This is a genomic window from Rufibacter sediminis (assembly GCF_014269285.1).
GTDB lineage: Bacteria > Bacteroidota > Bacteroidia > Cytophagales > Hymenobacteraceae > Nibribacter > Nibribacter sediminis.
Genome location: NZ_JACOAF010000021.1, coordinates 1 through 230,686 on the forward strand (window position 1 = coordinate 1; position 230,686 = coordinate 230,686).

A 230,686-nucleotide genomic window follows, 5' to 3' on the forward strand; every position below is an offset into this window, starting at 1 on the left:
ATACGAGAAGACAGCCGGCAGTTTTGCCGGATTCGTTTTCCTAGCAGCAGCCATGATCCTGCTACACTAATTGTCAACACGCCCTAGAGCTGTTTTTGGAAAAAGACCGCTGAAACAGCCTTTTAGTTGGAGTATAAAAAACGCCTTCCCGCAGGGACCTCAGGTTAGAGGAACTACCTGCGGGAAGGCGTTTTGGTTTAGGTGTACTTCGCTTACAAGATGTAAAAAGCCACTTTCTGCGGCGCTTTGGGCGCGGGCACCACTTCGGGCTCTTTGTATTCGCGCAGCAGTTGCTTGAGGTCGCGTTCAATGGTCTGGGCGATGGTGCTCATGGGCGTATCGGTGGGTTTGTTCTCGAAGGGATCCTGCAGGTGGATGGCCATCTTCTCAATGAGCAGAAACGACGAGGCAATAGCAATTACCAGTGGAATCATCATGAACCCGAACACGTCAATCACGCCAAAAGGCAGCATCAGAATGAAGAGGATGAGGGCCAGGTGGGTGTACAGGCTGTACGTAGCCGGAAAAACCGTGTTCTTGATCCGTTCGCAGCCGCCCATGGAATTGCAGAGGCGGGTAAGGGTTTGGTCAATTTCCACCTGCTGGTATTTATTGATCCAGCCGGCTTTTTGGGCTTGGCGCAGATCCTGGCCGTGCAGTTCCAGCAGGCCCACAGGTTTGTTTGTGAACTCCTTCAGGAAATACAGCTGTTCCTCGGTCATCCACTTATCAGCGTCCTCCAGCGGCGGCAGTTTCCGGAGCGATTGGCCCAAGCTGTAACACCAGGCAATCTGCCGCTTCACAAAACGCTCTTTGAAGTACAAGGCCTCTACTGAATTGTACGGCGTGTCTACGAAGTTGAGCACCTGCCGGGTGAGGGTGCGGGAATCGTTCACAATGGCTCCCCACAGCGTGCGGGCTTCCCACCAGCGGTCATACGCCTGGTTTGACCTAAATGCCAGCAGCAAAGACAAGATGGTCCCCAACATGGTAGGCACGGCAATGGGAATGGAAATGCGGGTAAAATGGAAGTTGAAGTACAGGATGGCCACCAACATGGTGTACGCCATCACCAGTACCACTTCGGTCTTTATTTTCCCGAATACATACTGAATGGGAATATTCTTCTTTAATAACATATAAAATCAAATTAGGGGTAAGAGAAAGCTTTGGACCGGTTAAGGAATCGAGCCTTTTAAGCCAGTTCCATGGGGGTGAGGCTGATGACGGGCAACGGACACTTCTCCAGGAAAAGACTGGGGTTCTGGCTCAGCTTCCCGATGGATTTGTACCGGTACGTAGCGGGAGAGACCACAAAATCAACCGAGTTGGCTTTCAGGAAGTTTTTAAAGGCCACCAGCGTAGTGCCGTAAAAGCAGGTCCAGTTCACGCCGGTGATCTGCGGATATTCCTGTTCCAGGGCCAGGCACTTCCGGTAGAAATCAAAGGAAACCAGGTTTTCTTCCTTGTTCCGGCGGGAGAGCATCAGCAAATCTGTGATGGAGCTGGACAACCCGAACGGGTGGAAAAGCAGCACCTTCAGGGGCATCCCGGGGAAGGTCTCCACCAATTCAGGAATGCAGGCAAAAGAATCGTTCTCAAAATTAGAGGGCATTAACACAGTGGCCATAGTTTGTCAGGTTTGGAGTTACATGAACTTTAAACAAACCTACGCGGACCACATTAACCCCATGTAAGAGCGGGATTAGAATGTCATTAGAATTGACATTAGAGAGAAAAACGTGCTAATTATCAGCTTTATACAGATCGAATTACCCCAGGTAAGCTGAACCTGTTTTAAAGCTATTTTTAGGAAAACGGCTCCAAAACAGGCAGCAATTGTAGGTCAACGACCTTGTTGGAGTTATCGCCAGAAAGTCAAGCACATTCGTCTTTCCGCGTGTTGGTGAAAACACGCAGCATAGCGATTGTAGCACCCGTCCTTATTTTTCACCGCCCTAATCGTTACCTTTTGCTCTTAACGTTGCCCTTGTTGGTGTTCTCACCAACAAGCCGGATACAGCGACACACCGGTAGTTGCTGAAAACGAGCAGCATGAGAGAAAGGTAGAACGTCTCGTCATAAGCAAACAGGTACTGCCTTGATCTCTTTTTCAGGCACGTTTTGACAAAAACAAGCCGAAAACGATGGTACAAGCAGATGCTGAAGTAGGAACTTCAACGTTCAGGACCGAATACAAGAAACACGATGGAATGGCAAGTCTGTTTTAGAGGTGTTTTCCGATAATCGGCCTAAAAACACTTGCCTATCAAATAAGAAAATTAGAGAGAGGACGCTTGGGGAAGGTTGATCTGGATTTCGGTTCCTGAACCTTCCTGGGTGAGGATGCCGATGCTGCCTTTGTGTAACCGGATGATGTTGAGCGAAAGGGGCAGGCCCACGCCGTGGCCTTCAAAGTCAGAGGTGTTAGAGGCCCGGAAGAACGGCACGAAAACATACGGCAGTTCCCCCTCGGGGATGCCAATGCCTTTGTCCTGCACCGAGATGGTCAGCTGTCCTTTGTTGGAGAGGATCTGCACCTTCACGGTCTGGTTGTGCGAGTACTTGCAGGCGTTCATGACAATGTTGCTGACCGCAAGTTTGAGCAGGTTCACGTTGCCGCTCACCAGCAACTCGCTCTCGTCCTGGGGCAGGAACCCGAAGTCAATCTGAATGTTGTTGTCGGGGTAGAGCTGGTCAGCCGATTCTTTCACCAGCCACAGCAGCTCGTCTATTCTTACCAGTTCCCAGTTCTGTTTTTTGCCATCGAAACCGCTTTGCGCAATGCCCAGCAAACTGGTCAAGATATCTTTCAGCTTATCGGCTTCGTGGTGGATTTTCTCCAGGGAACGCCGGGGGCCGGTAGGAAGATCAGACTGCATCAGCGCCAACTCGGCTTCGCCTTTGATGATGGTCAGGGGCGTTCTCAGCTCGTGGGAGGCATTGCTCACGAAGTTGTTCTGGGTTTCGAAGGCGGTTTCCAGCCTGATGAGCAAATCGTTGAACGTTTGGGTAAGCTCGGTGAGTTCGTCTTTGTTCGTGCCCACCTCCAGGCGCAGGTTCAGGTTCTCGGCCGTCATTCCCTTTACCTTCTTTATAATTTCCCGGATGGGCTTGAACGTTTGCCGGGTGAATTGTTTGCCCATGAAAAAGACCAGCACCACTGACAGGAAAAAGCCGAGCAGCAGAATGCGCGAAAGGTGGGTGACTTCTTCCAGCCCGTACGGGTTCTTCGCTGATACCACCACTAAATACCGGCGGCCGTTGCTTTGGTGGACGCTCCCGGCGTAAAACGCCACCTGGGTCCTGAACCGGGCCGAGTTGTTGTTGAGAGCATCGGCTAGGAAGGGCAGCGGCAAACCACTTTTCCGGAGGCCAGCCAGCGGGTTCACGGCCGGCACCTCCAGAATGTAATCCTTTTCTTCGGGCAGTTTCTCCAGGTAGACCTGCCTTAATTGCCGAAGCTGGTCAGGGTTTCCCGGGGCGCTGGTTTCCAGGTGGGCGGCAGACGCCAGGTTGACTCGCGTCTCCAGCCGCTTGTAGAAGTCCTCAAACGCGTAGTGATTGGTGAAAAAGTAGATGAATCCGCAGAAGAGCAGAATCACCAGAGAAGTTAAGACGGAGAATAGGAGGGTGGCCTGGGTTTGGATGTTCATACCGCCTCCTCCTTGAGGACGTAGCCCATGCCAATCACCGTGTGAATCAGCTTCGGCTCGTATTCGCGGTCCACCTTCTTTCTCAGGTAATTGATGTACACATCTACCACGTTGGTGCCCAGGTTAAAATCAATGTTCCAGACATGCTCCAGAATCTCGATGCGCGATAAAACCCGTTTGTGGTGCTGGGCCAGAAACTCCAATAATCGGAATTCGGTGGCGGTCAAGGGAATAAGCGTGCCCTGCCGGAGAACTTTTTTCTCCAGGATGTCTACCTCCAGATCCGCGATTTTGATTTTGTTCTGGGGGATTACGGCTCCCTGGGCCCGGCGGGTAAGGTTCCGGATTCTGGCGCTGAGCTCGGAGAAGTTGAACGGCTTGACCAAGTAATCATCGGCGCCGCTGTCCAGTCCCAGCACAATGTTCTCCGGTGAGTCCAGGGCGGTGAGCATGAGAATGGGCGTGTCAATGGCTTGTTCGCGCAGCTTCTGGCAAACGGTGAGGCCGCTCATTTGGGGCAGCATCAAATCCAGAATAATGAGGTGGAACTGGAATTTTACCGCCATGTTCAGCCCATCGGTCCCGCTCATGGCCACACTGACGGTATAGCCTTCCTCTTTCAGGCCGCGTTGCAACATCTCGGCCAGTCTGGGCTCGTCTTCCACCACAAGAATCTTCTTGTCCATCGTAATCTGGTTCATTGGGTTCAAAACTAGTAGTTGTAGAGTAACAACCCAAAGCCTTGTTGGTTATTGAACCCGGTAAGTCCAGAAGTATTGCGGGGCAGTTGCTTTGTAAGCTGGTAGAAAAGTCTCAATGTAAGTAGCTATATCACTCGGAAATTCTGCGACAGAAGGGGCAGAAACGACCAAGGGGTTTTAGGGCTATTTTCATGAAAACAGCCCTAAAACCCCTTGGTGTAAGATACTTCCTTCGTTAATAGTTGCCCACCGAGAGCATCACCAGGGTGCACGCGTGCATGGTTTTGATGTTCTGCTCCCGCGCCTTCTTCTCCAGTTCCAGGTTCTCGGTGCCGGGGTTGAAAATAATGCGTTTGGGTTTCAAAGAGAGGATGTAGTCATACCAGCTGGGCTGGTTCTGGGGCCCCACATACAGCGTGACCGTGTCTACCTCATCAATGGACGGTTTTTCGGTCTCGATGGGCAACCCGGCCACTTCGCCGCGTTTGATGCCCACGGGAACCACCTCGTGCCCTGATCTTTTCAGCTGATGAACAGCCTTATAGCTATAACGCCCTGGGTTGTCAGAAGCGCCAATTACCACTGTCTTTTTCATCGTATTACCCTTAGTTTTGAGAAAACAGGCTCAAAATGCCTTTACGTGTTTATACTCGCAATCATGCCCGGGGGTTAACCCCGCACCAGCAAAGCCACCTGCTCGGCGCAGCGCTCGCCGTCCATGGCCGCCGACACGATGCCGCCCGCGTACCCGGCACCCTCGGCGCAGGGGAAGAGGTTCTGGATCTGCGGATGCCGTAGCGTTTCCTTGTCTCTGGGGATGCGCACGGGCGAAGAGGTTCTGCTTTCCACGCCCACAATTTGCGCATCATTGGTCAGGTAGCCCCGCATTTTATAGCCGAATTCCTGAAAACCGCCCCGTAACCGCTGCCCGATCATGGGAGGCAAGACCTCCATCATGTCTACGGAGGCGAGGCCCGGTTGGTAGGAGGTATCCAGCAAAGCGGAAGAAACTTTTCCCTTCACAAAATCCTGGAGTCGTTGAGCCGGGGCCACCTGCGTACCACCGGCGGCGGCGCAGGCTTTCTGCTCCAGCGCTTGCTGCAGTTTGAGTCCGGCCAGGGCACCGTGCTGTTTCAGGTCCATGTCTTCCAGGTTCACCGCCACCACAATGCCGGAATTCGCGAACTTAGAATCCCGGCGGCTGGGCGACATGCCGTTCACCACCACCTCGCCGGGCGCAGTCGCGGACGGCACGATGAAACCGCCGGGGCACATGCAGAAGGAGAACACGCCGCGTTCCTGGCCTTTGTAGGCAACTTGCTGCACCAAGGAGTAGGAAGCCGCCGGCAGATACAGTCCGCGGTCGCCATCACAGTGGTACTGGATGCCGTCAATAAGGCTTTGCTGGTGCTCTACCCGTACGCCCATAGCAAAGGGTTTGGCCTCGATGAGGATGTTGCGGGCGTGCAGCAGTTCATAGATATCGCGGGCGGAGTGTCCGGTGGCCAGAATCACGGCTTCGCCTTCCAGAGACGTTCCGGCCGCGGTGATCACGCCTTTCATCTGGTTTTTCTCCAGGATGAAGTCAGTAACCCGCGTGTTGAAATGGATCTCGCCGCCCGCCGCCAGAATGGTTTCCCGCATCTGAGCGATGAGCACCGGCAGTTTATTGGTCCCGATGTGCGGATGGGCATCGAAGAGAATATCCGTGTTGGCGCCGTGTTGCACCAGAATCTGAAGGATGCGCTGCACATCGCCGCGTTTCTTGGATCGGGTGTAGAGCTTTCCGTCAGAATACGTGCCGGCACCGCCCTCTCCGAAGCAGTAGTTGGAATCGGGATTCACCACGTGCTCTTTGTTGATGGCCGCCAGATCGCGCCGACGGCTGCGCACGTCTTTCCCGCGTTCCACCACCACCGGTTTCAGGCCCAATTCAAGGCACCGCAACGCGGCAAACAGCCCCGCTGATCCGGCGCCCACTATCAGTACGCGCTTGGCATCGGGTTTGACGGCAGGATAGGTGTAGGTGGGCAGCAATGCGGAGAGATCCGGGGCCTGAGTATAGACATCGGCACGGACTTTCACCTGCACCTTGCGGCCGCGGGCATCAATGGAACGCTTGATTTTGTGGATGAACGCGGCATCCTCGGGTTGAGAGAGGCCGGCTTGTTGCAGAAGCTCACGCTCCAGAAGGGCAGGGTCATAGGCTACCTCAGGGGCCAGGACCAGGTCAAGTTCTTTCTTCATCATGAATGGTAAGGTAGTTAACCTTAAAAGGTGTTAAAGGCTCGTCTCTAAAGCCTGGCGGCAAAGATAAGCACTCTTCAGAAACCAATATCAGGGCAGGAAAATTCGTTTCAGGGCTGTTTTGGCAAAAAGGGCCTTAAAACGCCAACTCACCTTTATAAATAGATGGTTAAGTAATTGCGGCTGGTGAGCTGTTTTTTTTCTGGATATTTCCCTCGCAAAGACAAATACTGGTTGAATAGGAAATCGCGGAAGATCATACAAAGCCTTTTACTGTGGCTTGACTAGAATAATTCATCCGATGTGTTTTGAGGATGTTTTCTATAAAACAGCCCTGAAAAGGAACCTAAGCTCCTTTTTAGGGCTGTTGCTATTACGGGTAAAAGCTTAGTCGACTTCCCCAACAATGTCATTGACCCATCCTTTGCCCCAGTTGTCTTTTTCCTGTAGCGTCCAGATCTCGGGGTAGAAGATTCTTTTCTGGAATTTGGGAGGCAGGTACTTCTGCCAGTTAGTGCCGCCGGTGGCCGCAATGATCTCGGGGTCGCGCTGCAGGTACCGTACCGCCGATTTGTAGTGCATGAGCGGCCAGTTCACGTTGACGTTGCTGTCCAGTTCCTTGAGGTGGTTCAGGAGCTTCTGGTTTTGCTGCTCTTCCGGCGAAAGTCGCTTGAAAACGGCCCACACGTTTTTGTCCTGGTACTCACGGGCGTGCTGCATCAGTTCAGCAGAATACTTTTCCTCGAACTGCAGCAAGGTGAGCGTTTTAGCCCCGGTAGCGGCCTCAGTGGCTCCTTCTTTCCAGTAAATGCAGCCGAACATCTCCTCATGGGTACTTTGCAGGCCCAGCGCTTCGCGTTTGGCTTTGTCTGTCAGGTTGCGCAGGTCGGTAGAGCAGAGTTCAATCTTGCGGTACTGCACACTCTGGAAACCGCTGGCGGGCATGAGGGCCATCCTGAACTTCAGGAATTCTTTGGGGTCCATGCCGTCCACCATCACGTCAAAGGAATCAATGAGGTTCTCAAAGTAGCGGTTGATGCGGCCAAGGCGGGTAATCAGCACCTGGGCAGTAGGGGTAGAAGCTAGGCCAATCTGTCTGTACTCGTGGAGGCAGAGCTTAAAGTAGAGCTCCGTCACCTGGTGGTACATGATGAAGATCTCCTCGTCCGGAATTTTGGTGCGGGGCGTCTGAAGACTCAGCAGGGTGTCCAGGTGAATGTAGTCCCAGTAGTTCAGGAAATCTGAGTAGAGGAGCCCTTCCAGGTAAGAAGCCAGGTCCTGGCCCAGTGGGTGGTATTTCTGTTGGAGGCGTTCCAGCAGTTCCAGTACCTGTGGTGAGAAGGTGCGGTCTGGCATATATTATTTTCTGAATGTTGTAATTATCTTTCCTTACTTGCGACAAAGAAAGTAAAAGAAATTGGTTTGGTGCCAGATAGGCCCAGAGAATCATGCGAGAGAACTGTTCTGCCCCGGGGCAACTCCTACGGCTTCTGGTGTATCTTCCTGATGAACCGCCAACTCCTGTTTTTTTGGCAGCGGCTGCCCAAGGGTAAACAATATCTTTAACTTTGATGCCGGAAGAACGCACAAAGACCATGGCAGAGAAAAGCAGCATTTTTGATATGATTGGGCCGGTGATGATTGGGCCGTCCAGCTCGCATACCGCTGGTGTGGTCCGCATTGCGCGGGCCGCCATCCGGATTTTAGGGGCAGCTCCGGCCGAAGCCGTCATCACCTTTTATAACTCCTTCGCCCGCACCTATGAGGGGCACGGCAGCGACCGGGCCATTCTAGCGGGACTGCTGGATTATAAAACCGATGACATCCGCATCAAAGAGTCTTTTACCCACGCCGAGGCGCAAGGCTTGAAATACACCTTCAAGTCAGTGGGGAACGCCTCTACCATGCACCCCAACACCATCAAGCTGAACCTGACGGCCGCCGATGGCCGAACCGCCGAGGTGATTGGCCAGAGCCGGGGCGGTGGCGTGATCAGCATTGTGGAGGTAGACGGTTTCCCGTCCAACTTCTCCGCGAACCTGCACACGCTCATCATTGACGCCGATGACGTGACCGGGAGCATTGCCTTCATCAGCAGCATCATTGCCCATGATGACTGCAACATTGCCACCATGAACGTGTCCCGGAAAGGCCGCCATGATGTTGCCCGCCAGTTCATTGAGATGGACTCCGGGTTGCGCCCCATCTCGCTGGAATACCTCCGGCAGTTGAGCTGGGTCAAGAACGTGATCTATATCCCTAATATTGACTTATAAATGAGACGTTTCTCTTCCAAATTTCTGTCTACGCTGGGGCTGGTCATTGGCTGCCATACGCTCTCGGTAGCGCAAACCACCACTTCCACGGAAACGGTCTGGAGCTTAGAGCAGTGTGTGGCCCATGCCGTGAAAAACAACCTGCAGATCCGGCAAACCGGGCTCACGATAGAACAGGCGGCTATTGACGTGAACCAGGCTCGCGCAAACCAACTGCCTTCCATAAACGGGAGCGGCAGTCACGGCTTTAACAACGGTTTCTTTCTGGACCCGGTGCGAAACCAGATTCAGAATACCCAGATATGGTCTGGTAACGTGGGGGTGAACGGTTCTGTGAACCTGTATAGCGGTTTACAGACGCATAACAGTATCAAGCGGAACCGGCTTGAGCTGGAAGCCAGCCGGCTAGACCAACAGAAAGTGCAGAATGACGTGACGCTCAATGTGGTGACTTCTTATATGAACATCCTGTTAAACCAGGAGATCTTAAGAACCAACCAGGAAAGACTTAATCTTACGCAAAGCCAGTTAGAGCGTACGCAAAAGCTTTTCAAGGCGGGCAGCGTTCCTGAAAGCAATGTTTTAGACCTGAATGCCCAAATGGCTAGTGATGAACTGAATATCATCACCGCCCAGAACAACATTGAGTTATCTGAGTTGCAGTTAATCCAGTTGTTGAACCTCACCGATGCCAATCCGGCGAATTTCTCGGTGGTAGTTCCAAATCTTCCAGATCCGGACCAGTCTGTGATTGGGTTCAATGCCGAAGATGTGTATGCCTCAGCTTCGGAGAGAATGCCCGAGATCCTGCGCACAAGATTACGGATTCAGAGCGCAGATAAATCCATTGCCATTGCCAAAGGCGGGTATCATCCCAGCTTGAGTTTAGTTGGAAGTGTCAGTACTCGTTACTCAAGCGGAACTTCATTGATTTCACTCGGAAGTCCTTTCTCCCAGAGAACGCTCATCGGTTATCAGGACGAGAATATGAATCAACCCATCTACATTTATAACGAGGCTCAGGAGCGTTCGCAAAAAGAGTACCCGTATTTCAACCAGCTGCAGGACAACATTGGTCAGTTCATTGGGCTAAACTTGAGCGTTCCAATCCTGAATGGCTTTAGAGTCAGGAACAATGTTCAGCTTTCTAGAATCGGTTTACGCAATGCTCAGATCAACTCTGACATCGCCAAAAACGAGCTGAAACAGACCATTGCACAGGCGTACACCGATGCTATTGGCGCACAGAAGCGGTTCACGGCGGCTAAAAAGCAGTTGGAGGCCTTTGAACAAGCCTACCGGAATGCCGAGATCCGGCTGAACAACGGCCTCATCAACAACGTGGATTTCAACGTGGCCAGAAACAACCTGGTGAAAGCCCAATCAGACATTATCCAAGCAAAATACGATTACGTTTTCAGACTTAAATTCCTGGAATTCTACCAAGGCAAACCCATCACTCTTTAAATAACCCATGGCTAAGCGCAAATCGAACAAACTGTTTTACATTCTGGGGGGCATCGTGTTACTTCTTTTAGTTGGAGCACTGGTCGCCAAGAAGAATGGCTGGATTGGTAAACAAGAAGGAATTGAAGTAGCCGTCGCTAAGGCGAAAGCTGCCAGCATCATAGAGAAAGTGAGTGCCTCCGGGAAGGTACAGCCCGAGATTGAGGTAAAAATCAGCCCAGACGTATCCGGGGAGATCACGGAGTTGTACGTGAAGGAAGGCGACTCCGTAGTAGCGGGTCAGTTGCTGCTCCGCATTCGCCCTGACAACTACCAGGCCATGGTGGAGATGCAGTCGGCCTCGGTGAATACCCAGCGGGCCAATCTGGCCCAGTCAAAAGCCCGTTTAAACCAGGCTTTGGCTAATAGCAAGAACATTCGGCAATCTTATGAGCGTAACCTGAAGCTGTTTGAGCAGAAGGTGATCTCCCAGTCAGAGATGGATGCGGCCAGATCGCAGTTTGAGGCGAACAAAGCCGAGGTAGACGCGGCCCGCCAAAGCGTTCGGGCAGCGGAGTCTACGGTACGTAGCGCCAGCGCGTCTCTGGAAGAATCCAGAAGAAACCTGGACAAAACCACCATCTATGCGCCGGTGAGCGGCACAGTCTCTAAATTGAACGTGGAGCGGGGAGAGCGCGTGGTGGGTACTTCCCAGATGGCCGGTACGGAGATCATGCGCATCGCCAATCTCAACAACATGGAGATCAGGGTAAACGTGAACGAGAATGACATTGTGCGGGTGCGCCTGAATGACTCCGTGATTGTGGAAGTGGATTCCTACACCAATACCAACCGTAAGTTCAAAGGCGTGGTGACTTCCATTGCCAATACGGCCAAAGACGCTACTACTTTGGAGGCAGTTACCGAATTTGAGGTCAGAATCAGGTTGTTGAACGAGTCGTACAAAGATTTGATCCAGAAAAACGGACGTACCCCGTTCAGACCGGGCATGACTGCCTCCGTAGACATCATCACCGATCAGAAAAACAATGTGCTCTCCGTTCCGTTAGCGGCAGTAACTACCCGCGCCAAAAACAAAGACAACGCCAAACCGGAGGCCATGGCCAACAACCTGAACCAGGAGGAGAAGCCGGCCCGGGCAGAAGAACGTCCGCAGGAAGTGGTATTTGTGCACGAAGGCGGTAAGGTGAAGATGGTGAACGTGACCACCGGCATCAGTGATTTCGACAACATTGAGATTCTCTCTGGCCTGAAAGCCGGGCAGGAGGTAGTATCAGGTCCATTCAGAGCGGTTTCCAAGCAGCTCAAAGAAGGCGACCTGGTGACCGTGAAAGATGAGAAATCATTGAGTAAAGATTTGAAAGAAGATACGTCAGAAGAATAAAAAAGCTTTGCAGGAAAGAGAAAGAATAGCCGTTCTAGGCGGCGGAAGTTGGGCAACGGCCCTGGTGAAGATTCTGTCAGAAAATAAAACCGATGTCAGCTGGTGGCTCCGGAACAAGGAAGATGTGCAGCATCTGTGCCAGTACGGGCACAACCCGCGTTACCTGAGCGGCATCCGGTTCAATTTAGAGTACGTTCATCCGTCCAATGACATTGAGGGCACCGTGGCCCAGGCCGATTGGGTGATTCTGGCGGTTCCGGCGGCTTTTGTGAAACAGGCCTTGTCACCTCTGGCCGCCGATGCGCTAAAGGGCAAAACCCTGGTCTCAGCCATCAAAGGGATGATCCCCGGCGAGAACCTGCTCATCACCGATTTCCTGGAGCAACATTACGGAGTGCCCGCCGATCGGCAGTGCGTTATTGCGGGCCCTTGCCACGCCGAGGAAGTGGCCCTGGAGAAGCAGTCTTACCTGACCATCGGGTCCCATGACCTGGCCCGGGCCGAACAGTTCTGCGCCCTGCTGCGGAACCGCTACGTGAAAGCCAACCCCTTGGATGACATTGACGGCATTGAGTACTGCGCCGTCATGAAGAACATCATCGCGTTGGCCTGCGGTATTTCCCACGGGCTCAACTACGGCGATAACTTTCAAGCGGTTCTGGTGTCTAATGCCATGGAGGAGATTGAGCGGTTTCTGGATGCTTTGATGCCCCTGCACCGGAACCTGCAAGGCAGTGCCTACCTGGGAGATTTGCTCGTAACCTCGTATTCCCAGTTCAGCCGCAACCGGACCTTCGGGAACATGATTGGGAGAGGCTACACCGTAAAATCAGCTCAGTTTGAGATGAACATGGTGGCCGAGGGGTACTACGCAGTGCAGAGCATCCACGAACTGAACAAGCGCCTGAAAGTGGAGATGCCTATTACTACTGCCGTGTACAACATCCTGTATGAGCGTATTTCTCCGGGAGTTGAAATCGAAATCTTAAAGGAAAAGTTTAAGTAAGCTGCCTCCTATAAATCATGTAAAACGCAGAACCCGCTCTTTTAAACAAGAGCGGGTTCTGCGTTTTAAGGCCGTTTTCTGAAAACAAGCCTAAAAATGACTTAAAGTTATGTTTCAGATAAATGACAAACTTCAATGTCTCAATAACGCCTCCATTGTTGGTGTTTTCACCAACAATCCATAAGCAGGGCTTTCCCAATAAATGGTAAAACCGTGCAGCAGATCAAGGTAGTTTCCTTTAGTTGCTCTAATCAGGTTTTCCTTTTTGATGCTGTTTTCTGAAAACAGCATCAAAAAGGAAAAGTGTTCTTACGTCAGTTGATCCTTTAAAAGACCAGCAGTTCCTCGTACAAACGGTGAACCGGCAGGCCCATGACATTGAAATAAGAACCTTCTATGCGCTCAATGCCCACCAAGCCCAGCCAGTCCTGCGCGCCGTAACTGCCGGCTTTGTCGAAGGGTTTGTAGTGGTTGATGTAGAAGTCAATCTCGTCGCGGGTTAGGTCCCGGAAGTGCACGGTGGTCACGTCGTGGAAGACCACGCTTTTGTCCTGGCTGAGGAGGCAAACCCCGGTGTAGACTTCGTGGCTGCGGCCGGAGAGCATGGTAAGCATGCGCGTGGCCTGGGCATGATCATACGGTTTGTTCAGGATGGTGTCATCCAGGCAGACAATGGTATCGGCGGTGATGATGACTTCCTCCGGCTGAAGCTCCTCCTGATAAAAACTTGCTTTGTGGGCGGCCAGGTATTCGGCCACCTCAGCGCGGGCCAGTTCGGCTGGGTAATTCTCATCCACTTCCTTCACCCGCACCTCAAATGTCAAACCCAGGTTGGTAAGCAGTTCTTTCCGGCGCGGTGAGCCAGAGGCCAGGATGTATTTTTTACTAGTTAAATTCATTTTCGTCTATTGAGCTGAATAAAAATCCACAGATGACTTTAGGGTAAAAAAAGGTTGATTTCTGCGGCATGACCGCGCCCGAGTGACACACCCGCTGCACCTCTTCCATCTTTACTTCGTTGGTGATGAGCGCCAGCTGGGCTTTACCGGAGTCTACTTTGCCCAGACACTCGGCAAAGGACCGCACGTAGGAGAGGCCCGGGTATTGACGCTGCTCTTCGGCGGAGATGCCTAGCACCCGCTCCAGAATGAAATAGTGCATGACGGTTAGATCCAGGTCTTTCACTTCCTGCGGCACCTCCCAAGCCAGAAGCGCATGTGCCTCCGGTTTCAGTCGGGCTTTGTAGGCTTCTCCCTGTAAGTAGACCCCAAACGCCCATTGTTTCCTCGTGATCACCTCGTTCAGTTCGTAAGCTTCCTCAATGGACGTCACCACAAAGAACTCCTTTAAACGTTCAAGAAAAGCTTCAGGTGAGATGGGCAAAGACTCGAATAACCGATGCGTTGGGAGAATTCGCAAATCATCTGAGGCCGCGTTGGTCAGATACATGAGATGGTAGTTGAACGGCTCCTCACCGGTGGCCTGCGGGTGCTGTTGCTGCATTTTCCGGCGGTACTGCAAAGAACCTTCGTACCGGTGGTGCCCATCGGCTAAGATGATCTGCTGGTCTTTGAGCAGGTCTACAAACTTCTGGATCACCTGGGCATCATGGATCACGGAGAGCACGTCGCGCACGCCCTGGTAATCCTCAGACTCATACAGTGGCGACGTGATGCTCTCGTCCATGTACTGCTCTAGGGTGAAATCAGGGTCCGTAAAGAGGCCGTGGGTGGCGCTGGTGTGCATTTTGGTTTCCTCCAGCAACGCGATGCGGTCATTCACCGCTGCGGGAATGGTGTTCTCGTGCCGTAGGATGACCTGCTCCTCCCATTGATAGGCTTTGATGTGGCACATAAATCCTTTGCGGCAATACTCACGGCTGGAGCCTGGCAACCGGAAATACTGGTAATAGACATAGATACCCGGCAGTTGGTCCTGCAGCAGAATGCCCGCGCGTTTCCAGTGTTCGGCGGTGCGGCGAGCACTGTCTGCGGGGTCTGGCCCGGGCGGAACGGATAAATGGATGCTGTTGTAGGAGTTCCGGTACAAGGCCTGCCGCTGCTTCACCGAGACTACATCAAACAGGGGAGAGGTAAGCGCGTCAATGGAAAAAGGGAGCCGGGGATTGTACCGGAACCCTTTGATGGGAAGTATGTCCGCCATGGAGGTTTTAATGCTGTTTTACGAAAAAGAGGCCAAAAACAATCAGGGTGCCAGCCGCTGGATGCGCCAGTTACCGCTGCTTTCCACCTCATACAAAAGCCGGTCGTGCAACCGGTTCTGGCGGCCCTGCCAAAACTCAATCCGATCGGGCACGACCAGGTACCCGCCCCAGTGCTCAGGCCGGGGCACCACCTCCATGTCTTTGAACTTGGCGGAGTATTCCTGCTCCAGGTTCTCCAGAAGGGTTCGATCCTGAATGGGTTGGCTCTGCGGAGAAGACCAGGCCCCTATCTGACTTCCGCGCGGGCGGCTATGAAAATAAGCTTCCGAAACCTCGGGGGAGACTCTTTGTACTTTTCCTTCAATGCGCACCTGTCTTTCCAGCGCCGGCCAGAAGAAGGTGAGGGCGGCGAAGGGGTTCTCCAGCAGTTGCTGCCCTTTCCGGCTCACATAGTTGGTGTAGAAGACAAAGCCTTCCTTTTCCAGGGCTTTCAGCAGCACCACCCGGGCGGTGGGTTTTCCCTGGGCATCGGCGGTGCTCAGGGTCATGGCCGTGGGCTCATCGGCTTTGGCGGTAAGCGCTTCCTGCATCCAGGTCTGGAACTGCTGGAAAGGGTCTGCCGATGCTGCTTCCCGCGTGAGCTCTTTCAAGGAATAGTTGATCCGGATATCGGCGAGTGACAAGGGTTCTGGCATGGAGTAACGCTGATTTTAGTAATGAGGTCAAAAGTAGGGCTTTCTCGCTAATCTAGGCACCGGCGGGCAAAAAAGCCTTTCCAATATCTTGCTTAGAAATACGACAACTACGTATTAGGCGTTTTAAGTACGCAAATGAAAGGCTCTCGCAAACCAATTGCAATGCTATTCAGTACGTATAGAGAGCTTAATCCACGGAAAAGATGACAAGAAAAATGGCGAAAGAAATCCAGAAAGGAAGCATACTCATCTCTGAACCTTTCCTGGGTGATCCTAACTTTGAAAGAAGCGTGGTGGTGATCTGCCAGCATGACAAAGACGGGACAGTTGGGCTGGTGTTAAACAGAGTTTCAGCGCTGCAATTATCAGATGTGGTAGACATCAACCATGAGGTCTTTGACATGACCCTGGCCGTGGGCGGACCTATGCAGCCCAATACCCTCCATTACATCCACCGCTTGCCCAACCTACCCGATGCGCAGCCAATTTCAGCTAATTTATTCTGGGGCGGAGACTTTGAAGAACTCACCCGCTGGATAAACCAGGGAATTGTATTACAGGACGAAATCAGGTTTTTTGTGGGTTATTCCGGGTGGAGCCCGGGGCAGTTGGAAGAAGAAATTGATAAAAATGTTTGGTTTGTTAACAACAATGCTGCGAATAAATTGCTTACTTTGAATATAGATACCTTGTGGCGCGATATTTTGAAGGAAATGGGCGGCAAATATAAGATGTACGCCAATTATCCCGCAGACCCAAGTTTAAACTAATCCAAAGGCGCAAAGCCCCACGTGTATGATGAACCTAAATCCGGAAGACCAGCAAAACGGAAGAACGGAAGAACAATCTACCCAGGAACAATTCAGCAACGATCAAACCACCGATCAGCGTAGAATTCTGGAAGAGCGTTTAGCCGAGATAAATGCCCAAAAAGCGGAAACAGCCCCCTCTGTGGAGCAAGTAGAGGAGGTGCCATCTGTTGAAAGCAGAACTGAAGATAAAGCAGACGAAGTAGCTGTTCCTCAGTTAGAACCTTCACTCACTCAATCATCGGTATTGGTGTCAGAGGAACCCATTGCGGTACCTGCAACTGATGAGAATGTCGCTGCAGGAACCGTAGCCAATGAACCAATTCTTTCTGAGAGAAATACAACCGCTCCAGAGCCTGCGTCTGAAGTGCCTGCCATGGAAACTACCGGAGCAGCTCCTGAGACCACTCTACAAACCTCAACAGAAGGAGAGCAGCCCGCCACATCACAGGAAGCCTCAGCCGCTCTAATAGCTCCTCATGATGAAATACATCCAGAGGAAGATGAGATGCACCCTCAAGAAGACTACACCCATTTGTCCATTGATGAGATTCGGGCTAAAATTCTTTCGCTGGCGCAGGAGGGCAATGTCCGGAAAACGGGTCGGGACCTGAACATCCTGTACCGCATGTATGAGCCCTTATTCCAGGAAGAGCGGCAGCAGGCCCTGAACCGCTTCATCGCGGAAGGTGGCGCCCCTGATGACTTCGACTACAATGCGCCCAAAGCCCACAAAGATGTGGAGCAGGCCATGCAGCGATTCCGGGAGGCGCGGTTCAAAGAACAGCGTCAGGAAGAAGAGCAGAAAGTACAGAACCTACAGAAGAAGCGGGACCTGCTGGAGCGCTTACGCGTGCTGATTGAGTCAGAAACCCAGACCAGCGGCTCAGCCATCAAAGAACTGCAGAACGAATGGAAGGCGATAGGGCAGGTGCCAACCGCCGAGGCTCAGCAGCTGTGGAATTCGTACCACGCCCTGCTGGACATGTACTACAACAACCGCAGCATCTTCTTCGAGCTGAAGGAACTGGACCGCAAACGCAACCTGGACGCTAAAAACGCCCTTTGCGAACGCGCTGAGGCACTGGCGAACGAAGAAAATATCAACAAAGCCTTGCAGGAGCTCCGGCATCTGCACGATGAGTGGAAACACATTGGGCCCATCCCCAACGAGGTGCGCGACCAGGTATGGAACCGCTTCATCCAGGCATCTGAGCAGGTGCATGAAAGAAAGAAATCATTTTTTGAGACCCGCAGAAACGAAGAGCTGGGCAACCTGGCCAAAAAGAAGGAGCTGTTGGCCCAGATTGAGCAGTTCCAGCATTTCAAATCGGACCGGATCAACGACTGGCGCGACAAAACCGACCAGATCCAGCAGCTGAAAGAAAGCTGGGATGCCGCCGGTCTGGTGCCTAAAGAAAACGCCGAAGAGGTCAATAAAGCTTTCTGGAGCAGCTACAAGGCTTTCTTCCATCACAAGAACACCTTTTTCAAAGCTTTGGACGAAGAGAAGATGCAGAACTACCGCCAGAAGGTAGCGCTGTGTGAAGAAGCCGAAAGCGTGCAGGGCAGCGAGGAGTGGGACAGCACCAAGGAAAAACTGATCCAGCTCCAGAAAAAGTGGAAGACGATTGGCCGGGTGCCAGATAAATACTCAGACAAGATCTGGAACCGGTTCCGGACCGCCTGTAACGCTTTCTTTGATCGTTTGCACCAGGAAGCCCAGAACAAGGAAACGCAGCTAAACCAGCTTTCGGTTCAGAAGCAAGCCTACTGTGAGCAGCTGGCCAGCAAAGTCGCTGATCCAACTTTGATTGGAACAGTTGATGAGTTCAACCAGATCCATCAGGAGTGGCAATCGTTCGCATCAGAGGGCAAACGGAACCCGAAGGTGGAGGATCGCTTCCAGCAGCTGTTGGCTAAGTACTTGGAGAAGGTGCCGGAGCTGAGTCCGCAGCAGAAAGAACAGACCTTGTTCCAGTTGCAACTAAACCATCTCAAGACCAGTCCAGACGGAGACCAGAAGCTTTACCAGAAAGAGCAGCATCTGCGCCGCGACATCACGTCGCTGGAAAACGACATCTCCACGTTGAAGACCAACATTGAGTTTTTTGCCCGTTCTAAGAACGCCGAGAAGCTGCGGGAAGAATATCAATCCAAGATTGACGAGGCGCAAAACCGCATTCAGCACCTGAAAAGACAGCTGAAAGCCCTGCGCTCCTAAATTTTTGTGCTTGACATTCAAGGCCTTTGTAGCCGTGGGGCAAATTAGTTGCAAGTGGCTTTTGCAAATCTAAAAAAGACCTCTACTTTTGTATCGCTTTCGGAAATCACCAGGTTTCCGGAAGCAAAAGCCTCCATAGCTCAGCTGGTAGAGCAACTGACTTGTAATCAGTAGGTCGCTGGTTCGATCCCGGCTGGGGGCTCAAAAAACACTGCTTCTACACATAAAGCTGTAAGGCTGTTTTTTAAAAACCTTTATTTCTTTGCCGTTTTCAGGAAATCACCAGAATTCTGAAGACAAAAGCCTCCATAGCTCAGCTGGTAGAGCAACTGACTTGTAATCAGTAGGTCGCTGGTTCGATCCCGGCTGGGGGCTCCCACAATAAAAAAGCACTTGCGAGAAAATCTTGCAAGTGCTTTTTTGTTTTCAATCCTGATAAAGTCTCTATCTGTTCAAAGCATCGCCTAAAGCGTAACTCGCCCGCAGCCTCAGGAATCTAAGTTGCCCAGGAGCCACCCGAAGGCACTTTCATAATCGGTAAACACCTCGTGCTGGATAATGCCTTTGGCTTGGTACCCTTCTTTGCCTTTATCAGTGAAATCGGTGTTGGCGACCAGAGCAGGGTAGAAGTCGCTGGTCACGACGGCTAATTTCTGAATGGACGTTTTGGAGGCTAAATCCTGAAACTCGGTTAAAATCCACTCTTTCTCTTCGGGCGTGATGATGTACAGCTGCAGGTCATCGATGAGCCAATACTTGATTTGCCGCTGCCTGGTAAAGTCCAAGGCTTTGTGAAAGCCTATCATACGCTCCGGCAGCGTGATCTGACGTTTCCATTCCACCAGAAGCAACGGTTCGTTCTCCAGCAGAAGGATTGACACATAATCAGTTTCAAAGAGGGATTGGGGCTGGAAATTAGCCGGAATCTGTTTCAACATCGCCTTTGTGGTAAGGGGGAAGACAGGAAAAAGCAGCAGAAAAGGAGTTCAGGTAAGGTGTTAAGCTGAAAAACTCCTTTTAGCCTAGTTTACATAAAGTAAACGTAAAATGCAAAGGTTCTGTGAAGTAGGAAGAGGGTAAGCGGAAATTGTTCAGGCTACTCAAAATACAGTTTAAGGGGCTTGGAGAATAACTATTGAAGCATACGTCTACTCAAAATCCATATGCGGGAGCAATCTCAAAAACGCCTCATGTGCATCATGAAAAGCTTTGAGATATGAGAAGGTGTCTTTCTTAGGCGAGGAAATAATGCCATAGGCTTCATGCTGGAGGAGATTGGTATACCAGGATGCTTCCCGAAGTGGTTCCAGCTCCGGGGAGGTTTTCTCCAGGTGCGTCAACAGAAAACGAAGCTGCAACGCCAACAACACCACCTCCTGTACATGATCGCCCCTCCTATATTCTTCCTTACGAAAACCGGCCTGAATCTTCTTGGTAATAATCTGATAATAGGTAAAGTGATTCTTCTCCATAGTGCACCTCATTAAGTAGGACGTCTTGCACGCATAGTACCGAAAAATCAGCTCTAACAGGCTACAAAGCGATGAAGAGGCTCATTTAACCGGTGAATAAGAGCTTTGGCAAGATGAACGTGTTTTACTATCCTTAGAGGAGGCAATTAGATAATTTAAGGATCTTCAAATTGAGTTGATTGTAGAAGAGCAGAATTTAACTTGCCTGTTAAGTTCTAATACATAAAAGCTTATAACAACAGGAATGCTAAGCTTAGGACAGAGCTCCTACATTAAGCATTCTTGCTATAATCCTTTTCTGAAGTGATACTTACAGTCATCTCATCATAAAGCATTAGCTTTCATCAAGATAAAAGCTCAGTCAACGTCCGGGAGAAAGTTGATCACTGTCTCAGGCGAAAAGACCACGTAGGCTCTTTTCCAGGGTTGATCGCCGAGCATTTTCCATTTATGACCCGCGCCGGTGAGGTCGGTGGCGAGTAAGACTTCTCCTGGCTGCAGGGTGAACGTTTCTCCCAAGCTGGTGGTGAACTCCAGGGTACCGGTTAAGGTCAGGACATATTGCGTATCGGGGGCCGGGTGCCAGTCATAGGTGGCGTGCGGCGGAGTTTCCTTGAAGTGAAGGGAGGTTACCTGGGTGAAGACTTTCTCGGCGATAGTCCCTTTCTCCACGTAAGAATGCCCATCGGCGCCGGTGTACAGTTTATAGGCCTTGATCATAGGTGCTGAAACTTGTGTACCTTTTATACCACTTTCCCCGGATGGGGTTACCAGAAATTTATTTTAGCATAGGCTTAAAATGTTGACCGAAACTAAACGCCGTTGTGCACGCGGGAGCGTTCTTAACGTTCTAAGAAAGAAGGAGGAAGCCAGGGACCCACTGCACTTTGAGAATCTTTTAGGAAAAACGGCATCAAAACAGTAAACTTTCCTCTATCTTCATAGATAACCTTTTTCCTATATTCTAAGTAAGTGCGCAATAATACGTAAAACATGGGCATAGATAAATCAGCATGTATTCGGAAAAGCCAACTGCTTCTGCTTTGCGGAGCGCTGGTTTTTTCGGGATGCTATAAGAAAGAAACGCAGCAGGAGGGAGCGCCTTCGGAGAACACGTCGGCTCAGGTCCAGAAACCAGCCCCGGCCACTTCCGCTAACCCGAAGGAAAACACACCCGCGCCCGCTTCTTCCAAAGTAGATGTGGACCTGTACCTGGAGGTTTCCAACGGGATGAAAGGGTTCATGCCTCCACCGGCCGCCGAAAAAGAACCCACCGTCTTTCAGAGACAACTGAATAAACTGATTTCCGAGGTGCAGGACGGTATCTACGTAGACGCCAAACGCTACTACCTGGCCGGGGAAAACGGACAGGGCCAACCGGTGCTGGACAGTGTGTCTTATGCAACCCTCAAGAACACGGTCACTAGCGGCATCAAAGCCGATGTGCGGGGCACGCCTTTGCCCGCCATGTTGGAAGCCGCTCTGAGCAACTCCGTGAAGCGCGAGGCGGTGAGTGTCATTGTGTCCGATTTCATTCATGGGCCCGATCCTAATAATCCGGGGCAATTCCTTTCTCTTGACTCTGACATCCGGAGCAGTTTGAAACAGGCCGAGCACCAGAACCTGGTGGTGGCCGTGCTGGGCAACGCGTCTGGGTTCTTCGGGAACTATTACCCTGCCGTGAAAAAACCGGCCGTAAAACGCACTTTGGAAGGCGAGGAAATCCCTTTCTACATTTGGGTCATCGGGCAACAGCAGGAAGTACAGACTGTGATCAATAAGGTGCTCCGGAATTTACCGGCCCAGCAGGCATATTTCGGCTTTTCTTATCCTAACGTGGCCTATTCAGCGATTCTCAAATCCAATACTTTCCGGCCGGCGGGCGTTGTGTACTGTACCAGCCGAACCGCGGAGGTCTGCACCAGTGTGAATTTGATGCCCGAAAAAGAAGAGCCCGTTGAATTTACCATCGGCTTGAACCTCAGTGATTTTCCAGCATCCATGCAGCAGGTGAGCTTCTTAAAGCAGCACCTGAAGCTGGCGGTGACCGGCGGAAAGGCTTCTATTGGTACAGTAATTGCTGCCTCAGAAGAGGTAAAGGCTACGCCCGACTTAGCCAAGTACACCCACTTCGTGCGGGTGAAGGTTCCGCAGTTGACGGCGAATTCGGGTTCCATCACGCTGCAGCTTCCGCAGGTGCTTCCCGCCTGGGTAAACCAGTGGTCCACCGCCAACGACAACAATCCGGCGGGCGCGCAACGGAAGACTTACCAGTTGAATACCATCATAGAAGGCGTGCAGGCGCTCTATAGAGACAAAAGCGAAAACGTGTTTAGTGTAACCATGAAGTTTAACAAAGAAAACAAGTAAGGATGATCCAGAATTTCTTCTCCGGGCTGTATGAGCTTTTCCTGGGCCGGCCTATGCCCGCCAACTACACCAATGATTACCGCGAAGTAATTTTCCCCAACACCGGAATCCAACTGATACTGGTCTCGCTGGCGCTGGTCATTCTGTATTACTACGTGTTCAACCGGGTCATGAGCACCGGCTTTTACAAACCCATGCACTGGACCATCATGCTGGTCATCAATGCGGTGATTGCTTTCATCGTTCCCATCTCGCAGGTGAACGGCAACGGCGTGGAGACGCATTCGTACACCTACACCTTTGCCCTGGTGAACGCCATCCTCAGCCTCATTCTCTTTTTCATTTTCTCCTTACTGCTTAAAAAAGGATCTGTCCAAGCCTGGACAACTCCTATGAAATGGCCTCACACACGATAAACTATGGCAAAACTTTTTGTATTCGGAATTGGGGGCACGGGCTCCAGGGTCATTCGGTCTCTGGTGATGCTCATGGCCGCCGGTGTCAAGATCAAGAACTGTGATAAGATAGTACCCATCATCATTGACCCCGACACCCAGAACGGGGACATGAACCGCACGGTGGAACTCCTGAAGACCTACAAGCACCTCCATGACCCACTGGGCAAACGCGACGAAGGCTTCTTCCACACCAACATCAGCACGCTCTCCAGCATCGCCGGCGACGGTTCCTCCAAGATCAGAGATTCCTTTGTGTACGATTTCGGGGGCATCAACAAGCCTTTCAAAGACCACGTGGGCTACAACCAGCTGGACATTGACTCCCAGGCCCTGGTTGATTTACTTTTCACTCCTGAGAACCTGAACAACAGCCTGGATGTGGGTTTCCGGGGCAGTCCCAACGTGGGCAGCGTGGTCCTAAACGAGATCATCGACTCTCCCGAGATGCGTTTCTTCGCCTCCAACTTCCAGGCCGGTGACCGTATCTTCTTTGTCAGCTCCATCTTTGGGGGCACCGGCGCCGCCGGATTCCCGCTCTTGCTGAAGAACTTCAAAGACGTGCATTCCAAATTGCCCAACGCCTCCAGCCTGAACTCGGCGCTGACCGGCGCGATGGTGGTGTTGCCGTACTTCTCCCTGGAACAACCCGCGCCCGGCGTAGACGCAGATTTCATTGACTCTAACACCTTCACCACCAAAGCCAAAGACGCCCTCTCGTACTACCAGAACCACCTCACCGGGGTGAACGCCACGTACTACATCGGCGACACGCCAGACAAACCGCTGGAAAACAACCCGGGTAGAGCGAGCCAGAAAAACGATGCCCACTTAGTGGAGTTGCTGAGCGCTTTGTCCATCATCGACTTCATGGACTACTCAGACAACGAGCTCACGGGTTCTGCGCATTACCATGAGTTTGGCCTGCGCGAAGACGTAGACAACGTGCAGTTCTCCCATTTTGACCAGGAAACCCGCGACCGCGTCGCCAAGCAGCTCATCAAGTTCCATTATTTCACGCGCTACTACACCACGCATGTCCCCGAAGATGCCCAGGCGGCTTATGCCAAAGGCGTGGATCTGGCCGGTGCCATGCGAAATGAGCCTATTTTCAAAGAACTGAACAAATTCCTGACCAGCCCAGATTTCGGGTATGACTCTTGGCTGCGGGAGCTGAACCGCATGGAGCGGACGTTCTCAGTGTTCCAGCTCAATGAACCCGACTTTAACCGCATGGTTTCCGATAAACAGGTGGAAACGGGCTTCCTGAACAAAGGCATTCACCAGGGTTCCTTCGTGAAAGAACTGAACCGGGCTTCAGAGTCCATCTCAGACCGCGAGGCATACAAAGCCACCATCAAAGCGTTTGAAATCGCCACGAACAACCTAGTGGAAGACAAGCTGAAGTATTCCTGAGGAACCGCTTTGTGCTTTGAGCCTGATTTGCTGAAAACTGCCTTAAAACGGAAGATCAGCAAACGGCCTCCCAGCAAGGGAAACAATTGAAAAGAGAGGCTCCCCCGAAACCACCGGTGTTTCCGGCCTCTTTTGATGAAAACATCTTAAAAAAACAGATTGATTTATGCCGAAAGTACTTCGTCTTCATAAAACCGGCTCCAACGTAGAAGGATGGGCTAAAACCAGCCAGATCACCAGCACCGAGATCAAGGACATGGTGGATGGCGCCGGTGGCCGGGCCCAGAAGATCAATGCCTCCATTCCCACGCCGTTTGCGCGCATGCACCTCTTTGAGACCGCGTTTGATTTTGTGAAGCAGGGCGTGACCAGCACCCAGAACAGCATTTACCACAAGTTCGTGACCCACTTCTGGGATCTCTGGGAACTGCTCTACAACCACCAGAGCTACGCGCAGGGCGGAAACAAAATCGTGATCCGGCGCTGGAACAAGCACCAGCAGCTCTCGGCCATGCAGTCTAACCCCAACACCAACCTGCTGGGCAAGACGCTGGAGCTGTTCATGAACGACAGCCGTTTCCATGGCGTGGAGGACCTGTTCCTGTTTTACCTGGAGTCCACGTCTCCGCGCGGCGACCGTTACCTGCAACTGCTGGGTGGTACTTCGCCACTGACCTTCCTGTTTGTATCGCCTAACGTGCAGCCGCTGTCCATTAACCGGGCGCAGAACGTGGGCGTGTACTTTGACAACAACTTCATTTCTTTAAGTGAGCGCGAGCGCGATTTTCAGGAATATGTGCACCGGTTGTTTGTGTCTAATCCGGACTACATTAGGGCGTTTCCGGCCGTGTACAATGCCCTGGACGAACACCTGCTCAAGAGCATCAGCATGTCTGGCGTGGGCGGGCAGCACACCATCGCTTCAGATTACCTGCCGCTCGTAGATTTGCAGCAGAACCCGGTACACGTGGGGCATCTCACCTTCCTGGTGAAGAAAGACCAGACCGCCGTCACCAGCAGCGATCTTTTCTTGCGCCCAACCAACCCCATGTTCACCGGAGATCGGCCGATTGTATTGAAGCCTGATTTGAGGTTAGCCCCGCATGTGAAGTACGTGAACAACCTGGCCTGGCCTACCAACACCAACGTGGGCTACTCAGACAGCAAAGAGATCGCCAGCCGTTCTCTGCCGGGCGTGGGTTTCAACTATCCGTACCTCACCGTGAATGACCTGTTGCAGGAAACCATTGTGCAGGTGCCTTACGAGGTGAACACCGACCGTTTCTACAGCGGTACCGTGCTGTACCAGCCGGGCGTGACGGAGAAAAGCTTCAATTACCTGTTGCCCGTTACCAGCCTGTACTTCCAGTATTTCACCCCGGAGGATTTGGCCAATCACCTCACGTTCTACGTGGATGTGAACCATGTGCGCGTGACCTTGCAGATCCCCACGGAGAAAGGCAACGTGGTGTACGAGCGCAGCTACTATGACAACCCGCTGAACTCCAAAGATGCGCACGGCGAGATCATCCCGGAGAAAGGCCATATCCTGAAATCACGGGTGGGCATAGGGGTGTTTCCGTTCTACAAATTCGTGGATGCGCCTACCTACAATGATTTCTACAAGGTCATGCTGGTAGACGAAGACATTGATCCGCTGCTGGTAAACAGAAATCACTCCCTGACGTTCTATGCGGGGGGGCGGCAACTGGAAGCAGCCGGAGGCATCATTTCAGCTACGTCGCAGCGCCGCACCAAGAAGAGCAATAGCAGTGCGGGCAGTACGTACTATGAGATCAGAGGCACGCACTTTGACTACGCTGAGCTGGTACACGCTGGCGTGGATGTGACCGGACGCGCGTTGATCGTGCCTAAGTTCCAGGAGGTGCACCAAGGCATCCAGAACTTCACCTTCGCCATTGACTTCGGGACGTCTAACACGCACATCGCTTATACGTCCGGCGCGAACCAGCCGCCCAAGGAGTTCGCCATTACGGCCAATGATTTGCAGCTGGTGATGCTGAACAAGCCCTCAGATGATGCTTCACTCACTGATTACCAGCGGTTCCACAAACGAGGCTTCGGGCGGTTGTTTGCCGTGGAGACTTTGCTGAAGCGGGAGTTCATTCCCTTGATCATCAACTCCGGCGGCTCGCTGTATTCTTTCCCGACCAGAACGGCCACCTGTGAGTCCATCGATTTTGAAAACCAGATTCCGAGTTTGTTCGGGAACATCAACATCGGTTTCTCCATCAACACCGAGGGCACGCACCAGGACCAGTACAAGCAAACGTACCACACCGATCTGAAGTGGAGCGAAACGCTTTCCAACACCGGCAAACGCCGGATTGAGGCTTTCTTCACTGAGATCATGCTGCTCATCAAAAACAAAGTGGTCCTGAACAACGGGAACGTGGCCAACACCAAAGTGGTGTGGTTCGCGCCGCTGAGCTTTGATGACTATTCCCGCAACATGTTCCAGAACGTGTGGGACGGCGTTTACCACAACGTTTTTAAAAACGGCCGCAATACGGCCTGCATCACAGAATCGGTGGCGCCGTTTTACTTCCTGTCCAGAACCGGGGCCGTGGTGCCGAGCCAGGATGAGAACCTGATCAACGTGGACATAGGCGGCGGTACCACCGACGTGCTTCTGTTCACCAACCGCAAACCCTCACACAGCGCTTCGTTCCGATTTGCCGGGAATGATCTGTGGGGCGATGGTTTCGCATCGGTGAAGACCAGCAAAGACAACGGGCTGCTGCAGTATGGCGTGGCTCACGTGTTACAAATTCCGCTTACGGAGGAAGGCCGTGAATACAAGAAGTTCCTGGAGACGGCGCTGGACAACCCAGATTTCAGCTCCGCGGATATCACCAGTTTGCTGTTCAGCTATGACAAAGAGTTGCACTACAGCTCTCAGTTGCTGCAAGCGAGACAGCTGCGCCTGATGTTTTACCTGCACTTCGGGGCGTTGATGTATCACCTGGCGCAGCTTACCCAACAGTTGGGAACCCAGGTACCGCGTTATATCTGCTTCAGCGGGCAAGGGAGTTTGTACATCAAATTGCTGGCCGCGGGCAACAACCTGTCCAACGTGGAGCGCTACGCCAAGACCATCTTCCGGAAAGTGACCGGGCAGGAGCCGCCCGCCAACTTTAAACTGGTGTTGGTAGACAACCCGAAACAGGTAACCGCCAACGGAGGCGCCATGGCCCTGGAAGGCAACAACCTGTCTGACCTGACCGACATTCCGATCATGCGCCCCACCGGAGCCGCCACTAGTGAAGACTCCCTGAAGCCCGTGAACAAGAGCCAGATTTCTTCTACCATCCGGCAGGACGTGCTGGCAAATGTGATGGCTTGTCTGGAGCTGTTGCTGGATGATGCGGACATCGCCCCGCTCATGCGTTCCATGGGCGTGGAAGTAGATCCGCACTGGATTCTGAATTTCATGCGCTCCCACATTCAGGACAGCTACACCATGGTGCTGGAAGAAACCCTCAGGGGCCTTTCGGACCGCGAGCTGATCCCGGAAACCATGTTCTTCATGCCTTTAAAGCAGTCACTGTACCTGTTGTCTAAAGAATTGTACCAGCAACAGGTAGGCGCCCTCGTTTAATCCTGATGCCTCAGCTGTTTTCTGAACGGAAAGCGGCTGAGGCTTTTTCCTACCACATTCATTTAAAGAAACAATTATCGGTATGACCTATATACCTCTCATTTTAGGGATAGTCGCGCTTCTGGTGGCGGCTTTCACCTTTTACAAAGCAAGCGGCCTGATGTACAGAATCCAGTCGCTGGAACGGAAAAACCGGGAGCTGGAAGCGGGACTCAAATCCATGGAGAACCACATCAAGAGATCCGGTAAGAATCAGCAGCCAGAAAACCAGCGGAACCAACGCGGCGGGCAAACGACCCAGCCCCCCGGCCGCGAGCCAAAGCAACCGCAGGAGCCTCGTCAGCCGCAGGAATCCAGAAAGCAGCAGGGGCAGCAACCTGGCAGAAACCAGCAGCAACCGGAGCAACGCACCAACCAAGGCCAGCCGCAGCAACAACGGCAACCGCAGGATCCCCGCCAGAAGCAGGAGGGACAGCCCCAACAGCAGCGCCAACCGCGGGAACCCAGAGAGCCCAGAGAACCAAGGGAGCATAAAGAGCAACGGCAACCGCAGGAGCCTCGGCAGAAACAACAACCGCAACCCGTAGCGCAGGCTGGTGCCGCGCCCAACCAGGCGCAACGCCCGCCGCAACAACCTCAGCAACCCAGAAGAAACGAAAACCGAAGAAGAGAGCCTATGAACCCCAATGAACTTGAAGGCGCCGCCGCTCCACAGCAAACTCCGGCCACTACCTTAGGAAGAGAGATCGTGGGCGATGACCTGCTGAATGAGTTAACCCAGCAGCAAACGCCGCAGGCAGCACCAGCTCCCGAGCCCGAGGCACCCATGAGCCGTACACGTTACGCGATTATCCCGGAAGACGGCACCATCAAAACGCACCAGTTGCAGCAGCGCCCCGACTCTGATTCTTACCTGGAGATTGATTCTCCGTCTGAGGGTAGCAGCAGCACCACGTATCGGTTCAACTTGGCCGGAAACCAGGCCTTTGTGATCTCACAGGGCATGGACCGCCTGGAGAACGCCTTCTCCTTCGAGAAACCCTCCAACCGGATGGTGACCCGCATTGTGCACCAAGGCGATGGCGTGTTGGTGAGAACCAGCAGCGGCTGGATCATTCAGGAAAAAGCCAGGATTGATTTCCGGTAAGTTCTCCGGGAGGATAGCTTGAAAGTAAGTTCTTTCCGACCCCGCAGTACCACCCAGCGCAGAGGAACCGTTTTAGGCCTGTTTTCTGAAAACAAGCCCGAAACGGTTCCTCTCCCTTTTTCCCTGATCCCTCTGCAAACAGTTTAAATCCCACTTGTCCGTTTAGAGGCTGTTTTCCAAAAACAGGCTCTAAACCGGGCAAGCCGAAATAAAGGCAGTCTATTGCTCTGCTGCTTAAATTTGTCATAAATTACCTACATGGAAGGAATCTTTATATTTGAAGCGTTACTGGTGCTCCTGATCATAGGCTACCAGTGGCGCGTGTACCGGGCCAACCGAGCCAAGGTGGAGCGCATTGAAAGCCTTTTTCCTTCAAAAGAAAAGCTCTCCGTCACCCGACGGCCGTTGAGCGCTCCGGAGCCTGAGCTGAAACCGTTGGCCGCGCAGGACAAGCTCTGGGACCGCTTGCTGTACGGCGAGGCGTTCCGGGAATTCTCGCCCACCAATCCGGTGATCAAGAAGATCATTGCCGTTGACGCAGAGGAACTCCACATTGAGGCCCAGAACGGCGAGACGCCTTTTTACACCATCAACATAGAGAAGTTCAGGCAACTGGTGCAGAACGGGAACATCTATCTCGTGAGCGATACCACGCCCCGGGAAATAGCGCCCGTTCAGAAAAACGAGCCCGAAACGGAAGTGGACCTGATCTCCGTCCAGAACCCGTCCGAGACGTTCCAGGATATCCTCAGGAGCACGAACGAGTACCTTCGGCTGAACAAAGGCGCCGCCGCCGATTTCAATATCCTGAAAGACGTAGCCGAGCGGTATTCTGAAGCGCAGGATGCGGAGGTACAATCCACCATCGGCACTCCGCTGTATGTGGGCTTGCTGGGCACGTTCTCCGGCGTTATTCTGGGGCTCTCCAGTCTGGTGTGGACGGGTTTGAGCAACAGCTCAGAAGCCGAGTCCTCCTTCATCACCGATCAAAACATTCCGTCATTCCTGTTTGGCGTGCTTATTGCCATGGCCGGTAGTTTCTGCGGATTGCTGTTCACCATGATGGGGAATTACGCCCTCAAGAATGCCCGCAGCGCCCGTGACCGGCAGAAGAACGACTACTACACCTTCCTGCAAACGCACCTGCTGCCCAAGCTCAACTCCGACATGTCGGCTAGTCTGGGGAACCTGAAATCAGTGCTGGACTCGTTCAACAAAGACTTCCTGGACAAGATACTGGGCTTCCGCCCGATTGTAGAAACGCTTACCGATAACATCAGCACGCAGAAGGAATTCATCCAGAAACTGGACCAGATTGGTTTCACCCAGATGGCCAACGCCAATCTGCAGGTGTTTGACAAAATCAAGGAGAGCGAGCGCCTGTTCATGAATTTCCTCAACTACCAGGAAGCCCTGAACGAATCGGTTCGGAAAGGCGGGGAGCTCACGCAGAACATCACGCAGGTGCTCAACCGACTCACCAAACTGCAGGAAGGCTTTGACCAGGTGCCCGGTTACCTGCAACAGCACGACGAGTCCATTCAGCGGCAAATCAATTTCTTTTCTCGTCATGAAGAGGAACTGGACACCATCGCGAACCGCACCGAGCAGTATTTTGACAAAGCGTCGCTTAAACTCACCGATCTCATGCAGGCCCGCCTGGAACACCAAGAGCGTGATGCCCAAAACGCCTACGAGAAATGGCAGGAGCATTTCAGGAGGCTGAACGAAGACAACCTGTACCAGCGCATTCTGGACTACATGCGTCCGTTCGAGAACCTGACCCCGCAGCAGGAAAACCTCAACCGGCAGCAACAGAGCCTGGCCCAAGAAGTGAAGCAGACGAACGAGCGCCTGCTGCAGAAAATTGAAACCGACACCGAGATTCAGCAGCAGTTGCTCCGGCAGCTGGCGGTCCTGAACGCCAACGTGGAGAAGAGCATGGAGCCCGGCGCGTTCAAAGCCGCCCTGGGGAAACTCTTCGGGACGGGAACCAACAACGGCCGCAAGTCATAACCAGCCATGAACAAAGACAACCAAGACTTCTTCTGGCCCAGCTATGTAGACCTCATGACCACGCTGTTCCTGATCATGCTGGTGCTGTTTGTGCTGAGTTTTAAGATGTTCACCGATAAATCCTCTGAGAACCTTCGCAACATTGCCCGCCTGCAGGTGGAGGTGCAGGAGAAACGCAAACTGGACGAGATCAAAGCCGCCCTCTCGCGGCTGGATGGCCGCTATTTCCAGTACAATGAAAAATACAAGCGCCACGAGTTGCTGGTGGATGTGCTGTTTGAGCAAAGCAGTGCCACTATTCCACAGCGCTCGCTGGCTCCGTTGCGCCGGGCAGGGCAGGAACTGAGCAAGGTTATCAACTCGGTGAAAGGCGAAGATGTCAAGTACCTGATCGTGATTGACGGCCGCGCCGCCAGTTTCCCCAAAGGCGATGCCCGCAACATCACCCAGCGGGAATACGCCCTGGAGTTAAGCTACAAAAGGGCCCTGGCGCTGCTGCAGTTCTGGCGCAACGCCGGCATTAAATTCCCGCAGGAACGTATTGAGCTGATCGCTTCAGGCAGTGGTTTTGAAGGCGCCGGCCGTACCGGTGATGTACGCGATAGAAGGTTCGTGATCCAGATTCTACCGAAGGTAGGAACCCTGGAGACGAAGGTGATCAAGTGAGAGACAAGCGAATTTATGGTAGACCATGATTCTCCCTTGAGGGGAGATAAAGAGGGGTGTTTACACAGGAGAGCACGCCTTCTAGAACTATTTGAGAGGTATCTCTCCAAAAGAAAAGCAACGTCAGCAATGCGTGACCGTGGCTGGTGTAAACACCCCTCTAACTCCCCTCAAGGGGAGAATCTACTCAGATAAACAAAGAAGCCGCTGCATCTTTCTTGCAGCGGCTTCTTTGTTTATAGCCTTTTTTCTGGAAAACGAGGCTAAAACGCCTCGGCGAAGGAGAAGTAGAGGAACATGCCTTGCTCTGAAAACGCGACATCGCCGCGGACCACCATGCCTTCCTTGTTCAGTTTGTAGCGCAGTCCGGCCCCGCCACCTAAGTGGAATTCATCGGCGGCAAAGTCTTGGATGCGTTTGGATACCTGTCCGGCTCCTCCGAACAACGCGCCCCCAATGCGGCCTTTGATGGGGAAGCGGTAATCGGCTTGGATCACGACGGCATCTTCATCCCGGAACCTTCCTTCCAGAAATCCGCGCATCACGTTCACGCCGCCCAGCGGCGAGAGATACTGGAACGGCGCGTCACCCACCACAAACGTGAAGAGTCCCTGTACCGCCAGCACTCCCGGCCCAATCCCCGACATGTACTTCCGGAGGTCCAGTTTGTACCGGGTGAAATTGTCTTCTCCCCCCAGATACTTCCCGAAGAAAAGGGCGGTGAACTGATGGTAAACCCCTTTGGAAGGCGTGTAGGCGTTGTTCCGGCTGTCCACCATGAGCACCGGCCCGAAGCCGGAGGCGATCACGCCGTCGCTTCCTATAATGCTTTTCTGGGACAGCTGCCCTTCCGGTTCCACTTCGGGGATGGTTTCTTTCTTGAACTCGTACCGGGCTCCCAGATACACCTTCTTATAAACGGCTTGCTCAAACTGCCCGAAGAAGTTGAAGGTGCGGCTGGTATAGGCTTCCTCCGCCTCGTCCGGGGAATTGTTCCCGATCCCGAAGAAGAAATAAGGGTAGTCGTTGTACTCGGCCTGGGCGTAGAGGTGTTGCCGGTTGTGCTTGCGCCACACATCAGCGGATAAGGTGGTCAGGATCTGTTTGCGGGAGGTGTACACCAGAGTAGGCGAGTACAGGTCGGGGCGGTCGGTGGGCAAGGTGCCTTCGGATTTCCGGACGTGCACCAGTTTCGTCCCAAAGCCAAACTGCGTCTCGGGGGTGTAGTACAACACCGGGTAGATGTTCCATTTCCGGTAGGCGGGAGCCACCGAATCTTGAGGCGTTTCTTCAGGAGTTTGCGCAAAGGAGGCAAAGGGAATTGCCAGGAGGAGCAGGAAGAGTAGTTTTGTTTTCAAAGGTTTGTAGATTAGCTGTCTGCGCCTCTATACGTAGTAAGCCGCACTTCTAGCTGATAAATCCCTCAGAATAATCTACTTAATGCCGTGTTTGTTTTCATAACGTAAATCACTGATCCTAAAGCTTAAACCTTTCTGAATGGAACTGGTTTTAGGCCTGCTTTCTGAAAATAGGCCCAAAAAGGAAACCGGCTGGTGGAGCAGGAGGAAGATAAAGGCAGCTATTTTTGGCTTCGTTCTTGAAAATGAGGCTTAAAACAGGATTGTACCAAGGCAAGCCCCTTGAAAGCGAGGGCCTTTGCTGATTTTTGAGTAGTTTTCGGGGATGAATTCGGAAGAACTGGTGGCGAACACCGCTCAACACGTAGAAAGACTTTTTGCCGGCGAGGGCTCCGGCCATGACTGGTGGCACATCAGACGGGTTTGGCAGAATGCCCTCCTCATCGCGCGGCAGGAAAAGGTAGACACCACGGTGGTGCAGCTGGGAGCCCTGTTGCACGACATCGCCGACTGGAAATTCCACCACGGCGACGAGGAAGCCGGTCCCCGCGTTGCCCGTGAATGGCTGCTCTCTCAGTCCGCGCCAGAACCGCTGATAGAGAACGTATGCCAGATCATCCGGGAGGTGACCTTCAAAGGCGCTGGCGTAGACACGACGCCCAGCACCCCGGAAGCAAAGGTAGTGCAGGACGCCGATCGGTTGGATGCCATTGGTGCTATCGGGATCGGGCGGGCATTTGCTTACGGGGGCCACAAAGGCAGAGAAATGTACCATCCGGGGCAGGAGCCGCAACTGCACGCCTCTTTTGAGGAATACAAGAAAAACCAGGCACCCACGCTTAACCATTTCTATGAAAAGCTGTTCCTCCTGAAAGACCGGTTCAACACCGCCACCGGCCAGCAGCTGGCGCAGGAGCGGCACGCCTACATGCAACAGTTTGTGCACCAGTTTCTCTCTGAATGGCACGGAGAAGAAGTTCCTCCCGCCGCTTTCCGCCTCTCTGATCCTTCCTGATGCCCCAACCGTCCGTTTCAAGTACCTTTTCATGAAGAATACCCTAAAAGCGGCCCTACTGGGGATCGCTTTCACTGGAATCAGCAGCTACGCCGTTGCCCAGCGCGATTACCAAAGTTATGAGCAGATGACGCAACGGTTGCAGAAGCTGAGTTCACGCTACAGCAAGCTGGTATCGCTCACCACCGTGGGCAAAACCGCCACCGGCAAGGAAATCTGGATGCTGACCATGGGCCGCGACAATTCCGCCAACAAACCCGCCATTGTGGTAGCCGCCGGGGTGGAAGGCACCCAATTGGCCACTACCGAGTTGGCCGTGCAAATGGCCGAGCAGATGCTACAGGCCGCGGTTCTCCAGGACTCGGTGCGGGAGTTACTGCAAAGCAAAACCTTCTATATTTTCCCTAACCTTACCCCCGATGCCTCAGAACAGTACCATGAGAAACTGCGCTGGGAGCGTACCGGAAATGCCCAGCCTGTGGATGATGACCGCGACGGGCGCATGTTCGAGGACCCTTTCGAAGACCTGAACAAAGACGGCCTCATTACCATGATGCGGATCAAGAGCCCCACCGGCACGTTCCGTCCGGCCGATGCTGACCCCAGAATCATGGTGAAGGCTGATGCCGCCAAAGGCGAAAAAGGCGAGTACCTACTCTACACCGAGGGCATAGACAACGACAAAGACGGCAAGTGGAACGAAGACCCCGAAGGGGGCGTGCAGTTCAACCGGAACTTTACCTTTGATTACCCTTACTTCCAGGAAGGAGCCGGCGAACACCCCATGTCTGAACGGGAAACCAAAGCCTTCGCCGATTTTCTGTATGATGCCAAAAACGTGTACGCCGTATTTCTCTTCGGACCGGCGAACACGCTTTCTGAGCCGCTGCGCTATGACAAGGCTAAGGCCTCGGCCCGCATTATGACCGGTTTGCTGGAGAAAGACGCCGCCGTGAATGAGCAGATTTCCAAACTCTACAATACTGCTACCCGGCTGAGAAACGCGCCGCGGGTGGCACCTTCCAGCGGAGATGTGCTGCAGTGGGCGTACTTCCATTACGGACGCTTCAGTTACAGCACGCCTGGATGGTGGACTCCTAAAATGGAACCCACTCAAGATACCACCGGCGGCAAAAGTCCGCTCGCGGCTTCTGAGCACGCAGACGTGAACTTCCTGCGCTGGGCCGAGGCCAATGACGTGGTAGGCACCTTTGTGAACTGGCAATCCATCAAACACCCCGATTTCCCCGATCAGGTGGTAGAGATTGGCGGTCTGGCTCCGTACGTGAAGCAGACGCCGCCGGTGCGCCTTCTGGGTCCCATCGCTCAGAAGCACTTTCAGTTTTTCTCGGCATACGCCAAATGGATGCCCTCGCTCCAGATCGTGAACATCAAATCCGAGAAAGTGGACGGTGGCCTCACCCGCATCACCGCCGATGTCTACAACCAGGGCTCTCTGCCCACGCATGCAGAGATTGGCGATAAATCCCGCTGGGTGCAGAAAGTAAAGGTTTCCTTGCAATTGAGTGACACCCAGAAGATTGTATCCGGCAACAAGATTCAGCTGAGCAATGCGCTGGCGGGCGGCGAGAAGTTTCAGGTTTCCTGGCTGGTGAACGGGAAAGGCTACGTCTCTATCAACGCGCAGAGCCCTATGGCCGGCAAACAATCCAAAGAAGTGTTCTTACGCTAGTTCCGGGTCATGAAGAAAACAATTCTACATATCGCGCTGCTGACTTCCTGTCTGTGTGGGGTAGGCGTACGGCAGGTCAAGGCACAGCAGACGGCGGCCCAGGTGTTCAGGGCCGCGGGCACGCCCCAGAACCCCAAAGTGACGGTCAACTGGACCCGCTATTATGACTATGATGGCTTGACGGAGATTTGCGCGAAGCTGGCCAAAGCCTACCCAGATTTAGTGAAACTGGAAACCATTGGTGATTCATATGAGGGCCGCCGCATCTGGGCCCTGACCATCTCTGATTTTACCACCGGTGACCCCGAGCGGAAACCCGCCATGTACATAGACGGGAACATCCATTCAAATGAAATCCAAGGCTCTGAATTTGCCTTGTACACGGCCTGGTATCTGGTGGAGAATTTTCAGGACAACAAGTTCATTCAGGAGCTGTTGCAGCAAAAGACTTTCTACATTCTGCCTATCATCAACCCAGATGCCCGGCACAACTTCATGCATCAGCCCAACACCGCGCAGGCTTCCCGTTCCGGGATGATTCCGCTGGATGATGATGGAGATGGCTTAGTGGACGAAGACGTACCCGATGACCTGAACAAAGACGGCCACATTACCTTCATGCGGCGCAAATCATCCAACGGCCGGTACGTGGTGGACCCGCAGAATCCGTTGCGCCTGATCCCCGCCAAACCAGACCAGCCGGGTGAATATGAGTTGCTGGGGTATGAGGGGCTGGACAATGACAGCGATGGTCTGATGAACGAAGACCCGCCGGGGTATTATGATCCCAGCCGGGACTGGGGCTGGAACTGGCAACCCAATTACATCCAGCCCGGGGCTTACAAATATCCTTTCTCCGTGCCAGAAAACCGGTCGGTGAAAGATTTTGTGCTGCGTCACCCCAACATTGCCGGCGCTCAGAATTACCATCACAACGGCGGCATGGCACTGAATGCGCAAGGGGCGGAAGACCAGAACACCTTCACCCGTGAAGACAACCAAGTGTATGATTTGTTGACCCGGAACGCGCAGCAGGTGATCCCGGGGTACACGTACTCGGTGGTCTACAAAGACCTGAATTCCGCGTTCGGGGGAGAGTTGGACTGGTTTCACGGCGCCCGCGGAATCTTCACCTTTTCCAACGAGCTGATGTCACCGTTCCTGCAGCTTGACCGCAAAGTAGCCAGCGGGGAAGAGCGCGAAGCGGAACAGCAAGAGCTGAACAAAATGCTGCTCTTAACCGATGCCTTTGTGGAGTGGAAGCCGTTCGATCACCCCACACTGGGAAAAATAGAGATTGGCGGATTCAAGAAGAACTTCCCCAGAGCGCACCCTGGCTTCTTGCTGGAGGAAGATGCGCACCGCAACATGGCTTTCACCGTGTACCAGGCCTACCAGTTGCCGCAGTTGGTGATCCAGGAAGTGAATACCCGGAAACTTTCCAACGGCCTCACCGAAGTGACCGCCACAGTGGCCAATAACCGCATTCTTCCTACGCACTCCAGCCAGGACCTGAAACACCGGATAGAACGCCCCGATTATATTTCGCTCAGAGACTCCACGGTAGTATCTGGTATGGTATTGGAAAGTGCTGGAGCAAACCGAGGGAAAGAACAGAAACTGAACCCCGCCCGCCTAGAAATTCCTAATGTTCCTGGCATGGGTTCTGTCAAAGTCCGCTGGATTGTGAGCGCGACCAAACCCAACCTGCTGGTGGAAGTAGACAGTAGAAAGGGCGGCGTGGTGAGCCAGCGTTTTTAGGCTTCTTTTTCAAAAAGAGTCCCAAAAAGGAAGGGCGGCTTAGATGGCCGCCCTTCCTTTTTAATGAAGTATAAAGCGTCTACAAAGACTGATAATACTGGACCACATTCAGCAGGTCCGCTTCAGAGGACATGGCTAATTTCTGGGCGGACATATACGCTTTCAAAACATCGGCTTTTTCCGGAAACACCTCTAAAACAGATTTCTTGTTCAACTTCACGCGCTGCATCTTGCCGTTGGCCACCAGATAATAATTGGTTTCGTTCACGATCTCGTCATAAGCCTGACCAGAGCTGTAAGGTCCTTTGAAATCAGCGGCTACTTTCTTCTTGGCGGCTCTTTTCACCAAGGCTACCTTGCCATCTTTGCTGTCATGTAGCACCGCGAAAAATTCATTGCCCAAGGCCGGGTCCAACTCCCTGGCTTCCTTGATCCGTCTGAATTCCAGTGGAGTTCCGCCCGTGGGCAATTCTAGGTGAAAGGAAATCACGGGCGTGGTGTTGAGCACCAGCGTGTCTTTTGATTGCGGCATCACCGCCAATAGCAGGTTGGAGAAAACATCGTACTTCAGCTTCAGATCCTGGAAGACCTGCGTTTTTCCGGTGTTTCCCGCTTTCACTTCCACCTGGCCCGGCACCCACGCATCTACGTAGAACGGACTTCCCTTCACGCCTTGGTACCGATCATCAAAAACGGTGGCAGTAGTGGCGCTTCCTCCGCTCGCCAGAATTTTCAAATTCATCTCGGCCGCCATGCCCTGCGGAGCCGTGGTCTGTGCGAAACCCGTGGTGCCGTACGTTACACCAACAAGAAGCAGGGAGAAAACTTTAGATGCATGAATTTTCATAAAGGTCCGGGAAGGGAAGGTGAGGCTTACTGCTTTGAAGTTATCTTTTAATTTTGAAAATCCCTAAAAGTCTAATTGCCCACTTGTGTTTCGGGAATAAATAAAAAGTGACATTTTTACAGCATGATGACGTACGTGAACAAAAGAGCTTTGTCGCTGATGGTGGTTTCCTTCAGTATTCTTGCGGCTTCCTGCCGGCCCGCTTGCCCCATTAATTCCTGCCAGACCCGCATGGTACACCGGCACGGCGAAGGCGAGTATAGAGGCATGCCCTGGTATAAAAAACAGAATCCCAGAATAGGGGAGAAACTTCCTAAGCCCTCCAAAGAAATGAAGAAACAAATGGAGGGAAAGAGTAGCCGCAACAAGGGTAAAAATTAGCAAATCACTATCTTTTTTCGTAATTTGCAGGCTTATAAAAAGTACAAATTTTAAGCTCTATTGAAGTAAAATGGCAGAAAACGAGCGGATAATTCCCATCAATATCGAAGATGAAATGCGCGGGGCGTACATTGACTATTCAATGTCCGTTATCATTTCCCGGGCGCTTCCGGATGTGCGCGATGGTCTCAAACCTGTGCACCGCCGTGTGTTGTATGGAATGTCTGAGTTAGGGGTTTCCTATAACAAAGCATATAAGAAGTCGGCCAGGATTGTAGGAGAGGTGCTGGGGAAATACCACCCGCACGGTGACTCCTCGGTGTATGACACCATGGTCCGGATGGCGCAGCCCTGGTCGCTCCGGTATCCGTTGGTAGACGGGCAGGGGAACTTCGGTTCCATTGACGGTGACTCACCGGCCGCCATGCGTTATACCGAGGCCCGTCTGAAGCGCATCGCCGATGAACTGCTGGCCGATCTGGAGAAGAACACCGTAGACTTCGTCCCCAACTTTGACGACTCCCTGAAGGAGCCCAGCGTTTTCCCGGCAAAATTCCCAAACCTGCTGGTAAACGGAACCTCCGGTATTGCGGTTGGCATGGCCACCAACATGGCACCCCACAACCTCACCGAGGTAGTCAACGGAACCATCGCTTTCATTGATGACCCGGAGATCTCCATCGCGGACCTAATGAAGTACATCACCGCCCCGGATTTCCCGACGGGTGGTATCATCTTCGGCTACGATGGCGTGAAATCTGCCATGGAAACCGGCCGCGGCCGGGTAATTGTCAGAGCCAAAGCAGTCATCGAGACAAACAAAAACGGCAAAGACCAGATCATCGTCACCGAGATTCCTTATATGGTGAACAAGGCGGCCATGATTGAGAAAACCGCCGCGCTCATCAACGAGAAGAAAATTGAAGGCATTTCTGATCTGCGCGATGAGTCTGACCGCGAAGGTCTGCGCATTGTGTATGACCTGAAGCGTGATGCGGTGGCCAACGTGGTCCTGAACAACCTGTTCAAATACACGCAGCTGCAGTCTTCTTTTGGCGTGAATAACGTGGCGCTGGTAGGTGGCCGGCCCATGACCCTGAACGTGAAGGACCTCATCAAGCACTTTGTGGACCACCGCCACGAAGTGGTGATCCGGAGAACGGAGTTTGAACTTGAGGAAGCCCGCAAACGCGCGCATATCCTGGAAGGTTTGCTCATCGCCCTGGACAATCTGGATGAGGTCATCAACTTGATTCGTGCTTCCCGGGACCCGGAAGTTGCCCGCGCCGGTTTGATTGAGCGTTTTCAGTTGTCAGACATTCAGGCCCGCGCCATTCTGGAGATGCGTCTTCAGCGTTTGACCGGTCTGGAGCGTGACAAGATTGAGAAAGAGTACAACGAACTGAAACAGCTGATTGATTATTTAATCAACGTGCTGGCTGATGAAGGCCTGCGCATGGAAATCATCAAGCAGGAATTAATTGATATCAGGGAGCGCTACGGAGATGAACGCCGCACCGCCATTGAGATGGTGTCCAGCGACATTTCCCTGGAAGACATGATCCCGGATGAGAACATGGTGATCACCATCTCGCACGAGGGGTACGTGAAAAGAACGCCGCTCACCGAGTACCGCAGCCAAAGCAGGGGCGGGGTTGGTTCCAGAGGCGCCGCTACCTCCAAGCAGGACGACTTCACCGAGCACTTGTTCATTGCCAGCACCCACAATTACCTGCTCATCTTCACCGAGTCTGGGAAAGTATTCTGGCTTAAGGTGTACGAAGTGCCCGAAGGCGGCAAGACCACCAAAGGCCGCGCCATCCAGAACCTCATCAACATTGAGAAGGATGACAAAGTACGGGCGGTAATCAACGTGAGCGGGCTCAAGAACCCAGATTACGTGCTCAATAATTACCTGGTGTTCTGTACCGAGCAAGGTACCATCAAGAAAACGCCGCTGGAGGCTTATTCAAGACCAAGACAAGCCGGTATCCAGGCCATCACCATCAACGAAGGCGACCGTTTGCTGGACGTTCAGCTGACCAATGGTGCCAATGACATCATCATTGCCCTGCGTTCAGGTAGAGCCGTTCGTTTCCCGGAGGAGAAAGTTCGTACCATGGGTCGTACCGCGGCCGGGGTACGGGGTATCACGCTGGCTGGCGAAGACGACAAAGTAGTTGGTATGGTTTGTGTACACAACCCAGATACCAATTTGCTGGTAGTTTCTGAAAAAGGATTCGGAAAACGTTCTTCCCTGGAGGAGTACCGGATCACCAACCGCGGCGGTAAAGGCGTGAAAACCCTGAACGTGACGGAGAAGACCGGACATCTGGTTGCCATCATGGGCGTGATTGACACTGATGACCTGATGATCATCAACCGTTCCGGCATCACCATCCGGTTACGCGTAGCCGATCTGAGAATCATTGGACGGGTATCACAGGGAGTGCGCCTGATCAGGCTAAACGAAGGAGACGAGATTTCCTCTGTAGCTAAGATTGAAGCGGAAGACAAAGCCGAAGTGGTGCTGAGCGAAGCCGATCTGCCGGTAGCGGAATTGCCGTTGGATGAAGCGTTGAACCCCGAGGACATGATTGACCCGATTGAGGAGGACGATGAGGAAGAAGAACCGGAGGAGGACGTGATTGACCCCGAGACTTCCGATGATCTTCTGGACCCGGACAACCTGAGTGAGAACTAATTTTCTACGCTTCTAGTTTAACATAAAACAAACAACCCCTAACTTAACTTAGAGAAAACAATGAAAAAATTTCTTTTAACAGCAGCCGCCGTAGTCTCCATGCAGGTGACTTTTGCGCAGACATCTGCCGTGACCAATGCCATCATGTACCAGCAAAAAGGTACTTTAGATAAGGCAAAGGAAGAAATAGACAAAGCTGTAGTGCACGAGAAAACTGCCAACAACGCAAAAGCGTGGTACTACAAAGGTGTGATCTACCAAGACATCGCCGGTCACCCGGTATATGGTAAATTAGTAGATCAGGCAGAGGCTTCTAAACAGGCGTACGATGCTTTCTCTAAAGTTCCAGCCCTGGAAACGAAGAAAAAGGAGTTCACTGACGAGGCGAACAAGCGCAAAGAAACGCTGGTGAGCAACATGTATGCCTTAGCCCTGAATGCCGGGGTAGAGAGCTACAACAACAAGAACTTCGCTGAGGCCCAGAAAGCGTACATGCAAGCCATCACGTATAAGCCGGAAGATACCACCGCTTATATCTATGCCGCTTATGCCGCCGCCGGAGCGGAGGATTACGCTTCCGCGAAACAACTGTACACGCAGCTGGTAGACAAGAACCTGGCTTCGGCCTCTGTGTATGGCCAGTTGCTGTACATTGCTAACAACGTGGAGAAAAACGAGAAGGACGCGTTGACCATCCTGGAGAAAGCTCGCGCTAAGTATCCAAACAACCGCGACTTCATGCTGCAGGAACTGGATCTGTACCTGAAATCAGGTCGGGAGAAAGAAAGCATGGACAAACTGGATGCCGCCATCAAAGCTGATCCAACCAACGCGAACCTGTACACCGTGCGCGGTAACATCCTGGAGAAAGTAAACAAACCGGATGAGGCGCTTGCTTCTTACAAGAAAGCGGCCGAGATTGATCCTAACAACTTTGACGCCCAGTACAACCTGGGGGTTTACTACTTCAACAAAGGCGCGAACCTGAACAACAAAGCCAACAAGATGAGCCTGGCCGAGTACCAGAAAAGCGGAAAAGCCGTTCAAGCCGAAGCCAAGAAGTTCTTCGCCCAGGCGATGCCGTACTTCGAAGGCGCGTTGAAAGTTCAGCCGAAAGACCGTACCACCGTACAATCTCTCTTGAAAGTGTATACCGCTTTGGATAAAACAGCCGATGCCAAGCGCATGGATGCATTGCTGCAGACGTTGTAATTTCCATTAGAACAGTATAAAAAAAGGAGCTCCGGTAAGAGCTCCTTTTTTTATGCCCTTTTTGTAGAAACAGGCTTAAAACAATCTTCCCAAAACTGATCTATAGAGAAGCGGGTACACTTTTAAATAAGTAGTAACTTGACGCAAAATTACAATCTATGCCAGCAGAAAAAGCAATTGCAATTATCGCGCACGACGGAAAGAAGGCCGAAATGGTGGCCTTTGTGAAAGACCATGCTTCTCTTTTCCAAAACGTCAAATTAGTGGCTACCGGCACCACGGGGCAATACGTAGAACAAACAGGTTTAAAGGTTAAAAAGCTGCTTTCCGGCCCAAAAGGAGGGGATGCTCAGATTGCGAGCCTGGTGGCGGAAGGAAAGATTTACGCCGTCTTATTCTTTAGAGATCCCTTGGGTAAACATCCGCACGAACCCGATGTGCAGATGCTCATGCGTCTCTGCGACCTGCACAACGTGCCGCTGGCCACCAACCCCGCCGGGGCCCGACTTTTAGTCAAAGGTTTAGAACTGGAATTTGCCCAAGCCAGGAAGTTCTAAGTTCCTGGCTAGACTATCTTCCAAACTAAAATCGTTTAATCAAGTAAATACTAAGCTGTAAATTACCTGATTAGACAAGATGAAATACATAAATCATTTAACCTGCATCGCCGTTCTGGTTTTTCTCCTGAGCGCCTGCAGTTCCATACGAGTGTTGAATACGGAAGCGGCCCCTGATTTTAACCTGTCGACCTACAAAACCTTTGACTTCGCTCAGGGCAACACCGGGGCAGATTCAACGGAAACGATCATCCCCGCCGAACACATAGCGGCCCTGCAAAGGGAGGTAAGTCAGCAGTTGGAGAAGCGCGGCCTGACCAGATCCACTACTAATCCAGACCTGCTGGTGAACCTGGGCATTGTGGTCCAAGAGAAAACGCAAACGCGGGATACCAATTTCAGAACCGATGCGCCGTATTACACGGGCCAGCGGAGGTATTCCTGGAAAAGCAAGGAAGTGGAAGTGGGAAGGTACAAGGAGGGAACCATCTCGCTGCACCTGGTCAACAATGCCCAGAATACCTTAGTCTGGAGTGCCGAAGCAGAAGCCGTAGTGCCCAAGAAAACAACAGAGGTGCAAGCCAGAATCTCAGAAGGAGTGGAGAAACTGTTTGAGTCCATCACACCCGCAAGTGGACAATAAGGCTTAATAAAGCCGATAGTCCTGAAGTGCAGGAATTATGTTAAATGAAGAAGCCTCTTATATAAGTAAGAGGCTTCTTCATTTAAAGTACTTAAAAACCTGTTTTTCGGGTCTTTTCTGGAAAGAAGCCCGAAAACAGATCAATTACGTTTATGATTTACTCAGTTCTGTGATGAATTCATCTACGGTGTCTTTGCTGTAGCCAATCCGGCGGGCATATTCCAGACACAGGTTGTATTCCTTGTCGTCAATTCTTCCGTCTTGCAGTACCATCATGACCAGGCTTTGCAGCTCCATGGTTTTCTGCAAGCCTTCCTCCGGAATAATGAAGGACAACACCGACAGATTATCCGCGATGGGAGCAGTGTCTTCTTCGGTCAAGTTCAGCTTTTGGCCAATGGAAACCAGGAAATCACTTTCCATGGGATCAATGTGCTTGTCCGCCACTGCTACTAAAATAAGGTTCTGGAAGAAGGAGAGCTTTTTCTGCTTGGTATTGAAAATAACGTCAAACGATGTCTGAGTAGCCATATAAGTGTAATTTGGTTATTCTTTGTAAGTACCCTGTAACGTAGACAAAAGTTGTTCCAAATCATCTTTTCAGCCCATTTTATGCATCTTTCAACGTTAATGCTCCACCACAGGAACTTACTACTGCACAGCTTCTTTGAAATTAAAAAATACTGCTCTAGACCAATGAATCTTTACAACGCTGAACAGCTGCTTATACCTGCGGATGGAACAGAAAGTAGAGGTATGGATACGCGTATAGATAGAAATGATTTATATAGATAATTGATGGATTAGGAAGGTTCTAGAGTATATACTTAACATAATATAAATTATAAGACTAATAAGCTATAAGCTTATTTACAATGAGCTTATAGCTTATTATATGTTAAGTAGAGGCTAGCCCTATAAAAAAGAAGATATATGATCATCTAAATGTCACTAATTAACTAAGCTTGATTTTTAGTATCCTATATCAATATATTATTAGTATTTTAAATCCAATAACCCCAATAGCTTATTTTATTTAATAAATCAAAATACCATATGCTATGAAATTTTTCATTCTTACATCTCTTGCCATTTCTTTAGTCACCCTGTTCAGTTATAAAGCTAACTCTCAGGTAACTTCTAGAAGCTTCCAAGACACCTTATCCTCTTCGCAGATGAAGATAATTCTTTCATCTATACAAAATCAATCATTAGTAGGTATTGGCGAAGCGGAACATGGAAAGAAAGAGTATTATGATGTAAAGAGTCAACTTGTAAAATCCCTAATAAAGGAAAAGGGATTTACGGTAATGGCGTTTGAAGGAAGTATGAATTCTTTTGAACGGATAAATGAATATGTAAAAGGTGATAGCAATATAGATGTTAAAAAATTCCTCTACGAGGCGAATGTTACGAATGACTCACTGCTACATCATGTTTTTCATACACAAGAGATTCTTGATCTTATCAATTGGATTAAGACGTATAATGCCACCCATAAAAAGAAAGTAAGCATAGTTGGGTTTGATTTCCAGAATCCTACTCTTTTGGTCAATGATATAAATAAACAGCTTAAAACGACAGGTAACAAGGCAACCGTCCCTGATGATTCATTAACTTATTTTACCGGTAGTCTAAATAAGGCTACATTAGTTTACGAGGAATTCTATCGCAATTACATGACTTACCCTGAAATAATAGGAATCTATAAGGAAGATAAACTAATAGCTATGGCGAAGAATTCTTCTCAAAGAGTTGAAGAAGTAAAAAATTATGTAGACAGGAAATTCCCTGATTCAAAAGATTCATTAGTTAGTAAGCTAAAGATTAATCTTAATGCTTTAACAGCTTTATCTAAAATATTCCTGGACCCAAATGGCGCTATGGAAAGAGATAAGAATATGTATGAGAACATCAGCTATTATAAAAACCTGCATAAGGGTGAGAAGACAATTGTATGGGCCCATAATGGTCATTTATCGGAAAGAGATCTGGTAACAGGCAACGGCTCCAGATTCTATTGGATGGGCTACTATCTGAGGCAGCAATTTAAGAGCGATTTCTTGACAATAGGGATACATCAGAATATGAAATGTGCTTCCCCTCCTATCTCATCGGTGAAAGGCTCACCACTTCAGGTACTAGTAAGAAAGGCAATCCAAGTAACGGCTAAATGCTTTGAAGACAATGACAATGCCGTATTAATTAATATAGTTAAACCAAAAGTAGAGAAGGCCCAATTTCTTTACTAAGAGTATGATTAAGGTTTGGTGCTCTTTTCAGGATTATAGATATAAATGCACCAAAACTAAGATTTCTCCAACCAAAAGCCTATCAATAAAACTAACTATGTTTCATTTCAAGGCCGTTTTCCTGAAAACTGCTCTAAAATGACTTGCCCTATCCCGCAGGAGTATTTTTTAAAAGAACGTGACACGTGCCGCAGATTGCGTATTTTTGAAGCTTTGAGCATTCTTGCCGCCATCCATCATAGCGCCTGTTAGTACATGAAATTCGATACCGCCTCCCTCACGCATCTCTCCATCCACCACGTGGGCAACAAAGGACTGGAACAGAAATTGACCTTATCAGAAAATCAGTTCGATTTTGGCGACGGTCTCACGGAAAAGCTGGAGAAATTCTTCCTCGGAAAATTTGTACAGGCCCACGAGCGGTTCAAATTCAGCCACCCATCCTCACTGCAGTTCAACGAGGTGTACAGCTACGCCGAGAACATCTTCGCCGACAAAGAATCCTTTCATGAGAATTCGCGCAACATTGCCCGGCACTTGTTTGAAAGCACCACGCACCCCAAGATAAAACCCGGCGAGCTGTATGTCTGCCACTTCATCAACTGCGAGATTGAAGAACGCGTGGTAGACGCCGTGGGCATTTTCAAGACCGAGGTGAAAAGCGGTTACTTTGACATCAGCCGGAAGAACCGCGATTTCTCCATGTCGTACCTGGAGGGAATTGATAGCAATAAGTTTGACAAAGGCTGCCTCATCTTCAACACCAAACCCGAGGAAGGATTTCTGGTGGCCATCATGGACAACCAGAACCGCGGCGAGGAAGCCAAGTACTGGAGCGAAAACTTTCTGGGGCTCACCCAGATCAACAACGAGTTTCACCAAACCAATCACCTGCTCAACCTCACCAAAGAATTCATCTCTGAGCGGATGACCGAAGAATTTGAGGTAGAGAAAACCGATCAGATCGTGCTCCTGAACCGCTCCGTGGAGTACTTCAACAAACACGAGACCTTTGACAAAGAGGAATTCGTCACCGAAGTGTTCGGGCAACCGGATTTGATAGAGTCCTTCAACAACTATGACACCGAGTACCGCCAGAACTATGACATTGAACTGGAAGACAGTTTTGACATCTCTCCCCAGGCCGTGAAAAAACAGGCGCGCGTCTTCAAAAGCGTGCTCAAACTGGATAAGAACTTCCACGTGTACATCCACGGAAACAAAGACATGATTGAGAAAGGCGTGGACGAAGACGGGCGTAAATACTACAAGCTTTATTTCGAGGACGAAGAATAAAGCCGTTTTAGCGCTATTTTCCTGAAAACAGGCCAAAAAGGCCAACGGCTATCCCCTCTTTCAGTATAGGTAGGTGAGATTCCCTTGGATCTTCTTTACTTTACATAATAACTGAGCGAAAGTACATCTTCTGTCCTTTCGCTCCGCCTAACTAGTAGCGTATGAACCTCTTTGTTTACTCCGATTTAGATCCACAGAGTAAAGCGTATCTGGCAAAAAAACTTCCCTCGGGTATTGAGCCCTTCATCTATGACAGCGCTTCTGAGGAGGCGAGCAAAGCTGCTTTCACCCAGGCCGAGGTGATTTTCGGGAATCCTCCCTCCTCCTGGTTTGGCACCGGGCATCAGAACTTGAAATTCTGGCAGCTGGAATCGGCGGGTTTTGACCAATACCAGCAACTTGAGGTGCCGGCGGCAGTCGCCAACATGGGAGATTTCTTTGCCCAGGCGTGCGCTGAGACCATGGTAGCCGGAATTCTGGCCTTGTACCGGGGACTCCCTACCCTGCAAAGGCTGCAACAGGAAAAGAACTGGCAGGGCAAAGCGGTTCGGTTCACCCTTGATCTTCTTAGCGAGAAAAAGGCGATTGTGCTGGGAGCCGGAACCATCGGCAAAGCCGTGAAGCAACTACTGGAAGGCTTCGGGACGAAGGTGAAAATGAGTGCCCGACAGAACCCCGCTGCAGAGATTCATTCCCTGGAGGACCTCTTCTTAGAGTTGCCCTACACCGATCTGGTGATCAATACGCTGCCCGGCAATGCCGGAAAATACGTCTCCGCCGCCTTCATCCAGCAGATGAAACAAGGCAGCCTATACGCCAACGTGGGCCGTGGCAACACCACCGACGAAGCCGCTCTGATCAAAGCCTTGCAGCAAGGGCAGCTGGCCGGCGCGGTATTGGATGTCACTGAGGTGGAGCCTTTACCCCAACAAAGTCCTTTATGGGAAATGGAAAACGTGCTGCTCACCCAGCACACCGGTGGTGGCCAGGCCCGGGAAATGGAAAGAAAGATAGACCGCTTTGTCTCCAACCTGCAACGTTTTATAGCGGGCAAGCCCATCCAAAATCAAGTGAACCTGGCGCAGGGATATTGATCAAGCGTCACAGTTTGTAACTCCGCAACTTGTTATAGGGCTACTTTCCTAAAAACGGCCCTGAAACGCTCAGGCCATCATGCTGCTTTGGTAGGCTTTAGGGGTTAGGCCAACTTCTTTCTTGAAGGCTCTGATGAAATAATGCAGGTTCTGGAAACCCGCCATGTAGCATACCTGGGTCACTGAATGGCCCGGCTGCCGCAGGTATTCCTTGGCCAGCTTCAGGCGCTCCTTCAGGATATAATCAGCCGGGGCCAAACCAAACTCCTCCTTGAACTTCCGGAAGAAGTTGGCCCTACTCATGCAGGCTTGCTCGCTCAGTTTCTCCACCTCCAGCTTTTCTCTGATGTTTTCTTTGATGTACCGGATCACGTGCGCAAACCGGTGGCTGCCGGATAGCTTCAGGTAATTCTTCTGGAAAAACTGCCGCGCCTGCGTTTGCATGAGCCGGATCAGCAGTTCCCGAAGCGCCAGTCCGGCCAGCAAGTCTTTTTCCCTAGAAGTGTCGTTCAGGCTGATCTGGAGGAAGCGGTTGATGATGTCGTTGAGTTCTTGGGTATGCAGCAGGTGAAACATCTCCTGGTCCAGGCGCCACTGCTGGTCTGTTTCGGCTTTGGGGAAGTGTTCGTTCAACAGGTTGAGCGTGGTCTGAATGTGCTCTTTGGAGATTGCCAGTGCAATGCACTGCGTAGGATTGTGCCAGTTGGCCTCGGGGAAATCAATGGTCATGACCTCTTGCGGGGGCACCAGCACAGATTCACCGGGCAGGTATTCAAAACCGGGGGCCTCAAATAAATGCATGACTTTCTTCCCGCGCAGCATGCTGGTGAGCACCAGGTCATCAAACACCAACGGCACCCGCTCGGCCCGCTGGTGGGTTTCAAACACAGACAATTCACAGCTTTCCAGGGTAAAGGCAGATCGGTTCTCAACCAGGGTGGAAAGCGTGCGTTCCGTATGTAAAGGAACCGGCTGAAGCAGATGCGTGGATTTCTCCATAGAACACGTTCTCAGGTTGTTTGACGGATTGATACCATAAGTACATAATTTAAGACAATATGTCAAGTTTCTGGGCAATTTTAGAGAGAGCTTTGATAAACTATCAAACCAAATCTCTTTATCATGGAAACCTTAGATATTGTACAGGAAGCGACCTCCGCCTTGAAACGCCCGGCCTTCAAAGAAAGATATGAGCATTTTATTGGCGGCGAATGGGTGAAGCCCGTCAGAGGCGAATACTTTGACAACATCTCTCCTATTGACGGCAAACCCTTTACCCAAGCTGCCAGAGGCACCAAAGAAGACATAGATGTTGCCCTGGAGGCCGCCCATAAAGCGTTCAGAACCTGGTCCAAGACCTCGGTGGCTATGCGCAGTAAACTTCTGCTGGACATCGCGCAGATCATGGAGGACAATGCTGAGCTGCTGGCCCGCGTTGAAACTATTGACAACGGCAAAGCCCTGCGCGAAACCCGCGCCGCGGACATTCCGCTGTGCATTGACCATTTCCGGTACTTTGCGGGCTGCATTAGGGCAGATGAAAGCACCATGTCTGAGCATGATGAGTTTACCGTGAGCATCAACCTACAGGAACCGCTGGGAGTGGTGGGACAGATCATCCCCTGGAATTTTCCGCTGCTCATGGCTACCTGGAAAATGGCTCCAGCCCTTGCGGCCGGCTGTACGGTGGTCATGAAACCGGCCGAGCAAACGCCTACCAGCATCATGGTCCTGATGGAATTGATCCAGGACATTCTGCCCCCGGGAATTCTCAACGTGGTCACCGGTTTCGGACCTGAGGCGGGCAAACCCCTGGCCTCCAGCCCAAGAGTAGCCAAAGTTGCCTTTACCGGTGAAACCACTACTGGTCGCTTGATCATGCAGTATGCCTCAGAGAACCTGATTCCGGTCACCATGGAGCTGGGTGGTAAATCGCCCAATATTTTTATGCCCAGCATTGCCGATGCCGATGATGAGTTCTTTGACAAGTGCGTGGAAGGCGCCGTTATGTTTGCCTTGAACCAGGGCGAAATCTGCACCTGCCCTTCCCGCCTGCTGGTGCACGAAAGCGTGTATGACCGCTTCATGGAACGGGTGGTGGAAAGAACCAAATCCATCAAATTGGGACATCCGCTTGCCGAAGACACCATGATGGGCGCGCAGGCCTCCAATGATCAGTTCCAGAAGATTCTTTCCTACATGGAGATTGGCAAGCAGGAAGGTGCCGAGGTGTTGTGCGGCGGCGGACCGGCTAACCTGAACAGCGGCCTAGAGAACGGCTATTACGTGCAGCCCACCATCTTCCATGGCAACAACAAAATGCGCATTTTCCAGGAGGAGATTTTTGGACCGGTGGTATCTGTCACTACTTTCAAAGATACCGCAGAGGCCATCTCCATCGCCAATGATTCGCTTTACGGCCTGGGCGCCGGCCTCTGGACCCGTGACGCTCACGAAATTTACCAGATCCCCAGAGCCATTGAGGCAGGCCGGGTGTGGGTGAACTGCTACCACGCCTACCCGGCGCATGCTCCGTTTGGCGGCTACAAGAAATCAGGTTTCGGGCGCGAAACCCACAAAATGATGTTAAACCACTACCGCCAAACCAAGAACATGCTGATCTCTTACAACAAAAACAAGCTAGGCTTCTTTTAATGGGCAGCAAGGAGCAGGTATCAAGTAGCGGCATAACCTTAAAACAGCTTTCCATCCAAAGATATAGCTGTTAGCTGAGTCCTCACTACAAGATACCTTCTCCTCTATTCCTAATCTTGATACCTGATACTTACTACCTGATACAAAGAATGGCAGTACAACGAGTAGAGGCCACGACGTCGGCCATAGAGTTGATTCACCGGTTAAGAGAGCGGCACGGACCTTTGATGTTCCACCAGAGTGGCGGCTGCTGTGATGGTTCGCAACCCATGTGCTTTGAAGACGGGGAATTCAGAATTGGCGACAGTGACGTGCTGTTAGGGCAAGTGGAAGGCTGCAACTTTTACATGCACCAGGATCAGTTTGAATACTGGAAACATACGCACCTGACCTTAGACGTGACGCCGGGCCGCGGGTCCAGTTTCTCCCTGGAGATTCCGCTAGGGCTTCGGTTCATCATCAAGTCCAGGTTGTTTACAGAACAGGAGCAACAGGAATTAGCCGGGCAGTGAAGGAATGAAGCAATCTCGTTTTAGGCCGTCTTTTCGGAAAATACCCCCAAAACGGAAGCCAGCTCAGGTGAGCAAATCTGTTGTGCCGCATATGTACCCAGTCTTAAATTTAAACATCGATTCTTTACCCAAATCAGAATCTCACCCATAGTTGAGTAGATGAAAAAAGGCCAGCTTCTGTGTAAGAAGCTGGCCTTTTTGTTGAGTTAAGAGTGAGACGCGCTTAGCTCAGCAAAGGCTGGGCAGACGTTTGTACCAAGGAGGTTTGCTGGTACTCAGCGCTGTCGTATTCATCATCGTTGCGCTCAATCAAGGTGCTGGCAATGGCCAAGGCAATGGCGATGACCAGAGCGGGCCAGAAGCCTTTCACCTCGAAATTCTTGAGCAGTTTATCTACCAGTTTGATGATGATGGCGGTCACCACCAACCTAACCACAAACTGAAGAAAGAACAGCGTCACCAGGTTCAACGGGAACCGAAGCAGCAACCCAATGGTCGCGTTCAGAATACCGATCAGAAAGGCCACCCATAACGCCGTCCAAAAGCTTTTGATGTGGACCTGAGGCATGATGTAGGCCAAAAGCATCAACACGCCGGCGCTTACGAGAAGGTTAATTAAAAAATCCATACATTTTCATAGTTTAGGTAGAACAGTTGTCACTCATCTGCCAGTCATGTTGTGCATCTGGCTTTGCAGATATACTGGAAATTGAACCAAGAGTTTAAAGCGCGCGCATAAAAGTTTGGTGCAAGTGGGTTTGCAGCTCCTGCCACTCCGGGGTGCCACTCACCGGAAAACGTTGATTTACTTCCAGTTCCAACCCGGCGTATTGCTCATTGGTAAAACTTTTCCGCAAATAGGTAACAAAACCATCGGCGGTACCTTTGTAGGGATAATTGTACCTTATTTTGATTTTGGGGGAAACCCGCTGCATCTGCTGGCGCCACCGCGCCGCGAACAATTGTTCCCGTTCGCGCTTGGGGTCATATAGGAAGCCTACATCGGTCTTACGAACTTTTCCGTTCAGTTCCGGCGTAAAACTGTGCACCGACAGGTGCAGAACCGACAGACCTTTCTGCACCCACTCTCCTATCTGTTCCTCTACTTTCTGCCGGTACGGATGATAATGCAAAGACAGAATCTCCTCGGCCTGCGCAGAGGTCAACGGGTGCATGAACTCCGAGAAAAGCTTGGGATGGTGCAGTGAGCGGTTCAGTTCCACCACTAACCTACTGGTGGTGCTATGAAGAGAGAAATCGGCGGACTGGGTGAATTTCTGGTACAAGTCCAGGGCCCCGATGTCATAGCCCCGGTGCGAAGCCAATACTTGCTTTGCTTCTTTAAAGGCCGCAGCATAAGCCGAGGGAATTTTGTTTCCCCCGTGCTCACAAGTGACCACAATCCTTAGCCCATCGTCCTTCACGGTTCATATAGTTTGTTCTGGGCCAGACAAACGGCCAGATTTCTATATACGGCTCTGATGTCATCTAAGGAAGGACTCTCCCCTAAAACTTTCAAGATTCGTTCAGAAAGCGTGCCCTTTTCCAATAGAACGTCTATGCTTAGGGATATTTCCGGGGTAAACACGGGGCTTTTCTGCACGTTATTCCAAAAATGGCCCCAAATCTCCTCCAGCGTAGCCTGCGTTTGCGTGAGCCCCAAAAGCTTCAGGTAAGCCGCATCTTGTACTTCCGTTTTTGGGCCGTTTTTAAGAGAAGACCGGAAAACCGAGGCTAACAGGTCAGTCTCAACTTTCTGCTGGTCTTCATAACGGCTCCACGTCTCAGAAACCAATTCTTTCAAGACCTCCGTTACCAGGATTACAATGGCGATGTCGGCTAAGGGGCATTCCTGGTTGTCAATGATCCTGATTTCGATGGCTCCCCGACTGAACCGGGCGATGGCTCCCCGCGAGTTCAGGAACTCGTCTTGCAGTTCTTCCTCGGGATCATACGGCGCAATGGCCCGGAACATGGGCTGAAAAATCTGCGCGTCGTAGTCTGCCTGGGAGAAAACCGCTTCGGGTACCACCTGTCCGGCAATCAAAGGAATCTTCTGCTGGTTGGTTCGGTACACTTCCAGGCGGGTATCCAGCAAGCCACTTACCCGGCCATCCAGCACCGGAGAAGCCGCGCTGAGCGCCGGGATCAGGGGCAATACCAGCCGGATGGCGGCATGGAGTCGGCCAAATTCCTCATCTGACCCAAACGGCAGGTTTAAATGCGTGCTCTGCAGGTTAGACCAGCCGTGCCCCTGGCAGTTGAAGATGCGGTTGTAAGCTTCGTAGATTTCGCTGGCCTCATGCGGCCACAGTTTGGTTTCGGTGAACGGGTCCATGAAGGGGTGCGCGCCCGTGGGCAGCAACATCGCGTTGAACGGCTCCAGCAAGGCATTCACCCGCACTACTTCCTGGTGGAACTGCTGCGCCAGAGAAGCGAGTTCGGGCGCCGGACCGTTCGTTTTCAGTTCCAGAACGTGCAGCACCAGTTCATTGGACCAGGCCATGGAGCCCCGCTCCACGTCAGAGGTCAACTCTCCGGCTTCGGCTTTGAGCACCTCATCTGAGATAGGTTTTACCTGGAGCGTGTCACGGTCTACAATCATGTATTCCATCTCCACCCCAAAGCCTTTAAACAGCCCTAATTTATGCGACGCGCTCATTTCCGTTCAGGTTCTTTTGACTGTCAATTCTCCGCTTAATGGATTTCAGGATGGTTTGGTATAGGTTCTTTTTGAGGATCTTGTCTTCCACGCCATGGTCAATGTTGGGGTTGTCGTTCACCTCTATGACGTAGGCTTTGCCGTCAATCTCCTTCACGTCAACGCCGTACAGCCCGTCTCCTATCAGGTTGGCCGCCTTTAAAGCCGTATGCAGCACAAAAAACGGAACCTCCTCAAAGGGTACGGTCTCGAAATTACCTGTAACGTCGTTCTTTTTGCCGTCCCAGTTGTAGATCTGCCAGTGGTCTTTGGCCATGAAATACTTACAGGCGTAGAGCGGCTGCTTGTCCAGCACGCCAATGCGCCAGTCAAAATCCGTGGGGGTGAATTCCTGCCCGATGATCAGGTCAGACTCAGACAGCATTTCCTTTAACTGCTCGGCCAGTTCCTCCTCGGTTTTCACTTTTACCACTCCCTGGGAGAAAGAGGAATCCGGTTTTTTGAGCACGCAGGGCAAACCCAGTTCCTCCACCACTTTGCAGCAGTTGTCGCGGTGGATGATCATGCTTTTGGGGATGTTCACCTTCGCCTTGCTCAGCAACTCGGCCAGGTACACCTTATTGGTACAGCGCAGAATAGACACCGGATCATCAATCACCACCAGGCCTTCGGCGTGCGCCCTGCGGGCGAAACGGTAGGTGTGGTGGTTCACCGAGGTGGTTTCCCTGATGAATAAAGCGTCAAACTCGGAGAGCCGGCGGTAGTCTTCCTTGGTGATCAACTCAGTATAAAAGCCCAGGCTCTCGGCGGCATCAATGAAGTTCTGGATGGCTTTGTCATTGGAGGGCGGGTCACTGTCGGCGTGGTTCACCAGAATGGCCAAATCGTAGATCTTCTTATTCGTCCGGAGGCTGGAGAACCGGTTACGGGCGAAGTAGGCCCGCGCGAAATTGTACAGATCCGGCAAATGGTGCTCCGGCACTTCGTTCACCGGAATAGGATTTATACTTTCCAGCACCCACTCTTTGTTGTAGACGAACTGCGCGCGTAGCAACGGTGCCTGAAACAGGTCATGCAGTTGCTTGCTCAGTTTCTCGTACTGTTTGGCCACATTCTGCCCAAAGTAAATGCTGAGGGTGAAATTCTTGGATTTCAGCTTAGACAAACTCTTCTGGATGGTCTCGTTGATCTCATCCGTGATGGCCCTCACAATGGTCTGGGACTTCAGATCCTGAATGGTGGTCACGTTGGGAATAGCCCGGTGGCCCCGGGCTTCGGCCAGGAGTGAGACGTAATAGCCACTGCTTTGGTATTTGTAAGAGCGGCACAGGTTGAAAATACGAGCGCTTTTGATTTCTGTGTAGGCCGGATCGGTGAGATACCGTTGCGCATCCACCACCTCTACATCCTCTACGTCAAGATCCCAGTCTTTGGGATTATTGACTACTACTAGTTTGCGCATGAAGGTTGGTCTGTTCCTGGTTTAGGGTTGGTTTTGGTTGTGGTTCAATGGCCAGCAGGTTGGCATCATACGTCACGATGCCCAGCATGATGGCATTAATCAATCTGGAGATAGGCACGTTGTAATAGTTGTTCCCAAACAGCGGATTTTCCTGGTAAGGATCTGCGACAATCACGTGCTCTTTTTCCTGTTCCTGGTCAAAGCCGGCCAACACCACAAAGTGCCCCAACGGCTCGCCGCGCACATCGTCATAGATGGCCTCGCCGCGTTCATTCGTGCGTTCGCGGGCGCAATTGTAGAGGTACGTGGCACTCAGGCCCGCCAGCAGCGGAATGCCCCGGGAGAAGTAATCATCCAGTAAATGAAAGGTTAAGTCTTTGTGCCTGATTTCGCCGCCCAGCTCCAGAAACTCAATGTAGGCGTGAGTGGCCACGTGCAACTTGGCGTCTGATTTATAGATCAGCTGCTCCCTGAGGTTGGCGATCAGCTTCTCTTTTTTCAGCTTGAACCAGGTGGGGTCAAACACGTGCAGGTTATAGGTGTAGATTTTGGCTTTGTAGCCCCGGCGCAGGGCATGGCAGCCCAGCAACACCGCCAACGTGCCGCCTTCCTCCAGGAAAGACACCTCTGAAATCACCTGCTCCAGCGGAACCGTATCCTGAAAATACTGATATACCGCATGCAGGCTGGTGGGCCCACAGGTGGAATCATCCGGCTGGGTTAATATTTTTAGAGAATTAAGTAAGGTTACAGGAAGCACTTGCTGGTTTTTCTTTTTGTGCTTCTTATACGTATTTTTACGGCTTGGTTACTGGCCCGTAGAGGAGATTGCGCTGGTTGTTGTATGTTTTAAAACCGACAAAAGCCTAAGATATTGTTACATAACATTTTCTAGTTGGTGCCAAATACATTTTTTTAGATTATCTGAATACGCATTGTGATTTAGATTGATATCTTTGGCACTGGAAAACTTACGTTTGATTATAATACACAACTACTTTTGAAAAAGGACACCCCCCTCCGCACGGTCATTATTGATGATGACGAATTGAGCCGCATGATTTTGGAACGGCATATCAAAGCCACTCCCAGCCTGGAGCTGGTGCAGGTTTTCAGTTCCAGTGTAGAAGGCTTGGCCTGGCTGCTCAAGAACGATGGTGTTGACCTGCTGTTTCTGGACGTGGAAATGCCGGAGATGACGGGCATGGAACTTCTCCAAACGCTGCCTATCAAACCCGTTACCATCCTGATCACCTCGCACAAGGACTTCGCTCTGCAGGCGTTTGAGTTGCAGGTAACGGATTACCTCCTGAAACCCGTTGATTTCACCCGTTTCACCCAGGCGGTGCTCAACGCGACCAAGAAAATGCCGGCGGCTGCGGTATCTACTCCCGCCGCGTCTGCCCCGGAGGAGCTTTTCGTGAAAGTAGACAACAAGATCATTAAACTGAACCTGAACAATGTGTCGTTCATTGAGGCCAGGGGCGACTATGTGGTCATCAATACCGAGAACAAAAAGCACATTGTCTATACCACCATGAGCGCCATCGACCAAAAGTTGCCCCAGGATCAGTTCCTGCGCATCCACCGGTCGTTCATCATCAACCTGAAGCGCATTGAATTGATTGAGGATGATTCGGTCCTGATGCAGGACAAGTACATTCCCATTGGCGGTTCTTACCAAAGTAAATTCTACAGCCGCATCAATAAGCTCTAGCCAGCTGCTTACCGTAACTAAAACTCCCGTTTTAAGACTGCTTTTCAGAAAAGAGCCTTAAAACGGGAGTTTTAGTTTGCCCATGTTTTTTAGAAAATAGAACAGAAACGTTCCTGCTATAAACAGAGCCTGTTATAGTAAAGCAGAAAGGATGCGAGACTAGCCGCCCTTGTTGGTGTTCTCACCAACAATCCAAGCACAGGAGCAATTCCTTTTGCTGGTGAGAACACACTGCAAGGGTAAAAGCTAATCACTGTTTCTTTACAAAATAGGTTCACAGAAAGCAGGATACAATTTTGCAGAAGAACTAAGTTGAATCAAATGTCTGTCTCTGCTTTCTTGAGGATACCTTTTTCTACGGAGCTGTCCATCAGGGCGACGGCGAAATCGTAAAGGGTGCGGGAACCGTTTTGCATTCCCTCGGTTTTCTGCATCACCCGTTCGTAGGAAACGTTGTACTCTCTCCAGGTACCTCCCTGGTTGGAGACATTCTGCAGGAGCGGCTCCAGCCGATCCATGGTGCGGGCAAACTTGGCTTCGGCGGTTTCGCCGGCCTCAAATTCCTCCCAAAGCTGCAGAAACTCATCGGCTTGCTTTTGAGGCAAGAGCCCAAAGATCCTTAAAGCCGCTTTCCGCTCCGCCTCGGTATTAGCGTGGTTCAGGACGGTGTCAAACAGGAAGGTGTCGCCCGCGTCAATCTCCACCAGGTCATGCAGGAGCAGCATCTTCACTACCTTGAGTACATCTACGGGCTCATTCGCATGTTCGGCTAACACTAACGCCATCATGGCCAGGTGCCAGCTGTGCTCCGCGTCATTCTCGTGCCGATCGCTGTTGAACAGGCGGGTTTTGCGGGTGATATATTTGAGCTTATCTATCTCGTGAATGAACGCGATCTGCTGAAGCAGTATATCAAATGGTGTCATATCCGATTTAGTTTGATTCAAACGAGCATCAAATAAATTAGATGCTGTTTTTTAGGTAAAGGCTAATCCAGTTGCTTTAATAACTCCAACCCTTGCGGCCACTCACCAAATCCGGCTGCTACGTTGATATGCCCCGCCGCTCCGATGTTGAGGAACCTGCTACCCCACTGCTTCGCCAGGTATTCGGCACGCTGCAAGTCCATGTACGGGTCCTCTTCACTGGCCACCATCAATGAAGGGAACGGCAGTTTGCCCAAAGGAATGGGAGCAAAACCATAGGTTCCTGCCGGAAACGATGCCGCTTCGGTGTCGCTGGGGGCTACCAACAGGGCTCCTTTGATCCTCTTTTGGTATTTAGCGGCCCAAAACGCGATGGTAATACAAGCCAGGCTATGCCCAACCAGCAGGAGGTTTTCCGGATCATGCTGACCGATGGCAACCTCCAGGGTTTCAACCCAATCAGCACACACCGGGGTTTCCCAATCTTGCTGTTCTACCCGAGGAAAGCCAAATTGCTTTTCCCAAAGCGTTTGCCAGTGCTGCTCCCCTGAATTGCCCAAGCCCGGAACTAGAAGAATGGTAGCGTTGAAGTCCATGCTGTTTGCGTTTAGCTACTCTCTAGGTTTATGACGGCTTTCCAGCACCTGCACCACTTCGGCCAGAGAAAGACCGGAGGCTTCCAGTAGCACGAGTAAGTGGAAGATGAGGTCAGCAGCCTCGCCTTTCATGGTATCCGTTTTACCGGCTACTGCGTCAATGACTACTTCAACCGCCTCTTCCCCTACTTTCTGGGCCATTTTATTCAGGCCTTTGTCAAAGAGGAAATTGGTATAAGATCCCTCTATCGGGTTCTTCCGACGTTCTTTGATGGTCTGCTCCAGCTTCGCGATGAATTGAAGCGCTTGCTCCGTGGGCGTAAAATTCTGGAAGCTGCGGTGATGATAGGAGTCAGCGTCTCCTTCCACGTCAAAGCAGGTTTCGGTATTGCGGTGACACGCCGGACCATTGGGGTCTACCAGAATCAGGAGCGTGTCCTGGTCGCAGTCCAGCTCCATTTTGACCACCTTCAAGGTATTACCCGAGGTTTCCCCTTTGGTCCAGAGTCGATTTTTTGAACGCGAGAAGAACGTCACCATTCCCGTTTGTAGGGTCTGCTGGTAGGCTTCCTCGTTCATGTAACCCAACATCAATACTTTACCGGTAGTGGCGTTCTGGATGATGGCGGGTACCAGCCCCTCTCCTTTGTTGAAATCTATGGTCATGTTGTTTAGGGATGTTAGACACTAGATATTAGATGTTAGACTCTATAACAAAAGTGAGGTCATGCAACTAAAATCTAGCATCTAGATACTAACATCTTATGTCTATTTTATTCTCTGCTAAAAACTGCTTCAGCTCTGGAAGCGGTACTTCCTGGAAGTGAAAGATGCTGGCGGCCAGGGCGGCATCGGCTCCGGCTTCAAAGACATCCAGGAAATGCTGCTGGTTTCCGGCTCCGCCCGAGGCGATCACCGGCACAATCACGTTCCTAGAAATCTCGCCGGTAATGTCCAGGGCAAAGCCGCTTTTGGTGCCGTCGTTGCTCATGGAGGTCAGCAGGATTTCGCCCGCGCCGCGTTCCACTACTTCTTTCGCCCAGTCCATGGCCCACATTCCTGTATCTACCGTACCCGCCTTGCTGAAGACTTTCCAGCCCTCGGGGGTGTTCTTGGTGTCGATGGCCACGGTCACGCACTGGCTCCCGAAACGGCTGGCCAGCTCGGTAATCAGCTCGGGCCGGTGAATGGCCGATGAATTCACCGATACCTTATCGGCGCCGTTCTGCAGCAGTACTTCCACGTCTTCCACGGCACTGATGCCGCCGCCCACGGTGAACGGAATGTCAATGTGGCGGGCCACCTCGCGCACCAGTTCACGCAGCGTTTTCCGCTTTTCATTCGTGGCGGTAATGTCCAGGAACACCAGTTCGTCGGCTCCTTGTCTGGCGTACAGCGCGGCCAGTTCCACCGGATCACCGGCATCCCGGATATCTTCAAACCGCACGCCCTTCACGGTGCGGCCGTTCTTGATGTCCAGGCACGGGATTATTCGTTTTGTCAGCATAGGATTGACTTCCCTACATTCTCTCCTCTGAAGAAGAGGATGTTCAGGTTTTCTAATTCGTTCTTATCTATGTTTTTAGTGCTCTTTTCAGAAAACAGCCTCAAAACAGCTTTACAATTCTGGTTTCAACTGGCGCGAGTCTCCAGACTCGTGCACAAGGATGCGGGGAGTCTCCAGACTCCCGTCTTCCAGCTGGTGGTTCCCGTATTCCGGATCATGGTTCCCGGCGAGTCTGGAGACTCGCATCTTCCATTGGCACGAGACTTCAGTCTCGCGCCAGTTAATAGCCAGCAAACGTTACCGAACTTCCTTCGCCAGATCTTCCAGGGAGATGGTGCCTTCGTAGATGGCTTTGCCGATGATGGCTCCGTGGAGACCGGCTTCGCGGAGCTGGCGCACTTCTTCAATGGTGGTCACGCCGCCGCTGGCGATGAACTGCAAGGTGGGGAATTTCTGGATGAGCTGCTGGTAAATCTCCAGCGAGGAGCCCTGCAGTTTGCCGTCTTTGCTGACATCGGTGCAGATGAACGTTTTGGCACCCTTTTCGGAAAAAGAGCTCAAAAACGTTTCCAGCGTGAGGTCACTTTGCTCAGCCCAGGCATTGATGGCGATGCGGTTGTCTTTGAAGTCGGCCCCCACGATGATGCGCTCGGCACCGTATTCCTGCAGCCACTTCTGCACGGTTTTAGGTTCGCGCACGGCAATGCTTCCGGCGGTCACTTGCTTGGCTCCCGCATCAAAGGCTTGCTGGATGGCCTCACTGCTTTGCAGACCTCCGCCATAATCTATGTGCAGTTTAGTTTCACGGGCGATGCGGGCCAGTACCGGCAGGTTCACCGGTTGTTTGGCGCGGGCCCCATCCAGGTCCACCAGGTGCAGGCGGCGCAGCCCCAGGGCCTCGAATTGTTTGGCTACTTCTACCGGGTCTGAATGGTAGGTAGTCTGCTGCGCAAAGTCACCCTCGGTGAGGCGCACACATTTTCCATCAATCAGATCAATCGCGGGGATAATTTCCATGGCTTAGAGATTTAGGAAGTTCTGGAGAATCTGCGCCCCGGCGGGTCCGCTTTTCTCGGTATGAAACTGTACGGCGTAGAAGTTTTTGTACTGCAGAGCGGCACTGAAAGGCTCTGGATATGAGCTCTGGGCAATGGTATGTTCCGTCACAGGCGCATAAAAGCTGTGCACAAAGTACGCGTACTCATTATCCTGTATACCAGTAAATAATCCGCTTTTCAGGTGATGCAGGTTGTTCCAGCCCATGTGCGGCACCTTAATGGCCGCATCGAACTTTTTCACCTTCACCGGAATGATGCCCAGCATCTCGGTATCGCCTTCCTCTGAGTGCTGGCACAGCAGCTGCATGCCCAGGCAAACGCCCAGAAATGGTTGGGTGAGCGTAGGCAATAGCTTGTCCAGGTTGTTCTCTTTCAGGGCCCGCATGGCTGAGGAAGCCTCGCCCACACCCGGGAAAATCACCTTGTCCGCGGATTGGATTTCCTCGGCGTTGGCCGTGACGGTGGCCTGTACCCCCAGCCGTTCCAGCGCGAAGAGCACGCTCTGCACGTTACCCGCTTTATAATCTACAATGACTGTTTTCATTACAGAACGCCTTTGGTACTGGGAATTTCCATCTTGTTCACGTCACGCACCAGGGCCATTTTCATGGCTTTGGCCACCGCCTTGAAGATGGCCTCAATTTTATGGTGCTCGTTCTCGCCTTCGGCCTTGATGTTAAGGTTGGCCTTAGAGGTGTCTGAGAACGATTTGAAGAAGTGCAGGAACATCTCGGTGGGCATATCGCCCACTTTCTCGCGGGTGAACTTGGCATCCCACACGAGCCACGGACGGCCGGAGAAGTCAATAGCGGCGTGCACCAGGGCATCGTCCATGGGCAGCAGGAAGCCGTAGCGGTTGATGCCGCGTTTGTCCCCGATGGCCTGCGCGAAGGCTTCGCCTAACGCTAGGGCGGTGTCTTCAATGGTGTGGTGTTCGTCAATGTGGAGGTCGCCTTTCACGTGGATGCGCATGTCTACGCCCGAGTGGCGTGCCAGTTGGTCCAGCATGTGGTCAAAGAAACCAAGGCCGGTCTGCATGTCTGACTTGCCTTCGCCGTCCAGGTTGATCTCCACGGTGATCTGCGTCTCGTTGGTGTTCCGCTGAATGGTGGCTTGGCGGGCGGGCAACCGCAGGAAAGCGTAAATCTCATCCCAGTCCGTGCTGGTAAAGGTGGCCTCTTCGTGGGCCTCGGGTTGCAACAGGATGCTTTTGGCGCCCAGGTTCTGCGCCATCTGCACATCGGTTAGGCGGTCCCCGATCACGTAGGAGTTCGCCAGGTCATATTCGCCGGACAGGTACTGGCTCAGCATGCCCAGACGGGGTTTGCGGTTGGGGCTGTTCTCGTGCTCAAAGCTGCGGTCAATGTGGATGTGCGCGAACTGTATGCCTTCACCTGCCAGAATTTCCAGCATCTTGTTCTGGTACGGCCAGAAGGTGTCCTCGGGGTAAGAATCGGTGCCCAGGCCATCCTGGTTTGTCACCATCACAAACTCGTACTCCAGCTCGGTGAAGATTTTGTGCAGGTTCCGGATGACCTTGGGGTAAAACGAAAACTTCTCGAAGGAATCAACCTGGTAATCGGTGGGAGGCTCCAGCAGAATGGTCCCGTCACGGTCAATGAATAAGACTTTTTTCATGGTTTGTTTGTAGCAGCCATCGCGCAGCGCGATGCCTTGTTTTATCTTCCGCCGCAAGCGGAGGCTTAGGTTTTATCGTTTCTACTTTCAGCCTGTTTTCTCAAAATCAGGCCCAAAGCGCATTTTCTTTTCCAATGCTGGCGCGAGACTGAAGTCTCGTGACAAAGGATGTGCGAATATCCGGACTCGCTTGGAACCGCCTTCTGCTAATAACTATCAACAGCATCGGTTTCGGCACTCACGCCCCGAGGGTTGTCAGAGGCTACCTGCCATCTGCGGGCCCGCGTACGGAAACTCGTACCAGTCGCTTTGGTTTGTAATTTGGGCTTGTTTTCTGAAAACAGCCTTAAAACGGCTTTAGGCTGAGTTTTGCGCCGCGTACGTCTGCAGCGCTTCCAGCAGATGGTCGTTTTCCGGGGGAGTGCCCACGGTGATGCGGACGCAATTGGCGCAGCCGGGTTGTGTGGAACGGTTTCTCACCACCACGCCGCGCTTCAGCAGATAGCCATACAAGTCATTGGCATTGGGCACCTGCACCAGCACGAAGTTCGCATCGGACGGATAGACCTTCTCCATCAGTGGAAGAGTTGCAAAGGCTTCCATCAGGCGGGTTCGTTCCTGGATGATAACGTCCAGCATATCGCCTAGTTGCGCGGTTTTATCTAAAGCTTCGCTCACGAGCTCCTGCGTCACGGCATTGATGTTGTACGGCGGCTTTATTTTGTTCAGGAACCCGATGATTTCCGGCGAGGCAAAAGCCATCCCTAAGCGCAGTCCGGCCATTCCCCAGGCTTTGGAGAGCGTCTGCAGCACCACCAGGTTGGGGAACTCGTCCAGACGGGTGCTCCAGCTAGGGGTATCAGTAAAATCAATGTACGCTTCGTCTACCACCACTAATCCGTTGAACGAGCGGATCAGCTTCTCTACGGTGTTCGGTGCCAAGCTATTGCCGGTGGGGTTGTTGGGCGAGCACAGGAACAGGATCTTGGTGCGCTCCGTCTGTTTCTCGGCTATTTTCTCGAAAACAGGCTGAAAATGCTCGTCCAGCGGAACTCGCTGAATCCCGATGTGGTGGATGTTCGCGCTCACCTCGTACATGCCGTATGTGGGTGGTAATAGCAGCACCTCATCTTTACCGGGCTCGCACACCAGTCGCACCAGCAAGTCGATGGCTTCATCGGAGCCGTTGCCGATGAAAATCTGCTCCGGCCGCACGCCTTTCAGCTTGGATAGTTTCTCCTTGATGGTTTTCTGGTACGGATCTGGGTAGCGGTTGTAGTCTACGCCCCCGGCCAGGCTGCCAAGGTTGTTCTCGTTCGCGTCAAGATAAACGCTGGCCTCGCCTTCAAACTCATCGCGCGCCGAGGAATACGGCTTCAGCGACAACAGGTGCGGGCGGATGAATGTCTGTATGGAAAACATTGTTTCTGATTGGGAGATTTGGGTATGAGGAAATCTGAAGATGATTTCTTTCCTAACTCTCTATTTTAATGTTCAACTTATCTTCAATTTATAAATCGTAAAGTCTTCACCTCTCTTTTGTCATCCTGAAAGGATCTTGTGGGCGAATTAGAAAAGCAGAAGCCAAACTCATCCACCATTTGTCACCAGGCTAAAAAGGTAGGGTTATGGCAGAAAGAGAAGTGCTAATGATCATTTTCAAATCTCCACATCTTCTAATTTCCAAATCTTAGCTCTTCCTTAACCGAATAGTCACCGCATTCTTGTGGGCGTGCAGGCCTTCGGCTTCGGCCATGAGCTCTACGGCGGGGCCGATGCGTTCTAATCCTTCGCGGGAAACCTGCTGGAACGTGATCTTCTTCACAAAACTGTCCAAAGAGACGCCGCTGTAGTTGCGGGCGTAGCCGTTGGTAGGTAACGTATGGTTAGTTCCTGAGGCATAATCACCTACCGATTCTGGGCTAAAGTGGCCCATGAAGACGGAACCGGCCTGGGTTACGAGATCGGCAAGTTCTACCGGGTTTTCTACGGACAGAATCAAGTGCTCGGGAGCGTACAGGTTAGAGAACGCCATTGCGTCTTCTAGCGAAGTTAATACCACGCCCAGGCTGTTGTTCAAGGCCTGCTGGGCTACTGTTTGGCGGGGCAGTTGGGCTATTTGCCGGGCTACAGCGGCTTGTACGTTTTGGAGCTGTTTTTCAGAATTCGTCACGAAAACGACTTGGGAATCGGGGCCGTGTTCGGCTTGCGAGAGCAAATCAGCGGCGATGAAATCCGCGTCGGCGGAGTCATCGGCGATGACCAGCACCTCAGAAGGTCCGGCGGGCATGTCAATGGCAACGCCCAATTGGGTGACCATCTGCTTCGCGGCCGTGACGTACTGGTTACCGGGGCCGAAGATCTTGTCCACTGCCGGCACTGTCTCCGTTCCGAAGGTGAGGGCCGCAATGGCCTGGGCTCCGCCCGCTTTCAGGATGCGGGTGATGCCCAGCAAATGCGCGGTGTACAGAATAGTGGCATTCACCGAGCCGTCTGCACCTGGCGGCGTAGCCAGAATGATTTCCCGGCAACCGGCAATCTGGGCCGGAATGCCCAACATGAGCAGCGTGGAAAACAAAGGCGCGGAACCACCCGGAATGTAGAGACCTACTTTCTGGATCGCGACGGATTTGCGCCAGCAATTTACTCCGGCCATGGTTTCAACCGGCTGCACCACTTCGCGCTGCGCTTCATGAAACCGCTTTATGTTATTGTAAGCTAATTGAATAGCTGACTTCAGCTCTTCTGACACTTGCGGCAAGGCGGCGGTAATCTCTTCTTCAGAGACCCACACATTCTTAAGCTCAGCTTTGTCAAATTTAGCGGCAAGATCTACCAAAGCGGCATCACCGCGTTGCTGAACCAGGTCAAACGTTTGCTGCACCCCGGCCCGCAGCTGGTCCAGTTTCTGGACCGGCCGTTGGGTGAGCGCCGCCCATTCAGAGGCGTTAGGATAAAGATACGTTCTCATTTTAGCCAATCATCTTTTCAATAGGAACCACCAGAATACCCTCGGCACCGGCTTCTTTCAGCTTCTGGATGATGTCCCAGAAATCGTCTTCGTTCACCACTGAGTGCAGGGAACTCCAGCCTTCCTCGGCCAGCGGAATGATGGTGGGCGATTTGATGCCGGGCAACAAAGGCTTGATCTGCGGAATAGCTGAATTTGGCGCGTTCAACACAACGTACTTAGATTTCTGGGCTTTCTGCACGGCTTCCATCCGAAACAACAGCTGCTGGAGCAAACGGTTTTTCTCCTGGTCCAGGTTTTGGTTCGCGATCAGGACGGCTTCCGATTTGAACACGGTTTCCACCTCGCGCAGGCCGTTGCTGATAAGCGTAGAGCCAGAGGAAACAATGTCACACACGGCATCGGCGAGGCCAATGCTGGGGGCAATCTCCACGGAGCCGCTGATGGTATGGATATCGGCTTCTACGCCTTTGGAGGTGAGGAATTCCTGAAGCAGGTTGGGGTAAGAAGTGGCGATGCTTTTGCCTTGCAGGGTGGTGACATCGTGGTACTCGGCTCCCTTGGAAACCGCCAGGGACAGACGGCATTTGCTGAAGCCAAGGTTCTTAACTGACAACTGCTGCAGCCCTTCCTCCACCAACACATTCTGGCCCACAATGCCAATATCAGCCACGCCGTCGGCTACGTAGCCGGGAATGTCGTCGTCGCGCAGGAACAGGATTTCAAGGGGGAAGTTGGTGGCCTCGGTCTTCAGTTTGGAAGTGGTGCTGATAAACGAGATGCCGCACTCGCGGATCAGTTTCAAAGAGTCCTCAGAAAGGCGCCCGGATTTCTGGATGGCTAACCGGATCATAGATGTAGGGTTGCTTTAGAAAGCGTGAAATGAAAAACAAAGATAGTAGCGAATCGCTGATCTCTAGGAGTAGCGACGGCTTAAATGGGGCCCAGCCCCGAACGGACGATATGATGCTATGATTCCTCCTAGGAGGAATGATGGAAAAGATGGCAATGCACCCCGTGCACCGCGGTTGCGGCGTTGGAAAGGGAAATATTTTTATAGGTGCTGCTCATAATGTGAACCAAAGGTAGTACGTTCTCCTCAATAACAAATAAGAACGGCACTTTTTTTGATTTGTTTTCTTCTGAATATAAGGCGAAATTTGCATATTATAATAAAAACAAGGAAAAAGCATATTTAATCTTTTTTCTCCCGCAAATGACCCAATTATTCAGGTAAACTGTTCTTCTGTTTCAAGCCGTAACCCATTATGACTAAATACTTAATACCGGTTCTCTTCCTATTCCTCTCCGTATCGAGCTATGCCCAAACCTTGTTGAAATTGCCGCAGGTTAGTTCCAGAGCTAACCTCACCTACACCATAGGAGTCACCAATATTACCCTCAACTACGGCGCGCCGGGCGTTAAGAACCGCGAGGTTTGGGGCAAGCTGGTGCCTTACGGGAAAGTTTGGCGGGCCGGGGCCAATGAAGCCACCACCATCAGGTTCAGCACCGATGTCCGTATTTCGCAGGAGAACATCCCGGCCGGCACCTACACGCTGTACGTCTTGCCCGTCGATTCCAGCAACTGGACCTTTATCCTGAGCAAGCAGAAAGGCCTCTGGGGCACCGACGGATATGACCAAAAGCAAGACCAGGTGCGGATTCCCTACAGCCCTAAATCCTCTTCTTTCCACGAAACGCTGCAGTATTCCATGCAGGACCTTACCCCTACCAGCGGACGGCTGGTACTGCACTGGGCCGATAAAAAGCTGGAAGTTCCCATTAGAGTGGAGTCGCATAGCCAAACCATGAAATTGATCAAAGACTCGCTTTCCATTGCCAAACCCAATGATTGGAACGTGCTCGCCCAAGCCGTCAATTACCTGATCCAACAGAACCTGGACCATGAGCAGGCCCTGCAATGGGTCAACAAATCCATTAAGATTGAGGAGAACTTCTATAACACCTGGTTGAAAGCCAAACTGCTGGCTCAGAAAAATGAGTACTCAGAAGCCTTGGAACTGAACAAGAAAGCGCAACGGCTGGGCAAACAAGCCAAAGAATCCTATGAACCATACGCGGCCGAAATTGAAGACGCCGCCGTGCTCTGGAAGGAAAAGCGTTTTGCGGTCAATTAAGGCAAAACAGCCCTAAAACATAACCAGCGATGCCACCCAATACGGGTGGCATCGCTGGTTATAAGGGAGTGATGAGGAAAAGATGGCTGCTTATAGCGTCAGGTGTTGCGGCATGTTTTAAGCCTGTTTTCTATAATCGGGCAATAAAACGCAGGTTGATCAGTCTACCGGTCAGGTAATTGGGAACGGCGTAGGTGACGCTATTCAGGTCCCTGACGTAATTATAGGAAATCACGTTGTTGGCGGCAATTAGGTTCAGGACCTCTAGGCTAAGCCACAGGCTTTTCAGGCTCAGTTTATCAGCGTTCTCCGTTCCTCTGATGGTAATCAGTTTGGAGAAACCAATGTCTACCCGCTTGTAGGAAGGTCCGGGAAAACCACTCCGCAGGCTGAGGTTTCCTGGCGGGCTAAACGGCAGCCCCGTGCTGAACACCATGTTCAGGTACATGCGCAAGGTGGGGTTGTTGGGTAGATGGTCCTGAAAGTACACCCCAAAGTTCAGCAACTGATCAGTTGGTCGCCGGATATAGCTGCGGGCTTCTTTTTTAAGTACCTGGCCGGTTTCAAGATCTCGGGTGATGGTGGAGTCGCCGGTCAGGTTCTCTCTGGTTCTTAGAAAGCCCAAACTGAACCAGGACTCTTCGCCCTTGATAAACTCCCCGTTCACCCGCACATCAATCCCGGCGGCATAAGCGGTGGCGTTCACCTGGGGCAGGTACCGGATGCGCATGTTGTCCTGATCATACGGAATTACCGAAGGCAGGTATTTGTAGTAGCCCTCGGCAGTCAGCTTAAAAGGTCTTCCCCATTTCTTGAACCGATACTCAGAGCCAGTGATGAAATGCCAGGATTGCTGGTTGTTGAGGTCAGTCACCAAATTGCCTTGAGTGGTGCGCAACTCACGGTAGATGGGTGCCTGCACGTACAAACCGGTAGCCAGTTTGAAAGACCAATCCGGCAGACGCGGTAACTGAACCGCATACTGCACCCGCGGGCTCACCGAGAGCTGCTTGTTCACGGACCAGTAATGAAACCGAACTCCGTACGTCAGGGTCTTGAGGCTGTCTAAGTTCCACTGGTGCTGCGCGAAGCCCTGGTACCGCTTGGAGGAAAGGTTCTGCTGGCTCTGGAGGCTGGAAAGGTCATACACGTAATCAGACGAGTCCTGAAAGGAGTATTCATTCAGCACGTCCCGGATGTCTTCCTGACTGCCTTTGATTCCGGCGCTGAACTGGTGTCTGGAAGATGGGGTCCAGGTGGTTCTGAACTCCAGGGTTTGCAGCGCCGCCCGCAGCCGGTTTCTGGAATACTCGTACCTCGTACCTACCCCGCGCTCTCCGGCGCAACGGTTGAACGGTGATACGCCCGGCGTGGGCAAAACATCACAGAACCGGTACCCTGATTCCAGATCTCTGAACTCCCGTTCCTGGCTGTAAAGACCCGAGTAGATCAATTCGGTGTTGACGTAAGGGGTAAAGGCATGCTGCAGCCGGAGGCCTCCCTGGTAGGTGGTGTAGCGCATCTGCTCCTGTCCGTCATACCCTACCAAAAGGCGCATCATCTGAAATTGGTTTCCAAACGTGGTTTCGCGGGTTTCCGGACGTACCTGGTAATTGTTTCGGGCGATGTTGCCTAAGAAGCTGAGTTGGGTTCTGGGCTCCAGACCGGCGGCTCGGTGCTCCTTCGGAGATAAGTCATAGGTGAGGTACGTCTGGATGTCAGAGAACTTCGGGCGGTAGTCGCCCTCTACCTCCAGGCTATTCAGGACGTACGCCGCCGATTTATAACGAGCGCCCAGCAGGTAGCCAAACCGTCCTTTCGCTCCGGTGCCTTCGGTGTGGACTGATCCACCGGTGAGGCTTCCAGAGACTGTGGCAGCAAATTTGGTGGGCGTTCTATATTGGATATCCAGCACCGAGGACAACTTATCGCCGTATTTTGGCTGCCAGCCACCTGAGGAGAACGTGACATCCTCCACCAGATCTGGGTTCACAAAGCTAAGGCCCTCCTGCTGTCCGCTGATGTTCAGGAACGGCCGGTACACCTCAATTCCGTTTACATACACCAGGTTCTCGTCAAAACTACCGCCCCGAACCGAGTAGCTGGACGAGAGTTCGTTGTTGCTGGTCACCCCCGGTAGCGTGAGCAGAATCTTGTTGAATTCCTGAAAAGGCGATGGCAAAGTCTGGGTCAGGCGCGGGTCCAACCGGGTGATGCTCACCTGCTCGCGGGTGTCATCGCTGCTTTTCCCTCTGATGCGTACCTCCGTGAGCTGGCTGTTCTCTTCCTGCAGTTCAACGGTCACAAACCGGGTCTCATTGGGCAGCAACTGAACTTCCTCGCGCTGCGTCTGGTAGCCTATGTAGCTTACAACTAATATGTAACGGGTATTTGGCTCAACTTTCAGATTAAATCTGCCGCGCGGGTCTGAAGCCGCCGAAATGCCTTTGTCCTGCAAGGTGATGGTGGCACCAACCAAGGGCTTTTGACCGGCGTCCTGCACCACTCCCTGCAAATACGCTTGTTGCGCCCTGGCTGAGAAACTCAACAAGAGAAGCAAAACTCCACCCCACAGACCAGTACGCATGCTCATTCGCCTTTAAAAGGAAAGTTGTTTCAGATCTGAAATGGTTTGCACCGGATTTGGGGAATTGAACACGAAAGAACCCGCCACCAGCACATCGGCACCCGCTGACAGCAGCAAAGGCGCATTCTCCAGGTTCACGCCCCCGTCAATCTCAATGAGGCAAGCCGATCCTTTCTCCTGAATCATTGTTTTCAGTTCCTTGATCTTCTGGTACGTGTGCGGAATGAACTTCTGCCCCCCAAACCCTGGATTCACCGACATGAGGCAAACCACGTCAATGTCCTGGATTACCTCAGACAGAAAAGAAACGGGCGTATGCGGATTCAGAGCCACGCCTGCTTTGGCGCCGCAGGCTTTGATCTGCTGGAGCGTGCGGTGCAGGTGCGGGCATGCTTCGTAATGCACGGTGATGATCTCGGCCCCGCCCGCTCTGAACTGTTCAATGTACAACTCGGGGTGTTCAATCATCAGGTGGACATCCAGCGGCTTTTGGGCTACCTTCTGAATGGCGTGGAGCACGGGAAACCCGAAGGAGATATTCGGCACGAAACGGCCATCCATCACATCCACGTGAATCCAATCCGTGGCGCTTTGGTTCAGCATCTCAATAGCATGGTCTAACTGACCGAAATTGGCGGCCAGCACCGAAGGGGCAATCAAATGAGGCATAAGGTTATTTTTTCTTACACAAAGCAACGCTTTCTGACCGCAAAAAACAATTAGATGTGCTGCTCAGAAGCTTAGCCACTTGAAGGAACGCTGTTTTAAGGCCCTTTTGCTGAAAATAGCCTTAAAACGCAGTGCAGTTCTTTTCACAGAAAGCGATGAAAATTGCCTTAGCAAGAACTAACGTAACCTACCAACCTTATCAGCTGTGTTTAAAGGGTGATTTCCAGAAAGTAGCCCTAAAACAAAGCCTCGTTATAAGAGCTATAACGAGGCCTTGCTGTTCATCTTGACGGATGCTTATTCCATTTTGCCGGAGCTTTCCAGGACTTCCAGTTTATCGGTACCGTTCACGATGTACTCTTCGCCGTACGGGCACTGCTCACCGGTAGAGTCATCACAGTAGAAGTAATGCTTGTCAGTCCGGTTCACCGGACCTTTCCCGGCGGCGTACACTTCATATTTCTCCTGGTACTCCAATTGGGTATCGGTATCTCCCTGCAGCAAAGTGACGGTGTTGTCATAGGTGTTTCCAGCCTCGGTGAAGATACTGCCTAAGTCAGCGTAGGTATAGTACACCGGCTTGTCGTGGTCTTCGTTCCGGAACGCATTGGATATAAAGGAATTGCCATTCTTCACAGGGAAGATCATCTGCACCGTGGTCTGGTTGTTTTCCTGAATCCGGAGATCAGAAGAAGACATGGAGATCAGCTTCACGCCGCTGACCATCCAGGCATCGCTGGCCGTATTCCTACGACTGATCTGCACCCGGTACCACTCCCGGCCGGTTTGGTCGGTCACGGTGGCGTCAATCCACTCGCGCTTCTGGTACGTGGAGGTCTGACTGATGGCGTCCCGGACGTACTTGTTCTCTGTGACGTTGAAGATCCAGTAATTGCCAATGGCCAGCGGATAGTACTGGTAACCGAAGCGTTCTGCGTCACGGGTGATTTCATCGTCTCCGCAGGAAGAAAGCAGGCTGGTCAACAGGACCACAAAGAGCAAGATTCGTTTCATATGAGTTGAGTAGTTCTTAGTCTACAAGAAAGCTGGTTTCAATCCAGCCACCGCCAATCACGTCGTCTCCCTCGTAGAAAACGGCGGCTTGGCCCGGGGCAATGGCATTTACGCCCGCATGGAACTTCACCAGCATTTTATCGCCTACCTGTTCAATGGTGGCGGCGGTGCCGGGGTCGTTATAGCGTACTTTGGTGATGGTCTCGGTGGGCAGACCCAGCAGGTTCTCGTATTTGACCATGCTCAGTTTGCCTACGTTCATGCCGTTCTTAGCCAACTGCTCGTAATTGCCCAGCACTACCCTATTCGTTTCTTTCTCGATGCGGGTTACAAACGCGGGATACCCAAGTGCCACTCCCAATCCTTTCCGCTGCCCGATGGTGTAAAAAGGGTAGCCTTCGTGCTTGCCAACCACGGTGCCGTCTTCCAGCACAAACTCGCCACCGGCTACTTCGGCCTGCAAGGTGGGTACTCTCCTTTTCAGGAATCCGCGGTAATCGTTGTCCGGAATAAAGCAGATTTCATACGACTCGGCTTTCTTCACCAGCGCATCGAACCCGCGGTCCATAGCCATTTGCCGGATCTCGGTTTTATGCAGTTGCCCCAACGGGAAAATGGTGCGGCTCAGGCTTTCCTGCGAGATTCCCCAAAGTGCGTACGACTGGTCTTTGTTATGGTCTTTCCCTTTGGAGATGACAAAACGGCCATTCTCCTCCCGGATGTTGGCGTAGTGCCCGGTCGCAATGAAATCACAGCCCAGCTTATCGGCGCGGCGCAGCAAGGCATCCCATTTAATGTGGGTGTTGCACAGCACGCAAGGGTTAGGCGTACGTCCGGCAATGTATTCATCGGTGAAATGGTTGATCACGTAATCGCCGAATTCCTCCCGGATGTCAATGATGTAGTGCGGGAAACCCAACTGCACCGCAATGTCACGGGCATCGTTGATGGAGTCCAGGCTGCAGCAGCCGGTTTCCTTTTTGCTTCCCCCGGAACTGGAGTAGTCCCAGGTTTTCATGGTCATGCCCACTACTTCGTATCCCTGCTCGTGCAGCAGCACCGCTGCCACGGAGGAATCAATTCCGCCACTCATAGCGACTAATACTCTTCCTTTTGAACTCATTTTTTTCTTAGATGAAACGGGATTCACAGTCCCGCCGAAAAACAATGCTGCAAATATAGTGATTTTAACGCGTTCTGCCTGCTTCTGTCTTTCAGGCACTTACCGGGTTGTACTTTCCCAAACCCTGTCTCGCTAAAATAAGTTTAACAGAAGCACAGCAATAGTTTAGCGCTGGAAAAGCCACTTTTAACGAATTCCTGTAGGCTTGAAAACCGAAACGCATTACTTTTGGCGTTAGAACCGGTCTTAAAACGCCTGTTCTTCTAAAACAAGCAACAAAGCGATGGCACTAAATACAATAGTTCTGGTGAACCAGATCACCAATTTAAGCGATGCCCGGTACTGCGCCGGCATGGGCGTGGAGATGCTGGGCTTTTCCCTGCAGCCGGGCCAACCGCAGCACCTTACCCCTGCCGCCTTCAAGGAAATTTCGGGCTGGGTATCCGGGGTGAAACTGGTGGGCGAAGTAACCAATATGCCCGTTCAGGAACTAGAGGAGCTCCTGCTCGACTATAAAGTAGACATGCTGCAGTTGAACAGCCTCTACTTCATTGAGGAAATGGACGATCTGCCCCTGCCCATCATTCTGCGGGTGCTCATTGACAAAGACACCGTTGAGGAAAACCTCCTGAACACCCTGGAGACCTACCAACAGCACGTAGAGTATTTCCTGATTGACTCAGAGGACTTTTCCTTCATAGACGATACTAACCTGCGTTTCCTGCGCGATATTTCCAAAAAGTACCCCATTCTGCTGGGCTTCGGACTGACCAAAGAAAATACCCGCCAAGCCCTGGACAAAATCCAACCGGCCGGCATCGCCCTCAAAGGCGGCCAGGAAATCCGCCCCGGCTTCAAGAACTTTGACGAACTGGAGGAGATTTTCGAGCAACTGGAAGATTAGGGTAATGTGCTTATTTTTGGATTTGGAAATTTGAAGATGTGGAGATGTGGCGATGAAAGGATGTGCTAAAGTGCTAATTTTAGAAGTAGAGCACTTTTAATAGCTAGTCAGCCATTCATCAATTAGATCTTTAACCTGTCATTAAAAGAGAAATCCCTTTTGGGGATGTTTTTGAAAAACATCCCCAAAAGGGATTTCTCTTTTAAGCTAGTTGATAAGTAGGAATTCGCACGCTTTCTTATATCTGCACATCTTCAAATTTCCAAATCCTCAAATCCAAAAATTAGCACATTAAACCGAGTACTGGAGGTACTTGATGGGAACGCCTAGGTCCAGGTACTTCTTCTCGAAGGTGGTGTAGATGCCCATGGTGTGCTCCTGGAGATCAGATTCGTAGAGATCTTTCGTGTAGAGCAAGTTAGCGGCGTTTCGCTCCTGTAACACTTCCAGGGAATAGTCAAAGAGAAGCTCGCTGTCGGTTTTCAGGTGGAGTTTGCCGCCGGGTTTGAGGATGCGTTCGTACATTTCCAGAAAGCGCGGGGAAGTGAGTCGGCGTTTGATGTCCCGCTTGCGGGGCTGCGGGTCCGGGAACGTAATCCAGATCTCGTCTACCTCCTGCGCCCCGAAGTGCTGGTCCAGGTTCTCCAGGAAAATGCGCAGAAAACCCACGTTATACAAACCGGCTTCCTCGGCCAGCGTACTTCCCTTCCAGATCCGGTTGCCTTTGATGTCAATCCCGAGGAAATTTTTGTCGGGGTGCCGTTGTGCCATTCCTACGGTGTACTCACCTTTGCCACACCCCACTTCCAGCACCAACGGTTGCTCCTTCAGGAAGAAGTCTTTGTTCCAGCACCCCTTCAGTTTCTCAAAATTCTCTTTTCCCGGTTCCACCACGTTAGCCCGGGTGGCGTTTACCGCAAATTTTTCTAGTTTACCTCTGCCCATTAATTATAGATCGGCTATTTCTGCCACCACAAAGGTACTACCGCCAATGAATATTACCTCATCTTCCTGGGCAAAAGCTTTGGCGGCCAGAAGAGCATCTTCCACAGTGGGGTAAGCCGCCCCTTTCAGGCCGGCAAACTGCGCCTCTTCCCAAAGCTTGTGCACAGGTAAAGCCCTCGGGATTTGCGCTTCACAGAAATAATACCGGTAGCTCACCGGCAAAAGACGCAGCACGCTTTGAATGTCTTTGTCGTTAACCGCCCCGAATACGAAATGCACCTGTTTCGGCTGCATGGCCAGTAGTTGCAGAATGACCTCCCGCAGCCCGTCTACATTGTGACCGGTATCACAGATCATCAACGGCTGATGTCCTAAAATTTGCCATCTCCCCTTTAAACCGGTAAGTCCCTGCACGTCCCGCAAACCCGCCCTGAGTTGGTCCTCCGAGATCTGGTACCCTTGCTGGTTCAACTGATCTACCGTAGCCAGCACGCCGGGTAAATTGAACCGCTGGTAGCTGCCCAGCAGTGAAAGTTCCAGTTGATCCAGATACACGGTATCACCTTTGTACACAGTATAATATGATGATAATCCGGAGGCTTGCAGAAACTCTACTTTGTAGGCTTGCTCCGCGAAGATGAGCAGGCTTTCCGTTTCAAGGCTCTTTTGCTCAAAGATGCCCGAAACTGATTCCTGGGTTCTGCTGATCACCGCCGGCACCCCTGGTTTTATGATGCCCGCTTTCTCGGCCGCAATCTCCTGCACAGTGTTTCCCAGCAAGGCCTGATGGTCTAAGCCGATGTTGGTGATCAGGGAAACCAGTGGGGTGATGATGTTGGTGGAGTCAAGCCGACCGCCCAAACCTACTTCAATAATGGCAATGTCTATCTGCTCTTCCACAAAGTAGTCAAAGGCCAAAGCCACTGTCATCTCGAAGAACGAGGGTTTCACCTCCTCAAATAAGGTCTGGTGCTGCTGGGTGAACGAAGCAACTTTCTCCCGGGAGATCATCTCACCGTTCACCCGGATGCGCTCGGTGAACTCCTTCAGGTGCGGCGACGTGTACAGCCCTGTTTTGTAGCCCGCCGCCTGCAAGATGGCCGCCAGCATGGAGGAAGAGCTTCCCTTGCCGTTGGTGCCGCCTACGTGCACGGTTTTGAACTTGTGCTGCGGATTGTCTAGGGCCGCAGTTAACGCCAGAATGTTGTCCAGGCTCTTCTTAAAAGCAGCGTTGCCGATGCGGTGAAACATCGGCAACTGCTGGTATAGGTAATCTAAGGCTTGTTCGTACGTCACGAAGGTCGTCTTTTAATTGGCTCTGATAATAAAGGTGATGGTTCCGGTAGCACCCGCACTGGAGGCCGCGGAGTTGGTTCGGCTGAAAGAGGTCTTTCTTACTTCGTTCTTGTACCAGTTCACTACTTGCGGACTCACGTTGCTTTCCACTACTTCCAGGTTCACCAGTTCGCCGTCGGCGTCAATTTTAATCCGGAAGACAACCCGGCCGCTTTCATTGTCATACGGGTCAGGTCTCGGGGCGATGTCATAGCGCCAGCCGGGCATGTTCAAGGAACCACCGCCGCTCCCTCCTTTGCCATTCGATTTACCGGGATAAATACCGGCCGGATTTCCCTTATCGCCCACGGTGCCTTCGTCTCCGTTGTTGTTTCCGGTAGGCCGATTGCTGCTTCCGGCGGTTCCGTTCCCGGCACCGTCTTTGGCTTTACCCGTCATCAGGGCGCGGGTGTCTACTTTTTTGACAACTTCTTTGGGCTGTTCTTCTACCTTAGGTTTAGGCTCTTCTTTCACACTCACCGGAGATTCCATGGTGGTTGTCACCACCTTCTCGGCTTTGGTGACTTCTACGGGCTGCGGTTGGGGCTGTGGTGTTGGCGTCACTTTAGGCGCTTTGGCCGCCGGCTTGCTGTCCTCCGTGTTAGTAGAGGGGTTTGGCTCCGCTTTGCTATGCACATCGCCACTGCCGGTCTCTGTAGTTCCGAAAGACATTTCAATGCCCCCCAATTGGTCTAAGGGTGGATCAGGAGCCCGCCACGCCAGCATGTAGAAAAGAAACAGCAACAACAGCACATGAACCACCAGGCTCACGCCCATGGCAATGCGTTTGTTCTTTTCTTCTTCTTGTCTGTTTACGGCAATCATTCCTTATTCAGTTGGTACCGTAGCAATGGAGATCTTGGCTTTCAGGTCGCTGGCAATGCCGCCCACTTTCACCAGATATTCCACGGGTACAGTCTTGTCTACGTTTAAAATCACCACCCGTTCGCCTTCTTCCGCTCCGCCCAACGCCTGCTCCAGGTCCGTGCTCATGGTTTCCAGGGTTGTTTCTTTGTCATTCACCAAATACTTCAGGTCAGCGGTAATGGTCACACTTACCTTTTGCATCACAATCCCTCCTTTGGAGCTGGAGGGCAGGTTCACTGGTAAGGCCGTGGGGGTTACAAAGCTGGAGGTGAGCATGAAGAAGATCAGCAACAAGAAGATAATGTCCGTCATGGAGGACATGTTGAATTCCGGGTTGATCTTATTTTTTGAACGTAAATTCATTAGGCTTGCGGCTCCTGTAAAAGGTCAATAAACTCAATGGAACTGTGTTCCATGTCATGCACGATGCTGTCAATCTTAGACACCAGGAAGTTGTATCCCACGTACGCAGGCAGACCAATAATCAGGCCAGTTGCTGTGGTTACCATAGCTTCATAAATACCGCTGGACAGCAACTTGGGACTGATGGTTCCTTCGGCCTGTGCAATGGCGATGAAGGCGCCAATCATCCCCGTCACTGTTCCCAGGAAGCCCAGCATGGGAGCCGCACCGGCAACGGTAGCCAGGCCAGAAAGGCCTTTCTCTAAACGGGCAATCTCAATTTTACCTACGTTCTCAATAGAAGCCTCAATGCTCTTCAAAGGCTGCCCGATACGGGAGATTCCTTTTTCCAGCATGCGCGAGATGGGTGAATTTGTTTGGGCACATAACATGCGGGCTCCTTGTACATCACCGGCCAACACTAAGCTTTTCAACCTTCCAATAAAACCAGCGGGATTCTGCGAGGCCTTTTTAATGGTAAGATACCGTTCCACAAAGATGTAGATGGCGACCAATGACAGCAGGATGAGCGGAATCATGGCCCATCCGCCCGCCATAGCTAAGTCTAATAAGGAGACGGTTTCTTGGGTGGCTTCTGCCCCGGGAGTGGCGGCGGCAGTGGTGTCTACAGGTGCTGAAGTGGTAATCTGGAGCAGAAAAGCGTTCATGTTAATAGTTATATACCCAAAGTTCATTGCTGATTTTTGCGCGCAACGCCGGTAGAGCTGCGAAGGCATCGGTTTCAGAAGCAAAATCCGCTACTGAGACCCGTTGCCGTTTGGTGTCATAGATGGAGGTGATGATCTTAGCGGTAAATCCTTTTTTCTGAAGCCGCTTCTGGTTCATGACCGCATAGCCATTAGAGGCATCAAATACGCCCATGATGATGTAGAAACGCCCGGTCTTCCGTTTGATTGTGGAAGATTCTGCCTCTGGAGCTTTTTCTTCTGCCTTCACGGTTACTGGCTTATCGGCTTTAGCCAAGGCTTTTTCCTTTACCACTGGGGCAGCGGCTACTGGAGCTTCTTCTTTGTCTTCAAGTGATACTTCAGGTGCGCTACTAGCTTCTGGTTCCGTTTTGGGGCTAGTTTTCGGAAAAGCGGCTAAAAGCGAATCCTCAGCGGCAAGTTCTGCTTCCAGAGAAGGCTCCACCGGCAGAGCGGACTTGTATTGCTCCGTTAATTGGGCTTGCTCAAAGGCATCTACATCAGGCGTCTCCGGGGTTGCCTCAGGGGACGAAGTAGTCGTTTCAGTTCCGGTCAGCAAGGTCACCGGATTTAGGGAGCTCAGCGCCATGTCGCCTTGCAGAGACAGCAGGTAAATGGTAGCCACGGAAACACAGCCAATCACCAGACCGGCCCCCACGCGGTATAGCTTGCGGAACTTGCTGCCCACTTTTTTGCCATCAGTGGCCTGCGCTGCCTGATCCTGGTATTTGCCTCGCAGGATCAAGGTTTCTTTACCGGCGATGGGTTTCGCCACCAGTTCCGGTAACCCGAAAGCCTGTTCCAGGAAGTTGTCGTTCTCCAGGTTCTCAAAGACCAGCTTGTGCTCGGCGTTATAGCGGAACACCCCCACGTCCTGCAATTCAAAGCGGTGCTGGGTTCTTAGCTGCTCTTTCAATTCCACCACAAACTCGGCCACGGCCAGCTGGGCCTGCGGCATGGGCCACTTTTGTTTCTGCGCCAAGGTGGAGATCAGCAACCCGTCATTCGCCTTCAGTTGCTCATTGAAGGCAATCCGTTTGGAAGGCGGCGAGAACATATGTTTCACCGGGTGGATTTTGGCAGGCACATAGTGCGTGATCAATCCCCCAAAGTTGGGGATGATCACGCAGTCATAGGCGTACAGCAGTGATTTTATGTGGCTTTGAACCATAGTAGCTTAGAAGGAATAGGTCACCCCACCCAGAACCGAAATCCCTTGGGTAGGATAATTCACAAAACGTTCGTACTTGCTGCCCAGGAGATTGTTCCCCATCAGAAACGCCGAGAACCGTGGCGAAAAGCGGTAGTCGCCTTTCAGGTTAAGGTCAACGATGGTATCAGTCTCGCGCAGCAATTTCGTACCATCTGTACGGGTTATTTCCCCGAACGAACTGCTAATATAGTAAAGTTCACTGTTCAAGAGAATCTTGTCTGAAAGATTATAGGTTGCAAAAGCCGTCGCTTTCATGTCGGGACGGTGAAAAGGCTCTCTGAGTGAGGTAGTTGTATACTTGTTGCTTTCTGCCTTCACCCCTAACCTTAAATCTTCTGACTGGTTAAAGGTCAACTGCCCGAAGAACTGGAACACCTTGGTGACCCCGTTGTCATACAGCAGGTCAAATTTGGTGGAATCTGCTACCGAGTTGTTGAAGAAGTACAGGTTGCGGTAATTCTGCAGCGCCAGACGACCGGTGAACTGCACATACTTGCTGATGCTGCCGTTCACCCCGCCATAGATTTCTAGACTCCTGTTCACGTCGGCCACCTGCAGGTTCTGGTTTACAAAAGGATTTTCTTTGCTGATGGAGTACAGCGTAGAACGCTCCAGATCGCCGCCTGCTCCTACAAACAAGGAAAGCTTGTTCTGAACTACCTGGTAATTCGCCTCCAGAGCTGGATAGAGGTTGAATTTACGGGCATCATTGATGGTGTCTCCGGTATAGGCAATGGTAGCGCCCAGAATCAGACCCAGACGATCCATCTGCAAGGCGTACGCAGGCCGAACTTTGAAGAAACCACGTCCATAGGTTTCGGCATCTTTCTGGTTCGTATACGCCAGATCCAGATCTACTAATACTTTGGAGACATCGCTAAGGCTGTAGTTGGTTTCTACCCGGCCAAAGAGATGGGTTTCCTTGGCGCTGTAGTTGTCGCCGGTGTGGGTCAGGCCTACTTTGCCATCGAAATGGAAAGGGGTTTTCAGGTCATTGAGGTTGTTCAAGTGCCCCTCCACCAAAAAGCGGTTATATACCTGTTTTATATCGCTTTTATCAACTTCGGCTACGTTCTTACCGCCGTAGAAATAATTCTGGTCACGCTCATACCGTACCCGGCCTCCCACCGTGATGGGACCGGAATACAGATCGCCATTGGCCTGCACGTAACTGCTCGCGGAGCCGGAGTTTTCAATCGGGCCCATAGAAGAAGACAGATGCCCTACCTGCGCCCCGAACGAAGATTTATCGCTCCGCTTGTTATGGAAGTAGCCTTTGGCGTAAACCGTCCCATAATTGCCGATGCCTCCTTTCACGTAATTTCCATAGAGCTTGGAGAGTTCCTCCTGCTGGATGGTCAGCACCTTCATGGGTAGGTTGATGTAATGCTCCGGCAGACGGTACTCATTGAAACGGTACGTCACCTTGCGGTCACCCAACGCGGGCGGCTGAATGAGAAACTTCTGAAAATTTCGGTTGGCCTCTGGCAGCTCCAGCACCCGGTTCTTTTCAACGACAATCTCTGTGCTTTCCAGTTTGTTGCCTTCTCCCCAACCCGTCTGGGCCTGAGCGGCCGGAAGTAAACCTAACAGAAAGAGAGCAGAGACACCTGCCCATTTTTTAGTATATCTCATGGTCTTATTCTTTAGGAGTGCTGGTAGAAGGAGTGACACTGTTTTCCAGTTCTGCCAGTTTGGCTTTGGCCTCGGTTTTGATTTCTTCCAGCGGTGAATTCTCGATGATGGAATTCAGGGTTGCCTTGGCCTGGAAGGCTTCATTCTGCGCCACGTACACATCGGCAATGAGCAGGAAAGTTTTTCCTAACCACAGGTCATAATCGCCGAAGGTCTTGCTGAACTCAAAACCATGGTCCAGCGCTTCTTTGTATTTGTTCTGCTTGAAGTAAATCTCGCTGAGCAGGTAATGGGCCTCGGCGCCGTTGGCATCCGTGGCCGAGGTGGCGGCGGTGCTGAATTCCTTAGCCGCCTGATCTAAACGGCCCAAGGCATAACTGGCTTTCCCTCTGAAGAGCAAGGCACTGTTGTAGGCACCTAAAGTGGCGTTGCCGCGGGCAATGAGGTCATCGGCGATGAGGATGGTATTGTTGAAGTCATTGGTGAAGTAGAAACTCTTCATGAGTCCAGTCAAGGCGTTGGCCTGCTCTTTCTTGTTCACCGCCAGGTCACGCAGACGGGAGTAGAAATTGGCGGCCTCGGTGTAGTTGCCGTTCTCAAATTCCATGTCGGCTACGCGCTGCACCGCTTTGCTCAGGTACTCCGACTTTCCTTCTATGGCCACTTCCTTCAGGCTACGCAGCGCGTTGGCCTTATCTCCATTACGGAAGTAAGAATCTCCTAAGAAATAACGGGCGTTGGCGACAGAGGCACTGGCCGGATAACTTTTCAGAAAACCCTCAAACTTAGGAATAGCCTGGGCATATTTCTCATTGAAATAAAGCGATTTGGCAGCTTCAAACTCAACGCTTTCCAGCGCATCGCTTTCTGGGTTAGCGGCCTTAAACTTGGTTAAATATGTATCCAGCTGCTCGGTTTGGTTGGAGGCTCCCAAAGCTTCCTGCAGGCTGTAGAGGGCGTTGTTGGCGATCTCATGAGTAGGGTACTGATCAATTACCCGCTTGAAGTCCGCGATGGCCTCGTTCTGGCGCTTCAGGTTCATGTAGGCAACTCCGCGTTTCTGCAAGGCGTTCGGCACCAACGTGCTGGAGGAATAATTATCGACCAGTTGGGAGAATGAAGCAATAGCCGGTGCGTAGTTCGAGTTCTCAAAGTCAATGATCCCTTTCTGGTACACGGCGTCATCGGCGTAGCGAGATCTGGGGAAAGACTTCAACAATGACTGCAGCGACTGGATGGCCTGATCCCTTCGGCCCGTCAGGTTGTACACCACTCCTTTCTGGAAAGCCACGTAATCAGCATCCGGAGTTTTGGCGGCCAGCGCCTGGTCATAGTAGCTTAACGCCGAGGTGTAATCCTTGGTCACATAATAGCAGTCCGCCAGCCGGATCATGGCATCAGCATAGTTGGGATTACCGGCCTTGATGGTGTTGTCGTTCAGGTACGCTTTGAAGTGCACCAAAGCTTTGTCGTACTGCTTCTCATTGTAATACGCATAGCCTATGCCGTAGCGGGACTTCACGTAAAACTCGGTGCGGCCGGAGTTCACAGTCTGGAAAACCGCGCCGTAGCTGTTGATGGCCTGGGGCCAGCGCTGTCCAATAGAGTAAGCCTCGCCTTTCAGGAAGTTGCTGCCCGCCTCAATGTCTTTGTTGTAAGGAAAGCCCAGTGATTTGTCCAGCATGGCCACCGCCTGCTGAAACAACTGGTCATTGTAGAGTTTTACGCCCTGATAATAGGTTACCCGCTGGTACGTCTCGTTGATGCGGTGGCTCCGCTTGGGCAGCTTCTCAATGTGCTGGATGGCCTCCATGTAATTGCTGGAGTTCAGGTAGGCCTCACTGAGGATGTCATCCGCCTCACCGGCAAACCGGGAATCGGGATAGTCTTTGGAGAACGAGGCCAGGGAGTTGATCACCTCTGAGAAGTTGCCCAGTTCATAGTTGAGCTGCGCGTACTTCACGGTAGCTCCCTCTTTCACGTTCTTGTCAATGTTAAGCTTGCGGGCTTGGTCAAACGCCCGCAGCGCGAACTGCTTGTTGTTGTCTTTGAGGTAACTTAAGCCCAGATGGTAGGAAGCGTTCTGCCCCAGCGAGTCGGACTGGAAGGCGACGGCCTTCAGGTTTTCAATGGAGCTCTTGAAATCATTGTTCTTGAAATCAGCGATCCCCATTTTGTACTGCACCGCTTTGTCCAAGGTCTTTTTCCCCTGGCCGTAGCTCTTGAAGTACTTAGAGGCGTTCTGGAAATCGTTGCGCTGGAAGTAGGCATCGCCTACCAGCACCTCTATCTCCTTGGGGTTCTGCACCGGCGGAGTCATCTGCAACGACTTTTCGCCGTAGCTGATCACCTCCTGAAAGTTCTTCTCCTTATAGAGCACCTCGGTGAGCATGTACGGCACGGCGGTGCGGTAATTCTCATCCTGCTCGGCTACCTTCAGGTCCAGCTTGGCGCCAATGTAGTCGCCCTCACGGTACGCCAGATAGCCAGCGTAGTAGCTGGAGGCGTACGTATATTTATGCGTGCCTCGCTTGTTGCGGTCAAACAGCTCCTTCGCCTTTTTGAAGTTCTTTTTGGAAAAGTAGGAATACCCCAGTTTGAAATCAGCCTCCTTGAGCTGGGCATCGTCCAGCCGATCGGCCGGGGCTTTTTCCAGGTACTGAATGGCTTTGTCGTAATTCTTGTTGTCAAAGAAAGTGGTTCCTAATTCAAAGAACGCGGTGGCCGCCTTGGGGTGCGCCGGGTAGCGGGAGGCAAACTGCAGCACCAGTTGCTCGGCATCGGGGTGAAGCAGGTGCAGCCCGCTGATGGCGTAGTAGTACTGGGCATCGGCGGTCTTCAAGGGGTCATTGATCAACCGGATGTACTCAGCGAAGGCCTGTTGTGCCGCCCCGAACTTTTCACGGTCGTACAACTCTAACCCTTCCTGAAAGAAGCGCTCTTCTGAGCGGAAGGTCAGGGATTGCTGCGCGTGCGCAATCTGCGTTCCTCCCAGTAAGGCGGTAGCCAAGGCTAACTTGTGCGGTAGTTTCATAGTGAAATAGGCTTTAGGCCGCCGCCCGAGGCAGGGCAGTTCTTTTCTGCGATGCCAGGGCGGGCCTGTCCTTCAAAATTAGGAAAAATGCGGGGAAGCGACAGTATAATTTACAAAACCGCCTCTACGCCTGAACGATAATATAGCAGTTTTAGCATAGATGCCAGCTACAAAAATTCCTGTTTTAGGGCCTGTTTAGCCAAAACAGCCCTAAAACGATTTTTTTGGTAGAACGGGCACCGGGTGCAGCATCTTAAACACCAGTTCCTTCAGGATGGCCGCGTCTGACATTGCCCCTCCTTCAATGCCCTTGCTCTGCAAATCGGCCTGGTGGATGAACTGGATGATCTGCAGCACGCGCCGGTACGGGTACACCCGGAGGGCCTGCAAGTACTCCTTGGCCAGAAATCCGCGGTTACCCAGCTCTTTGGCCACCGTCTGCTCGGTGATCTGCGGCAGCAGGTGCAGGGTCATCAGTTTGGAGTAAAAGGAAAACAGCAGCACCAGGTTGGGAATCAGCGGATTGTCCTTGGGATTGGACTCAAAGTAATTCAAGATGCGGTTGGCCTTGAGCACATCCTGGCGCACCAACGCGTTCTGCAGTTCAAAAATGTTATATTCCTTGCTGATGCCGATGTTCTCCTGCACCAGCTTCTCATCAATGGTCTGGCCCGGCTTCAGGTTAATGGCAAGTTTCTCAATTTCGTTCGCTAAACGCGACAGGTCTGAACCGATGTACTCACCCAGCATCATGACCGCCTGCGGGGTAGCCATGAGGTTCTTAGTTTTGATGAACTGATTAATCCAGCCGGGTACCTGGTTGTCATAGAGCTTCTTGGTGGTCAGGAACACCGCCTGTTTGCTGAGCAACTTGCCCAGCCGCTTGCGCCCATCCACGGTTTTGTGCTTGTGGCAGAACACCAGAATGGTAGACGGCAGCGGGTTGTTAAGATAGGCATCCAGCTGCTTGGCCGCCGGGTCTTTCTCGGGATCGGCTTCCAAGTTGGCCAGGTTCTGCGCCTCCTTTACAATCACCACCTGCCGGTCAGACATCATCGGGAAGCGCTTGGCTTGCAGCAACACCGTCGGTACATCGGTATCCTTGCCGTACATCACCACTTGGTTGAAGCCCTTTTCCATGTCATTCAAGGCATGCTGCTCAATGTAATCAGAGATCAGGTCTATGTAATACGGTTCATCGCCCTGCAAAAAATACACGGGAGCGAATTCACGGTTCTTGAGTTGCTTCAGGATGTCATCTGCGGTAAGCGCCATGGACAAGGGAATGGATGGAAATGAAAACGGAACGAGACGGCAATTTACCTAATTTTCGTTTCAGGTGGGCAGTAGTTCGTGATTCCTATGCCGTTAATAGCTGTTCTGAACAGGCTGCTTTAGGGGTCTTTTCTTGAAAACTGCCTCAAAACGCTACAATGGCGCAGACACTCGTAGGAACTGCGTACAACTGAGTCCTGAGTTCTGAGTAACGAGTCCTTAGTCTGTTAATAGAAGAAGTTGTTAATAGAAGAAGCTGGCGCGAGACTTCAGTCTCGTGCCGAAGGATGATGCGAGTCTCCAGACTCGCCGGGAACCACAAGCGGGATTATCTAAGATCAAATCTTACGACACCACCATCACTTACCTCATCAATTTGTGCCCGGCTAGCAGAACGCACTTCCAACTGATAACTAACAACTGACAACTAAAAACTTATTTGGGTATATTTGGCCCAAGTAAAATTGAAGCTACATGAATTTAATTGAAGAACTGCGTTGGCGCGGCATGTTGCAGGACACCATGCCCGGCACAGAAGAACAACTGAACGCAGGCATGACCACCGGCTACATCGGTTTTGACCCGACGGCCTCTTCCCTCCACATCGGCAACCTGGCCACCATCATGCTGCTGGTGCACCTGCAGCGGGCGGGCCACAAGCCCATCGCGCTGGTGGGCGGTGCCACGGGTATGATCGGGGACCCATCGGGCAAATCCGCGGAGCGGAATCTGTTGTCGGAGGAGGTATTGCGCGCCAACCAGGAAGGTATCAGGAAGCAACTGGAGAAATTCCTGAAGTTTGAGGGCGTGGAGAACGCCGCCGAGATCGTGAACAACTATGACTGGTTCAAGGAGTTCTCGTTCCTGGATTTCCTGCGCAACGTGGGCAAGCACCTCACGGTGAATTACATGATGAAAAAGGAATCGGTGCAGAAGCGGATCACGGCGCAGGAAGGCGAAAACGGGGCCGAAGGACTCTCCTTCACCGAGTTCTCGTACCAGTTGCTGCAGGGCTACGATTACTACCACCTGTACAAGCACAAGAACGTGAAACTGCAGATGGGCGGTTCTGACCAGTGGGGGAACATCACCTCGGGCACCGAGCTCATCCGCCGGATGGAAGGCGGCAAAGCCTTCGCGCTCACCACTCCCCTGGTGACCAAAGCCGACGGCAGCAAGTTCGGGAAGTCCGAGAGCGGCAACGTGTGGCTGGACCCCAACATGACGTCACCCTATAAATTCTACCAGTTCTGGCTCAACGTAGCCGATGAGGAAGCCGAGAAGCTGGTGAAGCGCTTTACCCTCTTAACCCAGGAAGAAATTGAAGCTCTGGTGACCGAGCACCAGCAGGCACCGCACCTGCGCGTATTGCAAAAAGCATTGGCCAAGGAAGTGACCACCACTGTGCATTCCGCCGAGGAATACGAAAGCGCCGTGGAAGCATCTCAAATCCTGTTCGGGAAAGGCGACCTGGAAACCCTGCGCAGTCTGCCGGAGGCTACCCTGCTGGCCGTGTTTGAAGGCGTGCCCCAGATTGAGGTTCCCAAAGACAGCCTGTCAGCCGATACTCTTGCCGTAGATTTCCTGTCTGAACTGACCCAGAACCAGATTTTTGAGTCGAAAGGCGAGGCGAAAAAAATGATCCAGAACGGCGGCGTGAGCATCAATCGGCAGAAAGTGGACAAACCAGACGAGGCGCTGTCTCAGGATTTACTCCAGGGCAAGTACCTGGTGATCCAGAAAGGAAAGAAGAATTACTACCTCGTGAAAGCGGTTTAACCCCGTTCTATTTAGCATAATAGTACAAATCAAGAGCCTCCTGCTTTAGGGCTGTTTTGTTAAAAACGGCTCATAAGCAGGAGGCTCTTGATTTTATAAGCGCTCAAAAGAAAAAAGGTGAGCATATCACTCACCTTTCTCATAATATCTTATTTCAGAGCAACTTACTATTTAGCAGCGCCTTCGCTGTTTTTCATGTCCTGAACTTCCTTACGGATGTCCTGCGCCATGTTTTTAAGATCTTGCATACCCTTTCTTACGCGGGTACCGGCAGCGGAATTCTTCTTGTCATAGAATTTCTCAAAGTCGCCTTCCAGAGAAAGAACCAGATCCTTAAGTTTGGAATAATTGTTCATTAGAGCTTGTTTAAATGGTTTGACATTACGTTTAATGGCTCTAATATAGGAATTTTATAATAAGGTGCAAAAAAATAAAAAGTTTGTATTATTTTATAAAACAAGTCCTTTTCTAGGCCGTCACAGAAGATTTAGTATAAAGTCCTTTATCCAGCTTCGCGGAGATCGCTTCAAAGGCGGCAATTGTTTCGGCAACATCCTCCAAGGTGTGGGCAGCGGTAGGGATCAAACGGAGCATGATCACGTCTTTTGGCACTACCGGATAAACCACAATTGAACAGAAAATATTGAAATTCTCGCGCAAATCAAGCGTAAGCGCCGTTGCATCAGGGATTTGGCCATTCAGAAGCACCGGTGTCACCGGAGACTCAGTGGTGCCAATGTTGAAGCCTTTCTCGCGCAGGCCAGACTGCAGGGCATTTACTACGGTCCAGAGGTTGTCTTTCAGTTCTGGCTGCGTGCGGAGCAATTCCAGACGTTTCAGAGCGCCAACGACCAGGGTCATCGGCAGAGACTTGGCATACGTTTGGGAACGCATGTTGTAACGGAGGTACTCAATTACCTGCTCGTTGCTAGCCACAAACGCGCCAATGCTGGCCATGGATTTGGCGAAGGTGGAGAAGTACACGTCAATACCGTCTTGTACGCCTAAGAACTCACCGGTACCGGCCCCGGTTTTCCCCATGGTCCCGAACCCGTGGGCGTCATCGATCATCAACCGGAAGTTGAATTTCTCTTTCAGCGCCACCACTTCTCTCAATTTACCCAGGTTGCCGCTCATGCCAAACACGCCTTCGGTGATCACCAGGATGCCGCCGCCGGTTTCATTGGTTAAACGGGTAGCGCGTTGGAGTTGCTTCTCCAGGCTCTCAATGTTATTGTGCTGGTACACGAAGCGCTTGCCCTGGTGCAGACGAACGCCGTCAATGATACAGGCATGCGACTCGGCATCGTACACAATCACGTCGTGGCGGTCTACCAGGGCATCAATGATGGACACCACCCCCTGGTACCCGAAGTTGAGCAGGAAAGCGTCTTCTTTCTGCACGAACTCGGCTAATTCACGCTCTAAACGCTCGTGGTTATTTGAGTTACCAGACATAATGCGGGCGCCCATGGGCAAGGCCATTCCAAACTCAGCGGCAGCATCAGCATCGGCTTTACGCACTTCCGGGTGGTTGGCCAGGCCCAGATAGTTGTTCAAGCTCCAGGTGAGGACTTGTTTTCCTCTGAAGGTCATGCGCGGAGCAATCTCGCCCTCCAGTTTAGGGAACGTGAAATACCCGTGCGCATAGTGAGAATGGCTGCCAAGCGGTCCGCGGTTGGCCAATAACTTTTCAAATAGATCCACTTTAGATAATGTTAAGGCGGTTAATAGTGTGAAGGGCGTGAAACTACCTTCTGAAATCAATAATTTAAACCTATAAGGTAGGCAAATTTACATTGATTGTCATCAATTACAAAGTCAGTGCCAGATTGCTGCGGTAAAATCGTCTTTTAACTTTGGCCGGAATGAACTTTCTTTGAGGATTGAACCGAACTGAACCTGCCTTCATGAGAAAAATTGAAAAGCTGCTGGTCGCAAACCGCGGTGAAATAGCCTTACGCGTGATGCGTTCAGCCCGCGAGATGGGCATCAAAACCGTAGCCATCTATTCTGAAGCGGACCGCCAGGCCCTGCACGTGCGCTACGCCGATGAGGCCGTCTGCGTGGGGCCACCCGCCTCCAGCGCGTCTTACCTGCGCGGAGATGTCATTCTGGAGGTTTGCAAACGATTGGGGGTAGACGCCATTCACCCGGGCTACGGATTCCTCTCTGAGAACGCGGGTTTTGCCCAGCAGGTGCAGGAGGCCGGCATCACGTTCATTGGTCCCTCGCCGGAGGCCATTGAGCTGATGGGCAGCAAGCTGGCCGCCAAGGCCGCCGTGGCCAAGTACAACATTCCCATGGTGCCCGGCACCGAGTACGCCATCACTGATATTGAAGAGGCGAAAGTTATTGCCTCTAACATCGGGTTCCCCATCCTGATCAAAGCCAGTGCGGGCGGCGGCGGAAAAGGCATGCGCGTGGTGGAGCGGGTTTCTGATTTTGAGGAACAGATGCAGCTGGCCGTGAGTGAAGCCACCTCGGCCTTCGGGAACGGAGCGGTCTTCATTGAGAAATACATCGGCTCGCCGCGGCACATTGAAATTCAGGTGCTGGGCGATACCCACGGCAACATTGTGCACATGTTTGAGCGGGAATGCTCCATTCAGCGCCGGCACCAGAAAGTGATTGAGGAAGCACCCTCATCGGTACTCACGCCCGAGTTGCGCGCCGAGATGGGCCGCTGCGCCGTTGACGTGGCCAAAGCCTGTGATTACGTGGGCGCCGGCACCGTGGAGTTTCTGCTGGACGAGAACAAAAACTTCTTCTTCCTGGAGATGAACACCCGCCTGCAGGTGGAACACCCCGTGACCGAGCAAATTACCGGGCTTGACCTGGTGAAAGAACAGATCAAGATAGCCCAGGGCGCGCCTCTCTCCTTTTCCCAGGAAGATTTGACCATCAGCGGACACGCTCTGGAACTGCGGGTGTACGCCGAGGACCCCACCAACAACTTCCTACCGGACATCGGGACGCTGACCACCTACAAACGGCCGCAGGGCTTAGGCGTGCGCGTGGACGATGGCTTTGAGGAAGGCATGGAGATTCCGATCTACTATGACCCGATGATCGCGAAGCTGGTGACGTTTGGCAAAGACCGCCAGGAAGCCATTGAGAAAATGATCAGGGCCATTGACGAATACCAGATCACCGGCATAGAAACCACCTTGCCCTTCGGACGCTTCGTGATGGAACACGAGGCTTTCCGCTCCGGTGATTTCGATACGAAGTTTATTGAGCGGTACTTCCAGGACCCATCGGTATTGAAACCCGCACCTACTCAGGACGAGGAAGCCATGGCGGCAGTGCTGGCGGCTTTGTTCGCGGGCAAAGTCAAACAATCGACAGCCACTCCTACGTCATCAGCAGCCCCTACCGGCTCCATGTCTGATTGGCGTAAGAACCGCTTAAAGTAATCCCCTCTGTTTTGAGCCCGTTTTTCTAAAAACAGGCTCAAAACAGAACGTCAGCCTAAAAAGAAGGCCCTGTGAGAATACTCACGGGGCCTTCTTTTTAGGCTGACGATATACAGGACGCTTTGGGGCCTTTCAAGAAAGGAGCCTTAAAACAGCTTCGGCACTTTAGGAAGTTAAATCAAATCAAACAGGTTCTTTACTCCCAGAGAGCGTTCTTTGGTAAACCCTTCGCCGTAAGAGACCCCAATGGCGTGGCCTAACTCCTTCGCGCGCGACTCAATGAATTGCAGGAATTCCGGGGAGGAAATATAGGTGGCGGGCTCTGGGCTGTCTGCAGTGGCGGGGGTGAAAAACTGCGTCTTAAATGCTCTGATCGCCTCCACTTTGGTTTCCCAGTAGGGCGTAATGTCTACCACCAGATCCGGGGAAATGAAGCGGTCCTGGATGTAATGGTACACCGCCTTCGGCCGCCAGGCCTCCTGCTCCTGCCCATCAGCTCCCTGGGTTTTAATCTGCCGCAAACCAGAATAGAAACAAGCCTCAGAAACCAACTGGCTGCCGCGCCCGTGGTCGGGGTGGCGGTCATGGATGGCGTTCATGAGCACGATCTCGGGTTGGTATTTCCGGATGGCTTGGATCACGAGGCGTTGGTGGGCTTCATCGTTCCGGAAGAAGCCATCGGCTAAACCCAGGTTTTCCCGGGCATCCAATCCCAGGATCTGGGCAGAATCGGCGGCTTCCTGGGCGCGGGTCTCCACGGTTCCGCGGGTTCCCAGCTCGCCGCGGGTGAGGTCTACAATCCCTACCTTTTTGCCCTGGGCTTTATGGGCCAGTAACGTACCCACGCAGCCAAGTTCGGCATCATCTGGGTGGGAGGCAAAAGCCAGTATGTCAAGCTTCATGAGCGGGTTATTTAATGCGGAGGTTACGTCCCAAGCGCAGCGTGGTACGGGTGGTGATGTGGTTCAGGCGGGTGATCTGGGAAACGGACACCCCATATTTGCGGGCAATGGTGCCCAGCACTTCGCCGCTTCTCACTTTGTGGTACACCGCTCTTCTGGCCCGGGTAGCTCCGGAAGAAGATTTCTTTTTAGCGCGGTTGTAGTAATTGAAAAGCGCGGAGGTGATCTGGAAATTCTCGCCCTTCAGCAGGTATTCCGGGAAGTCATAGAGTTCCTCGGGGTCAATGGGGTTTCCCTCGTAGCGCACCTCATAGTGCAGGTGAGGTCCGGAGCTGCGGCCGGTGCTACCGCCCCAGCCAATCAACTCGCCCGCTTTCACGTACTGCCCTACTTTGGCCACTGGCTTGCTGAGGTGACCGTACACGGTCTCCAGACCGTTTACGTGACGGACCACCAGGTAATTCCCGTAGCCGCCGCCGTCCCATTTAGAGATCCGCACCACTCCGTCAAACGCTGTTTTCACCGAGTCTCCGGTGTCCAGATCCAGGTCGGTGCCGTAATGCCAGCGATATCCCCGGAATCCGAAATCAGAGGTGATGGGGGTTTTCACCAGCGGCATTTTATAGGGGTGGGTCTTGTTATACAATTGCAGCGCAATGGTATCTTTAATAGTACGGCCGTCTTTGCGGTAAGGGTTCAGGTTGTGCGTGTCCCAAATGGCGTAGTAGGCGGCAATCTTCACCCAGGCACTGTCATCCAACTGGATCTCCTCAGACATCTCCACAATGCTCTGTTCCCCCAGGTTCAGGGAACTGGTGTCCTCACTGACAATGGAGAGTTTCTTGACTGGGCTGAACTCGGCGCGGTTAGGCTTGTCTTTGTCCTGTAAGGTTTCCTGCTTCACCTCCACGGTGGTTTCAGGCTTCACGGCTTTGATCTTGGGAGATTTCCGTCTGAAGATGTCTTTATTGGTTTTTTTCCTCTGCGCCTCTGCCATGTGCCCCGAGAAGGTGAGACAGGCGAAAAGCAGAAAAAAAAGTAGCTTTCTTACTAACATTTAATCTGATTAATCACCGAACCAACATTTGTTTTCGGCTCGGCTATAAAACTGAACAAGCCGCTATTTTATTGCTTTTGCAAGGCGATAGCGGCTTGTTCTTCCTCTGTTTTAATGGTCTTCCAGCGAAGCCAGGTAACGTTCTGCATCCAGGGCGGCCATACAGCCGGTGCCCGCCGCCGTCACCGCCTGGCGGTACACATTGTCCTGCACATCGCCGCAGGCGAATACGCCGTCAATGTTGGTTTTGGAAGTGCCGGGAATGGTCTTCAGGTAGCCGCTCTCATCATGCTGCAAGAAAGGCTGGAAAATCTTGGAGTTAGGCTCGTGCCCGATGGCCACAAAGAACCCTTTCACGGCAATTTCACTGGTCTCACCGGTGATGGTGTTCTTCAGCCGAACCCCTTGCACATCGTGTTCACCCAGGATTTCATCGGTCACGCTGTTCCAGATGATCTCGATGTTGGGCGTGTGCTTCACCCGGTTCTGCATGATGGTAGACGCTTTCATCTCATCGCGGCGCACAATCATGTATACCTTGGAGCACAGGTTAGAAAGATAATGAGCTTCCTCGCAGGCGGTGTCGCCGGCTCCAACAATGGCCACTTCCTGGCCGCGGTAGAAGAACCCGTCGCACACGGCGCAGGCAGAAACCCCGCTCCCGTTCAGTCTGGCTTCCGATTCCAGTCCCAGCCATTTGGCCGAGGCACCGGTGGCAATGATGACCGTGTCTGCTTCTATTTCCTTCTGCTCGTCAATGGTCACTTTGTGCGGCTTGCCGGAGAAATCAACGGAAGTAGCGATGCCGTAACGGATATCGGTACCGAAGCGGGCGGCCTGCTGACGGAAATCTTCCATCATCTGCGGGCCATTTATACCGGTTGGGTAACCGGGGTAGTTCTCAACGTCATTGGTAATGGTCAACTGACCACCAGGCTGCAGGCCTTGGTACATAACCGGTTTAAGACCGGCCCGTGAGGCGTAAATGGCGGCGGCATATCCGGCAGGGCCAGAGCCGATGATCAAACACTTTACGCGCTCCTTTTGGTTTTCCATATCAGGTAATAATTTGGGAGTGCAATATTACGAATTATTTTAAAGACACCGGCAGCCCAGCGGGATACCAGCGTTTTAACATCTATGCTAATTGTACATAATTACTTGGCTTCTAGCTAGTACATAGCGGCAACCAAGGTTTTGCTTTAGATTTCTATAACAAATAAAAGCCAGGAAGAATTCTCCCCAAGTGATTTCTTACCCGTTAGACAGCAAGGCTCTTAGATAGTTTAAACCTAGATACGCTTTAGGCCTCTTTTCCCGAAAGGAGGCTTAAAAAAGCAGCAGACCTTTCCTAATCATTTGGCTCTAAAAAGCAAAAAGCCCTGGTCTTTGTGAAACCAAGGCTTTGCAATGATGAAGTAAAAACTATCCCAAATAAGGCTTTAGGGCTTTACTGCGGGAAGTATGGCGTAACCGGCGGATGGCTTTCTCTTTGATCTGACGCACGCGCTCGCGGGTCAGGTTAAATTTCTCGCCGATCTCTTCTAAGGTAAGGGAGTGCTCTCCGTTCAGTCCGAAGTAAAGCGTGATCACATCAGCTTCGCGTTTGGTCAAGGTAGAAAGGGCACGCTGTACTTCTTTGCGCAGGGAGTCGTTCATCAGGCCGGTGTCCGGAGACTCTTCGTCTTCGTTTTCCAAAACGTCCAATAAACGGTTTTCCTCACCTTGCACGAAGGGAGCATCCACAGACACGTGACGACCGGAGATCTTCAGGGTATCCACTACCTCAGCGGTGGTGAGTTCCAGTACTTCGGCAATTTCCTCTGGAGACGGCTCGCGCTCAAATTTTTGTTCCAGCTCTGAGAAAGACTTGGAGATCTTGTTCAAGGAACCTACCCGGTTCAACGGAAGACGCACAATCCGGGACTGCTCGGCCAAAGCCTGCAGAATAGACTGACGGATCCACCAAACGGCGTAAGAGATGAATTTAAATCCACGGGTTTCGTCAAAACGCTTGGCGGCTTTGATCAGACCTAAGTTGCCTTCGTTGATCAAATCGCCCAGGGAAAGTCCCTGGTTCTGGTATTGCTTTGCCACCGACACCACGAAGCGAAGGTTGGCTTTGGTTAATTTCTCGAGGGCGAACTGGTCGCCTTCTCTGATGCGCTGGGCAAGCGTTACCTCCTCATCTGGGGTGAGCAAGTCCACCTTCCCAATCTCCTGCAGGTATTTGTCTAGAGATTGGCTTTCGCGGTTGGTAATCTGCTTGCTTATTTTCAGCTGTCTCATTGGAGTGTATTTCTATACTGTGTAAATCTCTGTGTTGGTTGGCTGTTGGGATAACACTCTCCCCCGCTCCAAAAGTTCTCTTTAAACGAAAACACCTGCTAACTCTCCTTGTTTCAGGCATGTTTTTACAAAACAGCCCTAAAACCCGGCCACGCACCTCCAGAATCTGGACGTGTTTGGCCGGGTCATAGACAATAGAAAGGTTAGTCTTTCTTAGGAGCCGACTCTTGACGCTCTGGCTTTGGCAGCAACGCTTTGCGGGAAAGTTTGAATTTGCCGGTCTTGGCATCAATATCCACGAGTTTCACCTGGATTTCTTCGCCTAGTTCCAACACGCCTTCCATGCTCTCCAGACGCTCCCACTTCACCTCAGAGATGTGCAGCAAGCCGTCTTTGCCGGGCATGAACTCTACGAATGCGCCATACGGCTGGATAGATTTCACTTTACCGGTATAGGTATCGCCTACTTCCGGCACGGCCACAATGGCTTTGATTTTAGAGACTGCCATCTGCATCGCGTCCTGGTTCGTGGCGAACACGTTCACGTAGCCTTTGTCGTTTTTCTCCTCAATCTGGATCACCGCACCAGAATCACGCTGGATCTGCTGGATTACTTTACCACCTGGTCCAATGATGGCGCCAATAAATTCCTTCTCAATAATAATATTGGTAGAACGTGGGGTATGCGGTTTGAAATCTGCGTTAGGCTGCGCGATGGTTTTGTTCATCTCGCCCAGGATGTGCAGACGTCCGTTTCTGGCTTGTGCCAGGGCCTGGCCCAGAATCTCAAAGGAAAGACCTTTCACTTTGATGTCCATCTGGCAAGCCGTGATCCCTTTGGCCGTACCGGTTACCTTGAAGTCCATGTCACCCAGGTGATCTTCGTCACCCAAGATATCAGACAGAACGGCAAAGTTGCCAGACTCTTCGTCCATGATCAGACCCATGGCGATACCTGATACCGGGGCAGAAATCTGGATACCGGCATCCATCAAGGCCAGCGTTCCGGCGCAAACAGTAGCCATAGAAGAAGAACCGTTGGATTCCAGGATATCTGAAACGATCCGGATGGTGTAGGGGTTCTCCTCTTCAGAAGGCAATACTTTCTTTAAAGAACGCATGGCCAGGTTTCCGTGTCCTACTTCTCTACGGCCAGTACCGCGCATTGGCTTGGCTTCACCGGTAGAGAATGGAGGGAAGTTATAGTGCAGCATGAACTTGTTGTAGCCAGAGAACATGGCGCCATCAATCATCTGCTCGTCTAGTTTAGTACCTAAGGTAACGGTGGTCAACGACTGGGTCTCACCGCGGGTGAACACGGCAGAACCGTGCGCCGATGGCAGGTAGTTGATTTCTGACCAGATAGGGCGAATCTCGTCCAAAGCCCGACCATCTAAACGACGACGCTCTTTCAAGACCACGTCACGTACCGCTTCTTTCTCCGCGTCATGGAAGTATTTTCCAATCAGGGTAGCGTCATACGTGTGATCTTCAGGAAGAGAAGCCACAAACTCTTCTTTGATGGCTTTGAAGGCTTCCTTACGCTGGGCTTTCACGTTGTTACCGGAAGCAGCAACCTGATACGCCTTGTCATAAACAGCTTTGAAGATCAGGTCTTTCAGTTCCAGGTCGTTTGTCTCGTGGCTGTATTCACGCTTGGTAGTGTTACCTACCTCCTGCGCTAATTCCAGCTGCGCCTGCACCTGAATTTTGATGGCGTCATGGGCAACTCTGATGGCCTCCAGCATGTCTTCTTCAGACACCTCGCTCATCTCGCCTTCCACCATGGCCACGCTGTCTGCAGATCCACCTACAATCAGGTCGATGTCGGCGCGCTTCAGGTCAGAAAGCAAGGGGTTGATCTGGAACTGTCCGTCAATGCGGGCAACGCGCACTTCAGAGATAGGTCCGTTGAATGGGATATCAGAAACCGAGATAGCGGCCGAAGCGGCCAAAGCGGCCAGGGCATCTGGCAACACCTCCGCATCAGCGGAGATCAGGTTGATGATCACCTGGGTTTCGGAGTGATAATCGTCCGGGAACATAGGCCGCAGGATACGGTCTACCAAACGGCTGATCAGGATTTCGTAGTCAGAGAGACGGGCTTCTCTTTTCAGGAAACCACCGGGGATTTTACCTGAGGAAGCGAATTTCTCCTGGTAGTCAACAGACAGCGGCAGGAAATCTACCCCTTCACGGGCGCCCACGTTAGACACCACGGTGGCCAGGAGCATAGCATTTCCGCATCTTACCACCACAGACCCATCTGCCTGTTTGGCAAGCTTGCCGGTCTCAATAGTGATATCACGGCCATTGGCCATGTTGATGGTTTTAGTTATAGCGTTATATGACATCGTTCTTGATATAAGATGCAATCAAAGTAAAAGGCACCCACAGGCAGAGAGCCAAGGGCGCTAAGAGCAAGAAGGGAAAGCGGAGGCAATAAAAAAGATTAGGGAATCCCGTTTATGAATTCCCTAATCTTTCTATGTGGATTATTTACGAATGCCTAGTTCAGCGATGATAGCGCGGTAACGCGTAATGTCGGTCTTGGTCAGGTAATTCAGTAATCTTCTTCTCTTACCAACCAATTTCAAAAGACCCAAACGAGTGGAGAAGTCTTTTTTGTTGGATTTCAGGTGTTCTGTCAGGTGGTTAATCCGGGCAGTAAACAGGGCGATTTGTGATTCAGCAGAACCGGTGTCGGTGGCTGACTTTGAAAAACCGCTGGTTTGGAAGATTTCTTTTTTCGCTTCGGTAGTTAATTTCATTGCGTGTAACTGTACTTTTCTTTTTATCGCAGTTCAGATTATAAGGCGCAAAGATAGGAAACAAACCCTTATATTCAAATAATTCATTGGAATAAAGGTGGGTTTATTTCATTTATACGGCCTTGGCCCGCTTGAACCGGGCGGTAAACTTCCGCCAGGAGTCAAATTCCAGCAAGCTGGAGTCGTTTCTAGCCTGGATTAGGAAAAACAGCCCGATTGGAAGCAAGATGAGGTTGGCCGCCCACATGCCCATCACCACCGGGGCCACTCCTTCCCGTCCCCATTTCTCGCCCAGGATGCTGAGCACGTAATACACGATGAAGAACGCGATGGAGATGATCACCGGCATGCCCAGCCCGCCCTTCCGGATGATGGCCCCCAGCGGAGCGCCAATCAGGAACATGATGAAACAGGCGAAGGCCTGGGTGAACTTGCGGTAAATCTCAATCTCGTAGTTGTTCCGTTCCCGCTGAATGGTGGTCAGCCGCGAGGCATAGGAACTGGTGAAGCTTTTCACGTTGCGGGCGGCGTTGGCGGCGGCCTGCACATCCTGCAGCAGAATTGCCGGGGCGGTGGCTTCCTTCTTCACCTTGATCTTGAGCGTGTCACTGGCTTTCAGGCTGGAGAAGTGGGAATAGAACGGCCGTACATTGGGTTCCAGCAGAGACGTCTCCTTGGTGATCTGTTTCTGGAGCGAATCGGTTACCTGGGTCAGCTGGTTGATGTTCTTCATCATCTTGTTGTCTGAGAACCACTGCGAATTGCTCCGCACCATCTGGAAGGAAGACAGGTTCACCACGATCTTGTTTTTGGTGAACGCCTGCCGCAGGTACCCCGTGGACTGCCCGTAGCTGTTGGAACTGCTGGGGCGCTCCTCGGCGAAGGTTTTACCGTTGAACATCTCCAGCACCAGGTACTGGTCGTTGAACTGGGTGTACATTTTGCCGGAATCAGCTAGCATGATCACGGCGTTGCCCTGCCCGTTGGAGTGGTCATAGATCATGATGTCTTTGAGAGTCTGGCCGTCTTCAAACTTCTTGCCCACCCTGATGCTGCGGTTGGGCAAGCCGTTGTAGAAAGAGCCTTCCTTCAGATCCAGCGAGGGTTTTTTCTGCCGGATGTCCCACATGAGGCTATAAGCCTTGAGGTTAGCCTTGGGCACGATGGTGTTATGGAAGAAAAAGGCGGCCACCGTGAGCAGCACGGCAAACAGGAACACCGGCCGCAGCGCCCGCACCAAGGAAATACCGGACGTTTTGATGGCGGTCAATTCATGGTGCTCGCCCAGGTTCCCGAAGGTCATGAGCGAGGAAAGCAAGATAGCCAGCGGAAACGCCATGGGTGCCAGGTTCAGGCTGAAGTAAAACAGCAACTCGGCGATAACGGCCACCCCCAGGTCCTTCCCGATCAGGTCATCCAGGTACTTGAGGATAACCTGCAACAGCAGAATGAACTCTACTACGGCAAAAGTGAGGACAAAAGGCCCAATGAAGGACTTAAGAATCAGTTTATCTAATTTTTTCATGTAGCGCTACCGCTTCTCTGGGCAACGGCCGTAGGTATTATGGCCCTCTCCCAAGGAAAAGTGGCCAAATTTACGAAAAGCGGCGGAAAGCCGGACTATCCTCCTATCAACTCTCGCAAAGTCAATATCTGGTTGTCCCAAAGCTCGGCTAGTTGTTCAACGTCGCCCACATCGGTATAGTCTACGATGCGCAGGAATTGTTCCTGGGTCAGTTCCCCGGACTCAATGGAGAAATCGATGTAGCTGTAATCGTGGGAAGGGCCTTTGTTGGTGCCCGGAAAGGTAAACCGCACCGATTTGTTCATGCGGTGGCTCGTCATTTCAGCGATGTGGTCCTGGTTGTCCCACACCAGGTTGTACTTGCGGTCTCCAATCTGTTTGGCGGCATCACACAACCACTGGGCCAAGCCCGAGGCAGTACTCAGGTACGGGTACAGCATCTTGGGGGAAGCATTAAGAGAATACTCTCTGATAAACTTTATCTTACTCATAGGACAATAAAGCTAAAAATGGTAACAGGGTGTAGTAAAGATCGGGGGCGGATATGCTTCTTCAATTAAGGGAAAATTTTTTATACAAAAAAACTTGTGTGGTTATAAATCTTTCCCCTACATTTGCACCACAATTCGGCGGGGTAGCTCAGATGGTTAGAGCGCAGGATTCATAACCCTGAGGTCGGCAGTTCGATTCTGCTCCCCGCTACGATTAGATTTCCCAACTGTAAAAAGGCTTCCAATATCGATTTGGAAGCCTTTTTACGTTTTAGGCCTTGTTTCCAGAAATCACGTGTAAAACGCCTCAGGCCTGTCATTCTGATCTCCCAATGAAGGAAGCACCCATCTTTCCATCGTCGCTTTTCACGCTTCTACTTTTCATATCTATAAAGCAGATTTGAATTACACACTCAAATTATTGAGGCATAAACCCACTATTGGCAAGTAATAAAAGTGTTATATTAATTGGAATTAATGATGTATTTCACAACAGTTTACTGCATCTAAGCAATGCACTTGCTTTAACTATTTAGTTGATCTAATTCATTCTGTACAGAGACAGTTAAACCTAATTGGGAGAGTGTTGGCTTAGTCTATTCTGCTTCAGCCCAAGCTACCTTCAATGCAGCTCCTACCCTCCATTTACCTCTCCATTCTGTAACTGTTAGTTGAAGCAATCCACTCATAATGATTAAAGCAGTTTGCTACCGCAACTATCCACCGGTAAGAAAAATAAAGATAAAGCATAGCTTCAACTTGCAAACAGTAAAATTGCTATTATTAACGTTTTGCGTTTATGGCCTCATTTCACAAAAGCATGCAATAAACAGAAGAGGCTCCGTATATCTTTCCGCATCTCTTCCTTCATATGGGATTAACATTATATAGATGCTAAATCAGGAATAGGAATTAGTAAGCTGGAAAACATGATCCATTTGACAACTGGAACCATCCTATCAGAAACGCGAAAAAACGATTTCAATAATGATGCAGCTGATGACTTAATGAAGTGTTAGAGTAAACGGAAATCGGCTTTTCATTTTAAGTGTAAATGGGATGAGTAAAATTCTGGCTATAGAAGATCAGCAGGAAATCCTTTGCATGGGTATGCTCAAAAACTGGAGCAACACCCCATGTTACATTTAGCAAGAGCGAGGACATGCTTGTTTGTTATATTCACCTAATACATTATTTGCTGTATAGCTAGAAATTGAATTTAACAAGAAGGTCATTAGACAGGATTATTAGTTTCGTTCAATAATCACCAAATCACATCACCTATTACATTCAATACCCCTTTCAAAGGACATTTATCCCGCTCCGCTCACATTCTCATTCTCATCTATGTTCAGAAGCTTGAAAGGGGCTTTTTGCAAGTGGCGGTAGAAGCGCCTTCATTACTCACTAGTAAGTAGAGCCAATCGTATTTACCACATATTATTTTACAAGATTAAAAAAATACTGTTTTTTCTTGTTATTTAACATAATGCCTTATATCTTCAGGTATGCTTTCAGGAAGATCTCCCCTAAAGAGATTTCTCAGAATCATGGTGTATAGCTAGGAGTAAACAAGTTATAGCTTCCTGGAAGGCAAAAGCATCCATCCTTCTCTACCCAAAGCATTTATGTGGTAGAGTGATCATCAAAACAGATTCCTTTTAAGCTCCACCGCCTTAATAGAAGCACTCTCTAATGGTTCAGCAATGGGGTAGTTTGACTGAGGGTTGAATAATTCTTCACACCCTAGTCTCTTACCGGTTTGCCCGTTCAGGAGTCACTTTCCTATTAAGGAGTTCACCTGCTTCCCCCTCCTTTTCTTGTCTGTCATTTTTAAGTGCTCATTTCACTTAGGTGAATCACTGTGTCCGCCCCTTTCTGGTACGCCTCTTTAAAGGCTCAACCAGCGGTTACCTGCTATTCTCTATCCACAAAATCTATCACACATTAAACCAGAACGATCATGGTAAATTATTACAATTGTAGCAACAGGACGGGAACTGTCCTGCTTTACAACTCACAACGTGTATGGCAGTACCTCATGGTGCTTGTGGCGGTGTGTATGTTTTCCATCACTACCAAAGCCCAAGATTTGTCTCAACTTCCGTCACCGGATAGATGCGTATCACAAGACATGCAAGTTATTGGGGCAACTTTAACCGGAACAGGCTGCGTTACATGTACCCCAGGAGATCCATTATCATCTGAGTTAGTGATGACAATTTATAATGCGACAAATTCCCTGAGAACGGCCTTTGCCTTTTATGGAACGTTAGTTGTTAAAAAACCTGACGGAACCATAAGAACTTCCAGAACCATTAGTGACTGTAACGATGATGGGTTTCCAGGACGGGAACAAAGGAGTTTCACCGTTGAAGGAAATGAGATCAGCTATTTTTGTGGCGATCAAATAACTATAACTGGCTTGTATCTTGCCTGGACCGATGCTTCGGACGGGAATAGAAACCAATGTCCTTTAGATGCTTCTAAAATAGCACCTAAGTGTGGCACTCTCCAGGAGTTGAAAATCACCACTCCTCTAACTGCCATCGCCACAGGAACAAACATAGCCTGCTTTGGGGGGAATACTGGCTCCGCAACAGTGATAGCATCTGGGGGAACTGGGCCGTACACTTACTCCTGGAGCCCATCCGGGGGAACTGGTGCTACCGCCTCTAACCTTTCTGCGGGGACTTATGTTGTGACCGTAACGGATGCTAAAGGGTGTAAAACAACTGCCTCTTACACAGTCACCCAACCTGCAACAGCAGTAAATGCTGCTATCACAGGCACTAATGTCAATTGCTACGGTGGTAACACCGGATCGGCCACAGTTACTGCTACGGGCGGAACAGGTCCTTATACCTATTCCTGGAGCCCCAGTGGTGGTACGGGCCAAACCGCATCTAACCTAACGGCAGGTACCTATACAGTAACAGTAACAGATAGCAAAGGTTGCACTACCACCGCTTCTTATACTGTTACCCAACCAGCAGCTGCATTATCTGTTTCTACGATTAAAACGGATGTTTCCTGCCATGGAGGAAGCAGCGGATCGGCCACAGCTACCGCATCGGGCGGTACCGGACCCTATACCTATTCCTGGAGTACTTCCCCCGTCCAGACCGGAGCGACAGCCTCAAATCTCACAGCAGGAACTTATACTGTAACCGCGACGGACAGCAAAGGCTGTACCAAAACCGCTACGGTTACTATTGGGCAACCTGATGCCATTGTATTGTCCACTTCTAAAACAGACGCAACTTGTTCCGGTTCTAACACCGGTTCTGCTACGGTAACTGCTACTGGTGGTGTAGGCCCATATACGTATTCTTGGAGCCCAACTGGTGGCACTGGTGCAACTGCCGCTAATTTAGCAGCGGGAACATATACAGTGACAGTAACCGATAGTAAAGGCTGTACGAAATCTGCGACAGTGACTATTGCTCAACCAAGCGGATTAACTGCCTCTGTTACTAAAACCAATGTCTTGTGCTATGGAGGAAGCACCGGATCTGCGACGGTGACCGCATCTGGAGGAACAAGCCCTTATACTTATTCCTGGAGCCCTTCTGGAGGAACGAGCGCTACAGCATCTAACTTGACAGCTGGAACTTATACTGTTACTGTAACAGATGCAAAAGGCTGCACCACCACCGCAACTGCCACCATAGGCCAGCCTACTGCCTTGTCAGTTTCTATTACTACAACAGGTATTTCATGCTATGGAGGTACATCAAGCGTCACGGCTGTAGCTTCGGGCGGTACGGCTCCTTATACCTATTCCTGGAATTCCGTTCCTGTAAAAACCGGATCCACAGTAGAGTTGCCGGCAGGAAGTTACACCTTAACTGTAACAGACAGTAAAGGGTGTACCAAAACGGCGCAGATCACCATTTCACAACCGTATGCCTTATCTCTGGTGACAACTAAAACCGACGTTTCCTGCTATGGAGGAAACAACGGCTCAGCCACTGCCACAGCCTCTGGGGGCACCGGACCTTACACCTACACCTGGAACACCTCACCTGTCCAAACCGGGTCCACTGCATCTAATCTTGCAGCTGGTACCTACACCGTAACCGCGACAGACAGCAGAGGCTGCATTAAAACCGCTACTGTTACTATCGGGCAGCCATTAAGCGCTCTTCATGTAGCTGTGACAGGAACCGACGTAAATTGCTACGGCGGTAGCACCGGTACAGCAACAGTGACCGCCTCTGGAGGCACAGCTCCCTATACCTATATTTGGAACACCTCGCCTGTGCAGACTGGTACAACCGCCTCCAATCTTCCGGCAGGAACTTACACCGTTACTGTAACAGATGCCAAGGGATGTATTAAAACAGGCTCTTATACAGTAACTCAACCCGCTTCTGCGCTTATGGTGGCAACAACCAAAACGGATGCTAACTGTACTGGTCCTAATTCAGGTTCAGCCACAGCAACGGCAACTGGAGGTACTGCTCCCTATACATATGCCTGGTCCCCTAGTGGTGGCACAGCTGCAACGGCATCTAACTTAGCAGCGGGCACTTACACCGTTACCGTGACTGATGCCAAAGGCTGTACAAAGACCGCATCTGTGGTTATTAATCCTGCTACAAACTGCGTTGTATTTGAAGGGTGTACGTTAGGCTACTGGAAAAACCACACCGACCGGTGGTGCTCGAGTGTAACCATTCCTAAGCCTTATTACCCCAACTACACTATCCAGAAGAGCATCTCCGCATCTACCTTGTACGGCAGCATTTTCGCAGATGCCCCTGCAGAATTGAAAAACCTTACTCTTCTTCAGGTTCTTAATCTTGGCGGAGGAGGAATTTATAACTTAGCTCGTCAATCCGTGGCAGCTTTGTTAAACATCTGCAGCCCCGATGTGGATTACAATTCTGCTTATCCCTCTACGGTTTCATTGATCAAAGCCGTGAATACAGCCTATAAAACCGGAGGAACAGCACCAGGCACACTGGCTACGAAATTAGACAAGTACAACAATGCCGGTTGTCCATTAGGCGGTACCCCGGCTACTACTTCTACCGCTTCTTCTGTAGCAGCCCCAGACAGGAACCTTGGAAAAGTTTCGGATATTGTCATGAGTGCTTATCCAAACCCATTCTCTGAATCTTCTACCATTGACTTTACATTACGAGAAGCTGGCGCGTACTCGCTCACCCTCTTCGATGTGAATGGCAAAGCTGTGAAAGAGATTCGTTCAGGAGTTGCGGAAGCGGGTGTCATCAACAGCGTCACCATCAATGGGGACTTGCCGGCTGGTATTTACATTGCCCGCCTGAGAACGGACAGTAAAACTAAGATCCTCAGAATCATGCTCAGAAGGTAAGGACTTTGCAGTACCTTACGGGTAAAAAAAAGGCCGGGGCAAAAGCTCCGGCCTTTTTACATTTATCAAAACTGTTTACTGCTATTTTATCTAAAACAGGCTTAAAACGCACTTACTGCTCTGGTGATTATTGCTTGATCACTTTCTTCACCTCGTTCACTCCGTTTCCTTTGAGACGGATAAAGTAAAGCCCGCTGGTCAGGTTTTCTAACGTGACGGTTTGGGTGATCTGCTCGTCTCCTTTGTTCAAGGAGAACTGTTTCAGGATTCTTCCTGATGGGTCAATCAGCTCCACGCTTACCTGGCCGGTCACGTCTTGGCCAATCTGAACCTGCACCTTGTCAACGGTGGGGTTAGGATACACCGTCCAGTTTTGATCTAAGGCGTTCTCCGTCAGGGAAGACAAAGCACCGTCTGAAATGGTGGCAGCCTTAGCCTGGGCTGTAGATCCTCCAATTTCAATCCAGTTGAAATTCCAGCCAGATTTCTTCACGTAGATTTGGATGGTCTGGGTTCCGGCCGCCAACGCCACTTGCGTGGTGGTGGTTCTCCAGGTTTGCCATCCACCGGTGGCCGCCACGTCTACCGTTTTCAAAACGGCTCCGCTGCTGTTTCTGATCTCGAACTGTCCTGCTCCAGTACCTGCCGTCCGGAAGCTCATGTTGTAGGTGCCGGCAGTATTCACGGTAACACTGTACTTCATCCAGTCATTGGCATCAATGCGGCCCACATCATACCCACCGCCGGTGTCTTTGCAGCTCTCAACATAAACTCCGCTCATGCTGGTGTATTTCTCGGCCTCTATCCGGATAGATGGGATGGTGATAGCGTCAATTGGCGTGGAGGCGGGCTGCGTCACGGAAAAGCTCTGGCTAACCGGGGTGGCGGCGCTGTAGGTGGAATTCCCGGTCTGCAAAGCTTGAACGGTCACCGTTCCGGTTCCGGTTAATGTAAGGGTGTTGCCGCTCAAAGTGGCTGGTCCTGAAATCACCTTGAAGCTGACGGCCAAGCCAGAGGTGGAAGTCGCTTGTAAGGTGAAAGGAGCCACGCCATATTCTTTACTTCCGATGACGGGGAACGTGATGGTCTGCCCTTGTAGCGTAGGAGTAGTAGTGGCACCAGTCACTCCTTTGAAGAAGGAAGGAGTTGTGTTCAGGGTGATGGCGGTAGGAAGTTGCTGCGTGTTCTTTCCGGTGAGGGAATAATCCCACTCATATCGGTCTACCGAGGTCAGGTTTAAAGCTGCCGGGAAAGAGTAGGTCTGGGAATACGTCTCGGTTTTGTCATTGGGGTTCTTCGCCCACAGAGCGTACACGTATTCTCCATTCTTCACGAAAGCCCCTCCTTCTACGGTGGCAGGCAAATTCAAGGCTGCCGTACGGCCGGCATCATACGCGTAGTCTCTGATCAGCAGCGAAGTTGTCTTGAACGTTTTCCCGATTGGGGAAAGTTTTTCGGCACCGTACACGTCTCTCTTCAGGTTCTCATAAAGACCCATCAAAGAATAGTCACTGGTAATGGAAGTTCCTTCGGCCGGAGCATTTATGGATTCCCCTACTCCGTAGATTTGAACCTGCTTGATGTTATTCTTCTGCGCCAGAACCAAGGCCTTGATCCCGAAGTTACGCTGCATGGCATCAGAGCCATAGCGCCAGTCTACCGTGCGGCGGTTGAGGTTGGTCTCGGTAACGATGAAATGTTTTTTAGGATAGGTGGTGCCGTTATAGCCGTATTTTACCAAAACTGCCTCTAAATTGTTCTTGTGGTTAACCACCTGAGCGGCGGCATAGTCTGAGTTGTGCAGGTATTTAAAGCCTCCAATGGTGTTATCCCATTTGCGCAGGAAGTGAGCCGGGTACACATGATAACTCACCATGTCAAAATAAGCGCCGCCTTTATTTGGGTACTGGCTGGATACCGCGCCGCCGTTCGGGTTATCAGTGTAGCGCATAAGGGCATCCAGGAACTCCGAGTAACCGATTCCGCCCGGAGTCACGAAGTCATCGGGGTTGTATTTCTTCACCACTTCCCAGGTAATGCGCAGCATCCGGATGTAGTTGAAGAAGGGAGCTCTGAAGTTTGACATCTCAGCCGGCAACGGAGCGCGGGTCAACCAGTTGGAACGGGTGGCAGAACCTAAATCGGGCTCATTAATCACTTCCCAGTTCTTCACATACGGGCCGTACGTCTGCACCAGTTTGTACACGTAGTTGGCATAGAAGTTATTGGGGTTAACGGTACCATCGGCTAACCAAATGGGTTCGTACAGGTTCTTGAAAGATTTAGAGGAGTTGCTGCAGCCTGGGTAAGTGGTCAGGTCACGGTGCGCCTCAGACGGGCCTTCCAGAAAAACGGTGATGTCTTTCATACCCAGGTCCACCGCATAGTACTTGAACTCATTCAACCGGATTGAGTAGCCCCACCGTTCTACAAAGCTTTCGGGCAAGGTGGGCCGCAGGGTATTACCACCCGCTTTGCTGATGACAGTAGCCAGGGTTTTATCATTCCAGCCATTACCGAAAGCCCCCATATTGGCACCATATCCGAAAGGAGCTCCATAGGGTTTAACACTTTGGTTAGCGGTGGTTTGTTGGCCAAAAATGGAGAAAGAGCTTAAAAACAGAAAAAGGGTAAGAATGGACGAGTAGAGACCTAATTTCATTTTTTAAAGTTAAACTAATAAAGGGTTAGGACGTTTAAGGCGGGATTTTATAGCGGCTATGCGTCAAAACTAAACCAATTTTTTTTCTTTAAAAACCACATTTGTCACAATACAAATATTCAACTTTCTCTATATGTTCTTTTCAGCACTATTTAGAGCTCATTCTTCAAGCATTAATTATACTTTGAGCTTAGTTTTTTATATAAAACTCCAATTGAGATAAGCTGTTAAAAAGGTTTAGTACTTTTCAAACAACTTAATAGCACAAACCAACATTTTTTAGATTTGGCTTTCTGTTATACCAAGAAGTACTTAATAATTTAGATTTTAGAACTTTTACTGGATACAGCAATGGCAGCGGAAAAGTCGCTTCTTAATATAGGTTTTCTCAAATTGAATCTTTCCTCTATGGCACTTCAAAAACAACCTACTTTAAGGCGCTTTAACTGTTGGTTTACAAGTAGTTACATAAATGTAACTACAGACAACAATTAAGTACTTCTACTAGCATTTAAGTAGATGCTTGATTCTTGCCAGGAGAATGGAAAAACTAACCCTTGCGGGTTTCCTGAGAGCGCAGATACTGCTTTAGTAATACTTTCCAGGTTCCCTATTTGCTGGCCGCTAACTAGATAGGTTTTAACAACAACTTTTTTCTTTTATGTCTCTTTTTCTTTAAAGAGGCTGAAAACGTCCTTGCAGGGAAAGACGCATTGCTTCTCCTGTCCTGAATTGACGGATTAATAGGAGCTCGGCTAATGTGAGTTTTACAAGGACTTTGGACCGACCATTAAAATAGCTGTTATAAAGAGGAGGTAACTGCGGTACTGCGTTGGTTGAAAGGCTGCGCGTGATCAGAAACGTTATGTAAATAGATAAGTAAGCCTATCTTCTCGCATTAACTTCAACTCACCAAGAAGGCTTTGGGAATAAGATAGGGCTCTGTTCCCAGAAGGGCATAAAAAAAGCCCAGCGTAGGCTGGGCTTTTCAAGAGGTATGAGCAGGAAAGCTTATTTCACTTTCTCAACAATTCCGGTGAAGGCTTCTGGATGGTTCAAAGCCAGGTCAGCCAAAACTTTACGGTTCAGGTTGATGTTGGCTTTTTTCAAACTGCCCATTAACTGGGAATAAGACAGACCGTTGATACGGGCTGCGGCATTGATACGCTGGATCCAAAGAGCGCGGAAGTCTCTTTTCTTCGCTTTTCTATCGCGGTACGCATAAAGCAAACCTTTTTCAACCGCGTTTTTGGCTACTGTCCAAACGTTTTTTCTACGACCAAAGTAACCTTTGGCCATTTTCATGATTCTCTTTCTCTTGTGGCGAGCCGCCACGGTATTGACCGATCTAGGCATTTCTACTTTTTTTTGGGGCTGGTGATCTCGGTTTAATTCTTAGTTACCAGTTCCCGATGAAACAATTGGAAAAATTGAATGGGATTAAGACGCAAGCATTCTTAACACGTTGGCCTGGTCAGCTTCGCTCACTAAACCGATGTGGGTCAGATTTCTCTTCTGCTTGGTGGTCTTTTTGGTCAGGATGTGGCTTTTGTAAGCGTGTTTACGCTTTACTTTGCCAGTACCTGTCAGGGTGAATCGCTTCTTAGCCCCTGATTTGCTTTTCATCTTTGGCATTTGGGTGTATATAAAGTGTACTGTTATTTTTTCACTTTTGGTCCCAGGAACAAAAACATCCGTTTCCCTTCCAGTTTAGGCAACTGCTCTACTTTTGCTACGTCTTCCAGGGCCTGGGCAAATTTAAGCAAAAGTAACTCACCGCGCTCTTTAAAGACAATAGTTCGTCCAACAAAGTGCACATACGCCTTCACTTTTGCGCCTTCACCTAAGAATTGACGGGCATGCTTCAGCTTGAATTCGAAATCGTGGTCGTCTGTGTTAGGACCGAACCGGATTTCCTTCATCACCACCTTGGTGGTTTTCGCCTTCATTTCCCGCTGCTTCTTCTTTTGCTCGTATTTAAATTTCGAATAATCGATAATACGGCAAACCGGCGGATCTGCTTTGGGTGATATCTCTACCAGGTCCAAATTCTGCTCGGTGGCGAGACGACGGGCTTGGTCTATGCTGTATACACCCGGCTCCACGTTCTCACCTACCACCCGCACGTCGCGGACGCCGGTGATGCGCTGATTGATACGATAAGGTTCTTCGACCTTGCCACGTGGCACGTAGCGTCTGTTATTCGTAGAAATAGTTTTACCTCCTAAAGTTTAAGGTTTCACAATCAGGGTGCGAATATCGCCTTTTTCCCTGTATATTAAAAGTAATATCCAATTATTTTTTAGCTAAGCAGCTCGGCCAGTACCGCCCGGAAGTTCTCCACGAAGGCATCTACCCGTAGCGTACCCATATCGCCTAAGCCGTGTTTCCGAACCGAAACAATCTCATTTTCCTGCTCCTTCTCCCCTACAATGATCATGTACGGCACTTTGCTCACTTCGGCATCCCGAATTTTACGGCCGATTTTCTCATCGCGGGTGTCAATGTACCCCCGGATGTCCTGCTCGGCTAATTGTTCGTTCACCTGGTGGGCATACTCATGGTACTTCTCAGAAATAGGCAGAATGGCTACCTGGTCTGGGCTAAGCCACAGCGGGAAGTTACCGCCGCAGTGCTCAATCAGAACCGCCACAAAGCGCTCCAAAGAACCGAACGGAGCCCGGTGAATCATCACCGGCCGGTGTTTCTCGTTATCAGCACCAATGTACTCCAACTCGAAACGGTTAGGCAGGTTGTAGTCCACCTGAATGGTTCCTAGCTGCCATTTACGGCCCAAGGCATCCTTCACCATGAAGTCCAGCTTAGGTCCGTAAAACGCAGCTTCGCCCAGTTCTGTTACAGTAGGCAGACCTTTCTCAGTGGCCGCTTCAATGATTTCACGCTCCGCTTTCTCCCAAAGTTCATCTGAGCCAATGTACTTGGCCTTGTTTTCTGGGTCACGCAAGGAGATCTGGGCCGTGTAGTTGTCAAAGCCCAGGGCCTTGAACACGTACAACACCAGGTCAATCACTTTTGTGAACTCCTCCTTCACCTGGTCTGGGCGGCAGAAGATGTGCGCATCATCCTGCGTAAAGCCACGCACCCGGGTCAGGCCGTGCAGCTCACCGCTTTGCTCGTAACGATACACTGTCCCAAACTCAGCCAGACGAACCGGCAACTCCTTATAAGAGCGCGGACGCGTTTTGTAGATTTCGCAGTGGTGCGGGCAGTTCATCGGCTTCAGCAAAAACTCCTCGTTCTCGTTGGGCGTCTTGATGGGCTGAAACGAATCTGCGCCGTATTTCTCATAGTGACCCGAGGTCACATACAGTTCTTTTGAGCCAATGTGCGGCGTTACCACAGGCTGGTAACCGGCTTTCATCTGCGCTTTCCGCATGAATTGCTCTAAACGCTCCCGAAGCAGGGTTCCTTTCGGCAACCACAACGGCAAGCCCATGCCTACCTTTTCAGAGAAGGCGAACAATTCCATTTCCTTGCCCAGCTTGCGGTGGTCACGGCGTTTGGCTTCTTCCAGGCGCTCCAGGTACTCAGTGAGTTCCTTTTGCTTCGGGAAAGTGATGGCGTAAACGCGGGTCAGCTGCTTGCTCTTCTCGTCACCGCGCCAATAAGCACCGGCCACGTTCATCAGCTTGGCGGCTTTGATGAAACCAGTGTTGGGGATGTGCGGTCCGCGGCAAAGATCGGTGAAATTCCCTTGGGTGTAGAAGGTGATGGAACCATCCTCCAGCCTTTCCAGCAAATCTAATTTGTAAGGATCGTTTTTCTCGGTGAAATAGGCAATCGCATCGGCTTTGCTGATGGGTTGGCGTACGTATTCACTTTTCTGACGGGCCAGCTCCAACATTTTCTGCTCAATAGCCGGAAAATCTTCCTGCGAAAGTGTTTTCTCCTCGCCCAGGTCAATGTCATAATAGAAGCCGTTCTCAATGGCCGGGCCAATGCCTAGCTTCACTCCCGGGTACAGAGCTTCCAGCGCCTCGGCCATCAAGTGCGCCGACGAGTGCCAGTATGTTGCCTTGCCTTCGTCATCGTTCCAGGTCAGCAACTGAATGGCGGCATTCTCGGTGATAGGACGCGTGAGGTCCCATACCTGGCCATTTACTTTCACAGCCAGCACGTTGCGGGCTAATCCTTCACTGATGGAGGCGGCGATTTCAATGCCGGTTACCCCTTCCTGGTATTCACGGACCGAACCGTCTGGTAAGGTAATGTTGATCATATAGACAGAAGTATTCTTCGTTTTAGCTAAGTTATCGGCAAAATAGCTAAAAAACAGTTATGGCGCGCAAAGAATCCATAATTGGTCGTGGCGGCGCAGGTTTGGTGATTCTCTGCAAAGCTACACGATACCTTGAGTTCTGCGGATATTTTCTGATTAAAATTCCGTAATGAACGCGGGCGGCCGCTTTCTGGCCCGTCCAGTCCAGGCAGGAGGCCAGAACCCAACGGTTCCGCTCGGTCATGGGGAGCCCTAACTCCTGTGCTTTCAGCAGTTGGGGCAAAGCCAGATCATACTGCCGTTTTTTATACCAGGCCTCCCCCAGCCCGGCGTAGCCCTCGGCCTTGTCGGGCTGCAGGGTGACCGCTTTTCCGAAGCAGGCGAGCGCGGTGTCGGTGAGGTTCCGGTTCAGGAAATACTGGCCCAGCTGCTGCCACCAGAACCCCTCCTTCGGCTGTTTCTTCACCCCCACCTGCACCATTGGGAGGGCGTTGTCATACAACCCGCGGGCCGTGTAGATGGCGCTCAGTTCCCGGAAAGCCGGTAGTGAAACGGAATCTCGCACCAGGGCCCGGTTCAGGTTGTACAGAGAGCGCGCGGTGTCTCCGGTGGCCGCCTGCGCCTTGGCCAGCAAGACGTAGTATTTCGCCTCGCCGGGGCTTAACCGAATGGCCTGGCTGCTGTGCGTGAGGGATAGTTCGTATAGCTTCAGCCCAACGTAGGTCTCCGCCAGAATGGCTTCCGATTCGGGGGTGTAGAAGTTGAACGCCTTGGCCTGCATCATCATCTTCATGGCTTCCTGGTACTGCTGACTTCCCACCAGAATTTTCGCTTTCCAGAAATACGCCTCGCCCAAAGAAGGATCCAGGGTGGTGGCCATGGACAGGTCTTTCAAGGCCGGTTGCGTTTTTTCCTGGGCCAGGTACAGCTTGGCTCGTTTCACGTACCAGACCGGTTGCGGATTCCGCTGCTCCAAGGCCATGCTCAGTTCGTTTATCTGCGTGGGGATGCTGCTGTCCACCTTGGCAGGATTGAACATTCTTTCTTCCGATGTTTTCTGGGAGCAGGCGCTGAGGAACCCCATGCCCAACCAAAGAAGCCAAAAGAAATTACGCATAGGAATAATACGGATTCATAAAATGACAGGAAGGCGAAGGTACAATTTCCAGTTTAGTTCTGGTGCGTTTAAGGGCCGTTTTTGTAAAAACAGGTCTTAAACGGAAGGGTTCAGCTGGACCATTTTAGTTTACATGCGTTTAGGAGCCGCTTTTACGAAAACAGCCCCAAAATGCTACGGGTTCACCGAGACCGACAGGCGGAGGCCCCACAACGGAGAATCCAGTTCTTTGTAGGTGAGGCGGTGCACCAGATCTACCCTGAACAACTGGAAGATATTCTTGAAGCCCACGTTTACTTCTGCATACGGATCTTTCCCCAAACTCAGGAAACGCCGCTGCCCACTGCCCGTTACCGCCTCCTCCACCGGATTGTTTTTGTCACTGATGCTGCCGTACAGAATGGCCCCGCCTGCCACCATGATCATCTTCGTCTTCTTCAGCAGCGGCAAGCGGTTGGTGAGGGAGAAGGCTCCTTCAAAATGGTGGTCATACCGCAGAGATACATATTGATCTGTGGCGAAGGAGAAGAACGGCATCAGGTTGTAACCGTGCAAAATAAAGAACGGCGTCTCGTTGCCCACCGGCACCTGCAGCAAGGGCAAGGGAACTTTGGTGAAGGTCTTGCCGGCTTTCAGATAGTACCGGCCGTAGCCCAGGATGCCGGTCCGCACGCGCTGCTCCATTGACAAGGAGACTTCCTGGTAAGCCAGGTTAGAGTTCATGAGTCCGCTCAAGCCCGCCGACACATCCACCCCAATGATGGGCGCGGTGGAATTGGCGATGGGAATTTTCTCATAGTGCCGGATCAGTACTTTCTTCGCCGAGGCATACCGTAAACTCAACGTGACATCGGTGGTTTTGAAACCGGCGTAAGCAGAGCCGTCTTTGTCAGAAGTGAACGGTTTGGTGTCAAAGTACGGCCGAAAAGTGGAATGCCGGAACGTGACCCGCTGCCGGAAACCGGGCAACCACTCCCGCTCCGCCCAGAGCTGCATCCGCTCCTGCTGATACGGGAACCGCATCTCTCCCCACCTAAAGGAAGAGAAAAACAAGCTGTTCAGTTGGGCATTGTTCAAATCCATGGCGGCCGGCCCCACATCGTTCAGGTAACTGGCGCCCCACTCCGTCCACTGCTGCCGGTTAGCGATGTACCGGATGTTGAACAGACTTTTGAAAGACGCGTCTTTGGTCCCGTAGGCCAGGTAGCCGTTCAAGATCCAGTTGGGATGGAAATCCTGGGTGGTTCTGCCCCCTATCTGAAACCGGTGCCCTTCTACTTTGTTGAAGACGTAGGCACCAAACACCGGCCCAAACTCAATCTTGTCATTGATGGGCAGATGGCCTTCCACCATAATCCTGACCAATTTCACCGTACTCTGGATTTCAGGAAGTCTGTTGATCTGGGCGATGGACTCCACCCTTTTCTGGTCTTCCGGCGAGAACCCCTCCGGACGCATGTTTTGCCAGTAATCCTCTTTGTATTTGAGCGCAGAATCGCTGATCTGGTGCGTCATATCAAAGAATTCCTCCGGCTTCGGCTCGCCCAGCACCAGGTCCGTATAGGTGGTCACCGTTTCCACAAACAGACGGACATCAGAGCCCGGTAAACCGGTGATCTGGAACTTGCGTTTGCTGGACAACGGCAACAGCGAAGGGTTTTTCTCATCCCAGGCCTGCACAATCTGCAAATCCTTAATAAAGTTGAGGGCTACGTCTTTGTTGAGTTTCAGCTCAATGCGGCGTAAAGAGAAAGAACCGTCGGCAATCCACATGTAGCCCCCAAACGTGAGGTCCTGCGCTCTTTTAGGCAAAATTTTGAGCCGGTACACCTTGCCGCTCTCCGTCTGGACACTATCCTCCAGCTCATAGTCATAATAATTGGCCCACTGGTTGGCAATGGGGCTGACGAAGTCTTTATCGAACATGCGCATCCAGTTCTGGTTCAGCGAGAAATGCTCGGCCTGCGCATTCAGAAGTTGAGCGATCTGGCTTTCCCGCTCAATGCCCACCCCCACCACTTTACTGGCTTTCAGGATCTCTTTTGACTTGCGCGGATTTCGGCTGAAGAACGTTTCCTTAACGGTTTCTGATTGAAAGATGGGCAACGAAGCCGATTTGGAAGGAGCATCGGTTAACGTAAGGCTGTCCAGGTACGGCGCATACCGCTTGGAAAAGCCTTTCTTCTTATCGGTCGCCTCGCGTTCCAGAATACTACCCTTCATCAGGGTATAAGTTTCAAACTGAATGGCCTCTTGGTTTTCTGGCAGGTACAGCTGCTTGTTTCGGGCGGCAGCCCGCACGATGCGGTACGCCGGATTTTCCTGGGGCCGGATGACGATCTCCTGAATGGCGTAGCTTTGCCGCACCAGGGCAATATCTCCGTTCTTCTGCAGCTCAGAGATGGATTTTACAACCGGCTGGTAGCCCAGGAGCGTAAAGGTGATGGAATCAGTGAGGGCATACTTCCGGAGGATGTACGTTCCGGCTTCGTCGGTGAAGAGCGGGTTCTTGCTGGCGCGGATATGCACCGTTACGAAATCCTGCGGCTTTTGACTTTCAGAATCCCTTACTTTTCCGGAGACAGGAAGATGCTGGGCGTACGCGATCCCTCCACTCATCAACAGGAATAAAAAGAGCAGTACGTTTCTCACCACCTTCGCTTTATAATTCTCTAATATACTTAATACCAAGATGTCTATATAAAAGAAACGGTATTTAAATTTAACCCCTTGAGCATCCGAAGCGCCACTCACAAGAACTGACTCTTTCAACATTAGCTCCCCTAAGAGACAGGCAGCCGGAGAAAACCCCTACGCCCTTGCTGTTTTTAGAGGGATTTCTTGAAAAGAGCTCTAAAACGGCAATACCCCACATGCGAAAGGCACCTATGACAGGTGCCTTTCGCATGTGGGGTATTGCCGGAAAAGATTTGTTAGGATGCCCGTACTCTCAGGACTTCCTGCAGCAGGATTTTACATCTTCTGCTTAACTCCAAATCTTCGGTGGTGACTAACTTCTGGTCCAAGGCTTTTTGCAGCGTGCTCACGCATTCGCTTTTCAGGTTGGCCTCCCGTTGTACCCGGGCCAGATCATAATAGTAAAGCAGGTTGGCCGGCCCTACCTCAATGGCTTTCGTGAATGCGCTGATGGCTTCCTCGTTGGTAGAGGTAGGCAATGGCAGGTTCGTGAGTAATTTGTTCGCGGATTTTTCAGTGAAGGAAAGGTTGGCCACTTTAAAGGACCATCTGCCCATTAAATGCCAGGCCCCCGAATGTCTGGGGTTTTGAGCCAGGGCTCTGTCCAGATAGGTTTTCACCTGGCTCAGATGCACCAGGCGATCTTTGATGGACACCGTCTGGCACAGCGTGCTCAGAGACAAAGCCATGACGTAATTAGGATCAGCCGAGAGGCTGTCAACCGCCATGGATCTTTGAGCGAAAGCCAAGGCTTTCTGGTAGTAAATACTTTTATTAGTGTCGTCTGGGAATCTGCTGCCAATGCGGCCACAGGCAATACTGGCTTTCACCAAGGCCTCCAGTTGCTCCGGATTGTCTGAAAGTAATAATTCATACTTTGCCAAGGCTTCAGAATCCTTGTATTCCAGAAACAGCTGATTGGCCTCCCACAGAAGTTTTTCCGAACCTAACCCGCCGCAGATGGCGGTCAGGTTCGGAAAACTCATGAGTGCTATCAATATAAAGACGAGTCTAAAAGTACTTCTCATACATTTCCCCAGATTGACCATTTAGTACAACGTACGGGTAATCTACGAATTACTTTTAAAAAATCCTAAAAGAGGTTAAGCTGTTTTTTAGGTGTTTTAGCCGGCTTCAGTAGATCTCCGTTCTGTTCAACATCTACGTCTGTTTCCAGAATGGGTTGTATATTGTTTAATTCCAATAAAACCTCCTCTCCCGTTGAGAATGAAGCGGTTGCCTCTTGAACTAATACCGGCTCTACCTTCACAGTTTTTATGATTTTCGTGCTATTCTTCACCTTCACGGGCTCGGCTTCTTCCTCTTTTTGCATTGTCACGCCAAAGATTTTGAAGTAGTTCAGTTTGTTGCCCATGGCGCGCCAGCCTTTCACGTCAATGAAGTCGCTCAGGAGCAGATTTTCCGTCTCCTTCTCAGACTTCTTGTCGCGTTGGATCTTCAACTCAGCTTTAGGCTCAGGGTGAACCGAGGCGGCCAACAGCTTGGAACCCTTAGTTTCAGAGATGAAGACAAAGCGCTTGCCAATGGTGCTGGTCTCAACCACGAAGCGTTTCACGTAGCTGATCTTGGTTTCTCCCTCGGTGTAGACGGCAGACACCACCAGCTCCGGCGAGAATTTATGAATCAGTTCAATGTTGGGCACGTCATAGTGGTTGGACAACTCAAACGTGGTCAGCTCATAGGAACCGTCTTTGTACACCACCAGAATAGAGTCATCGGTGTTGAAAGAACCTAAATAACGCCCACGGTTCTCGGTGTTCAAACGCCCGATCACCTCGTCATAGTAGATCTCGCGACCGCCGCGGGTAGACTCGCCCAGGGCTTTCTGCACTACTTTCTTGATGGGGTGCTTGGTCACGATGTTCCCCTGCGAGCCTTTCCCTTTTATGAGCAGTTCCGCAAAATCAAAGTCAAACTGCTTCACGCGCGCGGTACTGGCCGGTTGCAGGGTGATGCTCACCACCTCAGACTCAGAGTTCGGGTTGGCGGTCAGGTACACCACTTTGGAATTCTTCTCGCCTTTGGTGAGGTCGTACTCTTTGTCACGAGTGATGGAGGTTACGGCAAAGCGCTTGGCAAAAGAGATGCCGGTTTTCCCGTCCACATAGATCATGTTGTAGACCATGTGCTCATCGTTCTTGTTGTACACGCCCACGTGGATGATGTCCTTGCCCATGAAAATCTTGTCGCTGATGCGGGACACCATGAACTTCCCGTCCTTTCGGATGGCGATGATGTCATCCATGTCTGAGCAGTCCACCACAAACTCATCTTTCTTGAGGCCATAGCCCACAAAACCGTCCTTGCGGTTCACGTACAGCTTCTGGTTAGCCACGGCTACTTTCTGCGCAGACACCACATCAAAGGTTCTGATCTGGGTTTTACGCTCTTTGTTTTTGCCGTATTTCGCCAAAAGACCCTCAAAATAGCTGATCGCGTAGCGCACCAGGTTCGCCAGGTTATCGGCCACCTCGGCCATTTCATCCTCCAGCTTCTTGATGTATTCATCTGCTTTGAAGGAGTCAAACTTGGAGATACGCTTGATCTTGATCTCGGTCAGGCGGATGATGTCGTCTTGCGTCACCTCACGGCGCAGCAAGGGCTTGTGCGGTTCCAAGCCTTTGTCAATGGCTTCCAGCACGGCTTCCCAGGTCTCGCACTCTTCAATGTCGCGGTAGATGCGGTTCTCAATGAAGATCTTTTCCAGCGAGGAGTTGTGCCATCTGTCTTCCAGTTCTCCCAGCTTAATCTCCAGTTCCCGCTCCAGCAAGCGAACCGTTTTGGCAGTAGACATGCGCAGCAACTCGTCCACGTTCAGGAAACGCGGCTTGTCCTCGATGATCACGCAGGTGTTAGGCGAAATGGAGATCTCGCAATCGGTGAAGGCGTAGAGCGCGTCAATGGTCAAATCAGGCGAAATCCCCGGCGGGATGTGCACCTGAATCTCCACCTCGGCCGCGGTGTTGTCCACTACCTTCTTGATCTTGATCTTGTTGTTCTCGCTGGCTTTCACGATGGAGTCCATCAGGGCCGTGGTGGTGGTCCCATAAGGCACATCGCGGATGATGAGCAGCGATTTGTCTACTTTCTCAATAGTAGCCCGTAAACGGATTTTGCCGCCTCTGCCCCCGCCGTTGTAGTTGGTGAAGTCAGCCAAACCTCCGGTTGGGAAGTCAGGCAGCAAGGTAGTTTTGCGGCCTTTGAGCACGTCAATAGAACCTCTGATCAGCTCCCGAAAGTTGTGGGGCATGATCTTGGTAGACAAGCCCACGGCAATTCCTTCCACGCCCTGCGCCAGCAAAAGCGGAAATTTCACCGGCAAGGTGACCGGCTCGTTTTTACGACCATCGTAGCTCAGCTGCCACTCGGTAGTCTGGGAATTGAAGACTACGTCTAAAGCAAACTTGGTGAGGCGCGCCTCAATGTAACGGGGAGCCGCCGCACTGTCGCCGGTGCGTACATCGCCCCAGTTTCCCTGGGTTTCAATAAGCAGGTCTTTCTGGCCTAGGTTCACAATGGCGTCGCCAATAGAAGCGTCACCGTGCGGGTGGTACTGCATGGTCTGCCCGATTACGTTGGCCACCTTGTTGAAACGGCCATCGTCCATTTCTTTCATGGCGTGCATGATGCGGCGCTGCACGGGTTTGAAACCGTCTTCCAAAGCTGGTACGGCCCTTTCCAGGATTACATAAGAAGCGTAGTCCAGAAACCAGTTTTCGTACAGTCCGGATACCGAGGTGATGTCATGGATGACTTCCTCCCCTTCCAGTTGCGTGTCCAGTTCCAGGCTGTTTTCGTTCTCGTTTTCCAATTCTTCGTTAAGCATAAACCTCCTCTACTATATCTTTCTCTATTTTGAGATTCTCAATGATAAACTGCTGCCGCTCCGGCGTGTTCTTGCCCATGAAGTAAGACAAGACTTTCTGAATATTCTGCTCGGTCTTGCCCATGATCACCGGCTCCAACCTGATGTTATCCCCAATGAACTTCCCAAATTCCTCCGGCGAAATCTCGCCTAATCCTTTAAAGCGGGTGATTTCTGGGTTCTTACCCAGCTTGCGCATGGCGTTCTGCTTCTCCTGCTCATTGTAGCAATAGATGGTCTCTTTCTTGTTGCGTACCCTGAAGAGCGGCGTTTCCAGAATGTACAAGTGGCCGTTTTTGACCAGATCTGGGAAAAACTGCAGGAAAAACGTCATCAGCAGCAAGCGGATGTGCATGCCGTCCACGTCAGCATCCGTAGCGACTACCACGCGGTTATAGCGCAAGCCTTCCAAGCCTTCCTCAATGTTTAAGGCGTGCTGTAGCAGGTTGAACTCTTCGTTTTCGTACACGATCTTCTTCTTCAATCCGAAGCAGTTCAACGGCTTTCCTCTCAAGGAGAATACCGCCTCCAACTCCACGTTTCTGGACTTGGTGATGGAGCCAGATGCCGAGTCACCCTCCGTGATGAACAAGGTGGTCAACGCCTCTTTCTCCAGTTCCTTGCTTTCCCCGAAATGGAAGCGGCAGTCCCGCAGTTTCTTGTTGTGCAGGTTCGCTTTCTTCGCGCGTTGGTTCGCCAGTTTCTTGATACCGGCCATGTCTTTGCGCTCGCGCTCACTCTGCTCAATCCGCTTGCGCAGGGCTTCGGCTACGGTTGGGTTCTTGTGCAGGTAGTTGTCTAGGTGCTCCTTCACGAAATCATTCACGAAGTTCCGCACAGTTGGGCCATCGTGCGCTACGTTGATAGAACCCAGTTTGGTTTTGGTCTGACTTTCGAAAACCGGCTCCTGAACGCGAATAGCAACAGCACCTACAATGGAGCCTCTAATATCAGTAGCGTCGTAGTCTTTCTTATAAAATTCGCGCACGGTTTTTACCACGGCTTCTCTAAAGGCCGCCAAGTGCGTACCGCCTTGGGTGGTGTACTGACCGTTCACGAAGGAATAATACTCCTCACCGTAGTCGTTGCCGTGAGTCAAGGCCAGTTCAATATCATCCCCTTTCAGGTGAATGATAGGGTACCGCATGGTTTCCTCGGCAATCTTCCGACTCAATAAGTCTTTCAAGCCATTCTCAGACAGATACTTCTGTCCGTTGAAGTGGATGGTAAGGCCAGCGTTTAGGTACACATAGTTCCAGATCTGGTTTTCCAGGAACTCCGGAATGAAGTGGTAGTTTTTGAAAATGGTATCATCGGGCACGAAGATGGTGGTGGTACCGTTGCGCTGGTTAGAGTCCTGCAGCGGTTCATCGTTCACCAGCTCGCCGCGTTCAAACTCGGCCACCTTGGTTTTGCCATCCCGCACCGACTGGATTCTGAAGCTGGAGGACAGCGCGTTCACAGCCTTGGTACCCACCCCGTTCAGACCCACTGATTTCTGGAACGCGCGGCTGTCATACTTACCACCGGTGTTGATCTTGCTCACGCAGTCAATCACCTTGCCCAGTGGAATACCGCGGCCATAGTCACGCACCACTACTTTGTGGTCAGAAATCTTTACTTCAATGGTGCGGCCATGCCCCATCATGTGCTCATCAATGGAGTTGTCAATCACCTCTTTCACAAGAATGTAGATCCCATCATCGGGAGAGGAGCCGTCACCCAGCTTGCCAATGTACATACCCGGACGCAGCCGGATGTGTTCACGCCAATCAAGGGAACGTATACTATCCTCGTTGTAGGTTACATCAGTTTGCTCAGCCATACGGAACTTTAGGATTTAGTAGAATTAGGTAAAATAAAAGAAAATTTGCGGGTACTTTGATACAGAAGGCTCAAAACAGCAATTTTAATGCGTATTTAGAACTTTCTATCGGCCGTTTTGTCCCTACAAAAAACCAAGTTTTCTATTTATCTGTAACCAAATATAGCGCTTTGCAGTTCATTCAGGAGACTTAATTTTGCTTAGAATTTTAGCTTTTCAGCTAGCCTTTTGGCTCTCAAGGATTTATTTTACTAATATCTTTAGCATTGCACTTTTAATTTTCTACGCTGCTTATCTGATTTACTTATAGATATGGACATAAAATTACCAGCTTACTTCAAGTACACGGTTATTCTACTTGGGCTTTTCTTGCTGCTGCATTTCCTGCAGACGTTCAGCCCGGTGCTCATTCCACTTTGCTTCGCCGGACTGTTCGCGCTGTTGCTGCTGCCCATGACCCGAGGGCTGGAAAAACGTCTTCCGCGGGCAATCTCGATCGTCGTGTCGCTGGTGGTGGTCATCATCATTCTGGGCCTCCTGATCTGGTTTTTATCGCACCAGATCAGCAACTTCTCTTCTGAGCTATCAGAGATCAACAGCAAACTGAGCCTGCTCCTCGCCAAGTTCCAGACGTTCCTGTTTGAGCGGTTTGGCATAAAACCCACCAATAAAAGCGAGTTCATGCAGAAAGCGCTGGGCAATGTCACCCAAACCGGCACCGCTTTCCTGGGAAGCACCATCTCGCTCACCACCGGAGCACTGACGGTGCTCTCGTTGATTCCCATTTATGTTTTCTGTATGCTGTACTACCGTGATCACCTGCGGCAATTTATGTTCCAGTTCATCACCAGAGACCGGCGGGAGCCGCTCATGGAAACCGTTGACAATATTCAGCGGGTGGTGCAGGGCTATCTGTCAGGGCTTTTGATTGTAATTCTGGTGGTATCGGTGCTGAACTCGGTGGGGCTGATGATCATGGGCGTGGAGTACGCCATCTTCTTCGGGGTGATGGCCGCCATCTTGACGGTGATTCCCTACATCGGGATCCTGATTGGGGCTTTGTTCCCGGCCTTGTTTGTGCTGGTGAACACCGGCTCTGCCGCCCAGATGCTGATCGTGATCGGGATCTTCGCGTTCGTGCAGTTCCTGGAAGGTAATTTCATCACGCCTTACGTGGTAGGATCGAAGGTGAGCATCAACCCGTTCGCGGCCATCGTGGCGCTGATTCTTGGCGGCGAGATCTGGGGCGCTCCCGGAATGATCTTGTCTATTCCTATCATTGCCATCCTGAAAGTGATCTTTGACGCCTATGAGCCACTGCAGCCCTTCGGGTTTCTGCTGAACGACGTGAAAAGCGGGCAGGAGGAAAACCGGTTCATCAAGCGGCTGAAGAGCCGACGAAACCAGCTGAAAGGCCCAGAGTAGGCCTAATATCTGGAAAACGGCCCTGAAACGAAATTGTGGCGACGTTCCCAAGCCCAGCAGAATCCCCAAGTTTTCATGATGGAGAATCACTTCCTCCTATGAAAACTCGGGGGTTTTCCTTTTCAGAGGAGACTGCGGCCGGAGCCGGTCACGAAAAGCGGCAATTTAGAATCTGCCATAGGATGCTAACAGCAAAGCTATTTAATTGACAAATCTGCACTCATCCGCTACACCTCACCTTCCCGAAACCAGAACTTGGCCGCTGTTTTTGCTAACCGGAACTGCAGTCGGCCGGATGGCTGTTTTAGGGCCGTTTTCCGGAAAAGACGCGAAAAGCACAGATGAAACGATCTTGCCGGTTTCTTGGTTCTAATAAAGTTAGCACAGTAGAACCATCATCCACCAAACCCTCAGCGCGTGTACGCTATCATTGATATTGAAACCACGGGTGGCCAGCCCTCCGAAGACCGGATTACCGAGATTGCGATTTTCATCCATGACGGCAACAAGGTGGTGGACCAGTTCCACTCCCTCATTAACCCGGGTCGGCCCATTCCATTCTTTATTTCCCAACTCACCGGCATCACCGACGAGATGGTGAAGGACGCGCCTAAGTTTCATGAAGTAGCTAAGCAGATTGTGCAGATCACCGAGGGCAACGTGTTTGTGGCCCACAACGTGCGCTTTGACTATTCCTTCGTGAAGAAGGAGTTCGCGGATCTGGGCTTCACCTTCCAGCGCAAGACCTTGTGCACCGTGCGGCTCAGCCGAAAGCTGATGCCGGGCCTTCCCTCCTACAGCTTGGGCAAGCTGTGCAAGAGCATCGACATCCCGTTGCAGATGCGGCACCGCGCCATCGGCGATGCCGAAGCTACCGCCATCCTTTTTGATCGTTTACTGAAAATCGATGAGAAAAAGGTAAACGACTCCCAGGACGATAAACTGCTGGAGCCCTCGGCCATTTCCAAGGAAATCAAGACCTCGCTGTTGCCGCCCGCCATTTCGCGGGACATGGTAGATGCCTTGCCGCTGGAGGCGGGCGTGTATTACTTCCATGATGAATCTGGCGAGATCATCTACGTGGGCAAAAGCAAGAGCATCCGGAAACGCATCATCCAGCACTTCAGCATCGATTTTAAAAGCAAGAAGTCCATTGAGTTCAAGAACCGCATCGCCAGCATCACCTATGAACGGACCGGCAGCGAATTGGTGGCTTTGCTGTTTGAATCAGACGAGATCAAGAAACGGAAACCATTCTACAACCGGGCCCAGCGCCGGAGCGTGTACCATTCGGGGATTTACTCTTATTATGACCAGGAAGGTTACCTGCGCCTCACGTTCCAGAAAGCTAAGACCGAAGTGCCGCCGCTGTTGACCATGTCCAATCAGTTTCAGGCCAAGAACTTTCTGTACAACCGGGTAGAGAAATACAACCTCTGCCAGAAAATGTGCGACCTGTACAAATCCAACGGGCCGTGCTTTGATTACCAGGTGCACCAATGCAAAGGCGCGTGCGTGGGCAAAGAATCGCCGGAGGAGTACAACCAGCGGGTGATGGAATCCATTGACGCGTTCAAGTACGACTATGACTCGTTTGTCATCATCGGGAAAGGACGGGAAACCGAGGAGAAGTCGGTGGTGGTGGTAGAGAATGGGCGTTACCTGGGTTTCGGGTACTTTGACGAGTCTTTCAGCGCCAGTTCCCTGGAAGACTTCAAGGGCGTGATCAAGTACTACAATGACAACAAAGACACGCAGCAGATCATCAGAGGCTACATGCGCACCAAGCACCAGGACAAACTGCTGGTTTTTTCCGCAGATCTGAACACGGCTCTTTAGGGCTCTTTTCCGGAAAACAGGCTCAAAACGTTAATGCAAGCGGTGCCGCAGAAGCCAACCAGCCCCGTTAAATTCCTCAGCGGCAGGCTTATAGTCCTTCTTCTTGATCTTTTTATGTTTGGGGTATTCGTTTCCGTCTTCTTCGTCATACAAATGAATTTTTGAGCCGGAGACTTGAAACGTTTCCTCCACTTGTAGACGGTCTGTTTCCTCGCCGCCGTACAGGTGCAGTTTTATCTTAGTCTTGCCTTTGCCTTTCAACACGAAGGTGTCTTCCTCGCCTAATCCGTAGATGGACAGGCTTTTGGTTTGAGCGGGCGAAAAGAACTTTTCATGCAGCAGGTTCCTTTGCATGTCTTTCTCAAAAGACCAATGCTGCACCAGCACGCTCCCATCTGCCTGAAACTCCAGCACAAACCGATCCTCGGCATCGGTGCCGGGCAACAACACCTCTTTATTCAGAAGCTGATAGAACGTAGCGGCGGCCTCAGCCAGATCATTACGGCGCGATTTCAACTTAGCGCTGAATTCCTTTTCTGAAAGCTCCCTGATTTGCGGAGGCCAGGTTTGCAGGGCCTGATCTATCACCTGATCGGTGAGTTTCTGCTGCAGTTCCAGGGCCGCTTGCCTGAAGTCTTCTTCGGTGAGGTACGCCAGCAGATAGGCATCCATCTGATACGAACTCCTGATCAATCCCTTCACGTTCTGGCCCACGATGGTTTTATCGAAACTTTGGTAATTCGGCTTGAAAACGCTCACCAATTTGGTAAGCACACCGTCATTGAACTTGAAGAACGCATGGTCCCGGTCGCGTGGAATGGGGGAAAAATGGGTCTGTCCCTTGTTTTCAGCAACCGCCCAGCGCCACTGGTCCTCGCGCCTACTCCAGTCACTGAGCCACATGTCAAACAGCCGGGAAAGCAGGTACCGTTTGGTGTCTACCTGGTACAGCGGGCTGGAGACCATTTTTCCAAAGGCTTTCTTTGAGCTGAAAATGTCCTGCGGGGTACCAAAGCTTTCCAGTTGGTCCCAGTTGCCATCGGGGCGTTCCTCCAGCAACATGAGCATGTGCGCGAAATCTTTCCTGAACTCGCCCAGGGCGGGATCATCGGCTAAGTACACTAGTTGGGGGTTGGTATGGTACACGCCGGCCGCGGAAGCCAGGGCCGGTACAATGAAAGCGCCGTAAGGATGGATGACGCTGGTCTGGTCCCGCATCAAGCTGGCGACAAACGATTTCTGCAGCCCTTTGGGCAAGGCTTTCGAGGGATCTTTGTCAATGGAGCGCAGCACGTACTCCCGTCCGGCCGCATCTACCAACCGCAGGTTTTTCGTCTGGAAGCTGCCTCCCTCCTTTACCGGCGTCACGCCTCCCTTAAACTGGCTGATCCAAAGCAGCGGCACCTCTACGGGCTCGGCCCATACCTGACGGTAGTGTCGCCCCCACCAGAACCGATGAAAAGAACTTCTCAGATAGTGTTCGCCCGCTGAAACCGTCACGCTGGAATCAGAGCGTTGCGAGAAAGCCAACACGGGCTGTATCAGAAACAACAGAAGGAACCACCAGCTAGCAGGGCGTAAACGGCTGTTGCTATTGGAGTAGGTAGTAGATGGAGCCATAGATGCGTATTTATACCTAAAAATCTGCTTCTATGTTCTACTTCCAGAGACAAGAGACAGCTAAAGAATTGAGACAAAGCAATGTAGCTCTGGCTGCCTTGGCGGCGCACAACTTTTGTGGTACAATTTCTGTATGGCAAAGAATTATTCTTCATCTATGCGGAAACTACTGACCCTCTCCTTCTCCGTTGCTCTGCTCAGTTACGGCTGTGCCAAGAAAGACTATTTCCAATCTTCTGCCTTGGTAGGTGCCGTGGAGCAGGAACGCAACGCGAAGTGGGATTCAGCGGAAGTGGTGGCGGGGAGACATTACCAGAAAGGCTTTCTGCATAATGTCTTCTGGGGAAAGCACTACCGGGCTGTGTGGGCGCAGCCGGTGACGTTGCCCGTGCTGGACATCAATAAAATGCATGGCGGCCTCAGCCCCGAGAAACTTGGTGGCGGCTTCCAGACCACCAGCCTCACCCTGGAAAACGAAAACGGGAAGCAGTACGCTCTCCGCTCTGTAGACAAAGATCCGCAAGGCATCCTACCTGGCGGTTTACGCAAGACGTTTGTGGCTAATCTGCTGAGGGACCAGACCTCGGCCGCTCACCCGTATGGGGCCGTGGTGGTATCTGGCCTGGCCGCTGGCGCGAAGATTCACCACAGCCATCCGCGTTACGTGTACGTTCCTAAAAACGAGCAAGGGCTAGGCAAAAACTCCTCTGACTTTCAGGACAAAGTATTCCTACTGGAAGAGAAATACGAAGGCAAAGAGTCGATCACCAGTTACTTAGGTAAAGCCAAAAACCTGGTCGATTCTGAGGAATTCCTCAAAAAACGATTCACCCAGCACTCCCATCTACCCGATCAGTTGTCATTTGCCAAAGCACGGCTCTTTGATGTCTTGATTGGCGATTGGGACCGGCACGAGGGCCAGTGGCAATGGGCGGTGTACGACACCAGCAACGTCACCACTTACACTCCCGTGCCCAAAGACCGCGACCAGGCATTTTTCAAGTTCGATGACGGGTTGGTGCCTTGGCTCTTCAGCAGAAGCTGGGCTCCGCTGAAAAAAATGAAGACCTTTCACTCCCGCGTTTCTTCCAGCAAAGGCTATCTGCAAAACGCACAATTCATCGATGAGCGCTGCCTGAACGAAGTGACGCAGGAACAATGGCAACAATTGGCCAACCAACTACAAATCCAACTTACCGACAGTGTGATCGCCGCCTCGGTGGAAAGTCTCCCCACGCAAGTGTACGCGCTTACGGGAAAGGAAATCCAGGCGAAACTGATGTCCAGACGGGCGCAGTTGCCCCAGTTAGCCGATGAACTTTACCGCCACCTCTCCAAGCATGTACTAGTGGCGGGCACCGATCAGAAGGAGAAGTTTATTGTGCAACGGCTCTCCAATGGTGATACCCGCGTCCTGGTTTCACAGCAACCCGAAAATGATAAGAAATCTCCCTTGCTGGTGTTTGACCGGGTTTTCAAGAAAACAGACACAAAATCCATCGCGCTCTACGGCTTAGCCGAAGAAGATGAGTTCATCCTGACCGGCCACGGAAAAAGTGGAATCAAAGTAGCCATTTACGGCGGAATGGGCGAAGACGAAGTCAAAGACGACTCCTTCGTGAGCGGGTGGGGCCGCAAAACCCGGGTGTATGACACCAAACAAGGCATCGAGGTAGAAAAAGGCAAAGAAACCCGCCTCAAGAAATCCCGCGACGTCAAAGTCCACGCCTTCGACCGGGAAGGGTTGTAATTGCAGATGTGTAGATTTGGAAATTTGGAGATGTGAAGATTTGGAGATGAGGAGATTTGTAGATTTGAAAATGAATATCAGTGCTTGCTGATTTTATTGCTGCTAGAGAATCTTTAAGTAGGATTTGCATATTCATCTTCACATCACCTAATCTCCAAATCTTCACATCTACAAATCTTCACATCACCTAATCTTCTAATCTAAAAAAAACTTCACATCACCAACTCCCTAACTTCCCGTTTCCACCAGGTGTTGTCCCGGCCTTGGGTGTCTCGGCTGAAGCCGTTTCGTTCCAGGATTTTCTCGGAGGCGGTGTTTCCAGTTTCGGTTTCGGCAATGACGGAGGAAATGTCTGGTCTTTTGAAACACCAAAGCAGCAGCCCCTCAATGGCTTCTGACATGATGCCCTGCTGCTGAAAATCGGGGTAGGTGCCGTAGCCAATCTCAACTTCGCCCGTTTCATCGGGTTCACCTTTAAAGCACAGATCTCCGGCCAGGGTTTGAGTGGCCTTCAGTTCAATGGTCCAGAGAGTGTAGAAGTAGTACTGCTCCCGGTGCAGTGGAATGAGCCGTAGGAAATAGTTTTCCAAGGCATCGGCTAAATCTGGGTCAATGGGTTTGGGGGTATAGCGCAGCCCCAATGACTTTTCCAGAGACCCGTTGTTGGCGGCGTACAGCTTCAGCTGCGCTTCTGTAAGCGGCTGAATTTTAAGTCTTTCGGTTTCTATGTACATCTCTCCCGCAAGTTTACGACAGAAAGATATTCAATAAATTAATTATTTGACATCTAACTTAATATCTTTCAACATCTTAATGACAAATTCTTCGGTTCTGGAGAGAAACGGATTTTCTTTGCGCTTTTTGGCATCGTGTTTCCGCAAGTAATCAATGAGTTTGTCTTGCTTGAAGAGATTGACCACTTCGGGGTGAATGTAGTACTTGTTGCAGACGCTGGGCGTGTTGCCTAATTCCTGGGCAACCATCTTGGCCGCGTCCTTCACCGATTTTTCTTTGGTGATGTCTGGGTTCTCGTCCAGGATCTGCTCCAGGCATTCCACCATGAGCACAGTCCCGCCCCAGGTCCTGAAATCCTTGGCGGTAAAATCCTCCTCACATAAACTGCGCAGGTATTCGTTCACATCGCCCGATTCAATGGGTTGGCGGTTGCCTTCTTCGTCATAGAATTGGAAGAGGTCATACCCGGGAATGTCCTGGCACTGTTTAACCAGGCGGGCCAAGCGGCGGTCTTTGATGCTGATCTCGTGCTTCACCCCTTTCTTGCCCACAAACTCCAGCCGCAGGTGATCGCCCTCCACTTTCACGTGCCGGTCGCGCAGGGTGGTCAGTCCGTACGATTGGTTTGACTTGGCGTACGAGCGGTTCCCGATCCGGATGAACGAGTTGTCCAGCAGCTCCACCACAATGGCCAGAATTTTGCGCTTCTCCAGTTTCTTCAATCGTAGGTCTTTCTCTACTTGTTTCCTGATTTCGGGCAGCGCCTTACCGAAAGCCATCATCCGCCCGAACTTGTTCAGGCTACGTGCCTTCTGCCAGTCTGGGTGGTAGATGTACTGCTTGCGTCCTTTGTCATCGCGGCCGGTGGCCTGGATGTGACCGTTGGCCGAGGGGCAGATCCAGACGTTGGTCCAGGCGGGCGGAATCACCAGTTTCTGGATACGGTCCAGCACTTTCTCGTCGGTGAGGGGTTCTCCCTTGGCGGTAGAATACGTGATCTTTTTACCTTTTATCTCGCGGGTGATGCCCGGCTTGGTGTCTGGGAAATAGCGTAAGCCGGCCTGTTCTGCGGAGGCAACCGCGTCTGCGTAGATTTCGTGCGGAGATAATTGGTTTTCCATGGGTTGGTAAAGGAAAGTTTCAGTCCTTTAACTTTTCCAGGACATAAAAGTTTTGTGATCTGTTTTGAGCCTGTTTTCAGGAAAACAGCCCTGAAACGCGCGGGAGAAAAACAGCCGGTTTGTAAATAAGAGGAAACCCGTTGCAAGCTGTGTCCTTTTAGTAAAGTTCACGTAGAACCCAATGACAAACGATAACCTCTATGCACACGACATTTTCCAGCCCGGTTTCTTTCCTGGGTAATCGGCTTCTTCTTTCCTTGCTGTTGCTGGTTTCTACCTTGCTGAGCAGCTGCGGCGGCGACAAAAACGGCGACACGGTGTTCTTCCCCATCGAGAATGATTTACAGTTGGGGCAACAGGTCTCGCAGCAGGTAGACTCCACCTACGGCAGCAAAGGACAGCTGCTGGACCGCAACTCCACTAATCCGCGCACCAGGGCCGCTTACGCGCACCTGGACAAGATTGTAGAACGCATTCTGGCCTCGGGCCAGGTGAGCTACCGCGAGGAATTTCCCTGGGACGTGAAGATCATCCATGACCCCGAAATTCAGAACGCGTTCGCCACGCCCGGCGGGCACATCTACGTCTTCACCGGCTTAATCAAGTACCTGGACTCTGAAGACCAACTGGCCGGCGTGCTGGGGCACGAGATTGCCCACGCCGATCAGCGGCACTCCGTGAAGCAATTGCAGAAACAGTACGGCATCTCGGTTATTTCAAGGCTGATTTTAGGAAACGACTCCGGAAACCTGGAGCGGATCTTCACGCAGGTGGGCGGCCAGCTGGTGGGCCTGAAATTCAGCCGGGACTATGAGCGCGAAGCCGATGAATTCTCGGTCAAATACCTGGGTGCCACTGATTTTTACGCCTGTGACGGCGCAGCCGGCTTCTTCCAGAAGATGCAGACGCTGGAAAGCCGCGGCACGCCGCCGGAATTTATCAGCACGCACCCCTCGCCCACCAACCGGGTGCAGGAGATCCAGGCGCAGGCCCGGCAACAAGGCTGCAAAACCGCCACGGCCGGCGGCACCAACTACCAGGAATTCAAGCGCAACCTGGGCTTATAGCCGCTTCTATATCCCAACCGGATGCTTCTGCGTAGAAATACGCAAAAACAAAACCCCAGCACCCCATGGCAAAGGACTTCAAGCAAGCGTTAGGCAAAGCAATTGAGCACGCGGATGATCAGTTTGATTTTTTCATGCAGCGGATCAGGAACCGGTTTGGCCTTTACAAACCCTTGCAGATTGTGGCCTATCGCAGCTATGGCACCGTGAACCGCTTGTATCTGAAAGGCCGGGTGCTGGCGAACAAAGGCATCACCTCGGCGGCTGACAATGACACCCTGCTGAAGAACCTGGTCAACATGTACCGCCGCTTTGAGAGCGATGAGGTGCGCGATGCCCAGATGCGCATTGTCTACCAAGATCAAGAGTACAACGTCTCCACCGACAAGGAAGGCTACTTCGTCATCAACCTGGAGCCTAAAACGCCTTTAAAGCCGGACGACATCTGGCACCCCATGGAAGTGGAGCTGGTCCACGCTGATATATCGTCATTTGAGCCGGGCATCAAAACCAAAGCCCATGTGCTGGTGCCTCCCGCCGACGCTGAGTACGGCATCATCTCTGACATTGACGATACCATTGTCCTCACCTCGGCCACGGACATCATCAAAATGTCACAGCAGACGTTCATGAACAACGCGCGTACCCGGCTGCCTTTTGCGGGAGTTTCGGCGTTTTACCGTTCCCTTCAGCTGGGCCGGAACGGGAAGCGCAACAACCCGTTTTTCTACGTGAGCAGCAGCCCCTGGAACATGTATGACCTGCTCCATGACTTTCTGGACATCAACGATATTCCGGCCGGGCCGCTTCTGCTGCGCGATTTCGGGCTAATGCAGAACAAGTTCTTCGGGGCGGATCACATGAGCCACAAGTTCAAGGAGATCCAGAACATCCTGCTCACCTACCCGCACCTGAACTTCGTGCTCATTGGCGACAGCGGGCAGCAAGACGCACCTATCTACAAAGAGGTGATCAACAAGTTTCCGGGACGGATTATCTGCGTGTACATCCGGGACGTGGAACTGCCCGATCGGGCGAAGATAGTGACCACCATTGCAGAGGAGCTGAAAGGAACCGTGGAGGTGCTTCTGGTGAAAGACACCGCCGCCGCCGCCCAACACGCCGCCGATACGGGTTTGATCTTCCACGAAGAAATTGAGAAAGTGCAGGAGCAGAAAGCGATTGACAAAAGCGACGCTCCCGGTACGGCCACGCAGCAAGCGCCCGCTCCCATCAGCAAAGACACCCGCAAGATCCAGGGCTAATCCAGACGGTTTCCTATAGGTTTACTCCTGATGAAGGAGAATGAAGGAGTGGTAAGCTGAACCCGTTTTGAGGCTGTTTTCAGGAAAATGGCCCCAAAACCCCGCAGATGGCAGAACGTTAAACTGACTGAAGAATCTCGTTTAAACGTTACCCCTGCTTGTCATACACAATGGCCCGGTACCGGAAGCGCCGACAGACGGAATTGAGTTGCTCGTTCAGGTCCAGGTACGTATAGAGGTTGTAATCCTCGAAGCCGTTTTTCCAGATATCGCTGCTGCCCGTGCCGTACGGGTTGTGGACACAGGTAGCTTGCCCTTTATCGTTGACGTAGATAAGGCCCCAGTTGGCCGGGAGATCTGCGGGCTGCACCAGGTCCTTGGGCACGCACAGAAACCGGAACCTTCCCATTCCTTTCTCGGGGTTGAGCCAGATTTCTTTGTTAATACTTTTCAGGTAATAGGGTTTGGAAACGTCTACCTTCACGGAAACACTTTTCGCGAAGGAACCCACCCCAATGACATCGGGGTAAAGTTCTGACTGCTCCACACTCACAAAATCTCTAAAGGCAATGGCGCAACCAGCTTCTTTCAGAACCCATTTATAAGCAATTTCTACAAGGTCTTTGTGCGTCACGAATGGTACTCTAATTTGTCTCTCAACTGCATGAAAAGTTAAATAACAGAATTCTTTTCAAATTTTCACCTCTTTCTTTCCATCAACCTTTCCGGCCCGCCGTATTTCTACCTTCACAAAGCAGCGCAAAACTACTCAAATCAGTTCTTCAGCGCTAACCTACGCGCCTGGGTTTCAAGGCTGTTTTCAGGAAAATGGCCTCAAAACTAATTTGGTGATGAGCGATGAAACTCATCTGCTCGCAACCAGCGGATTACTCAAGCCATTTCTTGATGTAAGTACTTCCGCCCAGGCTATTCATGTTCCGGACGATGTTCCGGCGCCGCCGAAGCGTGTAGCCCGAGGGTTTGGCGGCCGAGTAGCGGATGGGGTTGGGCAGGATAGCGGCCAATAACGCGGCCTGCTGCCGGGTGACCGCTTTGGGCGAGGTCTTGAAGTATTTCTGGCTGGCGGCGTGCACCCCAAACGTATGGTCCCCCATCTCAGCGATGTTCAGGTATACCTCCATGATGCGTTCCTTGCCCCAAAGCAGCTCTATCATAAACGTGAAATACATCTCCACCGCTTTCCTGAGGTAACTGCGGCCGTGCCAGAGAAACACGTTTTTGGCTACCTGCTGACTGATGGTACTTCCGCCCACGGTTTTCTTGCTGGACATGTTCCGCTGGAACGCCTGTTTGATGGCTTTGAAATCGAAGCCGTTATGGTTGATGAACAACTGGTCCTCGGCGGCGATCACCGCCAACGGCAACTGCACTGACATGTCTTCCAGCTCCACAAATTTGTACTGGACCTCGTCTATTTTCTGGGTTTTAGGCGAAGGCTCGGCTCGTTTGAGCAGCATGTGCAGGGTAGCCGGCGGATCTAGCCACCGGTAGGCAAGCACCCACAGCACCGATACCAGAAACAAGGTGATACAAAGCTTCAGGAAAAGCCAACGGGCATCTGCCCACGTAAAAGGAACCGATAACTGCTTTTTAGCCATAGATGAACCTGCGCTGGCCGCGCAAGAAAAGAATACGCCCGACAAAAATACAGAAATAGTGGCACCATCTGGAAAGCCTTTCTATATTAGAAGCGTGTACGTAGAGAATGAAGAGTAGTCCATGAGTAGATTTTTGCCCCTGTTCCCGCTGAACATCGTCGTCTTTCCAGGAGAAAAACTGAACCTGCATATTTTTGAACCCCGTTACCGGCAGCTCATCATGGAGTGCCAGACCAATGATACCACCTTCGGGATACCCGTTTACCTGGAGAATGGCCTGGGTGATTACGGCACTGAGATCAAAATCCTCAGCCTTGAGAAGAAATACCTGGGCGGCGAAATGGACATCAAAACCAAAGGGTTGGGCGTTTTCAAGATAAAGGAATTTCAGCGGCAGGTGCCAGGCCGGCTTTACTCCGGCGGAGAGGTGGAAGACCTGCCCCTCATCAGAGACGAGGACCCGTTTCAGCGCATCCAGATAGTAGAACTCCTGAAACAGCTCTACACCGCGCTGGGCATTCAGTCCCTGATGCTCAACTTGCCAGACAACTTTCAGTCTTATGACGTGGCGCATCATCTGGGGTTCTCCACGGAGCAGGAGTATGAATTGCTGCAATGCGCCAAAGAAAGCGACCGCCTGGAAATCATTCTGGCGCACCTCACCCGCGTTTTACCGGTGGTTTTGGAAACCGAGCGCCTAAAGGAACGGGTGAAACTCAACGGCCACTTCAAACACCTTATTCCGCCCAACTTTTAACCGGCCGGGAGAGTATGATAGATAGCTATCTTGGCATCTCCAGCACAATGCTCTATACCCTTGCCCTTCTCCTTCTGCTAGGTTTCAGCCTGTGGTTTACCTGGGCGTACCTCCGGGAGCGCAAATTCCGGAAAAAACCGTTCTATTCTTTAGCTGAAATTGGCTGGCGCACCAATCCGCCGCCGCCGGCAGACCAAAGAAGGCACTCCATTGCCATGGTGGGCGACGTGGGCAAGAATGGCTCCCTGGAAGACGATACTCTGTTACAAGCCGTGCAAAGCTGGTTAACCGAAGCGGGTGACAACAGCACCATTGTTTTTCTGGGCGATAATGTCTACCCCACCGGGTTGCCGCCCGTGGAGAGTTTTAGACATGCGGCGGCCGTGCAGCGGTTAGACCATCAATTAGCTCTCTTTGAGAACTACCAGGGAAAAGTCATTTACCTGAGCGGAAACCATGACTGGAACAAAGGTCGCCAGGACGGCTATTCCTTCGTGAAGCGCCAGGAGCAGTACATCACCGAGAAACTACAGGATACCACCGCCTACCTGCCAACCGGCGGCTGTTTAGGTCCGGTTACCTGGGAGATCAACGACCAGCTGTTGCTGCTGGTCATTAACACGCAATGGTGGGTGCAAAAGGGATACAGGCCGCTTGAAAAAGAACCTGGCCAGCCGTACCAGACCTCACGAGACTTCTACCCGGCTCTGCAAGCCTTGCTGGAGCAGAACAAACACCGGTTCATTGTGCTGGCGGCCCATCACCCGCTGTACAGCAATGCGCTGCACGGCGGAAAATTCACGGTGAAGCAGCACCTGTTCCCCCTCACTTTCATCCATAAAAAAGCGTTGATTCCGTTGCCGCTGGCGGGCTCCATCTTCCGGGTGTACCGCAAGTATCTGGGCATGCATGAAGACATGTCATTCCCGCCGTATCGGAAGTTCAGAAGAAGATTGCTCCGAATCCTGCACCAGTACAACTCCATTTTCTACGTGGCCGGCCATGACCACAACCTGCAGTACTTCCAGGTGAAAGACAACCATTACGCGGTGAGTGGCTCCGGGAGTAAAACCAATTTTGTGGCCAAAGGCGGCAAGGCCTCGTTCACGCATGAAAACAAAGGCTTCATGGTCTTGGATCAGTACACCGATGGTTCCATCTGGCTCCGGGTGATAGAGCCCGCCCTTGCCGTGGGAGAAGAGCCGCTGCTGGTATTTCAGAAATGCATTTACCAGGCTCCTGCTACTCCTGGGCTTCGGTCTTAGGTAAGACAACCCTGAGGCTCTGGTGCATGGCCTTGAACTCGATGCGTTCGCCTAATTCCTCGGGCTCTCCGTCAATCTGCGACACTTCACCGGAAGGATTAAGGATGGTGGCCGAACTGCAGCTGAACCGATGCGTGTAGACTGAGTCATCGATGGTATCGGTGTACAGCCGGTACAGAATGCCCAGGCTGGAGGCTTTGGGGAACGGCTCCAGCACGCAGATCTCAAAATTTCCGTCATTGATCACGCCGGTAGGATTAATAGCCGCATTGCTCCCGAAGGCCCGGGCGTTGGTAATGGTGATCATAAAGGCCTCGCCTTCAAAAATGGTATTGCCATCGTTCAGAATGGTGTACTTTTTGGGTTCATAGCCCATAAACTCCTGCATGGCAATCCAGGCGTAGGCTCCCGGTCCCCGGGTTTCACCGTTGCAAAATCGGTTCACCACCAAGGCATTGAACCCCAGGTCACACAGGTGAATAGAAAGAAGGCCGTTGATGTCCAGCGTGTCAATAGCTACAATTTTATGTTCCACCAGCAACTGCAGGGCCTCATCAAAGTTCTGTGGGATGCCTAAATCCTTTGACAAACCATTGCCCGAGCCCTGCGGAATTATCGCTAGTGCCACCTCGGTTTTGATGATCGATTTAGCCACTAAACTCACCGTTCCGTCCCCGCCTACGGCGCACACGATCTCGGGAGTCACCTCTCCTATTTTGGCCTTCAACTTTTCTTCATCCTGCTCACCGGTAGTTTTGAAGACCTCCGCCGCTACGTCGTGTTGTCGGCAGAAAGCCTTGAGGTCTTCTATCATTTCCTCTTTGTCTATGTCGCCGGAGATTGGGTTGATTACGAAAAGTATCTTAGCCATGACTTGTTACCTGATAAATTGTTGTTCTGTGATTTGGGGCTGTTTTTCTGAAATCAAGCTGAAAACGAGGAGACTTTACTGGGTCAACCCGTCAGGGATGCCGTTGGGGAAGTTCTCGGCGATGGCCTGCTCTATTCTGGCTACCCGGTTCTCTGGATTGGGGTGCGTCTGGAAGAATTCAGGTCCTCTGCTACCGCCGCCCTGCGACAGCACCTCCATCACCCCGATCATGGATCTGGGATCATAGCCTGCCTGCGCAGTGAACGCCACCGACAAGTGATCTGATTCCAGTTCATCGTCCCGTCCATATTTGAGGTTCATGAGTTTCCCGATCATGGCGGCCGCCGCCGCGGCACTGGCACTGGATGGGTTCTGCGGATCAAACGTGGCCACGGCGGCGGCTCCGGTCAGCCCCTGGGTTAAGCGGCTCTTGGCGATCTGCTCCGCGGAATGCCGCGCCACCACGTGCCCGATTTCATGCCCCAACACGCCAGCCACCTGTCCTTCAGTCTGCAACTTGGAGAGAAGCCCCGCCGTGATGAAGATCTGACCGCCCGGCAGCGCGAAGGCGTTGATCGTGCTTTCATCGGCGAGCAAGTGGAAGTCAAACTGATAGGGAGTTTCGCGGGCTTTGGTGTTTTGGACAATTCGTTGCCCAATCTCCTTTACCTTGGCGGCGGCTTGCTGGTCTTGGTGCAGCCCGCCATATTGCTGTGCCATTTCCGGGGCAGCCTGTAAGCCTAGGGCAATTTCCTGGTCAGCGCTCATGTTCACGTGTTGGGTCTCGCCGGTCACGGGATTGTACTCCTGGTTACACCAATAGGTCACCAGGGAAAATGCCGCAATCAGCAGCCCGATCACAAATCGTAAGGAACCTCTCATATTTGCAGTTTTCTTAGTCTGGCACGATTTAAGCCTCTTTTGGTAAAATGTGGCTTAAAACAGAGTATGTGTGGAATAACGGCAATACGCCTACTTAGTTGCGCGAACTACGGTCCTCTGCCAACAGAGATTTTACGCCATATAGCTAACTTACTATATCATTTTTGATTGTACATACGTAAGAATGCCTGTAGCGCTCAGGAAGCGTTTTCATTCAACTAGAACAAACAGAAATGAACTTAAAAAGAACATTCGGCGCTATCTTGACAATCCTAGGGATTGTGGGCGTCATTTGGGGGGCTTATGCCTTTTTAGCGGGCGGCGATTCAGTGGGCAATGTGTCCATGAACCAATTCTCTTCGCTGGTTCCCTTCGTGGTAGGATTGATCTTTTTCTTCACCGGAATCAGCCTCATCAAGGGCACCAAGGATACCGCCTGATTTTTAGAAAATACGCATAAAACAGAAGAAGCCGGCTTTCTCAAGCCGGCTTCTTCTGTTTTATAAGGAATACTATTGAGGTCTATTTGCTCAGCAATTTGGCCTGCTTGGCCAGAATCTCGGTTTCGAAACGTTTGATGGCGGAGTCGGCATCCAGGTAAGCGGAAGTGTAGTTGGAAGAAGGGCCGTCAATGTACAGGCAAGTTCCTCCTTTGATCAGCTGTACCACTTCTGTGGTGATTTCTTTAGGTAAAGCGGGGCAGCCGTGGCTACGTCCCAAGCGGCCGTGTTGCTTCACGAAAGCTTCGCTTACATAATCAGCGCCGTGTACCACTACCGCCCGTTGTTTGGCGTTGGAATTGAAACCGCGGTCCAGGCCATTCAACTTCAGGGACAAACCGTGCTTACCGATGTAGGTATTCTCCGTTACGTAGAAGCCCAGGCTGCTCATGTGCGAGTTCTCTACGTTGGAGAATTTAACCGCTTTTTCGTTACCGGAACCCATTCCGTGCGCCACCAGGCTGTGGTACAGCACTTTCTTTTTGTTCAGATCCACAATCCAAAGTCTTTTCTCAGAGCTAGGCTTGTTGAAATCCACCACGGTAAGAAGATCTTTGGTGCGGCTTAACTTGTTTTTCTCTTTCAGGTTGTAGAAACCGGTGGCGGCTCTTTTGAAAACATCGAAGTCCATGCCGGCTTTCTTAAGGTCCGCCTCATCGTAGAGGTTGTCCAAAAAGTCTTCAAAGGCTTCTTTGCCAGAAACGGCAACTGCTTCAGTGGCTACTACAATGGTCTCTCCATTGGAGGAAACAGCACTGTTGGCCGGTGACACGAAAGAGAATATCGTTAGGAGAGAAAAGGCTGAGATTAGTTTGTTCATCCGTTATTTATTTGCGAGTGACATCTTTATAACCCAATTACTATCTACTTTTGTTCCAAATTTGGCAAAATAAGCCGGAAACAGGTAATAAAAAAAGAGCCAATACAGAAGCTTACAGCACAATTCCAATACGTTATGAAGGTACAAAGTTTTTTAAAAAAACACACAATTTCCGCTTTCCTCAGCTGTTTTTTATGTCTGAATTTTCTTTCCTGCTCCTCCCCTAACACAGACCTGAACCTGGACTCCCCAACCTGGAAAGGTGATTTGCACGGCTGCAAAGGAGATCGGTTGAAATTGAAGGACCAAGCCGAGGACATCCGGCTGAAACTGGTGGGTTTACACGAGAGAGACATCCGGAAGATTCTGGGCAAGCCAGACGCGCAGGAGTTGCTGAGCAGCAGTCAGGAAATCTACATCTATTATCTCTCCGGCAGTCCTAAATGCACCCAGGTGGCGGCTGACTCAAGCGTAACCGAGGCCCTCACCGTGCGCATGGACGCGCTGGGCAATGTGCGCGAAGCAACCATGCTGCGCGATTAATCTAAAAACCACTTATAAAAAGAAAGCCATTCTCCTCTAAGGGAGAACGGCTTTCTAGGCAAGCGTCAACTTTTAGTTTTTCACTTTCTTTTTGGTGGTCTCTGTTTTGATCTTCATTTTGTCAGACTCCACTTTGGATTTACCTTCGGGAGTGATGATTTTGGTTTCAGATGGAGAAGACTTGTATTTAACAGATTCGGTTTTCAGTTTTTCAGTATTGCCTTTTACCTTCATTTCGCCGCTGGCCGACTCAGCTTTCATTTTATCGCCTTCCAGCTTCACTTTGTCAGAGCCGCTTTCCATTTTCACTTTGTCGTCCTTCACTTTGACCTCGGTGTTTACGGCACCGGTTTCAGTGGAGTTGGTAGTGGTGGTTCCTTCAGAAACGTTGGTGCTGGTGGCGTTCATTTCTGTAGTGGTTGCAGCCTGAGCTACCGGACGGCCATCCATTTCAAGGTAAGAGGTAAATTGCTTTGGCGTAAGAATCTGAGCGAACTCCTGGTCAAGCTGCTCGTTTACTTCCTTGATTTTTGCTTCACGCATTTGCGCGTCAGAGGCATACATTTTTTCAATCTCGCTGAACTTGTCAAAACGCGCTTGGTTTAACGCTTTCAGTTTGATGTACTGGCCTTCATTCAGTTCTAATTCATTATACATCTGGCGGCTCATTTCCTGCGCACTCATGGAGAGTACAGTGCGGGAAGCAGCAGCAGTTCCTGTTAAATTAGTTTGAGCCTGAGCAGTATAAACGGCTCCAATAAACAATGCGGATAAGATTAACTTTTTCATGGTGTTGTTGACGCTTTAGGTAGAATTAGATCAAATTTCTTTGTGTTTTTATATATGTCCTTTAACGCGGCGCAAATAGCTTAAGTTATAGGAAATTTAACATTTTGTTATTGCACTTAACTCATAAAATCAAATTGCACTGACCCCAAGTTCAATTTCATTATGCTTATTACTATATAGCATAAAACTTATATTAAAACCACCTATCGGCTCAATTTGCTTCATTTAACGGTATCACCCTCTACTTAGATCAGTTTTGAATGGTGTTTTACCTGCTTCCAACCCCCTGAATCAGCTTACTTCTATTTGCTCTCAATTCTTCAAAAAGGTAAAGTTTCAGCACCGCAACCTCCTCTGAACATAAAAAAGCCTGACTATTTCTAGACAGGCTTTCATGAGGGGAAGCAAGAAATGCTTTTACGAAGTGAGCTTATGGTCTGGTCTCTTGAAGAACTGCATGGCGATATAGCCCACAAAGGCTCCTATCACTACTCCCAGCAGAAGCCAGGTGACGGCCATCAGCCAGATGGTCTGTTCATTTCCGTAGCTTTCGTTGGCCGCGTAAGGATAGGATAATGCGAGGTTGAATACCTTGTCCGTCAGCACCTGGAAAATGGTGAAGAGAACGGAGGATACCAGGCCGACAAAGAAACCTACCCCTATTCCCTCTAAGTACCCTATTTTACCGGTTCTGCCAATCTTATGCCGGCGGATGGCGAGGCACACCCCTACCACCAGAATGATGCCGGTGACAAAGTGCAGTGACACGTTTTCAATGAGGCCCAGGAGCCGTAATAAGATGATATAGATGATGGCGGCAACGCCGGTCAATATCCCGAAATAGGTACCCGTTTTCTGTACCGTTGTCCGATTCTGTTCCATTGTAGTTCTATTTTGTTTTAGTTCATGTTAAAAGAAAACAGACACACTTCTTCTGCTTTCAAAAAAGTAGATATGGTATATTATATACTTAAATAGGGGAATAGGTGTTGTGCTAAAGGCATATTTTTTAACTTATCCGGTAGAAGAGTAACCCCAGAAAGGCAATCTTGTTTTGGCTGAACTGAAATAACGCTTTGATTGTCTGTAGATAAGGGCGAGCGGCCAAAAAGGCGGTTTTAGGCCGTGGGTAAGGAGCTTTTCAGTTCTTTTGGTAACTTCGCCCCAGAAACTCTATTATATAGCACAGAGCAGCATGATCAGTACTAGCAACGTTAGTCTTGGCTACGGCAAACGTACCCTTTTTGAAGATGTCACTATTAAGTTTACTCCCGGCAACTGCTACGGCCTCATTGGCGCGAACGGAGCCGGCAAGTCTACTTTCCTGAAAATATTATCCGGGGAGATTGACCCCAACACCGGCACGGTAGACATCCCGTCTAAGATGCGCCTGGCGGTTCTGAAACAGAACCACTATGAGTACGATGAATTTCCGGTGCTCCAGACCGTGATCATGGGCCACAAACGTCTGTGGGACATCATGAACGAGAAAGACGCCATCTATGCAAAAGAGGATTTCAACGAGGACGACGGAATGCGCGCCTCTGAGCTGGAAGCCGAGTTTGCCGACATGGAAGGCTGGAACGCCGAGTACGAAGCCGGGGAACTGCTAAGCGGTCTGGGCATTCAGCCGGACATGCATTACACGCTCATGAAAGACCTGGGCGGTAATGAGAAAATCAGGGTCTTACTGGCGCAGGCCTTGTTCGGGAACCCAGACATCCTATTGCTGGATGAGCCTACCAACCACCTGGATGCCGAGTCCATCATGTGGCTGGAGAACTTCCTGGACAACTTCCAGAACACCGTGATTGTGGTATCCCACGACCGCCACTTTCTGGATGCCGTGTGTACGCACGTGGCCGACATTGACTACGGCAAAATTCAGCTGTACGCCGGTAACTACTCGTTTTGGTACGAGTCCAGCCAATTGGCCACCAAACAGCGCACCGATGCCAACCGCAAAACCGAGGACAAGCGCAAGGAGCTCCAGGCGTTTATCGCCCGTTTTAGCGCAAACGCCTCTAAATCAAAGCAGGCTACTTCCCGCGCAAAATTACTGGAGAAACTGACCCTGGAGGACATCAGACCATCCAGCCGGAAGTACCCTTACATCCAGTTCAAGCAGGAGCGCGAAGCCGGTAACCAATTGTTGCAGGTAGACAACCTGACCAAGAACGGCGAGGATGGAATCCTCTTCAAGGATGTTACTTTCACGGTAGACAAGAAAGACAAAATCGCGCTCATCAGCCGCAATGACCTGGCCGCTACCACCTTCTTCAAGATCATCATGGGAGAAGCCACGCCAGACAAAGGCGAGTACAAATGGGGCACCACCATCAGCACCGCTTACTTCCCTAAAGATAACAACGAGTTCTTCGATACAGATTTAACTTTGGTGGACTGGCTGCGTCAGTTCTCCGTGGAGAAAGACGAAAGCTTTATCCGGGGTTTCCTGGGCCGCATGTTGTTCTCCGGTGAGGAATCTCTTAAGAAAGCCCGCGTTTTGTCTGGAGGCGAGAAAGTACGTTGCATGCTGTCTCGCATGATGTTGCAGAGCGGCAACATGCTGGTGCTGGATGAGCCTACCAACCACTTGGACCTGGAATCCATTACCGCGCTCAACAACGGCTTGAAAGACTTCCAGGGCTCCCTCCTGTTCAGCTCCCATGACTTACAGTTCGTGGACACCGTGGCCAACCGCATCATCGAGATCACCCCTAGCGGCATCATTGACAAGCGCATGACCTATGATGAATACCTCACCAACGATGACATCAAAGCGTTGCGTGCCCAGATGTACGGTGTGAACTCACTGGTCTAAGGAAAGTCTGTTTTAGGCCTGATTTCCGGAAAACACCTGTAAAACAGAAAGGGCGATCCAAATGGATCGCCCTTTCTGTTTTCGTAGAGCCTTGGCTCTACCCGCGTATCAATCTTAGCAAAACGGCTACAATGGCAATCACCAGCAATACGTGGATGATTCCGCCAACCTGATCGCCAAATCCTAAGAACCCGATGAGCCAGATAATGACAAGCACCACCGCAATGATATACAGTAAATTTCCCATTGTCAAAGGTTACGTTAAGATCAAAATTGAGACAGTGCTTTGCTTAGCGGAGCAAGCGTTATGCCCGGCGTATCAAACGCAGCAACACCGCGATGACTGCAATCACTAACAGAACGTGGATGATGCCACCTACTTGGTCTCCGAATCCTAAGAACCCGATCAGCCAGATAATTACCAGTACTACTGCGATAATATACAATAGATTTCCCATAGTTTTAGTTGTGTTTGGTTTTGGTTAGTTGTTTTGAAATGGATCATTCAACCCATTTCTGTATCGATTTTTCTGCTTGTACGCAAGAATATTTTAAAAGATTTATATAGACTTTTAAAAACATATAATTACTTGGTTGTTTGTTCGTTTAAATTCTCTTGGAACCACTTCTCCCGTTCTCTTGCCGGGCTCCGGAAATATCCTAGTTTTGTGATTTCATCTTGCTAACTAACGCTCATTCTCTAATACATAAACTATGAACATAGCCGTAATAGGTTCTGGCACCATGGGCAACGGCATCGCCCACGTGTTTGCCCAGAACTCGTTTTCTGTTTCCCTGATTGACATTTCCCAGGAGTCGCTCACCAAAGCCATGGGCACCATCGGCAAGAACCTGGACCGCATGGTGACCAAAGGCACCGTCACCGAAGAGCAGAAAAGCCAAACCCTGGCGCGCATCACCACCTTCACCCAACTGGAGGAAGGCGTGAAAGACGCCGACTTAGTCATTGAGGCGGCCACTGAAAACGTGGACATCAAACTGGAGCTGTTCCGGCAACTGGAGAGCTTCACCAAACCCAGCTGCATCTTGGCCAGCAACACCTCCTCTATCTCCATCACCAAAATCGCCTCCGTTACCCAGCGCCCCGATAAAGTCATTGGCATGCACTTCATGAACCCGGTGCCGGTCATGAAACTGGTGGAGGTGATCAGAGGCTATTCTACTAGTGATGAAGTCACCAATCAGATCCTGGAGCTTTCTAGGCAGCTGGGTAAGATTCCGGCCGAAGCAAATGATTACCCTGGTTTTGTGGCCAACCGCATTCTCATGCCCATGATCAACGAAGCCATCTATTCGCTGTATGAAGGTGTAGCCGGAGTAGAGGAGATTGACACGATCATGAAACTAGGCATGGCTCACCCCATGGGACCCCTGCAACTCGCCGATTTCATTGGTTTGGATGTGTGTCTGTCCATCCTGCGGGTGCTGCATGACGGGTTCGGGAACCCGAAATACGCGCCTTGCCCTTTGCTGGTGAACATGGTACAGGCCGGCCACAAAGGCGTGAAAAGCGGACAGGGCTTCTACAGCTACTCCCACGGAACTAAAGACCTGGTGGTAGCCGACACTTTCCGGAAGCGCTAAGAACTTCAGAACTTTAAAGGATGGTCGTTTCAGGGCCGTTTTCTGGAAAACAGGCGCAAAACACCATAAGATGTAATAGCCCAAAAACAGCAGAGGCCGGCATATTGACGGCCTCTGCTGTTTTTGGGCTATTTTGAAGAAAACAGTCCTTAAACGGCTACCGCGTTTTCGCGCAGGGCATCGTTCAAAGAAGTTTTCAGATCTGTGCTTTCTTTGCGTTGCCCGATGATGAGCGCGCAAGGCACCTGGAAAGAACCCGCCGGGAATTCCTTCGTGTACGAACCCGGGATCACCACTGAACGAGGCGGCACGTATCCTTTGTATTCCTTCGGCTCAGAGCCGGTCACGTCAATGATCTTGGAAGAACCCGTGATGCACACGTTGGCACCAATCACCGCTTCTTTGCCAATGTGGCAACCTTCCACCAGAATGCTGCGCGAGCCGATGAACGCCCCGTCTTCAATGATAACCGGAGCGGCCTGCACCGGCTCCAGCACGCCACCTAAACCAACGCCGCCGCTCAGGTGCACGTGCTTGCCCACCTGCGCGCAGGAACCCACCGTAGCCCAGGTGTCCACCATGGTTCCCTCGTCTACGTACGCCCCAATGTTGGTATAAGAAGGCATCAGGATAACTCCTTTGGAAATATAGGCCCCGTAGCGCGCCAACGCGTGCGGCACAACGCGAACGCCCAACTCGGCGAAGCCGCTTTTCAACGGAATTTTATCATGGAACTCAAAAGGACCCGCCTCAATGGTTTCCATCTGCTGAATTGGGAAATACATGAGTACCGCCTTCTTCACCCATTCGTTTACCTGCCATTTCTCCGTGCCGGTAGGCTCCGCAACCCGAAGCTCACCGCGGTCCAGGTGGTGAATCACACATCTGATGGCTTCCTGAGTGCTTTTGAAACCCAGCAAAGAGCGGTCACCCCACGCCTTTTCTATTTCTTCTTGTAAATCGTTCATTTCGTCTTTGTGAAAGAATAAGAAACCAAATTTATTAAATTGTGGCGATGATTCGAAAACGAATTCTGCTGGCCTCCTTACTAAAGCCGGTTTCTGACACCCGATTGTATGAAAAAATAGGCCAAAGCCTGGCCAAACTACCGGAAGTAGAGGTTCATCTAGCGGGTTTTAAGGCTCATTTCTCAAAATCGGCTGCAAAACAGGCGATCACCTTCCATCCCATTTTTTCCTTCCGGCGCCTCTCCTTCGGCAGAATTGCCGCGCAGCTGACGTTCTGGAAACTGCTCCGGCAGGTGCGCCCGCAGCTCTTGCTGGTGGCAACGCATGAATTACTGCCGCTGAGTTGGCTCTACAGCAAGCTGTATTCCTGCCCGCTGGTGTATGACGTTCAGGAAAACTATTACCTGAACTTAACTACCCAGTCAGTGTATCCAGGTGTGCTCGGGAAAGTCCTAGGGTTTCTGGTCCGGGCGCTGGAGAAAGCAGCAGCCAGCTCCGTAAGTCATTTCCTGCTGGCCGAAACTTCCTACGCGCAAGAGTTGCCGTTCCTGGGCCAGCGCTATACCGTGCTCCAAAACAAATACTTGCCGCCAGCCGCTTCGTTCTCTTCAGAACGGTCCTTCCCTATTTCTCTGGAAGCCTTCCGTCCGCTCAGGCTCCTGTATTCCGGCACCATCTCGCGGCTGTATGGGGTGCTGGAAGCCATTGAATTTACCAGACAACTGCGAACGTGGCGCCCCGAGGCAGAACTGACCATCATCGGCTACTGCGCCGAGGAGGCATTTCTCCGGGAATTGAAGTCCTTGGTGAAAGACCTGCCTTATGTACAACTGATAGGCGGAGAAACGTTGGTGCCGCATGAAGAAATCCTGGTTCAGGAAAGGCTACACCACGTCGGGCTTCTGCCTTATCGGCCGCATCCCAGCACGTTTTCCTGTGTTCCCACCAAACTGTTTGAGTACCTCGGGAACGGGTTAGTGGTCATCACCGAAGCCAATCCGTTATGGGCTGATATTCTAGACAAAACCCAAGCCGGTTTTACCATCCGATTTTCTGAGAGATTATCCTTAAAGGACGTAGAGGTTCTCCTGAAGAACACGTACTACCCAGAAGGTATTCCGGCAGCGGTTTTCTGGCAGGAAGAAGAGCAGAAAGTGCAGACCATCATCCGAGATCTGCTGAAGCTTTAGCACGCGGGAAAATTAATTTAGACAAACCTAAACATTTATTTACAGATACGTATATTTGACGAACTATGACAAAAGAACTAAGAAACTCCCGTATAGCTGGCCTCGGCCACTATGTCCCAGAGAAGGTAGTGAAGAACGCAGACCTGGAGAAACTCATGGATACTTCCGACGCCTGGATTGTGGAACGCACCGGTATTCATGAGCGCCGTTATTTTGAACCTGGCAAAGACACCACCGCTAACATGGCGGCCAAAGCGGCCCGCAAAGCCCTGGAGAAAGCCGGCTTGGAAGCCCAAGATTTGGATATGATCGTGTTCGCCACCCTGAGCCCCGATTATTTCTTCCCCGGTTCCGGGGTATTGCTGCAGCGTGAGCTGGGTATCTCAGATATTCCGTGCTATGATGTTAGAAACCAGTGCTCCGGCTTTATCTATGCCCTTTCTCTGGCAGATCAGTTCATTAAAACCGGCATGTACAACAACGTACTGGTAGTAGGTTCTGAGATTCACTCTTCGGGGCTGGACTTCTCAGACAAAGGCCGGTCCGTTTCCGTGATTTTCGGCGACGGAGCCGGAGCCGCCGTTTTGACTCCTTCTGATAGCCTGGACCGGGGCATTCTGTCCACCCACTTACACGCCCAAGGCGAATTTGCGGAGGAACTGATGACCAAAGGCCCTTCCAGCAACGATGCGGAGCGCCTCACCTACCAGACCATTGATAGCGGTGATATCTTCCCTATCATGAACGGCAGCACCGTCTTCAAACACGCCGTGACCCGCTTCCCCGAAGTCATCAACGAAGCCCTGACCCAGAACGGCGTCACCGCCGAGGATCTGGACTTAGTGGTACCCCACCAGGCCAACCTGCGCATCACGCAGTTCATCCAGCAGAAGATGAAACTACCCGACAGCAAGATTTTCAGCAACATCCAGAAATACGGCAATACCACGGCGGCCTCTGTGCCCATCGCGTTTTCGGAGGCGTTTGAAGAAGGACGCGTGAAAGAAGGCGACCTGATCTGCCTGGCGGCCTTTGGAAGTGGTTTCACCTGGGCCTCGGCCTTGATTCGCTGGTAGAACAACATGCAAAGTACCGCCGAAGAAAACTACATCAAGGCCATTTATAAATTATCCGGAGGCGGAGAGAGCGCGGTGAGCACCACCGCGCTTTCTGAATCCCTGGAAACAAAGCCCGCCTCGGTGAGTGACATGCTGCGGAAGCTGAGCGCCAAGGACCTGGTGCATTACGTGAAATACCACGGTGTGCAACTCACCGACGAGGGGCACCGTGTCGCCCTGAAGATCATCCGGAAACACCGCCTTTGGGAAGTCTTTCTGGTGCAGAAACTGCACTTCACCTGGGACGAGGTTCACGAGGTGGCCGAGCAGATGGAGCACGTGAAATCTGAATTGCTGATCAAGCGCCTGGACGAGTTCCTGGGCCACCCGCGCATTGACCCGCACGGCGACCCCATCCCCACCGAAGCGGGCGAACTGCGCGAGGTGGAACAACGGACCCTGGCCTCTTTGGAAGTGGATCAGCAAGGAGTGGTTTGCCGGGTGAAAGACTCGCAGCCCTCGTTCCTGCAATACCTCAACCGCGTGGGAATTCAGATCGGCACGCAGCTGCAAGTCATGGATAAGATTCCGTATGATAATTCGCTTGAAATCAGCATAGAAAAAACAAAGTCCGTCATATTGTCTTCAGATGTACTTGAGAAGATATTCGTCATCAATCCCTGAGGTGCGTTTCAGCCCTGCTTTTATGAAAACGAGCCTTAAACGTCTTTCCGTGATCTTTGCCCTGTTGTTGGGGATCATGGCTTGTAATCCGAAAAACACGCCGGGAGCCAAAGCCCACCAGGAAGGCAAACTTTACATCGTGACCACCACCGGAATTCTACGAGATGCGGTGGCAAATGTGGTAGGTGACCGGGCAGTGGTAACGGCGTTGATGGGGCCGGGCGTAGATCCGCACTTGTACAAAGCCGCCCTGGGAGATCTCCAGACCTTGCGCGAAGCCGACTTCATCATCTACAACGGCTTGCATTTGGAAGGAAAAATGGGCGAAGTATTGGAAAAGTTGGCCCGGCAGAAAGTGGTGTGGGCGGCCGCCGAAGGACTTCCGGAAAAGGAGCTCCGCCGATTGCCCGAGTTCCAGGACAGCCATGACCCGCACGTCTGGTTCAATGTGCAGCTCTGGAGCCAGGTGGTAGAACACATCTCTGTGAAGCTGCAGCAGCAAGACAAACCGAACGCCTCCTACTACCAGGCCAATGCCCGGGCGTACCAGGCGCAGCTAGACAGTTTGCACCGCTGGACCACCGAACAGATTGCTTCCATTCCGGCCCAGCAGCGCATCCTGATCACCGCCCATGACGCCTTCGGCTACTTTGGCGATGCCTACCACATTCAGGTGCAGGGGCTGCAGGGTATTTCCACGGTCTCTGAATTTGGCCTACAAGACGTTTCCTCGCTGGTGAACTTCATTGTGGACCGGAAAGTCAAAGCGGTCTTCGTAGAGACCTCAGTTTCGCAGAAAGCCATTGAAGCCGTGCTGGAAGGCTGTCGGCAGAAAGGCCACGAAATCAAATTAGGCGGAACCCTTTACTCAGATGCTCTGGGCGAAGCCGATGGTCCGGCCGGAACCTACGCGGGCATGGTGAAAGTGAATGTAGGAAAGATCGTGCAAGCCTTGAAGTAAGCACCAAAGAAGGAGGAAACCACTAGGCGTTTTGGCTTCGTTTTTTCAAAAACAAGCAGAAAACGTCTGGATTGAAGTAGTACTGGAAGTTAGTAGTAATGTAATACATGAAACTGTTTTCACCTGTTGCCGAGGCGCGGTTGAGAACCTGTTGGTTGTGTGTCTCACGATTAGATCAGCTGAAACAGAAACATCCATAAGTTTCAAGAAAACAAGAAACTATCTTCTTTCACCCAAACCGTAAATTAAATTAGAAAGCGTACTAGCCCATGATACAACACGTGACAAATCCGGTACTGGAGGTTCATGACCTGACGGTGAGTTATCAGCGGAAGCCGGTACTGTGGGATGTGGACCTGACCTTGCCGCATGAAGCTTTGGTAGGGATCATCGGGCCAAACGGAGCCGGGAAATCCACTTTGATCAAAGCAATAATGGGCTTGCTTCCCTTGAACAGCGGCTATGTGGAGTTGTTCGGGAAACCAATGGCCGAGGTGCGCCAGAAGGTGAGCTATGTGCCGCAACGCGAATCCGTGGACTGGGATTTTCCTGCCTCGGCTCTGGATGTGGCCATGATGGGAACCTACGGGCAGCTGGGACTTTTCCGGCGGCCGGGAGCCAAACAACGGCACCAGGCAATGGAGGCCCTGGAGAAAGTAGGCATGCAGGATTTCGCCAACCGGCAGATTTCCCAGCTTTCGGGTGGGCAGCAGCAGCGGGTGTTCCTCGCGCGCGCCCTGGCCCAGGATGCCGACCTTTACCTCATGGACGAACCCTTCGCCGGGGTAGACATCGCCACCGAAACGGCCATCATTGAACTGTTGCGTCTCATGCGCGATGCCGGTAAAACCGTAGTGGTGGTGCACCATGACCTCCAATCGGCGCAGGACTACTTTGACTGGATCATTCTGCTCAACATGCGGCTGGTGGCCTCTGGTCCCACAAACGAGACGCTGACCCCAGCCTTGCTGGAGAAAACCTACGGCGGCCGCCTGACGGAACTTAGCCGGGTAAGTGAGTTGCTGCAGAAACAGAACTTCCCCATCCGGGAAACCAAACCTTCGCGCAAATGAACACACTCTGGGAATTCCTGAGCATGTCAGATGCCAACGTGCGGTTCGTCACCATCGGGTCTATTCTGCTGGCGGCCAGTTCAGCGGTGGTGGGCTGTTTCACGGTGCTCCGCAAAAGAGCGCTGGTGGGTGATGCCGTAGCCCATGCGGTGCTGCCGGGTGTTTGCCTCGCCTTTATCTTAACGGGCGAGAAAAACCCGTTGATCTTGCTGCTTGGCTCCTTTGTGACGGGCTGGCTTTCCCTCATTCTTATCGATGTCATCACCGCCAAGAGCAGAATTAAGGAAGATACGGCCATTGGCCTGGTCTTATCCGTGTTCTTTGGGGTGGGCATCCTGTTTTTGACCTCTATTCAGCATTCAGGCAACGAAAACCAAAGTGGCCTGGATAAATTCCTTTTCGGGAGCGCGGCGGCGCTGGTGGGTCAGGATCTGATCACCTTCGGAGCGGTGGCGGTGTTGTTGCTGGCCAGTGTTTTGCTGCTGTACAAAGAATTCAAGCTGCTTTCGTTTGACATGGCGTACGCCCGCACCATCGGGTTGCCGGTACGCACGCTGGAACTGCTGCTCACCACCCTGACGGTGCTGGCGGTAGTGGTGGGAATTCAGTCCGTGGGCGTGGTGCTTATGTCGGCAATGCTCATCACCCCCGCCGCCGCCGCCCGGTTCTGGACCGATCGGCTGGGCATCATGGTCACCATTGCCGCCCTCATGAGTGCCTTCTGCGGAGCGGCCGGGGCCTTTGTCTCCTTCACCGCACCCGCTATGCCGACTGGGCCCTGGATTGTCATGCTGCTGTCTTTGTTAGCGATTTTATCGTTTATCCTAGCCCCCAAAAAAGGCTTGCTGGCCCGCTACTTGCTGCAACGCCGGGTGCGCCGCCAGATGACCCGCGAAAACATTCTGAAAACCCTGTTCCACCTGGGCGAGCCCACCGCCGAATACGAACACGCCTACACCAAGCAACAAATTCTTGAACGCCGGAAACAGCCGCTACTCCGGATGAACAAAGGACTGGAAGTATTGTGCCGACAGGGATTGGTGAAGAAAAACGCCCAAGGCTGGGCTTTGACCGTCGCCGGGAAAAAAGAAGCCCAGCGGGTGGTTCGCCTCCACCGCTTATGGGAGTTGTACCTCACCCAGTACCTGCAAGTGGCCTCCGATCACGTGCACGAAGACGCTGAGTCCATTGAACACGTGCTCACCCCCGAGCTGGAAAAACGGCTGGAAGAACTGTTGAACTTCCCCACCACTGATCCGCACCAAACCTCAATTCCGCAACAATCATGAACCTAGATGCTTTTTGGATCATCCTGACCGGGGCCTTGGTAGCCGTTAGCTGCAGTCTGCTGGGCTGTTTCCTGATTCTGCGCCGCATGGCCATGGTAGGCGACGCGATCTCCCACGCCGTGCTGCCGGGTATTGTGTTGGCGTTTCTGTTCAGCGGCTCCCGGGAAGTTTGGACCATGCTGATTGGCGCCGCCGCACTGGGCGTGGCCTGCACCTTCCTCATCGAGTTCTTCCACAAAAAAGCCAACGTACCCGCCGATGCCTCCATCGGGGTCACTTTCACCTGGTTGTTCGCGCTGGGCATCATCCTGATCTCGGTGTATGCCGGAAAGGTAGATCTGGACCAGGATTGCGTGCTGTACGGCGAGATTGCCTACGTGCCTCTGGACATTTGGCTCACCGAGGCGGGGATGAACCTGGGGCCTCGTACCGTCTGGGTTTTAGGGGGAGTATTGGTGATCCTGCTGGTGTTTATCAGCTTATTCTACAAACAGTTATACCTTACCTCCTTCGATCCCGCTTTTGCGGCGGCCATTGGAATTTCCACTTCGCTGTGGTACTACCTGTTGATGGGGGCCGTGTCGTTGACCACCGTGGCGGCGTTTGAATCTGTAGGAGCGATTCTGGTCGTGGCCTTGATGGTGGGCCCACCCGCCACCGCCTACCTGCTCACCGATGACCTCCGGAAAATGCTGGTGATTTCGGTGGGGTGCGGGATCATTGCCTCGGCGGCCGGTTTCTATCTGGCGCTTTGGCTGAACGGATCTGTCGCGGGTGCTATCTCGGTCATCATTGGGGTTCAGTTTATGCTGGCGTTTGTCTTCTCGCCCAGCCACGGCCTGGTGGCGCGGCGGAGAAGGCCCGCAGTTCTGGCCGAAGCATAGGCTTTCTCTTTTTAGGCACTTTTGCCCAAAACAGGCCTAAAACGGAATGGGTAATATGAAGTAATCTGCCTTATATTTCTTCCGTGTTTTAGCGGCTCCTCATGTAAAGTTTAGCTGTAGCACAATAGATGTTAAAGGTTAACGTATAAGTATCTGCCGGGTGAGGCTCCTCTCCTGTTCGGCTGTCCAACTCCATAGAATCTGTTTTGTTCACATGTACTATTTCTTTTTGCTTCTCACCTCCTTTTCGCTTCTGTTCCCTGCTCCCGCCGCTCCGGTGGTCAAAGCCGGCACGACAGACCGGACAGCTCCCGCCGCGCAACTTCAGTGGCTTACCCTGGCGCAAGCCTTGGAAAAAAACCGGGTAGCTCCGCGCAAGATTCTGGTGGATGTGTACACCGATTGGTGCGGATGGTGCAAGAAAATGGACAAGCAGGTCTACCAGAATCCGGAGGTGATTAAGAAGCTGAACCAGGACTTCTATGTGGTGAAACTGAATGCGGAGCAGCGGCAAGCCATCACCATCCAGGGGAAAACCTATAAGTACGTAGAGAAGTATCGGGCCCATGAACTGGCGCTTTCCCTGTTGCAAGGGCAGATGAGTTATCCGTCAACGGTGTTCCTGAACGAGAAGCAGCAGGTCATGGAGCGGGTACCCGGTTTTATACCACCCAAAGATTTTCTGCGCGCTTTGGCGTACCTTTCGGAAAAATAGCCCCAAAACGGCTACGAACTCAGGAATTACGACCTTGATACCTTCCATTCTCTCCAAAGATACCATTGTGGCGTTGGCCACTGCCGCCGGCCACGGGGCCATTGCCATCATCCGGTTATCCGGCCCAGAGGCTATTTCCATTGTGCAAGGGGTTTTCAAAGGGAAGAACCTGCAGAAGCAAGCCTCCCACACGCTCCATTTCGGGACCATCCGGGACGGCGAAAAGATTCTGGACGAAGTGGTGATCTCCCTCTTCAAAGGTCCATCGTCGTACACCAAAGAAGATGTGGTGGAGGTTTCCTGCCACGGCTCGCCTTACATCACCGAGCAGCTCCTGAAGCTGTTTCTGCGGCAGGGCGCCCGGCTCGCCGAACCTGGGGAATTCACCAAACGCGCTTTCCTGAACGGCCAGTTTGACCTCGCCCAGGCCGAGGCGGTCGCCGATCTCATCGCCTCTGACTCGGCGTTGACGCACCAGGTGGCCATGAAGCAGATGCGCGGCGGTTTTTCGCAGGAGATAAAAGCCTTAAGGGCGCAGCTGATTCACTTCGCCTCCATGATAGAACTGGAGCTGGATTTCAGCGAGGAAGATGTGGAGTTTGCCGACCGGGATGCCCTGCGCCGCCTGATCACCACTTTGCAGCGCCTGATCGCTGATTTGTTGCAGTCCTTTGAGATGGGCAATGTGCTGAAAAACGGTGTTCCCACCGTGATTGCCGGTAAACCGAACGCTGGGAAATCTACCCTGCTGAACGCTTTGCTGAATGAGGAAAAGGCCATTGTTTCGGATATTCCCGGCACCACCCGGGACGTCATCGAAGACGAGGCAAACATCGGGGGCATCCGCTTCCGGTTCATTGACACCGCAGGTCTGCGCGACACGCTGGACAAGGTGGAAGCCATTGGGGTGGCCCGCACCAAAGAACAACTCCGTAAAGCGGCCCTGGTGCTCTACCTGTTTGACCTCTCCACCACTTCGCCGGCGCAGGTTCAGGAAGAACTGGATGCCCTGGAATTGCCTCAGGTGCCCTATCTGTTGTTGGGTAACAAAAAAGATCTCGCCAGCCCTGCGCAGCTTGCCGCCTTCTCTGATGGGGAGAACATGGTCTTTCTATCGGCTGGAACCAAAGAAGGATTAGAGGAATTGAAACAAGCCTTACTGGATCAGGTACACGCCAACGAAGCCATGACCGGTGACCGAACCATTGTCACCAACCTCCGGCATTTTCAAAGCCTGAAGAAAACCGATGATGCTTTGCTAGAGGTATTGCAAGGCCTCGCCTCCGGTCTAACCGGTGACTGGCTCGCCGCCGATATCCGCCGCTGTCTGTTTTACCTGGGCGAAATCACCGGCGAAATCACTACGGATGATCTGCTGGATAATATTTTCACCAAGTTCTGCATCGGAAAGTAAATAGGTCAAACAAAGGAAAACGTTATCCAACTAAAGTCCATTAACCGCTTAATTTCAACGTTTTACCATTCTTTCTTCTTCCTTTGTTTTCCTTTGTTTGTTGTCTTCATGTTACCCATTTGTTACCTTTGCACTCTGTAGGTAACAAAAAGAAACAAAATGGGTGTAGCATTAAGAGCCAAGAAAACAAAGGAAGGGAAAGAAAAGCTTTACTTAGACATTTACCACAATGGAAAAAGAGAAACTAAGTTTTTCCCTTTTACCATCACAAATGGAAAAGATGCTATTTCCAAGAAAGAAGATAAGGAAAACAGAAAAATAGCAGAGGCCGCACGTTTAAAGGTTGAACAACAACTGGTGAATGACCAGTATGGCCTTATAGATTTGAAATCTAAGCCAACAGACTTCCTTTCTTACTTTTTGGAAATAGCAGAAGAGAAAAAAGCAAGCAAGGGTAATTATTCTGTTTGGGTAAGTGCCATAAAACAGCTTAAAACTTACTCAAAAGGCTCATTGCAATTTAGCCATGTTGATAAAAAATTTGTGGAAGGTTTCAAAGCATACCTTACCAAAGAGGTTGGACAAAACAGTGCAGATTCTTATTTTAATAAGTTTAAGGCCACCCTTAGAAGAGCATTTGAAGACAGAATAATTTTTGAAAACCCTGCATTTCGGGTGAAAGGAATAGGACAGGCTGAAACTAACAGAGAGTACTTAACCATTGATGAAGTACAAAACTTGGCTAATGCAAAATGCGAAACAGAAGAGTTGAAAAGGGCTTTTCTATTTTCTTGCTATACCGGACTGCGTTGGTCTGATGTGGTGTCTATTCAATGGAAGGACATAGTGGACGGGGATAATTTAAATTTCAGACCTGTTAAAACAACAAACAAGTTTATCCACCTTCCGCTAAATCAAACCGCGTTGAATATTTTAGGCCAACCCTCTGAACCTCAAAAGAAAATATTCAACATTAAATACAGTGCTCATAACAACATGCGTCTTTTGCAGTGGTGTTTAAGAGCCGGTATCACCAAGCACATTACCTTCCACTGCGCAAGGCATACGTTCGCAACATTAGCCCTAACCAACGGGGCGGATTTGTACGTAATCCAAAAGCTGTTGGGTCATAGCCACATAAAAACCACAGCTATTTATGCCAAGATAGTTGACATTAAGAAGAAAGAAGCAGTGAACATGATACCGGCCATTTCTTTGGTAAACCTAAATCTTGCCAAATGAACCCAGACATAGAAAGACACTTTACCACCTTCCTCTGGAAAGTGGTACTTAGCGACAACGTTACTGAAACTTTCAATGATGGGGTTAAAGAAACCCCTATGCCTGAAAAGCTTTCCCTGCTAAATTTCATTTTTCATAAATTTAAAACTAAGGGAATTGACTATTTTATCCAAGGTGTTGCAAATGAGCATGTTGGATTTTACAAGTTCCATGATGGAACAGATGAAAATGTAACTGGCTATAAACTTTGGATGGATTGGTTAGGGCAAAAAGCAGAATCATTAAATGCCATCCAAAGTGATTTACCTGAAACAATAGCTTTTTGGGAAGAGCAGTTAAAAATGTTTCCAACGGTAAGTAGTGATTCTGAAAGATTGGCAAATATTGAGAAAGCATTAGAGAAATCTTTAATCTTACAAAAAGAAGTCTTAACCCAAGAAGAGGTAGTAATTTACACAGGCTATTCATCTTCCTATCTTTACAAGCTAACTTCCTCTAACTCAATACCTCACTATAAACCTTTAGGGAACAAACTTTATTTCAAAAGGGCTGAACTAGACGAATGGATGCTTTCTAATCGAAACAAAACTGTAGAGGAAATCAAAGAGGAAGCATCTTCCTTTCTTAAAAAGAAAAAAAATAGGTTTTAAGAAGAAATTAAAAGCCCATACCCATAATGGAAAAATTTTTCATGTATTCTGGTGCTGTGTCACTATTCTTTTCCTTTCTAGCAATCATCGGGAATGGGGGTAAAAATGATTCTAGTTTATCATTAGGCACTAAATCTCTTCACTTTAGTGCTCCAATCGGAATCACTTACGGTATCCTTGCGCTTATTATAGCATTTGGGATGGATAAGACTAATGAATATCTTGACCTTACAAAAAAAACGAACCAACTTGAAGCCCAATTAGATAAGGCTAAACACAATAAAGATGGTTCTTTCCAAGAATCCTTTAGTGCAGGGGAAGCAAAGTCTATTTTCGGCGGGCAGGTTTTGGTAGAGTACAATAGCTTCAAAGAGGTAAAGTTTTCTGGTATTAAAGGCATTAGGGAAAACAACAGTACTGGTCAATGGCACGAAAATGCAATTGAAGTAGACAAGGGTGTTAGATTTTATTTAATGTGCTATAATGGTAAATGGGGAGTTAATACTTTACGTATTTCCCAAGATGGAAGAACAGTGTATTTAGAGTTTTATCCTGTCAAATAACCCCAACAAATTTAAAAGTGTAATAACTTTTTAAATTTAAACTCTCCCCTCTCCACTAACTCTTTAAATCCTATAATTTTTGAGTTTAGACAAATAACTGTCTTTCAATATCTTATAATTTTTAACATTTGTCAAACGGTCGTTCAATAAATGCTAACTATTCCATACCTTTGCCATATCCAAAGAAAAGAGAGGAAATGAAGACTTTTACTGCTTACTACAGAGTATCCACCCAGAAGCAAGGCGCAAGTGCCTTAGGGCTTGAAGCGCAACAGTACAGCGTTAACGCTTTCATTTATGGCAAAGGCATACTGGTCGCAGAATTTACCGAAGTAGAAAGCGGAAAGAAAGACAACAGGCCTGAACTTGCGAAAGCTATTGCCCACGCCAAGGCCACCAACAGCACTTTGGTTATTGCTAAGCTTGACCGTTTAAGCCGTAATGCCGGCTTTATTTTCGCTTTGAGGGATTCAGGCGTAGATTTCATAGCCGCAGACTTGCCAGAAGCCAACACATTAACCATTGGCATTTTCGCAGTAATGGCACAGCATGAAAGGGAAATGATTAGCAAAAGAACGAAAGATGCTTTGGCCGCAAAAAAGGCACAGGGTTATTCTTTGGGAACACCTTCAAATCTTACCAATGAAGGTCGCCTAAACAGCCTTAAAACACGGCAAAACAACGCTTTGGAAGATAAAGCTAATGTGCAGGCCACGGAGCTTGTCACCATGTACCATGAAAAGGGTATGAAGCTACAGCAGATAGCGGACAAGCTGAATGAAAAGGGTTTTACAACCAGAAGAGGTAAGGCTTTTGTGCCTACTACCGTGAAGCGACTGCTTGACCGACACCAAGAACAACAAAAGAAAGCGTTGGATAAAAAACGCTATGATAAGTACTTCCAAGAGAAGATGCAGAGCGAAAGTGGCTACAAGCCGGCCTCACTCAAAGAGAACCCAGACCTAAGCCCAGAGAAGATACAGCTTGAACTGGAAGACGGTGTTGCTTACATAAGCAAAAAGAGCGGATGGGTTCTAAGTCAATTTTAAGCCCAAAAAAAGCAAATTCTTTTTAACTGGCAATCAAATAGTTAGAATCTAAACATAAGGTCGCCGGCTTATAGGTCGGGAACTGGAATTAACAATCCGCTATTCCAAAATGAAAAGGGGCACCGTCACGTGCCCCATTCAATCATTAAAAGGAATAGCAAAAGTGAATACAAGATTATGTACAGACACAATAAAACTGTACGGTAGAAAAATTGAATTAACCTATTTGAGAAGCCACCCTGCATTTAAGTTCAGGGGTTATGAAGGAAACAACATTTTGTTTGACATAGTTTGCCCCATCACTGGCTATAGCAAGCCATTGAAGTACCATGCGCCCACTAAGTCCTGCACTTGGGAAATTGCATTGCCAAGGCTTGTTCACCCTACCAATGGCACCCTATTGACACTCACAGAGGCTACAGAGGCAATTGAACTACTCATGGAACACACAGGGCTAAACCTACTAGATTTCCAGATTTGCAGGTTAGACATAACACATGACATTACCTTTAGCCCTACCAGTTTCAGGGCAGTAAGGGGGCACCTAAAGGCACCCTCCTATTGGCAACCAGAGCGCATTGACTACAAAGACAGCTACAACTTCGCTTTCAGCACCACGCCTAACGGAAAGACTGGCCGTGCAGAGAAATTCTTGCTGTTCTACGCCAAAGAGGGGAAGACGCGCATAGAATTGCGCCTATTCTCTTCATCTGCCATGAAAAGGGCTTTGGGGTTAGCTAGAAGCTTAACAATGGCAGACATTCTAACGGAAGGGTTCATTGACAAAGCAAACGCCTATTTCGCCCAGACCATAGAGCAAGTAACCAGTAAGAATGGCAACCCATTGGCAAAGGGCTTGAAGAGATTGGCTCTGGCCGCGCTCCCAGAGGCAGTGCTATGTTAAGGTACAAAGTTTAAGACATTTTGAAATGATATTTTCAACCAAAGACACATTTTAAACAACTGAAAACCAATTAAATGATTCAATAAAACGTCTTCCAAATGCCAAAAAAAGGAAACAGGAAAAAGAACCATGAGCGAAAGCGAATGGAAGCAGAGCGTAGCGAAGCTTGACCATTGACAAAAGGGCATTTGGAAGACGTTTTGAAAGACATTAGGGAAAGGCATTTGCACCAATGACATAGATTAAGCCATTGTAAACCAATAGGATAACATACATTTAAATAAAAGGCATTTGTATGGTTTTGGATTCAAAGACCCTACATTTAAAAACTACAGTAAATTACAGTTAAACGCTGTTAATAGGGCATTTGCGTAGCCGTTTACATGCCATTTTACCACCAAAAGTGATGAAAGACGTTCTAAACGCCATAGAAACCAAGTAGTAAAGGCGTTTAGACGCTCTTTGGAAAAAACAGAGGTTTCAGGCCTATTTTAAATTTAATGTGTTTAAAGGCTTATTTAAGCATTTGCTAAAACACTTAAATACCTTTACCTTTGCACCATGGAAAATACTTCTTGTGTCAGGTCTTTCACGGACACTTCCCAGATAACACGTTGCAAGGCGACTATTGACACCCTTAATGGCTCCTTTACCCACGTAGCCAATGGCTTGGAAATGGCAGGAAACCCCGTTAGGCTGAAAATCCTTTTTCTCCTTTCAGAGGAAAAAGGGCTTTGCGTGTGTGATTTGAGCGACATTCTGGGTGTCACCGTTTCGGCTGTGTCACAGCACCTTCGCAAGATGAAAGACAGAAGCCTTATCCAGTCCACCAAAGAGGGGCAAACCATCTACTATTCCCTTTCACCGAAGTACGCGACCGTTTTAAGGCCTTTTTTCCAAATAATTGCAGAGAGCGAAGTGTTGGAAGCGGTATGAAGACTGAAAATAAACTGGCCGGAACAGGCCTAGTGGCTGCCATTGCGGCTTCCATGTGCTGTATCACCCCTCTTCTTGCGCTTGTGGCCGGAGCAGGCGGACTGGCCTCGTCCTTGGCTTGGGTTGCCACTTTGCGGCCTTGGCTAATTGGCCTTACGTTGGCGGTACTGGCATTTGCTTGGTACCAGAAATTCAGGCCACAGCCCCAGAATGATTGTAATTGTGAACCAGATAAACCCAGATTTATGCAAAGCAAAACTTTCCTTACCGTTGTGACCGCGTTCGCGCTGTTAATGCTCACTTTCCCCAACTATGCCAACGTGTTTTACGCGGCTCCTGAAAGACAGACGGCACCCAAAGTGCAGGAAAAGCCCAAGGCCAAAACAGTGGCAGAGTTCACCATCACTGGAATGACTTGTGCCGCCTGTGAAGGGCACGTTGCCAGTGAGGTGAACAAGTTGCAGGGCATTGTGGGCTTACAGGTTTCCTATGCCAATTCCAATGCCGTGGTGGAGTTTGACAAATCAAAAACGTCACTTGAACAGGTAGAGAAAGCCATAAAAGCAACTGGTTACAAAGTCACAGAAACCAAGATTAAGAAGTAATGGAGATTCTTACTGCTTCCACTATCACATGCCCTGAGTGCGGTCACGCCAAAGAAGAGCAAATGCCCACAGACGCATGTCAGTACTTCTATGAGTGTGATAACTGCCATACCGTATTGAAGCCATTGCAGGGTGACTGCTGCGTATTCTGTAGCTACGGTACAGTGAAATGCCCCCCTATCCAACAGGATAAACCGTGTTGCGCATAGCATCTTCGCAAGCATGAAGATGAAGAAATCCATTCCTGCACTTCCGGTTAGGAATATTGGGGAATCAATCAAATTCTATTCTGAAAAGCTTGGCTTTGAGGCGCGTCACCATGAAGACGAGTTCGCCATTTTAGTCCGTGACGAGGTGGAACTACACCTATGGAAGTCTGGGGATGAAAGTTGGCGTTCAAAAGGCGCGGCATTGTCCATTCTGCCTGTTTGCAGTGGTGCCGAAAGCTTTCTGGCCGGTACTGCCAGTTGCAGAATAGAGGTACAGGGAATAGATGAATTATTCAGGGAATACCAGAGCCAAGGCGTTATCTACGACACCGAAACAGTGGTGGTGGAACAGCCGTGGGGGGATAAGGAGTTTGCGGCATTAGACCACCACAGGAATCTGCTTACCTTTTACGAGGTGATTCCATAATTCCTAAAAACCAGATAAAACCCACTGAATCAATACCTTTGGCGAATAGAAAAATGGATAAATCTACTTTCAGGGTTCAGCACATGGATTGCCAAGCAGAGGAAAGCATTGTGCGCATGAAACTGGACGGTATTTCTGCCGTGAAGGGGTTGGACTTTGACTTGAAAAACAGGCAGTTAACCGTTTTCCATGCAGGGCAAATTGATTTGATTAATGGCCTAATCAATGAACTCGGCCTGGGCTCCGCGCTCCTGAACACAGAGAAGACGGAACAAGAACTGGAAGTGGAAGATGCAAAAGCCCAAAGGAAGCTTCTTTGGACGGTTTTGGCTATCAATTTCGGCTTCTTTCTGGTGGAAATGACCACAGGCATAATCTCAAAGTCAATGGGTCTGGTAGCGGATTCCTTGGATATGCTGGCAGATGCTTTGGTGTATGGTTTGAGCCTGTTCGCGGTAGGTGCAGCAGCTTCCAGAAAGAAGAACGTAGCCAAGGCAAGCGGTTACTTCCAGTTGCTACTTGCCATAGTGGGTTTTGTGGAAGTGGTGCGCCGAGCCATAGGGCAAGAGGCTTTGCCGAATTTCCAGACAATGATAGTAGTATCCGCTTTGGCTCTTATTGCAAATGCCTTTTGCCTTTATCTGCTACAAAAGAGCAAGAGCAAAGAAGCCCACATGCAGGCCACCATGATTTTCACCTCAAACGACATAATCATAAACGCAGGGGTGATTTTGGCCGGTGTTCTGGTGCTCTTCACCGGCTCCGCGTTGCCGGATTTGGTAATTGGAGCCATAGTCTTTGTGATAGTGATTAGGGGGGCTTTTAGAATCCTAAAACTGGCAAAGTAAAACTTGTCAAATTAGGCGTTTTAAGCTACCCATACTAGAAATGGCATCGTTAGTCATTAGAAACTTGTTAGTTCTTTGATGAGGCTAAAAACAGGTCAAAACAGCAAGGTTTCAAACACATTTGCTCACAATAATTTGTTCGTTGTAGAAGATGAATCTGAAATAGCAACAGTATTGTTACCTATTTGTTACCAAAAAATATTTAATTTACTGTCATTCAGTCAGATAGCTTACTTAAAAAACTTCTGCATCGGAAAGTAGTCAAAAAAAAGAAAGTATAAAAGATTCAACCGATTCCGTTTTACTGCTTCTTTTGCGAACCCTTTTTACTTTAAATCGAAAAGAGCGGTTCTTCATATTTTAAATTAATTCAACGGTCTTATAAGAATAATAGTGGCAGTTGGGAGACTGGATCTTAGATTCAAGTCTATTGTGATAGCGGCAATTAGAAGTTATGCAACATAGGATAAATGAAACTCGGCTGCCATTTAGTTGTGGTTACCCCTTGTTTTCTTCTCCTTTTGCCTATCAGTTTACAATTTGTTATATGATGACTTTCACCAATTCTGCCCCTTTCTGTTAAATCTCTTATATTCATCAAGAGACATTCAAGTGAATTTATTTTAGATGATTTCCATTTACTGCTAAGTGACTGTGCCTGGTTTTAAACTACGTTACAACCTGCAGCATCCACTTCATCGTTTCCTTTTAGTTACTACTCACTGCCGAAATTAATTTCGGTAAGGTAATACTGCTTTAACTGCACTTGTTGTATAAGCAATATCTAAAATTAGGCACTTCCTATAACACTGTTTAAAATCTATTCCTCAACTCTGAAAGGGTAAATCGCGGGCAGGTGAATAAAAACAAAAAAGGACTGTTGGTAATCTCTAACCAACAGTCCTTTCCCAAACTAATTGAAGCCGCTCAATTTGCTCTTGCAAATTTATTCCCCCCGCTACCTCAATGCGTTGGCCGTTTATCCAACGGGCTTCTTCAGAGCATAAAAAGGCTACTACGCCGCCAATATCTTCGGGCAAACCCACGCGGCCCAATGCCGTTACGCTGGCAAGCTGGTCATTCAGGGCTTTGTTGTCGCGTACGTGGCCACCGCCAAAATCAGTGGCAATAGGCCCGGGCGCTACCACATTGGCGCCTATTCCTCGGGCACCCAATTCACGAGCCAGGTAGCGGGTAAGCCCTTCTACTGCGCTTTTGGTTGCGCCGTACGCAGAGGAACCCGGATTAGAAAAGCGGGCCAGTCCCGAAGAAATATTAATAATGCGGCCGCCATCATTGATAAACGGCAAGGCTTTTTGCGTTAAGAAAAATACGCCTTTGTAATGAATATTAATTATCTCATCGAACTGCTCTTCGGTGGTATCGGCAAAAGCCGCGTACAGGGCAGTGCCGCCGTTGTTAATCAGGAAATCGAAATTAGGGCTGCCGGTTTGCTCAGTTAAGTACGCGGTTACCTGGCTAAAGAAAGTAGTAAAGGTTTTGGTATCGGCAACATTCAGCTGGAAAGCGGCGGCTTGTTGCCCCAGGGCTTGTATTTCCATTACTACTTTTTCGGCTTCCTGTTGGTAGCTGTTATACGTAAGCACCACGTCGATTCCCTTTTGGGCTAAGCTCAGAGCCATATTTTTGCCTAATCCCCGGCTCCCGCCGGTAACTAATGCGATTTTATTTTTTGTAGTCATTTTTTAAAATTTATACTACAAAGGTGGCGCAATTTACCGGGCGGGTGTTTGCACGGATCAATCCATTATTTGCAAGAATCAAATAGGCGCGTCAGGATCGGAAAGCCAACGGAGACAAGCCGGCTTGTTTTTTGAAAAAATTAGAAAAATGGGCTACCTCTTCAAAGCCTAAGGCATAGGCAATTTCAGATACGTTCCAGTCGGTTTGCTTGAGCAGGATCTTGGCTTCCTGAGCCATACGGCTGCTAATAAAGTCAGAGGTGGTTTTGCCGGTATTTTCTTTCAAAACCTTGTTCAAATGGTTCACATGGATGGCTAAACGCTCGGCGTAGTCTTTCGCGGCCCGCAGTTCTATTTGCTGGCCCGGCGAAGTAATTGGAAACTGGCGTTCCAGCAACTCCACAAACAATCCGGTAATGCGGGCCGTGGCATTATGGGTAGTATACTGAGCAATATCGGGTTGTAATTTCTGACCGTAGTGGATTAACTCTAACACGTAATTGCGCAGCAAATCGTATTTGTAGGGGTAGTCCGACGCCAGTTCCTGAAACATCTTTTCAAACAATTGTTTCAGTTCTTTTACCTGATTTTCATTTATTTGAAATACCGGGTAACCGCCCGGTTTAAATATAGGCAGCTCGTCCAGAATTACGCCGCTCCGCGAAGTAGCCAGAAACTCGTGGGTAAAAATGCAAAAGTAACCAGACTGGTTTTCGTCTTGCGGCAGGTAGTTGTATGGTACTTTAGGCGAAGCAAACAATAACCCGTGCTGGGGAATGTCAATGGATTTATCGGCGTATTCCGCGCGATTATACCCGTTAATCAAACTTATTTTGTAGTAAGTCCTCCGATTATAAGGCATTACCTTGTTTTCCTTCAACTTCTTCCGCGCACTGGCAATACTGAACACGTTAAAATGACCAATTTCTTTATTGATACCATCGGGCAGAATGGTTTCGAGTTCATTATTATTTATAAACCCCATTTCCCGGTAAAAATCTTGCAATGAAGCGACGCCTATCATTTTACGACTGGTTTGCGAAAATCAAATATAATCACTTCTAAGTTTAGATTGTTTTTTGTGCCACGGTATACCTAAAAATAGAAGCTCCAACAGAGGTTTATGATGCTTCTTTCTATGAGATACCCTAGTTTGAATTTGGATGAAGCGTGAAACCATTGGTACTTGACCAGATGATTATAAACCGGCTATCCTGAAGGTTCCACAAGGAATACAGAACGCAAGTCCTACATCAAACGGCGCTTTGATCAATTTTGGTAATGTGATATCTTTCTAAGATTCTAATTATACCAGCTCGTATTTTCTGTTTGGTTACAAAAATCCTTGATTTGGTTAAGACTGGTACCGCCCTCACCCCCAATCTTTGCATTACTGAATTTATTAATCATTACGGTTATGGAAAATCAAATTAAGTCATCAACAAACAACCCGCTCGTTGCCTTGGTAACCGGTGCGAACCAGGGAGTAGGTTATCAGATTGCAAAAACGCTTGCGGAAAATGGGTATATTGTATACGTCGGGTCCCGCAACCTAAGCAACGGGGAGAAAGCGGCTGCGGAAATGGGAGCCCAGGCGCAGGCGATTCAACTGGACGTAACCCAGCAACCTAGCATTAGTGCGGCGGTAGTGCAAATCCAAAAGGAACAAGGGCGTTTAGACCTGCTCGTGAATAATGCCGCTATTGCCCATGCCGGCCAGCCGGGCCGCACCCTGGAAGATGCCACCGCGGCCGGCAAAGCCACCACTGCCTCTCTTGACGAGGTACGGACGGTATGGGAGACGAATGTATTTGGTGTTATTGCCGTTACACAAGCCATGCTGCCTTTGCTTCGGAAATCATCGGCCGCCCGAATTGTGAATGTATCCAGTGGGTTGGGTTCCCTCACCTGGATCTCGGACCCGGCTTGCTGGGCCCGGGAACATTTCGGTGTAGTGTATGCCGCTTCCAAAACAGCACTTAATGCGGTTACCATGGCTTTTGCCATAGAGTTGGAGAGTGAAAATATTAAAGTTATCGCCCCTAGTCCCGGCTTTACGGCTACTGCTCTGAACAACTTCCAGGGCACCGATTCAGTGGAAGTAGGCTCGCGGGAACCGGTGCAGGCAGCCCTAGATACCAACCGCGCAACTGCTAGCTTTACCGGTCCAGACGGGCCGTTGCCGTGGTAGTTTGGGCTAAATAGTTACTGAAACCACATTATTTTAAAATTCAAGTCATGACCGGCGACCAAGACAGTTGCTGGTCATGCCTGTTATTTTTTCACATGAAAAGCGAAACCTCAAAGGTCCCTAACCTGGAATCTATCCCGGAAATACACCGCATGCTGGGTTTACCGGGGCCGGTCCTTCCTTTGATTACTTTGTTGGATGGTACCCAAGAGCAGATTGATTTTGGTCGGCTGCCGGTCAGTTACGTCTCCCACTTCTATAAAGCTTCTTTCATTACCAAATTGGGCGGTAAGTTCCGGTACGGGCAGGGCTATTATGATTTTGACGAGGGCAGTCTTTTATTTACCGCCCCCAACCAACTCATAGGCAGTACAGAAGAGTATAAGGATAGTGCGGGTTATTCGCTTATCATCCATCCAGATTTTCTGCAAGGTTATCCATTGGCTAAAAAAATTAAAAATTATGGTTTCTTTTCGTACGGGAGCAACGAGGCGCTGCATCTCTCGGAGCAAGAAAGAGCAATAATGCTGTCTATCTATACCATTATTCAGCAAGAGTTAAACAGCCGGATTGATGACTTTAGCCAGGAGGTGATTATTGCCCAGTTTGAGTTGCTCCTGAGTTATGCCAAGCGCTTTTATAAACGGCAGTTCTTGACCCGGCAGGCAGTTACCAGTGATTTATTGCAACAACTGGAAGAACTGCTTAATACTTATTTTGAAGAGGAAAAGCCGCTAACCCAGGGCGTACCTACGGTACACTACCTAGCTGAACACTTGAATTACTCCCCTAATTATTTAAGCGATTTGTTGCGTTCTCTCACCGGCCTGAACGCGCAACAACATATCCACCAAAAGCTAATTGAAAAATCAAAGGAATTACTCTCCACCACTAATTTAACCATCAGCGAAGTGGCTTATCAATTAGGTTTCGAGTATCCACAGTCATTTAGCCGGCTATTTAAAATAAAGACCCAGTTATCGCCGGTGCAATTTAAATCCGCATTCAACTAACAGCCTCCGGTATCCTGGTTGGAGAGGTTTTGGTATTGGGAACAAAGTAATGAACGAAATGTCATTGGTTGTGTAGATGGTTGTTTAAGCGCCTCCAGAATATTAATTGCAGCTAACGGTTAAGTGTTTATGAAGTTGTGGCATTTGAAAAATGTCAGTTTTCAAATGCCACATAAGCAAAATAGCGATCGATAGTCGAATGCTAAACGTCCAGCCACAATTTTATAAACATACCGTTAGTTGCATAATATTTTAATTTTTATGCTTTTTGTAATTCGCTTAATACTGTCTGTATAGTATTAATACCCCAGTGTTCAAAATATTTTCCATTCTTTAATCTTACTATATCAATCACGTCAATTTTGACTTGTTTTCCAGTTGGTTCAACTCCCATAAAAATACCGGTGTGAGTTCCAATTATTGCTTTTCTTGTAGTTACTTTGTCACCTTCTGCAATTTGGTCGTAAATTTCTACAGTCAGGTCCGGAAATGCCATTTTCAGAATATTGGAGAACGTATTCCACATTCCATCACTATTATTTGCATTCGGAGGTGCTGTCCTATTAATAAAGTCGCGGTCCATTAATTCTTTGAATGAATTAAGGTTGCATTGCTCAATAACTTCTTTATTAAAGCGCTTCACAATTGCTTTATTTGTTTCTAAATCACTCATTGTATTATAATATTAATTGGCGCTAATTAGTGCTCTGGTTGCAGCTAGCAGTTAGGCTAAAAGGTGGCGAAGGCCGACGTCCGATGCTGGCATTTGGCTGTTGTTGCGCGTAGTTTTTTTCCTTTTTTTCAGTTCTCTTTTTAACCTGATTTTAGTAAAACAAGTCGGAAAAGAAATGTTTTATTAATTCTGAAGTCGGTCGATGTTTATGTCAGCACAGAAATTTATATCGTCGATTGCTCGGATTCGGTTTTTCTTCCTATCTATTTTTATCTGCTTTGTTAGCAATTTATCAGCCTCTTTAAATTGACAATTCTCACTATTCAAGTGTTGTCCAGAGTTATAATTTAAATGAATCGTATCGTTGTTAACTCTGTATATCCCTTCTGCTGTGTTAACGCCGTTGTAGAGAATCTCAAAATCGTTGTTCTTGGAAAAAAGCTTGAGAGAATGCAGTTCGTCAGTCGCTGAGAAAAGGATGTCATCTCTATTACTGCAAGAAGATAGGAATATTAGCAAAAATATTTTCGTAATCCATTTCATCAATAATTTCAATTACGCACAACGGACTAGTATAAACGACGCTGCAGGTCGTCGGCCAAGATGTCGTTTATATTAGTCCGCTGTTTCTTTATACTTGCCGATTTTTCTTTTTCTGTTTTTGGCTTTTTTTAAAAAACAGACCGAAACCAGCTTACCTAGCGAAATCTAAATTTTCAGAAGTCGGTCTGTTTTTGCCTTAGTTTTTAAAAATTAGGCCTAAAACGCATTCCGGAAGTCGGGTTGCGGTTGCTTTCTTTTGCTAAACTAACTTAAATTCTTCTGCTGAATTTTCTGCTCTTCCAGATTTTTCAACTTCTCTGATTTCTTTGCCTGCCGCCACGAGGACCTATATTTACAATTGCACATATCTGCTGCTACAGGAGGAGAAGGTGCTGATCGTTAATTGGAAACCGTATATGGATGGGAACCGCTGAGGTGAAGCGAAAAAGGCAAAACTTGGATTGGGCCACCCCTTCCTGCTTAAAGCGTAAGGTTGGGCTGAGTTTGAGTAGGTTTCCCAAAAGAGCCCACAAAAACAACATTGGACGTGAGGCCTTTTCCTAGGTCGTTCGTTTTAACTAAAAGGAGTTGAGAAGGAACGCAATACTCCCGGCAGCTATTCCTCAGGCTACTACCCCACTGACTCGGCGTACCGTTTGAAGTTGTCCAGGATAGCTTGCCAGCCGGCCTGCTGCATTTCAATTGGATTCGTTTCCTCGGCTTCAAAGACTTCGGTTACTTCGGTGTCACCGGCCTGGTCCTTGAACGTGACCTCTACCCTTCTGCCGTCTTCTAACGTGTAGGAGATCATCTCGTGCGGTTTCACCTGATCGTAGGTGCCCCCGAAATCAAAACCGAAGCTCCCGTCCCGGGCCTCCATTCGGTAGGAGAAACTTCCGCCCACCCGCAGGTCGTTCGTGGCGTTAGGCGTGTGCCACTCCGGGGTGGCGCTGTTCCATTGCGTGATATGCTCAGGGGTAATCCAAAGAAACCAGGTTTTCTCAAGGGGTGTAGCCACTGTTGTTTTGACGGTGATTTCGGGTTTTGGGGTTGATTCCATAGAAGTTATCGTTTTTTGTTTTGAACCGGAAAAGGTGCGGATTGACCTGAAAACAGGTAAAAACTTCCTACTTTCCACCTCCTCCGCAAGGGTTGCTTTTACCCACTCATCGGGTAAGTGGTGGTGATTGCTTGTGTAAACCAGAAGTCACCATTTGCTGGATCTATTTTACAGCTTTTGCCAGAAAGAAAAAAGCCTAAGCGCCCCCTTTGAAGGAAGCGCTTAGGCTTTTCCGGTAATTCAGATTACAAATTCACCTGATACAAGCGAGAAATCTACAAGCTGTTTTGGACCTCTTTTCAGGAAAACAGCCCTGAAACTCAGCGGGTCGATTTCAGGTTGACCTGGCCCGTCTGCAGGCCTTTCCCTTTCACGGTCAGCTCCATGTCTCCGGCTTTGTCCGTGGATTGTACCAGCACCACCAGTTTTCCGCTGAACAGCTTCATGGTAGGCAGATGGAATTGCTCCAGGGAAGTTGCATCGCCGTTACAGGCGGCGCGGTAGCTTCCCTGGCCTTTCACGCTGAAGGTGAGCTGGTTTGTAGCCGTGGGGCAAGGGTTTCCGTCTTTGTCTACCACCGAGACAGTCACATACGAAAGGTCCTTCCCGTCGGCGGAGATCTCTTTCCGGTCGGGTTGGAGCACGATTTTGTACGGTTTACCGGCGGTTTTCACTTCTCTTTCGACTACCGGCTTTCCATCTTTTCCGAAGGCCACCACTTTCACCGTACCCGGCTCGTATTTCACGTCCATCCACATGAGGCGGTAGCGGTTCTGCGGTGTGCCGGCGTGCTTCTTCTGGATGCCCATGCTCTTGCCGTTCACGAACAGCTCGGCGCTGTCATAGTTGGTGTACACGAACACCGGCGTGGTTTGCCCTTCCCGGCCTTCCCAGTTCCAGTGCGGCAGAATATGCAGGGTCTCCGCCTCCTTGTTCCAGCGGCTGCGGTAGAGGTAGAAACGGTCCTTGGGCAGACCGGCCAGATCGTTGATCCCGAAGTACGAACTGCGAGAAGGCCACTTGTCGTCATAAGGCGTGGGTTCTCCCAAATAATCGAAACCGGTCCAGACAAATTCGCCAATCACCCAGGGCTTGTCATCCTGCAGCACGAAATCATCATCCGGCAGGTTAGACCAGCTGCAGTATTCCAGGTCATAAGAAGAACTCTGGAAATCGGGGTACTGTTTCTCAATGGCTTTCTCCACCGGGAACTTGTACACGCCGCGGGAGCTCACGGTAGAAGCCGTCTCTGAACCCAGAATCATGCCCTGCGGGAAAGTTTTGTACGCCTCCTCGTACAGATGCACGCGGTAGTTTAGGCCCGGAATGTCTAAAAGAGCCCCAAAACCCGAGGCCATGGTGGCTTTCACTTGGTCCATGCCCACGGTAACCGGACGCGTAGGATCCTCGCGATGGAAGAGGTCCTGCAGCCATTTGGCGCGTTTCACTCCTTCGGCTCCCCACTGGTCGGGCACCTCGTTCCCCGAGCTCCACATCACAATGGACGGGTGGTTGCGGGTGGCATGCACCAGGTTCACGATGTCTTTTTCGGCGTACTCGTCAAAGAAGCGGTTGTAGCCGTTCTTCACCTTCGGTTTGGCCCACTCGTCAAAGCTCTCGGCCAGGAACAGAAAACCCATCTCATCGGCCAGCTCCAGCTGCTCCATGGATGGCATGTTGTGCGAGCTCCGGATGGCATCGGCCCCCATGTCCTTCAAAATCTGCAGTTGCCGGCGCAGGGCGGCTTTGTTCACGGCGGCGCCCAAAGGTCCCAGGTCATGGTGCAGACAAACGCCTTTGAACTTGCGCACTTTGCCGTTCAGGCTGAAGCCGATGTTCGGTTTATAACTGATTTCCCGGATTCCGAAGCGGGTGGTCACCTCGTCGCTGAGTTCTTTGCCGGCGTACAACCGCGTGACGGCCGTGTAGAGGTAAGGCGTCTCGGGGCTCCAGAGCTGCGGATTGGCCACGGCCAGGTTCTGCTCAAACTGCTGCCCGAAGAGTTTGCCGGTACTATCCGTGGCTACCGTGTTGCCTTTGGCATCCAGCACCTGGGTCACCAGCCGCACGTTGCTGCCCGATACCTTCGTTTTGATGTTCACCTTGGCCAGCTCGGCGGAGATGAACGGCGTGGTCACGAAGGTGCCCCACTGATCAATGCTCTCGGGGTTCTTCACCACCACCTGCACCTTGCGGTACAGGCCCGCTCCCGGATACCAGCGCGACGACTGCCCTTGGTTGCTCAGTTGCACGGCCAGCGTGTTTTTCTTTCCCTCCTGCACCTGATTGGTGACATCAAAGTAGAAATAGCTGTACCCGTACGCCCACTCGCCTACTTTCTGCCCGTTCAGGAACACCTTGGGCTCGCTCATGGCTCCCTCAAACACCAGGAGTACTTTCTGGCCTTTTTTGAATTTCGGCAGCGAAAACTCATTCCGGTACCAGGCTTCGCCGATGTACGGCAGGGCACCGGTGCGGCCGGTTTTCTCTGACGGCACTTTCTCGCCGTTCTGCTCAATGGCGACTACCTGTTTGTCGATCTCCTTGTCAAACGGACCGTAGATGGCCCAGTCATGCGGCACCGATACTTTTTGCCAGTTCTTGTCATTGAAATTGACCTGGTACGCCTGCTCCTGCTTCCCTTTCCTGAATCTCCAGTTATCCGATAACTCCGTGACCACCCGAACCTGCGCCAGGGAGACCTGCGAAACCAACAGTAACAAGAAAAGTAACTTCCTGTTTATCATCTGTTTTTGTGAAATAAGCTTAAAAATAAAACTTCTGCTTTGCTCCCGCTATGCGTCCTTTGCCAAGAAAGCTTCAAGAGAGACCAAGGCATATCTGCTTGAAAGATACTCTGAATGCAGGTATGGTTACAAATCGGGGCACTTCTTTGGCCAAATCAAATCCATAAAAACCGATGTAAAGAATGTACCTGATGGACATTGGAAAACACTTTGGCAATTTCGGTCTGTTTCAGCATCAAACGCCTTTGGAGATAAAAACTGATTCCTTTATAGGCTCTTGCTGGTAGGAAAAATCTTCTGCGTTACGTATGCAAACATTCCGTAATTTGAAGCCTTTGCTTTGCAGCGTTCCCTTACCTCAAGCCCCAGATCCGTTAGATAATGAAGCCATTGACAGTTGAACAGCTTAGAGCCGCATTTCAGGCCTTAAAACAGGAAAGTAGTGTAAAACCGTACATCTTCTTCGATGGGCCGGGCGGTACGCAGATGGCGCAGCAGGCCGTTGATGCCATGGTCGGTTATATCAGCCAGGGCATGGCCAATCTGCACGGCGCGTTTCCCACCAGTATCAAAACCGATGCGTTATTGGAAAACGGCCGCAAAGCCGTGGCTGATCTGCTGAACTGTCAGCCAAAAGAGGTGGCCTTCGGGCAGAACATGACGTCGCTGGCGTTTTCCATCGCGCGCAGCATGGCGCCGTTCATCTCCGCGTCCGATGAAATTGTGGTCACCGAGCTGGACCATCGGGCCAACGTTGATCCGTGGATTACCCTCGCGCAGGACAAAGGCGCAACCGTGCGGTTTATTCCCGTGAACCCCGAGACGTACACGCTGGAGCTGGAGAATTTATCAGAATTCATCACGGAGAAAACCAAGCTGGTTGCGGTGGGGCTGTCTTCCAATGTAACGGGCACGATCACCAACATCGCTAAGATTATTGCCAGAGCCAAGGAGGTCAATGCCCTGGTAGTGGTGGATGCCGTCCACGCCGTGCCGCACCTGACCATCGACTTCAGGGAACTGGGCTGCGACGTGTTGCTGTGCTCGGCCTACAAGTTCTTCGGGCCTCACCTGGGCATTGCGGTGATTGCCGAATCGCTGTTTGAGAAGCTGCCGGTGTACAAGCTGGCGCCCGCCCCGCAGAACATCCCGGACAAACTGGAAACGGGCACCCAAAACCATGAAGCCATTGCCGGACTCATCGGAGCGATCACGTTCATAGAGTCTCTGGGCGAAGGTGCCACGCGACCTGAGCGACTGAAAACGGGCATGGAACAGATCATCACGCATGAACTGGAACTGACCCAGCGGCTGGAGAACTCTTTGAGCAGATTGCCGCAAGTACGCCTCTACCGGGCTCCGGCCGATACGCCCAAGACACCCACGTTTGCCTTCACGCTTGACCAAGTGAACGCCCGCGATGTCACCACCTGGTTTGCCCAGCACTACAACATGTGTATTGCGGATGGGCATTTCTACGCCTCCACGCTCGCCGATAAACTGCAGGTGAATCACATGGGCGGCTGGGTCAGGATTGGCTTAGCGCCTTACAACACCCTGGAGGAAGTAAAGCTTTTTGAGGTTGGTTTGCAGGAATTTATCAAGCAGCATATTAAGTAACACCTAAGCTCAAGGTTTTACAAGCTCCGTAGCGTTGCCCTGCTTTGAATGTATAGGGATTGCCCTCACTTCCTCAAAGGCTCTGCCCGGCCCAGAAAATAATTACGTAAATTGCGGCCCGTTAAGCTAGACTGACGTGCTGGAGATACTATTTGAAGATGATTATTATGTGGCCATCAACAAACCCAATGGGCTGTTGGTGCATCGCACGCGCATTGCGGAGGAGAAAAAGGAGTTTGCCTTGCAGTTGCTGCGCGATCAGTTAGGTCTCCGCCTCTACCCTTTGCACCGGCTGGACCGCGGCACCTCGGGTGTGCTGCTTTTCGCCAAATCCCCGGAGGCGACCGCTCCCGTGGTAAAAGCCTTTTCTGAGCGCCAACCCGATAAAACCTACTTGGCCATCGTCCGCGGGTACGCCCCGGAAGCCGGCACCATTGACAGCCCCATCCGTCCGGATAAAGACCATGCCCACAAAGAGGCGCAGGAAGCCGTGACGCACTTCAGCCGGTTAGCCACGGTGGAGCTGCCCATCCCCGTGGGACGCTACCAGACGGCCCGCTACAGTTTAGTCAAGATCAAGCCCGAAACGGGACGCATGCACCAGATCAGAAAGCATTTTGCGCACCTGCGGCACTACATCATCGGGGACAAGAAACATGGCGACTGGCGGCACAACCTCATGTTTCTGGAGAAGCTGGAAAGCCCTTCTCTGCTGCTCCATGCCGCATCGCTCACCTTTGAGCATCCGTTTAGCGGAGAGAAAATCCAGATTAAGGCGCAAGTTCCCCTCAACCTGCAGCGCCTCTGCGAAAAGTTTGGGTGGACCGAGGAACTCTCCAAACTGGAGGAACTTCCGCAGCTGGTACCGTTCATCTCTGGTAGTAGTAGCTAACAACGGGAAGATTTTTGGAGTAGTGCCTGCCCTGGCCTGGTCGCGCCAACTGGAAAGTCAATGGAGGCCTGCTTCAGAATGACAGCGCCCGAGGACGAAGTCAGCCAGCCAGAAAATCGACAGGAATTACCTCCTCTTCTTTTCCGTTCTGAAAGAGGGGGAAGAAACAAAGTACAACACAAACCCGGATAGCACCGTTATCAGCCCGAAAATAGAAAACGCCTTCAAAAGAACGTTCCCGATGTTGTCGCGGCCCTGAAAGTCCATGGTGTGCAGCATCCAGAGGAAATCGAACACGCGCCATTGGTTGTGCCGGATGGTCTGGAAAGTACCCAACTCCGAAGAAACATACACCGTGCAGTTGGGCTCCTGAAACATGACGGCCCAGGCAGGCAAGGGCTTCTCGCGGTACTCATGGTGGGTGCCCACCTCGGTCAGGTACTCCACTTTCTGGATGCGGGCCGGGTCTACCACGGTATTCCGGGCAATCTGCACGGCTTCGGCTTTGCCCAGGGGCGAGATCAGTTTGCCGGTGGCAGCATTCGCCAGCTGTACTTTCACCTCTGCACCGGCTGCGTGACTTGTCCCGTGGGAGCTTCCCTGCTCTGGAGCGCTCTGCCGGGCCTTGGTGAAATACCTGATCTGGTACGTGGGCACGCCCAGAATTTCTATCAGTTGGATGGAGCTGATGGAGTCTACCGGCGTGGTGGTTTGTAGCTCCTGCAAGGCCACCTGCGGAGAGGCCAGGGGAATAGCGGCTGGCAAATAGCGCTTCTCTTTCCGGAGATGATCTCCGTGCACGCGGTCAAGGTCATTCCAACTGAAGTACAGTCCTCCCACAGTCCAGAACAGAAACTGCCCCCCAGCACCACCCCGAAATAGCGGTGGAACTTGCGTATGAAGTAATGTTTGCTTTTCGCCATTGCGCAGCAATATACGACAAGAACAGGTACGTACCCGCACTCCCGTTTCAGGCCTGATTTCCCAAAAACATGCCCAAAACCCAGCCCCCTGATGGGCAGCAGGAAAGCTTCTGTTATCAGGGCGTTACCTTACAGACTGGAAGCAATCCATGGAAGTGTCTGCCGAGGGCGAGAGTGGCCCAGTTGATGGGCTGCTCCGGTTACTGGTTTTGCCTTCTTTTGAAAATTTGAGGCCGAAAACTTCCGCAGAAAGAAAACCTCCCTTCCAGTACCTCGAGTTAAAGGCAGGACCTTCTTTCATGTGGAAACTTGTTTTTCAATCTTTAAAGAAACAGTCTACCTCAGATCAACTAAAACCCTATGTTTTAGCGGCCTTTTCAAGAAAACAAGCTTAAAACGTCAGTGGCTGTGCCCGGCCATGGGGTCTGCTCCTTTCTTCAGAACAAACTCGCTGTTGAGCAGATACGCACCGGTGACTACCACGGTATCTTTGGCGGTAAGTCCACTGGCAATGGCTACATGTTGGGCGCTTTCCTCCCCCAAAGTCACTTTTCTGGGATTGAAGGTATTTTCACCGGTTTTCACCCAAACGTGGGCACCCTTGGCATCTCGGATGACGGCCTCCAGCGGAAGGGTCAGTTGCTGGCTTTGGGCCGCGGGCAAGGTAATGGTGGCCTGGGTTCCGGCAATCAGATTGCCTTGGGGATTGGGTATCTGGGCACGGGCCACTACTACCTGGCTGTTCTGCCGGTACTCGGGGTTGACAAAGGAGATTCTGGTTTTGATGGGGGCTTCTACTCCGGGCACTTTTACCTCTACCGCCGAACCTACTTTCAGCTGCCTGGCTTCCTGGGCGTACAGTTCCGCTTCCACCCAAAGAGCGGAGAACCGGCTCACCCGGTACAGCGGACTCCCTTCGGCCACATACATGCCTTCAGAGGCGGCAATCTCGGTGATGGTACCCGAGGCGGGTGCTACAAACGTGATGCGGGTATCAAAGCGACGGGTTCGGCGTAAGCGGTTGATTTGAGCTTTGGTAAGGCCTGTCAGCAAAAGTTTCCGTTCAGCGGCATCCAGAATGGAGGCGAACTGCTTTTCCCCCGGAAAGGCTTTCACCTGGTCTATGGCCAGCAGATACTCCTGCTCTAGGGTCAGCAGGTTTTCACTGTAGAGATCGTAGAGCGGTTGCCCCCGCCGGATGGGCTGCCCCGTTTCTTTCACGTACAGGCGTTCTATCCGGCCGGCGGCCCGGCTGCTAATCAAATCTGCCTGGGTTTGGTCCACCACCAGCCGGCCGGTTAAAACCGTGTTCGATCCCACCTGGCCCGTTTGCACTGCCCGGGTAGTGATATTCCCCAGCTTGATCTGGTTATCGCTCAGCATGATGCTGTTTTCTTCCGCACCACCCGCGGTTTGCTTCTGCACCGGCACCAGGTCCATGCCACAAATGGGGCAAGAGCCCGGTTTCTCTTCCACTATCTGCGGGTGCATGGGGCAGGTGTAAGAAGTAGCAGGCTCTTTCTGAACGGGTGGTTTCGGGACGGCCACTAAGTCCATTCCGCAGATAGGGCAAGAGCCGGGAGTGTCCTGTACAATCTGGGGGTGCATGGGACAAGTAAACGAGGTACCTTCCGCCGCCGTTTCCCCCTCCTGGTGCGCATGCTGCTCCGTGCAAGAGATCAGGAAGAGCACGGCCACTACTAGTAAAATAAGATTCTGAAGCTGTTTCATCTGTTGTTGTCGGCGATCCGAATAAAACTTTCACTGTCTACCAGGAACTGGGCATTTTCGGCAATCTCATCCTGAACGGTTAAGCCTTGCAGGACTTCTACCTGCCCGTTAGCCCGTTGCCCCACCTGCACGGAAACCGGCTTGAATACGCTGTTCACTTTCAGGAAAGCCACGGATTGAGTGCCTACATCCAGCACGGCATCATCGGGTACCCACAAGGCGGAACCGGTGCGGTAGCTGGCCTTGCCTGTCAGCAACTGCCCGATCAAAGTAGACTTGTCCTGCGCCGGAAGCGAGGCCCGCAACCGGGCGAAGTTCTCCCCTGCGTCATACACCGGCTCAATCAGATTGACGGAGGACCGGACGGAGTCGCCGGGCAGTTGGTTGAAAAAGATGGTGACGGGAGTGCCTTTGCGGAGTTGATTCACCTCATTGACGGCTATGTTGAACTGTGCCCACACCTGCGAGGCATCTATCACTTTCAGCAAGGTTTGGCCCGTTGTCACATACATCCCTTCCCGGAGCACAAAGCCAGCATTCTGCGCCGAAGCCGTTGCCGGACTGCCGCTCCCGCTTGTAGCAGGAGAGCCGCCGCCCATGCCGCCCATCCCCTCGCCGCTGCCACTTCCAGCCGCGGGGGGGCCCGGAGATGCCGTAGTAGCCGCCGTCACTGAAGGGTCCAGCACGTACCCACTGTAGGGGCTGTACACCGAGAAGATGTAATACGCCTTGCCCGAACGGGCGAGTTGCTTGATCTGTCCTTCGGTGGCACCCAGCAGGCGTAACTTCTGTCGGGCTCCCGCAATAAGTGCCGTGTTTCCCGGATCATGCTGCAAAAGGTAGAGGAGTTCTTTCTGGGCCGTGACCAGTTCAGGACTGTAGATGTCATACAGCTTCTGCCCTTTCCTGACCGGCTGGAAGTTGAATTTCACGTACAGTTTTTCAATTCTACCCCCAAAACGCGCCGGAATCAAATACTGCCTCCGGGTGTCATACGCCACCACGCCGCTCATCGTGATCACCTGCTCCACCTGCTTCTCCACCGGATGAGTTGTCCGGATGGAGGAAACCACCGTCTGGTTGGCGGGCTGTAGCAGGTAGTTTAAGTCTGAGGTGACTTCTACCGCCGGGGCGTTCTCCGTTTGCTTGGACACCAGATCCATGCCGCAGATGGGGCAGGAACCGGGTTTGTCCTGCACAATCTGCGGGTGCATGGGGCAAGTGTATTCCACTTGATGGGCGACGGCGGAAGTTTCTGTTTTAGGGCCGTTTTTGTCTTTACAGGCCCAAAACGTAAAGGGTATCATTGCCACCATCAGCGCCAGCGCCTTATTTCTCCAGTTCTTTCTCATACTTTACGCCTATCAGGTAGAGTTGCTCTAGGTTGTTGAGGTATTCCAGTTGCGCCATGTTCAGGGCTTCCCAGGCATCAATCACCAGGGGCAACTGGCTGGTATTCTGCTCATAGCTCAGGAGCGTGGTTTCATAGTTGCGCCGCAGGGCCGGCACGATCTTCTTTTCGTAGTTCTGCACCTGCGTGCGTTTGGTTTGCAGTTCCAGCGCCATGCTGGCCACCATGTTGCGGGCCTCGTTCAGGAGATTCTCTCGGCCTTTCTGCATCCCTTGAATTTCCAGGCCGATGGCTTTCTGGTTCGATTTGTACATTTTGGAAGACCAGGGCGCAATAGGAATGGAAACCATGCCCATGATGGTAAATACCTGCGGCATCATTTTGTCGCGCGGGATCATGTTCTCAAACCGAAGCCCGAAATCGGGTTTCCGCTGGGTGTTCTCCAGTTGGAGGTTGAGCTGCATGGAGGTAATGGTGCGGTCTATCTGCCGTATGTCGCTGCGGGCGGCACGCAAGGAAGCCGTATCGGGTAAGATGGCGGCTTGCGGGGCCATCACCGTGGTATCAATGCGAAAGCGGCTTTCCGGCGGAAGGTTCATGAGCATGTTCAGCTGGATGTTCTTCATCTCCACCTCACTGTTGGTCATCACCAGCATGTTCTCCACTTCGCCCAGGCGGCCTTCGGCTTTGTAGATACTGCCTAAAGAGCTTTGGTTGTACGGGTAACGCACCTTGCTCAGCTTGAGCATGAACTGCATGATGCGCTGGCTTTCCAGGAGCACGGCTTTCTTCTTCTCCAGCACCACCCACTGGTAATAAGCGGTCTTGGCCTGCGCCCGAAGCTGGTTGAAGGTAACATCGCGTCCGGCTTCCTCTATTGCCGCCCGGGAGAGCTGGTATTTCTCACGGGCTTTCAGTTTGGCGGGATTGGTGATGTCCTGCTCCACGGCCGCCATCAGCATGCCTTTGTCGCGGTCTTCCATGATCTCCTGACCCGGGTAAGGGTACATGAAAACCCCGGCCCCCACCATTGGGGCCATCTGGCTTCGGGCTCCCTCAGCCATGGCGTTCTGGGCCTGGGCCCGGTAGTCAAATTCCTGAAGCATGGGGTTGTTCCGGGAAATCCGGTGGAGGACAGAATCCAGCGGGAGAACCGGGGTCTGCGCCCTGGCCGCTGTTCCCAGCAGCAGCAAGCCTCCTATGCCTATGTATCGTCTAATGCTTGACATCGTAAATCTCAATTTTACCGTGTTTTCTGAGCTCGTACTCTTTGGTCATTTCAAACACCACCGGCGTCACCAGCAGAATGTGAATGGAGGACGTGAACACGCCGCCAATCAGGGGCAACACAATGGGCAGCATCACGTCTGTGCCTACCCCCGTAGCCCACAGCACCGGAATTAAACCAAACAGGGAGACCGACACCGTCATCACCTTAGGCCGCAGCCGCTTAGCCGCTCCCCGGAACACGTATTCCCGGATATCCTGCTTGGTGATGGTCTGGCGGGAATTTCCTTTCTCGGCTACCAGTTGGTTCATGGATTCGTTCAAGTACACCACCATCACCATAGCCGTTTCTACGGCTAACCCGAATAGCGCAATGAAGCCCACCGCCACCGCCACCGAGAGGTTGATGCCGTAGAAATACACAATGAACACGCCGCCAATCATAGCGAAGGGAATTGTGATCAGGTTGAGCAGCGCTTCCTTAAATGACTTAAAGGAAAAGTACAGGATCAGGAAGATAATGATCAGCACCAGTGGGATGATCAGCTTCAGCGTCTGGTTGGCCCTGATCTGGTTTTCCCACTGCCCGCTCCACTCCAGGTGATAGCCGTTGGGGATGCCGGTCACTTGCTGATTGATGGTGTTGATGGCCTCCTGCACGGTGCTGCCCAGATCCCGGTCCCGCACGTTGAACAGAACCGCGCCGCGCAGCTGGGCATTCTCTGAGGTAATCATGGGCGGACCATCCACAAACCGGACATCGGCCACGGCCGAAAGCGGCACGGTTCCGTTGGTCCCTGACTGCAGGGGAATGCGCCGGATGCGGTCCAGGCTGTTGCGGTATTCCTGGGCCAGGCGCACGTTGATGGAAAAGCGCTGCCTTCCTTCAATGGTGTTCCCGATGGGCGTGCCCCCCAGCGCCGACTCCACAATAGAATTCACATCATCCACTGACAGGCCGTAGCGCCCCAGTTCCTCGCGCCGGGTCTGGATTTCCAGGTAGCGGCCGCCTGACACCGGTTCTATGTAGAGGTCTTTGACCCCGGGTACTGCCTGAAGCGCATTGCGCACCTTCTCTGACACCACGGCAATGGAATCCAGGCTTTGGCCGTACACCTTCACCCCCACATCCGTCCGGATGCCCGTGGCCAGCATGTTGATGCGGTTGATGATGGGTTGGGTCCAGCCGTTGATCACGCCCGGAATCTGTAGTTTCTGATCCAACTCCGCAATGATTTTGGCCTTGGTCATGCCCTCGCGCCACTCAGATTGCGGCTTCAGCAGGATGATCGTCTCAATCATGCTGATGGGCGAGTTGTCAGTGGCGGTACTGGCCCGGCCAGCTTTGCCCAGCACCTGGTCTACCTCCGGCAAGGTTTTGATGATCTTGTCCTGCACCTGCAAGATGCGCTTGGCTTCTGAATTAGAGATATCTGGCAGGGTCACCGGCATAAACAGGATGGAACTCTCGTCCAGCGGCGGCATGAACTCAGACCCCAGGCGCAGCAGCATGGGAATACTGATCAACAGGGCCAGAATGTTGATCCCGATGGTGGTTTTCCGCCACTCCAGGCACCAGCGCAGAATGGGGCCGTACACCCGCTCCAGGCCGCGGTTAATGGGATTGCTGGTCTCGGGCTTGAACCTGCCTTTGAGTAAGAGGGTCAGCAAAATGGGCGTCACGGTAATCGCCACAAAGGCGTCCACGATGAGGATGAAGGTCTTAGTCCAGGCCAGCGGACTAAACAGCCGCCCTTCTTGCCCGGTGAGCAAAAAGACAGGCAAAAATGAGGTGATGGTGATGATGGTGCTCCAAAACACACTGGGCCCCACCTGCTGGCAAGCCTTCTCTATGATTGACAGGCGCTTTTGCTTATCCATGGTTTTCAAGGGTTTGGGCATCGGCCAGGTGCCGGTAGGCATTCTCCACCATGACAATGGCATCGTCTACAATCACGCCAATGGCCAGGGCGATTCCGGTGAGCGACATGATGTTGGAGGAAATGTCAAAGGCATTCAGCAGGATAAACCCGATGGCCACCGACAAAGGCAACTGAATGATGATGATGAGGGCGCTTCGCCAGTGAAAAAGGAAAAGGAAGACCAAAACAGAAGCTACCAGCATCTCCTCAATCAGGGTTGCCTTTACAGAGTTCACGGATTCATTGATGAGGCCGCTGCGGTCATAGACAATGTTGAACTTCACGCCTTTGGGCAAACCGGCGGAGACTTCCTCCATTTTGGCTTTCACGTTGGCAATCACCTGCTCGGCGTTCTCGCCGTAGCGCATCACCACAATGCCGCCCACGGCTTCGCCCTCGCCGTTCAGATCGAAGATGCCCAACCGGCTTTCGCCGGACATCTGTACCGTGCCGATGTCGCGCACCAGTACGGGGATGGTGTTCTGGGTGACCAGCGGAATCTGCTCAATCTGGGCCGCCGACTGCAAATACCCGGTGGTTTTGATGATGTAGCCCATGTCGCTCATCTCAAACTTACGGCCGCCGCTCTCGTTGTTGTTGGCCCGCACCGCGGCGATCACCTGCGGCACCGAAAGGTTGTAATAGGTCAGTTTATTAGGGTCCAGGGTAATCTGGTACTGCTTCTGAAAACCGCCAAAAGAGGCGATCTCGCTCACGCCGGGCACATTCTGCAACGCAAATTTCACGTACCAGTCCTGCACCGCCCGTTGCTCGCCCAGGTCCATACCCGGCGCATCCAGGGTGTACCAGAGAATATGTCCTACGCCGGTTCCGTCTGGCCCCAGCGTGGGAATGGCTCCTTCGGGCAGTAAGCGGTTGGCGTAGTTGAGGCGCTCCAGCACCCGTTCGCGGGCCCAGTAGATATCGGTCTGGTCCTCGAAGATGATGTAGATGAAACTCATCCCGAACATGGAAGTGCCCCGCACATACTTCACCTGGGGCATGCCCTGCAGGTTGGCCACCAACGGATAAGTCACCTGGTCCTCTATGATCTGCGGACTGCGGCCCATCCACTCCGTGAACACGATCACCTGATTCTCAGATAAATCAGGAATGGCGTCTACTTTGTTCGTGGCCACGGAATACACGCCCCAGCCAAACAAACCGGCCGCTACCAGCAGCACGATCATCCGGTTACGGAGCGAAAAGGAGATTAATTTACCTATCATAACAGGAAGGAATAATCCTCCCAGCTTTAGTCACCGGGAGGAGTCAGTAAGATCTTAGTGTTGGTCGCCCTCCTGGTGCTGGTGCTCCTGGGCGGCAGCGGCGGAATCCAGCGTTTGACCAGGCTTCACTTCCTCCAGGAACATGCCGCATTTGGGACATTTGCCTTTCTCAGCGCTCACCACCTCGGGATGCATCGGACAGGTATAAGACACGCCGGCCACTGGCTGGCCCGCTTGGGTTTGAGTTTCGGTTTGCTCTGTGGTTTTCGGATCTGATCCAGAACTGTTGCACGCTGAAAAGAACGCCATCCCGAAAAAGGCCACTACAAAGTTTGCTTTCAATGATTTCATATAAATGGTTATTTATGAAAGAAGTAAATACCGGATTACCTGCTGGAACTCATGGCTCCGACAGAGATAAATTACAGCCATAAGCACTCTCGCCAAGCGGAGGCGTTTTTAGGCTATTTTTCAGAAAAGGAGGCGAAAACGTCACATCAGGCCGCACCTACAGGAAAGCAGGCGAGTTGAGAAAGCGGCACGAACCACTTAACGTCAGAGAGAAACTGAGTTGATGTAACGGTGCAGAAGGCGTCTGCCAGAAAATGGGAATACAGCCCGCTTCTGCGAAAGAAGCGGAAAACTAAAGCAGGAAGGTTTGATGAAGAATGCCGATGTCTCTGCCGGTAGGCGGAGGTGGCAAAGTCACATAAGGAAGCGTCTCCAGCAATAACGGCCGAATGCGTTGGGTAAAGCTGGGGTATTGCACCGGAACCGCCGCGGAGGCTACTTCCTGCTGACTCGAAGAAGTGAAAGTACTCTGGGAAGCTACGTTCAGTTGAATCACACAAGCCGTCTCACTGCAGGGGGCTTTCTGCTTTTTTGCGGCCTTGCTGCAGCAGCAGTCCGGCGTCATGGAAAGACTGACCGCTCCGCTTTTTTCATCGCCCGCGCAACGCATGGTATTCACCCGGAAACCCATGGAGCCCATCAGCAGGGCTACGATCAGGCTAAAGTGAATAAATTTCTGCATTGCCTTCATGGCGCGAGGTTTGTTTTTAGCTTGTTTTCAGAAAATGAGCCCGAAAGCGCTATCCCTTCAGGTTAGGCAAAAGTAAGGACATTTCCTGAGCTGGTGTTATACAATTATAACCCAGTGTTATATAAGTTTGTTTTCCCTAAACGCAAACCAACGAACTTTTGGCTGTGCCTTTCCGAAATTTTCTCAGGTTTTGTGCAAGTCTGCTACCTAGCAGGAACATTGCCCCTTCCATATCACCATAAGCTTTGTTCTATTAGATGTTCTTGTCTCAAAGCTACTCTGTCCATGCCTGAAAGCTTTCCAAAACCGAAAACAGGATCTAGGGTAAATCAGCGTTTCAAGTTCGTTTTCAGAAAAGGACCTGAAAACGGAATAAAGGCAAGTTTCCTTGATATTCATGAATTATGCTCACCTTTGTGGGAGGTTGCACTCTTACACCCGGTAGCACTCCCGAATTAATTATGGAACAACGCGTCATTACCGTATTAAGTCGGGTAGAATACCCGAAGCCTGGCAACAACCAGATGTCTTCCAATGATACCACCCATCAGATTGCACAATTCCTGAATAACGGCTTCAAGATACAGAGCGTCTCCACCCAGCTCAGATCGGGGATTGACGAAGGCACCCGGCAGAACGCCATCCTGGCCACTACGTACCTCCTGATCCGGGAAGATAGCCAGTCATAGGGTACAGCCCCACGTCTTTAAGGGCTGAACTGGTAAGAGTATCTTCTAATCAGTTCCACTTATTTTTAGCGCTCTTTTGGAACGGAGAGACGCTTCCCGAATATAAATCGTCTATTTCTGCCGGAAAGCGTTTTATTGAAGACTTCTGTCGTATCTTTCAAGATGATAGAAAACCAATACCCAGAAGGGTCAACCGTTTACGCGAAAGTGAATCCGGATGTAAAATTAACCGTGCGCCGGTATGCCAGACGGATCTACTACTGCACCGTCCAGGATAAACCCTCCCACAAAGAAATGGTCTATTATGACCGGGAGCTTCTCAAGTAGATACTTGAGTGCTTTGCTTTAGAAGCCTCTCGCTAGACGCCTATATTTTATAGCAGACGCACTCCTCAGAAATAAAGAAGAAGTCACCAAACTTGCGAGGGCAGTTCTGGTGACTTTTTGTTTTTACCCGGATAGATCCTTCTGATCAGGAACTACACCGTCACCACAACTTTGCCAATGGTCTTTCCGCGCTGAAACAGGTGAATGGCGTCAGGTAGGACATCGAACGGAAAGATGTGCCCTATGTGCTGGGGCCGCAGCTGTAGTGCCTGCAGTTCCTCCAGCAGCTGGTGCAGGAGCTCAGTCTGTTCATAGAGGTAGATCAGGTTAAACCCCATCAACGACTTGTTCTCCGTAGGCAGGCGCAAAGGATCAATCTTGGGCCGTTTCAGGAATTTCCACACGAGCCGAGGGTAATTGGGTCTGGAGCTGTGGCTGGAGAAACTGGCGTTGCCGTACACCACCATTCGGCCCATTGGCGCGAGGACTTTCCAGCCCTGTTTCAGGATTTCGCCCCCAATACACTCCAGAATCAGGTTCAGCGGAAGCCCATCCAACGCCTTCTGCAGCTTTTCCGGGAAAGCCCCATCCCGGACAATCACCGTCTGATAGCCTTCTTCGTTCAGCAGGAACTCCACTTTGTCTTTCTGGCCCACGGTGCCAATGGTAAAAGCCTCGTACTGCTGGCAAATACGGTTGGCCAAAATCCCCACGCCGCCTGCGGCGCTGTGAATGAGCACGGTCATGCCCTTCCGGAGATTGCCTAATTGGGTAAGCGCGTAATAGGCCGTCAAGCCCTGTACCAGAAACCCGGCCCCTTCCTCAAAGCTCCAGGAGTCTGGAAGACGGGTGACATACTGGTGATGAATATTAATATGTGACACATAGCCCCCAAATTTGGTCACGCCCATCACCCTATCGCCTACTTTCCACTCCGTTACCTCCGCGCCCACCTGAATAATTTCTCCGGAAAACTCCAGCCCCGGAATGAAACTCCCTTTAGGCGTAGCGCTGTACAAGCCTTGCATGGCAAAGATGTCGGCGAAGTTGAGCCCGATGGCCTTTACCTGAACGCAAACTTCCTGGGCCGCGGGCGTTTCCAGGGCTTCCCGCCGCAGGGTGAGGTGGTGAATGGAGCCCGCTTGGGGCATGCGGTAAACCAGGCGTTCAGGCATAAGATAGCAGCGGTTGAAGTTGGCATTATTTTTTCTTGCAGAACGTAGTCGGCCCCGTTAGGTTCTTCCTTGCTTTAGTGAACTACTGCTGACCAGAACAGAGGTCATCTACCGGCCGCTACATCCAGGCAAAGGGAATTACCAGCAGGTTTACTTATGAGTTTATGATAGAAGACGAAAGACTTGAATAAAAGCGAATTACCTGACAGGATTTGTTTGTATTTGACTTTAATAAATACAATATTGTTAGCATAAAAAAAGTAGCACGCAATTTGTAGTACATTCTGCATGGAAAATTACGCGAAGGAACAGGTATCAAAGGAGGTACTAGAAATTATCTTGATACATTACACGCCAAAACTTACCTCTCAGGTGTTTTCCCTGTTTGATATATCCATGACCTATTATTTTCCCTATGAAGAACGGCTTGGAAGTGTCTGCAACCCAGTAGCGTACATTATCCAGGAAAATGCCAAAGATTCGTGCTACATCCTGGCCAGTCAGGCGACAGATGCCAGCAGATAGCGAGAGCGTAGTTTCCAAGAACAGGTGCGTTCCTTAATTATGCTCCTTGCTCTAAAGGTTCTTTTCCGCTGAAAGAGAGGAATAGTTGAGAGAAGAAAAGCTTGACGTTTTAGGGCGGTTTTCCAGAAAAGAAGCCTTAAACGAAGGCAGAATAAAGAACACGAGTTCACTCCCTTTTTCAGTAAGGCCTTTCTGTTCAAGAAGGATTTCTGGGAAAGAAACAGAGACGTTTCCGCTGAAAAGGAAGCACTGAAATAACCAACCGAGAGAGTGCTGTTAATTTATAGAAGGAGTCACCATGGAAAACAAAGACACCATCCTCTCTGCTTTATTGGTGAAAGTGGAGGGATTTAAGGACCCCCACGATCATCCTACGCCAGCCGAGGACATCGCTAAAATCATTGCCCTTCCGCTACCCCATGTAATCAGCGTCTCGCGGGAACTAGCCGAGGAAGGTTTGGTAGCTATTTGCTCCTTTCCGGATATTCCCCTGCTTTACCTGACCAAAACCGGCGTGAGCCGCGCTCGCCGGATGGCCTCTTAATCGCAGCAGAAAAAAGCGCCCTTTTCCTATTGGTATAAACAGACGCGATTCCTCCAACTCCGCCCAGCAAGCAAATTGAATATTTGTTCAGGAGATGAGCAGCAGCAGCTTGCAAGCTTACATTCATTGCAGAAGCCTTCTATAAGAAGGCCAATTACCCATCTTTACTTCCAGTTCCGTTTGAAGTCAATTTACTACAGCTGCGTTTAGAGGCTTCTTTTACCAAAACACCCCGGAAACACTTTCCTAGCGAAATACCAGCGACTTAAAAAGCTTAGATAGCTGGCCCCAACTTGTTCTGTTTTTTAGGGATTCTGATGTAGAACGTAGTTCCCTGGCCTTCGGCGCTTTCAAACCAGATTTCCCCGTGGTGCCATTCTATGATGGTTTTCACGATGGACATGCCCAACCCCACTGATTTTTCACCCTTCAAACCGGGTCTGCGGGCTTCAGTGAATTTCTCGAAGAGAATTGGATGGTACTTGGCCGGTATCCCCACCCCGTTATCCGCGACGGTGACCAGCACCGAGTTTTCCTCCTCTTCCAGACGGACGTTGATGATTCCATCGTCTGCTGTGAATTTTAAGGCGTTGGAGATTAAATTGGTGATGACCTGCATAAATTTAAGGTCGTCAAGCTCGGCGTACACCTCGTCGCTGCTGGAGGTAAAGGAAACGGTTTTGGTCATTAACTCGCCGCCCACAATCTTATATTCTTCCAGCGCCTCCCCCATTTTCGCCACCATATTTACCCGGCGGGTGATCAGTTCGGTGTGCGAAGATTCCAGAAACTCCTGGTTCATGAATTCCCTGAGCAGTTCTGAGCCATGTTTGCTCATGCGTTCAATCAGGCGGAGAACTTCCTGGGTTTCCTCTTCTTCGTGGGCGTTCAACTGCTCGGCCAGCAGCTCAGAGAGGTTCTGGATCATGCCCAGCGGTCCTGCCAGGTCATGGGCCAGGATATTCAGCACCGAGTTTTTCTTGTTGGAGTAGCGCTTCAGGTGATCATTGTACACCCGTTGGAGGGTGACATCCTCCACATGCCCAATGACCAGGTTTCCGGCGGCTCCTTCAATGGCCGAGGCTTTCACGCACACCCACTGCTCTTGCCGCTTGGGAAGCTGCACCCGGAACTCCAACAACGTGAGAACCTTCCGGCTCAGCACATGGGCCAGCCTGTCCAGAACATACGACTGGTCCTCTTCATGAACCAAGCGCAATAAACTCGCCGGAGCCGTGCTTTCCTCCGCCAAGGGGAAAGACTCCTGAAAAGCCGGACTTCGGTAAGTGAAGTGAGTTCCTCCTTCTGCATAAGCAAAAAAAGCTTGGCCGGTTTGTTCTATCAGAGCGAGGTTTACGTCAGGAAATTCACGAATGGATGACATGGATTATGATTTGGCGGTTTTTACGGATGCCTACGCACTTTCGTTCACAAGGCAGCTCGCGCATATTTAAGCAAAGTAGCTATATCTCGCGCAGTTTACTTATTTAAGCGAATATGGCTTCTTTTTATAAAACTACCCTTAAAACAGGTCACTTTTATTATCTTAATCTCCTACACGCTGTTCAAATAACTGCGAAGAGTAGCACATTTTTCAATGGCTGACCGAGGTAAGTGGAATCCTTTTCTCTTGTAAAAGGCCATCGGGCTTACCCTCTCTTAACGCATATTTATTTCTACACCTCACCGGAACCACCTCCTTTGCCGGGTAGACCTAGAAAAGTTACAAACCGCATTATTTTAAAAATATTTTTTGATTAATTATAATTATTACTACATTAGAAGAGTATTACCCAAATTGATCTCCTGTATCTCCATTCTTTCCGCAGATCAAGGCCGGAAACGGGTGGCAGAACTGACAAGAAACTAATACCAGATTAGATAGCAGCAGAAATGAATAAGAACTACTACCAACTTCTTGGAATAAAGGAAACGGCCACGCACCTGGAGATAAAGGAAGCCTACCGAAAACTGTCAAAGAAAGTCCACCCCGATCTAAACCAGGGGGAAGTTTTCTTTGAGGAATATTTCAAGGAAGTAAAGGAAGCGTACGAGACCTTGTCTGATCAGGAGAAGAAGCGAAACTATGACACCCGCCGCTTCAGGCCGTCCATCACGGCCAGCGCCCCGGTGATGCCCAGCAACCTGAAGAACCTGGAATACCAGGTAGGTAAACTGGAACTGCGGCTGCGTGACCAGACGGAGCAATACAACCAGCTGCTGGCCGAGAAGAAAGCCCTGAACCAGGAGATGGAGCACTTTGTGCGGTCATTGTTTGAGGTAAAGAATGAGCGCAATTTCCTGCAGACCAAAGTAAAGGAGCTGGAGAAGGAAACCCTGGCGCTGCGCAAAGGAACTTCCGCCGCGCAACCCGGTCCCAGTGTGAACCAGCAACTGGAGTTGCACCGTCAACTTCAGGTTTTGGAGCAGGAATTGAAAAACACCCGCGAAACGGCCTCCGGTAGTGCCCAGCAACTGGCCCGGGAAACCCAGATGAAACAGGCGCTGGAAAAACGGGTGCAGGAACTGCTGTTGGAGGCCGCGCAACTGCCCCTCCGGGAGAAAGAACTTCAGGCGTTAACCCAGGAAAGAGAGAAACAGCAAGCCCGCATCACGGAGCTGGAGAAACAGACCACCCAGGTGAAGAATGAACTGGAAGGTCGCGCCAAAGAGCTGGCGCTGGCCATGCAGCAACGGAAAACCTTGCAGGAACAGCTGCAGGAACTGGAACACCGCCTCCACCAGCAGCCCACCCCAGTGACCGCGGCCAAAGGCGAGAAAAAGAAACAGCAGCACCAGATCCTGGAAGCTACCACCCAGAAACAAGCCCTCCAGAACCAGGTGCATGATCTGGAACTGACCATTGAACAGCTGAAACAGGTTCTGCAGGAGAAAACAAAGGCGCTGCAACAGGAGAAAACGCTGCAGCAAGAGCTAAGGGCCCGTATTCAGCAACTGGAGGAAGAGAACACCCACCAGAAAAAAGCGCTGGACCAAAACCTACTGCAACTGCAGCAGGAAGCGAAAACCCGGCACCTGCTGCAGGAGAAAGTCCACCAGCACGAGGCCGAAACAACTCGCCACCAAGCCTTGTTGCAGACCAAAACCCAGGAACACACCCAGCTTTCGCGCCAGTTTCAGGAGCTGCAGGGCAAACTGCAAACCCTCACCCAGGAAGAAACCAAGCTGCGCGCCACTTTGCAGAAACTGGAGCAGCAGGCCGCCAGAGACAAAGCCGAACTACAAGCCAAAGACCAATCGCTGGAAACCTCCATCACCCAGAAGCAGGCCCTCCAGAAACAACTGGAGGAACAAAAGAAAACAACCTCGGCGGCCCAGCAGGAACTGCAGAAGAAAATAAAGGAACTAGAGCAAGAGACAAGCCACAAACGCACCTTCCAAAGCAAAGCCCAGGAACTGGAGAAGGAGAAAGCCGCCCAACACCTGAAAGTAAGTGAACTGCAGAAGGAGATTGTCTCCGTGAAAAGCCGGTTTACGCACCTGGCGCACCTGCAACCTTTTCTGGTAGAGCACATGGACTTCTTCAACTCCGCGTTGCCGGACGAGTACGGCACCTCCTTTGACCGGTCTGAGATCAAATACATCTTCAGCCGCATAAAAATCGCCGTGCTAGCTGATAAACCCGGCAAATTGAACGTGCTGGTCAAGTACCTGAAACCCAGCGGACAGCTGTATTTCAACCCCAAGTCCTCCCCATCGGGCTACTCCTTTGCCGCTACGCTCAGCTATAGTCCGCAGGAAGAATACCTGTACCTATCGGGCTGGGGCAGCGACCGCGAAACGACCTTCGTTGGGGGTGACCACCGCGTGGAAATCTATGATGAAACAGGCCGCCAGCTGGCCCGAGCCAATTTTCTTGTGAAAGACAAACTCCTGAGCATGTCTAAAATCAAGAGTTTCTTTTAAAGGAAAGGTATACGTAAATCAACTTTAGGCTCATACCAGCAGCCAAACCATGCCCAACACGCCAGCCAGTAATGCCGCTACCAGCGTGGGCACCAACGTGTGGCTGAGAATAGCCCGATAATCCTTGAGATTGGCCACGGAGGCAGCCGCAATGATGTTGAAAAGGCAAATGGCATTGCCCAGCGAAGCTCCCGTGAGCTGCAGCGCCAGGATGGATGCCGGATCCATGCCCAGCGCCAACGCCGTTTGCTGCTGCGACGGCCCGAACACCAGGTTGGAAATAGTGGTGCTACCCGTGATGAAGGCGCCCATGACACCAATTCCCGGAGCTACCACGGGGTACACATCGCCCAAGCGGCTAAGCAGTCCAGCGATGTGGCTGACCATGGAAGGCTGCACCACCCCCGAGAAAATCATGAGCTGCGCAATGGCCACTGACGGAAACAACACCACAAACACCGCCCCTACTTTCTTAAAGGATTCAGAAAGGTAAAGGCGTTGACTTTTGTAAAACACGGCCACTCCCAATCCTACAGCCACAAAAGGCAGAAAGGGGGATTGCAGCGGTTTCAAACTCCCCCGGATGCCCGACCCGAACAGGTCTTCCCAGGCCAGCTCCCAGGAAAGACCCTGCCGAAGCGGCTCCACCAGTTTGGGCAGCAACAGCAGCAAAGCCAAACCGGCGTACGGTACCCAAGGCTGCCAATGCAGGGTCGTTCCTTTCTTCCGGAGGTACAACACTGACAACACCAGCATGGACAAAGACCCGAAAACGGTAGCCAGTTCCGGGGCAAACCAGGCAAAAAAGCAGAACGGCACCACAAAGAAGAAATACAGAAGGAGAATCTGCCGCGGGTGCTTCACTTCGCCATGGAGCTTCCGGACCAGCCGCAGGGAAAACCAGACCACCACCAGCCCCACCACGCTCATCAGGAAAGCCGCCGTGATGCCTATGGTTTGCACTTGGTCAGAGGGTAGTCCTAATGGGAGCTGCAGACCAGTTAAAATGGGGGTACCCACGGCTCCAAACAGCGCACATAGCCCATCAAACAGCAACACCACCGCCACCGACAGCACAGCTTCAAACCCCAAGGCGACCAGAATCAGGGGAACGATGGCGCCGGGAGTGCCAAAGCCCGCCACGCCTTCAAAGAAAGCCGTCAGGCCCAAGGCAAGCAGAAAAAAACGCAGTTCCCGGGAAGGGTGCAGTTGGTCCAGGGAATGAGTGATCTGCTCAATGAGTCCCCGGTGCTGCATGATGGTGTAGAGAAAAATGGCGCCTAACACCACCAGCAGGATGTTCACCGTAGTAAGCAGCGAAACCGCCAGAGCCCCCAGATAATGCGCGGTTCCGGCTCCCCAGTAAAAAAACAAACCGGTGGTCACGGCCCACCCCACCAACACAGCCGGCTTCACTCCTTTGGTAAGCGAAACCGCCACCAGTAACAAGATGGGCAACAGAGCAAGCAGGTGGTTCATTCTATGGCTGTAGTGGGCTTAATTGGAAGATAAGTTTAAAGGAGTGGTTAAGGAAGATGGCTGCAAAGCCTCAATTCAAAGTCCCCACAACAGCAGCTCGCGTCCACACTCCTTTCTGCACAGAAACCGCCGCCAGACCTGCTATTTTCGGGCTGATTTTCGAAAAACAAGGCAAAATAGCAGGCCAGATGAACGTCAAACAGGATTTCCATTATGAATCTTCTTCCTCTTTATCTTACTCAGAACTCAGGACTTAGAACTCAGGACTTCCCTTTACGCTTTCACTTCGTTTACTAAGGTTTGACCCTGCTCAAAATCGGTGATGTTCTGCAGCGTAACCTGGGCGATGCCGTGCAGGGCTTCGGAGGTGAAGAAGGCCTGGTGCCCGGTGATGAGCACGTTGTTGAAAGAAAGCAAGCGCATGAACACATCGTCCTGAATTACTTTCCCGGACTGATCCTCGAAAAAGAGGTTTCCCTCCTCTTCGTACACGTCTATGCCCAAGTATTTGATTTTTTCGGTTTTAAGGCCCCTGATCACCGCTTGGGTATCGATCAGGCCGCCCCGACTGGTGTTAATGAGCATGACGCCCTTTTTCATTTGCGCAATGGAAGCATCATTGATGAGGTGGTACGTCTGTGGGGTGAGCGGGCAGTGCAGGGAGACAATATCGGCCTCGGCAAACACCTGGTCCAGCGAAACCACCTCCAGACCAATTTCTTCGGCCTCGGGGCACGACTGAACATCATAACCTAGCACCCGGCACCCAAACCCTTTCAGAATGCGGGCCGTGACTAAGCCTATTTTCCCCAAGCCAATGAGCCCGACTGTTTTCCCGTGCAAGTCAAACCCCATCAATCCGTTCAGGGCAAAATTGCCTTCCCGCACGCGGTTGTAAGCACGGTGGGTGTTGCGGTTGAGCGTTAAAATCAAAGCCACCGTATGCTCGGCCACCGCATAGGGCGAATAGGCTGGCACCCGTACCACCTGCACGCCTAACTGCGCCGCCTCCGGAAGATCCACGTTGTTGTAGCCGGCACAGCGTAGGGCCAGCAATTTGGTACCGTTCTCGGCTAATTGGCGCAGCACCGGCGCATTCACCGTATCATTGACAAACACGCACACCACGGTAGCCCCCTTGGCCAACACGCAGGTGTTTTCGTTCAGGGGCACCTCCAGGAACTCCAGCTGATGTCCGTGTGCCTGGTTGGCTTCGGTAAAGAATTGCTTGTCGTAGGCTTTGGTGTTGAAAAAAGTTACTTTCATGGTAGGATGCTTTGTTTACAGAGGGCAAGTTAGAACCCGCTGCCCGAGGAGAAAATGATTTTTGCTTTTTCTACCGATGATAAAAACGGAAGGTTTCTCAATTTCTTTGAGGATGAAGCAACCTGCATGGAAAAGCACCAATGGTAGAAAGGCGCTGTTTTGAGGCTCTTTTTTGGAAACAAGGCCTTAAATGGAAAGCCTTTGCCCTATCAAGAAGGTTGCCATTGAGTTTTGAGTTTATTTCCTGAGTAGATCTTCTCGTGCATTCTTCTGACTGAGCCTTGGTAGAAGTACTTTAGCACTTGGATGGGTTTAAGGAAGCGAGCGGAAAGGCACCTGCGTCTGCCTTGTTGGTGAGAACACCAACAAGGGCGGCTGGGCTGTAGCTGTTTGGGCTGTAGCTGTTTGGGCTGGAGCTGTTTTGGCTTGGATCTGTTTGGGGTTGGCTCTAATTGAGGTTGATTCTAATGGGCTTTGGCTTGGCTAGACAAGAACATCATCTACTCTTCTTTCCGCTTCATCCTTTTCCAGACATTCATTCTTTTCGTTATTTTTAAGGAAATCCAACTAACCCCAGCCGTTATGATGTGGAGAAAAAGTTATCTGGTTTTGTCTTTTGGGTTGGCGATTACCAGTTGTCGGCCTGCTGCTCAGACGGAGGCACCCGCACAAGCCGAGGTTAAGGCTGCCGGGGTGTACCAGAACCCATTGAAAGTGCAGTTCGGCGATCCGTATGTGTTGTACGATGCGCCTCGGCAGATGTATTATATGTACGGTACCGGCGGCGGGGCCAAGGAAGGCTTTAGCACCTATTCCTCCCGCGATCTGGTGAACTGGAAAAACGAAGGCCAGGTCTTCTACGGCAACACGCCCGGCTCCTGGGACGTGAAGAACTTCTGGGCTCCCGAGGTGTACCGCGTCAAAGATAAATACTACATGTTCTATTCCGCCGACTGGCGCCACAACCCGGGGAACGAGGAAGAGAACTTCCGGATTGGAGTGGCGGTGGCCGATCAACCCACCGGCCCGTTCAAAAACCTCTCCGACAAGCCCATCTTTGATCCGGGGTACCCCATCATTGATGCCAACGTGTACTTTGAACCCAACGGCAAAATGTACCTGTACTATTCCCGCTGCGCCTATGAGCACCCCGTGGAAAGCGAAGTGGCCGATTGGGCGAAGCAACAGGGCTTGTTTAAGGAAATTGAGGAAAGCTGGGTTTACGGCGTGGAACTGAAGCCCGATTTCAGCGGGGTGATTGGCGAGCCGGTGTTGCTGCTCCGCCCTCCGGTAAAGATGAACGATGCCCAGGCTGAGTGGGAAAGCCGCTCCGTGACCTCAAAAGAAGTGAACCGCCGCTGGACCGAGGGCTCCTACACCTTCAAGCACGGCAACACCTATTACATGATGTACTCGGCCAATTACTTCGGGGGTAAGAACTACGCCGTGGGGTACGCCACCGCCCAACACCCGCTGGGCCCTTACACCAAGGCGGCCAATAACCCAGTACTGCAAAAGAACACCGAGCAGGGCGGCGAAGTCACCGGCACGGGCCATAACAGCATCGCCACCTCCCCTGACGGAAAGCAGCTCTTCTGCGTGTACCACGGCCGCACCACCGCCTCCGGCGATGAGCGTGTCGTCTTCATTGATCCCATGAAAATACAGCCCGATGGCCGCCTGGTGGTGGAGGGCCCCAGCACCACACCCAAGCCGCTGCCTTTAGCTAGGAAGTGATTTGGTTTGGTATTCCGAGGAGAAAACCATGTATCTATATTCGCTGGCATTAAAATAAAATGGGCCGTTTAAGGGCTTGTGGAGCTTTAAAGAAGGTTTGTAAAAGTTTCTGGTTAACATAGTTCACCTTAAGTATAAATCCCCGTATAGGATTGTCGAATAGGTATTTATAACAACCATATGAACCACGGAACGGTAAAATTCTACAACTCAGACAAGGGCTTCGGCTTTATCAAAGACACCCACTCCAACAAGGAGTACTTTGTGCACGTGTCTGGCCTCATTGACCAAATCAGCGAGGACGATGAAGTGGTGTATGATCTTCAGGAAAGCCGCAAAGGCCTGAATGCAACCAACGTGAAACTCGCCTAAGCATTTATCAAAAAGCGTATTACAGAGCTTAGAGCCTCTTTCCCGAAATGAGACCGGAATCGATCCGGCAGGACCTGCGCCTGGGGTGAGCGGCTGCTGGGTATATGGGCTTGTACCTGATGGAATAGGAAGATGGAAAAGGCAAATCGCACCTTCTACTTTAGACCTGATTTTCAGAAATAAGGCCCGAAACAGCCTAACCTTCAGGAGACCTTAATTTGTCAGCACTGCTTAGATGGAGATGAAACTGGGGACTAAGCCCAGCCACTGTCCTTTTAATGGACGGAGAAGATCATGCAGGTGTAGTTCTTCAGGTTCAATCCAGAAAAAGTTTGAGAAAATATCAGCATTGGTTGGCTTTAAACCACCTTTCTGAAAGTATCTGGTTTATCTTTCGGCCATTCTGAACGATTCTCCGTACAGGAGTGTCATTACAGTATAATAACAACAATATGAATCAAGGAACAGTAAAATTCTTTAATGATGATAAAGGCTTCGGCTTCATTAAAGACAGCAATTCAAATCAAGAGTACTTCGTGCACGTGTCTGGTTTGATCGATGAAATCAGAGAAAACGACGAGGTAGTCTATGAACTTCAAGAAGGAAGAAAAGGACTAAACGCCACGAACGTAAAACTGGCGTAGTCTTTCGCTATAAAGACCTATTGCTGAAAAGCCTCTCCCGAAAGGAGAGGCTTTTTTTGTGCTTCAAGAAACAGAAAAGCTAGTTTTGGTCTCTTTGCGCCAAAACAGCACATAAACGGCTGACGCGTTATCTGAGGTTTTCACCAATATTGCCGAAGAGGTTTCAATGCAGCTTCCCTTATTATCCCCGGCAACTTATTCTAGGGTAAAAGGCCATTTTGAAAGTAGGAGGCTAACCCGCAGTTTAGACCAAACCGTCTACTTCCTCGTCCTTCTCCTTCTCTGATGTAGTACGTTTCGCATTTTTTTCAGCAGCCTTTAAGCGCTCCTGGTTTTCTTTTCTTTCCTTAAATTCTTTTTGGCGCTGCTTTCTTTGTTGGTCTGCTGATCTGGTGCTCATAGCCTACGTTAATTTTAGGTTTAGCTAATAACTAGATGAATTTAGTATACTCTAACTTAAAGAAGAAGATCAAAAATTTTTAATTTAAATCTTTCGTGTAAAAGCCCTTCCTAAGAAATGGGAATCTTTCATAAGCACCCATGAAACGAAGGATATTTGCAGGTTCTTCCAAATGAACCATGCAGAACTTGCCTGTTTTAGCTCATTCACCGGAAAAGAGGCTTAAAACGCTTGAATTAAAAACTCCAATTTTTAAATACTGCAGTTAATATTTAATTATAAATAAAACTTCTATATCTTCGGATTTTCCAATACACCAACCCACACCACCACCATTTATCACCCCTAATGGCCAAAATGAAAACTTCGGCACCCGCTGCCAAAGGCGATATAGATTTTGAGAAAGAACTCTGGGACGTAGCCAATGAGCTGCGCGGCGCAAAATACTAAAGTCCAACAAAAAAAGAATCGATTATCTATACGTTAGTCCCTGTTTATAAAAAATTAAATTATTAGAGTAAACGAATACAAAAGCATTATGAAGCGCCTGTACAAAATTATATTCCTATTTCTTTTGGTTGGAAGTAGTTTGGAGACTTATGCTCAAAATTGGACTTGGGTAGTAAACGCCAAAGGAAATCATCAATATTCAGATGCCGACCGTAAAATTGTAACAGACCATGCTGGTAATGCTTATATAGCAGGTTATTACACAGAGACTTTTACCTTAGGCCAATTTTCCCTTGTCAACACTTCTTCTTACTACAGTAAAATATATCTGGCAAAATTGGATCCAGCAGGTAATGTAAAATGGGTTCATGATTTAGAAACCAATGATTCTTACGCAGAAGGTATTGCTATCACCTTAGATGAAACCGGAAATTTTTATCTTACCGGTACTAAAGATGGTTCAATTTTCGTGTCTAAATATGACACTTTAGGCAACCTGATCTGGTCAAATAACTTCAATAAAGAATTTTATGGATATGGTAAAAGCATTGCACTTGACCAATCCGACAACATCTATGTAATTGGTGAAACTGGTTGGTCCTCAAAATTCAATAATGGAGTATTTCTATCAAAACTGAATCAAAACGGTGAAACAGAATGGTTGAAAGTATATGAAAGTACATGCCACAGTAACGGAGCTTCTGGAGGTGATATAGCCGTTGATGCATTTGGAAACAGTTATATCACCGGGCTATACGCCTGTGACAACTTAAGTTTTGATGGGATCAAGGTTGCTAATAGCGGAGGTTGGCAGGACAAGACTTTCCTGGCAAAAATTAATACTGATGGTCAAGCCCAGTGGGCTCAAGAGATTCCTAATTTAGTTAATATAATTCCACAAGTCTCTTTGACCGAAACAAATGAAGTAGTGGTAGCAGGTATAGCAAGTTTCTGCTGTTCACAGGCTACACCACAGATTTTTAAGTTTTCTGCATTTGGCAATTTGCTCTGGATGAAGCAGGGTAATACTTACCAAGGCATACCTAAAGACATTACCACAGATTATGAGGGAAATATTTATCTGGGAGGAACTAGCTTTGGTAACTATGGAGGAACCGAAATGGATTTTCACCTTGAAAAATATGGCCCTGATGGAGAGTTGCGCTGGAATAGGGAAGTTAAATTACGTGTGAGCGAGTATCTTATGGGTATCAGTTTAGATAACCAAGGTAACCTTTATGCCATTGGAAGTTCTATGGCTGAAGGTTTAGGTGTAATTGGGGTTGGCTATTCCCAATCTTCCACCACCTTTGTGGCAAAACTGAATACTGGCAGTACAACTAATCAACGTCCTTACAAACCAGAACTATCTTCAATATACACTGTATGTGTTGGCCAAAAAGTGCCTGAACTTCACGCAACAGGAGAACAAATTTTATGGTATGACTCCCCCACCCTGCAGGTGCCTATTTCCAGGGGAAATACTTTTACTCCTGTGCTTTCAAAGACAGACACCTTCTATGTCACCCAAACTATTAGCCAAAGAAGGAGTTGGTCTAAGCCTGTTGTTGTGCAGTTTTCGGCTTTAGAAAGCTTTTCAATTAAGAAAAGCAATGATACCCTTTTCGCACCCATATCAGAAGACTACACCTATAAATGGTTCCATAACAATTCATTTCTAGAAGACAGCACACGATCCTTTATTGTCACAGATACTACCGGTGTTTTCAAAGTAGTTGTTTCAGATACTTATTGTTCCAAAGAGGCACAATTAATAAAAGAGAATATAATTGAAAAAAATCAATTACTAGCTTATCCAAATCCTTCTCCGGGTAAGTTAACATTGCAGGTGAAAGTTGATAATCCTAGCGACTTTTCCGTGAATGTTTACAGCAGTAATGGACTTCTAATTTTCAGTTATACTATAAAGGATAAAAAAGATTTTAAAAAAGAAATGGACATAAGTCATTTACCTAAGGGCTTGTATCTATGTGAACTGACTTATTCCACCGAACGAAAAACTATCAGAGTTTTAAAGGAGTAGCATATTACTGAGGATAGGAGAACTTCAACCGAAAATTCAAGGATATACTGAATGTCTGCCTTGAACCTTTATATTCCACAATCAATTACATCTTTGTTTATCTCCCGCCATTCACCTGGCTGCAGCTCCCCTACCTCTAGATTCACCATCCGTACCCGCACCAACCGCTCTACCTCATATTCCAGTTTGTAGCACATGCGCCGGATCTGCCGGTTGAGTCCCTGAGTGAGCACAATGGAAAACGTCTTCTCTCCTGTTTGCTGCACCTGGGCAGGCCGGGTTTTCTGGCCCATGATCACCACCCCGGATGCTAGTTGCTGCAGCGCTTCGGGTGTTAAAGGCTTGTCTACCGTCACCAGGTATTCCTTATCCTGGTGGCTTTCAGCATTAGCTATGCGGTTGTAGAGGGCACCGTCGTTGGTGAGCAGCATCAGCCCTTCCGATTCCTTGTCCAGCCGCCCTACCGGGAACACCCGGACGTTCAGGTTCAGGGCCTGTGCCAGATTGTTCTCAATAGCGGGGTTGAGGGTAGATTCTATGCCGCGGGGTTTGTAGTAGGCCAGGTACGTAAATTGCTGGGGTGCTTTGAGTAGCTGTCCGTCTAGCTGCACCTCGTCTTGCGGGAGGAGGGTTTGCTGCAACTGGCCCTTCTGTCCGTTCACCAGCACCCGCCCTGAGACAATGCAATGCACGGCTTCTTTGTTGGAGAGGCGGGCTTTCTGCACCACAAAATACTGCAAGTTGGAAGTAAGCACCTTCATACAGAGCTGTAAAGAAAGAAGTCAGAGCTAAGGAAGCATCTTCCTTAGCTCTGACTTGATAAGATTAAAAATAATCAGTTGAACTGCTGTCTTACACCGAGGCCACTTTCTGCGGCACTTCCCACTCTTCGGTGTTTTTGATGTCCAGTTTACCCGCATCAAACACCGGATCTAGTCCGGCTTTGCGCTGCGCCTGGTAATCTTTAAGGGCTCGCAGCGCCGGTTTCTGCAGCAGCAGAATAGCGATGATGTTGAGCCAGGCCATTACACCCACCCCAATGTCGCCCAGCGCCCAGGCCATCTCGGCGGTCTTCACCGATCCCAGGAACGTAGCGCCCAGTATTGTCAACCGCAGTAGCGTCAGCAACCATTTGTTCGTGCCTTTTTTGGTAAGATAGCTCAGGTTAGTTTCCGCAATGTAGTAATAGGCCATGATGGTGGTAAAGGCAAACAGCATCAGCGCAATGGCCACAAATCCGCCGCCCAGATCAGGGAAGTGGGTGTTCACCGCCTGCTGCGTGTATTCAGAACCAATAGGCGTACCCGGCAAATTCTCTACCAGGAAACCGCCTTCGGGGTTCAGGACGTTGTACTGGCCGGTAAACAAGATCATGAAAGCCGTGGCGGTACACACAAACAGCGTATCTACGTACACACTGAACGCCTGCACCAGGCCTTGTTTTACCGGATGATCCACCTCCGCCGCGGCCGCAGCGTGCGGGGCCGTTCCCTGTCCGGCCTCGTTGGAATAGATGCCGCGCTTCACGCCCCAGCTGACCGCCATCCCGAACACCCCGCCAAAGGCAGGCTCCAGGTCAAAGGCCGAGCGGATAATCAAACTGAACACGGCCGGCACCTGCGTGATGTTCATCCCGATGATGATCAAAGCCATGAGAATGTACGCGCCCGCCATAAACGGCACCAGGATCTCGGCTACTTTGCCAATCCGTTTCACGCCACCAAAGATGATGAGGCCCAGCACCAACGTCACGGCACCACCCGTAATGGCCGGATCAATAGGAAACGCGTTTTTCATGCCCAAGGCAATGCTGTTGCTCTGCACGCCCGGCAACAACAAGGTCATGCTGAGGATAGTGGCCACGGCAAATACCACCGCGTACCATTTAATGCCCAAGCCTTTCTCAATGTAGAAGGCAGGTCCGCCCCGGTACTGCCCGTCTTTCACTTCTTTGTACATCTGGCCCAGCGTGGCCTCTATAAACGCCGAGGCGCTGCCCAGAAAAGCGATCATCCACATCCAGAAAATAGCACCCGGTCCGCCCATGGCAATGGCCGTGGCTACCCCGGCAATGTTCCCCGTCCCCACCCGACCAGCAATGGCGATGGAGAATGCCTGAAACGAACTCACCCCCGTTTCTGAGGATTTATTGGCAAAAAGCAGGCGAATCATCTCCCGGAAATACCGAACCTGCAAAAATCTGGTTCTCACCGAAAAGTAAATACCTGTTCCCAGGCAGAGGACAATCAAAGCGTTACTCCAAACAACATCATTGATGCTGGTAATTAATTTTTCCATGGATCTAGGTTTACCGAAAGAGCAGGAATAAGGGGTTTGTTAGCTTGTTTGTGTCAGACATGAGTTCTCCACGCTAGGCTAAAGTAAGAAAAAAATGGCAGTACGTCACGCCCACGGCTGAAATTGACTGTTCGCGTCTGTCTTGAGAGGATACCTGTACCAGGATGATCATGGAGGAAATTCTACTTCTATTAGCTTCTGGAAAAGGTTAGCAGCTACCTTTTTAAAGCCCCCTGTTGCAGTCGCCTTTTGAAAGACGCACTTGAATACTTGGGCCGTCACACTCTTTCAAATCTCTGGTTCAAATTTTCAACTTGGACCTATTATGGGCTGAAGTTTTCAACTTCAGTGAGGCGACAGCCTCAAAGGAGCCTCTCGATAGTCTATTAGCGTAGTGGGGTTCAATATCTAAAACTTCTATCGTCATACTTTGGGAGACGATCAAGAGGTTACATACCTATAGAGCTCTGCGCGACTTATTGATACAGTCTACCTTCTGAATTGTGCTCCTGACAGTACATGACACTATTTGCTTACCTTCGATTAAAGGGCAGAGATGTTTCTTATTCATGACCTATGCTGTCCTATTCGGCAAAGGCATTTTCCTGAGAGTTCGCCTTTCTAAAATCAAGAATTTATGCCCAAAGTGGGTCAAAGCTGAATTATTTGAACCAGGGAATTTTGAAATGGAATGGCCCTGCGGCTGGTTCTTACAAAAGGAGAAAATGAGTTGCTTTTAACTGCATCTGAAAAACCGTTTTGCGCTTCTTTTCTGAAAAACAGGCTTAAAACACCTTCACAGGTAATCCTTCGTAGAAGACTTTGAACAAGCAACTTATCCATCGTATTCAAACCTACACTTTCCCTCCTATGACTCTACTGTACATCCCAACTCTGTATTTCCTGTGTAGCTTCGGTCTGCTGCTTTGGAATGGTTCTTCCTGGCCAATTGGAGTGACGAAAACTCCTTCTTCAGCTAAGGTTTCTTTCTACCAGGCTACTCCCTCGGAGAATGAACTGGAAGGCGCGTGGCAATTGGTGGGTACCACTAAAGAGCAAGGCACCCCTACGATGGTGCAGACCCTGGCCGATGGCTTTTTTGCAGTCGCCCATTTTGATAAAGCCGGTAAGAAGTTCATCGGGACGTACGGCGGCACGTACACCGTTGCGAATGGTAAACTGAACGCCAAATACGAATTCAACACCTTTGACAGCACCAAAGTGGGGAGTGCGTTTACGGGCAGTTTTACCAAAAAGAACGGGAAATGGCAGCTCCAGATGGTGAGTGGCGCAACTGCTGCGCTGCAGACCTGGGAGAAAACCCCGGAGCAAAACCCAGCTTCTCCGCTCCAGGGAGCCTGGCGCATCAGCAGCCGGGCCGGACAAGACGGTACCATGAACCCGATGGTGCCTGGCCCCCGGAAGACCATCAAGATTTTGTCCGGTGAACGGTTCCAGTGGATCGCCTTCAACTCTGAAACCGTGGCTTTCTCGGGTACGGGTGGCGGCACGTACACCGCCCAGAATGGCACCTACACTGAGCACATCGAGTTCTTCTCCCGAGACAACAGCCGGGTAGGCGTGCAACTCAGCTTTCAGTACGAAGTCAAGGACGGGAACTGGCACCACACCGGCCTCAGCAGCACCGGCGGCAAAGTAAACGAAATCTGGCAGCGGCTTTCCAGGCAATAACTGGTGATAGCCGGGCATTTTTTCCACACCTCGCAGCTTCTGATTTCAGCACAGCACCAGCCTTCGGAAGCTTTTCCTATTGAAACTGAACTGCCTATCAAGCAAAACAATTGGAATCGGCACGGGTTACTACACAATACCATCTTTACTACTTATGCCCGCGAAACGCCTGTTTCATGCCGCTGTCCTTCTTTGTTGGGGGGCTCTACTTGGACTTCTACCCGCCTGTGATTCGCAACAACTGAAAAGCAAGGGAGCCGGCACCAGCGGTTATTCAAGCAAACCCGCCCATCCCGATGGCACCGGCAAGGTGTACCTGGGCCGCGAAATAGCGCACGTGATGTCAGCCTCGGGAGGTGAGTGGCTGGAGCGCGATACCCGGCAGGAGGAAGAAAACGTAACGGCGGCCATTCAGAAACTAGACCTGCTCCCCACCAGTGTGGTCGCCGATGTAGGAGCCGGAACGGGATACTACACCTTCCGGATAGCGCAGCAGGTACCGCAAGGAAAGGTGTATGCCGTGGAAGTGCAGAATGAATTTATTTCGGCTTTAAAGAATCGAGCCCAGGAGTTGGGGCTTACCAATGTGACTGTCGTGCAAGGAAGCGCCCAATCGCCGAACCTTCCGGCAGCTTCGCTGGATCTGGCCATCATGGTAGACGTGTACCACGAACTGGAATACCCCTGCGAAATGCTGCAGGCGCTGCACCGAGCCTTGAAACCAACCGGCAAACTGCTGCTGCTGGAGTACCGGGCCGAAGATCCCACCGTTCCCATCAAAGAACTGCACAAGATGAGCGTGACCCAGGTTAACAAAGAACTCCGCGCGAACGGATTCACCCTCTCCCGCCGCGAAAACTTCCTGCCCATACAGCATTTCCTGCTGTTTGCAAAAGCACCGAAACAATAAAAAGCTTCATTGTGTGTTACCGAAGCCTTCATTGGGTAAGATGCCAACAACTCTAGCGATTAAGCTGCATTTTTTCAAAACGACACCCAAAACACCATACTGAACTATCCTAATCTACAATTGGCTTCTCTCTTGAAGATTCTCCCCTTGAGGGGAGCAAAGAGGGGTGTTTACACCTGCAGATCTACAAAGTACTGATGGAATATATTCTATATATTCTTCTAATTGCAAAGGCTTGATGGTAATCTGCGAAATGTATTCTCCTGTATAGTCACGCTCTTTGGGTTCACAACTCTTTGATGCTTATCGGAGGAAGTACTCTTATCTAAAGCCTTCCTATAAACATCTCCGAAGGAATACCACCCACTTCAGGACAAAGGCATAAACAGCAAGGAGTTTTCGTCATCGGGCTCACCCCGGCCTTTCCAGCCGATCCAACCGGCGGCCCGAACGGCATTGAAGGCGATGCGGGCTTTGAGTTCAGCCACTCCTTCGCGGCGCATGATCTCCAGAAACAGGTAATCGGCTTGGCGGCGGGTGAACACCCGGTAAGGGTACACTGCCGGTGCAGGGAGCTCGCCGCCGTAATCATAGAGAAAGTCATGCACGAGCGGGGCCACAATGGAGAGCTCAAACGGAGCAATGGCCCACCAGACGGCTCGGGGCACCGAGGCCAGATCAAAGGCGTACCCTGCCGGCACCGTTAAAGTAAACCCGTCGCCTTGGTAGAGATAGGTGTTCTCCAGGATCCACTTTCTACGCTGCTGACTATACGTGAGCACCGGAGGCGGCAAATAGGAGTCCGGAACGATGACCGGTTCATGGTGCAAGTAATGGGCGTATTCAGCAATCATACTAGTTTGGTTCGGCTACGGTGAGTGATCCTAAAGGCACTTTCTGAATTGGAAATATTGAGGGGAAGCGTTCTGGTACTATCGGCATTTTCGTTCGCCGTTAACATACTGGTTTTAAGCTTCTTTTTACGAAAACAAGCTTAAAACAGAGCGGAATCAGAGGCTAAAAAATAGCGCCGATGAGAAAGTAGTATCTTCTTTGAAAAATTAGTTAGCTTTACTAACCAAGGAGTAAGTAGTTGAAAACTAAAGCCGAAAGCGCCCCCATGAATACACCCAGACGAAATCAACAGAACACCAGCCTCTGGCTTTTGCTTACTCCCCTCCTGCTCCTGTTTTTAAGCTCTTTTCCCGTATTGGCCCAGGAAGCTCCGTTCAAGAAAGGCGTAAACCTGACAAACTGGTTTCAGGCGAACAGCGCCCGTGAGATTCAGTTTTCGCGCTACACTAAACAGGATTTCGAGCAGATCAAGAGCCTGGGCGTGGATGTGATCCGGTTACCTATCAACCTGCATGCTATGACCAAAGGCGCTCCGGCCCACACTCTGGACCCGCTCTTTCTGTCGTTTCTGGACGAGGCGGTGACCTGGGCCGAGGACCTGAACCTGCACCTCATCCTGGACAACCACTCCTTTGACCCCATCGCCGACACCCAGCCGCAGGTGGAAGGGGTTCTGGAGAAAACCTGGACTCAGATGGCGCAGCACTACAAAGACCGCTCAGACCGCCTGTACTTTGAAATTCTGAACGAACCGCACGGCATCTCAGACTCCCAGTGGAATGCCATTCAAGGCCGCATCATTCAGGCCATCCGGCGGCAGGACACCCGCCACACGCTGATTGTGGGAGCCACCAATTTCAACAGCTACCAGAACCTGGCCCAACTGCCGGTGTACCCAGATAACAAGCTCATCTACACGTTTCACTTCTACGATCCTTTCCTGTTCACCCACCAGGGAGCTACCTGGCAAGTGCCTTCGCTGGGGCCGCTGGCCAACGTGCCGTTTCCCTACCGGGCCCAGGACATGCCCTCCCTCCCCACCAGTTTGCGCGGCACCTGGCTGGAAAGCGCTTATCAAAACTATCCGCAGGAAGGCACCGTAGCCAAAGTGAAACAACTCCTGGACATCGCCGTCGCTTTTCAGCAGACGCGCAACGTGCCGGTGTTCTGCGGTGAGTTTGGCGTGTTCATGCCCAACAGCCGTCCCGCTGACCGCGTGTTCTGGTACGATACCGTGCGCCGTTACCTAGAAGAGAAAGGCATTGCCTGGACCACCTGGGACTACCACGGCGACTTCGGGCTGTTCAACCGGGGCGGCTCTGACCTGTTCCAGCACGACCTGAATGTACCGCTCCTGCAGGCGCTGGGCTTCACCGTGCCGCCGCAGACCCCGTATGTGAAACAACCCAGAACCAGCGGGTTCGCCGTTTACACCGACTTTTTAGGAAAAGACATCAGAAACGCCAGCTACGGCGCCGGTACGCTGAATTTTTACGCCGATCAAAAACCAAACAACGGGCGCTACAGTCTGGCTTGGGCCAACGCTGAACGGTACAGCAGCATTGCGTTTGACTTTCAGCCCGACCAGGATTTATCTTTATTGAAGCAGGAAGGCTACGCGCTTGATTTCCTGTTCAGGGGCACCGCTCCCGCCACCAGCGTAGACATCCGTTTTCTGGACACTAAAACCACAGACCCTTCTGACCACCCCTGGCGCAATGTAGTGACCTTGAGTGCCCAGCAAGTACCGTTTGATGGCCGCTGGCACCACGTGCGTTTGCCTTTGAGCAGCTTCACTGAACAAGGCTCCTGGGACAACAATGCCTGGCATAACCCCGAAGGTAAATTTGACTGGTCCAGCATTGACCGCCTGGAAATCACCGCCGAACACGGGGACCTGGGCCAGACCAAACTTTGGTTTGACAACATCTATATTTCTAACCAGGACACCGCCAAGGTTTATGAGAACTCGGTGTACACCGGCGGGGTAACGGGGAGCAAAGGAGAACTGGATGCCGGAAAACTGAACGTGTATCCTAATCCGGCCAACGCGTACCTGGTGCTGGAAACCACCTTGCCCGGCCAGCTTTCTCTGGAATTAAGCAGCAGCGTAGGAACGGTGGTAAGCAAAACAACTTTTTCCAGAAGCATGAAACTGCCTACCGCTTCCCTCGCCTCCGGTACCTACTTTTTGAAAATCACAGATGCACAAGGCAAGTACAGTACCCGTAAAGTCGTCATTAGGCATTAAGGTGCGGGCACCGTTTTGAGGCTGATTTTACCAAAAAGGCCAAAATCCAGCAGGAAAAAAATGGAAGACTTTCTGAGCCTTACTTAGAAATTCGCTAGTAATTGGTGGAAGCTGTTTCAAAGCCGGTTTCCCGAAAATTGCTGCGAAATGGTTGGGAGAGCCTCCTGTGCAGAAGGGTGTTTGAATATGTACGGAGTAGAATACGTATAACTTCTTACGCATAATTTCGTGAAGGTAAAGAATGTAAGAGAGGCTCTTAGGGCTTCTACAACAATCCTTACTCCGCTATGCACATGAGACTTCTACCCCATTATTCCTTATTCGAATCCTCGCATTTTCTTAAAAACAGTCCCGAATCACCGCTATGGAAAGAAACCGCTAAACCGGTGAAAACGCCTCTGCCGGTTCGGGCAATTACGCCCATCACATCGGGCAAGCGGTTGAGCAAAGCTCGGTCTTTTCCTAGATATACTGGTTTACTGTTGGTGCTGCTTTCCTTTTGGCTGGGCGGCTGCGCTACGTCTGAGTTGGGTTCCAGCGGACAGAAGAAAGTGGCAGGCAAGACCTTTGTGATAGTGGGTGCTTCCAGCGGATTCGGGCGCGGCGTGGCCGAGCAATTGGGTGCCTACAAAGCCAACGTGGTATTGGCGGCCCGGCGCGGGGAGTTACTGGAAGAAATTGCCACCAAGATAAGAGCCGCGGGCGGAACGGCCTTGGTGGTACCCATGGACATCAGCAAACCCAAGGATGTACAGCGCTTAACCCAGGCTGCGTTGCAGCAATATGGCAAGATTGACGTCTGGATCAACATGGCCGGCGTAGGGGCCATTGGGCGTTTCTGGGAGATTCCCATTGAAGACCAAGCCCGCATTGTGGACATCAACCTAAAAGGGTTCATTTACGGAAGCCACGCCGCCATCAATCAATTCAAGGCGCAGGGCTACGGCACCCTCATCAACATGGGCTCAGTGGAGAGTGTGAACCCGCTGGCGTACCATGCTTCTTACGCCGCCACCAAAGGCGGAATCCTGAACCTGGGGCAAGCCATCAACCAGGAACTCCGCCTCAGCGGACTGAAGAAAAACATACGCGTAGTGACGGTAGAGCCCTGGGCAGTTGATACTCCATTCTGGGGACATTCGGCTAATTACTCCGGCAAGACCGCCCGCATGGCCATCATGGACCCGCCCAGCAAGGTGGTGAATGCCACCATCCGGGCCTCGTTGCGCGGTCGTCATGAAAAACCGGTGGGCTGGAAAGCGAAGAGCACCTGGGTAATGCACCGCTACCTTCCCCGCTTTTCTGAGTGGCTGTCGGGCAATGTGATTCATCGATCACAGATGCGGAACGCGGCTCCGGGACCTAACACCTCGGGAGCCGCCCATGAACCCATGCAGACCGGCCGAGGCGTAGAGGACGGCGTCCGCCAGCGCATGCACGAGGAAAATAGGCAACGCAAGCAAAGCAAAAACAAGTAAAAAGGGCCTCGGAAAGGAATTTGAGTCGCGGCTTTTTCGATAATACCCTGTTTTCGAACTCCTTTTTAGAAGTTGGAGCCAAAGAAGGCCAAAGAAGCAACGTGATGGCGCAGCTTCTTTGGCCTTCTTGCTTTGCGTATCTTTGACAAACCCAAATCGCCGCTCCTGCCTAAATTGCCTGTATGAACCGATTTCTTTCCCGTGCCACTGCCGAACAGCTTCTCCAAAAGATTCTGGATTTGGGATTACCAGCGCAGTATGACTATGAGAAACACCGCCTCCTGCTGCTAGACGCGCAAGGAAACGAACAGGTGATTTTCCGCTTACCGCTCAGCACTCCTCCCCTCCGGCAGCTTACCTTACCAACTCCTGGACCGGTTCACTATGTGGTGGTGTTGATTCAGGCGGGCAACTGCGCGATGGGCTATTTTGAGGACGGTGTGAGCCTGAACCACAAGGTATTCAGGTCGTACATGGTGCGCAAAAAACAAGGCAAAAGCCAGATCAAGTACCTCAAGACGAAGGGGAAATCACGGGCCGGTTCCAGAGTGCGTTTAGGTGAAACGGAGGAATTCTTTGAGAACATCAACGGCCGATTGCAGGAATATTTCCAGCAGCACGAGATCCACCGCATCGCCCTGAGTTGCTCCAAAACCCTGCTTCCTTTCTTGTTCGATGCCAAAGTACCCACGCCTTTTGACAAACGGGACGAGCGCATCTTCAAAATCCCAAAACACGTGCACACGCCCATCTACGAGGTCATGATGGACGCCAACCGCTTCCTGAACCGGGGCGAGCTCATCTATGAACCTGCCCAGCAAGCGTTCATCCATCAACTGATCCCCGAACAAGCGGAGTTTCTAAACGAGGAGGAAACCACGGATTTAGCCGAAGACCTGCAGGAAGAGTAGCACATTCTGATCATAAGCGAAGATTGAGAACTCATTGGAGCGGCAGTCATGGTTGTTGGTGAGAACACCAACAACGGCGAATAGGTAAATAATTTGTTATGTGAAGCTTATGAACCTCAGTTTGGTAAGAAAGTCACGGAAGTAACTTCCGCACCATAGTAAGCCATAGTGGGACAACATGACCTAAATTAATTATCTATTTAGCTTTTAAAGCCGATCAAGGTTGGAGAGGTTGAGGAAACCAACTATTATATTATGTCAGTTGATCTACGTCACAGAAATGAAGTTATTATGCACCATTGGTAATGAGTAGTACCATTGGGAGCTCACACCATTGAGATAAAGTACCTGTCAAAGGCAGGGTTTTGGGGCTATTTTTCTTAAAAGAAGCGAAAAAAGGCACGTTTAGGTACAGGCGTTTACAAGAGAATTTACTAATGACGATCTCTGCCGGTAATCATGCTTAAAGCCATTTCTTCCGTTTGAAGTACCAGAGAAAGGCTAGAGAGGAAAGCACCATCATGCCGAGGGCGAACGGATAGCCCGCTACCCAGCGCAGTTCCGGCATCACGTTGAAGTTCATCCCGTAAATACTGGCGATGAGGGTGGGCGGCATGAAGACTACCGTCATCACGGTAAAGATCTTAATGACCTGGTTCTGCTCAATGTTCACTAAACCCAGAAAGGTGTTCTGTAGGTATTCCAGGCGTTCAAAGCTGAACTGGGTGTGTTGCAGGAGTGAGTTGATGTCTTTGATGATGGTGCGGAGGCGTTCTTTCTCGGGTTCTTCCACGGCGTAGCTGCGCAGCAGAGAGGATACCAGGCGTTGCTTGTCTACGATGCTTTCCCGGATGAGAATGGTGTTTTCCTGGAGCTCGGTGATTCTGATCAGAATTTCTTCTTCAATGGACTGCTCTTTCACCAGCCGCTTACTTACCACGTTGGTGGTGCGGGTCAGGAGCTCGATAAAGTCGGCGTCATAGTCAATCTGGGTTTCCAGAAGCAACAACCAGATCTGGAAGGCCTTGGTGGTGGTGCTGCGGAAGGTTTTCATTTTGCGCACGGTTTCGGCAAAAGACTTCATTTCCGTGCGCCGCAGTGTGAACAGGATTTCGTTTTTCAGGATAAAGGACACTTGCCGGGTGATGTAGGAACCCTCCTGGTGCATGACAAAGGCACTGTTGGCCTCAAAGATGCCATCGTCCTCGTAATAACGGGAGGAGCTTTCAATTTCGGCGGCTTCCTGCTGGGTAAAGAACTCGATGCCAAACTCCTCCTCCACCATTCGCTGCTCATGGTCGGTGGGCGATTGCAAGTCAATCCAGATGGTGCGCCCTTTCTCCTCGGCATGGAAACGCTCGGGGTTCTTCTCCCAGTGAATCTCTCCTCCTTTGATGTAGAAGCCTCTAATCATCGCTGCTGTTCTCGTGGTTTCAAAAGCGGGGCTGAACACCCAGCCATGGTTCCTTCTACTGCAAACTTATAGAATAATGTTTGCATGCTGACTATCAGCCATCGTTCTTCTCTCCCCCACTTATTTGGAGTAACGTCCTATTCTTCTTTATACTTGCGGATCAGTGGCCGTTTAGAAACGCAACCCAGCTAAATCGCCTCATGCCTTTCTCCTTCAATTTATGCCCAAAACCACTTCCCTCAGGCTCAGAAGGAAGCTGGTGCGTTTTAGTTGCAGTTTATCGAAACTACACCTAAAACAGCTTTATTAGCAGAAAGTCTAAAGCGCTATCAGCTTTTTCCCTGGATGACTCAGCATAAAGCAGATCATAGGTGAACCATCTATAACATTAGTTTTACCGTTTACAACAAAAAAATCCCCGGCCACTTTTCTGTCGCCGGGGATTATACTTTTAAGCTTTCTTTCAAAAAAGAGGCTTATTTCCAGCATCCTCCCAAAGCTCTATATAAATTAACAGTAGACTGTAGAACAGTCCTTTTTGTGGCCGCCAGTTTGAGTTCTGCTTCCAGTACGCCGCGCTGGGCAGTAATTACCTCTAAGTAACTGGCATACCCCGAAGTAAACAGATCATTGGACGTGCTGACGGCGTTTTGAAGCACCTTCACCTCCTGCTCCTTCAAAGCGGAAGCCTGCTGATAGTTCTCAATTTCCCGGAGGTTGGTCATTACTTCCCGCACCCCCGTCAGAATGCTTTTCTGGTAGGCATGGTAGGCCTGAATCTTAGCGGCATCGGCTCTTCTGAAATCAGCTTTTATGCCCGAGCGGTTCAGCAAAGGCGCAGATAGTCCGCCTATGATTCCGTACGCTACCGAAGCCGGTTTGAAGAGCAGGGAGGCATTGAAGGAGTTGAAGCCCACGTACGGAGAGAGCATCAACGACGGCAGAAAAGCGGCCCGGGCGGCAGCCACATCGGCTTGAGCCGCCTGCAGTTCCAGTTCCGCCTGCTGAATATCAGGGCGGCGGCGGAGCAAATCAGAGGGTACGCCTGCCTTCATCTGGGCAGGCAATTCCTGTGCATCCAATGTCTGGCTACGCACAATGGGTTGTGGGTACCGGCCCAGCAACTGGTTCAACTGCCCCTCCACCGCCTGAATTTCCCGCTCTTTCTCGGCTTTTAATCCTCTGGTGTTCAGGAGTTGCGCCTCAAACTGCTGAACGGCCAATTGGGTGGCTCTGCCAGCCTCTTTCTGCACCTTCACCATCTCCAGAGCCGTTTGCTGGAGCTTTATGTTGTTTTCCAGAATCATTTTCTCCCGGTCCAGCGCCAGCAGGTAATAGTACTGGTGCGCTACCTCAGAGATAAGGGCGGTTGTCACTAGTTGTTTGCCTTTCTCAGAGGCCATCAAACGGGTGAACGCTGCTTTCTTAGCTTTGCGTAGTTTTCCCCAAAGGTCCACTTCCCAGGCACTGCGCAAACCCAGGAAATAATCGGGCACCAGCGGCTGCGACACTTTCTGGTTTTCATTTATATTAGGTGACAGGTTCGTGTCAAAGTTACCTACACCGGTCATGGTGTAATCCCCGAACTTCTCTACTCCCGCCGCCCCTATGGCCGTCACTTGCGGCAGAAGAGCCCCGCGGCTGAGTAATGTATTGGCGCGGGCTATTTCCACCTGCTGCACCGCACTAAGTACATCTGGGTTATGCTGTAGCGCTGAATCAATCAAGTTCACCAGAAATGGATCTCTGAAAAACTCTTTCCAGGAAAGATCCGCCAGACTGGTGGAATCTGAAGAGGCCTGGAAAGTGGTGGGTACGCTCCGCAAAGCCGGCAGAGGCGTAGGCTCAGACGCTTTGCACCCCGCTAAAAGCCCCAGCAGGAAAAGACAACTGAAGTAAGACGATATTTTTTTATTGAAAGGCATTTTGCTTAAAGTCATGGATGAATACAAAAGGTTAAGCCGTTTGGAGTGCTTTTTTGGTTTTCTTCTTCCCGATGGAGGCAAACAGCACATACAAACCCGGGATCAGGAGTACCCCAAAGATGGTCCCGATGAGCATTCCGCCCGCCGCGGCGGTCCCGATGGAACGGTTGCCCATGGCTCCCGCTCCCGTGGCGATACACAGTGGAATAAGCCCGGCCACAAAGGCCAGCGAGGTCATCAGGATAGGTCTGAAACGGGACACGGCACCATCAACGGCCGCCTGCAATACCGTACGACCCTCTTTCTGCCGCTGGATCGCGAACTCCACAATCAGGATGGCATTCTTTCCTAATAGTCCAATGAGCATCACCAAGGCCACCTGCGCATAGATGTTGTTCTGCAAGCCCATGAGTTGCAAAGCCAGAAATGCCCCGAAAATACCGGTAGGCAAAGAAAGGATGACCGGTAACGGCAGCAGGAAACTCTCATACTGGGCCGCCAGCAAGAGGTACACAAAAATGAGGCAGACAATAAAGATGTACACGGTCTGGTCACCCGATAGAATCTCCTCGCGCGTCATGCCCGACCACTCAAAAGTAAAGCCGCGGGGCAAGGTCTCCTGGGCCACCCGTTCAATGGCTTTGATGGCATCACCGCTGCTGTACCCAGGGGCGGCGCTTCCGTTGATCATGGCCGAGGTGTACATGTTGTAGCGGGTCAACTGCTCCGGCCCGTACACGCGCTCCAACTTCACAAATGAAGAAAGCGCCACCATCTCGCCCCATTGGTTTTTGACATACATTTTGAGCACATCATCTGGCTTGGCCCGGTAATCTGGCGAGGCCTGCACCATGACTTTGTACATCTGCCCGAACCGGATAAAGTTGGAGGCATAATAACTGCCCATCAAGGTCTGGAGCGTGCTCATGGCATTGTCCACGGTGACTCCTTTTTTGGCAGCCATGTCCTGGTCCAGGTGAATGAGGTACTGCGGGAAGTTGGGGTCAAAGTTGGTGAAGGCACTGCTCACCTCCGGCGCCTCTTGCAGGGCTGAGATGAATTTCTTCGTGACTTCATCGGTCTCCGCTAGGGTGGCAGTTTTATCCCGGGCCAGAACGCGCAGCTCAAATCCGCTGGAGTTCCCAAAGCCTGGCACCGTGGGCGGCGGGAAATATTCTATGCTGGCATCTTTGAGGTCACTCGTCTCCTTTTCAAGGGCGGCAATGATCTCTTCCACCGAGGCCTTGCGGTTTTCCCATGACTTGAGGTTGATCATACCCATGCCGTAAGAAGCTCCGGCCGCATCGGTCAACAAACTAAAACCAGCCAGGGTAGACACGTTCTCCACCGCTTCCATTTTCTGCGCCGCCTGCTGAATTCTGTCCAGTACGTAAGAAGTACGCTCCACCGTGGCTCCCCGCGGAGTGGTAACGTTCACGTAAATCATACCTTGGTCTTCGGTGGGAATAAAACCGGTGGGGAGAACTTTGGAAATGCCCCAGGTGCTGAAAAGGAAGAACAGCAATAGCCCCAACGTGACGGCGTACCTGCCCGCTATGCGCAGCACCGTATTTTTGTAGCCTCCTTCCACTTTACCGTAGCCTTTGTTGAAGCCCGCAAAGAACCGTTGCAGCAGGCTTTTTTTCTCGCTCTGCCCATGGGTGTTTTTCAGCAGCAATGCACACAGGGCGGGCGTTAGTGTCAGTGCGTTCACCCCGGAGATCACAATGGAAATAGCCAGGGTAATGGAGAACTGCCGGTAGAAGATACCCACCGGACCAGTCATCATGGCCACCGGCACAAACACCGCCGACATCACCAGCGTGATGGCTACAATGGCGCCACTGATCTCCCCCATCGCCTCCAGCGTGGCTTTTCTGGCCGAGAGATGTTTTTCGTGCATCTTGGTGTGCACCGCCTCAACCACCACAATGGCATTGTCTACCACAATACCAATGGCAAGCACCAAGGCAAACAGGGTAAGCAGGTTAATGGAGAAGCCAAACATCTCCATGAAAAAGAAGGTACCTACCAGAGACACTGGTACCGCCAGAATAGGAATAAGCGTGGAGCGGAAGTCCTGCAGGAAGATGAACACCACAATAGAAACTAGAATAAAGGCCTCTAACAGAGTCACCAACACCTTTTCCATAGAGGCATCCAGAAAGCGGGAAACATCATAGGCAATGTTGTAGCTCATGCGCGGCGGGAAGGAGGTTTCCTGTAGTTCCGCCATCTTGAGCTTCACGTTCTCAATCACCTCCTTTGCGTTGGAGCCGGGGCGCTGCTTGATCATGATGGAAGCCGAGAAACGCCCGTCGGTTTTGGAAACCATGCCGTAATCCATGGACCCGAACTCCACATCGGCTACATCTTTCAGACGCAACACAGAACCGTTGCCTTGCTCATCTGCCTTGATCACAATGTTCTCATACTGGGCCGGCTCAAATAATTTACCGGTGTACCGCAGCACGTATTGCAGCGACTGTTCAGCCCTGCCCGAACTTTCCCCAACTTTCCCCGGAGCGGCTTCCACATTTTGGGCCCTGATGGCCTCAATCACATCATCAGGCGAAATCTGGTAGGCCAGGAGCCGGTCGGGTTTAAGCCAAACACGCATGGAATAGTCTCGGGAGCCCATGATTTCACAGAAGCCCACCCCATCAATCCGCTTGAGTTCCTGCAGCACGTTTATGTCTGCAAAGTTGTACACGAACTTCTCATCTGAGGCGGGATCATCGCTCATGAGGTTGAGGTAGAGCAGCATGCTGTTCACTTCCTTCTCCGTGGTTACCCCGGCTTTAATCACCTCTTCGGGCAACTCATCCAACACGGTGGTCACGCGGTTCTGCACGTTCACCGCGGCCAGATCTGGGTCGGTGCCCACCTCGAAGAACACCTGAATGAGGGTGACCCCGTTGTTACTGGAAACCGAGGACATGTAAGTCATGCCCGGCACCCCGTTAATGGCCCTTTCCAGCGGAGTAGCCACCGCTTTGGTAGAAACCTCGGCATTGGCCCCGGTATATTTGGCCGTTACCGTGACCGAAGGCGGTACAATCTCCGGGAACTGCGTGACCGGCAGGTTCATAATGGACATCACTCCCAGCAAGACGAAAAACAGGGAGATCACCAGTGAGAGCACTGGTCGTTCAATAAATATTTTTAACATGGAAGTATTTTCTTGTCACCGCCCAAAGGAAACCTTAGCTGCACGTTCCCTAAAGGGCAATTGGCTGCCGGTATACTTACATAGGCATGGCAGGACACCGCCCCTGCCAATAGGCCGTGCCGGTCCCTGCTGTTCCTTTGAAACAGGTTGAATGAAAGAAATAGATTATTTGGCGCTGGCGGTGAGCAAGCTGTCCATCTGGATGAGTTCAGGGGCGATGGTGGCCCCTTCCCGCAGCGACTGTGCGCCTTCATAGACCACCTTTTCCCCCGGCTCCAGGCCAGATTCCACAATGTAGAAATGGGAGAAACGGGCTTTGGGCTCAAAGCTTCTGGTCTTCACCTTGTTGTCTTTGCCTACCACGTACACAAAGTTCTTGTCCTGAATTTCAAAGGCGGCTTTCTGCGGCAAGAGCAAAGCACTATCTACTTCATTAAAGAGTCTCACCTTGCCGGAAGAATGGTGTTTCAGGAGTTTATTGGGGTTGGGGAACTTGGCCCGGAATGCGATGGAGCCGGTGTTGGGCTCAAACACTCCTTCCATGGTCTCGATCTTGCCGGCATGGGGATAGGTGCTGCCGTCGGCCAGAATGAGTTGGATCTGCCCATGTCTATTGTCTTTCCCTGAAAGCTCTGCCTTGGCATATTGCAGGTACTCTTTCTCAGAGACTTCAAAATAGGCGTACACGGTGTTGATATCAGAAATGGAGGTTAACAACGTTCCTTCTTCAATCAGGCTGCCCACCTTGAGAGGAATGCGGTCAATGATGCCGTTGTAGGGTGCTTTGATGTAGGTATAGGCTACCCGGGCGGCGGCATTCTCCTGCGCCGAGCGGGCCTCGGCCACTTTGGCCTGGGCCGCTTTCAATTTTGCTTTGGCCATCTGTAACTCAGAAGGAGAAATTACCTTTTTCTCTACCAAGATCTGCACGCGTTTTACCTCCACCTCGGCGGTCATGGCCTCCGCGGTAGCACTGTTGAAGTTTGCTTTGGCTTTGGCTAACTCAGACTGGTATTCCTGGGCATTGATCTTGAACAGGGGCTGGCCTTTTTTTACCTCCTGGCCTTCGTCCACCAGTATTTGTTCTAAGAAACCACCTACTTTGGCTCTTATCTCCACATGGCGCACCGCCTGTATGTCAGAAACATAATCCTGATGCAGGGTGGTGTCTTTGGTGATAAGCTGGGTTACCGGCAGATTGGCCACGGCGACTTTGCTTTCTTTAGGGGTACTGGAGGCGTCGCATCCGGTTAAACCCGTGCTGCCAGCAGCTAGTGATAAGAAAAATATAGTACGAAAAGGGATAGTCATGTTGGAGAATTTTAAGTCAATTGCCTGCAAAAAGGCATAAAGAATTCATAGGCTTCCTGAGCGGTGCGTGGCACCGGTAGAAACCAGATAGGTAGAAAGGAGCAAACGCTTCCTTACCAGGAAAAAAGGGAGGGGAAAATCAGAAGGGCGTGAGCCGGAAAATAAAGCCGTGGTACTCAGAAAGCACAAACCGTTGCGGCAGATACGCCAGCGAGGTGTGCAGCAAATGCGGCAGCCGTAGCCCCTGTGCTTGCACTGGTACTTTAACGGCAGCTTTACAGGAAACCTTGACAAAGGAGCGGAAATTGTATTCTACCCGCGGAACATCTTCCAGCAGATCCAAATACCCTTCCAGAATCAGCAATAAAGGTGCGGTACCCTTGACTGACTCCGGTGAACCCGTTGGGGAGGCCCAAACAAACCCGAGCGGCTCGCCGGCATCTTCAGCGGCTTTTATACCAAAACCTGCATGAATGCTGAAGCATGCGAGCAACAGCCAGCAAAACCAACGCTGTATCATCCAGGAGTTCTTCAAGTAGTTTGTTCTGATAGATGACCCCAAATATATTCTATTGTACCATCCGGTTGTAGCCCATCCTCCATTTTCCTCAATAAATACAAGCAGTTCTTACTTTTTGGCAGATAGAAAGGTTTCCCCCAGTTTCTACAGTTTTGGAGCTTTTTTTATAAAAAGAGCCCCAAAACGGTCCACCTTCTTCCGGAAGCCAGAACTAGGCTTATCTATAAAGACTCTGCAACTTCCTTAAAAAGTTACTAACCGAAGCTTTACTAGCTGTTTGTCACCTTAAAGTATTTGCGTACTGCGCGGCAGGCCAGCCAGGGCAAATGGGCAGATTTCACCAATACACCCCTAAAACGCCTAAGCGTACCTGGTTATGTCTGCTTTTCTCTCTGGCGTAGATAAACCGGAAAAGATCTCGTTTTTTTATGCTCGGCATGCAACGGTTGTCCATCCGAGGTGTCTTTAGAGTACATTCCCCGCTACCCACCACGTCTAAGTACATTTAACGCCTGCTTTATGAAAAAAAGAACCCTCTTTTTGCTGGGACAGCTATGCCTATGCCTCTACTTTTCAGGAAGGGGGTTGGCGCAGGGCACTCCGGCCACCACAGCTCCGGTGGCACCCCAAGCCGTGGGGAAAATCACCGGGACCGTGGTTGACTCCCTGGCCGGAAAACCGGTGGAGTACACCACGGTCTCACTGCTGCGGAAAGGCTCTACTACCTCCGTTGACGGCACGTTGACCAATGCCCAGGGGAACTTCTCTTTCGCCGGGGTTCCGTTGGGGGAATACAGCGTCTCGTTCAGTTTCATCGGGTATGAGACGAAAGTACGGCACCAAATCCAAGTGACTGCGCAACGACCCGAAGTTGCTCTGGGCACCATCCGGCTTTCTGCCGCCACTACCAGGCTTAAGGAAGTCACGGTCCAGGGCTTGCGGCCCACCATTACCCAGGAAGCCGATAAGATGGTCGTGAGTGTCCAGGGGACGGCGCTGGCAGCCGGCCGAACCGCTTATGACGTGCTTACCCGGGCGCCGGGCGTGTTCATTGATCAGGAAGGCAACATTCAGCTGAACGGGCGGTCTGGGGTCACGGTGATGCTGGACGGCAAACTCACGTATCTCTCGGCGCGGGATCTCCGCTCCTTGCTGGAGGGAATGCCCGCCGAGAACCTCAAGAACATTGAGATCATCACCAACCCTTCGGCCCGATTTGATGCGGAGGGCGCGTCCGGGATCCTGAACATCAACCTGAAAAAGAACGAGGTGCAGGGCATGAACGGAAGTGTTTATGGAGGTTCTACCTATAACTTCAAACAGGTGGGCTTTACCTTGGGCAGCACGTTCAACTACAAGTCCGGCCCCTGGAATTCGTTTCTGAACCTGGACGTAGCCCATCGCGTGGGCGGCCGGGAAGCCACCTTCACCCGCGTGTTTTACGGCGAGGAGCAGACCACCTATTTTGACCAGGTGGCCACCGGCAACTTTGAAGTGCAGGGCCCTCCGGCCGTGCGGCTCGGCACCGATTACAGCCTCAACGACCGGCACAGCGTAGGCTTCATGACCTACTTCAACACGAATAAACTGCACGCCGATTTCCTGACCGACACGTACTTGGGCAACGCTCCGCGCGAGTACAACCAGTACATTGACGCGAACAACTACAACGCCAACCGGTTCACCAACTTCACCAGCAATGTCCATTACCTGGGTAAACTGGATACGGCCGGCACTACCCTCTCCGCCGATCTGGACTTTGTGCGAATCACGAACCGCGGCGATGCCAATTTCTACAACTTCTACTATGATTTAACCGGCGGCTTGCCCAACCGGCAGGATTTCCTCTACACCAGCACCCCAAATGGATACAACATTTACTCGGCCAAAGTAGATTACACGCATCCTTTCTCTAAAAAGCGGAAAATAGAGTTCGGGGCGAAGGCCAGCAAAGTGGCCTCAGACAATGATTCCCGTTTTTACTTCAACAACGCAGAGGCCCTGGTCCTGGACCCCGCCCGCACAAACCACTTTCTGTACGACGAAGCCATTCTGGCGGCTTATATCAACTGGAGCAGTAAGATAGGTGAGCGCTATACGTTACAGGCCGGTTTACGCGCCGAGGAAACCATCTCCAAAGGTGAGTCACTGACCACGCAGCAGGTAAACGAACGCAACTATCTGGGTTTCTTCCCCAGCTTGTTTTTGCAGCAGAAAGTGAGCGAGAACTACCAGGTCAACTATAGCTATAGCCGCCGGCTGCAACGTCCTAATTACGGGAACCTTAACCCGTTCATCGCCTACCGCGATCCTTACACCTACTGGCAGGGAAACCCCGGGCTCCGGCCGCAGTACACGCACGCGTTCGGGGTGACGCAAACGTTTAAGAAGGAGTATTCATTGGTGCTGAATTACCAGCTCATCCAGGATGTCATGGCCGAGATTCCGCAGCTGGACGTGGAGAAAGCGTTGACCATCTACACCATCGGGAACGTGGATGACGGGCACAACCTCAGCCTGACGGCCAACGTGCCGGTTAAAATCAGGAAGAACTGGGATTCCCAGAATACCATGCTGGTGTCTTACAACCGATTCACCACCCAATTCAATGACGCGCAGGCCACCAACGCGCAGGTGTTTTACTCGCTGCAATCTACCCAGAACATTCTGCTCCCCTATAAAATCAAAATGGAGATCAACGCCTCTTACCGCGGTCCGGGCGCTTACGGCGTGTACGAGGTAGACAGCCAGTGGTGGCTGAACATCGGCTTCAAAAAAAGCTTTCTGGAGGATAAACTGGATCTGAGCGTCAACGCGAACGACCTGTTCAAAGGCCAGCGCATCAAAGTGGCCACCGTGGGCCGCAACATCAATGAATTTGACCAATACTTCAGGGCCAGAAGCATTGGCATCAACCTGCGCTACAACTTCAGCCGGGGCGCCAAGATTGATCCCAAACGCCAGAGCAGCCTGGATGAGCTAAACCGGACCTAACGCTTTCCGGCACTACAGAAAGATCGAACCCCTTTGAAAACAAGGCCCGCTCCTGACCTGCAGGAGCGGGCCTTGTTTTTGGCCTCCTTTCCAGAAACCTTTGCTTTTCTGTCTACCTGAAATGAAAATGGAAGTATACCTTTGCACGCTCCTTTCCCGTTCGATATCTGTACGGAGGTGACCGGAGCGGCTGTGCCTTCTGTCTTTCAGGTAAAGTAACCCTTGAAGAAGCGGTGCATAGTTTCCAAGTTCTTCAGAACTTGCCAGTACATTTTACCCTACAGAAGAGGGATTAACCATATATTGCAACATGCTTGCGAACGAACTACGGCTGGGCAACATACTTTTGGAAGCAGGGAAACCAGTAGCCCTTGATGCTCCCAGACTGATTTCGATCTTACAGGGCGAGGCTCACTCCTTGTCTCCTCTGCCCCTCACCGAAGAATGGCTTTCCGGAGCTTCCTATAACGCGCTGGAGCATGAATTCACGTTTCCCGAGCTGAGCCAATGGGCCCTGGACCCCGAGTACAAAGAGATTGTGTTCAACGGCGGTTACATTGCCACCAGCGCTCCCGTAGAGTACGTGCACCAACTCCAGAACTTCTTCTTTGTAATGACCGGCGAGGAATTGCACCTTCCCCTAGAAGCCTTCCAGCAAGCTAATTTATAGGTTCATCCGTTTTGAGCCCATTTCTGGGAAAAGGCACCCAAAATAGAAACCGTCTTCACCGGGGTGGATGAAAGCCGACTAGTATTTCGCGGCCCGTTCAGCTTCGGCCAGTCCCTCTTCCGTTAACCGGCAGAACAAGGTCATGTCCTCGGCCCGGTCAATCTGCACCAGGTTCTTGATCTCCAGATCTCTGATTTCCTGCTCTATCTCGCCCAACGACAAACCGGGGGTTTTCCCTGAAATGGCCGCCGCGTCTATCGGCCAGTTGGTTTTCAGTTCCTCCTCTTGCACCAAAGCATACATCGCTTTCAGAATTCTATTTTGATTCGCCATACGTTTACGTGGTTAGATTTTCTTCTTCTGGGCCGAAGTCGCTCCTCGGGGAGTTCTCCTTCGCCCTGACAGCATGTACGCAAATGACCTGAAGGAAGGCTATTCCTCCGAGAGTAAAGAAGAGACTCAAGATTGAATTGCTGGACCTAAAAAGGCTTTCCTGTTTTAAGCATGTTTTCTAAAAAACACGCTTAAAACAGGAAAGCCTTGAATTTGGGACGCTTTCGCTGGTGATTCTTCCAATACTGAACTCAAGATTTGATGTCTAATCCACTCAATTACAGATTAGGAACAACCCACCCCTAGCCCCTCCGGGGAGGGGAGTTCTGCAAGAGAGGAAAATTCCCCTCCTTGGAGGGGTTGGGGGTGGGTTCTATTTCAATGGTTGGTTCCTTTCAGAAAGCATTGCCATAACTGCAGCGTTTGAGCCTAACGGCTCACTGAAGTTGCAAACTTCAGCTCATTTTAGGTCCAAGTTGAAAACTTGAACCAGCAGTATTTTTAGAACTCAAAAACCCTGCCTCCTCGGCGGGTTAGAGGTGGGTTCAACCGCTTGGGTAAACACTTGTGCTCACTTGCGATATTTAAACAAACCAGCCCAAAACCACACTGCTCCTTCAATCCATCCGGAGGTTTTTAACCGGGTTCAGGGTGGCGGCTCTGAGGGCCTGGTAGCTGACGGTGAGCAGGGCCACCAGGCCTGCAAGTAAAACCGCAACGGCAAACGCCCAAACCGGAATGTCAATGCGGTACGCGAAATCTTCCAGCCATTTGCGCATGGCGTACCAAGCCAGCGGAATGGCAATGACCGCCGCAAGGAGCACCAGCTTCAGAAAGTCGCGCGAAAGCAAGGTGACGATGGAAGAAGTCTTGGCGCCCAGTATTTTCCGGATCCCGATCTCTTTCTTGCGCTTCTCCGCCGCATACGCCGCCAACCCGAACAAGCCCAGGCAGCCCACGAAAATGGCCATGCCGGTAAAGATCCACAGCAGGGACTTGAGTTTGTCTTCGGCCTTGTACATCACCTCAAAGTTCTCATCCATGAACTTGTACTCCAGCGGGTATTCCGGCGAAAACGTATCCCAGACCTGCTTTACATGACTGATGCCGGCGGCTACGTTGGTGCTTTTCATCTTTACGGCCACTTTCCAGTTGGCTCCCGGGAAAATCTGCAGAACGGTTGGGTCTACTTTGTCAAAAAGGCTCTTAAAATGGAAGTCTTTCACCACCCCAATCACCTGCCCTTTCTTGATGGTATCGGCGTCCAGCCACATTTTCCATTCCATGGATTTTCCCAGCGCCTTATCGGGCGAACCGAATCCCAGTTCCTTCACGGCTGTTTCGTTGATGAGGAAAGCGGCGTCTTTGTCGGTGGGCATGTCTTTGGAGAAACCTCGGCCAGCCACCAGTTCCAGCCCCAGAGTGGTGAGGTAATCATAATCCACCATCAGGTGGGTTACGCCATGATGAACGCGCTCCCCGTTCTTCACCAGCTCAATGCCGTCGCCCGCAGTGGCATCGCCCGGAAAGCCGTACCCGATGGACACACTCGCCACGGCCGGTGACTTCGCCAATTCCTGCTTAAATGTCTCATAGTTGCTGAACATGTTATCGCCGCGCATGGGGAAAAACAGGATCTGGTCTTTGTTGAACCCCAGGTCTTTGTGGTGCAGGTATTGCACCTGCTGGTACACCACCAACGCACAGATGATGAGGAAAATGGAAAGGGAAAACTGCACCACAATGAGCCCGTGCCGTAGCCATGGCGTTTTACCGGGGCCGCCATCGCTCACCACGGCTCCTTTCAACACGCTCACCGGCCTGAACCCCGAGAGCACCAGCGCCGGATAAAAGCCCGCCAACACGCCTACTACTACCACCAGCAGAAACAAAAGCAGCAGCAGATCTGGCTGGGAGAAGACGTTGAAGTGCATGTCCTTGTCGGTGAACTCGTTCAGGGACGGCAGCAGCAAGGACGTGAGGGCGGCGGCAAACACCACACTGATGAAGGTGAGCAACAGTGTCTCAGACAGGAACTGCCCCAGCAATTGCTGCCGACTGGCACCAAGCGTTTTCCGGACCCCCACTTCTTTGGCCCGCTGCAGCGATTTGGCCGTAGCCAGGTTCACGAAATTGAAACAGGCAATCAGGAGAATGAAAACGGCAATGATGCTGAGCGCTTTCACATACGTGATGTTGCCCCGGATGGCCTGGTCAAACTTAAAGCTGGCCGAGTACAGGTGCACTTCCCGCAGCGGCTGCAACGACGGTACATAATTGAAGGGCTTGTTGTTATCTGGATCGATCTGCTTTTTTACTTCAGTTCTGAACTTAGATAACATCAATTGGGGGTCTGCGCCTTCTTTCAATTTCACATACGTGTAGAACTGTTGCCAACCCCAGTTCTGCATGCGCGTAGCCGGAAATTCAAAAATGGCCAGGTTCCGGATGTACTTGACCGGCAAATGGAACTTCGGGTTAGACGCAAATACGCCCTTCACGATAAAGTCATTTTTATCGATGGAAACTTTCTTGCCCACCGGGTCACCCTCGCCAAACACCTTTCTGGCGAACGCATCCGAGATCACGATGGAGGTAGGATCATCTAATACTTTCTCCGGCGAACCGTACAGGAAAGTCAGCGGAAACACGTGGAAGAACGTAGGGTCGGCCTCTATCCCTCCGGTTTCATAAAGCCGCTTGTCTCCCGCCTCCACCAGCCGTGGCCCGTCCCAGGGCTGCATTAAGATCCGGACCACGTACTCAGCTTCCGGGAAGCTCTCGGCCAGCGTGGTGCCAAACATGGGCGGCACACTGGTCACCTGGTCACTGGACTCGTCGGTAGAAACGGTGTTGTAGACACGGTACACTCGCTCGCCCTGCGGCAGGAATTTGTCAAACTGCAGCTCGTCATACACAAACAACCCGATGAGCAAACAGGCGGTAACCCCCAGCGCCAATCCAGCTATATTTATAAAGCTGAAGCCTTTCTGGCGTAGCAGGTTACGATAGGCAATCTTGAAGTAGTTCTTGAACATAGAAATGTTGCGTTAACTGTTCTTGTGGGTAAGGAAAAAAAGCCGATGCAGAAATTCCATTAGCTCAATTTCCCTCTTTTCCTTAGTTATTTCAAAACACTAAAACCTCAATCTGTCAATGCTTTTGCCTGAATCAGGACCTAAATGAGCTGAACTCCTGATGAGTGGGAACAGCCCCAGCGGGCCAGTGGGCGAGGTTTCCGGTCTCAGAAGTACACAAGCAATGCCAAAGCGTTTATAACCTAATTTTCAATAACTTAGTAAAAACCAGCGTGAAAAGCCTGTGCAAAATCGCTCCCCGGGTGTGCGTTTTCGCACGCGTACGCCTTGGGGCAGGACCTAAAAAGGCTAATCTACAGGCAGTTGTAAGTATGGCACAATTATCGTTTTTTAGATAAAGGAAACAGACCCCACGCCCGCGCCCGAGGAAAGCAATGTCCCCCGCTGCTTTCGGGCTTCCGTTTTAAGGCTTCTTTTCAGAAAAGACAGGGAAAACACCCGGGCTTGTTCCACTGATCTGGGCGTGAGACCCGCAGACCATAGATGTACCTAAACGCTTTTAAACGGATTGATTTATGCAGTTGAAGAAGGCTACCGTTCTGGTGATAGATGACGACCCTGACGTGCTGACCGCCGTCCGGTTGCTGCTGCGCCCCAAAGTGAAGGAGATTGTGGTTGACAAGAACCCCGAGAACCTCCCCTCGCTGTTGCGGCAGCACACGTTTGACGTGATCCTGCTGGACATGAATTTTGCTTCCTCCATTAACACGGGCAACGAAGGCATTTTCTGGCTGAAAGAAATTAAACGGCTGAAGGCGGGTGCGGCGGTGATCATGATCACGGCCTACGGCGATATTGATCTGGCCATCCGGTCCCTCAAGGAAGGAGCCTATGATTTTGTAGTCAAGCCCTGGCGCAATGAGAAACTGCTGACCACGCTGCAGGAAGCCGTGAGCGGCAAAGAAAAAAGCCTCACTACCGTCGCTGCCGGCACCACTCCCTCTACCCTGGGCCTGGAACTTCTGGGCGAGTCTGAGGCCATGCAGGACATCTTCTACAAGATCAGGAAAGTAGCGCCCACCGATGCCAACATTCTCATTCTGGGTGAGAACGGCACCGGCAAAGAACTCATCGCCAAAGCCCTGCACCAGCACTCGTTACGGGCCACGGAGCCGTTCATCAAAGTAGACGTGGGCGCGCTCACCGAGTCGCTGTTCGAAAGCGAACTGTTCGGCCACAAAAAAGGCGCTTTCACCGATGCCCGCGACGAGCGGGTGGGCCGCTTTGAGGCCGCCGACAAGGGCACCATCTTCCTGGACGAGATCGGTAACATCTCGCTGCAGCAACAGGCCAAACTGCTGAGCGTGCTGCAGAACCGGCAGGTGACCCGCGTGGGCGCCAATGAACCCACTCCCGTCAACGTGCGGTTGCTCTGCGCCACCAATGTCTCGTTGCATGAACTGGCCAGCGATGCCCGTTTCCGGAAGGACTTGATTTACCGCATCAACACCGTGGAGATTGTGGTGCCGCCGCTCCGGGAAAGAGGAAATGACGTGCTGCTGCTGGCCCGCCACTACGTGCAGGTGTACGCAGACAAATACCTGAAACCTCCGCTGGAACTCACCTCCAAAGCCATGGAGAAACTGAAGAATTATCCGTTCCCTGGCAACGTGCGCGAGCTGCAGTACGCCATGGAACGGGCCGTGATCATGGCCGATGACTACGCCCTGGATGCCCGCGACATCATTTTTTCCCCCATTGAAACAGCACCTCAGGCCGCCGCCGCGCCATCGGCCACTAACCTGGAGGAACTGGAGAAAGCCACCATCATTAAAGTACTGGAAAAGCACAACGGCGTAATGACCAAAGCGGCGAAGGAATTGGGCATTACCCGCACGGCGCTGTACCGCAGATTAGGCAAGTATGAGCTTTAGGAATTTTGAGGGAAAGCTGCTGCTACGGGTGTTCCTGCTGTTACTCACCTTAAGTGCGCCTTCCTTCGTGCTGCTCAAAGGCTGGGCCGAGGTATTGGTGTTTCTGGTGCCGTTGCTGGTGTACCAGGTGTATGAATTGTACCACTTCCTGAAAAAGGCGCAGGAAGAATTGAATCTCTTCATTGAGGCCATTCAGTACCGCGACTTCTCGCGCTATTTCAGCGAAAAAGCCACCTCACCCCAGTTGCTGCACCTGCGCAAAGGATTTAACCAGATCAACACCACGTTCAAAACCATCAACCAGGAAAAAGAAACGCAGCACCAGCATCTGCAGCGCATTCTGGAACTGGTAGACACGGGCATCTTGTCCTATGAACTGGACAGCGGCGACGTGGTGCTCCTGAACGAATCTCTGAAGAAGCTCCTCCAGATGCCGTTTCTGCGAACGATTCACGCCCTGGAGAAGCGACACCCCAGTCTGTACAAAGAAGTGATTCACCTGCCGCCGGGGCACCCCATGATCGCGCTCATCCAGACGCCCAGCCTGGAGCGCAGTACTTACAAATTCATGCTTTCAGGCACGGTTTTCCAAAACGAGGGCAAAAGGTACAAGCTGGTGGCGTTTCAGAACGTGAACGATGCCTTGGAAGAGACTGAATCCCGCGCCTGGCAGAAGCTGCTCAACGTCATGACTCACGAAATCATGAACTCCATTGCGCCCATTTCCTCCCTGGCTGATACCCTGAAGAACCGGCTGCAGGAAACCGTGGTCACGGAGGTTTCGCCGCTTGACCTGGAGGAGTTGGAGGAAGGCATCAGCACCATCAAGTACCGCAGCCAGGGCTTGTTGAAGTTCGCCCAGACGTACCGAAACCTGAGCAAGATCACGCACCTGAACCAGGAAAGAATACGCTTGCAGGACATCTTCCAGAACCTGCGGCGGCTCATGCATCCTTCGCTCGCGCAGAAAAATATTAAGTTAAACCTGATTTTGCAGGACCCTAACCTGACGCTGGAAGCCGACCCCAACCTGCTGGACCAGGTTCTGATCAACCTGCTGGTGAACGCGATGGATGCCGTGAAAGAAAGCCCAGCCCCGGAGATCACCTTATCGGCGTATGCGGCTTCTGAGGGAAAGGTGGTGATCAAAATCTCAGACAACGGCACCGGCATGTCCAAGGAAGTGCAGGAGAAAATCTTTATCCCGTTCTTCAGCAGCAAGAAAAATGGCAGCGGTATTGGCCTGAGTTTGTGCAAGCAAATCATCATGCTGCACAAAGGCACCATCCAGGTACAGTCTGAAGAAGGCAAAGGCACTTCGTTTTTCCTGTTCTTTAAGTAAAACAGGCTCAAAACAGGTTGCTGTACCAGGCTACTCATTTGGGGCAAATTTTGTTCCCCCTACTTCTCCCGAACCTTCCTTGAGAGAAATATACATCCTGTAAAAGAGTTAGAAGCTTCCAGATAAACGATAGGTTCAAGGAGCATTTCCTCTTTCCTCAGCCGTGTACCTCCAGCGGTTTCAGGGGTTGGGCTTTGTTCAGGCGCTTCACCAAGTTGCCCAGGGTGAGGCCTTGCACAATAATGGAAAAGAGCACCACGATGTAAGTGATGGAGACGATCAGGTTGCGTTCCATGGCCTCGGTGAGGGAAAGCGCCAGGGCGATGGAAATGCCGCCCCGCAAACCGCCCCAGGTCATGATCAGGAGGGTACTGCCGGGGAACCGGTTCTTGAACCGGAACATGAGAGCCGGGAGCACCAGTGACACCCACCGCACCAGCAGCAGCAACACAATCACCACCAGGCCTACATACAGAAAATACCGGTGGATGGGGATGAGCACCAGTTCCAGCCCGATCAACACAAACAAGATGGCGTTCATGATCTCGTCAATCATCTCCCAGAACTTATGGATGTAATCGGTGGTGGTTTGGGACATGGCGTATTCCACCCCTCGGTTCCCGATGAAGAGTCCGGCTACCACCATGGCCAGGGGGCCGGAGAAATGCAGGAAAGACGCCAGGGCCGAGCCGCCCATCACCAGCGCCAGCGAGATGAGCACCTCGGTCTGGTAATGGTCAATGGCTTTCATCATGCGGTAGCCCACGTACCCCAGCAGAATGCCCAGGAGAATGCCGCCGCCTACTTCCTCCAGCAGCAACAGCCCAATCTCAGAGGGTGCCACATCTTCAATGCCTTCGCGGGCGATGCCCAGAATGGAGAGAAAGACCACCACGCCCACCCCATCGTTGAAGAGCGATTCGCCGGTGATGTTGGTTTCCACTTCTTCTGAAACGCCCGTCTTCTTGAGGATGGAAAGCACCGCAATGGGATCGGTGGGAGAAATGAGAGCGCCAAACAGCAGGCAATGCACGTACGCCACCGGCAGCTCAAACAACGGC

At 51.1% G+C, this 230,686-nt stretch carries 191 protein-coding genes and 3 tRNA genes (1 of these 194 cut by a window edge); 85 read left to right on the forward strand and 109 right to left on the reverse strand.

Annotation, left to right across the window (positions count from 1 at the left end):
* Positions 1–212: 212 nt before the first annotated feature.
* From H7U12_RS08290 to H7U12_RS08320, 7 genes are all read right to left on the reverse strand, one after another.
* Positions 213–1,139 (reverse strand): bestrophin family protein, encoded by a 927-nt coding sequence (locus tag H7U12_RS08290; protein ID WP_186635853.1) that lies wholly within the window; start codon positions 1,137–1,139, stop codon positions 213–215.
* A 56-nt stretch (positions 1,140–1,195) separates the two neighbouring features.
* Complete coding sequence (locus H7U12_RS08295; protein ID WP_186635856.1) at positions 1,196–1,630, reverse strand: hypothetical protein; 435 nt, start codon at positions 1,628–1,630, stop codon at positions 1,196–1,198.
* A 652-nt stretch (positions 1,631–2,282) separates the two neighbouring features.
* On the reverse strand, positions 2,283–3,656 hold the full coding sequence (locus H7U12_RS08300; protein ID WP_186635859.1) for a sensor histidine kinase: 1,374 nt from the start codon (positions 3,654–3,656) through the stop codon (positions 2,283–2,285).
* Positions 3,653–4,357: a response regulator transcription factor gene (locus tag H7U12_RS08305; protein ID WP_241749254.1), complete on the reverse strand. Its 705-nt coding sequence runs from the start codon at positions 4,355–4,357 to the stop codon at positions 3,653–3,655. Before H7U12_RS08305 ends, H7U12_RS08300 begins: the two co-directional genes overlap by 4 nt.
* Positions 4,358–4,592: 235 nt before the next feature.
* Positions 4,593–4,952, reverse strand: coding sequence for a CoA-binding protein (locus H7U12_RS08310; protein ID WP_186635862.1), 360 nt, complete (start codon positions 4,950–4,952; stop codon positions 4,593–4,595).
* A 74-nt stretch (positions 4,953–5,026) separates the two neighbouring features.
* Positions 5,027–6,604, reverse strand: a complete 1,578-nt coding sequence (locus H7U12_RS08315) for an NAD(P)/FAD-dependent oxidoreductase (protein ID WP_186636411.1) — start codon at positions 6,602–6,604, stop codon at positions 5,027–5,029.
* A gap of 387 nt (positions 6,605–6,991) precedes the next feature.
* Positions 6,992–7,960 (reverse strand): tryptophan 2,3-dioxygenase family protein, encoded by a 969-nt coding sequence (locus tag H7U12_RS08320; protein WP_186635865.1) that lies wholly within the window; start codon positions 7,958–7,960, stop codon positions 6,992–6,994.
* Positions 7,961–8,199: 239 nt separating this feature from the next.
* On the opposite strand from H7U12_RS08320, the gene sdaAB reads away from it, so the two are divergent.
* Genes sdaAB through H7U12_RS08340 form a run of 4 tightly spaced genes read left to right on the forward strand, consistent with a single transcriptional unit; the run spans position 8,200 to position 12,737 of the window.
* The gene (sdaAB, locus tag H7U12_RS08325) at positions 8,200–8,880 is read left to right on the forward strand and encodes an L-serine ammonia-lyase, iron-sulfur-dependent subunit beta (protein ID WP_186635868.1); all 681 of its coding nucleotides are present in this window, start codon (positions 8,200–8,202) and stop codon (positions 8,878–8,880) included.
* Positions 8,881–10,347 (forward strand): TolC family protein, encoded by a 1,467-nt coding sequence (locus H7U12_RS08330; RefSeq protein WP_186635871.1) that lies wholly within the window; start codon positions 8,881–8,883, stop codon positions 10,345–10,347.
* Positions 10,348–10,354: 7 nt separating this feature from the next.
* Positions 10,355–11,731, forward strand: coding sequence for an efflux RND transporter periplasmic adaptor subunit (locus H7U12_RS08335; protein ID WP_186635875.1), 1,377 nt, complete (start codon positions 10,355–10,357; stop codon positions 11,729–11,731).
* A gap of 7 nt (positions 11,732–11,738) precedes the next feature.
* Positions 11,739–12,737 carry an NAD(P)H-dependent glycerol-3-phosphate dehydrogenase gene (locus H7U12_RS08340; protein ID WP_186635878.1) on the forward strand — a complete coding sequence of 333 codons (999 nt, stop codon included), beginning with the start codon at positions 11,739–11,741 and terminating at the stop codon, positions 12,735–12,737.
* Between the two features lie 326 nt (positions 12,738–13,063).
* On the opposite strand, the gene H7U12_RS08345 is transcribed toward H7U12_RS08340, so the two are convergent.
* Genes H7U12_RS08345 through pdxH form a run of 3 tightly spaced genes read right to left on the reverse strand, consistent with a single transcriptional unit; the run spans position 13,064 to position 15,596 of the window.
* Positions 13,064–13,636 carry a Maf family nucleotide pyrophosphatase gene (locus tag H7U12_RS08345; RefSeq protein ID WP_186635881.1) on the reverse strand — a complete coding sequence of 191 codons (573 nt, stop codon included), beginning with the start codon at positions 13,634–13,636 and terminating at the stop codon, positions 13,064–13,066.
* Positions 13,623–14,900, reverse strand: coding sequence for a DUF1015 domain-containing protein (locus tag H7U12_RS08350; RefSeq protein ID WP_186635884.1), 1,278 nt, complete (start codon positions 14,898–14,900; stop codon positions 13,623–13,625). The genes H7U12_RS08345 and H7U12_RS08350 overlap by 14 nt, the downstream gene beginning before the upstream one ends.
* Positions 14,901–14,942: 42 nt before the next feature.
* On the reverse strand, positions 14,943–15,596 hold the full coding sequence (pdxH, locus tag H7U12_RS08355) for a pyridoxamine 5'-phosphate oxidase (RefSeq protein WP_186635887.1): 654 nt from the start codon (positions 15,594–15,596) through the stop codon (positions 14,943–14,945).
* A 215-nt stretch (positions 15,597–15,811) separates the two neighbouring features.
* On the opposite strand from pdxH, the gene H7U12_RS08360 reads away from it, so the two are divergent.
* From H7U12_RS08360 to H7U12_RS08375, 4 genes are all read left to right on the forward strand, one after another.
* Positions 15,812–16,366, forward strand: a complete 555-nt coding sequence (locus H7U12_RS08360; protein ID WP_186635890.1) for a YqgE/AlgH family protein — start codon at positions 15,812–15,814, stop codon at positions 16,364–16,366.
* Positions 16,367–16,391: 25 nt separating this feature from the next.
* Positions 16,392–18,629 carry a DUF349 domain-containing protein gene (locus H7U12_RS08365; RefSeq protein ID WP_186635893.1) on the forward strand — a complete coding sequence of 746 codons (2,238 nt, stop codon included), beginning with the start codon at positions 16,392–16,394 and terminating at the stop codon, positions 18,627–18,629.
* A gap of 129 nt (positions 18,630–18,758) precedes the next feature.
* Positions 18,759–18,831, forward strand: a tRNA-Thr gene (locus H7U12_RS08370).
* 100 nt (positions 18,832–18,931) lie between these two features.
* Positions 18,932–19,004, forward strand: a tRNA-Thr gene (locus tag H7U12_RS08375).
* 113 nt (positions 19,005–19,117) lie between these two features.
* Here the strand turns inward: H7U12_RS08375 and H7U12_RS08380 are convergent.
* The 3 genes from H7U12_RS08380 to H7U12_RS08390 form a co-directional block, all read right to left on the reverse strand.
* The gene (locus tag H7U12_RS08380) at positions 19,118–19,567 is read right to left on the reverse strand and encodes a hypothetical protein (RefSeq protein WP_186635896.1); all 450 of its coding nucleotides are present in this window, start codon (positions 19,565–19,567) and stop codon (positions 19,118–19,120) included.
* Between the two features lie 210 nt (positions 19,568–19,777).
* Positions 19,778–20,101, reverse strand: a complete 324-nt coding sequence (locus H7U12_RS08385) for a hypothetical protein (protein WP_186635898.1) — start codon at positions 20,099–20,101, stop codon at positions 19,778–19,780.
* A 357-nt stretch (positions 20,102–20,458) separates the two neighbouring features.
* Positions 20,459–20,821, reverse strand: a complete 363-nt coding sequence (locus H7U12_RS08390) for a cupin domain-containing protein (RefSeq protein WP_186635901.1) — start codon at positions 20,819–20,821, stop codon at positions 20,459–20,461.
* A 273-nt stretch (positions 20,822–21,094) separates the two neighbouring features.
* Between H7U12_RS08390 and H7U12_RS08395 the strand changes: the two genes are divergently transcribed.
* From H7U12_RS08395 to H7U12_RS08425, 7 genes are all read left to right on the forward strand, one after another.
* Positions 21,095–22,471, forward strand: a complete 1,377-nt coding sequence (locus tag H7U12_RS08395) for a hypothetical protein (RefSeq protein ID WP_186635904.1) — start codon at positions 21,095–21,097, stop codon at positions 22,469–22,471.
* Between the two features lie 2 nt (positions 22,472–22,473).
* Entirely contained in the window at positions 22,474–22,887 is a 414-nt protein-coding gene (locus tag H7U12_RS08400; protein WP_186635907.1) for a hypothetical protein, read from the forward strand.
* 3 nt (positions 22,888–22,890) lie between these two features.
* Entirely contained in the window at positions 22,891–24,342 is a 1,452-nt protein-coding gene (locus H7U12_RS08405; RefSeq protein ID WP_186635910.1) for a hypothetical protein, read from the forward strand.
* A gap of 166 nt (positions 24,343–24,508) precedes the next feature.
* Positions 24,509–27,964, forward strand: coding sequence for a cell division protein FtsA (locus H7U12_RS08410; protein WP_186635913.1), 3,456 nt, complete (start codon positions 24,509–24,511; stop codon positions 27,962–27,964).
* Between the two features lie 82 nt (positions 27,965–28,046).
* Positions 28,047–29,111 carry a hypothetical protein gene (locus H7U12_RS08415; protein WP_186635916.1) on the forward strand — a complete coding sequence of 355 codons (1,065 nt, stop codon included), beginning with the start codon at positions 28,047–28,049 and terminating at the stop codon, positions 29,109–29,111.
* 258 nt (positions 29,112–29,369) lie between these two features.
* Entirely contained in the window at positions 29,370–31,127 is a 1,758-nt protein-coding gene (locus H7U12_RS08420; protein WP_186635919.1) for a hypothetical protein, read from the forward strand.
* Between the two features lie 6 nt (positions 31,128–31,133).
* Entirely contained in the window at positions 31,134–31,793 is a 660-nt protein-coding gene (locus tag H7U12_RS08425) for an OmpA family protein (RefSeq protein ID WP_186635922.1), read from the forward strand.
* A 263-nt stretch (positions 31,794–32,056) separates the two neighbouring features.
* On the opposite strand, the gene H7U12_RS08430 is transcribed toward H7U12_RS08425, so the two are convergent.
* Positions 32,057–33,151: a BamA/TamA family outer membrane protein gene (locus H7U12_RS08430; protein WP_186635925.1), complete on the reverse strand. Its 1,095-nt coding sequence runs from the start codon at positions 33,149–33,151 to the stop codon at positions 32,057–32,059.
* A 325-nt stretch (positions 33,152–33,476) separates the two neighbouring features.
* Here H7U12_RS08430 and H7U12_RS08435 point away from each other — a divergent pair, with 325 nt between their 5' ends.
* From H7U12_RS08435 to H7U12_RS08445, 3 genes are read left to right on the forward strand one after another with little or no spacing between them, the layout of a single operon-like run.
* On the forward strand, positions 33,477–34,166 hold the full coding sequence (locus H7U12_RS08435) for an HD domain-containing protein (protein ID WP_186635928.1): 690 nt from the start codon (positions 33,477–33,479) through the stop codon (positions 34,164–34,166).
* Positions 34,167–34,197: 31 nt separating this feature from the next.
* The gene (locus H7U12_RS08440) at positions 34,198–35,859 is read left to right on the forward strand and encodes a M14 family metallopeptidase (RefSeq protein ID WP_186635931.1); all 1,662 of its coding nucleotides are present in this window, start codon (positions 34,198–34,200) and stop codon (positions 35,857–35,859) included.
* A gap of 9 nt (positions 35,860–35,868) precedes the next feature.
* Entirely contained in the window at positions 35,869–37,620 is a 1,752-nt protein-coding gene (locus tag H7U12_RS08445) for a M14 family metallopeptidase (RefSeq protein ID WP_186635934.1), read from the forward strand.
* Positions 37,621–37,699: 79 nt separating this feature from the next.
* Here the strand turns inward: H7U12_RS08445 and H7U12_RS08450 are convergent, their stop codons facing one another.
* Entirely contained in the window at positions 37,700–38,467 is a 768-nt protein-coding gene (locus H7U12_RS08450; protein WP_186635936.1) for a hypothetical protein, read from the reverse strand.
* 116 nt (positions 38,468–38,583) lie between these two features.
* On the reverse strand, positions 38,584–38,736 hold the full coding sequence (locus H7U12_RS08455; protein ID WP_186635939.1) for a hypothetical protein: 153 nt from the start codon (positions 38,734–38,736) through the stop codon (positions 38,584–38,586).
* A 182-nt stretch (positions 38,737–38,918) separates the two neighbouring features.
* Here H7U12_RS08455 and gyrA point away from each other — a divergent pair, with 182 nt between their 5' ends.
* From gyrA to H7U12_RS08475, 4 genes are all read left to right on the forward strand, one after another.
* A complete protein-coding gene (gene gyrA / locus H7U12_RS08460) occupies positions 38,919–41,552 on the forward strand; it encodes a DNA gyrase subunit A (protein WP_186635942.1) in 2,634 nt (877 codons plus the stop codon).
* Between the two features lie 60 nt (positions 41,553–41,612).
* A complete protein-coding gene (locus H7U12_RS08465; RefSeq protein ID WP_186635945.1) occupies positions 41,613–42,764 on the forward strand; it encodes a tetratricopeptide repeat protein in 1,152 nt (383 codons plus the stop codon).
* 158 nt (positions 42,765–42,922) lie between these two features.
* Positions 42,923–43,321 (forward strand): methylglyoxal synthase, encoded by a 399-nt coding sequence (locus H7U12_RS08470; RefSeq protein WP_186635949.1) that lies wholly within the window; start codon positions 42,923–42,925, stop codon positions 43,319–43,321.
* Positions 43,322–43,400: 79 nt separating this feature from the next.
* Entirely contained in the window at positions 43,401–43,964 is a 564-nt protein-coding gene (locus tag H7U12_RS08475) for a DUF4136 domain-containing protein (RefSeq protein WP_186635952.1), read from the forward strand.
* 150 nt (positions 43,965–44,114) lie between these two features.
* Here H7U12_RS08475 and H7U12_RS08480 read toward each other — a convergent pair whose 3' ends face one another.
* On the reverse strand, positions 44,115–44,495 hold the full coding sequence (locus H7U12_RS08480; protein ID WP_186635955.1) for a hypothetical protein: 381 nt from the start codon (positions 44,493–44,495) through the stop codon (positions 44,115–44,117).
* A 530-nt stretch (positions 44,496–45,025) separates the two neighbouring features.
* On the opposite strand from H7U12_RS08480, the gene H7U12_RS08485 reads away from it, so the two are divergent.
* From H7U12_RS08485 to H7U12_RS08495, 3 genes are all read left to right on the forward strand, one after another.
* A complete protein-coding gene (locus tag H7U12_RS08485) occupies positions 45,026–46,216 on the forward strand; it encodes an erythromycin esterase family protein (protein ID WP_186635957.1) in 1,191 nt (396 codons plus the stop codon).
* A 255-nt stretch (positions 46,217–46,471) separates the two neighbouring features.
* The gene (locus tag H7U12_RS08490; protein ID WP_186635960.1) at positions 46,472–47,512 is read left to right on the forward strand and encodes a nucleoid-associated protein; all 1,041 of its coding nucleotides are present in this window, start codon (positions 46,472–46,474) and stop codon (positions 47,510–47,512) included.
* 161 nt (positions 47,513–47,673) lie between these two features.
* The gene (locus H7U12_RS08495; protein WP_186635962.1) at positions 47,674–48,606 is read left to right on the forward strand and encodes a D-2-hydroxyacid dehydrogenase; all 933 of its coding nucleotides are present in this window, start codon (positions 47,674–47,676) and stop codon (positions 48,604–48,606) included.
* A gap of 69 nt (positions 48,607–48,675) precedes the next feature.
* Here the strand turns inward: H7U12_RS08495 and H7U12_RS08500 are convergent, their stop codons facing one another.
* Entirely contained in the window at positions 48,676–49,605 is a 930-nt protein-coding gene (locus H7U12_RS08500; protein ID WP_186635965.1) for an AraC family transcriptional regulator, read from the reverse strand.
* 123 nt (positions 49,606–49,728) lie between these two features.
* Here H7U12_RS08500 and H7U12_RS08505 point away from each other — a divergent pair, with 123 nt between their 5' ends.
* Both H7U12_RS08505 and H7U12_RS08510 read left to right on the forward strand, forming a co-directional pair.
* On the forward strand, positions 49,729–51,261 hold the full coding sequence (locus H7U12_RS08505; RefSeq protein WP_186635968.1) for an aldehyde dehydrogenase family protein: 1,533 nt from the start codon (positions 49,729–49,731) through the stop codon (positions 51,259–51,261).
* A gap of 149 nt (positions 51,262–51,410) precedes the next feature.
* A complete protein-coding gene (locus H7U12_RS08510; protein WP_186635971.1) occupies positions 51,411–51,773 on the forward strand; it encodes a DUF779 domain-containing protein in 363 nt (120 codons plus the stop codon).
* 223 nt (positions 51,774–51,996) lie between these two features.
* On the opposite strand, the gene H7U12_RS08515 is transcribed toward H7U12_RS08510, so the two are convergent.
* The 5 genes from H7U12_RS08515 to H7U12_RS08535 form a co-directional block, all read right to left on the reverse strand.
* Complete coding sequence (locus H7U12_RS08515) at positions 51,997–52,401, reverse strand: phage holin family protein (protein WP_186635974.1); 405 nt, start codon at positions 52,399–52,401, stop codon at positions 51,997–51,999.
* 94 nt (positions 52,402–52,495) lie between these two features.
* Positions 52,496–53,197 (reverse strand): N-formylglutamate amidohydrolase, encoded by a 702-nt coding sequence (locus tag H7U12_RS08520; protein ID WP_206683901.1) that lies wholly within the window; start codon positions 53,195–53,197, stop codon positions 52,496–52,498.
* Positions 53,194–54,435, reverse strand: coding sequence for a carboxylate-amine ligase (locus H7U12_RS08525; protein ID WP_186635977.1), 1,242 nt, complete (start codon positions 54,433–54,435; stop codon positions 53,194–53,196). Before H7U12_RS08525 ends, H7U12_RS08520 begins: the two co-directional genes overlap by 4 nt.
* Positions 54,419–55,897 (reverse strand): RimK family protein, encoded by a 1,479-nt coding sequence (locus H7U12_RS08530; protein ID WP_186635980.1) that lies wholly within the window; start codon positions 55,895–55,897, stop codon positions 54,419–54,421. Before H7U12_RS08530 ends, H7U12_RS08525 begins: the two co-directional genes overlap by 17 nt.
* Positions 55,872–56,657 (reverse strand): peptidase-C39 like family protein, encoded by a 786-nt coding sequence (locus tag H7U12_RS08535; protein ID WP_186635983.1) that lies wholly within the window; start codon positions 56,655–56,657, stop codon positions 55,872–55,874. The genes H7U12_RS08530 and H7U12_RS08535 overlap by 26 nt, the downstream gene beginning before the upstream one ends.
* Positions 56,658–56,897: 240 nt before the next feature.
* Between H7U12_RS08535 and H7U12_RS08540 the strand changes: the two genes are divergently transcribed.
* Positions 56,898–57,614 (forward strand): LytR/AlgR family response regulator transcription factor, encoded by a 717-nt coding sequence (locus tag H7U12_RS08540; protein ID WP_186635986.1) that lies wholly within the window; start codon positions 56,898–56,900, stop codon positions 57,612–57,614.
* Between the two features lie 317 nt (positions 57,615–57,931).
* Here H7U12_RS08540 and H7U12_RS08545 read toward each other — a convergent pair whose 3' ends face one another.
* The 11 genes from H7U12_RS08545 to hisG form a co-directional block, all read right to left on the reverse strand.
* Positions 57,932–58,540 carry an HD domain-containing protein gene (locus tag H7U12_RS08545; RefSeq protein ID WP_186635988.1) on the reverse strand — a complete coding sequence of 203 codons (609 nt, stop codon included), beginning with the start codon at positions 58,538–58,540 and terminating at the stop codon, positions 57,932–57,934.
* 62 nt (positions 58,541–58,602) lie between these two features.
* Positions 58,603–59,136, reverse strand: coding sequence for an RBBP9/YdeN family alpha/beta hydrolase (locus H7U12_RS08550; protein ID WP_186635991.1), 534 nt, complete (start codon positions 59,134–59,136; stop codon positions 58,603–58,605).
* Positions 59,137–59,151: 15 nt separating this feature from the next.
* On the reverse strand, positions 59,152–59,802 hold the full coding sequence (gene hisIE / locus H7U12_RS08555) for a bifunctional phosphoribosyl-AMP cyclohydrolase/phosphoribosyl-ATP diphosphatase HisIE (RefSeq protein WP_186635994.1): 651 nt from the start codon (positions 59,800–59,802) through the stop codon (positions 59,152–59,154).
* 88 nt (positions 59,803–59,890) lie between these two features.
* Positions 59,891–60,643 carry an imidazole glycerol phosphate synthase subunit HisF gene (hisF, locus tag H7U12_RS08560; RefSeq protein WP_186635997.1) on the reverse strand — a complete coding sequence of 251 codons (753 nt, stop codon included), beginning with the start codon at positions 60,641–60,643 and terminating at the stop codon, positions 59,891–59,893.
* 111 nt (positions 60,644–60,754) lie between these two features.
* Entirely contained in the window at positions 60,755–60,889 is a 135-nt protein-coding gene (locus H7U12_RS22805; protein ID WP_255897477.1) for a hypothetical protein, read from the reverse strand.
* A gap of 51 nt (positions 60,890–60,940) precedes the next feature.
* Positions 60,941–61,660 (reverse strand): 1-(5-phosphoribosyl)-5-[(5-phosphoribosylamino)methylideneamino]imidazole-4-carboxamide isomerase, encoded by a 720-nt coding sequence (hisA, locus tag H7U12_RS08565; protein WP_186636000.1) that lies wholly within the window; start codon positions 61,658–61,660, stop codon positions 60,941–60,943.
* Between the two features lie 3 nt (positions 61,661–61,663).
* Complete coding sequence (gene hisH / locus H7U12_RS08570) at positions 61,664–62,245, reverse strand: imidazole glycerol phosphate synthase subunit HisH (protein ID WP_186636003.1); 582 nt, start codon at positions 62,243–62,245, stop codon at positions 61,664–61,666.
* Positions 62,245–63,339, reverse strand: a complete 1,095-nt coding sequence (gene hisB / locus H7U12_RS08575; protein ID WP_186636006.1) for a bifunctional histidinol-phosphatase/imidazoleglycerol-phosphate dehydratase HisB — start codon at positions 63,337–63,339, stop codon at positions 62,245–62,247. The genes hisH and hisB overlap by 1 nt, the downstream gene beginning before the upstream one ends.
* Before the next feature lie 357 nt (positions 63,340–63,696).
* On the reverse strand, positions 63,697–64,761 hold the full coding sequence (hisC, locus tag H7U12_RS08580; protein ID WP_186636009.1) for a histidinol-phosphate transaminase: 1,065 nt from the start codon (positions 64,759–64,761) through the stop codon (positions 63,697–63,699).
* A gap of 268 nt (positions 64,762–65,029) precedes the next feature.
* Positions 65,030–66,310, reverse strand: a complete 1,281-nt coding sequence (hisD, locus tag H7U12_RS08585) for a histidinol dehydrogenase (protein WP_186636012.1) — start codon at positions 66,308–66,310, stop codon at positions 65,030–65,032.
* A 1-nt stretch (position 66,311) separates the two neighbouring features.
* Positions 66,312–67,163, reverse strand: a complete 852-nt coding sequence (gene hisG, locus H7U12_RS08590; protein WP_186636015.1) for an ATP phosphoribosyltransferase — start codon at positions 67,161–67,163, stop codon at positions 66,312–66,314.
* 415 nt (positions 67,164–67,578) lie between these two features.
* On the opposite strand from hisG, the gene H7U12_RS08595 reads away from it, so the two are divergent.
* On the forward strand, positions 67,579–68,451 hold the full coding sequence (locus H7U12_RS08595; protein ID WP_186636018.1) for a DUF2911 domain-containing protein: 873 nt from the start codon (positions 67,579–67,581) through the stop codon (positions 68,449–68,451).
* A 130-nt stretch (positions 68,452–68,581) separates the two neighbouring features.
* On the opposite strand, the gene H7U12_RS08600 is transcribed toward H7U12_RS08595, so the two are convergent.
* The 4 genes from H7U12_RS08600 to mnmA form a co-directional block, all read right to left on the reverse strand.
* Positions 68,582–71,038 carry a TonB-dependent receptor gene (locus H7U12_RS08600; protein WP_186636415.1) on the reverse strand — a complete coding sequence of 819 codons (2,457 nt, stop codon included), beginning with the start codon at positions 71,036–71,038 and terminating at the stop codon, positions 68,582–68,584.
* 12 nt (positions 71,039–71,050) lie between these two features.
* A complete protein-coding gene (gene rpe, locus H7U12_RS08605) occupies positions 71,051–71,707 on the reverse strand; it encodes a ribulose-phosphate 3-epimerase (RefSeq protein WP_186636021.1) in 657 nt (218 codons plus the stop codon).
* A 297-nt stretch (positions 71,708–72,004) separates the two neighbouring features.
* Positions 72,005–72,721, reverse strand: a complete 717-nt coding sequence (locus H7U12_RS08610) for a hypothetical protein (protein WP_186636024.1) — start codon at positions 72,719–72,721, stop codon at positions 72,005–72,007.
* A gap of 16 nt (positions 72,722–72,737) precedes the next feature.
* Positions 72,738–73,844, reverse strand: a complete 1,107-nt coding sequence (gene mnmA / locus H7U12_RS08615; RefSeq protein WP_186636027.1) for a tRNA 2-thiouridine(34) synthase MnmA — start codon at positions 73,842–73,844, stop codon at positions 72,738–72,740.
* 283 nt (positions 73,845–74,127) lie between these two features.
* Here mnmA and trpF point away from each other — a divergent pair, with 283 nt between their 5' ends.
* Complete coding sequence (trpF, locus tag H7U12_RS08620; RefSeq protein ID WP_186636030.1) at positions 74,128–74,748, forward strand: phosphoribosylanthranilate isomerase; 621 nt, start codon at positions 74,128–74,130, stop codon at positions 74,746–74,748.
* 291 nt (positions 74,749–75,039) lie between these two features.
* On the opposite strand, the gene trmB is transcribed toward trpF, so the two are convergent.
* The 9 genes from trmB to holA all read right to left on the reverse strand — a co-directional run bounded on the left by trmB (position 75,040) and on the right by holA (position 86,161).
* Positions 75,040–75,693: a tRNA (guanosine(46)-N7)-methyltransferase TrmB gene (trmB, locus tag H7U12_RS08625; RefSeq protein ID WP_186636033.1), complete on the reverse strand. Its 654-nt coding sequence runs from the start codon at positions 75,691–75,693 to the stop codon at positions 75,040–75,042.
* Positions 75,694–75,696: 3 nt separating this feature from the next.
* Complete coding sequence (locus H7U12_RS08630) at positions 75,697–76,989, reverse strand: bifunctional folylpolyglutamate synthase/dihydrofolate synthase (protein ID WP_255897478.1); 1,293 nt, start codon at positions 76,987–76,989, stop codon at positions 75,697–75,699.
* A gap of 12 nt (positions 76,990–77,001) precedes the next feature.
* Positions 77,002–77,853 (reverse strand): energy transducer TonB, encoded by an 852-nt coding sequence (locus H7U12_RS08635; RefSeq protein WP_186636036.1) that lies wholly within the window; start codon positions 77,851–77,853, stop codon positions 77,002–77,004.
* 3 nt (positions 77,854–77,856) lie between these two features.
* Positions 77,857–78,258, reverse strand: coding sequence for an ExbD/TolR family protein (locus H7U12_RS08640; RefSeq protein WP_186636039.1), 402 nt, complete (start codon positions 78,256–78,258; stop codon positions 77,857–77,859).
* Positions 78,258–78,965 (reverse strand): MotA/TolQ/ExbB proton channel family protein, encoded by a 708-nt coding sequence (locus H7U12_RS08645; protein WP_186636042.1) that lies wholly within the window; start codon positions 78,963–78,965, stop codon positions 78,258–78,260. The genes H7U12_RS08640 and H7U12_RS08645 overlap by 1 nt, the downstream gene beginning before the upstream one ends.
* A gap of 1 nt (position 78,966) precedes the next feature.
* Positions 78,967–80,175, reverse strand: coding sequence for an HU domain-containing protein (locus H7U12_RS08650; protein ID WP_186636046.1), 1,209 nt, complete (start codon positions 80,173–80,175; stop codon positions 78,967–78,969).
* A gap of 6 nt (positions 80,176–80,181) precedes the next feature.
* Entirely contained in the window at positions 80,182–81,852 is a 1,671-nt protein-coding gene (locus H7U12_RS08655; RefSeq protein WP_186636049.1) for a TonB-dependent receptor, read from the reverse strand.
* A 4-nt stretch (positions 81,853–81,856) separates the two neighbouring features.
* Positions 81,857–84,886, reverse strand: coding sequence for a tetratricopeptide repeat protein (locus H7U12_RS08660; RefSeq protein ID WP_186636052.1), 3,030 nt, complete (start codon positions 84,884–84,886; stop codon positions 81,857–81,859).
* A gap of 210 nt (positions 84,887–85,096) precedes the next feature.
* A complete protein-coding gene (holA, locus tag H7U12_RS08665) occupies positions 85,097–86,161 on the reverse strand; it encodes a DNA polymerase III subunit delta (RefSeq protein WP_186636056.1) in 1,065 nt (354 codons plus the stop codon).
* Between the two features lie 474 nt (positions 86,162–86,635).
* Here holA and tyrS point away from each other — a divergent pair, with 474 nt between their 5' ends.
* The gene (tyrS, locus tag H7U12_RS08670) at positions 86,636–87,940 is read left to right on the forward strand and encodes a tyrosine--tRNA ligase (protein ID WP_186636059.1); all 1,305 of its coding nucleotides are present in this window, start codon (positions 86,636–86,638) and stop codon (positions 87,938–87,940) included.
* A gap of 167 nt (positions 87,941–88,107) precedes the next feature.
* Here tyrS and H7U12_RS08675 read toward each other — a convergent pair whose 3' ends face one another.
* Together H7U12_RS08675 and H7U12_RS08680 are read right to left on the reverse strand one after the other, a co-directional pair.
* Positions 88,108–88,296, reverse strand: a complete 189-nt coding sequence (locus H7U12_RS08675) for a histone H1 (RefSeq protein ID WP_186636062.1) — start codon at positions 88,294–88,296, stop codon at positions 88,108–88,110.
* A gap of 112 nt (positions 88,297–88,408) precedes the next feature.
* Positions 88,409–89,647 (reverse strand): aminotransferase class I/II-fold pyridoxal phosphate-dependent enzyme, encoded by a 1,239-nt coding sequence (locus H7U12_RS08680; protein ID WP_186636064.1) that lies wholly within the window; start codon positions 89,645–89,647, stop codon positions 88,409–88,411.
* A gap of 203 nt (positions 89,648–89,850) precedes the next feature.
* Between H7U12_RS08680 and accC the strand changes: the two genes are divergently transcribed.
* The gene (accC, locus tag H7U12_RS08685; protein WP_186636067.1) at positions 89,851–91,359 is read left to right on the forward strand and encodes an acetyl-CoA carboxylase biotin carboxylase subunit; all 1,509 of its coding nucleotides are present in this window, start codon (positions 89,851–89,853) and stop codon (positions 91,357–91,359) included.
* A gap of 173 nt (positions 91,360–91,532) precedes the next feature.
* Here accC and bshB1 read toward each other — a convergent pair whose 3' ends face one another.
* The 8 genes from bshB1 to H7U12_RS08725 form a co-directional block, all read right to left on the reverse strand.
* Positions 91,533–92,261 (reverse strand): bacillithiol biosynthesis deacetylase BshB1, encoded by a 729-nt coding sequence (gene bshB1, locus H7U12_RS08690; RefSeq protein WP_186636070.1) that lies wholly within the window; start codon positions 92,259–92,261, stop codon positions 91,533–91,535.
* 7 nt (positions 92,262–92,268) lie between these two features.
* Positions 92,269–93,318, reverse strand: coding sequence for a peptidoglycan DD-metalloendopeptidase family protein (locus H7U12_RS08695; RefSeq protein WP_241749256.1), 1,050 nt, complete (start codon positions 93,316–93,318; stop codon positions 92,269–92,271).
* Between the two features lie 111 nt (positions 93,319–93,429).
* On the reverse strand, positions 93,430–94,374 hold the full coding sequence (trxB, locus tag H7U12_RS08700; protein WP_186636073.1) for a thioredoxin-disulfide reductase: 945 nt from the start codon (positions 94,372–94,374) through the stop codon (positions 93,430–93,432).
* Between the two features lie 369 nt (positions 94,375–94,743).
* Positions 94,744–95,607 (reverse strand): sigma-70 family RNA polymerase sigma factor, encoded by an 864-nt coding sequence (locus H7U12_RS08705; protein WP_048920485.1) that lies wholly within the window; start codon positions 95,605–95,607, stop codon positions 94,744–94,746.
* Positions 95,608–95,810: 203 nt separating this feature from the next.
* Complete coding sequence (pnp, locus tag H7U12_RS08710; RefSeq protein ID WP_186636076.1) at positions 95,811–97,961, reverse strand: polyribonucleotide nucleotidyltransferase; 2,151 nt, start codon at positions 97,959–97,961, stop codon at positions 95,811–95,813.
* Between the two features lie 141 nt (positions 97,962–98,102).
* Positions 98,103–98,378 (reverse strand): 30S ribosomal protein S15, encoded by a 276-nt coding sequence (rpsO, locus tag H7U12_RS08715; RefSeq protein WP_062545232.1) that lies wholly within the window; start codon positions 98,376–98,378, stop codon positions 98,103–98,105.
* 112 nt (positions 98,379–98,490) lie between these two features.
* Entirely contained in the window at positions 98,491–99,903 is a 1,413-nt protein-coding gene (locus H7U12_RS08720; RefSeq protein ID WP_186636079.1) for an LptF/LptG family permease, read from the reverse strand.
* A 95-nt stretch (positions 99,904–99,998) separates the two neighbouring features.
* Positions 99,999–100,394, reverse strand: a complete 396-nt coding sequence (locus H7U12_RS08725; protein WP_186636082.1) for an START-like domain-containing protein — start codon at positions 100,392–100,394, stop codon at positions 99,999–100,001.
* 137 nt (positions 100,395–100,531) lie between these two features.
* Here H7U12_RS08725 and H7U12_RS08730 point away from each other — a divergent pair.
* Positions 100,532–100,605: transfer RNA gene (locus H7U12_RS08730), tRNA-Met, on the forward strand.
* A gap of 1,752 nt (positions 100,606–102,357) precedes the next feature.
* A complete protein-coding gene (locus H7U12_RS08735; protein WP_186636085.1) occupies positions 102,358–105,738 on the forward strand; it encodes a T9SS type A sorting domain-containing protein in 3,381 nt (1,126 codons plus the stop codon).
* A gap of 127 nt (positions 105,739–105,865) precedes the next feature.
* Here H7U12_RS08735 and H7U12_RS08740 read toward each other — a convergent pair whose 3' ends face one another.
* The 10 genes from H7U12_RS08740 to H7U12_RS08785 form a co-directional block, all read right to left on the reverse strand.
* Positions 105,866–108,400, reverse strand: a complete 2,535-nt coding sequence (locus tag H7U12_RS08740) for a carbohydrate-binding protein (protein ID WP_186636088.1) — start codon at positions 108,398–108,400, stop codon at positions 105,866–105,868.
* Between the two features lie 1,011 nt (positions 108,401–109,411).
* A complete protein-coding gene (gene rplT, locus H7U12_RS08745; RefSeq protein ID WP_186636091.1) occupies positions 109,412–109,756 on the reverse strand; it encodes a 50S ribosomal protein L20 in 345 nt (114 codons plus the stop codon).
* 84 nt (positions 109,757–109,840) lie between these two features.
* Positions 109,841–110,035, reverse strand: a complete 195-nt coding sequence (gene rpmI, locus H7U12_RS08750; RefSeq protein WP_186636094.1) for a 50S ribosomal protein L35 — start codon at positions 110,033–110,035, stop codon at positions 109,841–109,843.
* A gap of 23 nt (positions 110,036–110,058) precedes the next feature.
* The gene (gene infC / locus H7U12_RS08755; protein WP_223808873.1) at positions 110,059–110,589 is read right to left on the reverse strand and encodes a translation initiation factor IF-3; all 531 of its coding nucleotides are present in this window, start codon (positions 110,587–110,589) and stop codon (positions 110,059–110,061) included.
* Positions 110,590–110,702: 113 nt separating this feature from the next.
* Entirely contained in the window at positions 110,703–112,640 is a 1,938-nt protein-coding gene (gene thrS, locus H7U12_RS08760) for a threonine--tRNA ligase (RefSeq protein ID WP_186636097.1), read from the reverse strand.
* A 46-nt stretch (positions 112,641–112,686) separates the two neighbouring features.
* Positions 112,687–113,757: a tetratricopeptide repeat protein gene (locus tag H7U12_RS08765; protein WP_186636100.1), complete on the reverse strand. Its 1,071-nt coding sequence runs from the start codon at positions 113,755–113,757 to the stop codon at positions 112,687–112,689.
* A 174-nt stretch (positions 113,758–113,931) separates the two neighbouring features.
* The gene (locus tag H7U12_RS08770; RefSeq protein ID WP_186636103.1) at positions 113,932–116,409 is read right to left on the reverse strand and encodes a DUF5686 family protein; all 2,478 of its coding nucleotides are present in this window, start codon (positions 116,407–116,409) and stop codon (positions 113,932–113,934) included.
* Between the two features lie 281 nt (positions 116,410–116,690).
* Entirely contained in the window at positions 116,691–117,440 is a 750-nt protein-coding gene (locus tag H7U12_RS08775; protein ID WP_186636106.1) for a tetratricopeptide repeat protein, read from the reverse strand.
* A 107-nt stretch (positions 117,441–117,547) separates the two neighbouring features.
* Positions 117,548–120,301 (reverse strand): DNA gyrase/topoisomerase IV subunit A, encoded by a 2,754-nt coding sequence (locus H7U12_RS08780; protein ID WP_186636109.1) that lies wholly within the window; start codon positions 120,299–120,301, stop codon positions 117,548–117,550.
* A complete protein-coding gene (locus H7U12_RS08785) occupies positions 120,294–122,165 on the reverse strand; it encodes a DNA topoisomerase IV subunit B (RefSeq protein ID WP_186636112.1) in 1,872 nt (623 codons plus the stop codon). The genes H7U12_RS08780 and H7U12_RS08785 overlap by 8 nt, the downstream gene beginning before the upstream one ends.
* 312 nt (positions 122,166–122,477) lie before the next feature.
* On the opposite strand from H7U12_RS08785, the gene H7U12_RS08790 reads away from it, so the two are divergent.
* Together H7U12_RS08790 and H7U12_RS22870 are read left to right on the forward strand one after the other, a co-directional pair.
* Complete coding sequence (locus H7U12_RS08790) at positions 122,478–123,590, forward strand: AI-2E family transporter (protein WP_186636115.1); 1,113 nt, start codon at positions 122,478–122,480, stop codon at positions 123,588–123,590.
* Positions 123,591–124,007: 417 nt separating this feature from the next.
* Entirely contained in the window at positions 124,008–125,429 is a 1,422-nt protein-coding gene (locus H7U12_RS22870) for an exonuclease domain-containing protein (RefSeq protein WP_186636118.1), read from the forward strand.
* 30 nt (positions 125,430–125,459) lie between these two features.
* Here H7U12_RS22870 and H7U12_RS08800 read toward each other — a convergent pair whose 3' ends face one another.
* Positions 125,460–127,049, reverse strand: coding sequence for a hypothetical protein (locus H7U12_RS08800; RefSeq protein WP_186636120.1), 1,590 nt, complete (start codon positions 127,047–127,049; stop codon positions 125,460–125,462).
* A gap of 157 nt (positions 127,050–127,206) precedes the next feature.
* On the opposite strand from H7U12_RS08800, the gene H7U12_RS08805 reads away from it, so the two are divergent.
* Positions 127,207–128,799 (forward strand): hypothetical protein, encoded by a 1,593-nt coding sequence (locus H7U12_RS08805; protein WP_186636123.1) that lies wholly within the window; start codon positions 127,207–127,209, stop codon positions 128,797–128,799.
* A 212-nt stretch (positions 128,800–129,011) separates the two neighbouring features.
* On the opposite strand, the gene H7U12_RS08810 is transcribed toward H7U12_RS08805, so the two are convergent.
* On the reverse strand, positions 129,012–129,533 hold the full coding sequence (locus H7U12_RS08810) for a GNAT family N-acetyltransferase (RefSeq protein ID WP_186636127.1): 522 nt from the start codon (positions 129,531–129,533) through the stop codon (positions 129,012–129,014).
* Between the two features lie 42 nt (positions 129,534–129,575).
* Entirely contained in the window at positions 129,576–130,655 is a 1,080-nt protein-coding gene (locus H7U12_RS08815) for a DNA topoisomerase IB (RefSeq protein WP_186636130.1), read from the reverse strand.
* 200 nt (positions 130,656–130,855) lie between these two features.
* Between H7U12_RS08815 and H7U12_RS08820 the strand changes: the two genes are divergently transcribed.
* Together H7U12_RS08820 and H7U12_RS08825 are read left to right on the forward strand one after the other, a co-directional pair.
* Positions 130,856–131,722 carry a M48 family metalloprotease gene (locus H7U12_RS08820; protein ID WP_186636133.1) on the forward strand — a complete coding sequence of 289 codons (867 nt, stop codon included), beginning with the start codon at positions 130,856–130,858 and terminating at the stop codon, positions 131,720–131,722.
* 65 nt (positions 131,723–131,787) lie between these two features.
* Positions 131,788–132,987 carry an App1 family protein gene (locus H7U12_RS08825; protein ID WP_186636136.1) on the forward strand — a complete coding sequence of 400 codons (1,200 nt, stop codon included), beginning with the start codon at positions 131,788–131,790 and terminating at the stop codon, positions 132,985–132,987.
* 148 nt (positions 132,988–133,135) lie between these two features.
* Here H7U12_RS08825 and H7U12_RS08830 read toward each other — a convergent pair whose 3' ends face one another.
* Both H7U12_RS08830 and mtgA read right to left on the reverse strand, forming a co-directional pair.
* Positions 133,136–133,621: a hypothetical protein gene (locus tag H7U12_RS08830; RefSeq protein WP_186636139.1), complete on the reverse strand. Its 486-nt coding sequence runs from the start codon at positions 133,619–133,621 to the stop codon at positions 133,136–133,138.
* A 253-nt stretch (positions 133,622–133,874) separates the two neighbouring features.
* Positions 133,875–134,606 (reverse strand): monofunctional biosynthetic peptidoglycan transglycosylase, encoded by a 732-nt coding sequence (gene mtgA, locus H7U12_RS08835; RefSeq protein ID WP_186636143.1) that lies wholly within the window; start codon positions 134,604–134,606, stop codon positions 133,875–133,877.
* A 121-nt stretch (positions 134,607–134,727) separates the two neighbouring features.
* Between mtgA and H7U12_RS08840 the strand changes: the two genes are divergently transcribed.
* Positions 134,728–135,363, forward strand: coding sequence for an LON peptidase substrate-binding domain-containing protein (locus tag H7U12_RS08840; protein WP_186636146.1), 636 nt, complete (start codon positions 134,728–134,730; stop codon positions 135,361–135,363).
* Positions 135,364–135,377: 14 nt separating this feature from the next.
* Positions 135,378–136,628: a metallophosphoesterase gene (locus H7U12_RS08845; RefSeq protein WP_186636149.1), complete on the forward strand. Its 1,251-nt coding sequence runs from the start codon at positions 135,378–135,380 to the stop codon at positions 136,626–136,628.
* On the opposite strand, the gene H7U12_RS08850 is transcribed toward H7U12_RS08845, so the two are convergent.
* Together H7U12_RS08850 and H7U12_RS08855 are read right to left on the reverse strand one after the other, a co-directional pair.
* Entirely contained in the window at positions 136,606–137,499 is an 894-nt protein-coding gene (locus H7U12_RS08850; protein ID WP_186636152.1) for a diacylglycerol/lipid kinase family protein, read from the reverse strand. The genes H7U12_RS08845 and H7U12_RS08850 overlap by 23 nt on opposite strands.
* Positions 137,500–137,574: 75 nt before the next feature.
* Positions 137,575–138,381 carry a M48 family metallopeptidase gene (locus tag H7U12_RS08855; RefSeq protein WP_186636156.1) on the reverse strand — a complete coding sequence of 269 codons (807 nt, stop codon included), beginning with the start codon at positions 138,379–138,381 and terminating at the stop codon, positions 137,575–137,577.
* 263 nt (positions 138,382–138,644) lie between these two features.
* On the opposite strand from H7U12_RS08855, the gene H7U12_RS08860 reads away from it, so the two are divergent.
* Complete coding sequence (locus tag H7U12_RS08860) at positions 138,645–138,821, forward strand: hypothetical protein (protein WP_241749257.1); 177 nt, start codon at positions 138,645–138,647, stop codon at positions 138,819–138,821.
* An 82-nt stretch (positions 138,822–138,903) separates the two neighbouring features.
* Here H7U12_RS08860 and H7U12_RS08865 read toward each other — a convergent pair whose 3' ends face one another.
* Complete coding sequence (locus H7U12_RS08865; protein WP_186636163.1) at positions 138,904–139,701, reverse strand: murein L,D-transpeptidase catalytic domain family protein; 798 nt, start codon at positions 139,699–139,701, stop codon at positions 138,904–138,906.
* Between the two features lie 291 nt (positions 139,702–139,992).
* Here H7U12_RS08865 and H7U12_RS08870 point away from each other — a divergent pair, with 291 nt between their 5' ends.
* The gene (locus tag H7U12_RS08870) at positions 139,993–140,244 is read left to right on the forward strand and encodes a hypothetical protein (protein WP_186636167.1); all 252 of its coding nucleotides are present in this window, start codon (positions 139,993–139,995) and stop codon (positions 140,242–140,244) included.
* A 72-nt stretch (positions 140,245–140,316) separates the two neighbouring features.
* Here the strand turns inward: H7U12_RS08870 and H7U12_RS08875 are convergent, their stop codons facing one another.
* A complete protein-coding gene (locus H7U12_RS08875) occupies positions 140,317–141,033 on the reverse strand; it encodes a hypothetical protein (RefSeq protein WP_186636169.1) in 717 nt (238 codons plus the stop codon).
* 417 nt (positions 141,034–141,450) lie between these two features.
* Positions 141,451–141,915, reverse strand: coding sequence for a DUF4199 domain-containing protein (locus tag H7U12_RS08880; RefSeq protein ID WP_186636172.1), 465 nt, complete (start codon positions 141,913–141,915; stop codon positions 141,451–141,453).
* 313 nt (positions 141,916–142,228) lie between these two features.
* Here H7U12_RS08880 and H7U12_RS08885 point away from each other — a divergent pair, with 313 nt between their 5' ends.
* Entirely contained in the window at positions 142,229–143,857 is a 1,629-nt protein-coding gene (locus tag H7U12_RS08885; RefSeq protein WP_186636175.1) for an ABC-F family ATP-binding cassette domain-containing protein, read from the forward strand.
* Positions 143,858–143,954: 97 nt separating this feature from the next.
* On the opposite strand, the gene H7U12_RS08890 is transcribed toward H7U12_RS08885, so the two are convergent.
* Both H7U12_RS08890 and H7U12_RS08895 read right to left on the reverse strand, forming a co-directional pair.
* On the reverse strand, positions 143,955–144,104 hold the full coding sequence (locus H7U12_RS08890; protein ID WP_186636178.1) for a lmo0937 family membrane protein: 150 nt from the start codon (positions 144,102–144,104) through the stop codon (positions 143,955–143,957).
* 58 nt (positions 144,105–144,162) lie between these two features.
* Positions 144,163–144,315, reverse strand: coding sequence for a lmo0937 family membrane protein (locus H7U12_RS08895; RefSeq protein ID WP_123127185.1), 153 nt, complete (start codon positions 144,313–144,315; stop codon positions 144,163–144,165).
* Positions 144,316–144,571: 256 nt separating this feature from the next.
* On the opposite strand from H7U12_RS08895, the gene H7U12_RS08900 reads away from it, so the two are divergent.
* The gene (locus tag H7U12_RS08900) at positions 144,572–145,462 is read left to right on the forward strand and encodes a 3-hydroxyacyl-CoA dehydrogenase family protein (RefSeq protein WP_186636182.1); all 891 of its coding nucleotides are present in this window, start codon (positions 144,572–144,574) and stop codon (positions 145,460–145,462) included.
* Positions 145,463–145,611: 149 nt separating this feature from the next.
* Here the strand turns inward: H7U12_RS08900 and H7U12_RS08905 are convergent, their stop codons facing one another.
* Positions 145,612–146,430 (reverse strand): 2,3,4,5-tetrahydropyridine-2,6-dicarboxylate N-succinyltransferase, encoded by an 819-nt coding sequence (locus tag H7U12_RS08905; protein WP_186636185.1) that lies wholly within the window; start codon positions 146,428–146,430, stop codon positions 145,612–145,614.
* 47 nt (positions 146,431–146,477) lie between these two features.
* Between H7U12_RS08905 and H7U12_RS08910 the strand changes: the two genes are divergently transcribed.
* The 19 genes from H7U12_RS08910 to H7U12_RS08995 all read left to right on the forward strand — a co-directional run bounded on the left by H7U12_RS08910 (position 146,478) and on the right by H7U12_RS08995 (position 163,131).
* Positions 146,478–147,620: a glycosyltransferase family protein gene (locus H7U12_RS08910; protein ID WP_186636188.1), complete on the forward strand. Its 1,143-nt coding sequence runs from the start codon at positions 146,478–146,480 to the stop codon at positions 147,618–147,620.
* Positions 147,621–147,685: 65 nt separating this feature from the next.
* Positions 147,686–148,696, forward strand: coding sequence for a 3-oxoacyl-ACP synthase III family protein (locus H7U12_RS08915; protein WP_186636191.1), 1,011 nt, complete (start codon positions 147,686–147,688; stop codon positions 148,694–148,696).
* A 6-nt stretch (positions 148,697–148,702) separates the two neighbouring features.
* Positions 148,703–149,362 (forward strand): metal-dependent transcriptional regulator, encoded by a 660-nt coding sequence (locus H7U12_RS08920; RefSeq protein ID WP_186636195.1) that lies wholly within the window; start codon positions 148,703–148,705, stop codon positions 149,360–149,362.
* 22 nt (positions 149,363–149,384) lie between these two features.
* A complete protein-coding gene (locus tag H7U12_RS08925) occupies positions 149,385–150,323 on the forward strand; it encodes a metal ABC transporter solute-binding protein, Zn/Mn family (RefSeq protein ID WP_186636211.1) in 939 nt (312 codons plus the stop codon).
* A gap of 269 nt (positions 150,324–150,592) precedes the next feature.
* Positions 150,593–151,396: a metal ABC transporter ATP-binding protein gene (locus H7U12_RS08930; protein WP_186636214.1), complete on the forward strand. Its 804-nt coding sequence runs from the start codon at positions 150,593–150,595 to the stop codon at positions 151,394–151,396.
* Complete coding sequence (locus H7U12_RS08935) at positions 151,393–152,685, forward strand: metal ABC transporter permease (RefSeq protein WP_186636218.1); 1,293 nt, start codon at positions 151,393–151,395, stop codon at positions 152,683–152,685. The genes H7U12_RS08930 and H7U12_RS08935 overlap by 4 nt, the downstream gene beginning before the upstream one ends.
* Positions 152,682–153,569: a metal ABC transporter permease gene (locus H7U12_RS08940; protein ID WP_186636221.1), complete on the forward strand. Its 888-nt coding sequence runs from the start codon at positions 152,682–152,684 to the stop codon at positions 153,567–153,569. Before H7U12_RS08935 ends, H7U12_RS08940 begins: the two co-directional genes overlap by 4 nt.
* 214 nt (positions 153,570–153,783) lie before the next feature.
* A complete protein-coding gene (locus tag H7U12_RS08945) occupies positions 153,784–154,284 on the forward strand; it encodes a thioredoxin family protein (protein ID WP_186636224.1) in 501 nt (166 codons plus the stop codon).
* Positions 154,285–154,318: 34 nt separating this feature from the next.
* Positions 154,319–155,698: a tRNA uridine-5-carboxymethylaminomethyl(34) synthesis GTPase MnmE gene (gene mnmE / locus H7U12_RS08950; RefSeq protein WP_186636227.1), complete on the forward strand. Its 1,380-nt coding sequence runs from the start codon at positions 154,319–154,321 to the stop codon at positions 155,696–155,698.
* A 159-nt stretch (positions 155,699–155,857) separates the two neighbouring features.
* Positions 155,858–156,940: a tyrosine-type recombinase/integrase gene (locus tag H7U12_RS08955; RefSeq protein ID WP_186636230.1), complete on the forward strand. Its 1,083-nt coding sequence runs from the start codon at positions 155,858–155,860 to the stop codon at positions 156,938–156,940.
* Positions 156,937–157,590 carry a helix-turn-helix transcriptional regulator gene (locus H7U12_RS22635; protein ID WP_241749259.1) on the forward strand — a complete coding sequence of 218 codons (654 nt, stop codon included), beginning with the start codon at positions 156,937–156,939 and terminating at the stop codon, positions 157,588–157,590. The genes H7U12_RS08955 and H7U12_RS22635 overlap by 4 nt, the downstream gene beginning before the upstream one ends.
* A 26-nt stretch (positions 157,591–157,616) precedes the next feature.
* Positions 157,617–158,153 (forward strand): hypothetical protein, encoded by a 537-nt coding sequence (locus tag H7U12_RS08965; protein WP_186636233.1) that lies wholly within the window; start codon positions 157,617–157,619, stop codon positions 158,151–158,153.
* A gap of 197 nt (positions 158,154–158,350) precedes the next feature.
* Positions 158,351–159,202 (forward strand): recombinase family protein, encoded by an 852-nt coding sequence (locus H7U12_RS08970; RefSeq protein ID WP_186636236.1) that lies wholly within the window; start codon positions 158,351–158,353, stop codon positions 159,200–159,202.
* 109 nt (positions 159,203–159,311) lie between these two features.
* Positions 159,312–160,106 carry a hypothetical protein gene (locus tag H7U12_RS08975; protein ID WP_186636239.1) on the forward strand — a complete coding sequence of 265 codons (795 nt, stop codon included), beginning with the start codon at positions 159,312–159,314 and terminating at the stop codon, positions 160,104–160,106.
* 561 nt (positions 160,107–160,667) lie between these two features.
* Positions 160,668–161,042 carry an ArsR/SmtB family transcription factor gene (locus H7U12_RS08980; protein WP_186636242.1) on the forward strand — a complete coding sequence of 125 codons (375 nt, stop codon included), beginning with the start codon at positions 160,668–160,670 and terminating at the stop codon, positions 161,040–161,042.
* Positions 161,039–161,647, forward strand: a complete 609-nt coding sequence (gene merTP, locus H7U12_RS08985; RefSeq protein ID WP_186636245.1) for a mercuric transport protein MerTP — start codon at positions 161,039–161,041, stop codon at positions 161,645–161,647. The genes H7U12_RS08980 and merTP overlap by 4 nt, the downstream gene beginning before the upstream one ends.
* Positions 161,647–161,856 (forward strand): GDCCVxC domain-containing (seleno)protein, encoded by a 210-nt coding sequence (locus H7U12_RS22640; protein ID WP_241749043.1) that lies wholly within the window; start codon positions 161,647–161,649, stop codon positions 161,854–161,856. Before merTP ends, H7U12_RS22640 begins: the two co-directional genes overlap by 1 nt.
* Before the next feature lie 13 nt (positions 161,857–161,869).
* Entirely contained in the window at positions 161,870–162,283 is a 414-nt protein-coding gene (locus H7U12_RS08990; RefSeq protein WP_186636249.1) for a bleomycin resistance protein, read from the forward strand.
* Positions 162,284–162,336: 53 nt separating this feature from the next.
* Positions 162,337–163,131 carry a cation transporter gene (locus H7U12_RS08995; protein WP_186636252.1) on the forward strand — a complete coding sequence of 265 codons (795 nt, stop codon included), beginning with the start codon at positions 162,337–162,339 and terminating at the stop codon, positions 163,129–163,131.
* An 890-nt stretch (positions 163,132–164,021) separates the two neighbouring features.
* Here H7U12_RS08995 and H7U12_RS09000 read toward each other — a convergent pair.
* Both H7U12_RS09000 and H7U12_RS09005 read right to left on the reverse strand, forming a co-directional pair.
* Positions 164,022–164,834, reverse strand: coding sequence for an SDR family NAD(P)-dependent oxidoreductase (locus tag H7U12_RS09000; RefSeq protein WP_186636254.1), 813 nt, complete (start codon positions 164,832–164,834; stop codon positions 164,022–164,024).
* Positions 164,835–164,925: 91 nt separating this feature from the next.
* Positions 164,926–165,858, reverse strand: coding sequence for a helix-turn-helix domain-containing protein (locus H7U12_RS09005; protein WP_206683902.1), 933 nt, complete (start codon positions 165,856–165,858; stop codon positions 164,926–164,928).
* Positions 165,859–166,251: 393 nt separating this feature from the next.
* Here H7U12_RS09005 and H7U12_RS09010 point away from each other — a divergent pair, with 393 nt between their 5' ends.
* Together H7U12_RS09010 and H7U12_RS09015 are read left to right on the forward strand one after the other, a co-directional pair.
* The gene (locus tag H7U12_RS09010) at positions 166,252–167,025 is read left to right on the forward strand and encodes an SDR family NAD(P)-dependent oxidoreductase (protein ID WP_186636257.1); all 774 of its coding nucleotides are present in this window, start codon (positions 166,252–166,254) and stop codon (positions 167,023–167,025) included.
* Positions 167,026–167,120: 95 nt separating this feature from the next.
* Complete coding sequence (locus H7U12_RS09015) at positions 167,121–168,038, forward strand: helix-turn-helix domain-containing protein (RefSeq protein ID WP_186636436.1); 918 nt, start codon at positions 167,121–167,123, stop codon at positions 168,036–168,038.
* A 259-nt stretch (positions 168,039–168,297) separates the two neighbouring features.
* On the opposite strand, the gene H7U12_RS09020 is transcribed toward H7U12_RS09015, so the two are convergent.
* The 3 genes from H7U12_RS09020 to H7U12_RS09030 all read right to left on the reverse strand — a co-directional run bounded on the left by H7U12_RS09020 (position 168,298) and on the right by H7U12_RS09030 (position 173,061).
* Positions 168,298–168,711 carry an ester cyclase gene (locus H7U12_RS09020; protein WP_186636260.1) on the reverse strand — a complete coding sequence of 138 codons (414 nt, stop codon included), beginning with the start codon at positions 168,709–168,711 and terminating at the stop codon, positions 168,298–168,300.
* Positions 168,712–169,885: 1,174 nt separating this feature from the next.
* Entirely contained in the window at positions 169,886–170,314 is a 429-nt protein-coding gene (locus tag H7U12_RS09025; protein ID WP_186636263.1) for an SRPBCC family protein, read from the reverse strand.
* Positions 170,315–170,634: 320 nt separating this feature from the next.
* A complete protein-coding gene (locus H7U12_RS09030; RefSeq protein ID WP_186636266.1) occupies positions 170,635–173,061 on the reverse strand; it encodes a DUF4982 domain-containing protein in 2,427 nt (808 codons plus the stop codon).
* A gap of 381 nt (positions 173,062–173,442) precedes the next feature.
* Here H7U12_RS09030 and H7U12_RS09035 point away from each other — a divergent pair, with 381 nt between their 5' ends.
* The gene (locus H7U12_RS09035) at positions 173,443–174,681 is read left to right on the forward strand and encodes a cysteine desulfurase-like protein (protein WP_186636269.1); all 1,239 of its coding nucleotides are present in this window, start codon (positions 173,443–173,445) and stop codon (positions 174,679–174,681) included.
* Positions 174,682–174,817: 136 nt separating this feature from the next.
* The gene (locus H7U12_RS09040) at positions 174,818–175,573 is read left to right on the forward strand and encodes a pseudouridine synthase (RefSeq protein WP_186636272.1); all 756 of its coding nucleotides are present in this window, start codon (positions 174,818–174,820) and stop codon (positions 175,571–175,573) included.
* Positions 175,574–175,699: 126 nt separating this feature from the next.
* Here H7U12_RS09040 and H7U12_RS09045 read toward each other — a convergent pair whose 3' ends face one another.
* From H7U12_RS09045 to H7U12_RS09080, 8 genes are all read right to left on the reverse strand, one after another.
* Positions 175,700–176,413 (reverse strand): hypothetical protein, encoded by a 714-nt coding sequence (locus H7U12_RS09045; protein WP_255897480.1) that lies wholly within the window; start codon positions 176,411–176,413, stop codon positions 175,700–175,702.
* A 482-nt stretch (positions 176,414–176,895) separates the two neighbouring features.
* Positions 176,896–178,227 carry an efflux RND transporter periplasmic adaptor subunit gene (locus H7U12_RS09050; protein WP_186636275.1) on the reverse strand — a complete coding sequence of 444 codons (1,332 nt, stop codon included), beginning with the start codon at positions 178,225–178,227 and terminating at the stop codon, positions 176,896–176,898.
* Positions 178,224–179,579, reverse strand: a complete 1,356-nt coding sequence (locus H7U12_RS09055; RefSeq protein WP_186636278.1) for an efflux RND transporter periplasmic adaptor subunit — start codon at positions 179,577–179,579, stop codon at positions 178,224–178,226. Before H7U12_RS09055 ends, H7U12_RS09050 begins: the two co-directional genes overlap by 4 nt.
* A complete protein-coding gene (locus H7U12_RS09060) occupies positions 179,557–180,807 on the reverse strand; it encodes a TolC family protein (protein WP_186636281.1) in 1,251 nt (416 codons plus the stop codon). Before H7U12_RS09060 ends, H7U12_RS09055 begins: the two co-directional genes overlap by 23 nt.
* Entirely contained in the window at positions 180,794–182,686 is a 1,893-nt protein-coding gene (locus tag H7U12_RS09065; RefSeq protein WP_186636284.1) for an efflux RND transporter permease subunit, read from the reverse strand. The genes H7U12_RS09060 and H7U12_RS09065 overlap by 14 nt, the downstream gene beginning before the upstream one ends.
* Positions 182,679–183,956, reverse strand: coding sequence for an efflux RND transporter permease subunit (locus H7U12_RS09070; protein WP_186636287.1), 1,278 nt, complete (start codon positions 183,954–183,956; stop codon positions 182,679–182,681). The genes H7U12_RS09065 and H7U12_RS09070 overlap by 8 nt, the downstream gene beginning before the upstream one ends.
* A gap of 54 nt (positions 183,957–184,010) precedes the next feature.
* Entirely contained in the window at positions 184,011–184,307 is a 297-nt protein-coding gene (locus H7U12_RS09075; RefSeq protein ID WP_186636290.1) for a heavy metal-binding domain-containing protein, read from the reverse strand.
* 292 nt (positions 184,308–184,599) lie between these two features.
* Complete coding sequence (locus H7U12_RS09080; RefSeq protein WP_186636293.1) at positions 184,600–184,989, reverse strand: hypothetical protein; 390 nt, start codon at positions 184,987–184,989, stop codon at positions 184,600–184,602.
* Positions 184,990–185,459: 470 nt separating this feature from the next.
* On the opposite strand from H7U12_RS09080, the gene H7U12_RS09085 reads away from it, so the two are divergent.
* Both H7U12_RS09085 and H7U12_RS09090 read left to right on the forward strand, forming a co-directional pair.
* The gene (locus tag H7U12_RS09085; RefSeq protein WP_186636296.1) at positions 185,460–185,687 is read left to right on the forward strand and encodes a hypothetical protein; all 228 of its coding nucleotides are present in this window, start codon (positions 185,460–185,462) and stop codon (positions 185,685–185,687) included.
* Between the two features lie 162 nt (positions 185,688–185,849).
* Entirely contained in the window at positions 185,850–186,014 is a 165-nt protein-coding gene (locus H7U12_RS09090; protein ID WP_186636299.1) for a hypothetical protein, read from the forward strand.
* Positions 186,015–186,166: 152 nt separating this feature from the next.
* Here the strand turns inward: H7U12_RS09090 and H7U12_RS09095 are convergent, their stop codons facing one another.
* Positions 186,167–187,189 carry an alcohol dehydrogenase catalytic domain-containing protein gene (locus H7U12_RS09095; RefSeq protein WP_186636302.1) on the reverse strand — a complete coding sequence of 341 codons (1,023 nt, stop codon included), beginning with the start codon at positions 187,187–187,189 and terminating at the stop codon, positions 186,167–186,169.
* Positions 187,190–188,012: 823 nt separating this feature from the next.
* Between H7U12_RS09095 and H7U12_RS09100 the strand changes: the two genes are divergently transcribed.
* Positions 188,013–188,258: a hypothetical protein gene (locus tag H7U12_RS09100; RefSeq protein WP_186636305.1), complete on the forward strand. Its 246-nt coding sequence runs from the start codon at positions 188,013–188,015 to the stop codon at positions 188,256–188,258.
* Between the two features lie 274 nt (positions 188,259–188,532).
* On the opposite strand, the gene H7U12_RS09105 is transcribed toward H7U12_RS09100, so the two are convergent.
* The gene (locus H7U12_RS09105; protein ID WP_186636307.1) at positions 188,533–189,642 is read right to left on the reverse strand and encodes a PAS domain-containing sensor histidine kinase; all 1,110 of its coding nucleotides are present in this window, start codon (positions 189,640–189,642) and stop codon (positions 188,533–188,535) included.
* Between the two features lie 509 nt (positions 189,643–190,151).
* Between H7U12_RS09105 and H7U12_RS09110 the strand changes: the two genes are divergently transcribed.
* Complete coding sequence (locus H7U12_RS09110; protein WP_186636322.1) at positions 190,152–192,185, forward strand: DnaJ domain-containing protein; 2,034 nt, start codon at positions 190,152–190,154, stop codon at positions 192,183–192,185.
* 30 nt (positions 192,186–192,215) lie between these two features.
* On the opposite strand, the gene H7U12_RS09115 is transcribed toward H7U12_RS09110, so the two are convergent.
* Both H7U12_RS09115 and H7U12_RS09120 read right to left on the reverse strand, forming a co-directional pair.
* Positions 192,216–193,664 (reverse strand): L-lactate permease, encoded by a 1,449-nt coding sequence (locus H7U12_RS09115; protein WP_186636326.1) that lies wholly within the window; start codon positions 193,662–193,664, stop codon positions 192,216–192,218.
* Positions 193,665–193,937: 273 nt separating this feature from the next.
* On the reverse strand, positions 193,938–194,930 hold the full coding sequence (locus tag H7U12_RS09120; RefSeq protein ID WP_186636329.1) for a 2-hydroxyacid dehydrogenase: 993 nt from the start codon (positions 194,928–194,930) through the stop codon (positions 193,938–193,940).
* 582 nt (positions 194,931–195,512) lie between these two features.
* Here H7U12_RS09120 and H7U12_RS09125 point away from each other — a divergent pair.
* From H7U12_RS09125 to H7U12_RS09135, 3 genes are all read left to right on the forward strand, one after another.
* On the forward strand, positions 195,513–196,667 hold the full coding sequence (locus H7U12_RS09125; RefSeq protein ID WP_206683903.1) for a glycoside hydrolase family 43 protein: 1,155 nt from the start codon (positions 195,513–195,515) through the stop codon (positions 196,665–196,667).
* 180 nt (positions 196,668–196,847) lie between these two features.
* A complete protein-coding gene (locus H7U12_RS09130; RefSeq protein ID WP_186636332.1) occupies positions 196,848–197,039 on the forward strand; it encodes a cold-shock protein in 192 nt (63 codons plus the stop codon).
* Between the two features lie 452 nt (positions 197,040–197,491).
* Positions 197,492–197,683: a cold-shock protein gene (locus H7U12_RS09135; RefSeq protein WP_062545387.1), complete on the forward strand. Its 192-nt coding sequence runs from the start codon at positions 197,492–197,494 to the stop codon at positions 197,681–197,683.
* Between the two features lie 244 nt (positions 197,684–197,927).
* On the opposite strand, the gene H7U12_RS09140 is transcribed toward H7U12_RS09135, so the two are convergent.
* Positions 197,928–198,083 (reverse strand): hypothetical protein, encoded by a 156-nt coding sequence (locus H7U12_RS09140; protein WP_186636335.1) that lies wholly within the window; start codon positions 198,081–198,083, stop codon positions 197,928–197,930.
* A gap of 538 nt (positions 198,084–198,621) precedes the next feature.
* Here H7U12_RS09140 and H7U12_RS09145 point away from each other — a divergent pair.
* On the forward strand, positions 198,622–200,577 hold the full coding sequence (locus tag H7U12_RS09145) for a T9SS type A sorting domain-containing protein (protein WP_186636338.1): 1,956 nt from the start codon (positions 198,622–198,624) through the stop codon (positions 200,575–200,577).
* A 68-nt stretch (positions 200,578–200,645) separates the two neighbouring features.
* Here the strand turns inward: H7U12_RS09145 and H7U12_RS09150 are convergent, their stop codons facing one another.
* Together H7U12_RS09150 and H7U12_RS09155 are read right to left on the reverse strand one after the other, a co-directional pair.
* Entirely contained in the window at positions 200,646–201,338 is a 693-nt protein-coding gene (locus H7U12_RS09150) for a pseudouridine synthase (protein WP_186636341.1), read from the reverse strand.
* 91 nt (positions 201,339–201,429) lie between these two features.
* Positions 201,430–202,875 (reverse strand): alanine/glycine:cation symporter family protein, encoded by a 1,446-nt coding sequence (locus H7U12_RS09155; protein ID WP_186636345.1) that lies wholly within the window; start codon positions 202,873–202,875, stop codon positions 201,430–201,432.
* Positions 202,876–203,745: 870 nt separating this feature from the next.
* Between H7U12_RS09155 and H7U12_RS09160 the strand changes: the two genes are divergently transcribed.
* Both H7U12_RS09160 and H7U12_RS09165 read left to right on the forward strand, forming a co-directional pair.
* Positions 203,746–204,567 carry a membrane or secreted protein gene (locus H7U12_RS09160; protein ID WP_186636348.1) on the forward strand — a complete coding sequence of 274 codons (822 nt, stop codon included), beginning with the start codon at positions 203,746–203,748 and terminating at the stop codon, positions 204,565–204,567.
* Positions 204,568–204,721: 154 nt separating this feature from the next.
* Entirely contained in the window at positions 204,722–205,477 is a 756-nt protein-coding gene (locus H7U12_RS09165) for a class I SAM-dependent methyltransferase (protein WP_186636351.1), read from the forward strand.
* Between the two features lie 368 nt (positions 205,478–205,845).
* On the opposite strand, the gene H7U12_RS09170 is transcribed toward H7U12_RS09165, so the two are convergent.
* Entirely contained in the window at positions 205,846–206,331 is a 486-nt protein-coding gene (locus tag H7U12_RS09170) for a DUF1353 domain-containing protein (RefSeq protein WP_186636354.1), read from the reverse strand.
* A gap of 266 nt (positions 206,332–206,597) precedes the next feature.
* Between H7U12_RS09170 and H7U12_RS09175 the strand changes: the two genes are divergently transcribed.
* The 3 genes from H7U12_RS09175 to H7U12_RS09185 all read left to right on the forward strand — a co-directional run bounded on the left by H7U12_RS09175 (position 206,598) and on the right by H7U12_RS09185 (position 210,972).
* Entirely contained in the window at positions 206,598–208,583 is a 1,986-nt protein-coding gene (locus tag H7U12_RS09175; protein WP_186636357.1) for a cellulase family glycosylhydrolase, read from the forward strand.
* A 386-nt stretch (positions 208,584–208,969) separates the two neighbouring features.
* A complete protein-coding gene (locus H7U12_RS09180; RefSeq protein ID WP_206683904.1) occupies positions 208,970–210,061 on the forward strand; it encodes an SDR family NAD(P)-dependent oxidoreductase in 1,092 nt (363 codons plus the stop codon).
* A 182-nt stretch (positions 210,062–210,243) separates the two neighbouring features.
* Entirely contained in the window at positions 210,244–210,972 is a 729-nt protein-coding gene (locus H7U12_RS09185) for a hypothetical protein (protein WP_186636363.1), read from the forward strand.
* A gap of 463 nt (positions 210,973–211,435) precedes the next feature.
* Here the strand turns inward: H7U12_RS09185 and corA are convergent, their stop codons facing one another.
* From corA to H7U12_RS09210, 5 genes are all read right to left on the reverse strand, one after another.
* Positions 211,436–212,386 (reverse strand): magnesium/cobalt transporter CorA, encoded by a 951-nt coding sequence (gene corA, locus H7U12_RS09190; protein WP_186636366.1) that lies wholly within the window; start codon positions 212,384–212,386, stop codon positions 211,436–211,438.
* A gap of 476 nt (positions 212,387–212,862) precedes the next feature.
* Positions 212,863–214,311, reverse strand: a complete 1,449-nt coding sequence (locus H7U12_RS09195; RefSeq protein WP_186636369.1) for an efflux transporter outer membrane subunit — start codon at positions 214,309–214,311, stop codon at positions 212,863–212,865.
* 31 nt (positions 214,312–214,342) lie between these two features.
* Positions 214,343–217,483, reverse strand: a complete 3,141-nt coding sequence (locus H7U12_RS09200) for an efflux RND transporter permease subunit (protein ID WP_186636372.1) — start codon at positions 217,481–217,483, stop codon at positions 214,343–214,345.
* A 165-nt stretch (positions 217,484–217,648) separates the two neighbouring features.
* Entirely contained in the window at positions 217,649–218,794 is a 1,146-nt protein-coding gene (locus H7U12_RS09205; RefSeq protein ID WP_186636375.1) for an efflux RND transporter periplasmic adaptor subunit, read from the reverse strand.
* A 139-nt stretch (positions 218,795–218,933) separates the two neighbouring features.
* Positions 218,934–219,314, reverse strand: a complete 381-nt coding sequence (locus H7U12_RS09210; protein WP_186636377.1) for a hypothetical protein — start codon at positions 219,312–219,314, stop codon at positions 218,934–218,936.
* A 519-nt stretch (positions 219,315–219,833) separates the two neighbouring features.
* Here H7U12_RS09210 and H7U12_RS09215 point away from each other — a divergent pair.
* Together H7U12_RS09215 and H7U12_RS09220 are read left to right on the forward strand one after the other, a co-directional pair.
* On the forward strand, positions 219,834–222,308 hold the full coding sequence (locus tag H7U12_RS09215; RefSeq protein WP_186636380.1) for an outer membrane beta-barrel family protein: 2,475 nt from the start codon (positions 219,834–219,836) through the stop codon (positions 222,306–222,308).
* A 310-nt stretch (positions 222,309–222,618) separates the two neighbouring features.
* Positions 222,619–222,978 (forward strand): hypothetical protein, encoded by a 360-nt coding sequence (locus H7U12_RS09220; RefSeq protein ID WP_186636383.1) that lies wholly within the window; start codon positions 222,619–222,621, stop codon positions 222,976–222,978.
* A 78-nt stretch (positions 222,979–223,056) separates the two neighbouring features.
* Here the strand turns inward: H7U12_RS09220 and H7U12_RS09225 are convergent, their stop codons facing one another.
* Entirely contained in the window at positions 223,057–223,311 is a 255-nt protein-coding gene (locus H7U12_RS09225) for a hypothetical protein (RefSeq protein ID WP_186636386.1), read from the reverse strand.
* 617 nt (positions 223,312–223,928) lie between these two features.
* The gene (locus tag H7U12_RS09230) at positions 223,929–226,349 is read right to left on the reverse strand and encodes an ABC transporter permease (protein WP_186636389.1); all 2,421 of its coding nucleotides are present in this window, start codon (positions 226,347–226,349) and stop codon (positions 223,929–223,931) included.
* Positions 226,350–226,924: 575 nt separating this feature from the next.
* On the opposite strand from H7U12_RS09230, the gene H7U12_RS09235 reads away from it, so the two are divergent.
* The gene (locus H7U12_RS09235; RefSeq protein WP_186636392.1) at positions 226,925–228,283 is read left to right on the forward strand and encodes a sigma-54-dependent transcriptional regulator; all 1,359 of its coding nucleotides are present in this window, start codon (positions 226,925–226,927) and stop codon (positions 228,281–228,283) included.
* Entirely contained in the window at positions 228,273–229,625 is a 1,353-nt protein-coding gene (locus tag H7U12_RS09240) for a sensor histidine kinase (RefSeq protein ID WP_186636395.1), read from the forward strand. The genes H7U12_RS09235 and H7U12_RS09240 overlap by 11 nt, the downstream gene beginning before the upstream one ends.
* A gap of 157 nt (positions 229,626–229,782) precedes the next feature.
* On the opposite strand, the gene H7U12_RS09245 is transcribed toward H7U12_RS09240, so the two are convergent.
* Positions 229,783–230,686, reverse strand: partial view of a cation:proton antiporter gene (locus H7U12_RS09245; protein ID WP_186636397.1) — the 3' portion only. The gene runs 365 nt beyond the window's last position; the window shows 904 of its 1,269 coding nt (coding positions 366–1,269); its start codon lies beyond the right edge, outside the window; it ends in the stop codon at positions 229,783–229,785.

Coding starts and splice junctions, on each gene's coding strand:
- H7U12_RS08785 (WP_186636112.1), bottom strand. CDS start 122,165: ATGGCTGAGCAAACTGATGTAACCTACAACGAGGATAGTATACGTTCC.
- rpsO (WP_062545232.1), bottom strand. CDS start 98,378: ATGAAATTAACTACCGAAGCGAAAAAAGAAATCTTCCAAACCAGCGGT.
- H7U12_RS08810 (WP_186636127.1), bottom strand. CDS start 129,533: ATGTACATAGAAACCGAAAGACTTAAAATTCAGCCGCTTACAGAAGCG.
- H7U12_RS08980 (WP_186636242.1), top strand. CDS start 160,668: ATGGAAAATACTTCTTGTGTCAGGTCTTTCACGGACACTTCCCAGATA.
- gyrA (WP_186635942.1), top strand. CDS start 38,919: ATGGCAGAAAACGAGCGGATAATTCCCATCAATATCGAAGATGAAATG.
- H7U12_RS08740 (WP_186636088.1), bottom strand. CDS start 108,400: ATGAAATTAGGTCTCTACTCGTCCATTCTTACCCTTTTTCTGTTTTTA.
- pdxH (WP_186635887.1), bottom strand. CDS start 15,596: ATGCCAGAACCCTTGTCACTCGCCGATATCCGGATCAACTATTCCTTG.
- H7U12_RS09050 (WP_186636275.1), bottom strand. CDS start 178,227: ATGAAACAGCTTCAGAATCTTATTTTACTAGTAGTGGCCGTGCTCTTC.
- H7U12_RS08320 (WP_186635865.1), bottom strand. CDS start 7,960: ATGCCAGACCGCACCTTCTCACCACAGGTACTGGAACTGCTGGAACGC.
- H7U12_RS08515 (WP_186635974.1), bottom strand. CDS start 52,401: ATGGATTTTTTAATTAACCTTCTCGTAAGCGCCGGCGTGTTGATGCTT.
- H7U12_RS09200 (WP_186636372.1), bottom strand. CDS start 217,483: ATGTTAAAAATATTTATTGAACGACCAGTGCTCTCACTGGTGATCTCC.
- H7U12_RS08805 (WP_186636123.1), top strand. CDS start 127,207: ATGCGGAAACTACTGACCCTCTCCTTCTCCGTTGCTCTGCTCAGTTAC.
- holA (WP_186636056.1), bottom strand. CDS start 86,161: ATGGCGCTTACCGCAGATGACATCCTGAAGCAACTCAAGAACCGTGAA.
- H7U12_RS09095 (WP_186636302.1), bottom strand. CDS start 187,189: ATGCCTGAACGCCTGGTTTACCGCATGCCCCAAGCGGGCTCCATTCAC.
- hisIE (WP_186635994.1), bottom strand. CDS start 59,802: ATGACCATAGATTTCAACAAAGGAGAGGGGCTGGTACCCGCCATCATC.
- H7U12_RS09160 (WP_186636348.1), top strand. CDS start 203,746: ATGACTCTACTGTACATCCCAACTCTGTATTTCCTGTGTAGCTTCGGT.
- H7U12_RS08525 (WP_186635977.1), bottom strand. CDS start 54,435: ATGAGCGCGTCGCATAAATTAGGGCTGTTTAAAGGCTTTGGGGTGGAG.
- H7U12_RS08720 (WP_186636079.1), bottom strand. CDS start 99,903: ATGAAAAAATTAGATAAACTGATTCTTAAGTCCTTCATTGGGCCTTTT.
- H7U12_RS09230 (WP_186636389.1), bottom strand. CDS start 226,349: ATGTTCAAGAACTACTTCAAGATTGCCTATCGTAACCTGCTACGCCAG.
- H7U12_RS09155 (WP_186636345.1), bottom strand. CDS start 202,875: ATGGAAAAATTAATTACCAGCATCAATGATGTTGTTTGGAGTAACGCT.
- H7U12_RS08855 (WP_186636156.1), bottom strand. CDS start 138,381: ATGAGAGGTTCCTTACGATTTGTGATCGGGCTGCTGATTGCGGCATTT.
- corA (WP_186636366.1), bottom strand. CDS start 212,386: ATGATTAGAGGCTTCTACATCAAAGGAGGAGAGATTCACTGGGAGAAG.
- H7U12_RS08360 (WP_186635890.1), top strand. CDS start 15,812: ATGGCGAAAGAAATCCAGAAAGGAAGCATACTCATCTCTGAACCTTTC.
- H7U12_RS08820 (WP_186636133.1), top strand. CDS start 130,856: ATGCACACGACATTTTCCAGCCCGGTTTCTTTCCTGGGTAATCGGCTT.
- merTP (WP_186636245.1), top strand. CDS start 161,039: ATGAAGACTGAAAATAAACTGGCCGGAACAGGCCTAGTGGCTGCCATT.
- H7U12_RS08330 (WP_186635871.1), top strand. CDS start 8,881: ATGAGACGTTTCTCTTCCAAATTTCTGTCTACGCTGGGGCTGGTCATT.
- H7U12_RS09240 (WP_186636395.1), top strand. CDS start 228,273: ATGAGCTTTAGGAATTTTGAGGGAAAGCTGCTGCTACGGGTGTTCCTG.
- H7U12_RS08895 (WP_123127185.1), bottom strand. CDS start 144,315: ATGGGAAATCTATTGTATATTATCGCAGTAGTACTGGTAATTATCTGG.
- H7U12_RS22635 (WP_241749259.1), top strand. CDS start 156,937: ATGAACCCAGACATAGAAAGACACTTTACCACCTTCCTCTGGAAAGTG.
- H7U12_RS08920 (WP_186636195.1), top strand. CDS start 148,703: ATGCAAAGTACCGCCGAAGAAAACTACATCAAGGCCATTTATAAATTA.
- H7U12_RS08420 (WP_186635919.1), top strand. CDS start 29,370: ATGGAAGGAATCTTTATATTTGAAGCGTTACTGGTGCTCCTGATCATA.
- H7U12_RS08495 (WP_186635962.1), top strand. CDS start 47,674: ATGAACCTCTTTGTTTACTCCGATTTAGATCCACAGAGTAAAGCGTAT.
- H7U12_RS22640 (WP_241749043.1), top strand. CDS start 161,647: ATGGAGATTCTTACTGCTTCCACTATCACATGCCCTGAGTGCGGTCAC.
- H7U12_RS09175 (WP_186636357.1), top strand. CDS start 206,598: ATGAATACACCCAGACGAAATCAACAGAACACCAGCCTCTGGCTTTTG.
- accC (WP_186636067.1), top strand. CDS start 89,851: ATGAGAAAAATTGAAAAGCTGCTGGTCGCAAACCGCGGTGAAATAGCC.
- tyrS (WP_186636059.1), top strand. CDS start 86,636: ATGAATTTAATTGAAGAACTGCGTTGGCGCGGCATGTTGCAGGACACC.
- hisF (WP_186635997.1), bottom strand. CDS start 60,643: ATGCTGACAAAACGAATAATCCCGTGCCTGGACATCAAGAACGGCCGC.
- H7U12_RS08815 (WP_186636130.1), bottom strand. CDS start 130,655: ATGGAAAACCAATTATCTCCGCACGAAATCTACGCAGACGCGGTTGCC.
- H7U12_RS09015 (WP_186636436.1), top strand. CDS start 167,121: ATGAAAAGCGAAACCTCAAAGGTCCCTAACCTGGAATCTATCCCGGAA.
- H7U12_RS08510 (WP_186635971.1), top strand. CDS start 51,411: ATGGCAGTACAACGAGTAGAGGCCACGACGTCGGCCATAGAGTTGATT.
- H7U12_RS09100 (WP_186636305.1), top strand. CDS start 188,013: ATGGAAAACAAAGACACCATCCTCTCTGCTTTATTGGTGAAAGTGGAG.
- H7U12_RS09020 (WP_186636260.1), bottom strand. CDS start 168,711: ATGAGTGATTTAGAAACAAATAAAGCAATTGTGAAGCGCTTTAATAAA.
- H7U12_RS09165 (WP_186636351.1), top strand. CDS start 204,722: ATGCCCGCGAAACGCCTGTTTCATGCCGCTGTCCTTCTTTGTTGGGGG.
- H7U12_RS08875 (WP_186636169.1), bottom strand. CDS start 141,033: ATGAAAAAGTTAATCTTATCCGCATTGTTTATTGGAGCCGTTTATACT.
- H7U12_RS08940 (WP_186636221.1), top strand. CDS start 152,682: ATGAACCTAGATGCTTTTTGGATCATCCTGACCGGGGCCTTGGTAGCC.
- hisB (WP_186636006.1), bottom strand. CDS start 63,339: ATGAAAAAAGTCTTATTCATTGACCGTGACGGGACCATTCTGCTGGAG.
- H7U12_RS08735 (WP_186636085.1), top strand. CDS start 102,358: ATGGTAAATTATTACAATTGTAGCAACAGGACGGGAACTGTCCTGCTT.
- H7U12_RS08990 (WP_186636249.1), top strand. CDS start 161,870: ATGAAGATGAAGAAATCCATTCCTGCACTTCCGGTTAGGAATATTGGG.
- hisA (WP_186636000.1), bottom strand. CDS start 61,660: ATGGAAATTATCCCCGCGATTGATCTGATTGATGGAAAATGTGTGCGC.
- H7U12_RS08390 (WP_186635901.1), bottom strand. CDS start 20,821: ATGATCAAGGCCTATAAACTGTACACCGGCGCCGATGGGCATTCTTAC.
- H7U12_RS09005 (WP_206683902.1), bottom strand. CDS start 165,858: ATGATAGGCGTCGCTTCATTGCAAGATTTTTACCGGGAAATGGGGTTT.
- H7U12_RS08500 (WP_186635965.1), bottom strand. CDS start 49,605: ATGGAGAAATCCACGCATCTGCTTCAGCCGGTTCCTTTACATACGGAA.
- H7U12_RS08655 (WP_186636049.1), bottom strand. CDS start 81,852: ATGAGATATACTAAAAAATGGGCAGGTGTCTCTGCTCTCTTTCTGTTA.
- H7U12_RS09065 (WP_186636284.1), bottom strand. CDS start 182,686: ATGGATAAGCAAAAGCGCCTGTCAATCATAGAGAAGGCTTGCCAGCAG.
- H7U12_RS08640 (WP_186636039.1), bottom strand. CDS start 78,258: ATGAATTTACGTTCAAAAAATAAGATCAACCCGGAATTCAACATGTCC.
- H7U12_RS08470 (WP_186635949.1), top strand. CDS start 42,923: ATGCCAGCAGAAAAAGCAATTGCAATTATCGCGCACGACGGAAAGAAG.
- H7U12_RS08850 (WP_186636152.1), bottom strand. CDS start 137,499: ATGGCTAAGATACTTTTCGTAATCAACCCAATCTCCGGCGACATAGAC.
- H7U12_RS08900 (WP_186636182.1), top strand. CDS start 144,572: ATGAACATAGCCGTAATAGGTTCTGGCACCATGGGCAACGGCATCGCC.
- H7U12_RS08295 (WP_186635856.1), bottom strand. CDS start 1,630: ATGGCCACTGTGTTAATGCCCTCTAATTTTGAGAACGATTCTTTTGCC.
- H7U12_RS08475 (WP_186635952.1), top strand. CDS start 43,401: ATGAAATACATAAATCATTTAACCTGCATCGCCGTTCTGGTTTTTCTC.
- H7U12_RS08905 (WP_186636185.1), bottom strand. CDS start 146,430: ATGAACGATTTACAAGAAGAAATAGAAAAGGCGTGGGGTGACCGCTCT.
- H7U12_RS09215 (WP_186636380.1), top strand. CDS start 219,834: ATGAAAAAAAGAACCCTCTTTTTGCTGGGACAGCTATGCCTATGCCTC.
- H7U12_RS09090 (WP_186636299.1), top strand. CDS start 185,850: ATGATAGAAAACCAATACCCAGAAGGGTCAACCGTTTACGCGAAAGTG.
- H7U12_RS08440 (WP_186635931.1), top strand. CDS start 34,198: ATGAAGAATACCCTAAAAGCGGCCCTACTGGGGATCGCTTTCACTGGA.
- H7U12_RS09030 (WP_186636266.1), bottom strand. CDS start 173,061: ATGATAAACAGGAAGTTACTTTTCTTGTTACTGTTGGTTTCGCAGGTC.
- H7U12_RS08825 (WP_186636136.1), top strand. CDS start 131,788: ATGGCAAAGGACTTCAAGCAAGCGTTAGGCAAAGCAATTGAGCACGCG.
- H7U12_RS09010 (WP_186636257.1), top strand. CDS start 166,252: ATGGAAAATCAAATTAAGTCATCAACAAACAACCCGCTCGTTGCCTTG.
- H7U12_RS09060 (WP_186636281.1), bottom strand. CDS start 180,807: ATGTCAAGCATTAGACGATACATAGGCATAGGAGGCTTGCTGCTGCTG.
- H7U12_RS08790 (WP_186636115.1), top strand. CDS start 122,478: ATGGACATAAAATTACCAGCTTACTTCAAGTACACGGTTATTCTACTT.
- H7U12_RS09185 (WP_186636363.1), top strand. CDS start 210,244: ATGAACCGATTTCTTTCCCGTGCCACTGCCGAACAGCTTCTCCAAAAG.
- H7U12_RS08780 (WP_186636109.1), bottom strand. CDS start 120,301: ATGCTTAACGAAGAATTGGAAAACGAGAACGAAAACAGCCTGGAACTG.
- H7U12_RS08865 (WP_186636163.1), bottom strand. CDS start 139,701: ATGAACAAACTAATCTCAGCCTTTTCTCTCCTAACGATATTCTCTTTC.
- H7U12_RS08955 (WP_186636230.1), top strand. CDS start 155,858: ATGGGTGTAGCATTAAGAGCCAAGAAAACAAAGGAAGGGAAAGAAAAG.
- H7U12_RS22805 (WP_255897477.1), bottom strand. CDS start 60,889: ATGCGAGTCTCCAGACTCGCCGGGAACCATGATCCGGAATACGGGAAC.
- H7U12_RS08695 (WP_241749256.1), bottom strand. CDS start 93,318: ATGTTAGTAAGAAAGCTACTTTTTTTTCTGCTTTTCGCCTGTCTCACC.
- hisD (WP_186636012.1), bottom strand. CDS start 66,310: ATGAGAACGTATCTTTATCCTAACGCCTCTGAATGGGCGGCGCTCACC.
- H7U12_RS08505 (WP_186635968.1), top strand. CDS start 49,729: ATGGAAACCTTAGATATTGTACAGGAAGCGACCTCCGCCTTGAAACGC.
- H7U12_RS08545 (WP_186635988.1), bottom strand. CDS start 58,540: ATGACACCATTTGATATACTGCTTCAGCAGATCGCGTTCATTCACGAG.
- H7U12_RS08645 (WP_186636042.1), bottom strand. CDS start 78,965: ATGAACGCTTTTCTGCTCCAGATTACCACTTCAGCACCTGTAGACACC.
- rpe (WP_186636021.1), bottom strand. CDS start 71,707: ATGCCTCATTTGATTGCCCCTTCGGTGCTGGCCGCCAATTTCGGTCAG.
- H7U12_RS08595 (WP_186636018.1), top strand. CDS start 67,579: ATGACTAAATACTTAATACCGGTTCTCTTCCTATTCCTCTCCGTATCG.
- H7U12_RS08480 (WP_186635955.1), bottom strand. CDS start 44,495: ATGGCTACTCAGACATCGTTTGACGTTATTTTCAATACCAAGCAGAAA.
- H7U12_RS08455 (WP_186635939.1), bottom strand. CDS start 38,736: ATGCCTCTATACTCGCCTTCGCCGTGCCGGTGTACCATGCGGGTCTGG.
- H7U12_RS09025 (WP_186636263.1), bottom strand. CDS start 170,314: ATGGAATCAACCCCAAAACCCGAAATCACCGTCAAAACAACAGTGGCT.
- H7U12_RS08945 (WP_186636224.1), top strand. CDS start 153,784: ATGTACTATTTCTTTTTGCTTCTCACCTCCTTTTCGCTTCTGTTCCCT.
- H7U12_RS09145 (WP_186636338.1), top strand. CDS start 198,622: ATGAAGCGCCTGTACAAAATTATATTCCTATTTCTTTTGGTTGGAAGT.
- H7U12_RS08910 (WP_186636188.1), top strand. CDS start 146,478: ATGATTCGAAAACGAATTCTGCTGGCCTCCTTACTAAAGCCGGTTTCT.
- H7U12_RS09210 (WP_186636377.1), bottom strand. CDS start 219,314: ATGATACAGCGTTGGTTTTGCTGGCTGTTGCTCGCATGCTTCAGCATT.
- bshB1 (WP_186636070.1), bottom strand. CDS start 92,261: ATGAAGCTTGACATACTGGCTTTTGCCTCCCACCCAGATGATGCCGAA.
- H7U12_RS09035 (WP_186636269.1), top strand. CDS start 173,443: ATGAAGCCATTGACAGTTGAACAGCTTAGAGCCGCATTTCAGGCCTTA.
- H7U12_RS08550 (WP_186635991.1), bottom strand. CDS start 59,136: ATGGACTTCAACGCTACCATTCTTCTAGTTCCGGGCTTGGGCAATTCA.
- H7U12_RS08880 (WP_186636172.1), bottom strand. CDS start 141,915: ATGGAACAGAATCGGACAACGGTACAGAAAACGGGTACCTATTTCGGG.
- H7U12_RS08965 (WP_186636233.1), top strand. CDS start 157,617: ATGGAAAAATTTTTCATGTATTCTGGTGCTGTGTCACTATTCTTTTCC.
- H7U12_RS08415 (WP_186635916.1), top strand. CDS start 28,047: ATGACCTATATACCTCTCATTTTAGGGATAGTCGCGCTTCTGGTGGCG.
- H7U12_RS09220 (WP_186636383.1), top strand. CDS start 222,619: ATGCTTGCGAACGAACTACGGCTGGGCAACATACTTTTGGAAGCAGGG.
- H7U12_RS08425 (WP_186635922.1), top strand. CDS start 31,134: ATGAACAAAGACAACCAAGACTTCTTCTGGCCCAGCTATGTAGACCTC.
- thrS (WP_186636097.1), bottom strand. CDS start 112,640: ATGATCAACATTACCTTACCAGACGGTTCGGTCCGTGAATACCAGGAA.
- H7U12_RS08405 (WP_186635910.1), top strand. CDS start 22,891: ATGGCAAAACTTTTTGTATTCGGAATTGGGGGCACGGGCTCCAGGGTC.
- H7U12_RS08840 (WP_186636146.1), top strand. CDS start 134,728: ATGAGTAGATTTTTGCCCCTGTTCCCGCTGAACATCGTCGTCTTTCCA.
- H7U12_RS09110 (WP_186636322.1), top strand. CDS start 190,152: ATGAATAAGAACTACTACCAACTTCTTGGAATAAAGGAAACGGCCACG.
- H7U12_RS08925 (WP_186636211.1), top strand. CDS start 149,385: ATGAAAACGAGCCTTAAACGTCTTTCCGTGATCTTTGCCCTGTTGTTG.
- H7U12_RS08915 (WP_186636191.1), top strand. CDS start 147,686: ATGACAAAAGAACTAAGAAACTCCCGTATAGCTGGCCTCGGCCACTAT.
- H7U12_RS08465 (WP_186635945.1), top strand. CDS start 41,613: ATGAAAAAATTTCTTTTAACAGCAGCCGCCGTAGTCTCCATGCAGGTG.
- hisH (WP_186636003.1), bottom strand. CDS start 62,245: ATGAAAACAGTCATTGTAGATTATAAAGCGGGTAACGTGCAGAGCGTG.
- H7U12_RS08385 (WP_186635898.1), bottom strand. CDS start 20,101: ATGGAGAAGAATCACTTTACCTATTATCAGATTATTACCAAGAAGATT.
- trxB (WP_186636073.1), bottom strand. CDS start 94,374: ATGGAAAACCAAAAGGAGCGCGTAAAGTGTTTGATCATCGGCTCTGGC.
- H7U12_RS09195 (WP_186636369.1), bottom strand. CDS start 214,311: ATGCCTTTCAATAAAAAAATATCGTCTTACTTCAGTTGTCTTTTCCTG.
- trpF (WP_186636030.1), top strand. CDS start 74,128: ATGGCACTAAATACAATAGTTCTGGTGAACCAGATCACCAATTTAAGC.
- H7U12_RS09080 (WP_186636293.1), bottom strand. CDS start 184,989: ATGCAGAAATTTATTCACTTTAGCCTGATCGTAGCCCTGCTGATGGGC.
- H7U12_RS09235 (WP_186636392.1), top strand. CDS start 226,925: ATGCAGTTGAAGAAGGCTACCGTTCTGGTGATAGATGACGACCCTGAC.
- H7U12_RS09125 (WP_206683903.1), top strand. CDS start 195,513: ATGATGTGGAGAAAAAGTTATCTGGTTTTGTCTTTTGGGTTGGCGATT.
- H7U12_RS09120 (WP_186636329.1), bottom strand. CDS start 194,930: ATGAAAGTAACTTTTTTCAACACCAAAGCCTACGACAAGCAATTCTTT.
- H7U12_RS08490 (WP_186635960.1), top strand. CDS start 46,472: ATGAAATTCGATACCGCCTCCCTCACGCATCTCTCCATCCACCACGTG.
- hisC (WP_186636009.1), bottom strand. CDS start 64,761: ATGTTTTCCATACAGACATTCATCCGCCCGCACCTGTTGTCGCTGAAG.
- H7U12_RS08930 (WP_186636214.1), top strand. CDS start 150,593: ATGATACAACACGTGACAAATCCGGTACTGGAGGTTCATGACCTGACG.
- H7U12_RS09075 (WP_186636290.1), bottom strand. CDS start 184,307: ATGAAATCATTGAAAGCAAACTTTGTAGTGGCCTTTTTCGGGATGGCG.
- H7U12_RS08600 (WP_186636415.1), bottom strand. CDS start 71,038: ATGCGTACTGGTCTGTGGGGTGGAGTTTTGCTTCTCTTGTTGAGTTTC.
- H7U12_RS08305 (WP_241749254.1), bottom strand. CDS start 4,357: ATGAACCAGATTACGATGGACAAGAAGATTCTTGTGGTGGAAGACGAG.
- H7U12_RS08935 (WP_186636218.1), top strand. CDS start 151,393: ATGAACACACTCTGGGAATTCCTGAGCATGTCAGATGCCAACGTGCGG.
- H7U12_RS08335 (WP_186635875.1), top strand. CDS start 10,355: ATGGCTAAGCGCAAATCGAACAAACTGTTTTACATTCTGGGGGGCATC.
- H7U12_RS08725 (WP_186636082.1), bottom strand. CDS start 100,394: ATGAGTAAGATAAAGTTTATCAGAGAGTATTCTCTTAATGCTTCCCCC.
- H7U12_RS08400 (WP_186635907.1), top strand. CDS start 22,474: ATGATCCAGAATTTCTTCTCCGGGCTGTATGAGCTTTTCCTGGGCCGG.
- mtgA (WP_186636143.1), bottom strand. CDS start 134,606: ATGGCTAAAAAGCAGTTATCGGTTCCTTTTACGTGGGCAGATGCCCGT.
- H7U12_RS09085 (WP_186636296.1), top strand. CDS start 185,460: ATGGAACAACGCGTCATTACCGTATTAAGTCGGGTAGAATACCCGAAG.
- trmB (WP_186636033.1), bottom strand. CDS start 75,693: ATGGGCAGAGGTAAACTAGAAAAATTTGCGGTAAACGCCACCCGGGCT.
- H7U12_RS09150 (WP_186636341.1), bottom strand. CDS start 201,338: ATGAAGGTGCTTACTTCCAACTTGCAGTATTTTGTGGTGCAGAAAGCC.
- H7U12_RS09135 (WP_062545387.1), top strand. CDS start 197,492: ATGAATCAAGGAACAGTAAAATTCTTTAATGATGATAAAGGCTTCGGC.
- H7U12_RS08380 (WP_186635896.1), bottom strand. CDS start 19,567: ATGTTGAAACAGATTCCGGCTAATTTCCAGCCCCAATCCCTCTTTGAA.
- H7U12_RS08995 (WP_186636252.1), top strand. CDS start 162,337: ATGGATAAATCTACTTTCAGGGTTCAGCACATGGATTGCCAAGCAGAG.
- H7U12_RS08365 (WP_186635893.1), top strand. CDS start 16,392: ATGATGAACCTAAATCCGGAAGACCAGCAAAACGGAAGAACGGAAGAA.
- H7U12_RS08445 (WP_186635934.1), top strand. CDS start 35,869: ATGAAGAAAACAATTCTACATATCGCGCTGCTGACTTCCTGTCTGTGT.
- H7U12_RS08705 (WP_048920485.1), bottom strand. CDS start 95,607: ATGAGACAGCTGAAAATAAGCAAGCAGATTACCAACCGCGAAAGCCAA.
- H7U12_RS08290 (WP_186635853.1), bottom strand. CDS start 1,139: ATGTTATTAAAGAAGAATATTCCCATTCAGTATGTATTCGGGAAAATA.
- H7U12_RS08970 (WP_186636236.1), top strand. CDS start 158,351: ATGAAGACTTTTACTGCTTACTACAGAGTATCCACCCAGAAGCAAGGC.
- H7U12_RS08315 (WP_186636411.1), bottom strand. CDS start 6,604: ATGAAGAAAGAACTTGACCTGGTCCTGGCCCCTGAGGTAGCCTATGAC.
- H7U12_RS08800 (WP_186636120.1), bottom strand. CDS start 127,049: ATGGCTCCATCTACTACCTACTCCAATAGCAACAGCCGTTTACGCCCT.
- H7U12_RS09170 (WP_186636354.1), bottom strand. CDS start 206,331: ATGATTGCTGAATACGCCCATTACTTGCACCATGAACCGGTCATCGTT.
- H7U12_RS08610 (WP_186636024.1), bottom strand. CDS start 72,721: ATGAAACGAATCTTGCTCTTTGTGGTCCTGTTGACCAGCCTGCTTTCT.
- mnmA (WP_186636027.1), bottom strand. CDS start 73,844: ATGAGTTCAAAAGGAAGAGTATTAGTCGCTATGAGTGGCGGAATTGAT.
- H7U12_RS08975 (WP_186636239.1), top strand. CDS start 159,312: ATGAAAAGGGGCACCGTCACGTGCCCCATTCAATCATTAAAAGGAATA.
- H7U12_RS08410 (WP_186635913.1), top strand. CDS start 24,509: ATGCCGAAAGTACTTCGTCTTCATAAAACCGGCTCCAACGTAGAAGGA.
- H7U12_RS09105 (WP_186636307.1), bottom strand. CDS start 189,642: ATGTCATCCATTCGTGAATTTCCTGACGTAAACCTCGCTCTGATAGAA.
- H7U12_RS09225 (WP_186636386.1), bottom strand. CDS start 223,311: ATGGCGAATCAAAATAGAATTCTGAAAGCGATGTATGCTTTGGTGCAA.
- H7U12_RS08485 (WP_186635957.1), top strand. CDS start 45,026: ATGAAATTTTTCATTCTTACATCTCTTGCCATTTCTTTAGTCACCCTG.
- H7U12_RS08350 (WP_186635884.1), bottom strand. CDS start 14,900: ATGGCGGACATACTTCCCATCAAAGGGTTCCGGTACAATCCCCGGCTC.
- rplT (WP_186636091.1), bottom strand. CDS start 109,756: ATGCCTAGATCGGTCAATACCGTGGCGGCTCGCCACAAGAGAAAGAGA.
- H7U12_RS09140 (WP_186636335.1), bottom strand. CDS start 198,083: ATGAGCACCAGATCAGCAGACCAACAAAGAAAGCAGCGCCAAAAAGAA.
- H7U12_RS08885 (WP_186636175.1), top strand. CDS start 142,229: ATGATCAGTACTAGCAACGTTAGTCTTGGCTACGGCAAACGTACCCTT.
- hisG (WP_186636015.1), bottom strand. CDS start 67,163: ATGATCCGGTTAGCCATCCAGAAATCCGGGCGCCTTTCTGAGGACTCT.
- H7U12_RS08450 (WP_186635936.1), bottom strand. CDS start 38,467: ATGAAAATTCATGCATCTAAAGTTTTCTCCCTGCTTCTTGTTGGTGTA.
- H7U12_RS09000 (WP_186636254.1), bottom strand. CDS start 164,834: ATGACTACAAAAAATAAAATCGCATTAGTTACCGGCGGGAGCCGGGGA.
- H7U12_RS08300 (WP_186635859.1), bottom strand. CDS start 3,656: ATGAACATCCAAACCCAGGCCACCCTCCTATTCTCCGTCTTAACTTCT.
- pnp (WP_186636076.1), bottom strand. CDS start 97,961: ATGTCATATAACGCTATAACTAAAACCATCAACATGGCCAATGGCCGT.
- H7U12_RS09130 (WP_186636332.1), top strand. CDS start 196,848: ATGAACCACGGAACGGTAAAATTCTACAACTCAGACAAGGGCTTCGGC.
- H7U12_RS08345 (WP_186635881.1), bottom strand. CDS start 13,636: ATGAATTTAACTAGTAAAAAATACATCCTGGCCTCTGGCTCACCGCGC.
- H7U12_RS09205 (WP_186636375.1), bottom strand. CDS start 218,794: ATGACTATCCCTTTTCGTACTATATTTTTCTTATCACTAGCTGCTGGC.
- H7U12_RS08530 (WP_186635980.1), bottom strand. CDS start 55,897: ATGCGCAAACTAGTAGTAGTCAATAATCCCAAAGACTGGGATCTTGAC.
- rpmI (WP_186636094.1), bottom strand. CDS start 110,035: ATGCCAAAGATGAAAAGCAAATCAGGGGCTAAGAAGCGATTCACCCTG.
- H7U12_RS08395 (WP_186635904.1), top strand. CDS start 21,095: ATGGGCATAGATAAATCAGCATGTATTCGGAAAAGCCAACTGCTTCTG.
- H7U12_RS08435 (WP_186635928.1), top strand. CDS start 33,477: ATGAATTCGGAAGAACTGGTGGCGAACACCGCTCAACACGTAGAAAGA.
- H7U12_RS08675 (WP_186636062.1), bottom strand. CDS start 88,296: ATGAACAATTATTCCAAACTTAAGGATCTGGTTCTTTCTCTGGAAGGC.
- H7U12_RS08775 (WP_186636106.1), bottom strand. CDS start 117,440: ATGAGTTTTCCGAACCTGACCGCCATCTGCGGCGGGTTAGGTTCGGAA.
- H7U12_RS08765 (WP_186636100.1), bottom strand. CDS start 113,757: ATGCGTAATTTCTTTTGGCTTCTTTGGTTGGGCATGGGGTTCCTCAGC.
- H7U12_RS08310 (WP_186635862.1), bottom strand. CDS start 4,952: ATGAAAAAGACAGTGGTAATTGGCGCTTCTGACAACCCAGGGCGTTAT.
- sdaAB (WP_186635868.1), top strand. CDS start 8,200: ATGGCAGAGAAAAGCAGCATTTTTGATATGATTGGGCCGGTGATGATT.
- H7U12_RS08650 (WP_186636046.1), bottom strand. CDS start 80,175: ATGGTTCAAAGCCACATAAAATCACTGCTGTACGCCTATGACTGCGTG.
- H7U12_RS08660 (WP_186636052.1), bottom strand. CDS start 84,886: ATGAAACTACCGCACAAGTTAGCCTTGGCTACCGCCTTACTGGGAGGA.
- H7U12_RS08845 (WP_186636149.1), top strand. CDS start 135,378: ATGATAGATAGCTATCTTGGCATCTCCAGCACAATGCTCTATACCCTT.
- H7U12_RS09070 (WP_186636287.1), bottom strand. CDS start 183,956: ATGATAGGTAAATTAATCTCCTTTTCGCTCCGTAACCGGATGATCGTG.
- H7U12_RS08890 (WP_186636178.1), bottom strand. CDS start 144,104: ATGGGAAATTTACTGTATATCATTGCGGTGGTGCTTGTCATTATCTGG.
- H7U12_RS08635 (WP_186636036.1), bottom strand. CDS start 77,853: ATGATTGCCGTAAACAGACAAGAAGAAGAAAAGAACAAACGCATTGCC.
- H7U12_RS09055 (WP_186636278.1), bottom strand. CDS start 179,579: ATGAGAAAGAACTGGAGAAATAAGGCGCTGGCGCTGATGGTGGCAATG.
- H7U12_RS09115 (WP_186636326.1), bottom strand. CDS start 193,664: ATGAACCACCTGCTTGCTCTGTTGCCCATCTTGTTACTGGTGGCGGTT.